Source organism: Sporichthya polymorpha DSM 43042 (genome assembly GCF_000384115.1).
In the GTDB taxonomy this organism is placed as follows: Bacteria; Actinomycetota; Actinomycetes; order Sporichthyales; family Sporichthyaceae; genus Sporichthya; species Sporichthya polymorpha.
This window is the reverse complement of the sequence record NZ_KB913029.1, coordinates 915,962-1,138,711: the sequence shown is the minus strand read 5'-3', so window position 1 is coordinate 1,138,711 and position 222,750 is coordinate 915,962. Positions and strand designations below refer to the sequence as shown.

The window sequence follows — 222,750 nt, the reverse complement described above, 5'->3', positions numbered from 1 at the left end:
GGCCGATGTGGTCCTGGTCAGCGTCAGCCCGCCCGACGCCGAGGGGTTCTGCAGCCTCGGGGTGGTTTCTGACTACGTGTGGCCGGCGGTGCACTCTGCCCGCGTGGTGATCGCGGAGATCAACGACGCGATCCCCGTCGTCGCCGGCGAAACGCGGCTGCACGTCGACACCTTCGCCGCGACGATGAAGGTCTCGCACCCGTTGCCGGAGTACCGGGCGCAGGCTCCGTCAGCGCTGGAGCAGGAGATCGGCCGCCACGTCGCCGGGTTTGTCCGGGACCGCAGTTGCGTCCAGGTCGGCATCGGGAAGCTGGCGGAGGCGGTGCTGCACGCGGTCGTCGATCGCCGCGACCTGTCGATCCACTCCGGGATGATCGGCGACACCGCCCTGGCGTTGATGCGCGACGGCGTCGTCACCAACCGGTTCAAGGAGATCGACGAGGGTCGGACCGTCGCCGGATCCATTCTGGGTTCTGCGCGAGGCGTCGCGCTCGCGGCCGCCGAGCCGCGGCTGGACCTGCGATCGGTCTCGTACACGCACGACCCGGGCGTCGTGGGTTCGATCAGCAACTTCGTCTGCGTGAACTCCGCCCTCGAGGTCGACCTGTTCGGGCAGGTGAACAGCGAGGTGGCCGGGAGTCGCTATGTCGGCGCGGTCGGTGGATCCGTGGACTTCCTGCGTGCGGCCGTGGTCTCGCCGGGGGGACGCGCGATCGTCGCGCTGCCCACCACGGCCTCCCGCGGTCGGTCGCGGATCGTGCCGCAGGTCGCGCGCGTGACCGCGGCCGGCGCCGACGTCGACGTCGTCGTGACCGAGTACGGCGTCGCCGACCTGCGCGGGGTGAGCGCGAGCGAGCGGGCGCGGCGGATCGTCGCCGTCGCCGCCCCGGAGCACCGGGAGACGTTGACCAAAGCCGCCACGGAGGCCGGACTGTGACGACCACGCTGACCCGACTCGCCTCGGGATTCGTCCTGCTCGAGGCCGCCCGCTGGCTGCCCGAGCACGGGCTGGTGTTCTCGGACATGCTCGGCGGCGGCGTGTACGCGTTGCGGAACGACGCCGCGCCGACCCCGCTGGTCGAGCACCGCAAGGGCATCGGCGGTCTGGTGCCGCACGCGGAGGGCGGCCTGGTCGTGAGCGGTCGCAACGTGACGCACAAGCGCGCGGACGGGACCGGCGTCGTGCTGCTGGAGACGGCGGAGGACGAGCAGTTCTTCAACGACCTCACCGCGGACTCCGCCGGCCGCCTCTACATCGGGTCGGTGCCGAAGGACCACGAGAACGGGTTCGGCCGCCTCTACCGGCTGCAGACCGACGGCGCGGTCGACGTGCTCGCCGAGGACGTGCGCATCACCAACGGCCTGGCCGCGGACCCGGCGGGCACGGCGCTCTTCCACGTCGACACCCCGCGCAAGGTCGTCTGGCGCTACGCGTTGCCCGGCGGTGAGCGCACCGACTTCGTCTCCACGGAGGCATATCCCGGAGTGCCCGACGGCCTCGCGCTGGCGGCGGACGGCACCCTGTTCGTCGCGCTGGCCGGCGGATCGCTGGTGGTGGGGTTCGACCCCTCCGGTGCTGTGGTCGCGGAGATCGAGGTGCCCGCCCGGCTGGTGACCTCGGTCTGCCTCGGCGGCGAGGACCTGCGCACGCTGTTCGTGCTGACCGGGGTCAACTCCGAGTACCCGGATCCAGCCGGCGGTTCGGTGTTCGCGATGCCCGCCGCGACGGCGGGTCTGCCCGCTCCCGCGGCGGCCGTACGCCTGGCGTGACCCGGTAATTCCGGCTACACTCAACACCAGTGTTGACTGACACGCCGAATTGTATTTCGGTGCGCGTTAGGTGGTGACCGGCGATTCCCGATCTCATTCCGGGCATTCTCGACGGCGTTCGGGTCGTCGAGATCGCCGACGAACTCGCCGCGCACGCCGGGCTCCTGCTGGCCGGTCTCGGGGCCGACGTCGTCAAGGTCGAGCCGCCGACCGGCAGCGTCACGCGCCGGATCGGCCCGTTCGCCGGCGACCCGTCGCCGGACACCTCGATGTTCTTCTGGCAGCACAACCGAGGGAAGCGGTCGATAGTCCTCGACCCCGAAGCAGATCTGACGATGCTTCAGGACCTACTGGCCACCGCCGACGTGCTGCTCCTCGCCGGTCGCGACGCCACACCGTTCGCAGCGGAGCTCGACGTCGACGCCCTGCGTGCGCGCCACCCGAATCTGATCGTCGCGCGGATGACCCCGTTCGGCGACGACGGGCCGTGGGCGGGTTACGTCGGCTCGGACCTCGTGCACCTGGCCCTCGGCGGTCCGGTCATGAACTGTGGCTACGACCCGCGCCCGGACGGCTTCTACGACCTCCCTCCGATCGCGCCGGCCGCCTGGCAGTCGTACGTGATCGCCGGGGAGCAGCTGGTCATCGGCGTCCTCGCGGCGCTGGTGCACGCACAGCGCACCGGGGCCGGGCAGGAGCTCTCGCTGGCTGTGCACGAGGCCGTCGCGAAGAGCACCGAGCTCGACCTCATGAACTGGGTCATGCGTCGCGCTCCGCTGCACCGACAGACCTGCCGGCACGCGGCCGAGAAGGTGTCGAGCGTCCCGACCATCGCGCAGACGAAGGACGGTCGCTGGATCGTCACGATGGCGATGGGGGCCAAGAACGAGAAGCAGATCCTCGACTTCCTCGCCGCCCACGGCATGCCGACCGACCTCGGAGACGACGCGAGCACCGAGACGGGGCGGAACATCCCCGGCAGCTCCGCGGTGAGCGACCGCTCGGCGCGCGTGCTGGATCTCGTGGCGCGCTTCGTCCGCAAGTACACCTACGAGGACTTCCCCTGGCTCGAGGCGCAGGACGCCGGCGTCGTCTGCTCGCCGTTGCGCAAGCCGCACGAGAACGCGGCCGACGAGCACTGGCTCGCCCGCGGCTCCTTCGCGCAGGTCGAGCACCCCGAGCAGGGCCGCAGTTACACCTATGCCGTCAGCAAGTGGCTCTCGACCGAACCGGCCTGGACGGTCGGCCGCCGCGCCCCGCTGCTCGGCGAGGACACCCAGGCGATCGTCGAGGAGCTCGCCGGGCGCACCTCGAACGTCCGAACAAGTGCGCGCTATAGCGACCACATCTTCGGACGCAACGAGCTCTCCGTGCACGGCAAGCCGTTCCCGCTCGCGGGAGTGCGGATCTTCGACTTCTCCTGGTTCCTCGCCTCCGCCGGCGGGACACGGTTCCTCACCGCGCTCGGTGCCGAGTGCATCAAGGTCGAGTGGAAGGCGAACCCGGACACCCGCATCGCGGCGATGGCGCCGGTCGGCGGCCGCGCGGCGCGCGACGCGGCCACGGCGCCCCTGCCCGGCGTCACCGACCCCGACATGGGCGGGCAGTTCAACAACAAGAACCCCGGCAAGCGTGGGCTCTCGCTCAACGTGCGCCACCCGGAGGGGTTGGAGATCGCGCGGAAGCTGATCGCGGTCTCCGACATCGTCGCCGAGGGTTTCTCGCCGGGTGTGCTCGACCGTTGGGGTCTGGGTTACGAGACGCTCCGTCAGATCAAGCCGGACATCATCTATGCGCAGCAGTCCGGGATGGGCACGGCCGGCAGCTACGGCCGCCTGCGCGCGGTCGGCCCGGTCGCGGCGGCCCTCTCCGGTGTCTCGGAGATGTCCGGCCTGCCCGAGCCGGCGATGCCCGCGGGTTGGGGCTACTCCTATCTCGACTGGATCGGCGCCTACAGCTTCGCGACGGCCATGCTCGCCGCGCTCCACTACCGCGACCGGACCGGACGCGGGCAGTGGATCGACGCCTCGCAGACCGAGTCCGGGCTGTACGTCGCCGGCGGTGCGGTGCTGCAGCACTCGGTCACCGGCCGCCCGTGGGTCCGGACCGGCAACGCGTCCGTCACCGGCGACGCCGCCCCGCACGGGATCTACCGGTGCGCCGGCACGGACCGCTGGCTCGCCATTGCCTGCCAGACCGAGGAGCAATGGCGCGCCCTCGCGGCCGAAATCGGCCTGCCCAAGGACCTGACGCTGGCTCAGCGGTTGGCGTCGCCCGACCTCGACGACCGGATCACGGCCTGGACCTCGACCCGGGAGTCCTACGCGGCGATGGAGCGGCTCCAGTCGCTCGGCATCCCCGCCGGTGTCTGCCAGACCGCGGGCGACCGGTGCGACACCGACGCGCAACTGGCGCACCTGAACTGGCTGACCGAGGTGACCGGCACGAAGATCGGCACCTGGCCGCTCGCCGAGTTCCCGGTCCGCCTGTCGGAGACGCCCGCCCACATCGGCGGGCCGATCGACCGCGGCGCCCCGGGGTACGGCGAGGACAACGAGTGGGTGCTGGGCGAGCTGCTCGGCCTGTCGTCGTCCGAGATCGCCCGGCTCGCGGAGGACGGCGTCATCTAAGCCGCGGGCAGCCGCCGCAGGATCTCGTGCAACAGCCCGGTGTGGCGATCCAACGTCGCGGTGTGCTGGTCGAGGATGGTGCTGTGCCGGTCCAGGGTGGCGGTGTGCTGGTCGAGGATGGTGCTGTGCCGGTCCAGGGTGGCGGTGTGCTGGTCGAGGATGGTGCTGTGCTCGGCGAGCGTTGCAGTGTGCTCGTTGGATGCGCGGGCCAGCATCAAGACTGTGGATCGAAGGTCCTGGAGTTGCTCGACGACGTTGTCCAACCGCGCCGACTGCGCGATCAGGGCAACCGAGAGATCCCGCTGCTCCTCGCGGATGTCCTCGACCGTCGCGCTCAGGTGCGCGAGCTGTGTCTGCACGCCGGCGATCTCCTCGTGCACGCGGGCGAACTCACCCCGCACGTCGGCGCTGCGCGCACGCAACGGGACAACTGAAGCTTCCAGCGCGCTGACGCGCGCCTCGAGCTCGTCGTACTCGTCTCCCGGCATGTTCGTCATTGTGCGACCCCCCTCGCCGGGACGCTACCCCGAGGACCGCTCCCGACCGGCGCGCCGATCGTCGCCTGTGGATAACGTCAGGGGTCAGGCCGCCGGCACGCGCTCGCGTTCCGGGGCCTCCGACCGCGTCGATTCGATCGGGGGAAACCCCTCGGCGGGCATGAGGCGCATCGTCGTGTGCATCATCGCGATCGCGATCCCCGCGGTGAGGATCGTGATCGCGTAGACGACGACATGGTCCGGGGCCGCGCTGTGGATGTAGGTCCAGAGTACGAGCGGGATCATGACGAGGCCGAGGACCATCGCCACGGCCGGCAGGAAGAACGCCGGGACGATCTGCTCCCTGGTCGGCAGCGACCGCCGGATGCGGGCGGCGCCCACGCCGATCGTCAGCACGATGAAGGTGTTGAGCAACGGGATCCACGCCGGGAAGTCGCCGACCATGAACGCGGCCGGACCGTAGTAGGTGTAGACCTCCATGACGTTGATCATGAAGAGCTCCGCGCCCAGCAGGTAGAGCGCCGCTCCCGCGCAGACGGGAATCAGGCGTCGACGTGACCAGCCGGCCTCGACCAGGCGCCAGAACGTCAGGCCCATCCCGCCGTAGAACGCGGTGTAGCTGAAGAACGTCCAGACCGGGAACGGGTTCTCGAACGCCGTGTAGAACGTGTCCTGGCCCGGCGCGTAGTACCAGAGGTTCGCGAGCGTGTCCGGCATCGGTTCGATCAGCGCGCAGAACGTCGAGCCGAGGGCGACGATGACCGGGACCACCGTCCGGTGCACCAGCGACAGCCGGATCGCGGTCGCGTAGACGGCGACGACGCCCACCGCGATCGCGATGTTCATGATCGTCTGGCCGGTCTCGTTGACCGGCTGGTTGAGGATCTCGTCCGGCGGCAGCGGGAACGTCATCATGCGGCGGGCTCCGGGGCTCGGGGTCAGCTCAGCTGGACTGCGGTGTCGTCCAACGACAGTTCAGCGATCGGTAGCTCCGGCTGGTTCCGTACCGGGCCACCGCGGCGTCGGGCGCGGCCAGTTCCAGACCGGGCAGGCGCTCGAGAACCTGCTCGAGCACCACCTTGAGCTCGAGGCGGGCCAGGGGCGCGCCGACGCACCGGTGGATGCCCTGGCCGAAACCGACGTGCCGATTGCTGTCGCGGCCGAGCTTGAACTCCTCCGGGTCCTCGAACTCCTCGGGATCGCGGTTGGCACTGCCGTAGAGCAGCATCACCGTCGCCCCCTCGGGCAGCGGAGTGTCCCGGACGGCGATGTCCTCCCGCACCGTGCGGCCCATCCCCGGCAGGGGTGCGACCAGGCGCACGGCTTCCTCGGCGGCGCCGGGAACGAGCGAGGCGTCGGCCCGCAGCTGTTCCTGCAGGCCGGGGTCGCGAGCGAGGTAGTACAGCAGCCCGCCGAGAGCTCCGACGGTGGTCTCGTGGCCGGCGCCGAGCAGGAGGAAGGCCATGGAGACCTGGTCCTCGAAGCTCAGCGGTTCGCCGTCGATCTGCAGCGTCGCGATGTCGGTCATCATGTCGTCGCGCGGGTTCTGGGCGCGGTCGGTCAGCTGCCCGGCGAGGTAGCCGACGAATTCCTGCGACGCGGCCTGCGCGGCCGCGGGGTCCTCCGCCGCCGCGTAGCCGACGAGGCGGCTCATCTGGTCGCGGAAGGTGTGCCAGTCCGAGTCCGGCAGCCCCATCAGCAAAGCCATCACCAGCGGCGGCACCGGCTCGGCCAGTTCGGCGGCGAGGTCTCCCTCGCCCGCGTCGACGAAGGAGTCGATCAAGGTGTCGACGATCTTGCGGACCGACTCCTCCAGCTTCGCCATCCGGCCGGGGGAGAGCCACTGCTGCATCGGGCGCCGGTAGCGGCCGTGCTCGGGCTCGTCCTGCTCCAGGCAGATCTGCGGGGGGATCGGCAGCTTGGGGATCGTGATGCCGTCCGCGGAGCTGAAGACCTCCGGGTCCCGGGCGGCGGCGCACACGTCGGCGTAGGTGCTCAGGATGTAGAACCCGCCGAAGTCGTCCACGTGCGCGACGGGGCAACCTTCGCGTAGCTTTGCGTAGTAGGGACCGGGCTCTTGGGCGACCTCGGGGTCCCGCATTTCGAATCGCACAGCGCACCTCGGAATCGGTGTATTCGGGCGTCCGGGAAAACTAGTGCGCGAGCGTAGATCCAGTCAACACCGGTGTTGTATTCAACGCGCGTGTCGACTACGCTCGACATCCACGAAGGTGTGCGAGGAGGCCGGCGTCGTGTCCGACATGCAGTTGAAGGTCCGCAAGGTGACCATCGACTTCAGCCACGCCAAGATCCACTGGAACCCCACGGGTCCCGAGTTCAGCCACGTCTTCAACGCGTTCTCGTCGCTCGCCCCCGAGCTCGAGCCGTTCCTCATCAAGACCATGCGCGAGGCCAAGACCCGCGTGCCGGCGTCCGAGGAAGCGCTGCTCGCCGACATCGACCTGTTCAACTCGCAGGAAGCGCGGCATTACCGAATGCACGCGCAATTCAACAAGGTTCTGTACCGGGCCGGATATGACCTGGACGAGGCCGAGAAGAAGTTGAAAGCGGATTACCAGCGATTTCTGGAGAAGAAGGGCCCGAAGTTCTGCCTGGCCTACTCGGAGGGCTTCGAGACCCTCGGGCCGGCGTTGTCGGGGTTCTTCTTCGACCGCTCGCCGCACCTCATGCAGCAGTGGGACGAGCCGACGACGTTCCTCTGGCTCTGGCACGTCGCCGAGGAGTACGAGCACCGCGCCGTGGTCAACGGGACCTACAAGGTGCTCTACGACGACCACTGGTACCGGCTCTACGGCCTCTGGTACGCGCTGATCCACATCTTCGCGTACGTCCTGAAGAACTCGAACCGCATGATCAAGTACGACCTCGCCACCGGGCGCGTGCAGGGCAAGCTGCGCAGCCGTTACCGCCAGGTGCGATCGCTGCTCGGTCTGCTGCGTTACGCCGGACCGCGCATCGCCAAGGTGCACCGGCGCTCCTACGACCCGACGACGTTCCCGCCGATGGAGGGCGCGATGTTCATCCTGCGCCAGGCCTCCGAGCGCTACGTCGTCGCCGACTGACCCCCACCGAGATCCTGGGCACTCCCGGAAGGACCCTTCCCGCATGAAGGCTGCAGTTTTCGTCGGCGTCAACGAGCCGGTCTCGATCGAGGACGTGACCCCGCTCGACCCGGGTCCGAACGACGTCGTGGTGCGACTGGGTGCCTCGGGGGTGTGCCACTCGGACCTCTCCTTCGTCGACGGCACGTTGGGCTTTCCGCCGCCGGTGATCCTCGGGCACGAGGGTGCGGGCACCGTGGAGGCCATCGGCTCGGCGGTGAGCCGGGTTCAGGTGGGCGACCGGGTGATCGCCTCATTCGTGACCACCTGTGGTGAGTGCTGGTTCTGCCAGCACGAGCAGCCCTTCGTCTGCTCGAACCTGATCGCGGGTCAGATGGCGCCGCACGGGGCGCGGCCCAACGGTGACGCGGTCACCGCGGTCGGCGGCCTCGGCACGATGGCCGAGTTCATGACGGTGAACGAGAGCGTGCTCGTGCCGGTGCAGACCGATCTGCCGATGGAGCAGCTGGCGCTGATCGGGTGTGGCGTCACGACGGGCGTGGGCGCGGCGCTGGTGACCGCCGACGTCCAGCCCGGCTCCACCGTCGCGGTCGTCGGCTGCGGCGGCGTCGGCCTGTCAGTGATCCAGGGCGCGCGCATCGCCGGCGCCGAGCGGATCATCGCGATCGACCCGGTGGAGCTCAAGCGCGGTGCGGCCACCCAGCGCGGCGCGACCGACGTCATCGACCCCACCGGCGTCGACCCGATCGAGGCGGTGCGCGAGCTGACGGGTGGGCGGGGCGCGGACTACGCGTTCGAGGTGGTGGGCCGGCCCGAGACGGTCGCGCAGACCGTCGAGCTGACCCGACCTAACGGCACGGCGGTCGTCATCGGCGCCATGAGTCCCACGGAGTTCATCTCGATCCATGGCCTGGGCTTCATCTACGGGGCGAAGCACATCGTCGCGAGCTTCAGCGGCTCGGCGATCCCGTCGCGCGACTTCCCGCGGTACGTGAAGCTCGCCGAGGAGGGCAAGCTCGACCTCGCGGGCATGATCAGTCGCCGCTACTCCCTCGACCAGGTCAACGAGGCGCTCGACGCCACCGCGAAGGGCGAGGTCCTCCGCGCGATGATCAATTTCGACGGCGCTTCCTCGGGCTCGCAGTGAACGCCCGCTCGAACGAGGGCCCGCCCGTCGACGGTCTGGCCGTCGAGGGTGTCGTCGTCCGCTTCGGTGGTCTGGTCGCGGTCGACGGGCAGACGCTGCAGGCGCCGCGGGGCCGGATCACCGGCCTGATCGGCCCGAACGGTGCCGGCAAGACCACGACGTTCAACGCGTGCACGGGTCTGGTCCGGCCGAGCGAGGGCAAGGTCTACCTGTTCGGCGAGGACGTCACGCATGCGCCGCCGCAGGCGCGCGCTCGTAAGGGCCTCGGGCGCACGTTCCAGCGAATGGAGCTGTTCGACACCCTTACGGTGCGGGAGAACGTCAAGCTCGGCCGCGAGGCCGCGATGGCCGGCAAGAACCCGCTCAAGCACATCCGGGCCACGGCCAGCCAGACGAACCGGCTGCGCAAGCTGACCGAGAGCTCGCTGGAGATGTGCGGCATCGGCCATCTCGCGGCCCGCCGCCCGGCCGATCTGAGTACGGGTCAGCGTCGTTTGGTCGAGCTCGCGCGCTGCATCGCCGGTGAGTTCCCGATCATGCTCCTCGACGAGCCCTCGTCCGGTCTCGACGGCAAGGAGACCGAGGCGTTCGGCAAGATCCTGCGCGACGTCGTCGCCGAGCGGAACGTCGGGATCCTCATCGTCGAGCACGACATGGCCCTGGTCATGTCCACCTGCAACTACATCCACGTGCTCGACTTCGGCAAGCCGATCTTCGAGGGCACACCCGCCGAGGTCGCGGCCTCGCCCGTCGTCCGCGCCGCCTATCTCGGCAGCGAGGCCGAGGGCCTCGCCTCCGCTGACGACGACCTGGTCACGCTGCACTGAGTCACTGCCCGTTCCCTGCCCGTTCCCCAGCCTGAGCTGCCCCACCGGAAGAAGGACTGGCCGATGTTCGAGCTGCGCAACATCTCCGCGGGGTACTCCGGCACGCAGGTGCTGCGGGGGGTGAACCTGAAGATCCCCGCCTCCAGCGTCGTCGCTCTGCTCGGGCCGAACGGGGCGGGCAAGACCACGCTGCTCCGCGTCGCAACCGGCTTGCTGAAGCCGACCGCCGGGCAGTTGCTGATCGACGGCGAGGACGTCACGGGCGCCGCTCCGCACAAGCTGGTCGAGAAGGGCGTCTGCCACGTCCCCGAGGGTCGCGGCGTGTTCCGCTCGCTCTCGGTGCGGGACAACCTGCTGCTGCAGGCCGTCAAGGGTGACCAGGCCGAGGCGCTCGACCGCGCGGTCACGGCGTTCCCGCGCCTCGGTGAGCGGATGGCGCAGACGGCCGGGACGATGTCCGGCGGTGAGCAGCAGATGCTCGCCCTCGCGCGCGCCTACGTCCAGAAGCCGCGGTTCATCCTGCTCGACGAGGTCTCGATGGGCCTCGCGCCGAAGGTCGTCGACGAGATCTTCGCGTTCCTGGAGATGCTCGCCCGTGAGGGCGCGTCACTGCTGCTGGTCGAGCAGTACGTGACCCGCGCGCTCGCCGCCGCGGACTTCGTCTTCCTGCTCAATCGGGGCTCGGTCGCGTTCGCCGGTCAGCCTGCGGAGATCGACGCCGAGGAGCTCGCCGAACGCTACGTCGGCGCCGGCCACTGACCCGCCGCCGGCCCTTCCCCGCCCGACCACAGGATTCGAACAAGGGGTGTCACCCCCTACTTGTGAGTAAGGGGTGACACCCCCTACTCGTCAGTAAGGGGTGACACCCCTTTGTTGAGCGGGGCGGGCGAAGAGACTCAGCGGGTCGGGCCGAGGAGCGCGGCAGCCAGGTCGCGCACCGAGTGCTGCTCCAGGTTCATCACCAGGTCGACGGTGCGTTCCGTCGCCTCGGCACCCAACGGTGCGAGGGTGCGGCGGGCCATAGCGAGTCGGTCGTCGAGGGCCGGCTGCGTCGACTGCAGGTTCGGGACGACCTTGGTCAGCGTCCGGCCGTCGCGCAGGCGGACCGTGAGGGTCTGGTCGGCGAAGCCGCGGACGTTGGCGCTGCTGTCGACGGTGATCGTGACGCGCTCGCGCGCGGCGACGTAGCGCGGGTCCTGGGCGGAGGAGTCGTAGAAGGCCTCGGTGTACGGGAGCTCGGGGATCCCGCCGACCAGCAGCCCGGCGACGCCCTGGCGGATGCTGAACTTCGCCTGCTCGCCGTTCTGCGGGTCGCGGTAGGGCGCGATGCGGTCGGCGAAGGTCGGCACGATCACGTCGATCGATTCGATGTCGTCGGGCGAGAGGTTGTGCTCGCGCAGGATCTCGATCGTGCCGTGGATGCTCTGGTGCGTAAGGCCGCAGGAGCCGTACCGCTTCGGCGCGATCCGGGCCTTGACGAAGAAGAGCTCGCCGCCGAGGTCGGCGGTCAACGCGTCCGGATCGTAGGGCCGGTTCCCGCCTGCCGCGTACTGCTCGCCCCAGGAGTAGTCGCCGTCGAGGAAGTCGGCGCAGCCGGTGAAGCCCTGGCCCGCGACCTGCGCCGCGAAGACGCCGGTGCGTGCGGGCACGCCGGCCTCGTGGACGTGTGCCATCGTCCCGCAGCCGCGGGTGCTGCCGTTGCCGAGCGGGAGCGCGACACCCAGGCAGTGCTGCATCTGTTCGGTCGTCAGATTCAGCAGGCGGCCCGCGGTCACGCCGGCCCCGCCCGGGCCGACCAGCGAGATGCCCATGAACCCGCGGTCGCAGGCGCCGATGCCGGCCACCCCGAGGCGGCCCTGCATCTCCACACCTGCGATGACGGCGGTGAGGAAGTCCCGGCCCGAGCTGTCCGCGACCTCACCGACGGCGAGCGCCGCCGCGATCGGCGGGATCAGGCACGTCCCGGGAAGCGCGCCGTAGGACTCCAGCTCGTCGGCGTGCGCGAGCGAGGCGTTGACGTAGGCGGCCTCCGCGGCTGACGTCCGGAAGCCGGAGCCGACGACCACCGACTGCGGCGCCGCGGCGAGCTCGCGCGTGTGGTTCGCCAGGAGCCGGCTCACCGGCTGGGGGAGCGCGTGCACCATGTGGCCGACACACTCGAGAGTGAAGATCTTCAGCGGCTCCACCGCGTCGGCGGGGATGTCGGAGAACTGCAGTCCGACCAGGTGTTCGCTGAGGGTCCGGGTGATCTGCCCGGCCTGGATGGAGCGGCGTTCGGCCACGGTCGTCGCGGGGGCGTTCATGGGTGTCCTCTCAGAAGATCGTGTAGCCGCCGTCGACGAAGACCTCGTTGCCGGTGTGGAACGTGAGCTTCGGGTCGGCGAGGAAGGCGGCCACCTCGTGGAACTCCTCGGGATTCGCCCAGCGGCGCACCGGGGTCCGCGACGTCGTGGCCTTCAGAAAGGCGTCGTTGGCCTGGAGGTCGATGTTCATCCCGGTGCGGGTCCAGCCCGGGATCAGGATGTTGCAGCGCACGCGGTGGCGTGCGAGTTCGACGGCCAGGGTGCGTCCCAGTCCGGCGAGCCCGCACTTCGAGGCCGCGTAGGCGGCGTTGCCGGCGGCGCCGTAGCGCACGATCGTCGACGAGACCACGATGATCGCGCCACCCTGACCCTGGCTCACGAACTGGCGCGCGGCCTCGCGGGTGCAGAGGAACCCGCCGTCCAGGTTCACGGCGACGACCCGGCGCCACTCGTCGAGCGAGGTGTCGACGAGAGGGGTGGCGGCATGGATGCCGGCGTTCGCGACGAAGCAGCCGAGCGGACCGAGTTCGCTGACGGTCTGCTTCATGGCGGCCTCGATGTCCGCCTCGTCGCTGACGTCGCACGCGACGGCGATCGCCCGGCCGCCGTGCCGCGAGATCTCCTCGACGGCGGCGATGTTGCGCTCGGCATTCCGGGCCCAGATCGCGACGTTCCCGCCGGCCTTGGCGATCCCCACGGCGAGGCCGAGTCCCAGGCCTCCGTTGCCGCCCGTGACGACGGCCGTCAGGCCCGCCAAACTGCTCATGAGCTGAGGTTACAACACTGGCGTTGACAATTCCAACACATGCGTTGACGGTGCCGAGCGGGCGGGAGTACGTTCGTCGGGACGTGACGTCTCCCGGAACAGGACGCCCCTATGCAGGCCTTCCCGGTCCCACCGCAAGAGATCTACGAGACGCCCACGAACACGACCGCGGCGGCCATCATGTTGGTCGTCATCGGCGTGAGCTTCGTGGGTCTGTACGCCGGCGCGTTCGCGCTACGGCGCCGGTTCGGGACCTGGGTCCCGCTCGCCGTCGCGCTCGGTGCGACGTTCTGCGCCTTCCTCGAACCGCTGCCCGACGTCGTGGCCAACCTCTGGTACTACGAGCCCGGCCAGAAGTCGATCTACAGCTCGTACGAGAACTCGATGCCGATCTGGGTCTTCTTCTCCTACGCGGTCTACTACGGCGGCATCGGCCTGACGCTGTGGTGGTTGATCGAGCAGGGCTGGACTCGGCGCAAGATCGCGATCGTCCTCGCCGGTCCGCTCTACCTGTACCTCGCCGGCGGCGAGCTGTTCTTCATGCACGTCATGGAGCAGTACACGTACCACGGTCCCGGCGCCTTCAAGCTGGCGGACTACCCGATGTGGATCCCGCTGATGAACCTCACGATTGTGCTGTGGGTCGGCGCCGGCGCGGCGCGGATCCGGCGCTCGCTGCCGACGGGTGACCAGCTGATCCCGGCGTTCCTGCTGCCCGGCTTCGCGATGACGGTGGGTCTGATCTTCCTGCCCTGCCTGACGTGGACCGTCATCCACTCGACCGACCCCTCGCAGGGCCTGGTCTACGCGGCGACGCTGGTGACCATCGCGCTGGAGATCGCGGCCATGTACGCCGCAATGCGCCTGTTCCCGGCGGAGGGCTTCGCGCCGCTGGCTCCGAAGCCCGCCGCCGCCGTTCCGGTGACGGCGCCTCAGGCGGAGAGCGTCACGGGGTAGGTGAGGTATCGCGGGATGTCCGCGATGGCGAACTTGCTCATGTCCTTGACGAGCGATGTCGGCGGGTTGTCCGGGTCGGGCCGGACACCCGCCGACATCAGTTTGCGGAGCAGTTCGACATGGGCGCCGCCCTTGCCGTCGTTGCCGACGACGACCCGCAGGCCGTAGCACTGGTGCGTGCCCATGCCGAAGCCGACGCCGTACCGCGCCAGGTTGCCTTCGGGGGGCGGGCGCCGTGGGTTGAAGTCGTGGGCGTCGTCGCCGAACACGTCGGGGTCACGGTTGGCGGCCATCAGCTCCACGTGCAGCTCCTGGCCGGCGCGGACCGCCGTGCCGTCGGAGAGCACGTGGTCCTCCAACGCCCGGCGCGTGTTGTACGGCGAGAACGGGGCGCGCAGCCGGATCGTCTCGCAGAGCGCGTTGAGCAGGAACGTGGGGTCGGTCGCCTCGGGCAGGTCCTCCGGGTGGGCCGCGAACCACGTGTGGAGCAGGTCGACCGTGTGCACGACCGACTGCGTGCTCGTGCCGACGGAGGCAGCGAAGAGCATGGACGACTCGACCACGACGTTGTCGTCGTCCGCCCATCTGGGGTCGAGGCCCGCGGCGGCCATCCTGAGAAAGCTGCCCGGCACCTCGTCGTCGTGGACCTCACCGGCGTCGATGCGGCGGCGCATCTCGCGGTGCCAGGCCAGGGACGGCAGCAGGATCTCGTCCCGGTAGCGCGCCTTGGCGGCGAGCGCTTGGGCGTTGATCGTGGCCCGATCCGCGAGGTAAGCCGAACTCGTCCCCGCGGCGATCGGGCCGGCCAGGGACCGGAACAGCGCGATGCGCTCGTCGGTCAGGTCGGTCAGGCCGATCAGCCGGGCGGTGAAATGAATGAAGACCCGTTCGAGGAACTCGACGAGGTCGAGGGAGACGGTTCCGTCGGCGCCGGCCGGCATCGACGCCAGCAGTCGGTCCGCCTCGGGGAGGATGATGTCCTCCCGGATGCCGGTCAGCGCGTCGGTCCGGACGAGTGGGTTCAGCAGCTTGCGGCGCGACCGGTGGGACTCGCCCTCGGAGAAGATGAACGAGGCCGCGAGGAACTCGCGCACGTTGATCTCACCGTTGACCGGGTCCTCGGCCACGTTGGCGAACAGTTCTGGCTCGTTCGCCAACGCGGACTTCGACCGCAGAAGCTTGGTGACGTCCGCCAGCCGGGTCACTCGGGCATAAGGGCACTGTTCGACGGACATCGAGCTCCTTGAGTTCTTACGGGATGTCAGCTGCCTTGCCGGGGGTGAAGGTCACCGGCAGCGTCGCGACCGAGCGGACGCCCTGGACGTTGCGGAACGTCACGCCGCCGGTGTCGACGACGTAGTCCGGGATCGCGCCCAGGACCTCGTCGACGACGATGCTCATCTCGAGGCGCGCGAGACCGGCGCCCTGGCACTTGTGGATGCCCGTACTGAACGCGACGTGGCGGTTGCGCTCACGCCGGATGTCGAACGTGTCGGGGTCGGTGAACGCGGCGGCGTCGAGGTTCGCGGACGCGTAGATGACGACGACGCGGTCTCCGGCCTGAATCCGCGCGCCGCCGAGCTCGGTGTCCTGCGTGGCGACGCGGGAGAGGTGGAGGACGGGCGAGTCGATACGCAGCCCCTCCTCGATCGCGCCGCGGAGCAACGTGCGGTCGGCGATCAGGGCATCGCGTTGGTCGGGGTTGAGACCCAGGCGGTAGAGCAGGTACGTGACGCCCCCGACGGTGGTCTCGTGCCCGGCGATGAGGAAGAAGAAGGCGAGGCCGAGCTCCTCCTCGGGGGTGAGCGGCCGGCCGTCCATCGTGGACTGGACCAGGTCGGTCAGCAGGTCGTCCTGCGGCTCGGTCTTGCGGGCCTGCAGATGCTTCATCAGGTAACCGACGAGCTCGCCGCCGATCGCGGCGTTCTCCTCCGCGAGCTCCGGCCGCTCGGCCGTGTAGAGCATGCGGTCCGTGATCTCGACGAACCAGCCGGCGTCCGACTGCGGGAAGCCCATCATCTCGGCGATGACGTTCGCGGGGACGTGGACGGCGAGGTCCTTCGCCAGGTCGGCCTTACCGGTCTCGACGAACGACCGCAGCCGCTCGCGGGTGACCGCGCGGATCGACGTCTCCAGCCGCGACAGGGCGCGCGAGGTGAAGAACGGCGCCGCCATCCGGCGGTACTTCGCGTGCTCCGGCGGGTCCGCCTCGCTCGGCGGGAGCGGGTACGGGAACCCGGTCGGCGGGAACGGCGTGCCCTGCGTCGAGGTGTAGAGCTCGGGGTGCTCGACGACCTGGACCACGTCGGCGTACCGGCTGACGACCCAGTGCCCGCCGTGGTTGTCCGACCAGGCGGGTGGGCCCTTGCGCAGTTCGGCCCACACCGCCTGAGGGTCGGCCCGGACCCGCGGGTCGGAGAAGTCGAAGTTCTCCACCAGGGAGGAGACCGGGCACTTCGAAGTCGTCATGACATTCCCTCTCCGTCGAGGAGTTGTCCGGGTGGGGCGGCGGTCAGACCCAGGTGCCGTCGGGTGCCTTGGTGGAGAAGCGCGGCGCGACCTTCTCCATGAACTCGTACAGCTCCTCCTCGTTCTCCTCGGGGTCGAGGTGACCCTGGCCGAACTGGAGCCACATCTCGTTGAAGCCGAGCCGCTTGTGGGCGTCCTCGATCTGGCGCGACACCTCGTCGGCGTCACCGATCAGGCAGTTGGCGTAGCCCTGGCCGAAGGGGAGGAAGAACTCGTGCCAGTACCAGTCGTGCTCGGCCTTCTTGTGCTCGAGCTTGGCCTTGTCGCTGCCGAGCATCAACACGCCGCCCCACGCAGCCGCGTCCTCACGCTTCACGTCGCGCCCCGCGGCGGCGGCGGTGTTCATGTACCGCGTCCAGAGGGCCTCGCAGAACTCCATCTGGTTCGCCATCACGATCGGCTTGCCGCCCTCGCGGGCCCACATGTCGATGGTGCGCATCGAGTGGGCGAACGCGCCGTACAGCGGCGGGTGGGGGTCCTGGTAGCAACGGGGCGCGATGCCGATCTCGTGCACCATCCCGTCCTCGCCCATGCCGGCGCCGTACTTCTCGTAGGCGGGGTGGCCGGTGAGGCCGGTCTCCGGGGGGAACTGCCAGTACTTGCCCTTGTGGGAGAAGGTCGAGTTCAGCCAGGCCTTCTTCACGATGCCGACGCACTCTTCGAAGATCTCGCGATTCATCGTGTCGACCTCGCCGCGCGCCTTGGCGTCCTGCGGGGTGGTGGCGTTCGCGCCGCGGACCGAGGCGTAGGACCCGACCCAGCGGGACTGGTAGCCGCGGGTGAACCCGACGTTGAGGCGGCCGCCGAGCATGTGGTCCAGCGTCGCGATCTCCTCGGCCGCGCGGACCGGGTTGTGCGTGGTGAGCACGTAGCCCAGCGTCGAGACCCGCATGCGCTGGGCGTGCATGCCGACGAAGAGGCTGAACATCCCGGGGTGGTTGGTGACCTCGAACCCCTCCAGCTGGAGGTGGTGCTCGTTGTGGCCGTAGCTCGCGTAGCCGAGTTCGTCGGCCAGCTTCACGTAGCCGCGGATCTCTTCGAGGTAGCGCTGGTACAGGACCTTGTTCTGGCCCGCCATGCCCTGCTTGATCTCGTGCTGACGCCCGATCATGCCCGGCTGGATGAGGTGGAACTTCATGTCGGACCTCCGATGGCCGCGGCGGGAGAGGGGTGGTTGACCTCCACGATGCTCCGCACCGCAGCGAGCTGTCAACTCGTGCGTTGAAAAATCCCACGCATGCGTTGATTGAGCCGGGTGTCGCCGCTAGCCTCGGGGGACGATGACGACACCGGAGAAGTTCCCGCTGCCCTCCGGCGTGGTCGACGCCTGGATCAACCCGAACCTGGGCGCGCTGACCAACGCCGCCACGGCACTCTTCCCCGACCTCGCCGCGCGCATGGAGCGTGGGACCACGCTCGAGCGGTTGATCGACGAGATGGACGCCGCCGGCGTCGCGAAGGGCGTGCTGTGCTCGGGGTACGCCGGCGAGGGCGACCGGGAGTGGTGCGTGAAGGCGCGCGACCGCCATCCGGAGCGGTTCGCGCTCTCGCACGTCGTCGATCCGCGGGAGGGGATGGCGGCGGTTCGCCTCGTCGAGGAACTCGTCACCGGGGAGGGGCATCGGCTGATCCGCCTGCTCGGGCTGCAGACCCAGCTGTACTACAACGACCCGGCCTACTACCCGGTCTACGCGAAGTGCGTGGAGCTCGGGGTGCCGGTCAGTGTCAACGTCGGGTTCCCCGGGCCGCACGTGCCGAGCAAGTACCAGGACCCGTTGGCCGTCGACGACGTCTGCGCGTTCTTTCCCGACCTGAAGGTCGTCCTCGCCCACGGCGGCGAGCCGTGGGTCGACGTCTGCGTGAAGCTGATGGTGAAGTGGCCGAACGTCTCGTGGATGAGTTCCGCGATCGCGCCGAAGCACATCCCGCCGGCGATCCTGCAGTACGCGAACACCCGGGGAGCGGACCGCATTCTGTGGGGAAGCGACTATCCGTTGCTCACCCACGAACGGTGTCTGACCGAGGCGGTGCGGCTGCCGTTCCGTGACGCGGGCAAGCTTGAGAAGTTCCTCTCGCTCAACGCCTCCGCGATGTTCTTCGCCTGACCATGACGAGCCGTGAGGTAGCTTTCGACCATGGGGCGTAGCGCAATTGAATCCCGGCGTCGGGCCGCGCTGGAAGAGGGGAACGTCGGGTACCTCGCCCGTCGCCAGGAGATCATCCAAGCCGCGAAGAACGTCTTCCGCGAGCGTGGTTTCGAGGCGACGTTGCGCGACGTGGCCGAGGTTCTCGGTACCGACCGGGCGTCGCTGTACTACTACGTCGGCAGCAAGGACGAACTGCTGCAGGAGATCGTCCGCGAGGCGTTGGCCCGTGACATCGCGGCGGCCAAGGCCGTGCAGAAGAGCAAGGCGAGCACGCCGGACAAGATCCGCGAACTGATCCTGTCGATGGTGAAGTCCTACTCGGACAACTATCCGCACATGAACGTCAACACCGAGGATCTGCGCCGGTACTCGCACGAGAAGAGCGACTGGGCCGTCGAGGTCATCACGCAGACGCGTGAGTACGAGGCCATCGTGATGTCGATCCTCAACAAGGGGCGCACCGAGAGGACGCTGCGCCGGGACCTGCCGGTGAACGTCTCCGCGCTGGCGTTGTTCGGGATGATCAACTGGATGCACCGCTGGTACCGGCCGAGCTACCCGGTCGCGCCGGAGGAGATCGCCCGGACGTTCGCGGAGATCTATCTGTCGGGATACGCGGCGGAGTAGTCCGTCAACGCTGACATGGAAAACCTCAACGCGTGCGTTGACGAGGGCTTCCGGGCGGGCGTAGCGTGGCGTCATGACGACGTCGCTCGGGCTCGAAGGCAAGCGCGCTCTGGTCATCGGGGGCGCCGGCCCCGGTAACGGAGGGGCCTCCACGCGGGCGCTCGCCGCCGCCGGGGCTTCGGTCGCGATCGCGGACTACAACGAGAGCGCCGCGAAGTCCCTCGCCGACGAGCTCGCGGCCACGGGGGTCGCGGCGGTCGGCATCGGCGTCGACGTCCGGAACGACGCGGACTCCGACGGCATCGTCGAGCGGGCCGCTGCCGAACTGGGCGGACTCGACGTCGTCGTCACCGTCGTCGGCGGGCACACGCTGTTCGCGCCGTGGGCGCGAGTCGGGGACACCCCCGACTCCGACTGGGACCTCATCCTGACGATGAACCTCGGCTACGTCATGCGCGTGACGCGCGCGGCCGTGCGCCTCCTCGAGGCGCAGGGGACGGGCGGGTCGATCGTCGCGGTCGGCTCGATCTCGGGCGAGGTCAGCAGCCCGTACGCCGCGGCCTACGGCGCCGCGAAGGCCGGCGTGGTCAGCCTCGCGAAGTCCGTCGCGCTGGAGTACGCGCGCGACGGGATCCGCATGAACGTCGTCGCGCTCGGCGCGACCGTCTCGGACGCGAACCGCGAGCTGAGCGCGCAGGGGATCGCGATGCAGGACTCGATCCCCGTGGGCCGGTTCGGCACCAACGTCGAGATCGCGAACGCGGTCGTCTTTCTGGCGTCACCGGCGTCGAGCTACATCACCGGAACAACGCTCTTCGTGGACGGGGGAGTGTCGCAGCGCTTCCCGCTCCGCGTTCCCAACGCACCTACTCACGTGGCGGGCTGAATCATGGGCGAGGCAGAGCGCACCCTCATCGTTTCCTCCGACGGCCACGCAGTGGCTGTGATGCCGGAGTACGGGCCGTACATCCCGGCGTCGCACCGCGAGGACTTCGCCGAGTTCTGCGAGGTGTTCGCGCGTGAGGGTGCGCGCACCGTCGACCCGGCCAGCCTACGCAACCGGCTCGACGAGGAACTCGTCGCCGACTGGATCGAGAACGTCATCGATCCCGGCCGGCTCGCCGGTCAGACCGACCCGCACCAGCGCGTCAAAGAACTTGACGCGGAGGGCATCGCGGCCGAGGTGATCTTCCCGGACTTCGGCCTGCCCTGGGAGCTGCACCCGCCGCTGAAGGCGGCGATCATCGGTTACTCACGCAGCCCGGAGAAGATCGAGATCGCCAACAAGGCGCACAACCGCTGGCTCGCGGACTTCTGCTCCGCGTACCCGGACCGCCTCGGTGGGCTCGCTGTCGTCAGCTTCGCGGACGTCGAGGACACCGTCGCCGAGATCCGCTGGGCGAAGGAGGCGGGCCTGGTCGGCATCGTCCTGCCGACGCTGCCCGACACGACGCCGTTCTTCGACCGCGCCTTCGACCCCATCTGGGACGTGCTCGAGGAACTGGAGATGCCGGCCGCGAGCCACACGGCGATCTCCGCGGTCACGACGTACATGCCGACCGGTTCGCTGATGAAGGTCCCGCACCCCGCTTGCGCGGTGCCGATCATGACCGCGCAGGCCTACTTCTTCACCCAGCAGATCCTGAACCACATGGTGTGGGGCGGGGTCCTCGAGCGGCACCCGAACCTGCGTCTGACGCTGACCGAGCAGGGCACCGGCTGGGTCGTCAGCGCGATGGCCGGCATGGACTACTCGTGGGAGAGCAGCTACCTCCGGCGTGACGTCCGCGAGATCGTGAAGCGCAAGCCGTCGGAGTACTTCGCCCGTCAGGTGTTCCTCGGGTCGTCGCTGTTCTCGCGCGCCGAGGCCGAGGCGCGGCACTCCATCGGCGTCGACAAGATCTGCATCGGCATGGACTACCCGCACCACGAGGGCACCTGGGGCGCCGGCCCCGGCACCACCGAGTACCTCCGCGCCACCCTCGGCGCCGCCGGCGTCGCTCCCGCCGAGGCCCGCCGCATGCTCGGCGAGAACGCCGCCGACCTCTGGGGCTTCGACCGCCCCGCCCTCGCCGACCTCGCCTCCCGCATCGGCCCCGACCTCACCGAGCTCCTCACACCCCCGACCGAGGACCACTTCCCCCGCGGCGACGTCCACAAGCCCCTCGCCACCGCCTTCTGACGGGCGCCGACCGAACTGCGCCGGCCAGGGTCGGGCCGGTGTCAAGAAAGGCTGACACCCCTTACTGCGCAGTAAGGGGTGTCACCCCTTCTTCACACGTCAGGCGGCGGCGCTGGCGAAGGCCGCGAGGAGGCGGGCGCGAAAGCCGGCTGGGTCGTCGCGGAGCTCCCGCCACGTCGTCCGGATGACGATGTAGCCGGCGCGGCGCAGGCGTGCCTCGCGGGCCTCCTGACGGCGCATGGCCTCGCGGGCGTCGCCGCACCACGGGTCGGTGTACTTGAGGTAGCCGTCGACCTCGACGACGACGCGGAACGCGCGGAAGAACAGGTCGACCCGTCCGATCAGGCCGAACGCGTCGAACAGTTCGACCTGGAGCTCGGGGCGGGGGGCTTGCTCCTCCTGCGCGCAGACCCAGCGAGCCAGGGATTCAGCGGCGGACTCGGAGAGACCGTCGGCGAACGCGAGGATGTCGAGGGCCTTCTGGCCGTTCGTCCACGCGGAGCAGAACGTCGCCACCGCGCGCAGCTCGTCGCGGGGAACGCCGAGGTGCAGCGCGCCGTCGGCAGCGATCAGACCGTCGACCTCTGAGCCCTCCCGCATCAGGTCGACCGCCGTTCGGGCCATCGTCGTCAACGGGACGCCGCGGTCGACGACGACGTGCTCCGCCGGCAACGTGGCCGGGCGAACCTCGACGCCGTTGCGCGAGGTGCGGCGACCGCGGTCGGCGCTGACCAGGTCGACGTGCCGAGGCCCATCGCCGCGCCGGATGTTGGCGATCTCGGCGACGACGGCCCGGGCCTCCGGCGTCAGGTCTCGGAGGTCTTCCACGTGCGCGGCGGCCGCGACCGCCTCCGCCGGAGGTTGGAACGGCAGCCCGTGGAGAAAGGCCGCCGTGCGGTGCCCGCCGACCAGCGTGTGCGTCGGCGAGTCAGGGTCCCATCCGCGGATGAGGAGAGCTCCGGCGAGTTCGATGCGATGACGCCCACGGGCGTCTGCCTGGTCCCACCACCACTGGAGGGTGTAGATGCCGTGCCGGAGTTCCCGCCAGATGCGGGAGGAGACCAGATCTCGGCGTTCGCGGGTGGCGACGCGGCAAGTTCGGCCTGCATCGCGCTGAAGACCAAGGCCTGGTTCTGGGCGAGGGTGAGGAGTCGTGGCTTCATACGCCGCAGTGTCGACTCGCCGGACGACTGGCCCGGTCGTCCCTGTGGACAACTTCAGACGTGCGTGGCCTGTGGAAAAGAAAGGGTGACACCCCTTACTGCGCAGTAAGGGGTGTCACCCTTTCTTCACAGAGTGGGGGCGTCAGGAGGCCGAGGAGTCGGCGTCGGCGTCCGTCTTGACGGGGCGCCAGCTGGTGGCGAGGAGGGCGGCGGCGCCGGCGACGCCGAGGACTCCGGCGATCAGGCCCCCGGTGCGGCCGACGAGGCCGGCGTCGGTCGGGTCGTCGTAGTCGATGAGCCCGAACGAGGAGTCGAGGGAGATGCCGCCGGGGCCGAGGATGCCGAGCGCGAGGGCGACGACGCCGATAACGAGGACGTACTCGTAGCCGTCACGGAAGATGAAGAAGCCGTTCGGGCGGTGGGCGGCCCAGCCGGCGACGCACATCGTGCCGATCACCGAGGCGCAGGCGAACGGGGTGAAGAACCCGAGGATCAGGGCCGCGCCCGCGGCGAGCTCGCCCCAGCCGCTCATCAGCGCATGCACCTTCGCGGGCTTGAACCCGAGCGAGGCGAACCAGCGCGCGGTGCCCTCGACCCCGCCGGCGCCCCAGAGGTGGTTCTTGCCGTGCAGAATCATGACGACGCCGAGCGTCACCCGGACGAGCAGCAGTGCGAAGTCGAACGCGCCTTCAGTCATGTCGTCATTCTCCCCGGCTCGCGGATCAGCTGAACGCGGGGATGACCTCTTCGCCGAACAGGCGGATCGAGTCCATCGTGTGCTCGTGCGGCATGTCCTTGTACTGCATGAAGCAGAGCAGCCGGTCGACGCCGATGGCCTCGTAGTGCTTGGCCATCTTGATGCAACGCTCGGGGTCGCCGACGACGATCATGTCCTTGCTGTCGAGGTAGTCGTAGGTGAACTTGTCGTAGTCCACGCCGACGAAGCGCTGGTAGTGCTCGTAGGAGCTGCCGTCACCCATGATCGGCAGCAGTGAGGTCAGCAGCTCGATCTGGTCGTGCTGGTAGCGCATGACGCCGGTCTCGGCGCGCTCGCGGGCGAGCTCCATCGTCGGAGCGCAGTGCGTCATCGCGAAGACCGCGGTCTGGTTGTTGACGTACTTGCCGATCGGCGTCGCGGTCTTGATGGTGTCGCGGTAGAGCTGGATGCGACGCGCGAGCTCCTCGATCGACAGCGCGAGCGTGAAGGAGAGCAGACCGAGGCCCAGACGGCCGGCGATCTCGTGCGACTCGGCGCTGGTGCACGACATCCACAGCGGCGGGTGCGGCGTCTGCAGCGGCTTGGGCACCATCGTGCGCGGGGGCTGGTTGAAGTACTTACCCGAGTGCTCGACGACCGGTTCGGTCCACGCCTTGAGGATCAGCTCCAGGGACTCCTCCCACATCCCCCGCGTTTCCTTGGGGTCGATGTTGAAGCCTCCGAGCTCGGCGAGCGTCGCGGAGCGGCCGGTCCCGAACTCCAGGCGACCCTGCGAGAGCAGGTCGAGGGTCGCGGCCTGTTCGGCCGCGCGGATCGGGTGGTTGTACGGGTACGGCAGGAGCCGGACGCCGTGGCCGATGCGCATCGTCGTCGTGTTCGCGGCCGCCCAGGTGAGCAGAACCTCCGGCGCGGAGGCGTGGGAGAACGACTCCAGAAAGTGGTGCTCGACGGAGAAGATCGACTTGAAGCCCATCGACTCGGCGAACTTGATCTGCTCCTGCATCTCCAGGAAGGAACGCGATTCGTCTTCGCGGGAAATTCCGAAAGGCATTTGCCACTCGTACAAGAGGCCGAATTCCACCGCGATCTCCATCTACTCGATCTGGGAAACAGGTGCCGTGAGCTCAAAAGTAGGGCCCGCTCACCCCGCTGTCAACTTCGACGTTGACGTTGTATTGGCTGGCTGGGCGGCCTCTGGCAACACGAACGTTGACGCTCACGGAGGCCGCGACTACCGTTTGTCGCATGACTGCCTCCGTCGAAACCGAGCGTCGAAGCGAGATCACGGCCACGCTCAGTGAGTTCCTGGTCGGGCTGCAGTTCAACGACCTGCCCGACGAGGCGGTCGAGGTGGGGAAGATCTTCACCCTCGAGTGCATCGGCCACATGGTCAACGCCCATCCGCAGCCGGTCAGCCGGATGCTCGTCCGGTACGCCCGGGATCTCGGCGCGACCGCCCAGGCCGCCGTGCTCGGCGGCGGGTTCCGGACCTCCGTGGCCGAGGCCGCGTACGTCAACGGCTCCCTCGCGCACGCGGACGAACTCGAGTCCTACGGCACGCTGCCGGGCAGTGGCCTGATCCCGCCGATCGCGGCGGGGCTCGCCGTCGGCGAGTTCCGCAGCCGCAGCGGTCGGGACTACCTGACCGCGCTCGTCGCGGGTGTCGAGATGCAGGGCCGCCTCGGGACGGCGGGCATCGGCGCGTGCGACCGCGGCTTCATGGGGATCTCGCTCGTCGGTCCGGCGGGTGCCGCGGTGACGGCCGGCCGGCTGTACGACCTGACGGCGGAGCAGATGCGTCACGCGCTCGGCACCGCATTGCCGCTCGGCAACGGCAGCACCCGCGGGTGCGGTTCGATGGCGCACGTCCACGAGGCCGGTGTCCCGGCGCGCACGGGCGTCTTCGCCGCGCAGCTCGCGGCCGACGGGTTCACCGCCTGCGACAACTACCTTGACGGCGCCTACTCCTGGGGTGAGCAGTTCGCCGCCGGCGGCGCCCGCCCCTATGCCGAGGAGAAGCTGACGGAGGGTCTGGGCGAGACCCTGTTCCTCCTCACCGCCGGGGTCGCGCCGAAGCAGTACGGCTCCTGCGGCCTCACGCACCAGACGATTTACGGCACGATCGACATCCTGCGGGCCGAGGGCCTTCGCCCCGACGACATCGCGACCGTCGACCTCCACGTCCCGGCCTGGGCCGACCGCATCGCGCCCTACCGCGACCCGATCAGCGGTGAGCAGGCGAAGTTCAGCATCCGCCACGGGGTGGCCGGCTTGCTCGTCGAGGGCATCCCGGAGCTGCCGTACACCGCCGCGTTCACCGACGAGGCGTCCCGCGACCCGCGCTACGTCGCGGCCCGGGAACGCGTGCGGATCCACGTCGACGACAGCGCCAGCGTCCGCGCGTTCGCGGATCAGACCGTGGTCGTGACCCTCCACGACGGCCGCACGATCACCCGCGTCGTCCCGAGCCTGACGGCGTCCCTGCCCTCCCTCGACGAGCGGGTCGCGATGGTCGAACGCACCCTGCGCCGCCTTCCGGCGGAGAACGCCAAGCGCCTGATCGACGTCGTCCTGCACCTGGAGGATCACGACCTCGCCGAGGTCGCCGAGCTCGCGCTGGGCGGCGGCTGAGCAACCTCCTGACGAACCCTCAGGTCCGTTCCGCGTGGGCGATCAGCGCCGACGCCAGCCGGCTGACGCCGGCCTGAAGGAAGGCCCGCACCGGTCGTCCGCTGCCCGGCCAGGCGCGGCGGAACGTCGTGCTCCACACGATGTCGGTACCGCCGTTGGGGCGCGCGGTCAGGTGCACGTCCGCCCGGTGGTCGCGCATCGGGATCACCGACCGCACCGAGTAGGCGTGGTGCGTCGGCGCGGTCTCGGACAGCACCGCCTCGCGCACCGTGACCGGCCCGATCCGCATGAGCCGCACCGGCGGCGTGGCGCCCGGCTCCCAGTCCACGCGCTTCAGGGCGCGGAACCAGGTCGGCCACCCGGGCGCGTCGGAGAGCAGCGCGAACAACCGCTCCGGCGGCGCGGTCGAGGATCGACGAATTTCGAAAGTCAGAACGGATTGATCGCCCACGGAATTAACACTAGCGTTGACGAGAGCGGACGAACAGGAAGAGGGACGGTCATGGGAGTGCTGGACGGTCAGGTCGCCATCGTCACTGGTGGCGCGCGCGGACAGGGGCGCTCCCACGCGATCGCGCTCGCCCGGGAGGGCGCTGCCGTCGTCGTGGCCGACATCGCGGCCGACCTGCCGACGATCGACTACCCGCTGGCGACGCCCGCCGAACTGGAGGAGACGGTCCGGCTCGTCGAGAAGGAGGACCGGCGCGCGCTGGGCCTGCAGGCCGACCTGCGCGACACCGCCGCGGTCCAGGGCGTCGTCGACGCGACGCTGGCCGAGTTCGGGCGGATCGACATCCTCGTCGCCAACCACGGCGTCATCAATTACGGGACGGTCGAGAACACCACGGACGAGATGTGGGAGACCGTTCTCGCCACGAACATCACGGGCTACTTCAAGATGATGCGCGCCGTGATCCCCACGATGCGCGCGCAGAACTACGGCCGCATCGTCTGCACTGCGTCGTTCGGCGCCCGCGGCGGTTTCCCCAACCTGCCGGCCTACACGGCGGCGAAGTGGGGCGTCATCGGGCTGGCGAAGGGCACGGCGCTCGAGGTGCAGAACAGCGGCATCACGATCAACGTCGTCGCCCCGGCGGCGGTCGGTACCGGGCTGTTCCTCAACCAGCCGACGTACAACCTGTTCTGCCCCGACATCGAGAACCCGACCCGCGACGACTTCGAGGCGCGGCTGGTCCAGAACAACGCCGGACTGAACGGCCGCCGGTACCTAGACCCCGAGCACGTCACGCGCGCGGTGCTGTTCCATGTCACCGACCTCGACGGAGTGATGACGGGTCAGGTCACCGACGTCGGGCTGGGGGCCTCCGCCTTGCGCTGGTAGGTGCGGCCGCCGCCCTAGAATCCCCCGTATCGGCGGAGGAGGTGCCGGGTGGCGCGCAAGAAGGTGAAGGCGCTCGAGGACGACCTGACCGGGGGACCGGCCGACGAGACCGTGCGGTTCTCGCTCGACGGGATCGACTACGAGATCGACCTGTCGGCGAAGAATGCCGAGCGCCTGCGCAGCGACCTGGACATGTACGTCGCCGCCGCCCGGCGGGTCCGGGCCCTCTCGCTCCTGCGGGACGCGGGCCGGTACCAGCGCCGGGCCGGCTGACGCCGCGCCGACGGGTGCGGAATGCTGACGGCATGAGTCAGCTGGACCTCTCCGTCGCCGACGAACTCCTCGCCACCACCCGCAGTGTCCGCAAGAAGCTCGACCTGGAGCGGTCCGTCGACCTCGCGCTGGTCGACGAGTGCATCGAGCTCAGCCTTCAGGCCCCGACCGGCAGCAACGCGCAGGGCTGGCGGTGGCTGGTCGTCACCGACGAGCAGCTGCGCGTGGGGCTCGCGGACATCTACCGCCGGGCCTCCGCGACCTACTTCGCCAAGCAGGCCGAGGCCCTGGCGGGCGACGAGGTGAGCCAGAACGCGAAGGTCTACAGCAGCGCGCAGTACCTGGTCGACGTGCTGCACCGCGTCCCGGTCCACGTCATTCCGTGCATCCGCGGGCGGCTGTCGGACAACAGCTTTGCGAACGCGTCGATGTACGGCTCGATCCTCCCCGCGGTGTGGAGCTTCATGCTCGCGGCCCGGGCCCGGAACCTCGGCACGGTGTACACGACCCTGCACCTCAATCTGGAGTCCGAGGCCGCGGAGCTGCTCGGCATCCCGCCGAAGTTCCTGCAGATGGGCCTCATCCCCGTCGCTCACACCGATCCGTCGGTGTTCAAGCGGGTGAGCCGTCAGCCGCTCGACGAAGTTCGCTTCCTCGACCGCTGGCCGACGGACTGATCGACGGTCCGTCAGACGGCGAGCGCCTTGAGCGCGGCGGTCGCGATCTCACCCGGGCGCTCGAACGGGCCGAAGTGTGTCGTGCCGGGATGCTCGACGAGCCGGGCGGTCGGGAGGGTGTCCACGAGGATGCGGGCGCTGCGGGCCGCGCGGATCTGGTCCGGCTCGGTGCCGACCGCGACGGTCACGGGCACGGCCACGTCGATGACGCCGGTGCGCTCCGCGCCCGAGGCGTAACAGGCGGCCTCGGTCTCCGGGGCGCAGCGCAACTCGACGCTGCCGTCCTCGGTCTCCCGGAAGCCGTGCTCGAGGAAGGCCCGCAGACTCTCGTCGCTCCAACCGACGAAGGTCGGCGTCCGGCGCAGGCGCTCGCCCGCGAGGCCGCGGGACGAGAACCGTGACATCCGCCGCCGCGTCCGCTCGACGAAGGCCGTGGGGTCGGGCCGCTCGTCCGTGTCCGCCAGCAACGCGGGCTCGAAGACGTACGCCGCCCGCAGCGTCCCCGGCCACCGGGTCTCCGCGATCAGCGCGGCGGCAGCTCCCATCGAGTGCCCGAGCACCGCGACCCCGGACGGGTCGAGGGCCGTCGCCACGGCGCGGACGTCCTCCGCCATCCGGTGCCACGAGCAGTCGTTCCCGGGCGCCGGGTCGGACCGGCCGTGACCCCGGAAGTCGAGCGCGAACACCCGGAACCGGTGCGTCAGCGCCGCCGCCAGCGGTGCGTACGCACCCCCGCAGAACCCCGTCGCGTGGCAGATCAGCAGGGGCGGCCCGTCTCCTCCGAAGTCCTCCACGTGCAGCGTCACGTCGTCGGTCGAGCTGATCCGGGGGTCGTCGCGCACGGGCATGACCGTACGCTCGGTGCCGGTCGAGAACCCGGAGGAGCCCGCTGTGAGCGTTTCGCTGAAGGTCGACGGAACCGTCGCGATCATCACCCTCGACGATGCGCCGACGCGCAACGCGTTCACCGGCGAGAGCGCCGGCGCGTTCCTCGACGCGATCGCGACCGTGCAGCACGACCCGGGTGTGGCGGCGCTGGTCCTGCGGGGGGAGAACGGCGCCTTCTGCTCCGGAGCTGCGCGGCCGCTGCTCGCCGCCGCCCGCGAGAACCCCACGGACCCGACGGTCCTGGACGGGCTCGGCAAGGTTTACCAGTGCTTCGTCGCGGCGGGCACCGTCGACGTCCCCGTGATCGCGGCCATGCGCGGCCCGGCGGTGGGGGCCGGCGTGAACCTCGCGCTCGCGGCCGACGTCCGCATCGTCTCCACCGAGACCAAGCTGCTCTCCGGGTTCCTCAAGATCGGCCTGCACCCCGGCGGTGGGCACTTTATGCTGCTCGACAAGATCGCCGGCCCGCAGACCTCGGTCGCGATGACGCTGCTCGGCGAGGAGGTCGTCGGGCAGAAGCTCGTCGACCTCGGCCTGGCGTGGGAGGCGCTGCCGGACGACCAGGTCGACGAGCGTGCCCTGGAGCTCGCGCGGCGATGCACCGACCCCGAGCTCGCGCGGGCGGCGACGCAGACCTTCCGGGCGCAGACCTCCTCGCGGCAACTGCCGTGGCAGTCCGCACTGCGCGCCGAGCAGGCCGTCCAGATGTGGTCGATGGGTCGGCCGAAGGCCTGACGTCAGCCCACCGCCACCGTGCCCTCCTGCTGGAGCCGCCCGATCTCGGTGGAGGTGAGGCCGAGGACTTCGGAGAGAACCTCCTCGGTGTGTTCGCCGAGGAGCGGGGCGCGGCGGACGGGCCGGCGGGGGATGCCCGAGAACTCCAGCGGGGTGCCGGGCATCAGGTAGGAGCCGACGCCGGGGTGCTCGACGGTCTCCCACATCGGGCTCGCCTCGGAGCACCGGGGGTCGTCGACGACCAGCTGGGTGAAGGTCTGGTACGGGCCCCAGGAGACGCCGGTTCCGTCGAAGAGCTCGCGGAGCTCGGCGAGGGTGCGCGCGCCGAACCAGGGCCGGAGGATCGCGGCGATCAGGTCGCGGCCCTCGTACCGGCCGGATTCGGTGTCGAGGTCGAGGCCGGTCGCCTTCGCGATCTGGTCGAAGGCCTTCTGCTGGCCCGTCACCTCGCGCAGGGCGTTCCACTGACGACTCGTCAGCGCGACGACCATGACGCGACGCCCGTCGGCCGTCGCGAAGTCGTGGCCGAACGCGCCGTAGAGGTAGTTCCCGTCCTTGTCCTGGTCGCGCCCGCCGAGCTGGGCCTCGGCGATGCGGCCGAGGTGCCCCACCATCGCGAACGCAACGTCGGAGAGCGCGAGCCCGATCAGCTGGCCCTCGCCGGTCCGGGAGCGGTGACGGTCGGCGGCGAGCAGACCGGTCGCGGTCAGCCCACCCATCGCGACGTCCCACGCCGGCATCAGCGAGTTCGCCGGCTCGGTCAGGTTGCGTGGGCCCGAGGCGAGCGGGAACCCCGTCGCCGGGTTCACCGTGTAGTCGACCTCGCTCGTCCCGTCACGGTTGCCGGTCAGCGCGACCATCACCAGGTCGGGTCGGTGCTCCCGCATCCGGTCGTAGGACAGCCACCCGCGAGCCGGGAAGTTCGTGATCAGGTTGCCCGCCTTCGCGACCAGCCCGGTGACGAGCTCGCGGCCGGCCTCGCTGCGCAGGTTCACGCTGACCGAGCGCTTGCCCTTGTTCATCCCGGCCCAGAACAGGCTCTGCCCGCCCGGCGCCAGCGGCCACCGCTGGTAGTCCAGGCCGCCGCCGATGTCGTCGAAGCGGATCACGTCCGCCCCGAGCTGAGCCAGCGTCATCCCGCCGAGAGGCGCGGCGACGAACGCCGAGCCCTCGATGACCTGAAGACCGGCCAGAACCCCTGTCATGGCATCAACCCCACCGCACGCCAGTCCAACACTTCTCGCGGGGTCTCCTCCCCCGGGGACAGCGCCGCACTCCGGGCGCGGAAGTGGACGAGCCCGCCGTCGGCCAGCGGCTCCAACTGCTCGAGGGTCACCTCGGTCCGGAGCAGGTCGCCCTCGAAGGTCGGTCCCGTGTGGTCGCAGGAGTGCCAGGCCAGCACTGTCGCCAGGTCGGGCAGCAGCCGCGTCACGTGCCCGAGCGCGATCGCGATGACGTGCCCGCCGTAGACGAGCCGCCGCCCGTGCGCCCCGGCGGTGGCGTCGGTGTGGGTCATGGCGGTGTTCAGCGTGAGGCGCGCAAGCTCCGGCGCGCTCGTCACGGTCTCACCGGCGACGATGCGGTGCGTGCCCGGCGTCAGGTCGGCGAACAGCGGCCCGAGCGGCTCCGCCCGCAGCGGGGCCAGGTCCCACGACGGCACCAGCGCGGCGACGTCCACCGGCCGGCCGACCGCGTCGAGGTCGGCGTCGTGCGGCGGCGGCTCGGGCGTCCGCGCCGGCAGCAACGGGCAGCGCCAGAAGTCGAGCACGGGCGCGCCGTCGGAGTCGGTCGTCGTGCACCGCAGCGCCGCGATGCCGCGGCCGCGGGACGCGGTCTTGAGGGCGACGACCTCGGTCCGCGTCCGCAGCGTCGTCCCGACGGGCACCGGCCGCGCGGCCAGGCCGCGGTAGAACAGGTTGCCGAGGACGCGTCCGCTCGGCGCCGTCGACTGCCCGATCGCGACGTCGCACACCAGCGCCGGGTGCGCGAGCAGACCCGGCGTCCCCGTGACGGCCTCGTACAGCGGCGCGTCGAGCGCGAGCCGGAGGCGATCACCGGTGATCGCCTGGTGCAGAGCGGCGTGCCCCGGGGCAAGAGTCATGCCGGGCGCGGAGAAGACGTCGCCGACGGCCAGGTCGTCGAAGAACGGCGGGCCGACCTCGGAACCGGAACTCATAAATCCTCCAACCTGTCTGGACAGTATGTCCGTGGTGCCCGGGATCGACACACTGGGGGCATGACTTCCGTGGACACTCTGGAACAGAACACGGCGATCGTCCGGGAGTACTTCTCGGCGCTGAACGATCGTGACCTCGACCGGGCCGTCAAGTGCTGGGTGGCGACCGGCGGCGTGGAGGCCGTCCCCGGCAACCGGAACCTGCCGGTGCCCGCCGGGCTGCGCGGCTTCTTCGGCTCGCTGTTCGACGCGATGGGCGAGTGGAAGCTCGAGGTGATCGAGACGACCGCCCAGGGCGACCGGGTCTGCGTGCACTGGCGTGCGCAGGCGGCCTTCACCGGGCCGGGCCGCTTCGACGGCTTCCTCCCGACCGGCGCCGGCGGCGAGGTCCAGGGCCTCGACCAGCTCACCGTGCGCGACGGCCTGATCGTGCGCAACGACGCGTACTTCGACGCGATGGAGCTCGGTCGTGCGATCGGCCTGATGCCCCCGGCCGGCAGCCCGCCGGACAAGGGCATGAAGGGAATGGTCAACCTGCAGACGCGGGTGAAGGGCCTGCTGGCGAAGCGGAAGAAGTAGGCGCGTACAGCGTCCGGAACCACAGGTCGACCAGCGCGTCGAGCAGAGCCCGCCGCGGCTTCTGACCGGCCGTCACGGCCCGGACCTCGTGCTCCATCGCGGACAGCGTCGCGCCCATGAGCAGCGTGGCGAGGGCGCGCGCGTCCGCCTCGGTGTGCACCAACCCCGCCCGTCGGTCGGCGGCGATGCGCGCCCGGATCCGCTCGACGAACCCGGCGGTCCACGATCCCCAGATCTCCTGGGTCTCGGGGCCGCCGGCCGCGGCGTCGAGCATGGCGACCAGCAGTGGCGCGTGAGCGCGCCATAGCTCGGCGCTCGCCCGTACGGTGCGGGTGACGCGCTCGGCCGGATCGGCCGTGTTGTCCTCGTACCAGGCGGCGCCCGCGGCGGCCATGGCGTCGCGGAAGTCCGCCAGCAGCGCCGCGACCGCCGCTCCCTTGCTCGGGAAGTAGAAGTAGAACCCCGACCGGGTCACCCCCGCCGCCGCGCTGATGTCGGCCACCCCGATCTCGCTCAGCGGTCGCTCGGCGAGCAGCTCCTCCAGTGCCGCGAGCAGCCGTTCCCGCCGCTCGTCGCCGCGCCGGGGGGCCTGGCCGTGCCGCCGTCGTTCTGCCACCTCGTCAGTCTGGCAGAACCTGACGCACGGCAAGAACTGTTGACGCGCGTCAAATAAGGGGTTTAGCGTCGGTGCCTTCGACGAGGAGGTCGCCATGGGCGCGAAGCTGACGCTGCCGCTGCTGGCCGCCCGGGTTACGGGCAATCACCTGCGGGAGAAGGTGCGCCCGGTCCGCGTGACTCGCGCGGACGAGACGCCGCCGAACGTTCGGGCCATCACCCCGCAGTGGCTGACCGCCGTCCTGTGCGCGGGTGTTCCCGGTGCCGCGGTCGAGCGCTTCGAGGTCGTCGGTGGGTCGGACGGGACGTCCTCGCGCCGCGCGCTGCGGGTCGAGTACAACTCCGCCGGCGTCGCGGCGAAGCTGCCCGAGCGGCTGTTCACGAAGTCGGCGTCGACCCTCGGCTCGCGGCTGTTCCTCGTCCTCGGCGGGGTCACCGAGACCGAGTCGATCTTCTACAACCAGGTGCGCCCGGGGCTCGACGGACTGCGCAGCCCCCGGGCGTTCCACGCCGCCTCCGACGGGCGACGATTCCGCTCGATCGTGCTGATGGAGGACCTCGCCGCCGTCGGCTGGACCTTCCCCGACCCGATGAAGGAGCGCCTGAGTCGTCGCGACGTCGAGGACATGATCGACCAGATGGCGTACTTCCACGCCTCGTTCTGGGACTCACCCCGACTGCGCGCCGACCTCGCCAAGCTCCCCACCACCGAGCAGTTCCAGGCCCGGCTCAACGACCTCGGCATCGAGCGGCGCGCCCGCGTCGGCATCGAACGCGTCCGCGATCTCACCCCGCCCGCGGTCTACCGGCGGAAGGCCGAGCTCGTGCCGGCGGTGATGCGGTCGCTGCGACTCAACTCCACGGGCACGCCGACGCTGCTGCATCAGGACGTCCACCAGGGAAACTGGCTCCGCGACCCCGAGGGTCGGATGGGTCTGTACGACTGGCAGTGCGTCGCGCGCGGGGAGTGGGCACTCGACCTCTCCTACGCCCTGTCGGTGAACCTTCCGACCGAGGAACGCCGGGCCTGGGAGCAGGACCTCCTCGACCGCTACCTCTGGCGGCTCGGCGAGGAGGGCGTCCCCAAACCACCGACCAAGGACGAGGCCCTGCTGCGCTACCGCCAGCAGCAGTTCCACATCGTCATGTTCACCCTGCTGACGATCGGTGCCGGCCGCCTCCAGCCCGCCGGCATGCAGCCGATGGACTACATGCACCGCGCCTGGCAGCGCGTCGCCGCGTTCCTCGACGACCACGACTGCCTGGACAGCCTCCGGTAGCAGCGGCCTCCCGCCGCAAGGGCCCCGCGGCGTCTACCGTCGCCGCATGGTGTTCTTCCAGATCACGATCGACTGCCTCGACCCGCCGGCGCTGGTCCGGTTCTGGGCGCAGGCCCTCGGCTACACGCCGGTCCCGCCGGCGGAGCCGGACACCCCGTGGAACCGGCACTACCGGGGGCGGCTCGGGGACGGCGAGGAGTTCGACAACCGGCTCTTCGACCCGGAGGGCCTGCGCCCGCCGATCTGGTTCCAGCGGGTGCCGGAACCGAAGGCCGGGAAGAACCGCGTCCACCTCGACGTGTACCCGACCGCTCGCGACGACACGTTGACGCAGGCCGAGCGGGTCGCCAGGGTGGACGCGCGGGTCGACGAGCTCGTCGCGCTCGGCGCCGTCGTGCAGTGGCGGGACCGGGACGACGACGCCGACGACCCGTACTACTACGTCGTTCTGCAGGACCCCGAGGGCAACGAGTTCTGCATCAGCTGATCGCGAAGGAGCGTTCGATGGGTCGTCTCACCGACAAGGTCGCGTTCATCACCGGGGTCGCCCGGGGTCAGGGGCGCTCGCACGCGCTCCGGCTCGCTGAGGAGGGCGCGTCGATTATCGGCGTCGACCTGTGCTCGCAGATGGACTCGGTCGGGTACCCGATGGCGACGGACGACGACCTCGCCGAGACGGTGAAGCTCGTGGAGGAGCGCGACGCCCGGATCGTCGTCTCCCGGGCCGACGTCCGCGACGCCGCCGCGCTGCGCCAGGCCGTCGAGACCGGGAGCGCCGAGCTGGGCGCGCTCGACATCGTGCTCGCGAACGCCGGCATCTTCCCCGGTATCGGCGAGGTCGCGAAGACCGGCGAAGCCTTCGCCGACGTCGTCGACGTCAACCTCACCGGGGTCTACAACACCGTCGAGGCCGCGCTGCCGACGCTGATCGAACAGGGCCGGGGCGGCAGCATCGTGCTCACCTCGTCCGTCGCCGGCCTGTCCGGGCGGCTGAACATCCCCGACAACGCCGGGATGATGGGCTACGTCGCCGCCAAGCACGGCGTCGTCGGGCTGATGCGCACGTACGCGAACATGCTCGCCCCGCACAGCATTCGGGTGAACAGCGTCCACCCCGGCGCGGTCAACACCCCGATGATCGTCAACGAGGGCTTCGGCGAGCTCGCGGCGGCGTACCCCGACGAGCTGTCGAAGCTGGCTCACGCGATGCCGGTCGAGATGCTCGATGCCCTCGACATCAGCAACGCGATCCTGTGGCTCTGCTCCGAGGAGGCGCGCTACGTCACCGGCGTGACGCTGCCGGTCGACGCCGGGTTCATGGTGCTCTGACCCGGCGCCGACTCCTGAGGGAGCGTCAGGCCTCGACCACCGTCACCGAACCGGTCGTGCCGTCGACCTCGAGCAGGGCGCCCTCCGGGATCCGGACGGTCGCGTCGATCGCGGAGACGACGCACGGAATGCCCAGCTCCCGGCTGACGATCGCGGCGTGGGAGAACGGTGCGCCCACGTTCACGACGACCGCGGAGGCGCCGACGAACAGCGGCGTCCACGACGGGTCGGTGATCGGGGCGACGAGCACGTCGCCGGGCTCGAACTCGTCGGCCGCGTCCGGGTTCAGCACGATGCGGGCGCGGCCGCGGGCGACGCCCGGGCAGCCGGAGACACCGGTCAGGACCTCCCCGGCGGACAGGGGCGCGGCGGTGTGCGCATCGCGGCGCGCCCACTGCGTGTAGTCCGCCGGCTGGCCCGCGACGACGAACGGCGGGATGTAGTTGAACAGGTCCAGGTAGACGCGTTCCCGCTCGGCGAGGGTGTCGGCGAACGACGCCGGGTTCTCGACGTACGCGGGCAGTTCGTCCGCGAACAACATGAAGATGCGCTTGGGCTCGGGCAAGGCGCCGGCGGCGGCGCCCCGGCGGCCGAGCTCGAGCGAGGCCAGCCGCAGCTCGTGGATGAGCATGGCCGCCGACGTGCGCTGCCGCTCCCGCGCCCGCACCCACAGCGCGGCCGCGTGCAGCGCCGCCTCGAACTGGGGCAGGGCCTCGTTGCCGGCGAGCGCCTCGCGGATCCCGGCGGAGGCGGCCTCCCGCTCCGCCGCGCGCTGCGCGTTCTTCGCCTCGGGCGCCTCGTCGTCGGAGACCAGACGCAGGCGCTCGATCATCGACAGCGCGAGCTCCGGGTCGGTGCTCCACGTCTCGGCGCGGATCTCCCACTCGCTCTGCCCACGAAAGTCCCACTCGTCGAGGAACGACTCCAGGTCGACCCGGAACGCCTTGGCGTCCACGGAGTCCAGCGCCTGCAGACGGCCCATCAGACCGGAGACGCCGGCGTCGAAGGCCGCCGTCAGCTCGGCGTTGGCACGGACCTTGCGGGAGAGCGTCCACATGCCGCGCGAGGCGCCCGCGGAGTCCACGTCACCGATACCCGCGACCAGCGTCAGCGAGAGCTCCGGCTTGCCGATCGCCGCGCAGACCTGCGCGACCGCGCCGAGCCCGACGCCGGCCGCGAGGCTCGCGACGATGTGGTTGCAGAAGAAGTGCCGCAGGTCGTCGTTGAACGAGGTGATGCGAGCGGCGAGCTCGGCGTCGGAGAGCGTCGTCAGGTCCGGCCGCGCACGGCGGATCTCCAGCACGCGGGCGCGGTCGGCGTCGAACGGCGCGAGGTCGGTGGCCCCGAGAACCTGACCGACCAGCCAGGCGCCGGCCTTCTCCGAAGCGGCAGCGTCGGAGTCGAAGTCGCGCTTCTCCGACTCGTACGAGGGGATGCCGGGCATGTCACCGAAGTACTGCAGGTCGACGGCCTCGGGGGTGAAGCCGGGAACGCGCACGCCGAACAGCCGCATCAGCGACATGTTGATGTAGATGTAGCTGCCGAACATGAGAATCGGGTTGTGCGGGACGGCGGCGTCGTAGAGGTCCTGGTCCCACGCCCCGGTCGCGACGTACGCGTCGCGCCAGCCCTTCTCCAGGTTCGCGAAGAACCCGGTCGAGGCGTTCAGCGGCGTGATCGGGTCCGGGAAGATCTCGCCCACGTTGGCCCGCGAGGTGAGCGGGAAGACGGTCGACGCGGTGTCGTTCAGCGGCCAGGCGTGCACGGGTCCTCCTGGGACGGGACGGGCTACTTCTTGGCGGGGGGCTTCTTGGTGGCTGTCTTGGTGGCTGTCTTGGTGGTCGTGCTCGTGCGGGGGACCGGCGGGAGCGCCCGGTGCCAGACGTCGCCGATGACGCGGGCGATCCGCTGGATCTCCTCGTCGCGGGGTGTCCGGTCGGGCAGACCGATCTGGACGTAGGCGACCTGCTCGACCATCGCGCCGAGGACGGCTGCCAGTTGCGGGAAGTCGCCGTCCCCGATGCGCCCGGCGGCGTGCAGCCGTTCGAGCCAGCTCTGGGTGCGGGCGACGAAGCTGCTGCGCAGCTGCAGCCACAGCTCGTCGAAGCCGTCGCTGCGGACCGCCGCCGCCTCACGCATGACGCGCAGGATGTGACGGTGCCGGCTGTACGTGCGCAGGTAGAGGACGGTGTCCGCGGCGAGCGCGTCCGCGTCGGTGTGGTCCTGCAGACCGGCGCGTGCCTCGAGCAGGTCCTCGAGGCCGGGCTTGAGCGCCTCGAGGAAGATCTCGCGCTTGGACTCGAAGTGCCGGTAGAAGTTGCCCTGCGAGACCCCGGCACGGGTGACGATGTCCTGGATCCGGGTGCGCTCGTAGCCGTACTCGCCGAAGCAGGCGGTCGCGGCGTCGACCAGCTGAGCCCGGGTGCGCCGGCCGCGCGCGTTGCCCGACTTCGGCGCCGGGTCGGTCACGGCGAGGGCCAGGACGTCGGACTCCACGCGTCACCTCCCGGACGACTGTCGGCGACGCGGAATGCGACTGCCGAGTCACACCATACGGATCGGAGCCGGTCGGGGGAACCCCTGCGGCGAGGTTCGGAGGCCGGTCTTGCCTGGTGACGCCCAATGTGATTCTCTCGTCGCAAACAAGGGAGTCCGGTGGACGAGATCCAGGTGATCAGCCCGGTCGACGGCTCCGTCGTCGCCACCGTCGCGGAGAGGACGCCCGCCGACGTGCGGGCGACGGTGGCGGCCGCGCGCGCCGCGGCGCCCGCGTGGGGCGAGGTGCCGGTGGCCGACCGCGCGGCGATCCTCGACCGCTGGGCGCAGGCCGTCCTCGACGCCGGTGACGAGATCGCGGACTCCACGTCGCGCGAGATGGGGATGCCGCGCGCGCTCGCGCGGGTGACACAGGTGGAGCTCGTCGCCGCCGTCCTGCAGAACACCGCCGCGACGGCACGCGACTTTCCCTGGGTGCAGAAGCACGACGGCTTCGAGGTGCACCACGTCCCGGCCGGTGTCGTTGCCGCGATCACCCCGTGGAACTTCCCCGTCTACCAGTGCGCGACGAAGCTCGCGCCCGCCCTGGCGGCCGGGTGCGCCGTGGTCCTGAAGCCGAGTGAGCTCGCCCCGACCGGGCCGGCGCGCTTCGTCGAACTCGCGATCGAGGCCGGTGTTCCCGCCGGCGTGCTCGGCCTCGTGTCCGGCCGCGGCCCGACGGTCGGCGAGACCCTCGTGACCGCCGACGGCGTCGACGTCGTCTCGTTCACGGGATCGGTCGCGGTCGGGTCGAAGGTCGGTGCGCTCGCGGGCGCGGCCATCCGCCGCGTGGCGCTGGAGCTCGGCGGCAAGAGCGCCGCGGTCGTGCTCGACGACGTCGATCTCGACGAGGTGATCCCGCGCGCGGTGAAAGCGGCGTTCGTCAACAGCGGCCAGGCGTGCAACGCGCCGACGCGGTTGCTGTATCCCCGCACGGCGGCGGCGCGGGTCGAGGCTCTCGCCGCGGCGACGGCCGCCGCGCTCCGGGTCGGCGACCCGAACGACCCCGCGACCGACCTCGGCCCCTTGGTCAGCACCGCGCAGCACGCACGGGTCCGCGGGTTCGTCGACCGCGCGGTCGCGGCGGGTGCGCGCCCCCTCGGGCCGAGCGTCGACCTGACTGCGCCGTACTGCGCGCCGGTCGTGCTCGCGGACGTCGAGCGGGGTGCGGAGGTCGCGCAGGACGAGGTCTTCGGCCCGGTGCTCGTGCTGCTCCCGTACGACGACGACGCCGACGCGATCGCGCTGGCCAACGACACCGACTACGGGCTGTCCGCGGAGATCTGGGGTGCAGACCCGGCGCGGATCGCCGCGGTTGCCGCCGGTCTGAGGGCAGGTCAGGTCAAGGTCAACGGGGTCCGGACGCGGACCCGGCCGGGCGCCCCGTTCGGTGGGTTCGGGAAGTCCGGCGTCGGCCGCGAGCTCGGCGAGTGGGGCCTGTTGGAGTTCTGCGAGGTCAAGGCGGTGCTGGCGTGAGCAGGTACCTCGTCACGGGCGCGGGTTCGGGGATCGGGCAGGCGTTGGCGGCCCAGCTCGTCGCCGCGGGGCACGCGGTGGTGGGTGTGGATCGCGACGTCACCGGCGTTCCCGCCGGCTGCGAGCGCGTCACCCTCGACCTGACCGACACCGCCGGCATCGACGCCTTCGCCGCGGGCATCGGCGCGCTCGACGGCCTCGCCAACGTCGCCGGCGTCCCCGGGACCGCCTCGCCGGACGTCGTGCTCCGCGTCAACTTCCTCGCCGCGCGCCGGCTCACCGACGCCCTGACGGGTCGGATGTTCGCGGGTTCCTCCGTCGTTCACGTGACGTCGCTGGCCGCGCGGCGGCCGGGCGTCGAGGACGACGTGGCGTGGTCCCTGCTCGACGCCGCGGAGGACGAGGTGCTCGCCTTCGCCACCGCCCGGGGTCTCGACGGCTCGGCGGCGTACGACCTGTCGAAGAAGTTGCTCGTCCTCCACGCCCGCGCCCGCGCGGCCGCTCTGCTGGGGTCGGGCGTCCGCGTCAGTGCCGTCAGCCCCGGCCCGATCGAGACCCCGATTATCGGTGACTTCCGCGTGTCGATGGGGGCGAGCGTCGACGGCTCGGCCGACGTCGTCGGGCGCCTCGGTCGTGCCGACGAGGTCGCGGCCGCCGTCGCCTTCCTGCTCTCACCCGCCGCGTCCTGGGTGAACGGCGTCGACCTCGAGCTCGACGGCGGCCTCCTCGCCGCCCGCACCCTCGCCGCCCGCACCCTCGCCGCCCGCTCCGCCCCCGCCTGATCGCTCACGTCGGCCGCCGTCAAGAAAGGGTGACACCCCTTACTGCGCAGTAAGGGGTGTCACCCTTTTTTGACATCAGCGACGCGAGAGTCACATCGACCGCGCGGGCTGTGCGGGGCGGTTGCGCCAAAAACGGGCGCGAATTTTGGGGGTTCGACCCCTTGTGATCCGGAGCGCACCGGCCTAGTTTGTGACAGTCACGTCACAAAGGAGATCGCGTGAAGCTGCTCGTCGGGATCGCCGCGGCCACCGGGGTCGCCGTGTTCGGCGTGGCCCCGCTCGCCGCGGCCGACGTTGCGTCCGGGGGAAGTTACGACGGGACCGCGGTCGCCTACGGCAACCTCGTCACCGCGACCAACCCCTCCGTCCCGCTCGGTCTGAGCCTCGAGCAGTCGGCCCCGGAGTCGCGGGTCCGGTTGACGTCGCTGGGGGAGTCCTCGGCGCTCGCGGCCGGTCCGTACCTCGGTGACTCGGCCACCGGCATCGCGTTCAGCCAGGCCGGTGGCAAGGGTCTGGGCGGGCTGGACTTCCCGCTCGTCGCGGTCACCTCGGCCGGCGACAAGCCGAAGGACGTCACCGCCCCCGGCGTCGACCTGCACGCCGAGAGCGGTGTGAACCTCGCGGCCGCGCGGGCCGCCCTCGGCACCGGCGCGAACCGGGCCGCGACCGACGCCCGCGTCGAGCGCGTCACCGGCGGCACGTCCGCCTCCGCCTCCTCGTTTCTCGACACCGTCGTACTGTTCGACAAGCTCCTCATCTCCGGTCTGCGGTCCTCGGCCGAGACCGTCGCCGACGACAGCGGCAACCGCACCCGCCGCGGCACGTTGAGCATCGGCCGCCTGACAGCGCGGGGCATCACGATCACGGTCCCGCCGGAGTCGCCGCTCGGCGCCGGCGCGCAGATCACCGGCCCGGATCTCGGCTTCGTCGACGGCCAGTTCTTCCTCGAGGTTCCCGGCGCACCCAGGAACTCCGTGCCCGTCGACGCGGCGGCCGTCGCGGACGCGTTCCGGACGGTCGGCCTCACGATGACGTTCGCCAAGGCCGTCGAGACCGACACCGGGATCATTTCCCCGTCGCTCACGATCTCCGGCGTCGTGCCCGCGCCCCCGGAGAACCCCCAGGTCAACGGCGAGACGCCGGTCAGCGTGACGCTCGGCCGCACCGCCGCGTCGGTGACCGTCCGGCCCGCCGCCGCGATCCCCGCGTTCACGCCGGCGACGGGGACCACCCCGGCCGCCACCACTCCGGACACCACCCCGGCGGTCGACGGAGCGGCGCTGCCCGGCCTGGTCCCTGACGCCGCGTCAGGTGCAACGGTCCCCACCGTCGACCTCGGCACCGCCCCGGCCGCGGGTGACCGCGCCGCCCTGGCGAGCGCGTCGTACGCGCACCCCGACCTCGCCCCGGTCTACCTCGCCCTCGGGCTGGCGGCCGCGGTGGCGATGGGCGCCGCCGGAATCGTCCGATCGATGAGCGTCTCCCGTGGAAAGGGTGTCTGATGGGGTTCCTCAGCTGGCTGCGTGTCCAGTGGGACCGCGCGGCCGCGGGCTCGGCGTTCGTCGCCGGGCTGGTCGCGCTCGTCCTCGGCTGGATGGGGATCAGCGACGCCCTCTACGTCGTCGAGCAGCTGCCGTACCTGATCTCCGGCGGTCTCGTCGGGCTCTTCCTGCTCGGGCTCGGCGCGGTCTTGTGGATCTCGGCCGACCTGCGGGACGAGTGGCGCGAGCTCCGCGCCCTGCGCGAGCTGCACGCGGAGCGTCTGCCGCACCTCGCGGAGCACCGGTGACCGTCCTCCCTCCCGAGCACCGCGCGCCCTACCTGGGTCCGGCCGGAGCGTGGACGCGCGGCACCGCCCTCGCCTCGGTCGCGCTGGCCGGGATCTCCGCCGCCGGCATCACCGCGGCGTGGATCGGTGCGAGCGGCCGCACGCAGATGGACGACGTCGTCCCGTTCCTCGTCCTCGGCGTCGTGGCCTTCGCGGCTGGCGGTCTCGCGGGCGCGGTCTGGCTCGGTGGTGGGCTGCGGAGCATCCGCGCGGAGCGGGTCGCGCTGCGCCGCCGCCTGCTCGCGATGGACCTCGGCCGCGTCGAGGCCGTCGCCACCGCCGACGTCCGCGTCATCGCACCGGGCATGACGAAGGTGCACCGCCCGGACTGCGAGTACGTCCGAGGCAAGGAGGTCTCCGAGGTCCCGGCGGACGCCGCAGTCCCCGAGTGCCTGGTGTGCGCGGCATGAACGACCTGCTGCCCTACGTCATCTTCGGCGTCACCGCCGGCGCGATCTACGGCCTCTCGGCGATGGGCCTCGTGCTCACCTACAAGACCTCGGGCCTGTTCAACTTCGGCCACGGTGCCGTCTCGGCCGCGGCGGCGTTCGTCTTCTACAGCCTCCACGTCGAGAAGGGGATGCCCTGGCCACTCGCCGTGCTCGTCGTCGCGGCGGTGTTCGGCCCGATCGCCGGCCTGCTGCTCGAGCGCATGGCCGCGGTCCTCGCCGACGTCCCGGTCACGTACAAGATCGCCGGCACCGTCGGCCTGCTTGTCGGCCTCCGCGGCCTGATCGAGCTGATCTACGGGCCCGAGGCGAAAACCCTCGCGCCGTTCCTGCCGCAGGGCACCGCGTTCTCCGTCGACGGGGTGCGCGTGACGGTCGAGAACCTCATCACCGTCGGCGTCGGGGTCGCCGCCGCTGTCGGTCTCTACGTGCTCTTCCGGGTCTCGAAGCTCGGCGTCGCGATGCGCGGCGCGGTCGACGACTCGATGCTCCTGGACATGACGGGGTACGACCCCGCCTTCGTGCGCCGCATCAGCTGGATGATCGGCGGGGTCTTCGCCGCGGTCTCCGGCGTCCTGTTCGCGAGCGCGCAGGGCCAGCTCGACGTCGACGTCCTCTCGCTTCTCGTCGTCCAGGCCTTCGGTGCCGCCGCGATCGGACGCTTCGCGAGCCTGCCGCTCGCGTTCATCGGCGGCATCGGCATCGGCGTCGTGCAGAAGCTCGTCAGCCAGCAGGTCGTCGACTACCCGGCCCTGACCGGGCTCGACCTGAACGTCCCGTTCCTCGCGCTCTTCGCGATCCTGCTGTTCACCCCGCGCGGCAAGCTCGTCGAGGTCGGACGCTCGGTGAAGTCGCGCGCCGTCCCGGTCAGCCGGTTTCGCGTGCGCACCCGCGTCGCCGGCTACGGCCTCGCGCTCGCGGTGCTCCTCGCGATCCCGACGCTGGTCGGCGCCAAGCAGCCGGTGTGGAACCTGGCGATGGCTCAGGTCCTGCTGTTCCTCTCCCTCGGCCTGCTGGTCCGCGTCTCCGGCCAGATCTCGCTGTGCCAGGTCGGGTTCGCCGCCGTCGGCGCGGCCGCGTTCGGCCACCTGCTCGGCCGTGGCGTCCCCTGGCTGCCGGCGCTGCTGATCGCGGGTCTGATCACGATCCCGGTCGGCGCGTTCGTCGCGATCCCGGCGATCCGCCTGTCCGGTCTGTACCTCGCGCTCGCGACGTTCGGCTTCGGCGTCTTTCTCGCGCAGTTCTTCTACACGAAGGACTACATGTTCGGCTTCGGACAGAAGCTGCAGACGCACCGCCCGGCCGGCTTCGAGTCCGAGGAGCGCTACTACTACGTGCTGCTCGCGGTGGCGATCGTCGGATCGCTCGTCGTCGCGGTCGTCGAGCGCAGCCGCCTCGGCCGCCTGCTGCGCGCGCTCTCTGACTCCCCGACCGCGCTGGTCACCCTCGGCGTCAGCACGACGGTGACGCTGGTCCTCGTCTTCTGCCTCTCCGCCGCGATGGCCGGCGTGAGCGGTGCGATGTACGCGGGCCTGTTCGGCTCGGTCGGTGGCTTCGCGTTCCCCTTCACCGCCTCGCTGATTGCCCTCGCGGTCCTCACCATCTCCGGTCGCGCCACGATCCCGGCGGCCTTTGTCGCGCCCGTCCTGCTCTACGTGGTCCCGGCCTACCTGGAGGGGGAGCGGACGGGCTCGGCGATCCAGGCCCTGTTCGGCTTCAGCGCCATCGTGGCCGCCGCGGCGTCGCAGGGCGGCCTCGACCGCTGGTTCGGCGCGCGGGCCGTCGCGTCCGCCGACCGCCGGCGCGGCCCCGCCGGCCTGGCCGGCAACCTGCCGGGGCGCAAGCCACGTCCCCGGACCACCCGCGCCCGGACGGCGGTGACCTCGGCATGAGCGACGGACTGTTCCGCCTGCGCGGCATCCGCGCCGGCTACGGCGCGACCACGGTGCTCCGCGACGTCGACCTGACCGTGCCACCGCGGAGCGTCGTCGCCCTGCTCGGCGCGAACGGCGCCGGCAAGACAACGCTGCTGCGCGCCGCGTCCGGGGTGATCGGCCTGTCCGCCGGTCGCCGGACGTTCGACGGCGAGGACCTCACCACCGCGACCCCGCACCAGCTCGCTCGCCGCGGCATCTGCCACGTGCCCGAGGGCCGTGGCGTCTTCGGAAGTCTGACGGTGCGTGAGAACATCCGCCTCCAGGCGACGAAGGGCAGTGAGTCCGAGGCGTTCGACCGTGCGGTCTCGGCCTTCCCGCGCCTGGGTGAGCGGCGAAACCAGCTCGCCCGGACGATGTCCGGCGGCGAGCAGCAGATGCTCGCGCTCGCCCGGGCCTACATCCAGCGGCCGCGCGTCGTCCTGCTCGACGAGGTGTCGATGGGCCTCGCGCCGCGCATCGTCGACGAGATCTTCGAGTTCCTGCGTCGCCTCGCCGCGGAGGGCGCGAGCCTGCTCATCGTCGAGCAGTACGTGAAGCGCGCCCTCGAGGTGGCCGACGCGGTCTACCTGCTGAACAAGGGTCAGGTCTCCTTCGCCGGCGAGCCCTCCGAGCTCGACGGCGAGGACCTGTTCACCAGCTATGTCGGCGGCAACGTCGGCAGCGCCGATCCCGTCCCCGCTTAGGAGCGACATGCGTCAGCACAAGTCCCGCTACGCCCTGCTGGCCCTCGTGCTGGCCGGGACGATGGCGACCTCGGCCTGTGGCACCCGGCAGAGCATCGAGGCCATCGCCGCCGCGAACGGGCCGGGCGGCTCCACGGTCTCCGCCGTCGAGAACGCCGCCGGCGGTGTCGGCGCGCTCCCGGCTCCGGGCACCGACCCCGGCGCGGTCGACGGATCCGCGGCGGCTGCCGCGGGTGCCGCGTCGCCCGCCGGCGCCGCGGCGACGATTGCGCCGGGCACGACGACCGGCAGTACCGGCGCCGCGACCGCGTCCAACGGCTCGGCGAAGGCGGCCCAGCCGGGGGCCGCGGCCCGGACGGCCGAGGCCCCGAAGGCGGCGGGGTGTACGCAGTCCCTGGCGCCGATCACCATCGGCCAGGTCGGCGGGTTCACCGGGATCGTCAGCAACACCCTCGCGGGGTCGAAGATCGGTCTGCCGGTCTGGGTCGCGGCGATGAACGCCCGCGGCGGGATCGCGTGCCACCCGATCCGGCTCGTCCAGGCCGACGACGCGTCCGACCCGTCGAAGTCGAACGCCGCGGTTCGCGACCTGGTGCAGAACAAGGGCGCGGTCGCGCTGGTCGGCAGCTCGGTCCCGATCTCGATCAAGGGCTTCCGGGCCGCGGTCGAGGCCCTCAAGGTGCCGGCCGTCGGCGGCGACTCGCTGAACTTCGACTGGAACCAGTCCCCGTACCTGTTCCCGCAGGGCACCACGTTCGCCGCGACGATCATCGGCGCGGTGAAGCAGAACGTCGAGGCGGGCAAGAAGAAGATCGGCCTCGTCTACTGCGTCGAGGCGAACAACTGCACGGACGCCTACCAGGTGCTCAAGCAGGGCGGGGCGACCAAGGCCGGCGCGCAGGTCGTCTACGAGACGCAGATGAGCATCACCGGCACCGACTTCTCCGCGCAGTGTCGCTCCGCCCAGAACGCGGGCGCGGACCAGCTCCTGCTCGCGATGGACGGTTCCGCGATCCAGCGCTTCCTCCGCTCCTGCGCGGCGCTGAACTACTTCCCGGCGATCGCGACCTCCGCGATCGCGACCGGCAGCGTGGTCAGCAACGACGCCAACGCGCAGAAGTCGACGGTCTCGGTGGCGCACATCGTGTTCCCGTGGATGCGCGCGGACAACGCCGCCCAGCAGGCGTACGCGAACGCGATGAAGCTGTACGCGCCCGACGCCGACTCCGACGGCGCCACCTCGCAGGCCTGGGTCGCGGGCGAGATGCTGCGCGTCCTCGTCGAGAAGCTCGGTGCGAAGGCGGCCGAGCCGATCACGACGGCCGCGATTCTCGACGGGCTCGGGAAACTGAAGAAGGAGACGTTCGGCGGGCTGAGCGCGCCGGTGACCTTCTCGCCCGGGCAGAAGAGCGCGCCCGAGAACAACTGCTACTACCCGGTCAAGCTGGACTCGCGCGGCTGGACGTCGCCGAGCAGCAAGCCGGTCTGCTTCACATGACGGTGACGGACGCGCGAGACTGCGTACGGGCGGTGACGCCATCGACGGACCCGAGGACTGACGTGCGGCCAGACCAGATCGACCTGATGGATCTCGACCCGTTCGTGCGCGCCGAGGACGGGGCTCTGTTCCGCGTCCTCCGCGACGAGGACCCGTGCCACTGGAACGACGAGCCCGACGGTGGCGAGGGCTTCTGGTCGCTCACTCGGTACGAGGACGTCAAGGCGGCCGGGTCCGACTGGGAGACGTTCTCCAGTGCGCAGGGCACGCAGATCCAGAGCCGCCGGGCGGAGGGTCACGGCAAGCCGTCGATCCACAACATGGACGCCCCGCGGCACCGCGAGATGCGCGAGCTCGTCGCCGCCGAGTTCACCCGCGCGCGGATGCTCCGGCTCGAACCGCGGATCCGGGAGCTCGTGACGGCCCACCTCGACGACGTCGTCGCCGCGGGGGAGACCGACCTGGTCCCGATCGCGACCGCGCGCATCCCGATCCTCGTCCTCGGCGCGCTGCTCGGCGTCGAGCCGGAGGACACGACTCGGCTGATCGCCTGGACGAACGTGATCTCGGGCCAGACCGACCCCGAGTACGTCGCGGACCCGTCGGTGGTGGCGCGGACGCGCACCGAGATCTTCGAGTACTTCCACGAGTTGACCGCCGCCCGCCGCGCGCAGCCGACGGACGACCTGATCAGCCTGCTCACCCACGCCGACATCGACGGCGTCCCGCTCGACCAGGAGGAGCTCGACGCCTACTACCTGCTGATGCTGGTGGCCGGCAACGAGACCACGCGGAACCTCATGACGGGCACCGTCCTGTTGCTCCACGAGAACCCGGGCGAGTGGGCGCGGCTGAAGGAGGGTCAGGTGAAGCCGCGGGTCGCGGTCGACGAACTCGTGCGGGTGATCTCCCCGATCGTCTGCATGCGCCGCACCACGACGCGCGACGTCGAGCTGCACGGGAAGCACATCCGCGCCGGGCAGAAGGTCGTGCTCTGGTTCACCTCCGCCAACCGGGACGAGCGCGTCTTCGACGACCCGGACCGGCTCGTCCTCGATCGCAGCCCGAACAAGCACCTCGGCTTCGGGTGGGGGCCGCACTTCTGCCTCGGGTCGCACCTGGCCAAGTTGGAGGGCGAGATCCTGCTGGAGGAGCTGATCCGGCGGGACCTTCGCCTCGACGTCGTGGGTGAGCCCGAGCGTCTGCGGTCCAACTTCTTCCGGGGCATCAAGAAGCTGCCGGTCAAGGTCGGCTCCTGATGCTCACCGGGGCCGACGAGTGGTTCGTCCACCAGACCCCTGAGCCCGTCGCCGTCGCCGGCACCGACCGCAACTTCTACGACCGCGCCTATCTGGGCGCGTTCGGCGACGACGGGCTGCTCGTCACCGTCGCGTTCGGGCTCTACCCGAACATCGGGGTCGCGGACGCGCACCTGTCCGTCGTCCTGGACGGCAAGCAGCACTGCCTGCACGTCTCGCAGACCCTGACCGACCGCGCCCCGATGGCGATCGGTCCGGTGCGGCTGGAGGTCGTCGAGCCGCTGCAGGAGATCCACGTCGTGGTCGAGGACGACGAGCTCGCTTGCGACCTGACGCTGACTGGGCGTCATTTCCCGATCGAGGAGCCGCGGTTCATTCAGCGCATCGGCACCCGGTCGTTCATGGACTACACGCGGCTCTCGCAGGCGTGTGACGTCAGTGGCACCGTGACCGTCGCCGGCCGGACGCACCGCCTGTCCGGGGTCGACGGCCTGCGGGACCGGTCGTGGGGCGTGCGACCGGTCGGGGTGCGGGACCCGCAGCCCTTTCAGCCACCGGCGGAGCCGCAGTACTTCTGGCTCTGGACCCCGGTGCACCTGCCGGGCCGCACGCTGTTCTGGCACACCAAGGCGGACGCCGACGGGCGGCCCTGGAACACCCAGCTCGTACTGTGCCCGCACGGGTCCGGGCCGGAGAAGTTCGTCCACGGCAGGGGGACGATGGAGCTCGACCTCGAGCCCGGCACGCGGTGGGTGCGGTCGGCGACCCTCACCGCGCTCGCGGAGGACGGCGAGCAGCTGCGCCTGCGGTACCGGCCGACCGCGCACCTGGAGATGCAGGGCCTGGGCTACCGCCACCCCGAGTGGGCCCACGGCCTGCCCCACGGGGAGTACCGGCTCGCCCGCGAGGTCCTCGACCTCGCCGCCCCCGACCCGGCGCAGCTGCACCGCTGGCACCGCCAGGTCCGCTGCGACGTGGACGTCGAGTGCGCCGCCGGCCCCGAGACCGCCCGCGGCCTCCTCGAGCACCTGATCATCGGCCGGTACCACCCGCTCGGCCTCTGACGTCCCGCCCCGCCCCGCCCCGCCCCGCCCCCGCCCCGCCGCCCCCGCCCCCCCTCCCCGCCGGAACGCGCTTCACTCGCCGGCGACAGGCCTTACTCGCCCGGCCTGGCGAGTAAGGCCTGGCTGCAGCGAGTGAAGCGCGGGGGAGTGGGGGCGTGCACCTCGTCTGTACAGTCTGTCCGAGTAACCGACGGACGTGGACAGGGAGCGCAGCCATGGCGGGAGTGCAGGACCGGGTCATCGTCATCACCGGGGCGGGGAACGGCCTCGGGCGTGAGTACGCGCTCGCGCTGGCGGCGGCCGGCGCGAAGGTGGTCGTCAACGACCTCGGCGGATCGCGGGACGGCACGGGCGCGGGGTCGGCCGCGGCGGATGCGGTGGTCGCCGAGATCACCGGCGCCGGCGGGACCGCCGTGGCGAACTACGACAGCGTCGCCACCGCGGCCGGGGGCGCGGCGATCGTGCAGACCGCGCTCGACGCCTTCGGCCGCGTCGACGGCGTGATCGCGAACGCGGGCATCCTGCGCGACCGCGCGTTCCACAAGATGACCGCGGAGGACTGGGACGCCGTGCTCCAGGTCCACCTCTACGGCGCGTTCCACACCATCCACGCCGCCTGGCCGCACCTGCGCGAGCAGCAGCACGGGCGCATCGTCGTCGCGACCTCGACCTCGGGCATCTTCGGCAACTTCGGCCAGGCCAACTACGGCGCGGCCAAGGGCGGGATGATCGGTCTGATCAACACCCTCGCGATCGAGGGCCGCAAGGCGAACATCTTCGCCAACGCCGTCGCGCCGATGGCCGCGACGCGTATGACCGAGGACGTCGCCCCGCCGGAGGTCCTCGCCGCTCTCGATCCCAGGCACGTCGCCCCGGTCGTCGGCCACCTGTGCACCGACGAGCTCACCGAGTCCGGCAGCGTCTTCGTCGTCGGTGGCGGACGGGTCTACCGCGTCGCGCAGTTCCAGAGCAAGGGCGTGACGTTCTCCGACGTCCCGACCATCGACGAGGTCGGCCGCCGCTGGAACGAGATCTCCGACCTCGACGGCGCCGAGGTCGGCCGTAACCCGGTGGGCTGACCCCCAGTCAGTTTGCCTGCTCCTCAAGCAGGTGAGCAGCGAAGGCCTCGCGGACCTCGGTCGGCGGGGCCTTCGGCTTGAGCGTCTCGGTGTCCACCCACACGTAGCGGGTGGTTACCCGCGTGATCAGCTCGCCGTTCTTCATCACGTCGAAACGCAGCACCATCGAGGTGTTCCCGAGCCGCTCGGTCCACACCTCGACGATGAGTTCGTCGTCGAACCCGGCCGACCCGAAGTAGCGGACGTTCGCCTCCGCAACGACGATGTCAGCGCCCTTGGCTTCGAGAGCCGCGTAGCTGCCGAACAGCGCCCGGGCTGCCTCGGTGACCGCAATGTCGGCGTAAGCGAGGTACCACGCGTTGAAGACGATCTTCTGCCCGTCGCACTCGTGGTACCGGACGCGGATCGGGGCCCGGACGATCGGTTCGCTCATGCGCCGACCCTAACCGCCGCCGCCGCGTGACCCCGCCTTGCGTCCGACGATGTGGCCGCTATTGCAGCCGCTTCTTCGGACGCAACGGGTCTTACTCGCGGCGGGGCGCTTCCGGCGACGGTGGGGCCGGGTTCTCGGGTGGAACCTTGAGTCCGTTGCGGATGAGTTGCCAGTGTGCGTTACGTCTGGGTCGTTGCTCCGGGTCCACCCATTTCGGGGGGATCATCTCCGGGTGGCCGTCCGCGGCCATCCGAACTCCCCAGCCCTGATGATGAATCAGATAATGCTCGTGCGAGCAGACCAGGGCCATCTTGTCCACGTCGGTCGGGCCCTCGTCCCGGTCCCACCACTCAATATGGTGGGCCTCGCACCACGCGGCGGGACGCGTACAACCCTCGCCGATGCAGCCGATGTCCCGGGCGACCAGTGCGGCCCACTGGGCGGGGGTGGCGGTGCGGACCTCGCGGCCCATCGCCAACGGCACCCCGAGAGTGTTGGCGACGATCGGGGTGATCCCGGCATCGCAGGCGATCCGCTGCACGGTGGCGATGTCCAGGTCCTCACCGGTCGCGGTCCTCGCGAACGGGTGCCCGGTGTCCCCGGCCATCGTCTCCACCGACGCGGTCACATGCAGGTGCGGACGCACCCCGTGAGACGGGGGGAGATCACCGAAACGGAGGAACTGGCGGAACACGTCCCCGAGGGCGTCGTGGCGGCGCTGCGGCGCTGAGCGTTCGTCGCGCTGACCGTTCACCGCCGGCCGGGGCGCGGCCAGGGGGTCGAGGGCGGCCTTGACGAGGGCGGCGACCTCGTCGGTCAGCTCCCCGCGAATCCGGTGCAGCCCGTTGCCCAGATCCGTGATCGTCAGCGACCGCTTCCGCTGGGCCCGGGCCGTCCGCTTGGACTCCGCCGGGGCGTCGCCGGTGGGGTCGTCCGGGTCCGGGGCCGGGGGTTTGCCGTCCTCGTCGATGACCTCTTCGATGTGCCGACCCAGGCGCAGGATCGCCCCGGGGTCCGCGCCGTGGGACTTGGCCAGCAGGAACGTCTCCGCCTTCGCGAGTTCCGATGCGGAGCCGATGGGTTCGATCTTGCGCAGACTCCGCGCGACCGCACGCGCCTGGTCGCGGTTGAGTTTGCCGTCGGCGAGAGCTTCGACGGTGGCGGTGCCCTTGCGGGAGAGGATGTCGGCGTCCTTGACGCGCTGCCGCGCCTCGACCGGGTGCAGGTTCAGCTTCTGGCCCAGCCAGACCGCGGTCGAGATCTTCCCGTCGGCCAGAGACAGCCCGCGGACATCGGCCTCCCGCACCGCCCGCACCCCGACAGCCGCGACGGCGGAGTCCAACTCGGACTGCGCCCGCACCATCAGCTCCAGATCAGCGTCGGTGAGCGTCCAGACCTCGTCCGCGGTGAGCATCGCCGCCACCTTGCGGACGTCCTCCACCGCACTGGCGATCGTCGCCAGTGCCGGATGCATCCCCACCCCTGCGGACATACCACGATTCTACTCGCGTTCGAACATATATTCGAGTCGAAGTGCAACCTCATTTGTCCCTACTGTCACTACTTTCTGACGTAGCGTCAGCGGTGGCTGACGCGCGTTGATCAGGACGAGTTGGCAGGACCCCCGCATCGAGGTCCTCGGTGTCCGGGTGGGTACGACTGCCAACGCTCGGATCAGCAGTGCTCGTTCCTCCAGGGTGCGGATGCGCCCGGCTTCGGTCTGCCGGCGCCGGCCGCCGCCGGGCAGTTCGCCCAGGTCGGCGAGCTTCGCCGCCCGCCGGGCTCCGGGTCGAGCAGACCCAACCACGTCGGCGGGTGGTCGAGCTGCGGGACGGCGAGCCAGTTCACGCCCCCGTCGGGCGCGATCAACGCGACGGAGTAGCCGTCGTCGGTGGCCAGGTAGTCGCGCAGCGGTGAGTACCCGTCCCTGCGCTCGACGCCCCGACTCTGCCCACCCCACGGCTTCCGCATGCGAAGCGCATTCGCGGGCAGGTTGTGGCCACAGTTCCCGGAGTCGCCCGCTCCGTACCGGAAGGACACAACCCCATGTCGACCGATGCGATCGTCGTGCTGCGCGAGGAGCACAAGGAGATCAAGCGGCTGTTCCGTCGTTTCGAAAAGGCGGAGAAGCCGGCGGAGAAGCAGAAGATCGTCGGGCAGATCCTCGAGATGCTCGCGGTGCACACCTACATCGAGAACGAGGGGCTCTACCCAAAGGTCCGCGAGATGGTGCCGGACATCGAGTCGGACATCCTCGAGTCCTACGAGGAGCACCACGTCGCCGACCTGCTGTGCGCCGAGCTCGCGGAGATGAGTCCTGACGACGAGCGCTACAGCGCGAAGGTCACCGTGCTCATCGAGAGCGTCGAGCATCACATTGACGAGGAGGAGTCCTCCTGGTTCCCCGACGTGCGCGAGGCGCTCGGACGCAAGCAGCTGCAGGAGATCGGCGCGGAGATGATCGAGCTCCGCAAGACCGCGCCGCGGGAGCCGAAGATGATCGCCCCGCGCCTGGTGGACCGGGCAAACGCGCAGGTCCCGGCCCCGCGGCCGGCGCCGTCGAGCACTCGCAGCACCCGTCGTCCGACCCGTACCCGGGTCGTCGCCGCGGCCCACGGGGCGAAGACCACGCCGCGGGGTTAGGCGCCGTCAGATCGAGTAGGCCGTTCGGGTCAGTGTGCGAGCACTGACCCGAACTGTTCACTTGACACTTTTGTCCGAAAGTGTCAACCATGTCGGCATGACCCCCACCTCGCCGCGGGCGACGACCCCCGCGGCCCGGCCGGTTCCGCGGCCGGACCTGAAGTCGGCCCTGCGCTGGTCGCTGCGCCAGGCCGCCCCCGCGATCAGCATGAAGCTCGGTGCGCGGACCGGCGACCCGTTCGCGCGCTTCAACACCGATCCCGTCCTGCAGCGGAACCCGCTGCCGATCTACGAGCAGATCCGCGCAGCGGGGCCCGTCGTTCCCGGCCGGTACATGATGACCACCGCGCGGCACGACGTGTCGTACCAGCTGCTGCGGCACGAGGCATTCCGCTCCGGCATTCCCGACGAGATGCTGCCGGCGCCGCTGCGTCGTCTGCTCGCGTGGGCCGAGGATCCGCTGGCGGTCCCGTTCACCGAACGGCCGACCATGATCATGGAGAACGGCCAGACGCACCTGCGGATCCGGCGCATCGCCAGCCGCGCGTTCACGCCGAAGGCGATCGACGCCCTCCGTGCCCGCACCGAGGAGATCGCGGACGAGCTGCTCGACCGCATGGAGCACAAGCATCGTGACGGCAGCGTCGCCGACATCGTCGACGAGTACGCCGGCACCCTGCCGGTGCTCGTCATCGCCGACATCCTCGGGGTTCCGGCAGAGCTGCAGCCGACGTTCCTGACGTGGGGCGACCGCATCCTGCAGATCGCCGCGCTCGGTGTCCCGTACCGCACCTACCGCGACATCGAGGCTGCGCTGCGGGAGATGAACGGCTGGTTCCTCGAGCACTTCGCGGAGCTCCGCCGGAACCCGGGCGACAACCTCCTCAGTCGGATGGTCGCCGCGTCCGACGACGAGGGCCGCTCCGGTGCCGGTCTGTCCGAGCAGGAACTCATGCAGACCGCCGGCCTGCTGCTGTTCGCCGGCTTCGAGACGACGGTGAACCTGATTGGCTCGGGAACGCTGCGCCTGCTCGCTCACCCGGAGCAGCTCGAGATCCTGCGCGCCCAGCCCGAGTACTGGCGCTCCGCGATCGACGAGATGCTCCGCCTCGACGGCCCGGTGCAGATCACCGCGCGGTACCCGGTCGAGGACACCCTCATCCAGGGCGTGAAGGTCCCGCGTTCGCGCATGGTGGCGCTGTTGCTCGCCGGCGCGAACCGTGACCCCGCGGTCTTCCCGGACCCCAACCGCTTCGACGTCACCCGCGCGAACGCCAAGGAACACCTGGCGCTCGGTGCCGGTGTCCACATCTGCCTCGGGGCCTCCCTCGCGCGGATGGAGGGCGAGGTCGGCCTCGGGCGCCTGTTCGAGCGGTTCCCGAACCTGGCCAAGGCCGGCGAGCCGACGCTCGGGCCGAACGCGCTGCTCCGGGGGTACATCCACGTGCCGGCGCGACTCGGCGAGGTGACGGCACGTCAGCTTTGATCTTGGCGCCGGCTGGTAGAAATGGGTCGGTGAGTGCACGGGAACGGGTTCTGGAAGCGGTTGAAGGCCTCATCGCCGAGGGCGGTCTGCGCGCCGTGAACATCGCGTCCGTGGCAGCAGCCGCGGGCGTGTCACGGCAGACGGTGTACGCGCAGTTCGGCACGCGCGAGGAGATGATCGCCGAGTCGATCGCGGTCATGAGCTCGCGGGCGCTCGGAGAGATCATCGATCGGCTGGAGTCGGTCGAGGACCCGGGCGACTACGCCGTCGAGCTGCTCGTCACCGGCCGGGCCGCCTTCCGGGAGACGCCGGCCCTGGCCGTGCTGCTCTTCCCGGACACGGACAACCCGATCTTCGACTCCGAGGTCCTCGCCGGGGCCGTTCCGTTCGCCGAGGCGTTCGTCGGCCCGCTGTTCGAGCGGGCGCCGCAGCTGGAGGAGCGGCGGGCCGACGTCGTGGAGACCCTGTTGCGCTTCGGGCTCTCCGTCCTGACCCTTGACAGCGACCTGATCCGCAGCGACGACGACCTCCGGGGCTACCTGAGCCGGGTCCTCCGCCCGGCCCTGGGCCTGTCGTCCATGTGAGGTGCGCCGTTCCGCTTGACACTATTCGGGCCAAGTGTCAAGTTCGGGGGATGTCCGTCCTTTCCCGCCGAACCTTCCTCGCCGGTGCCGCCGGCGTGGGCCTGGCGTTCGCCCAGGCACCGTCCGCGTCCGCCGCGCGGATCCTCACCACCCGCGAGTCCCACCGTGTCGTCGTCATCGGGTCCGGCTTCGGGGGCGGGATCGCCGCCCTCCGCCTCGCCCGGGCCGGTGTCCCCGTCACCGTGCTCGAGCGCGGCATCCGCTGGCCAGCCGCTCCGAACGTCGACACCTTCCCGCACACCAACCCCGACCTCCGCAGCCTCGACCACCGCCTGTCCTGGCTCGGGTCGCCGACCTTCCTGCCGATCCCGCTGCCGCAGCGCCGGTACACCGGTCTACTCGAGCGGGTCCAGGGCGACCACATGGCGATCATGTGCGCGGCCGGCGTCGGCGGCGGGTCGCTGGTCTACCAGGGGATGAGCCTGCAGCCGACGGCCGAGGTCTTCCACTCGACGTTCCCCGAGGAGCTCGACTACGAGCGTCTCGACCGCGTCCACTACCCGCGGGTCGCGCGGATGCTCCACCTCGCGACGGCACCGGACGAGCTCATCGACACCCCGAACTACACCGCGGCCCGGGTCTTCGCCTCCCGCGCGCGGGCGAACGGCTACGCGGTCTCCAAGGTCCCGATGCCGATCGACTGGAACTACGCGCTCGCCGAGCTGCGCGGCGAGATGAAGCCGTCGTACACCAACGGCGACTGTGCGATGGGCGTCAACAACGGGGGCAAGTACTCCGTCGACGTCACGTACATCAAGAAGGCCGAGCGGACCGGCCGCGTGCAGGTGCTGACGCTGCATCAGGTCACCGACGTCGCGCAGGCGCGGGACGGCCGGTGGGAGATCCACGTCGAGCGGATCGACACCGAGGGCCGCGTCCAGGAGCGCAAGATCCTGACGGCGCGCACGCTGATCATGGCCGCCGGCAGCGCGAACACCACGAAGCTGCTGATGCGCGCGGCCCACCACGGCGCGATCCGCGACCTGCCGGACAAGCTCGGCACGAACTGGGGCTCGAATGCCGACCGCATCTACATGTGGACCGACCTGCAGGACCGGTTCGGCTCGCCCCAGGGCGGTCCCGTGATCTACGCCAGCAAGGCGTGGGACGACCCGGCGACGGCGAACACCGTCATCCAGGCCTCGCTCCCGCCGGTCCCTGGCAACAACCGCGCCACGATGCTCGTCGGCTACGGCGTCAGCAGCGGCCGCGGCCGGTTCGTGTGGGACTCCCGCCGGGACGAGGCGGTGCTGCGCTGGCCGAAGGAGGCCGACGCGGGGATCCAGCAGCACATCCACGAGCGCGTCACGAACATCGCCGGGGGCGCGTCGTTCCTCCTCGACACGACCGGGATGGACGCCACGACCTGGCACCCGCTCGGCGGCGCGTCGATGAACGAGGTGTGCGACCTGGAGGGCCGCGTGTTCGGCCACCGGGGCCTTTACGTCCTCGACGGGGCGCTGATGCCGGGCACGACCGCGGCCTGCAACCCCTCGCTCACGATCGCGGCGGTCGCCGAACGGGCGATGGACCACATCGTGGCCAAGGACGTCGGCACGATCATCTGACGACCACTGAAGCCGATGGCCAAGGGCGATCTGAGAGGGTGTCACCGATGAGTTGGTCACGTCGTCGCAAGATCGCCACCTGGTCGTCGGTGGGTGTGTTCGCCGGTGCGCTCGGCCTGTTCGGGCTCGACCGCGGCGCCGAGGTCGTCGTCGAGCGCATGGTGGCGAGCCGGGTCCAGGACTGCCTGCAGACCCCCGACAAGCCCGACGTCGAGATCTCCGGATTCCCGCTGCTTCCCGACCTCGTCCGCGGCCGGCTGGACGGCATGCGGATGACCGCGCACGACGCCAACGCCGAGGGCGTCCGGGTCGCGGACCTGTCGGTCGAGGCCTCCGGGGTCGAGCGCAAGGGCGCCGGGGGAGAGATGGACTCCCTCCGCGGCTCCGGCCTCGTCACCTTCGAGGCGATGAGCGAGCAGGCGATGGGCATGACGATCTCCGACGGCGGCGACGGGCGCCTGAAGATCACCGGCGGCATCGGCATCTTCTCCGGCTCCGCGACGACCACCCCGCGCATCGAGAACGGCGAGCTCGTCCTGCAACCGGGTTCGATCTCGACCCCGCTGTTCGGCGACATGGACTTCTCCGACTTCCCGGAGATCCGCATCCCGCTGCGCGAGCTCCCGACCGGCGTGAATGTCTCGCTCAACCCCACCGACCGCGGCCTGGAGTTCACCTTCGACGGCACGGACGTGAAGCTCCCCGACGACCCCTGCAAGGTCTCCTGACCCGCGCCCGGTAGAACGGGCGTCATGGAACTGGTCGGGACGTGGACGCTCGAGGCGTTCGAGATGGTGGCCGGCGACGGCACAGTGACGACGCCGTTCGGGGACGCGCCGATCGGGCGCATCCAGTACGCCGCGGACGGGACGATGTCCGCGATGCTCGGCTCCCCGGAACGCCCGCCGCTCGGCACCCGGGCCGGCGAGGCCGACGACGCGCAGTGGGCCGCGATCGCGAAGCACTTCGTCGCCTACGCCGGCGCCTGGACGCGGGAGGGCGACGTCGTCCGTCACGAGGTCGCGGTCGCCCTGATCCCGGACTGGATCGGCACCACCCTCGAGCGCACGATCGGCGAGCGGGACGGCCGCCTGACCCTCACCGTCGAGCCGCGGGTCCCCGGCGGCCGCTCCCAGCGGCTGGTGTGGGCCCGGATCTAGCGGGCCGCGCCTCAGCTCCGCGCCTCAGCTCCGCCCCGCCAGGTGCCGGGAGACGGTGCTGCGGCTGACGCCGAGCTTGCGGGCGATCTGCTTCTGCGTCGCGCCGGCGTCGGCCATCTCCTGCGCCTGCGCGATCTTCGCCGGCGTCATGGCGCGCCAGCGGTTGGCGCGGCGCTTGGCGACGGTGGCCTCGGTCTCGTCCTCGACGATTTCCGCGTCCTGAATCTCGGCGTCGAGGTCGTCCCCGGGCGGGAGCGTCGGGGTGCCGGCGGGGGCCGGGGTGCGCGTCCCGGCGTCGGCGGTCTCGCGGACGCGGGCCGCACGCTGCCGGGCCCGGGAGGTCAGGAGGTCGTCGAGGAACCCGCGGAGGGCGGCGACGAGCCGGACGTTGAACCTCGACGTCGGGGTCTCCCGCGTCAGCCCCTCACGCCACATGTGCAACACCAGCAGGAGCACGGACGCGATCAGCCCGAGCCAGAGCACGTGGGCGAAGAACCCCAGCCCGGCGAAGAGCAGGAACACCACCAGCGCCAGCAGCAGCAACACGGTGCCCTCCGGAACTTCTCGATGTCGCCGCCGTGGCGACGTCGTTGCCCTACCCGGGGGCGAACCGGCGCATACTGCGCACGTCGCAGATCACAACTCCCGGAGGCCGCCATGGCGACGTGCTCCCACCTCGACACCATCGCCGACGTCGCGCCCAGTGACGACGGCTGCCACGAGTGCCTCCAGGAGGGTGGCCGCTGGGTCCATCTGCGGATGTGTCAGCAGTGCGGCCACGTCGGCTGCTGCGACAACTCACCCGGCAAACACGCTACCGGTCACTGGCACGGCAGCGGCCACCCGCTGATCCGCTCCTTCGAGCCCGGCGAGGACTGGTTCTGGTGCTACCCCGAGGACATGGGCTTCCTGCTCCCCGGCGCCGCCCCAGCCCCGTCGCACACCTAGGGTTCCAGGATGACCACAGGGATCTGACGGGTCGTCCGCTGCTCGTACTCGGCGAACTGGGGCTGGTCGATCTTCTGCTTCTCCCAGATCCGGGTGCGCTCGTCGCCGGTCGCGACGCGGGCGATCGCCTCCTCGATCCGGTCGCCGAACTCCAGGGTCACCTTGGGGTTGGCCTGGACGTTGTGGAACCACGCGGGGTTGTTCGGCCCGCCGCCCACGGAGCCGAACACCGCGTACCCGTGGTCGAGCTGCTGGTAGGCGAGCGGGTTCACCCGCACCTCTCCGGACTTCGCCCCGACGTTGTGGAGCAGGACGACCGGGACGTTCGCGAGCGGGCCCCCGACCGCCCCGCCGTTCGCCCGGAACTCGGCGATGACCTGCTGGTTCCAGACGTCGATGTCGCGCACCGCGGGCTCCCTCAGTTGACGTGTCATCCGTCACCCAACGCGCCGCCCCTGGCGTCAATTCCCCCGCGGACGTCCGAAGATGTGGTCGCAATAGCAGCCACATCGTCGGACGTCCGGGGTTTCCTCCCGCTACGGTGGCCGCCGTGCTGCGCCCCGCCACCCCCGCCGACACCGACGCTGTCGTCGCCCTCGCCCACGCCGAGGAGGTCGCGTGGTTCGGGACGGCCGAGAGCAGCCACGAGGAGATCGCGCACTACCTGCGCTTCAGCGGTGGGGTGGAGTCCGGGGTCGTCGTCGACGACGGCCGGGTGCGGGCGTTCGCGCTCGTCACCTCGACGAACGAGGCGGTGGTGATTCTCGACCACACGGACCCCGCGCCGCCCCTCGACGTCGTCTACCCCTGGGTGCGTGAGCGCGGGGCGCGGCACATCGAACTCCAGCCCCGCGACACCGACCGCATCGCCTGGCTCACCGCCGACGGGTGGACCCACACCCGTTCGGTGTTCGACCTGACGATGCCGGGCGACGCGCCACTGGCCGAGCCGGTCTGGCCGGACGGCGTCGCGCTGCGGCCGTACGACCGCGGGCCTGACGACGCCGCGGTGCACCACCTCATCTACGTCGAGGCCGACTACGCCTCGGTCCCCGGGCACTACGACCGCCCGCTGGAGATGTGGCAGCAGATGCACACCGCGGAGAACACCCGCGGCTGGGTCGCGCACCGCGACGGGCGCCCCGTCGGTTGGATCGTCGGGCGCGTCCAGGACGACGGGCACGGCTGGGTCCACCAGCTCGCCGTCGCGACGTCGGAACGGCGCAACGGCCTCGGCCGCGCGTTGCTGCTGCACTCCTTCGCCGGGCTCGTCGCCGAGGGCGCCGCCGATCTCGGGCTCACCGTCCAGGCGTCGAACGACCGGGCGATCGGGCTGTACCGCTCCGTCGGTCTGACGGTGCAGAAGGAGTGGCTGGTCTACACCCGGTGACCTCCGCCACCGCTGCTAGAACTGAGGTAAGACCGCCACGGCGGCGGACACCAGGTAGGTGAGATGAGCGGCGGACAGGGCACGGTGGCGGCGGCTGCCTTCGTGTGGCTCGGCATGGTGCTGGCGATCTCGTTCCTCGAGGCCCCCCTGAAGTTCCGCGCCCCGGGCGTCGACCTGCGGCTCGGCCTCGGCATCGGGCGCATCGTCTTCAAGGCGCTCAACCTCGTCGAGCTCGTCCTCGCGGTGCTGATCGCCGGCGCGCTGGCCTTCGGGGACACTGCGGACGGCCTGCTGACCGCCGCGTGCGTGCCGATCGGCGTGCTGATCGCGCAGCTCCTGCTCGTCCGGCCCGCCCTCACGAAGCGCTCGAACCGCGTGCTCGCCGGCGAGGACGCCGGGGGCTCCCGCGTGCACCTGATCTACGTGGCGGCCGAGGTGGTCAAGGTCGCCGCGCTCGTCGTGCTCGGCGTCGCCGCGCTGCGCGGCTGACCCGTCCTCGCGCCACGCCGCCTGACCTGCGCGTTCGCGTTCCCTGAGAAATTCTGCGGACAACCCTCTGGACATCGTGCGCCCCGGTGACGCATGCTGGCCGCACAATAAATCCGACATCGGGTAGCTTATGGGTCGTGAGGGTGTCGCTCGGGGGCGGTCACACACCCTCTGACCTGGGATTACGCGTCGAGTCGGCGATTCTCCGGCCACCGGAGGAAAACCGATTCGACGTAGACACCGCTCCGGAAGTCCCTCCCGCAGAACGGAGTTCCCCATGAAAGGCCTGATCGCCTTCGCCGGCGCTTCCGGCACCGCCGCCGTCCTCGCGGCGGCCGCCCTCATCCCGGCCGGCACGGCCTGGGCCTCGCCCGGCGGCGACCACGCCGCGGGCAACGCCTGCTCGGTCGCCGGCAGCCTCTCGAGCCCGCAGGGCGTCTCCTACGCGCCGACCGACGGCACGTACGACGTCAAGGGCGTCCTCGACTGCACGTCGGAGGAGTTCTCCCACGGCGTGCTCACCGGCAAGGGCAAGGGCCTGCTCGGCTGCTTCGGCGGCTTCAGCGAGGCCGTCTACAGGATCGAATGGTCGAACGGCAAGGTCAGTGAGATCGTCATGAAGTCCGGCGATTTCACGTACGGGACCGGGTCCTACGGCACCGTGACGAAGGGTGCCCTGACGGGTAGTCACGTGGGCATGGCGTGGGGGCGCTATGCCGCCGGCGCGGAGTACAAGTGCGCGCAGGACGCCGTCCACTCCGGGCAGTTCGCCGGAGGGATCGGGATCCACTAGTCCCACCACCGGCCTGCGGGTCTCTTCGGGGGGAGAGACGGTGCACCGCAGTGACCGGGTCTGTCCGCGGGGCGGCGGTGAGGTCTTCGCTCCGACCTCACCGCCCCCGCGGGCGCAGCCGAACCCCAGATGTGTCCGGCGTCCTCCCTCGCCGGAAGCACCGGAACCGCCGTGCCCCACCCGTGACGGGGCACGGCGGTTCCGCATTTCGGGCGCGCATACGATGCGCCGGTGACTGCCGACGGAACTCCAGGACCCGAACTCCTCGTCGCTCGCGACGGCGGTGTGGCGACGCTCACGCTGAACCGCCCGGACGTTCTGAACGCCCTCTCGGTCGAGCTCGCCGAGGCGCTCGCGGCGGAGCTGACCGCCGTCGGCAAGGACCCCGAGGTCCGCGCGGTCGTCGTCACCGGTGCCGGGCGCGGCTTCTGCCCCGGGGCGGACGTCGGCGGCGAGATCCCGACGGCGGAGACCGGTCCCCCGGACTACCGGACCCGGCTGCTGGAGGCCTACAACCCGGTCATCGCCGAGCTGCGCGCTATGCCGAAGCCCGTGATCGCGGCCGTCAACGGCGTCGCCGCGGGCATCGGCATGAGCGTCGCGCTCGCGTGCGACCTGATCCTCGCGGCGCAGTCCGCGAAGTTCGTCAGCGCCTTCTCCGGCGTCGCCCTGAGCCCGGACGGTGGCCTCGTCGCCCACTGCGCCGCGCGTATCGGCATCACCCGCACCGCGCAGCTCATCTACCTGGGGGAGCGGGTGTCGGCGGAGCTGGCGCTGGAATGGGGCCTGATCAACGCCGTCCACCCGGACGGCGAGGTGCTGTCCGCGGCGCAGGCGCTGGCGGCGCAGCTCGCCGCCGGCCCGACGATCGCGCACGCCGGCGCCAAGGAGCAGTTCAACGCGGTCGTCTCCGACCTCGCGGCCCGGCTCGCGCGCGAGGCCGACCTGCAGCAGCGCAACGCCGAGACCGAGGACCACATCGAGGGCGTCACGGCATTCCAGGAGAAGCGAGCCCCGAACTTCCGCGGTCGCTGACATGGCCTGGAAGCTCTTCCGGCCCAAGCCGGTCGACCCGGCGGCGAAGCCCGACAAGCTGACGCTCGCGATCCGCATGCGCCGCATGGTCGCGGCGCAGCAGAAGATCGACGCGCGCCCCGGGTTCCAACGGCTCGAACGCCGCTGGTGCGAACCGCCGACCGCGGACGAGCTCGACCAGCGCATTGCCGGCCTCGCCGAGGGTCAGCAGCAGCAGTTCGCCGACGGCGCCGCGCTCGCGGCGGCCCTGCGCGCGGCGGGCGAGGCCGCGCCCGCTGTACCCGCGTCCGCGACCTTCCGCGACGAGCCCGAGGCCCGCTGGATCGAGGCCCGCTCGGCCGGGGTCCTGCTGTCCGCCGTCGCCACGGCGCTGCCGACCCTGGCGTCCGAGGTGGTCCTGATCGCCGAGGAGGCTGTGCTCGTCGTCGACCCCGCCGCCGGCCGGGTCACCGTCCACGGGGACTGGCCCGCCGAGGTGACGGCCGCGCTCGCGCCCTGAACCGCCGCTGGGGTCACTCCGCCTCGGCGAGCAGTTCCTCCGGCGCGCGCATGCGCCAGGCGTCGGTGACGAGTTCGGTCAGCCGGCGCTTGCCGACCTTGGGCAGCCGGAGCATGACCAGCGGCCACCCGTCGTAGCCGGGCGTGGTGAAGAACAGCTCGGGCTCGCCGAGCAGCAGGGCCTGCTTCTCGGCCTCGTCGCCGACGTAGAGCACCGCGATGTCGTCACGGATCACGCGTCGCTTCCCCGGCACGCTCTCCGGGTACGACCAGACGAACCCCTTGTTCGCGACCCGGAAGTCGAACCCGTCGCTCGGGATCTCCACCACGTGCGGAAGCCCCAGCGCGATCGCCCGCACATCCTCCGCGCTCGCCACGCGGGGCAGGCTAACCCGCCCCGCCGACACCCCGCCAAGCAGCGATGTCAAGAAAGGGTGACACCCCTTACTGCGGAGTAAGGGGTGTCACCCTTTTCTGACGAGGTCGGCCGGGCAGGGTCAGTCGGCGTCGCGGAGGGCGGTGTAGCCGAGGGCGGCGAAGGCGACGGCGCCACCGACGAGGACGGCGGAGCCGACGGGGGTGAGCTTGCCGCGCTTGGTCTCGATCAGGCCGGCGACGGCGTCGCAGCTGTCGACGATCAGCCCGAGGCGGAGCGTGTTGCGGCGGACCGCGGAGTTGCCGGAGAGCAGGGCGAGCCCGAGGACGAGGTCGCGGCTGCCGAACAGGCGGGCGAGGTACGCCGAGGAGTTCTCCGCGTCCCGGATGCCGAACATCTTCGCCGCGGTCTCCGGCGCCGCGTAGGTGAGGATGCCGGCGCCGATGCGGGTCGCGGCGATGGTGAGGGGGATCGGGAACGCCATCAGCTGAGCCTCTCGAGAATCATTGCCATGCCCATGCCGCCGCCGACGCACATGGTCTCCAGCCCGAACTGCTTGTCGCGGGTCTGGAGGCCGTTGAGCAGCGTGGCGGTGATGCGGGCACCGGTCATACCGAAGGGATGCCCGACGGCAATGGCGCCGCCGTGCACGTTGAGCTGGTCACCGAACGGGTCGATGCCGAGTTCGCGCGCGGAGGGGATCACCTGCGCGGCGAAGGCCTCGTTGATCTCCACGAGGTCGATGTCCGAGATCGACATCCCCGCGCGGGCGAGGGCCTGCTTGGACGCCTCCACCGGGCCGAGGCCCATGATCTCCGGCGACAGCCCGGAGACACCGGTGGCGACGACGCGCGCGAGCGGGGTGATCCCGAGCTCGCGGGCCTTGGTGTCGGACATGACGATCACCGCGGCCGCGCCGTCGTTCAGCGGGCAGCAGTTGGCGGCGGTGACGCGCCCGTCGGGGCGGAACACCGGCTTGAGCTCACGCACGGCCTCCAGGGTCACGCCCGCGCGCGGGCCGTCGTCGGAGGAGACGACCGTCCCGTCGGGCAGCGTGACCGGCACGATCTCGCGCGCGAAGAACCCGTCCGCGATCGCCTTCTCCGCGAGGTTCTGCGAGCGCACGCCGAAGGCGTCCATGTCCTCGCGGGAGACGTTCGCGTGCAGGGCGACGTTCTCGGCGGTCTGGCCCATCGCGATGTAGACGTCGGGGACGTCGCCGTTGGCGCGCGGGTCTTCCCACGCCGCGGCGCCGGTCTCGGCGGTCTTCGCGGTCCGCTGCTGGGCCGCGTCGAAGAGCGGGTTCATCGTGTCCGGCAGCGAGTCGCTGTTGCCCTTGACGAACCGCGACACGGTCTCCACGCCCGCAGAGATGAACACGTCGCCCTCACCGGCGCGGATGGCGTGCATCGCCATGCGGGTCGTCTGCAGCGAGGACGAGCAGTACCGCGTGATCGTCGTGCCCGCCAGTTGGTCCTGCCCGAGCAGCACGGCCACGACGCGGGCCATGTTGAAGCCCTGCTCGCCGCCGGGCAGGCCGCACCCGAGCATCAGGTCGTCGACGTCGTCGTAGGAGAGCTGGGGGACCTTGGCCATGGCGGCCGAGATCATCTGGGCGGTGAGGTCGTCGGGACGGATGTCCTTCAGCGACCCTTTGAACGCGCGCCCGATCGGACTGCGGGCGGTGGCGACGATGACGGCCTCAGGCATTGCTCCTCCTCGGAAGCGGGGGACCGACTTGCCTCAGCCTAGGAGGCGGTCCCTGGCCCGTCGGGGCCAGCCGTCCGAACGAGCGTAGTGACGGAGCGTCAGGTGAAGGTTCAGACCGCGATGGCGCGGTAGACGAGATCGGCGATCGCGTCCGCGGTCTCCTCGACCGACGGGGCGTTCTCGCCGCGCAGGTATCCCCAGGACTGGTACTCGATCGCGCCGAACACGAAGTCGCGGAGCAGGTGCGGGTCGACGTCGGGACGGAAGTGCCCGGCGGCGACGCCCTCGCGCACGACCTGCTGGAGGATGCCCGTGAACCGGCGGTTCAGTTCGTAGGCGCGGGTCTCGCGGTAGTCCGAGGACGGCCGCAGTTCCAGGTAGACGAAGCGCGTCAGCTTCGGCTCCTTGCGCACGACGCCGAGGGAGTAGGCGATGACGTACCGCAGCCGGGCACGGGGCCCCTCGACGCTCGCGAGCTCCGGTTCCAGCGACAGGATCTCGGCGAACCAGTCCTCGGCGACGCGCGTCAGCAGCGACCGCTTGGTCGGGAAGTAGCGGTAGACGAGGCCCTCGGAAATTCCGCAGCGACGCGCGACCTCGGCCGGCAGGAAGTTCTCGTACCCGACCTCGCGCAACAGCTCTTGCGCGACGGCCAGGATCGAGGCCGTGCGCGTCTCCGGGTCCTGCCTCAGCTGAGAAGTCACTGGGAGTCAGGCTAGTCCGGACGGCGCACAGGTCAACGGGCTGCGGACACAGTCCTTGCCTCTACGGTGACCCCGTGCGCGCGCGACGGGTGGCAATCGGAACCGGCGTTGCCTTCGGGGTCATTGCGGTACTGGTTCGTACTGAGTTCTCGCCGCTGCTGGAACTCGATTCGGACATCACCCGATCGGCCGTCGACCTCGCCCGCGACCACGAGGCCTACCGCGACGCCATGAAGACCGCGACGTGGTTGCTGCACTCCCAACTGGTGCTGCTCTACGCCGCGCTGGTCGCGATCGGGCTCGCCGTCGCGCGCCGCCCGGTCGCCGCGGTGTGGCTGGGCGCGGTCGTCGGCGTCGGGACCGCGATCAACCCCGGACTCAAGGCGCTGTTCGACCGGGAGCGCCCGGTCGTCCCCGACCCCGTCGAGACGTTTCACGGCCTGAGCTTCCCGTCCGGCCACGCCGCGAGCGCGGGTTTGATCTGCGCCGCCCTCGCCGTCGTGTTCTGGCCTCGGCCAGGCCCGGTCGGCCACGCCGCGCTGGTGACCGGCGTCGTCGTGATCCCGCTGCTCTCCGGCTGGACCCGCCTCACGCTCGGCGGCCACTTCCTGTCCGACGTCGTCGCCGGCGTGCTGTGGACCGTCGCCTGGGTCGCTGCGTGGCAGCCCGCCCTCCCCGCCCTCGAACGCCGCGTCGCGGCGCGGAACGTTCACGCCCCGTCGTCCGGGTAGTGGTTCGGCACGGGGCCGTTCGGCCCGACGCACGAGGAGGCAGCCATGGAACGAGGCAGCACCAAGCACAGCCCGCGGCTGGACGACGAGATGCAGCACGAGACCGAGGGCATGGTGCGCAGCGGCCAGCCGAACCGCGCCGAGCCCCACCGCGAGACCGAGGCCGCCCGCCCCGATCCCGAAGCCGCGGACGACACCGACCAGGCCTGACGGGCGCGCACAACCCCGGTGGAGATGACATCTCCACGGGGGAAGGCCGATTTCACTGGAGATGACATCTCCACCCGGACGAGCCGATTCCGGTGGAGATGTCATCTCCAGTGGGGTCCAGTGGGGGAGGGTCAGGTCGCGGTCGAGGCGTCGGTGAAGCGGAGGATCGCGGCGGGGGCGCCGGAGAGGTCGTGGAGTTCCGGCGGGACCACGACGGCCACCGCGTCACTGCCGGCGGCGGCGCGGAGGACGACGTCGCACGCGGGGCCGCGTTGCGGGTCGGTGACCCCGAGCGCCGTCAGCTCGTCGGCCGAGAGCCCGAGCTGCAACGGGTCGGGGCCGAACCACGCGTCGGTCTCGTCGGTCCAGTCCGGCGGCAGCAGGAGGGTGTCGACCTGCGCGCGGCGCAGGGCGTCGACGACGTCCGCGAGCCCGGAGACCGCGAGCCCGTGCCCGCCGGCCTCGGCGAAGCGCTGCCCGACGGCCCGCACCCGCGCCGCGGCGTGGCCCTCGAGCAGGGCGGTCAGCTCGTCGGGGAGCCGCCCGTCGGGCTGGTGCTCACCGCGGCTCCCGCCGTCGAGGACGTGCAGTTTCTCCCGCGTCCCGCCCGTGACGGCGTCGGAGAGCAGGGTCGCTGCGCGCACGTCACCGGCCACGGCGACGAGCTCGACGTCGGTGCCGTCGACGACCCGGTCCAGGAAGTGCGCGACCTCGCCGGCATTGCGTTCCCAGAGGTTCTCGCTGCGCTTCTGGTAGCGCAGCTCGGACCAGCCGCCGGCGCGGACCTTCGAGATCTCGAAGTCGTCGCCGTCGACCTCAAGCTGCCACTCGCCGTCGCGGGTGCGGACGGTGATGTCGGCGCCGGTCCGGTCGATCTGTACCAACGCGTAGGGGACGCGCGCGTCCTCGGCGGTCACGACGTGGGTCAGCCGCGGCAACGGGCCGCAGTGCGCGAACGTCTCGCGACGTCCCGGGAAGACGCGTTCGAGTCGGACGCCCGAGGCGTCCACGACGACGTCACGCTCGCACGGCCCGCCCTCGGCGGTCTCGCGGAGCAGGCGTTCCTGCGCGACGTCGAGCAGGGCGGCCGGGACGTCGGAGAGCTGGTCGCGCAGACCCCGCCAGCGCAGGGCGACCTCCTCCGCGCCGTTCTCGTTGTCCCGCGACACGTCGAGGGCCGCGGTGAGCCGAGGGCCGTTCTGGTCCGTGAACAGGGGCTGGAACTCGCGCAGGTCCATGGGCACCGCCTTCGAGGATCGTCGGAGGGTCTCCTCGAGCCCTACCCGGGCCGGCGGATCTCACGGTCCCGGGATTTCACGGGCCCTCTCCCGACTGAAGAGGTCTTTGGTCCCTGGTCCGAGGGCTCGCGCACGAGCACGCTCAGGAGCATGGGCGGACTTGTCCGGCCGGGCGGAGGGGAAGCCGTGACGGTCGAGAATCTTCGGGGGAAATCGGGTGACGTGCCGCGGCCGCGCTCGGTCGGGGACGTGATGACGCGGGAGGTCGTCTCGGTGGGCCCGCAGGCGGGGTACACTGAGATCCGGGCCGCAATGCTGAAGCACGACGTGGGTGGGCTGCCCGTCGTCGGGGCCGACGGAGTACTGCTCGGGATGGTGACCGAGGCCGACCTCATCGCGAAGGAGGCCTACCGGGCGTCGGGCCGCGGCCGGCGGATGTTCGACCGGTTCCGCCGGCGGGACACGAACTGGGCCGCGAAGGCCGCGGGTCGCACCGCCGCGGATCTGATGACCCCGCACGTCGAGTCGGTGGCCCCGGGCGACGACCTGCGCGCCGTCGCCCGCCGGATGCTGCAGCGCCGGCTCAAGCGCATGCCCGTCCTCGACGAGGGTCGCGTCGTCGGCATCGTCGCGCGCCAGGACCTGTTGCGCCCGTTCGCGCGCACCGACGCCGAACTCGCCGTCGACGTCGAGGCCGCGCTCGCCGACCCGACGCTGCCGACCGAGCTCGCGGTGCTCTGCCAGGTCACCGACGGGGTCGTGCACCTGTGGGGCTCGGTGCGGGTACCCGCCGACCTGCCGGCGGTGCTCACCGCCGTCACGCGGATCCCCGGCGTCGTCGCCGTCGACTCGCAGCTGTTCCCGCGGGACCCCAACCCGGGCGGCCGTCTGTAGTCAGGCCGGCCCCACGTGCCGGTCCAGCCACTCGACGAGGGGCGCCATCGCGCGCCACTCCTTCGCGACCTGGGCCTTGGCCTGCGGCGTCGAGAGCCAGTCCGGGAAGCCGAGTTCCTTCGCGACGGTCAGCGTCTTGTACCGGAGCAGGTCGGCGCGCGGGTGCTCCTTGTCGTAGCCCTTCGGGACGCGCGCGAGCTGGTTCCCGCCGATCCGGAACCCCTTCTTCGTCACCTTCGCGATCGCCGCCTCGAGCGCCGGCCCGTGCAGGTCGTGGTCGACCGCTCGCCGCAGCCGCGCGACCTGCGAGGTCTCCGTCCGCCAGTACCCGGCGGCGACGAACAGCCCGGCCGCCGAGACCTGCACGTAGACGCGGGACTCCTCGAACCACACGCCCTGGTGGGTCTTGTACGGGGTCTTGTCCTTGGAGAACCGGACGTCCCGGTACGGCCGGAACAGCTTCCCCTCGCCGAACTCCTTCGCCAGTGCCGCAGCCAGGGCCTCCATCGGTGCCCGGACCGACTCCTCGTACACGTGCTTGTGCGCGGTCCAGAACGTCTTGGAGTTGTCCGCCTCCAGGTCGTCGTAGAAGTCCAGTGCTGCGGTGGGAATGCCGTCGAACGTCACGCGTCCTAGCCTGCCTCAGGCAGCATCCACTCGAGCACGTTGGTCTGGAGGAAGACGAGCAGGCACATCCCGGCGAGCAGGACGAGACTCCAGCCGACGACCTTGCGGAAGATGTCGCCCTCGCGCCCGGTGAGCCCGACCGCGCCGGCGGCGATCGCGAGGTTCTGGGGCGAGATCATCTTGCCGAGGACGCCGCCGGACGAGTTCGATGCGGCCATCAGCGCCGGGTCCAACCCCGCTCCCTGACCCGCCGTCACCTGAAGCGCGCCGAACAGCGAGTTCGACGACGTGTCCGAGCCGGTGACCGCGACGCCGAGCCAGCCGAGGATCGGGGAAATCACCGCGAACGCGTCCCCGGTGTCCGCGAGCCAGTTGCCGAGCGCGCCGGTCTGGCCGGAGTTGTTCATGACGTAGGCGAGCGCGAGCACGGCCATGACGGTGACGATCGCGCGCCACAACTGCTGGTAGGTCTTTCCGTAGGCCCGCAGCGCGGCCCCAGGCTTGATGCCGATGATAGGCATCGTGATCAGACCGGCGATGATCGTCAGCGTGCCGGCGGCGGCGAGCCAGTTGAGGGTGAAGTCCGCCGGTGGCTTGCCGCTCGCGGTGACGAGGTCGAGGCCGGGCCACTGGAACAGGTAGGTCCAGGGCTCCTTCGCCATCTCCTTCTTCACGCCGTCGATCTGGAAGATCGAGAAGATCGCGATGATGACGAGGTACGGCGCGTAGGCCCGCGCCACCTCGACGCGGGTGTCCTCCAGGGTGATGGTCCCGCCCCCGGTCGGCGCCGGCTTCGCGGCCCGCGCGCTGCCGCCGGACCCGCCGGTCGGCTCGTCGCCGTCCGCGAGCTCGCTGAAGGTCTCCGCCGGACGCCAGACGCGCAGCAGGATCACGATCGCCAGCGCGCTGACCAGCGCGGCGACCACGTCGGTCAGTTGCACCGAGAAGTAGGTCGAGGTGAGCCACTGCGCGACCGCGAACGCGAGACCGCCGACCACCGCCGGCAGCCAGCACTGGCGCACCCCGCGCTGGCCGTCGACGATCGCGACCAGCACGAGCGGGACGAACACCGCGAGCACCGGAGTCTGGTGCCCGACGAGCGCGCCGAGGTGATCCTCGGTGAAGTGGTCGGCCAGCGCGGGGTCGGAGTTCGCCGGTGCGGTCACCTTCGAGAGCGTGACCACCGGCGTCGCGAGCGCACCGAACGCGACCGGCGCGGTGTTCGCGACCAGAGCGAGTACGGCCGCCTTCATCGGCGGGAAGCCCAACGCGATCAGCATGACCGCACTGATCGCGACGGGCGTCCCGAACCCGGCGAGCGCCTCCATCAGCGCGCCGAAGCAGAAGGCGATGACGATCGCCTGGATCCGCATGTCGTCGCTGATCGTCGCGAACGACCGGCGTAGGACGTCGAAGTGCCCGGTCTCGACCGTCATGTTGTAGACCCAGATCGCACTGATAACGATCCACATGATCGGGAAGAACCCGAAGGCCGCACCCCAGGTCGACACCGCCGCGGCCTGGTCGACGGGCATGTCGAAGCCGCCGATCGCGACGACCCAGGCCACCGCCAGCGCGGCCAGGCCCGAGATCCACGCGGTGATCCGCAGGACGCCGAGGAGGAAGAACAACGTCGCGAGCGGCAACGCGGCGATCAGTGCCGAGGCCGTGAGCGAGTCGTTGATCGACCGGATGTCCGGTTGATAGGTCGCCAGCAGCATGCTGAGCTCCAGGAGCGCCGATGGTCCCGGGTGGGTGGGATGGCGCGGAACTTACCTGCCGTTACCCCGAAATGTCAGCCCTCGGCGGCCTGCGGACGCGGCGCGTTCGGCACCGGTTGGCCGTACGCCGGCGGGTTCGGGTCGACGAATTTGTCGAACTCGCCAAGGCGCCAGGACTTCAGCTGGTCCTCGGGTGTCGCGTTCAGCCACTCCGCGAGCTCGCGATAACTGACGCACCGTACCTCCGGCTTGCGGCAGGTCTCGGTGACGAAGTCGGCGAGCGCGTTGGAGTAGGCGCCGTTGTGCCACATCGCGAAGTGGTTGCCGAGGATCACCGGCGCCCGGTTGCCGGTGTAGTTGCGCTGGAAGTACTGCCGGTAGGTGTCGAGGGCCTGCTGGCCCCAGGCGTCGGTCGTCGACGTCGGGTACGCGGCCTTGGTGTTGCAGCGGTCGTGCTGGAAGCAGAAGTTGTAGTCCATGGCGAGGATCCGCCGGTCCGTCCCGTAGGAGGGGACGTACGGCAGCGGGAACACCCACAGCGACGTCGGGCCGGTCTCGGGCCACCCGCGCTGCGGCCACGCCGTCGGCGACGACGCGTCCGGGGTTGGGCTGGTCTCGTAGAGGAAGCCGGCCTTCTCCAGCACCGGGTACAGGACCTGGTAGTCGCCCTCCAGACACGGGGTGCGCGAGCCGACGACGTCGTCCCCGGTGAACCCGAGCTCGACAGGCGGATCGATCCCGTTGGTGGAATTGGCGTTGTCGATCATCGACGTGAACTGGTCGAGCTCGAGCTGCCAGTCCTCCGCGGTGAACCGGGCGACCGAGCCCTTCTGGTCGCCGCAGATGTGCCCGTTGAAGTGGGTCCCGATCTCGCTGCCCTCGGCGTGGGCGTCGCGCAACTGCTCGAGCTCGTAACGGACGGCGTCGGTCTCGCTCTGGCCCGGCAGCGGCAGGACGCCCGAGACCTGGAACGGCATCGACTGGGTCGCGGTCCCGAGCTGCGGAGCCGTGTACGTGCCGATGTTGTCGTGGGTCAGCAGGTAGGGCCCCGACAGGAAGTACGTGAAGCGCGCGTTCGCGTCCCGGCTGACGTCCCGCCAGAACTGGAACTGCGGGTACGTGCCCCCGACCGCGACCCCGGCGCCGTCGAACGCCACCGCGACCACTTGCGGCGGCCGCTCGCCCGGCGCGACGGGACCTAGCGCCTCCGGCCCGACGCGGGCCACGCCGGGGGAGTCGGGGGCGTCGGGCGCGGTCGTCGCGTCACCGGTGGGCTCCGCCGACGCCCCGCCGACGGGGGCCAGAGCGACGGGGGCCAGAGCGACGGGGGAGCCGTCGGTGGACGAGCACGCCGCGAGCGCGAGCACGGCCGCAGCCGCGCCCAGCACACGGCGACGCCGAGCCCCCCGGACGATCATGATCTCAGCGTGCCACGGCCCGGCGCCTGGACCGGGTCACTTTCGGCCAACCGTTACGGATTCAGCTTCTCCACAGCAACCCACGAGGAGCTCAGGGCCGGGGTCTGGGACAGCGGGTCGAGCTTCGACCCGTCGATGAGCTTGTTCCGGTTCGCGCCGTAGGAGATCGGCTCCGCCCCGCCGCGGGGGTCGAAGACGCGCGACCCCCACCCGTGGTCGACGAGCACCAGGCCCGGCCTCGGATCGTCGCTCACCAGCGCGGGCACCTCGATCGAGCCCGTCGGGGAGTACACACGCACGAGGTCGCCGGTGGCGATCCCGAGCTCCGCGGCGTCCGCAGGATTGATCACGGCCTCGTTGCGCTTGCCCGACCGGTGCAGGCTTGGCAGCTCGTTCAGCCACGAGTTCATCGCGTGCCGATTGCGGCGGTTCCCGAGCTGGAACGGGTAACCGGTCGGCGCCTCGTCGCGCTGACTGGTCATCAGTTCTCGGGTCCGGGCGAGGAACTCCGGCGGGGCGGCGTGGATCTTCTTGTCCGGAGTCTTCAGCGCCTTCCTCAGGTTGCCGAACTCACGCTTGCCGAAGACGTAGCCGTGCGGCCGGGAGACGATGTCCTTCCACTTCACCTTGCGACCGCTCGCGACGAGCAACCGGTCGATCAGGTGCGGGGAGAACTCCAGGCCCGGGCGGCCCGTCCTCCGCGCGAGCTTCCGGGACACCTTGACGAAGGTGTTCACGCCCCGGTAGCCGAACAGCGGCTTGCCGAGGGCGAGGGACAGGTCGGTCCAGAACCGCCACTCCTCGCGGACCCCGACGGGCGGCTCGACGGCGCGGCGGCCGTAGTGGGCGTAGGGCTGGTCCTGCAGGCCGGACGTGAGCGCGTGCAGGTCGTCGCGCTCCAGCCAGTGCGGCACCGGCAGCAGCCAGTGCGCGTGCCGGTGGCTCTCGCGCTGCACGAGGTCGAGGACGACGAGCAGGTCCAGTTGCGCGAGCGCGGCGTCGAGTTTGTCGCCGTTCGGGCCCGAGACGACCGGGTTTCCGGCGTTGATAATCAGCGCCCGCACGCGGCCCTTGCCGGGGGTGGTGATCTCGCCCGGCAGCTCGTCGAGGCCGTGGTGGCCGGCGACCATGTCGCGGCCCTGGACCCGCGACTTGTGCGTCATCGGCTTGGCCATCATGTCGAAGAGCTTGATGCTGTCGACGTAGCCCTCTTCGTAGCGGCGCCCGCCCGGGCGGTCCATCCGGCCGGTGACGACATTGAGGACGTGGCCGAGCCACTCGCCGATCGTGCCCGTCTCGTGGAGCGCGACGCCGGTGCGGGTGATCGCCATCGCGGTGCGCGCTCCGGCGAACTCGCGGGCAATGCGCTCGATCTGCTCGCGCGGGATCTCGCAGCGCGCGGCGAGATCGTCGAGGTCGGCCTCGCGCACGAGGCGCCGCAGGTCCTCGACGCCGGTCGCGATCCCGCTGACGGGGTCGCAGTCGGCCTTGTGTTCAAGCCCCTCGTCGAGGATCACCTTGATCATGCCGAGCAGCAGTGCCCAGTCCTGCGCCGGCCGGACCGCGAGGTGCTCGTCGGCCCTGCGGGCCGTCTCGGTCGCGACCGGGTCGACGACGACAAGCTTCGCGCCGCCCTTCTGCCGCTCCAGGCAACGCCGCCAGCCCGCGGGCACGGTCTCGAGCCAACCCCACGCACTGACCGCCGGGTTCGCCCCGACGAGCAGGAAGTAGTCGCAGTTGTCGATGTCCGAGACCGGCGCCATCAGCTGCGAGCCGTACATCGCGGTCGCGACCACGTGCATGTTGTTCTGGTCGACCGACCCGACGAAGTACCGGCTGTTCGAGGAGATCGCGTCCATGAACGCCAGCTGGAACATGACGTTGGACGAGGAGAATCCGGCCGGGTTGCCCCAGTACGTCGCGACGGTGTCGGGGCCGTCCTCGGCGATCAGCCTCTTCATCCGCGTCGCGATGTCGGCGATCGCCTCCTCCCACGTGGCCTCGACGTAGCCGTCGCCGACGCGGCGCATCGGCGTGAGGATCCGCCGCGGGTGCTCGACGAGCTCGCCCGCCGTCCGCCCCTTCGCGCAGAAGTCGTGCCAGGTATGCGGATTCTGCTTGTCCGGTGCGATCTTGAGGACCTTGTTGTCCCGAACCGTCACCTCCAGCCCGCAGGCCGCGAGGCAGTAGCGGCAGAAGGTGTGGACGGTGCGTGCCCCGGAGACGTCGGTGAGCTGGAGGTCAGGCGAGGTGTCGGGGCGTTCGACAGTGGTCATGGCCCGACGTTACCGGTGCTGGCGTACGCCGCCTCCGTCTTGACGATCGCGGTCCCGCCGACGCGCCCCTGCTCGGGGGTGACGCCGTTCGCGGCGACGATCCCGAACGCGTGGCGGAAGGCCTCGTTGGCGTTGACGAAGCTGACGCCGCCGTCGACGAACGCGACCGGGACGGCGTCGGCGAACGCGTCGCCCTTGCCGGCGTCGACGGCGATCACCCCGCCGTCGTAGATGATCTCGGCCAGGGTCGCCGGGTCGGCGGCCACGTTCGCCTCCCGGATCGCGGCCGCGGCGGCGGCGCCGTCACCGCGGCCGAGGGCCTGGGAGGCCGCGGCCTTGGGGTCGGACGCCGCGCCCGCCGGTGCCGCGGAGAGCGTGAGGGCGGCGGCGGTCAGGACGGCGGCCGCGCTGCGGCGAAGTCCACGGGTTCGAGTCATCGGGTCCTCCGAGGGGGTCAGGAGTGGGCGGCCTTGAGGATGGGCTCAAGGCCGGAGAGCAGGGACATCCACGCGGCGGGCGAGTCGATCTCGGAGCAGAAGTTGGTCTCGACGATGACGCCTTCCAGGCCGGCGTCCCGGACCTCGGCGGTGCGTTCGGCGACCTCGTCGACGCTCAGGCGCTTTCCGGCGGTGCTCTCCAGCGCGACGCGGTAGATCACGTCCACCGGAGGTTGGCCCTCCGCGCGCTGGGCGTTGACGCCGGCGAGCATCTCCAGCACGGTCGGGATCGGGAGTGACCCGGGGTTCCACAGGTCGAACTGTGCGGCGGTGCGGGCGAGTCCGGGCCCGGACCACATGCCCGACATGAGCCGGAACTCGCTCACCGGCTTGGGCTGCATCAGGCACGGCCCGACCTCGAAGAACGGGCCGGAGTACTCGACGGGGTCGGGGCCCCAGCAGGCGCGCAGCGTCGGGACGAAGTCGTCCATGCGCTTGCCGCGGGTCGTCGGGTCGACGCCCATCGCGCGGTGCTCCTCGACCGACCAGCCGACGGAGAGGCCGATGACGTCGAGTCGGCCGCTCGCGAGCTGGTCGACCGTCGCGAGTCGCTGGGCCAGCTGCACCGGGTAGTGGTTGCCGCCGACGAGCACCGAGGTGCCGAGCTGAATCGTCGAAGTCCAGGCCGCGACCGCGCCGAGAAGTTCGGTCGGCGCCCACACCGACTTGTAGCGCTCGGGCTGCGCCTGCGCGCTCCCGCCGTACTCGCCCTCCTGCTCGAGCGCGTAGAGGAAGTGGTCCTGCACCCAGAGGTGATCGAACCCCATGCCCTCCGCGGTCTGCGCGAAGTCCCGGACCAGACCGGCGTCGACCGCGGGCCCGAGCTGGGGCAGGCACAACCCGACGGTCGTCATCCCGTCATCCCTTCGGAAGTTCGACGTACTTGATGCGGGTCAGCTTGGTGGTCGCGATCAGCCACCGGCCGTCGACCTTGCGGTAGGTCTCGGTGTAGTGGCCCCAGCCGGTGTGGTTGCGGTAGCCGGAGTTGTCGGGCGATTCGACGAGGTCGTACATCGGCCACAGGCCCCGCGCGTTCGTCTCGTCGAGGACGTCGATCTCCGGCTCGTGCCCGTGGTGGATCGAGATCCCGGACGCGAAGTGCCGCGCGACCGACGCCACGAATGTCGCCTTGTCCACCGGACCTGACGTCGACTCACCGAAGTCCGGGACGAAATCCTCGGTGAAGAGGGTTGCGAACTCGTCCCATTCCCGCAGGTCGACGCACCGGAAGTACCGCGCCTTCAGCCGGCGGATTTCCTCGACCGCCTCCAGCCGCGCGATGCGCGCTTCGAGGTCCATCAGTGACGATGCCTCGGGAAGCGCTCCTTGATCGGGGAGTCCGCGTTGTAGTCGGCGTACCGCGCGATCTTCCCGTCGCGGACCGTGAAGCACCCCATGATCGGGATCGCGATCGCCTCGGTCCCGTCGGCGAGGAAGATGCGGTCGACGCGCTCGGTGAGGACGATGCCGTCGCCGTTCGCCGCCTTCCGGGAGGCCAGGTTCCGCAGCTCCGCGGTGCACCACTCCATCTCGAGGGTGTCGTGGAGCTTGGACAGGAACTCCATCGCCGCGGCCTTGCCGTAGGTCGGCGGGGAGCCGGTGTTCTCCCAGAGGAAGTCGTCGGTCAGCCACCGGTCGTAGCAGTCGAGCATGTGCGGCCAGGCGCCCGGCCCCCAGTCGTCGAGGAAGCCGACGACCGCCTTCTCGTCGTCGTTCTGCGGCTCGGCGCCGGGGTGAATCAGCATCGCGCGTGCCTCCGCCAGGGCTGGGCGAATAGTCGCGCTATAAACTATTGAGGGCTCGTCCTTTCCGCAAGGGGCGTTCAGGCCGGGCGGACCGAGACCGGGAGCGACTTGAGCCCGCGGAGGAAGAAGGTCGGGTCGCGCTGGACCCCGTCCGGGTCGTGGTCGATCTTGGAGAACCAGCGCAGCACGCCGTCCAGGACGAGCTCGGTCTCGCGGGGGGCCAGGTGGGCGCCGAGGCAGAAGTGCGGACCGAGACCGAAGGCGACGTGACCCTTGGTGTCGCGGAAGATGTCGAACTCCTCCGGGTGATCCGGGAACTTGGCGGGGTCGTGGTTGGCCGAGGCGAAGCTGACGAGGCAGAACCCCTCGTCCATCGGCGTGCCGGCGACGACGTGATCCCGCGTCAGGCGCCGCGGCAGAAACAGGGCGGGACTGTCGTAGCGCAGACCTTCCTGCACCGCAGCCGGAATCAACGAACGGTCCTCGCGGACGGCCCGGAACTGATCCGGGTGCTGGAACAGGGCGAGCAACAGGTTCCCGATCAGCTTGCCGGTCGTCTCGAACCCGGCGTTGACCGAGAAGTTCAGGAGGCTGACCACTTCGAACTCGTTGAGCTTGTTGCCCTCGTCGGAGGCCTGGACCAGCGCGGTTGCCAGGTCGTTGCGCGGCGCGCGCCGGCGGTCCTCCACCAGGCCGAAGTAGTAAGCGCGCAGATTCGTGATCGCGTCGGCGACGTCGTCGTTGAACCCCTCGTAGGGGACCTCGCCGGACACGTTGGCATTGATCGCGTCGACGATCAGCGTGCCCCAGCGGGCGAAGTCGGCGTGCATGTCCGGGTCGACGCCGGTCATCTCGGCGATCACCTTGATTGGCAGCGGAATCGCGACGTCGCGGACGATGTCCGGCGCCTCGCTCTCCGCCATCGTCGCCATGCACTCGTCGACGATGCGCACCATCGTCGTCTCGAGGTTGGCCACCATGGTCCGGGTGAAGGCGGTGTTGGCCAGGCGCCGCAGCCGGGTGTGCTCCGGCGGGTCGAGCGAGAGCAGGAACTTCACCTCGGGCACGACCAGGTAGTCGCCGAACATCAGCTCCATCCACCCGACGGAGGAGAAGGTCTTCACGTCGCGCAGCGCCCCCTCGACGTCCTCGGCGCGCGTGATCAGCGGCATCCCGAGCGCGTCGACCATGTGCACCGGATCGTTCTCCCGCATCCAGCGGAAGTACGGGTACGGGTCCGCCATGACCTCGGCGTCGAACGGGTTGAACGGCGTGCGCTCGATGTCCAGCAGGCTCATTCCGGCTCCCGGGGGCGAAGGGGTGCGCCGAGTGTGCGCGCCCGGTGGCCGGGACGTCAAGGGTCAATACTGACCCTTAAGAGTCCTGGCCCTCCCCGAGCCCGAACCCGTGCAGCAGCAGCGCCGCCAGGTGGTCGACGACCACCTCGGGGTCCTCGCTCGTGCCGTCGAGGGAGTCCAGGGCCGGCTCGAGGGCGACGTAGCCGAGGACGAGGCTCAGCACGGCGCGGGCCGTGAGGCCGACGCGCGTCGTCGGGAACCCGCGCGGGGCCAGCTCGCGCTCACCGGCCTCGCGCAGTGCGGCCAGCCCGACGTTGAGTGCGCCCCAGACCTGGTCACGCACCTCGGGGTCGAGCTGGTCGCCGTGCAGCAGCAGGATCCGCACGGCCCCCCGGTGCTCGCGCGCATTGCGGTACAGGTCGCCGACGAACTCGCGCATGAGCGTCGCGTTCGGGACCGGGGCGTCGAGCTGGGCCGTCCAGGCCGGGACCCACTCCTCCACGAAGCGCAGCAGCGGCTGCTCGATCGCGGCGCGGAACAGCTCCTGCTTGGTGGCGAAGTGGCGGATCAGGACCGACCGACTTACCCCGGCGACACGCGCCACCTCGATTGTCGTGGTGTCGCTGTACCCGAGCCGCGCGAACGTCTCCTCCGCCGCGACGAGGATCAGTGCCCGCAAGTCCGCCGGCCGCCGCCGCTGCCGCGCTGAGTCGTCGATGCGGGGGCGTGCCATGCCGTGCAGTCTTCCGGACGGGGTCGCGGGACCCGCACGGTTGGGGCTTGCGCCGGAAATAGTCGCAGTACAAACTATTGAACGGAAGACATATTTGGGCCCCACGTCCGCCAGGAAGGTCCGCATGGACTCGTACACCTACGGCGACTTCAACTACCGGACCGTCGTCAGCGGCTTCGTCAACGACCTGTCGCAGTTGCACCCGGGTGCGGTGCACTTCGGTCTGGAGCAGCAGATCGAGTACGTCTACGGGTTCTTCGTGGGCGAGGACGGGACGATCACCTGCCTGGAGCAGAAGTTCGTCGGCTCGGTCTCGACCGGCACGTTCGTCATGCGGACCGACGGGCACGGCGGGATGAACGTCCAGCCGGAGACCACGCGCAGCTACCGCGGCGAGGTCCGGCGCACGATCGAGGACAAGTACCGCAAATGGTCGGACCCCGTGATGCTGCGGCTCCCGGAGTCCGCGCGGCGCGAGGGCGACCTGCCGTACCTGCTCGAGCTCGACGGCGACAAGTTCCTCTGGGACCAGGGCGAGCTGTGCCACCTCGAGGGCGAGATCAAGACGCTCGGCGTGCAGTTCTACGCGGCGTCCGCGGAGGAGCCCCTGTTCTTCACCTCGATTCCGTACTGGGTCACCGGCACCGTCCTCGGCCGGCCGACCACCGGGCTCGTCTACTTCGACCGCGTGCACCTCAAGCCGGGCACGGAGTGGAAGGAGACGAAGATGTTCACCGACATCCAGTACTCCTGGAACATCTTCGGCAACCTCTACGCCGACGGCTCGATCGAGTACGGGAAGATCGTCATCGGCAAGGACGGTTTCCAGGCCGCGATGGTCGTCGACGACCACCGCCTCACCGCCGGCAGCAGTACCGTCTCCGGCCGCTACGTCCTCAACGACAACGGCTTCATCCGCCACGCGCGCTACTCAGTGGGTGGCGCGGGCGGTCACGTCTACGAGTTCCGCGGCAAGGACGAGAACAACATGGTGGAGTTCTCGGCCTCCCGCTGGAACGGCTATCACGCCCAGTTCGGCGTCACCCGCCGACTCGGCGACGAGCGGGAACTGGTCTCCGGCATCACCTGGCTGGAGTCGTTCGATCACCGCATCCGCGACGCCGGCCTGGCGTTCGACTCTCTTGACTGACGGGACGTCACTTCTTTGAATGGCTCTGCCCTCGTCCTGGGTGGCAGCATCGCCGGCCTGCTCGCGGCGGCGGCGCTGTCCCCCCACGTCGAGACGGTCACGCTCGTCGACCGGGAGGACCTGCTCGAACCGAACCGCCGCGGCGTCCCGCAGGGGACGCAGGTGCACGCGCTGCTCGGTGCCGGCCAGCGGGCCATGGCGGCACTGCTGCCCGGCATCGTCGACGACCTCGTCACCGCGGGCGGCCGGCTCGTGGACTCCCCGCACGAGGTCGCGATCTACGGCGCCCAGGGCTGGGCCGGCCGGGTCCCGAGTGAGGCCCACGTCGTGTTCATGCGGCGCCCGGTCCTCGAGACCGTGGTGCGCCGCCGGGTGCTCGCCCTGCCGAATGTTCGCGCCGTCTCCGGCGTCGTCACCGGGCTGACGGGCAGTTCCGACCGCATCACCGGAGCGACGCTCCAGGGCGGGAGCACCCTGGCCGCCGACCTGATCGTCGACGCCACCGGCCGAAACTCCAAGGCCGCCGAGTGGCTCGCCGAGTTCGGGTGTCCCGCGCCCGCGACAAAGGAACTGCGCTCCTACGTCGGGTACGCGACGGCGACCGTGCGCCTGCCCGACGGCGTCTTCCCGCCCGGCGTGGTCGGGATCCTCAGTCACCCGCATCCCGGCGCGCTGCGTGGGTCCGCGGTCGTGCCCTGCGACAACGGGCTCTACCAGGTCGCGGCGCTCGGGATGATGAAGGCCGACCCGCCCAAGGACCGCGAGGGCTTCCAGTCGCACCTCGAGGCGGCGCCGAGCCGACTCGTCGCCGAGGTCGCGGCGAAGGCCGAGTTCGTCGAGGAGCCGACGGTCTACAAGGTCCGGGGCAGCCTGCGCCGGATGTGGGAGGACCTGCCCGCGCACCCGCCGGGCTTCCTCGCGATCGGCGACGCGGTGATGTCGTTCAACCCGCTCTACGGCCAGGGCATGTCGGTGGCGGCGAGCGAGGCGCGGATCCTGCACGACGAGGTCGGGCGGACCGGCGTCGCCGACCCCGGCCTCGCCGGACGGGCCCAGGCGGCGTTCACGCCGGTGGTCGACACCGTCTTCCACATGGTCGTGAGCACCGACGCCCATTACCCGGGTGCCGAGCTCGTGGGCGTCACGGCGCCCGACCCCGAGGCGGTCACGTCCGGTCGCGCCCTGAGCCAGTTGGCGACCGAGGACCCCGAGGTTGCCCTCGCGCTGAAGACCGCCGGCCACTTCTTCGACACCGCCCCGCTGCGGTCGCCGGGGATTGCGCAGAAAGTCGCGGCCTGGATCGCCGATGGACGCACGCCGGCCGCCCAGGACCCCACGGTCATCCCCCCGGCTCTGATCGAAACGCCCAGGTGAGAGGGGGTTTTCGGCCCGTGTCGCCGCTAGCCAGTGATCGCTTGCATCACCTCGTCCAGACATCGCGTCCGGATCACGGTTTCGTCGCCCCTTCTGCCCGGGATCGTCAATGCCTGTCCGCCACCGAAGACCTGTGCTACAAAAGTCGTGAACTTGACTAATTGGTGATGTGGGTCACCGCCCGCTCACCGTCCGTCCCCCTTCGGAAGGTCTGTATGAACCTTCGGCGCTACTCGATCCCCCTCGGGGTGGCCGCACTGGTCACCACCGGTGGGTTGGTCGTGCTGCCGGCCGGCTCGGCGGGGGCCGAGTCCAGCTACGACGCGACCGCTCGAACCGAGACCTTCACGCTCAACATCGCCAACCCGTCGATCCCCACGGGCATCGACATCGAGGGCGGTGGTCCGGCCGCGAGCGTCCGGCAGGACAGCGTCGGCATCTCGGACGCGAGCGCGCAGCTGCCGTACGCCGGCGACACGGTCCCGGGCCTGCCCGGCATCGGGGCCGGTCTGTTCGGCTTCACCGCGCCGCCGTACCCGTTCATCGCCTCCTCCAACGCGGGCTCGCCGCCGCAGTCGGTCTCGTACCCGGGCGTGGAGTTGCACGCCGAGAGCGGGGACTTCACCACGCAGGCGTCCTCGGTGCTGGGCCAGGCCGGCTCGGGTGCGAGCGCGAATGCGCGAATCGACGAGGCGCGCTCCGGTGACGTCGTCGCCACGGCGACGACCGGCGCCGATACGGTGAAGATCGGCCCGTACGGCACGCTCTCGGACGTCAAGAGCGTCGCGACGGTGAAGGCGGACGGCTTCTCCGGCAAGCTGACGCGCACGACGTCGAGCTCGATCGGGAAGATCTCGTTCCCCGGTCTGAGCTTCACGGTGCCGAAGCAGAGCCCGGGTCAGATCCCGATCCCGGTGCCGATCCCAGGCATCCCGAACCAGGCGCCGATCGAGGTTCCGCCGTTCCCGTTCCCGGGTGGTGGCCAGACGTTCCACAATCCCGAGCTGGGGATCCAGGACGGGTACTTCGTGGTGACGGCGCCTCAGGACGGCACCGTGCAGAAGTACGCGGTCCCGTCGGGGCCGGTGCTGGAGGGCCTCAAGGCGCTCGGCGTCACGATGCGGTTCCAGGCTCCGCAGGAGACCGCGACCGGCGTCATCGCGGGCGCGTACATCTTCCAGTACACGATCGCCGAGCCCCCGCCGAACGGCTACTACAACGGCGCCACCAAGATCACGCAGAGCACGGCCTACGCCCTGGCGAGCGTGAACCTGCAGCCGGTCGTCACCGACGGCACCGGCTCGACGCCGGTGGCGCCGACCGACTCGGTCGACGGCGTCGCCGCCCCGGACTCGCTGGCCCCGGTCGACCAGGCCGGCCTGCCCAGCCTGGGTGACGCCGGCGCGGTTCCGACCGTGCCGCTGTCGCCGGTCGCCGGCGCCGGTGGAGCACCGAGCATCTCGCTGGCCGGGTTCAAGATCGGCCTCGGTCTGGACAGCATCTATCTCTCCGTCGCGGCACTCGGCCTGCTGGGCCTGCTGTCGGTCGGCGGTCTCTCCTGGTTGGGAGTGCGTTCGCGGTGAAGGTGACGGCATGAACCTCCTGAAGTACGTCCGCGTCCAGTGGGACCGCGCCGGCGCCGTCGTGGCGGCCTTCCTCGGCCTCGTGGTGCTGATCTTCGGCTACCTCGGCACGTCCGACACCGAGTACATCGCCGAGCAGATCCCGTACGTGATCTCCGGCGGCCTGACCGCGGTGATCCTGTTCGTGGTCGCCGGTGTGCTGTGGCTGTCCGCCGACCTGCGCGACGAGTGGCGTGAGCTCGCGGCCCAGGGCGACGACCTGCGTGCGTTCCTCGAGAACGAGGCAGCCAACTCGGGCAAGGCTCCCGGGCGGCGGAACGGCTGAGACGATCTTGACCGCCACGATCGACCAGACGGAGATTCCCGAGGTCCCGGAGAAGGCTGCGACGCCCCCGGACACCCCGGCCCGTTCCGTGTCCTACCGCCGCGACCCCTCGCCCTGGCGCCGTCGCGACATGCTGATCTGCGGGCTGCTCGCGCTGCTCGGAGTTGTCGGTGTCGTCGCGTGCTGGATCGGCGCCACGGAGGAAGCCGTCTGGCGGCAGCAGAGCGGCTGGCTCGTCGGGGCGATCTTCTCCACCGGGCTCGTCGGCGTCGCCGGCGTCCTGTGGGTCCTCATCGGCCTGCGCCGCGTCCGCCACGGCTTCCGTGACCTGCGCCGCGACCAGCGCGCCGCCCTCGGCCTGAGCCGGGTGCGCGGTGGGGCGACCGACCGCCGGGCCGCAGACAGCGCGGACGAGACCGGCCCGATCGCCACCGGCGAGCTGGTGACGTCCGGTCAGATGACGCGGGTCCACCGGCCCGGCTGCCTGCTCCTGCGGGGCAAGCAGACGACGCCGGTGCCGGCCGACCAGATCGAGAACTACGGGCGTTGCGGAGTGTGCGACTCGTGAGCGACTACTCCCCGTTCATCGTCTTCGGCATCATCACCGGAGCGATCTACGGCCTGTCCGCGATGGGCCTCGTGCTCACCTACAAGACCTCTGGCGTGTTCAACGTCGGGCACGGTGCGGTGTGCGCCGCGGCGGCCTACGGCTTCTACGAACTGCGGCAGAACCAGGGCATGCCCTGGCAACTGGCGTTCCTGATCGTCGTGTTCGTCTTCGGCCCGATCGCCGGCCTGATCCTCGAACGGTTGGCCGTCGTACTCGCGCCGGTGTCGACGGCGATGCGCATCGTCGGCACCGTCGGGTTGCTGGTCGCCATCCGCGCGATCCTCGACCTGAGCTTCGGCGACGTCGGCCTGGTGTTCAACCCGTTCCTGTCGCAGGAAGAAGCGTTTACGCTCTTCGACGCGACCGTGTCGGTGGACGACCTCTACACGTTCACCGCCGGCACCGTCGCTGCGATCGCGCTGTTCCTGTTCTTCCGGATGTCGCGCCTGGGCGTCGCGATGCGCGGCGTGGTCGACGACCCGCAGCTGCTCTCGATGTCGGGCACCGCCCCGGCGCGCGTGCGCCGGGCGTCGTGGATGATCGGGTCCTCCTTCGCGGCGGTCTCCGGCATCCTGTTCGCCCAGAACCAGTCGCAGCTCGACATCAACGTGCTCTCGCTGCTGGTCGTCCAGGCCTTCGGCGCCGCGACGATCGCCCGATTCACCAACCTGCCGATGGCGTTCGTCGGCGGCATCATCGTCGGCGTCCTGCAGGCCGTCATCGGCAAGGCGACCGGCAGCAACGAGCAGCTCCAGGGCCTCGGCCTGACGGTTCCGTTCCTCGTCCTGTTCGTCGGTCTGCTGGTCATCCCGCGCAAGAAGCTGGTCGAGGTCGGCCGCATGGTGCGGGCGCGTCCGCCGGCGGCGAGCATCCTGCCGCCGCAGGCCCGGATCGGCGCGCTGTGCGTGGGCCTGGCGGTCCTGCTGGTGATCCCGCACGTGGTCGGCGCGAAGCTCCCCGGCTACAACGTGGCGCTCACGCAGGTGCTGCTGTTCGTCTCGCTGCACCTGCTGGTGCGGACCTCGGGCCAGATCTCGCTGTGCCACTTCGGCTTCGCCGCCGTCGGTGCCGCCGGGTTCGGGCACTCGGCGAACAACGGGGCGCCGTTCTTCCTGGCGCTGTTGATCGGCGGCCTGTGGTGCATCCCGCTCGCGCTGATCGTCTCGGTGCCCGCGATCCGCCTGTCCGGTCTGTACCTGGCGCTCGCGACCCTCGGCTTCGGGATCGTGCTCAGCCAGTTCGCCTACTCGAAGTCCTACATGTTCGGTGGCGGTCAGCTGCTGACCCGCCGGCCGGACGGGTTCGAGCAGGACAAGGACTACTACTACCTGCTGCTCGCGATGGCGATCGCCGGTGTGCTGGTGGTCCTCGCCGTCGAACGCTCCCGCCTCGGTCGGCTGCTGCGCGCGATGTCGGACTCCCCGCTCGCGCTCACCACGCTCGGCACGTCGGTCAACATCTCCCGCGTCATCGTGTTCTGCATCTCCGGTTTCCTCGCCGGCATCTCCGGTGGCCTGTACGCCTCGCTCTTCGGTGGCGTCACCCAGGACACCTTCAACTACGTCCAGTCGCTGCTCGCGCTCGCGGTCCTCGCGATCGCCGGCAGCCGCACGATCACCGCGGCGTTCGTCGCCCCGGCCCTGCTGTACGTCGTCCCCCTCTACTTCACCCAGGAGAACGCAGCCGCGTGGCTGCAGCTCGGGTTCGGTCTCGGCGCGATCTTCGCCGCCGCGGCGTCCCAGGGCGGGGTCGACAACTGGCTCGCCCGCGGCGCCCAGCGAAACGCCGCTCGCGCGGAAGGCCCCGCCGGGCGCCGGATGCGCCTGTCCCTCGGAGGTACCGCCTGATGTCTCGCCTGACGTCTCGACAGAAGTCCACCCGCGCCGCGTTCCTCGCCGGCGCGGTGGCACTGGCGCTCGTCGCCGGATGCGGCAACCGCGTCGACCACGAACAGGTCGCCGCGGTGGGCAACGGATACGGGCCGGTCGACGCCGCCCGCGACAACTCCGGTGCCGCCGTGGCTCCTGGTGCGGTGGACCCAAATGCCGGAGCGCCCGGCGTCGACCCGGGCACGGTCGCTCCGGGCAACGACACGGCCGCCCCGGGGGCGCAGGTTCCCGGCGTCAACCCCGGCGCCTCCACCGCCCCCGGCACGAACGCCGGCCCCGGCACGAAGCCGGGCGCCAACGCCGGCGCGAAGGGCGGCACCGGCGGTACCGCCGGCACCGCGTCGACGGCCTGCACGCAGCAGCTCGCGCCGGTCGTCCTCGGCCAGACGCTCGCGTCCTCCGGTCTCGTGGGCGCGGCCATCGGCGGCCTGCGCACGGGCCTCGCGGTGTGGGCGAAGGACATCAACGCCCGGGGTGGTCTGCAGTGCCACCCCGTCCAGCTGATCCAGCTCGACGACGCCTCCGACCCGGCGCGCGTCTCCTCGAACTGGAACCAGATCATGAAGGACCGCGGCGCCGTCGCCATGGTCGGCGGCGGTGTGCCGATCGCCATCGCGGCGCTGCGTACCGCCGCCGAGCGCGACAAGATTCCGGTGGTCGGCGGCGACGTCACGGCCATCGACTGGGTGCAGAGTCCCTTCCTGTTCCCGAGCGGCGGCACGCCGCTCACGTCCTACGACGGTGGCGTCGTCGACGCCGCGAAGGTGACGTCGGGTTCGCTGAAGGCCGGCATCTTCTACTGCGTCGAGGCCTCGATCTGCACCGGTCTGAAGAACAACTACCCGAAGAGCGCGGAGCGCGCGGGGGCGGCCCTCGGGCCGATCCAGGCGGTCTCCCTCACCCAGCCGGACTTCACCTCCGAGTGTCAGACGATGAAGTCGGCCGGCGTCAACATCCTGTTCTTCGGCCTCGACGGCTCGGCCAGCATCCGCGCCGCCCGGTCGTGCGCGTCGCTGAACTACTTCCCGACGATCGCCACCGGCGCCATCGCGGTCAGCGCCGCGGCCGCGGCCGATGCGGGTCTGCGCCGCAACAAGACCTTCCTCGGCAGTGGCGTCGTGCCCTACATGACGACCGACACCCCGGGCATCAAGGAGTTCCACGCCGCGACCAAGCGCTGGGCTCCCTCGTCGCCCGAGGACCAGCAAACGCTGCTCGGCTGGGCCGCCGGCAAGCTGCTCGAGGCCGCGATGGAGAAGGTGTCGGCGAAGGCTCGCGCCGGCAACATCACGACCGAGATGATTCTCGACGGCCTCTGGCAGCTGAAGAACGAGAAGCTCGACGGGCTGTCCCCGGGTGCCACGTTCACGAAGGGCTCGCCGGCCAAGTCGATCGACTGCTACTACGGCCTGCGGCTGGACGACAAGGGCTTCGGCGCCCCGAACGGCAGCAAGCCGGTCTGCTACGGCGCTGACAAGAAACTCGAGAACGCGGCCGCGGCGCTGATCGACGGGTCGTCGGCCCCGGCGCAGCGTTCGGACTCGAAGGCGGACTCCTCGCCGCAACTGGCCGTCCTGGCCGGTGGAGTGAGTGCGCGTCAGACCGCGGGCCGACGGAGGGGCTGATGCTCGAACTTCGCGGGCTCGACGCCGGCTACGGCGGCACCCAGGTCCTGCGCGGGGTCGACCTGATCGTCCCCGACGGCTCGATCGTCGCCCTGCTCGGGCCGAACGGCGCGGGCAAGACGACCCTCCTGCGTGCCGCCTCCGGGCTGATCCGCCCGATGGGCGGGGACATCGTGCTCGGCGGGGAGTCGGTCCTCGGGATGCCGCCGCACGACCTGTGCGCGCGGGGTCTGTGCCACGTGCCCGAGGGGCGAGGCATCTTCCCGAGCCTGACGGTGCGGGACAACCTGATCCTGCAGAGCAAGGCCGGCCAGGAGAAGGAGTCGATCGAGCGCGCGGTCTCCGCGTTCCCGCGACTCGGGGAGCGGCTCGCGCAGCTCGCCGGGACGATGTCCGGCGGTGAGCAGCAGATGCTCGCCCTGGCCCGGACCTACATCCAGAAGCCGCGGTTCGTCCTGCTGGACGAGGTCTCGATGGGCCTCGCGCCGAAGATCGTCGACGAGATCTTCGAATTCCTCGGCCGGTTGGCCGCGGAGGGCTCCGCGCTGCTGCTCGTCGAGCAGTACGTCACGCGTGCGCTCGACGTCGCGGACTACGTCTACCTGCTCAACCGCGGCCGCGTCTCCTTCGCCGGCGAGGTGTCCGAGGTGGATGCCGACGCGATTGCGGCGGAGTACGTCGGAGGCGGGCATTAGCGACGAACCGAAGCCCGGAGGTCTCGAGGTCGCCCCGCAGGGCGAGCTGGTGCTGGTCCGGCACGGCCTGCCCGAACGCGGACTCACCGGTCCCGACCGCAGCGACCCCGGTCTCTCCGAGCGGGGCCGCGCCGAGGCGCGCGCCGTCGCCGACTTCCTCGCGGCCGAGCACTTCGACGCGATCTACTCCTCGCCGCTGAAGCGCGCGATGGAGACGGCCGCGCCGTTCGCCGCCGACCGCGGCATCGAGGTCGTCCCGCTCGACGGCCTCGCGGAGTTCGACAAGCACTCCGACGAGTACCTGTTCTTCGAGGACCTCCAGAAGGCCGGCGATCCTCGCTACAAGGCCTGCCTGCGCGGCGACCTCTCCGCCTGGAACACCGATTACCCGGCGTTCAAGGCCGAGGTGATGGAGGCGATCACCGAGATCACCACCAAGCACGCCGGTCAGCGCGTCCTCGCCTTCTCCCACGGCGGGGCGCTGAACACCATCCTCGGCGCGGTCCTCGGCCTCGACCGGATGTGGTTCTTCTACCCGAAGCACACCGGCATCTGCCGCGTCGCGGTCGACCACCACCGCAACCGGATGCGGATCATCACCCTCAACGAGTTCAGCCACCTCCGCGCGCTGGACTGACTCCTGACGTCAGCGAGATCGAGCGCTATAGCGCGCGCTTTCGCTGACGTTACGGGGATTCCGGGAGGGCGAGCGCGCGGCGCACCGCCGGGGTGACGGCGTCGACGGCCGCGGGGACGACGGCGGCGACGTGGCCGTCGGGGCGGATCACCCACGCCTCGCCGGGTTTCGCGCCGAGAGCAGCGAGGACGGCGTCGCCGCCGGTGAGGTCCGTGGCGGCGAGGACCCGGACGGGGGCCTCGACCGCGGCCGACACGACTTGCTGGTCGAGGCTCTGATCCACCGTCAGGATCAGGAAGCCGTCGCGGACCAGCTGACGGAACCGGGTCACCGCGGGGCGGGTCGGGATGCCCACCGGCACGTCGGGGACGAGGACGCCGGGCCCGGGCAGAGGGGCGTGGCCCTTGGCCGGCCGCCCGCCGAAGGGGCGGGTCGGGTCCGGTGTGGTCAACGGTGAGTCGACGTACCAGTACGGCTCGGCGAAGCGGCCGGAGTCGATCTCGGCGCGGCGGGCCGGGTCGGTGCGGGCGGCCTCGAGCAGGACGCGACGGCGTTCCCACCCGTCGGCGTCGGACGGGACGAGGAAGCGCATCGTCGCCGCGGTGATCTCCAGATTCTCGGCCGCGGCCGCATGCCGCTCGTCGTGGTAGGTCTCCAGCAGCTCGACCGGCGCCCACTCGTGCAGCACCGCGGCGAGCTTCCACGCCGCGTTCTCGGCGTCGGCGACGCCGGAGTTCAGTCCGCGCGCGCCGAACGGGGCGACCAGGTGCGCGGCGTCGCCCGCGAGCAGGACGCGGCCCACCCGCATCCGGTCGGCCAGCCGGGAGTGGAAGCGGTAGACCGTCGTCCAGATCAGCTCGTACGGCGTCTCGCCGAGGATCTGCCGGATCCGCCGCTCGAGGCCGCCGCTCGCGAGCTCGGCGTCGAGGTCGAAGTCGTCCGGGACCTGCCAGTCGATGCGGAACCGGCCGCCGGGACAGGGATGGATCAGCACCTGCCGGTCCGGGTTCCACGGCGGGTCGAACCAGAACCGGCGCTCGGACTCCCACCCGGGCAGGTCGGCGCGGACGTCGCAGATCAGGAACCGGTCGTCGAAGCTCTCGCCCTCGAACCGGACGCCGAGCGCCTCGCGCAGGGCGGTCGCCCGGGCCCCGGCGGCGATCACGACGTGGTCGACCTCGATCTCGCTGCGCCCGACCTCGCTCACGCAGGTGAGCGTGACGCTCTCGTCGGACTGCCGCAACCCGGTGACCGCGTACCCCCAGCGGACCTCGATCAGTTCCTGACGGTCGATCAGTTCGTCGAGAATCTCCTCGGTCCGGTCCTGGCCGATGTTCACGAACGGCGGCAGCGGGGACGAGCCGTTGTCGACGAACGACCAGGCGTGCAGTTCCGCGTCGCGGTGAAAGGTGCGCGCGGTGGTCCAGGTCAGGCCCTCCGCGGCGATCGCCTCACCCCCGACACAGGCCCAGATGTCGAGCACGTCGCGCTGCTGGCAGATCGCCTTCGACCCGACTGCGTCACGCTCGGGACGGGCGTCGAGCAGCAGCACCGGGATGCCCCACCGCGCGAGCAGCAGGGCCGTCGTCTGGCCGACCGGCCCGTTGCCGACGACCACCACCCCGCCGGGTGAGTTCACGCCTCGCCCTGGAGTTGGTCCCAGACCTCGCGGTCGCGCTCGGCCGTCCAGACGCGGGGCCAGTTTACGCCGTCGAATTCGTCCCACAGGCGCTGGACGTTGAACGGCAGGCAGTGCTCGAAGATCGGCCACGCGCCGTACTGCGGGGCGAGGGCGGCGTGGGTGTCGGCGAAGGCCTCGCGCAGGGTGCCGCCGCGGGCGTGGACCGCGCCGACCTTCTCCCGCATCACGAGCAGGAAGTCGCGGGTCTGCTCGATCGCCGCGGTGACCGCGTCCCGGCCGCGCGGCACCGCACCGCGACCGCCGACGACCGCCTCGGCGCCGAAGCCGGCGACGCGGTCGAGCGTCCCGGTCGACCAGTCGGTGTGGAACGCGTCGCCGGTGTAGAGCGCGGCCTGCGCCTCGACGAGGTCGCCGGCGAACAGAATCCGCTCCCGCGGGATCCACGCGACGATGTCCCCGGCCGTGTGTCCGCGTCCGCAGTACTGCAGGACGACGTGGCCGCGGTCGCCGCCGAGGTCGATGGTCAGCCGGTCCGAGAAGGTGAGCGTCGGCCAGGTCAAGCCGGGGATCTCCTCCGGTTCTTTGAAGAGGCGGGGCATTCGGCCGTACTCGGAGTCCCAGTCCTCCTGTCCGCGCTCGGCGATCAGCTTCCGCGTGTTCTCGTGCGCGACGATCACCTCGGCGTCGAACGCGCTCGCGCCGAGGACCCGCACCGCGTGGTAGTGACTGAGCACCAGGTACCGGACGGGCTTGTCGGTGTGGTCGCGCAAGCGGGCCAGCCAGTCGCGCGCGGCGGCCGGTGTCGCCCGGGCCTCGAACGCGACGAGGAAGTCCTCGCCCTCGATCGCCCCGACGTTGGGATCACCCTCGGCGGTGAGGGCGTAGACCCCGTCCGCCAGGACCTCCAGCGTCTCGGTCTTCGCGGCCAGGTCGGCGGAGGAGGCGAACGGCTTGGCGCTCACGAGGAGGGCCCCTTCGGTCGAGTGCGGGGGAAAGGCAAACCTCGGCCGAGGTCCGCGGTCGTGTCAAGGACGGGCCTCGAGATCGCGTCAAGGGGTTGGCCTGGTCGCGAATCGGCGGCATCCTCGGGCGCATGACCTGCCCGGCCTGGGACGTCGACCCGCTCTCGGCGGAGTTCCTCGCCGACCCGTATGCGGCGCTGAACCCGCTGCGCGAGGCCGGGCCGGTGTTCCACTCGCCGGTGCTCGACATGTGGGTCGTGACGCGGCACGCGGACATCGAGGCGATCTTCCGTGACCCGGCGACGTTCTCCGCCGCGATCGCGCAGGACCCGCTCCACCCGCTCGCGGACGAGACCCGCGCCGTGCTCGCGACCGGTTTCCGCGCCGGGGCGACGATGTCGAACGCCGACCCGCCCAAGCACACGCGGATCCGGCGGCACAACCTGCGCTCGTTCTCCGCCCGGCGCATCGCGGCGGTCGAGCCGCTCGTGCGGGCGAAGGCCGCGGAGCTGCTCGACGACCTGCTGACCGAGCGCGAGTTCGACCTCGTCGAGGGGCTGACGTTCCCGCTCCCGGCCTGGATGATCTTCTCCTTCCTCGGCTTCCCGTCCGAGGACACCGAACTGCTCAAGAGCTGGTGCGGCAACCGGACGCTGTTCAGCTGGGGCCGGCCGTCGGTGGACGAGCAGGTCGAGATCGCGCAGAACATGGTCCGGTACTGGCAGTACTGCGAGCGGTTCGTCGACGGCCGCATCGCGGACCCGGTCGACGACTTCACCTCCGACCTGGTGCGCGTGCACCTCGCGGACGCCGCAGAGCTGGCCCGGGACGAGATCGTCGGCATCGTCTACGGCCTGAGCTTCGCCGGTCACGAGACCACGACGAACTTGACGACCAACGCGGTCCGCCGGCTGCTGGAGCACCCGGAGGCGTGGAAGGCCCTCTGCGCGGAGCCGGGCCTGATCGAGAACGCGGTCGAGGAGGTCCTGCGCTTCGACACCAGCGTCATCGCCTGGCGTCGCATCACCACGCGGCCGGTCGAGATCGGTGGCGTCGCGGTGCCCGAGGGCGCGCGGCTGCTGCTCTCGCTCGCGAGCGCGGGCCACGACCCCGCGGCGTTCCCGGACCCCGAGACCTTCGACATCCGGCGGGAGGGCGTGCGCGACCACCTCGCGTTCGGCAAGGGCATCCACTTCTGCCTCGGCGCCCCGCTCGCGCGGATCGAGGTCCGGACCGTGCTCGAGCTCCTGACCGCACGGGCCCCGGACCTCGAACTCGTCCCCGGCCAGCAGCTCACCTTCCCGCCCAACGTGTCGTTCCGTGGCCCGCAGTCGCTGCGGCTGCGCCGGGGCTGAGCGGTCGTGGCCAAAGGGGTGGCTCGCGCGCGCGTCGGCAACCTCCCCGCGCCGGCCACCAGCTTCGTCGGCCGCCGGGAGGAGCTGGCCGGGGCCCGCGACCTCATCGCCGGCTACCGGCTGACGACGCTCACGGGGCCCGGCGGCGTCGGCAAGACCCGGCTCGCGCTGGAGATCGCCGCCGTCGTCGCCCCGGCCTTCCCGGACAGAGTGTGGCTGGTCGAGCTCGCCGACCTCCGGGATCCGGGCGACGTCGCCGAGGCGCTGGTCTCCGCACTCGGCATCGGTGGCTCCGCCCCGACCGGTGCCCTCGCGGAGCTGAGCTCCTACGTCGCGTCACGGTCGATGCTGCTCGTCGTCGACAACTGTGAGCACGTGCTCCCCGGGTGTCAGGTGCTCGTCGACCGGCTGCTGCGCGCCGCCCCCGATCTGCGGGTACTCGCGACCAGCCGCCAGCCGCTCGGGCTCGCCGCCGAGCACCTCGTCGACGTCCACCCGCTGCCCGTCCCGGACGAGACGCGACGTCTCAGCCCGGACGAGGCCCGGCAGTTCGGCGCGCTCGCCCTGCTCGAGGACCGGACCGCCCGCATCGCACCTGGGTTCGCGTTGACCGGCGGGAACCTCGCGGCCGCCGCCCGACTCTGCGCGCGGCTGGACGGGGTGCCGCTCGCGATCGAGCTCGCCGCCGCGCGGCTCCGCGTGCTGTCGGTCGAGCAGTTGCTGACCCGCCTCGACGACCGCTTCGCCACCCTGACCGGTGGCGACCCGACCGCGGGGGAGCGGCACCGCACGCTCCGTGGACTGGTCGAGTGGAGCTCCGACCTGTGCTCGGCCGGCGAGCGGACGCTGTGGGCGCGGGCCTCGGTGTTCGCCGGCGGATTCGACCTCGACGCGGCCGAGATGGTCTGCTCCGGCGGGGATCTGACGACGGAACAGATCCTCGACCTCGTCGACGGTCTGGTCGCGAAGTCGATCCTGCTGCCCGAGGCCGGGACCGAACGCGTCCGCTACCGGCTGCTGGAGACGATCGCCGAGCACGGCCGCGAACGGCTGGCGGCGGCGGGCGACACGGCGCGCCTCCGCGACCGGCACGCGGCGTACTACGGCGAGCTGGCCGCGCAGGCGTCGGCCGGGTTCTGGGGCCGCGACCAGCAGCGCTGGCTGGTGCGGATCCGCACCGAGCACGCGAACCTCGCCGTCGCGTTCGACGACCGAATGTCCGTGGGCGCGGCCCCCGACGCGCTCCGGCTCGCGACCGCGCTGCGGTTCTACTGGGTCACCGGCGGCGTCCTGCGCGAGGGGCGGCGATGGCTGGAACGCGCCCTCGACGCCACCGCCGCGTGCGACCCGGTGCTGCGGGCCGAGGCGCTCTGGACCTGCGCGTGGGTCGCGGTGCTGCAGGGCGACTACGCCGCGGTCGAGCGGCGGCTCGACGAGTGCGACGCCCTCGCGGACCGGCACGGGCTGACCACCGCCGCCGCCCACGCCGCGACCTGGCGCGGGACGCTCGAGCTGTTCAACGGCGACCTCGCCCGCGCCCTCGCGCAGTTCGAGCTCGCGGCCGGCCGGCACGCGGCGGCGAGCGACGCCGAGGGTGCGCTGATGACGCTGTTTCAGCTCGGCGTCACGGCCTCGCTGCTCGGGTACGCGGAGAAGGCGCGCGCCGCGTGCGCCGACGCGCTCAAGCTGAGCGAGTCGGTGGGGGAGACCTTCGCCGGTTCCTACGCGCTCTGGGTCCTCGGCCACGACGCGTGGTCCTCGGGTCGGCTGGACGAGGCGGAGGACTACGCCCGCCGCGCGCTGCGCCTCAAGTACGAGCAGTTCGACACGATCGGCATCCCGCTGGTCGCCGAGGTGCTCGGCAGCGTGCTCGTCTCGCGCGGGGACATCGAGCACGGGGCGCGCGTCCTCGGTGTCGCCACCGCGGTGTGGGAGGTCGCCGGGACCCGGATGAACGCGTTCGGGCCGGCCCTGGCCGCGACGCACGACCGGTCCGCCGCCCGGGCGCGCGAGGTCCTCGGCACAGCCGCCTTCGACGCCGCCCTCGAGGCGGGCCGGACCCTGACCCCGGCCGCCGCCCGCGCGCTGCTGCTCGGCGAGAGTCCCGTCGACGACGAGGAAGGCCCCGACGACGACGCCGACCTGAGCCCGCGTGAGCGTCAGGTCGCGGAGCTGATCAGGCAGGGCCGGAGCAACCGGGAGATCGCCGCCGCGCTCGTCCTCTCGACGCGGACGGTCGAGGGCCACGTCCGGCGGATCCTGGCCAAGCTGGGCTTCCACTCCCGCGTGGAGATCGGGCTCTGGGCGCGGGACGCCCGGCCCGGTACCTGACCCATCGCAAAGCCCATCGCGTAGTGCGTCACGTAGTTCTGCGCATGCGCACCCGTGCGCGCCGCGTCAGGCTCGGGGGCGACGAGTCCCGCGTCCGGCCGAGGAGGCCACCCATGCCCACCATCGCCATCGTCGGGGCCGGCCAGTCCGGCCTCCAGCTCGCGTTCGCGCTCCACCGTGACGGCCACGAGGTCACGCTGTACTCGGACCGCACGGCCGAGCAGATGGCGGCGTCGCGGCTGCCGTCGTCGAACGCGATGTTCAGCCGCAACCTCGACCGGGAGCGGGCGCTCGACATCTGCCTGTGGGACGGCGAGCAGCCGCTGATCGACTACACGTTCTGCCGCATCGCCGACGGCCCCGAGGGGGACCTCGCGCTCAGCTTCGACGGCCGGTTCGCCCGGCACGCGCAGTCGGTGGACCAGCGGCTCAAGTTCGGCACGTGGCTGAACCTGTTCTCCGACCGCGGCGGGAAGGTCGTCTACGGCACGGTCGACGTCCCGACGCTGGAGAGCATCGCCGCGACCGCCGACCTCACGATCATCTCCGCCGGGAAGGGCGACATCACGCGCCTGTTCGAGGTGAACACCGCGATGCTCACCTACGACCGGCCGCAGCGCTCGATCGGGATGGCGGCGCTCGTCGGCTGCGTCCACGACGCACCTGACGGGGTGTACTACAACATCCGGCCCGGCGTCGGGGAGGCGTTCGGCATCCCGATGGTCACGCACGCCGGCCCCGCGATCGCCTGGGTCATGGAGGCCGTTCCCGGTGGGCCGATGGACCGCTGGGGCGCGGCCACCGACCCCTCGTCGATGCTGGATCTGACGAAGCGTGTGTTCTCCGACTTCTTCCCGTGGGAGAACGACCGCGTCCGCGATGCCGAGCTCGCCGACGCCAATGCCTGGCTGTGCGGCGCGGTCCCGCCGCTGGTGCGCAAGCCGATCGCGACCCTGCCGTCCGGGGCGAAGGTGGTGGGCATCGCCGACGTCGTCGTCCTCAACGACCCGTGCTGCGGCCAGGGCGCCAACAACGCCTGCATGCACGCGGACATCGTCCACCGGCTCATCACGGCGGCGGGGGACGGACCGTTCGACGACGCGTTCCTGCAGTCGACGTTCGACGAGTTCTGGTCCTACGCGCAGTTTCCGACGGGGTTCACCAACACGATGCTCGCCCCGCCGCCGTACGCCCTCGCGGTGCTCGGGGCGGCGACGCAGATCCCCGAGGTCGCGCACCGGTTCTGCAACGTCTTCGACGACCCGACCGACCTCCCGAACTTCCTCGCCGACCCCGCGACCGCGGAGGCGTTCGTCGCGGCCGCGGGGGCGCGCGCCGGCTACGCGGCCCGCGGGCGCACGGTCGCGGCGGTGCCGGCTGGGGTGGTGTGAACGTGGCACCCGAGGTCGCGTTCGCGGTCCCGGGTGACGACCTCCGCGCGTACCGGCAGTCGCTCGGGACGTTCCCGACCGGGATCGCCGTCATGACCGCCGCGCACGACGGACGTCGCGTCGGGCTGACCGCGAACTCGTTCGGCTCGGTCTCGCTGGACCCGCCGCTGGTGCTGTGGAACCTGCGGACCTGCTCGTCGAGCCTGCCGGTCTACCGGGCGGCGGGGCACTTCGGCGTCAACGTCCTCGCCTGGCAGCAGGAGGAGGTCTCGCGGCAGTTCGCCACCCCGGCGGACGACCGGTTCACCGGGGTCGAGACCACGGTCGGGACCACCGGGGCGCCGCTGATCGCCGGCTGCGCGACCCAGTACGAGTGCCGCCTGGCCGGAGAGTTCGTCACCGGCGACCACGTCGTGCTGGTCGGCGAGGTGCTCCGCTACCGAAACTTCCACCGCGAGCCGCTGATCTTCTTCCGCGGGGACTGCCGGTGGTTCGAACAGCCCGTCGTCAGCTGACGCGCCGCGTCAGGCCGTGTCTCGTCCGAGCAGGTGCCGGATCGCCCGCGGGGTGACGTGAAGGAGCCGGGCGAGCTCGTCGATGTCCTCGCCGTTGCGGAGGGCCTCCAGCAGCCAGACCCGCTCCCGGGCGACGGTCTGCAGCGAGGCGGCGTGGTCGCGGGCGAGCAGCGCCTCGACGACCGCAGGGTCCAACCGGGCCGAGGCGCCCGGAACGGCCGGGGCGTCCGGAGCGGCCGCAGCGTCCGGCGTCTCGGGCTGGTCCTCGGGGTGCGGGGAGCTCACGTCCCTCCCTCCGCTCGGTCTTCACGTCGTTCAGAAAATTGTGAACAATATTCGGGCGCGGCGCAGGCGAATCGGTCCACCCCGTCAGGACTGACCGTTGCCAGCCGCGGAGGATTACTCTAGGAATAGACAATTGCGCTCGTACCCCAATCGTGGAGGTCGGTATGGCCGAGGGAACCGTCGATGGTCTGCATGTGGAGAACCTCACGGTCCGCTACGGCGGTCTGACCGCCGTCGACGGCCAGACCCTGACGGCCCCGCGTGGCCGCATCACCGGGCTGATCGGGCCCAACGGTGCCGGCAAGACCACGACCTTCAACGCGATCACCGGCGTCGTGCGCCCGGCCGCGGGCAAGGTCGTGCTCTTCGGTGAGGACGTCACCTCCGCCCCGCCGCAGGCCCGCGCGCTCAAGGGCCTGGGCCGCACGTTCCAGCGGATGGAGCTGTTCGAGACGCTGTCGGTGCGCGAGAACGTGCGCATGGGGCGCGAGGCCGCGATGGCCGGCCGGAACCCGCTGCGGCACCTCGCCGCGCGTCCGGCCGAGCGCCGCGCGACCAAGCAGCACGCCGCCGAGGCGATGGAACTCTGCGGCATCTCCCACCTCGCCGACCGGCGTCCGGCCGACCTCTCCACGGGTCAGCGCCGGCTCGTCGAGCTGGCCCGCGTCTCCGCCGGCGACTTCCGGCTGCTGCTGCTCGACGAGCCCTCGTCCGGTCTGGACGGCTCCGAGACCGAGCGCTTCGGCGAGATCCTGCGGACGCTGGTCGCCGAGCGCGGCCTCGGCATCCTCATCGTCGAGCACGACATGGCGCTCGTCATGAGCACCTGCGAGTACATCCACGTCCTCGACTTCGGCAAGCCGATCTTCGAGGGCACGCCGCGCGAGGTGCAGACGTCCGAGCTGGTCCGCAGCGCGTACCTCGGCTCCGAGGCGCCCGAGCTCGAGACCGACGAGCTCGCGAGTTGAGGCCCGGCGGCCTCGAGGTCGTCGCCCACACGACGGTCGTCCTGGTCCGCCACGGTCAGGCGGAGCGCGGGACGACCGACCCCGGCCTGTCCGCGCGCGGCCGCGAGGAGGCGAACGCGGTCGCCAAGGCGCTCGCCGGTGAACCCGTCGAGGCGGTCTACTGCTCGCCCCAGCGCCGGGCGCTGGAGACCGCCGCTCCGCTGTGTGCCGAACTCGGCCTCCGGGCGCAGGTCCGCGACGGGCTCGCCGAGTTCGACCGCCGCTCGACGGAGTACGTCCTGCTGAGTGAACTCCGCGCCGCCGGTGACCCCCGCTTCGACGCCTGCATGGCCGGCGACCTCACGCCGTGGGGCATCGACCTCCCGACCTTCCGCGCCGAGGCCGGCGAGGTCCTCGCCGAGATCCTGACGACCCACGCCGGCGGCCGGGCTCTCGTCGTCAGCCACGGCGGGGTGCTCAACGTCCTCCTCGGCGCCGCGGTCGGCATCGACCGGATGTGGTTCTTCCACCCCGACAACTGCGGAATCAACCGCCTCGTCGCCGACACCTCCGGCGGCGTCCGCCTCGCCTCCCTCAACGAGACCCAGCACCTGCCCCCGCCCCTTGTCACAAAAGGGTGACACCCCTTACTGCGCAGTAAGGGGTGTCACCCTTTTTGAACGTCGGCGGAGGGGCGTCAGTCGCCGGCGGCGGCGCGGACGGCGTCGATCGCCTCGACCAGGGAGGCGCGCTCCGCGGGGGAGGCGCCGGGCAGGCCGTACTCCACCGCGTCGAGGACGGCGGAGGCCCGCTGGAGCAGGTCGCGGCCCTCCTCAGTGATCGTCACCAGCGTCGCGCGCCGGTCGCTCGGGTGCGGGGTGCGGACGAGGAGCCCGCGGGCCTCGAGGCGGTCGGTCGCGACCGTCGCCGTCGTCGGGTGGACCAGCAGCGACTTCGCGAGCCGGGACACCGACCGGGTGTGGTTGTCGGACATCTCCAGCGTCACCAGCAGCATGAAGTCGGTGAGCTTGATGTCGTGCCGCTTGAGTTCGGCCTCGATGTTCGTCGTCATCAGCCGGTGCAGCCGCAGGACCGACGTCATCGCGATGAACGAGTCCTCGTCGATCCCGAGGTGCTCCCCGCGCCAGTACTTGTGCGCCCGGGTGAGCGGGTCCGACCGCTGACCCGCTTTCGCGGGTTTCGAGGTCGGCGACGGCATGCCCGAACTCTAACGGCGGGCGTGCGCCGCCGGTCCGGGTGGCGCGCTCAGCGGGCGGTGAACGTGAGCGGGAGGCTCGCGGGGCCGCGGAGGACGAAGCTGCGGTGGTACGGGACCTCGGCGGGGTCGCAGGCGAGGCGGATGTCCGCGAGCCGGTCGAGGAGTCGCTCGGCGGCGATGCGGAGCTCGAGCCGGGCGATGTTCGCGCCGAGGCAGAAGTGCTCGAAGCGGGCGAAGGTCAGGTGGGGCGCACGGTCGCCGTCGAGGTCGAGGGTGCCGGGCTCGGCGAAGGTCTCGGGGTCGAGGTTGGCCGAGCCGTAGACCAGCCACACCACCGAGCCGGCGGGGACGGCGACGTCGCCGATCGTCCCGTCGGTCGTCGCGACGCGGAACATGCCCTGCACCGGGGCCTCGACGCGGAGCATCTCCTCGACGAGCGTCGGGATCAGCGCGTGGTTCTCGCGGACGCGGTCGGCGAGGCCGGGCTCCTGCGCGAGCCGGTTGACGAGCATCCCGGCCGAGTTCGTCGTCGTCTCGTTCCCGGCGACGAGGAACTGGACGAGCATGTTGAGCATCTCGTCGAGCGTCAGCGGCTCCTCGCCGGCCATGCGCGCCTCGACGAGGTCGGTGAGCAGGTCGTCCTGCGGCTCGACGCGGCGGCGCTCGATCTCGTCGGTGAAGTAGTCGTAGAAGGTGTCGACCTCGTCGAAGATCTCGGCGATCTCCTCGCGGGTCTGCTCGACGGCGCCGACGCCGGCGGTGAACGCGTTCGACCACCGCTTGAACTGGTCCATGTTCTGCGGCGGGACGCCGAGCATCGTCGCGATGACCGTCATCGGCAGCGGGATCGCGAACTGCGGGACGAGGTCGACCTTCCCGTCCGCGATGAAGCCGTCGATGAGCTCGTCGACGAGGCGCCGGACCTCCGGCTCCAGCTGCTTGATGCGCTTCGGGCTGAAGGCCGCGGACACCAGCTGGCGCTGCCGCTTGTGCAGCGGCGGGTCGGTGAAGAGCAGGACGGGAGACTCGGCGAGCTTGAGTCGACGCTCGGCCTGGGCGCGCAGGCGCTCCGGCGTCTCGGGGTCGGCGATCAGCTTCTTCGCCAGCCCGGTCACCGAGCTCGGGCCGCTCGCCATCGCGGAGGAGAAGGTCGCGGTGTCCTTGAGGACCTCGATGACGTCGGCGTAGCGGGTGACGACGAACGCCTTGAGCGTCTCGTCGTACGTCACCGGCGCCTCGGTCCGCAGCACGTCGTACAGCGGCCACGGGCACCGCACGAGCCCGGGGTCGTTGGAGATCAGGCGCGTCAGATCAGAGGTCTCGACCACGGTGCGACGGTAAACCGTAGATTGCCAAAAAGTCTAGTACGCGACTAAATTGGCCGGGTGCTGACGACGGCCGAGATGTTGCAGATGTACCGGACGATGGCCCTGATCACGGCCACCAGCGATCGCGCGTCCGCGGAGGTGAAGAGCGGCTCCCTGCAGTCCGCCTTCTACCCCGTGCGCGGACTGGAGGGCGTCTGCGGCGCGCTCTCGATCGCGGTGACCCCGCAGGACCAGCTCGTCTCCACCTACCGCTCGCTGGGCGACGCGCTCGCGAAGGGGTCGAACCTGCGGCGGGTGATCGCCGAGATCTACGGCCGGTCCGACGGGGTGTGCGGCGGCAAGGGCGGCCCGATGCACCTGCACGACACCTCGATGGGCTTCATGACGAGCACCGGCATCGTCGGCTCCGGCATCCCGATCGCCGTGGGGCTCGGGATCGCGGCGCAGCTCGACGGGCCGAGCTCGGAAGGCACCGGGCGCGCGGTCGTCACCACCTTCGGTGACGGCGCCACCTCGATCGGCGCCTTCCACGAGGGCATGAACATGGCCGGGCTCTGGAAGCTGCCCGTCGTCTTCCTCTGCCAGAACAACCAGTGGGGCGAGCACACGCCGATCGCCGAGTACGCCGCGAACACCGACCTCGCCGGCCGCGCGCAGGCGTACGGGATGCGCACCGTCCGCGTCGACGGGTTCGACCCGGTCGCCACCGCCGAGGTGTTGCGCGACGCGCTCACCCGCGCCCGCAACGGCGAGGGCCCGACGTTCGTCGAGGCCGTCACCTACCGGCTCACCGGGCACAGCGGCTCCGCCGACTACAGCTACATGCCGGCCGACGAGCTCGCGGCCGCGCTCGAGCGTGACCCGGTGCCGACGTTCCGCCGCCGGCTGCTCGAGTCCGGTGCCGCGAGCGAGGCCGACCTCGCCGCCCTCGACGCGGAGGTGGTCGCGCAGGTCGACGACGCCTTCGCCTTCGCCCAGGCGAGCCCGCCGCCGGAGAAGGACCTGCGGTACCGGGACGTCTTCGCCGACACCGCCGCCCTGGCGGGGACGGGAGTGGCGCTGTGAGCACGTCCGCCTTCCTCTCCGACGACTCCTCGGGCGCCGCGCAGACCGAGGTCATGACGATGGCGCAGGCGCTGAACTCCGCCCTGCACCTCGCGATGGACGCCGACTCAAAGGTCCTGCTGCTCGGCGAGGACGTGGCCGACCCGATCGGTGGCGTCCTGAAGATCTCGAAGGGCCTGTCGACGAAGTACGGCCGCGACCGCGTGCGCCCCACGCCGATCGCGGAGACCGGCATCATCGGCGCGGCCGTCGGGCTCGCGATGGGTGGTTACAAGCCGATCGCCGAGATCATGTTCATGGACTTCACGACGGTCTGCATCGACCAGATCGTCAACCACGCCGCGAAGCTGCGCTACATGTCCGGCGGTCACACGCCGGTCCCGCTGACGGTGCGGACGGGCGTCGGCACCCGGCGCTTCGGCGCCCAGCACGCGCAGAACCTCGAGGCGTGGTTCATGCACACGCCCGGCATCAAGGTCGTCGTCCCCTCGACGGCGGCCGACGCCAAGGGTCTGCTCGCCTCCTGCATCGACGACCCGGACCCGTGCCTGTTCGTCGAGCACTTCGACCTGGTCTTCACGCAGAAGGACGAGGTGCCGGTCGGGCTGCACAAGGTGCCGCTCGGGAAGGCGGCCGTACGCCGCCCTGGTGAGCACGTCACCGTCATCACCTACGGGACGCAGGTGCGCAACGCGGTCGCGGCCGCGGAGACCCTGGCGGAGCAGGGGATCTCGGCCGAGGTGATCGACCTGCGCACGCTGGTCCCCCTCGACATGGAGACGGTGCTGGAGTCGGTCGAGCGCACGCGGCGCGCCGTCGTCCTTCACGACGCGCACACGTTCTGCGGCCCCGGCGCCGAGCTCGCGGCCCAGATCACCGAGACGCTGTGGGCCGACCTGCTCGCGCCCGTCCTGCGCCTCGGCGCGGGGTACTCGCCCGTCCCGTTCGCGGCGGGCCTCGACTTCCACCCGACCTCCGACGACCTCGTCGCGGCGGTCCACCAGCTGATGGGACGTTGACGTGGCTCTTGCACTCGTGACCGGCGCGGCCCGGGGGATCGGCCGCGCGACCGCGGCGAGGCTGGTGCAGTCCGGCTTCGAGGTGATCGTCGCCGACCTCGACGGCGCGGCCGCCGAGACGACGGCGTCGGAGATCGGCGCCAAGGTCGCGCAGGTCGACGTCGCCGACGAGGCGTCGGTCGCCGCCGTCGCGGCCGGCATCTCCGACCTCGCGGTGCTGGTGAACAACGCCGGCATGTACCTGCCGGGCAAGCTGGCGGACGTCACCCCCGAGCACTTCCACAAGGTCTTCGACGTCAACGTCCTCGGCCCGCTGCTGATGACCCGTCACTTCGCCGACGCCCTTGCCGCTGACGGCGGCGGGTCCGTCGTCAACGTCGCCTCGATGTCGGCGTTCATGCCGGTCCCGGGCACCGGCGTGTACTCGATGGCGAAGGCCGCCGTCGCGTCGTACACCGAGGCCGCGGCACTGGAGTACGCCCCGCGCGGAATCCGCGTCAACGCCGTGGCCCCGGGCCGCATCAGCACCGAGATGACCGCCGACCGCCAGGGCGACCCTGCCCGCGAGGCCCGCACGAACGCCCTGATCCCGCTCGGCCGCTCCGGCCTCGCCGAGGACGTCGCCGAGGCGATCTGCGCCCTCGCGACCGGCGCCGCCTACGTCACCGGCCAGGTCCTCCGCGTCGACGGCGGCCTGACCATCAACACCGTCCCGCTCCTCCAGGCGGCCCAGTCCGGCGGCATCTGACCGGATCTCGCTGCCTCCGCCGCGCTCGCAGGGCCCCGTCCCGCCGATACACCGCTCCGCCCGCCGTATCGTTGTGCGCCGCCCCGCACCCCCGGGATCGCGCTTCACTCGCCACCGCCAGCCTTTACTCGCCCGACCGAGCGAGTAAGGCCTGGCTGCGGCGAGTGAAGCGCATAGGCGCGGCGCGGGTATTGATACAACAGGGGCTGTTGCGTATCGTCGAGGCATGGCGAAGGCGTCGGCGTCAGTGGCGGGACCGGCGGAGGTGGCCGTCCCGCGGACCGCGCGGGAGCGGATTCTCGACGCCGCCCGGTCGGCGTTCCGGCAGAACGGGATAGCGGCGACGCCGCTGGACGAGGTCGCGGCGCTCGCGGGGGTCGCGCGGCCGAACCTGTACCGGTACTTCTCCAGCCGCGAGGAACTCGTCCGGCAGGTGATGATCGCCGAGGTGCGTGCGGTCAACGCGGAACGGTGGAGCCGCATCACGTTGTCCGGCCCGGTCGCGCCGCTGATCCTCGACTCGCTCGTCGCCGGCCACGACCTCGCGCACGACTACATGGCGAACGTGACGCTGGTGGCCGAGGCGACCGCGATCACCGCCGACCTGATGAGCCACGACGAGGCGCTCGCCGCGGCCCAGTACGAGTACTGGGGCCCGCTGCTGGAGTACGGCCGGGCCCGCGGGGAGATCGCGGCGCACCTGACGAACGAGCGCATCGTCCGCTGGTTCCTCACCAACCACGTCCTCGTCTCCGAACGACCCGTGCTCGTCCCCGACGGCGACGTCCGTGCCTGGTTCGCCGACTTCGTCGTCCCGCCCGTCCTCGCTGGAGGCAACGCATGACCACCACCGAACGGCCGAGCACCGACCGGCCCCGGTCGCCCGGCCCGAGCGTCCAGGAGTACCTGGACCGCGACAGTCGCCCGGTGCCGGACTCGCTGCGCTACAACCGCAACGACCAGGACGACCCGACCGACATCCCGATCGAGCGCTACATCTCGCCCGAGTTCGCGAAGCTCGAGATGGAGAAGCTCTGGTACCGCGTCTGGCAGATGGTCTGCCTGGAGGACGAGATCCCGAACGTCGGGGACCACGTGCTCTACGAGATCGGCGACCTCTCCTACATCGTGATGCGGACTTCAGGCGGCATCCGGGCGTACGTCAACGCCTGCCTGCACCGGGCGCGGATGCTGCGCGACCGCGGCGGGAACATCCCCGAGATCCGGTGCACGTTCCACGGCTTCACCTGGAACCTCGACGGCAGCCTGAAGAACATCCCGTGCGAGTGGGACTTCCCGCACGTCGACCGCTCGACGATGCAGCTCCCCGAGGCCCGCGTGGACACCTGGCGCGGCTGGGTCTTTCTCAACCCGGACGAGACCTCCACCCAGACCCTGGCGGAGTTCCTCGGCAAGTTCGACGAGCTCTGGATCTGGCCGATCGAGGAGCGCTACAAGGCGGTCCACACCGCGAAGATCCTGCCGCTGAACTGGAAGGCCGCGCAGGAGGCCTTCATGGAGACCTACCACGTCATCGCGACGCACCCTCAGATCCTGACGTGGACGGCCGACGCCAACACCCAGTACGACGCGACCTCCGACGAGCCGCACTGGAACCGGATGATCAACGTCCAGGGCGCACCGAGCCCGCACGTCGCGGACTTCGTCGACGAGGAGGACGTCCTCGAGTCGTTCTACGCCGCGCGGACGTTCTACTCCGCCGACACCGGCCGCGACCTGCAGCCGGGGGAGAACGGGCTGCCGGAGATCCCGCCCGGCAAGACGGCCCGTGAGGTGCTCGCCGAGGAAACCCGCAAGCAGTTCGAAAGGATCTCCGGCCGCGACTTCTCGCAGCTCTCGGACTCGGAACTGCTCGACACCGTGCAGCACACGGTCTTCCCGAACTTCCACCCGTGGGGCGGGATGAAGTCGAACATCTGCTACCGCTGGCGGCCCAACGGCTTCGACCCGGACACCTGCATCTTCGAGACGTTCATCCTGGCCGACCCGCCCGCCGGCGGCCCGAAACCGCCGCCGGCGAAGGTGATCTGGGTGCCGGAGGACACGGCCTTCACCGACGTCCCCGAGCTCGGTCTGCTCGGCCCGGTCTTCGACCAGGACATCGACAACATGGTCTCGGTCCAGCGGGGGATGAAGACGACCCGCAAGTCCGGTCTGACGCTCGGTCAGTACCAGGAGAGCCGGATCCGCCAGTTCCACCAGACCCTCACGACCTACCTGGAGCGGTGATGGCGGCCTCCGATGCGGCCTCTGATGCGGCCAAGCCCAAGCAACTGATCGACCCCATCAACGGCTACGTGTACACGGCCCGCCCCGACGGCCGGGTGGACGTCACCGATCCCGCCACCGGCAAGACTGGGATCTTCGACGACCTGGGGCAGTGGCACGAGGGCGACCTCACCTATGCCAACCGCCAACTGCTGGGCTGGATCGGCCGCCTCGCCGTCCGGCGCGCCACCGAGGGGAAGTCCTGATGCCCAAGGGTCTGCTGATCGTCGTGTCCGAGTGCGCCGAGGGCGCCGACGAGGACGAGTTCAACCGCTGGTACACCGAGGAGCACGCACCGGAGATCATCGAGCGCGGAGCGGCGATCTCGTTCCGGCGGCTCAAGGCCAGCGGGATCCCGCTCTCGCCGGCGTTCCCGGAGCTGCCCACCTACGCGGCCGTGTACGAGATCGACGCGGAGACCGTCGGGGACGTCGAGAAGATCCAGCAGCGGCTGGCGCAGACGAAGCACCTGAGCAGGGGCGTCAGCCCGACGCTGGACGTCTCGTCGGTGCGGGCCGCCTTCTACCTTCCGGTGTCCGAATGACCGCACCCACCTGCCCCTACCGGCCCGCCGACCTGGCGCGGCTCGTCGCCGGGGAGCCGGAGCTCGTGCGGTGCCCGTACCCGCTGTACGAGGTGCTGCGCTCCGAGGAGCCGGTCGCGTACGCCGAGCGAATCGGTGCCTACGCCGTGACCCGGTACGCCGACGCCATCGAGGTCCTGCGCGACCACGAGACCTACTCCTCGACGATGGCGAGTGGCCCCTCGTCGGTGACGGGCCTGGCACAGCGGCTCGTCGACGACCCGGCGACGCCGGAGACGCTGCGCGCCCAGGCCGCGCGCCGGCTGCGGATGGCGCAGACGCCGGTGCTGCTGCTCACCGACCCGCCGCAGCACAAGCGCCAGCGGCAGCTGGTCTCCGCGGCGTTCAGCCCGAAGCGCATCAACGCGCTCGAGCCGGAGGTCCGCCGCCTCGCGACCGAGCTGATCGACGGCTTCGCGGCGCGGGGATCGGTGGAGCTGGTCTCCGAGTTCGCGCTGCCGCTGCCGATGACGGTCATCGCCACCCTGCTCGGCGTCCCGCCGCAGGACATGGCCGACTTCAAGCGCTGGGCGGACGCGTTCACCGCCGGCGTCGGGGCGGACCGGACGGCCGAGGAGATCGCGCAGATGTTCGCCGACATCGACGCGTTCTACGACTACTTCACCGCCGCGATCGAGTCGCGGCGCGCGCACCCGCAGGACGACCTGATCACCGACCTGCTCTCGGCCCGCATGGACGGCGAGGAGCCCCTCTCCGTCGACGAGATCCTGCTGATGATGAGTCAGTTCATCGTCGGCGGGCACGAGACGACGACGCTGATGATCACCTCCGCGGCGTACCGGTTCGCCACCGACCCCGCGCTGGCGGACCGCGTCCGCAAGGAGCCGGCGCTGATCCCGGGGTTGATGGAGGAGATGCTCCGCCTCGACGCGCCCGTGCAGGGCATGTTCCGCGTGACGACCCGGCCGACACGGCTGGGCGAGGTCGACCTGCCGGAGGGTGCGCTGCTCTGGGTCGTGTTCGGCTCCGCGAACCGGGATCCGGAGGCGTTCCCGCACCCCGACGAGCTGCCGCCCCCGGACGCGTCGAGCAAGAGCCAGCCCCACCTCACGTTCGGCCGGTTCGAGCACTTCTGCCTCGGGTCCGCGGTGGCGCGCCTCGAACTCCGGCTCGCGACCGAACTCCTGCTGACCCGGCTGCCCGACCTGGCCCTCGGCTGCGACCCGGCCGACCTGCGCCGGCACGGCAGCTTCGTCCTGCACGGCTACCCGGAGCTTCCGCTGCGCTTCACCCCGAAGGAGGCGTAATGCCGCGCTATCTGTTCGGCGACTTCGACCACCGCGCCGTCGTCGGCGCCTTCCGGCCCGACCCGGAGACGATGCGCGTCGAGGAGCCCCAGTTCGGCCTGCCGCTCCAGACCACCTACCTCTACGGATTCTTCTCCGACGACGAGGGCCGCACGTACGGGCTGGAGCGCAAGTTCGTCGGTGGGCTGACCAGCGGCTGCTTCGTCATGACCCAGCGGGGGAACGGGGAGCTGGGCCTCGACCCGGCGACGGGCCGCACGTCCCGCGGCGAGGTGAAGCGTGTCCTCCACGGCCCGGAGCGCCGCTGGTACGAGCCGGTGTTCTCCAAGCTGCCGGGCGACGTCGTCACCCACGGCGAGCAGCCGATGGACCTGCGCTGGCGCGGAGACTCGATCGACTACAGCGAGGGCGACATCCTCAGCCTCGCGGGCCCGAGCGCCGGGCTCGGTATCCAGGTCTTCTCGGCCGCCCGCGAGAACGCGATGCTCTACACGATTATCGCCCACTGGGTCACCGGCACGATCCTGGGCAAGCAGGTCAGCGGCCCGCTCTGGATGGACAACGCGTACTGGACGCACGGCCGCGACTACAAGGACGACGTCTACTGGACCGACGTCGAGATCTCGTGGCAGATCTTCTGCAACCGGTTCGACGACGGGTCGCTCGAGTGGGGTCACTTCGTCGTCGGCCGCGACGGGTTCACCACCGGGGCGATCGTTCACGGCGACTCCCTGGTCGCGTCGACGACGGGGTTGCAGGCCAAGTACGTCGTCGACGACGCCGGCTGGCCGACGACGGTGTCGTACGACCTGGGCGACCGGCAGTACGAGTTCACGGGCCCGGCCGAGAGCCGCATGTCCCAGTTCTCGGCCGCCCGCGGCCCGGCGTACCGGGCCCAGACCGGACGCACGCACCGCGTCGGTGACTCCCGTCGCGTCGCAGCCGGCCACACCTGGCTGGAGAGCTTCCGCGATCGCATCGCCGCCGAGGGGCTCGGGTGACCGTCCGCGTCCGCCCCGCCGAGGTCCGCATTGACCCGGAACCGGGCGAGACCGTGTTCGCTGCCGCGGTCCGCCTCGGCTACCGCTGGCCGACGATCTGCGGGGGAAACGGCACCTGCCGGACCTGCGTCATGACCGTCGAGTCCGGCCGCGAGAACTGCGGCCCGATCGGTGACCTCGAGGCCGAAGGTCTCGACGCGCTGAAGGAGTCCAAGGACGGCGGACACCGGCTCGCCTGCCAGACCACCGTGACCGGCGACGTCGTCGTCACCAAGCGCGGCGTCAAACGTTTGCCGACTGAGGCGGCGTCATGAGGGTGCGGGTGCTTCTGGGAATGCTCGGGGTCGACGTGCACTCCCGCGGTTTGCGGACGGTGTCGCGGATCCTGCGCGACGCGGGGTTCGAGGTCATCTACCTGGGCGAGCACAACAGCGCGGCGGGCATGGCGGCCGCGGCCGTCGCCGAGGACGTCGACGCGATTGGGGTCAGTTTCAGCGTCAGCACGTACACGCACTACGTCGCCGAGCTCATGAGCGAGCTGCGCGGCGTCGGCGCGGAGGACATCCCGGTGATGGTCGGCGGGCTGATCCACCCCGAGGACGTCGAGCACCTGCGCTCGCTCGGCGTCGCGGTGGTGTTCGGCCAGGACTCGACCGCGGACGCGATCCTGGACTACGTCGGCGGACTGGCGAGGGCGTCGTGAGCGGCCCCGACGAGCGCCGGTCGTTCCCCGAGGTCGACGACGCCCACCTGCGGCTCTCGCGCACGCGGACCTGGGGCGGGCTGGAGACCGAGGCGGCGTACGGCCCGGCGGAGCCGGACGAGACCTACGCCGAGAGCCTCGGCGATCCGGGTCAGTTCCCGTTCGCCCGCGGGTCGTACCCGCAGATGTACCGCAGCCGGATGTGGACCCAGCGCACGATCGTCGGCTACGGGACTCCCGCCGACACCCGAGCCGGGCTGGAGGCCGCGCGCGCTCAGGGCGCGACGGGCCTCGACGTCGTCCTGGACACGCTGAGCCAGGAGGCGCTCGACCCGGACCACCCGATGTTCGAGCCGGAGGTCGGCAGCGAGGGCTGCTCGCTGACCTGGCTGCCGGACCTGGAGGTCCTGCTCGACGGCATCGACCTGACGACGACGGACATCGCGTGGCACGCCACCGTCGGGCTGTACCCGTTGGTGCTGGCCTACGCCGAGCAGCAGGGTTACGACCTGACGCGGCTTCAGGGATCGCACATGCCCGACCACGTGACGCTCACCCTCTCCGGGTACGGCGAGAAGCTGCTGCCCGTCGATCTGGCGCAGCGGGCGACGGTGGACGTGTTGGAGCACGTCGCCCGGTACACGCCGCGGTGGGCGACGGGGTTCCCGCAGTGCTACAACCTGCGCGAGCGGGGCCTGACGCCGGTCTCGGAGATCGCGGTCGGGATGGCGATCGTCAACCAGACCCTCGCCGACCTCGCGGTGCGTGGCATCGGCGTCGATCAGATCGCGCCGTCGATGGCGTGGGTCTCGACCGCGGACGTGGACCTGTTCGAGGAGGTCGCGAAGTTCCGCGCACTGCGGCGGGTGTGGGCGCGGACGATGCGGGACCGGTTCGGTTCGCAGGACGTCCGCAGTCAGCGGTTGCGCATCGCCTGCCACACCTCGGGTCGTTCGCTGCCGTACCAGCAGCCGCTGAACAACCTGGCGCGCGCGACGGTCCAGACGCTCGCCGCGATCCTCGGTGGGGTGCAGTCGGTCGAGACGTGCACCTACGACGAGCCGGTGTCCATCCCGACCCCGGAGGCGCGCGAGCTCGCGATCCGCACCCAGCAGATCCTCGCCCACGAGGTCGGGGCCGCGCGGACCGCGGACCCGCTCGGCGGCAGCTGGTACGTCGAGGCGCTGACCGACGAGCTCGAGGCCGCGGCGCTCAAGCTGCTCGGCGAGATCGAGGCCCAGGGGCTGCTGCCGGCGGTCGGGTCGGGCCGGCTCGAGGAGCTGATCGACGACCACAACCATCGCGTCGAACGGGAGATGCAGGCCGGGGAGCGGCTCAAGGTCGGGGTCAACGCGTTCCGCCCGACGCACTCCACCCCGCCGCCGCGGTTCTCGGTCGACCACGCCGCCGTGGTCGCGCACCTCGCGGCGTTCCGCGAGCGCAAGGCGGCGCGGGACCTCGAACCGGTGCGGGCCGCGCTGCGGGATGTCCGCGGCGCGACCGCGGCCGGGGAGAACGCCGTGCCCGCGATGGTGCGCGCCTTCGCCGCCCTGGCCAGCAGCGGAGAGGTGTGGGGTGCGTTCCGGCTCGGCCTCGGCCACCCCTATGACCCGTTCGGCGCGACCACCCCGCCGGTGCCGCTCGACTGATCCCGCGAGTTAGGGAGCGTCAGATGTCTTTGTCCTACGTCGAGGCCGACCGGTCGGTGGAGCTCCGCGACATCTCCGTCGGTGGGGTCCTGCGCGAGGCCGCGGCCGAGGTACCGGACGCCCCGGCGCTGGTGAACGGGGCCGCGGACCCGGCCGAGCGGCGGCGCTGGACCTATGCCGAGCTCCTCGCGGCGGCGGAGAACGTCGCCGCCCGGCTGCTGGAGCACCTGGAACCGGGGGAGCGGCTCGCGATCTGGTCGGTCAACCTCGCCGAGTGGGAGCTGGTCCAGTTCGGGGCGGCGCTGGCCGGGATTCCGGTCGTCGCGATCAACCCCGCCTACACGGCGGCGGAGCTGGAGTACGTCCTCGGCCAGTCCGGCAGCGTCGCGATCGTGCTCGGCCCGCCGTACCGGGGGACCGATCCGGCCGCCGAGCTCGCGAAGGTACGCGACCGGCTGCCCGCACTGCGCGCGACGTTCACGCTCGACGCCGACAGCGCCCTGTTCGCCCCAGGCCCCGCGGCGACGCTGCCGGACGTCGACCCGTCCAGCCTGGCGATGATGCAGTACACCTCCGGCACCACCGGCCGGCCGAAGGGCGCGATGCTCTCGCACCGCTCGCTGTGCAACAACTCGCGGCTGTTCAACCGCCGCCTCGGCCTCGACGGCGCGGGGTCGTGGGTGAACGCGATGCCCATGTTCCACATCGGCGGGTCCTCGTTCGGGGCCATCGGGTCGATGTGGAGCCGCGCCGCGCACATCATCACGACCTTCGACCCCGCGCTCATGCTCGAGCTGATCGAGACCGAGCGGCCCGCCTTCCTCCCCAGCGTCCCGACGATGCTGCTCGCGATGTCCGAGCACCCCGACTTCGCCAAGCGCGATCACTCCTCGATCCAGGTCATCATGGCCGGCTCGACGACGATCCCGGCCGAGCTGATCCGCCGTGTGGAGAAGGAGTGGGGCGCGAACTTCGTCCCCTGCTACGGCCAGACCGAGTGCAGCGGCGTCATCGTGCAGGGAATGCCGACCGACAGCCCCGAGGACAAGTCCGCGTGGGCCGGCCGGCCGCTGGAGCAGGTCGAGGTCCGGGTCGTCGACCCCGGGACCGGGCAGGTCGTCCCGCACGGCGAGGTCGGGGAGTTCCACGTCCGCGGCTACACGACGATGGACGGGTACTTCGGGATGCCGGCCGAGACCGCCGCGACGCTCGACGCCGACGGGTGGCTGCGCACCGGCGACCTCGGCGTCATGGATCCCCGTGGCTACTGCCAGGTGACGGGGCGTCTGAAGGACATGATCATCCGCGGTGGGGAGAACATCTACCCGCGCGAGATCGAGGACCGCCTCGTCGAGCACCCCGCGATCAGCGAGGTCGCCGTGATCGGCGTCCCCGACGAACGCATGGGGGAGGAGGTTGCCGCCGTCGTCCGCCTCGCCCCCGGCACCGAGCCCGACCCCGAGTCTTGGCGCGCCTTCGCCCGCGAGGCCCTCGCCGGCCCGAAGGTCCCCCGGCGCTGGTTCGTCGTCGACGCGATGCCCACGACTCCCTCGGGGAAGATCCAGAAGTTCCGGCTCCCCGAGGTCCTCACCGACCCCGCCGCCGCCCGCGACGTCACGCCTCCGAGAACCCCCTGACGTCCGAAGATGTGGTTGCTACTGCAGCCACATCCTCGGACGTCCGTGGCAGCGGAATGCTGCGCGACGCGACAGAATGAAATGCATGGCGTCGATCACCATCCGCGACCTCCCGGACGACGTGCGGAACGAGCTGGCCGCCCGCGCAGCCCGCAGTGGGCGCTCGCTGCAGAAGTATCTGCGTCTCGAGTTGATCGCGCTCAGCCGCCGACCCGACCCGGAGGACCTTGCCGCTGCGATGCGTGATCGGAAGCGGCGCACCGGAAGCATTTTGTCCGTGGAGGACATCCTGGTGGCGCGAGATGCCGACCGGACGTAACGTCCGACGATGTGGTTGCTATTGCGGCCACATTGTCGGACGCAAGGGTCAGCGGGAGGGGCGGCCCAGGTGGGGGAGTTCGTCCCGGGAGATCTCGCGGACGACGGTGTGCTCTTCGCCGAGGTAGACCTCCTCGCCGGTGAGGAGGCCGGTCTCGGGATCGATCGGCCAGACGATCAGCGACTGGTACGTGACGTGGTACCAGCGGCCCGGCTCGACGGGGGTGGCGACGCGGCCGACGAGGTCGGCCCCGTCGAGGACGTGGTGGATGACGCCGTCGGTGACGACGGTCGACGCGTCGGCCACGACGCGGGAGAGCACGTAGTCGAGCCGGTTCTTCCCGCTGCCGCACAGGGCGTCGTAGAACCCCCGGACCTGCCCCGTGCCGTCGAGCACCGAGCGATTGGTGCCGACGCCCCAGAAGCGGTAGGTCGGGTTCGGGACCAGCGTCGCGAACACGCCCTCGATGTCACCGGAGACCTCGGCGACCACGTGCCGCGCGACCAGCGTCAGCGCGTGTTTGGTGCCTTCGTCGGTCGCGGCATCGATCGCGTCGAGGAGGGGCTGCCAACCGGGTCGGGTCACGGAGCGATTGTCGCGCGCCCGGAGTTGAGGACGACCGTCTCCTCGCCGGTGCGGACGCGGAAGCGCACGCCGCCGTCGACGTTCCACAGGTCCACGTGGAGCGTGTCCCCGGGGAAGACGGGCTTGGCGAAGCGGGCGTCGATGGAGCGGACGCGGTCGGGGTCACCGCCCGCGGCCGCGTGGAGCACTGCGCGGCCCGCGAAGCCGTAGGTGCACAGGCCGTGCAGGATCGGCCGGTCGAAGCCGGCCTTCGCCGCGTAGGCGGGGTCCGAGTGCAACGGGTTGCGGTCGCCCGAGAGGCGGTAGAGCAGCGCCTGGTCGCGACGCGTCTCGTAGCTGATCGTCTCGTCGGGCTTGCCGGTCGGCTCGTCGTCCTCGGTCGACGGGCCCCGCTCGCCGCCGAAACCGCCGGCGCCGCCGATGAACACGGTCATGCGCGTGCGGAACAGGTCGGTGCCGTCGGGCGCGGTGGCCGTCGACTCCGCGGTGATCAGCGCGGCCTTGCCCTTGTCCCAGAGCTCCGCGATGCGCGAGACGACCGTGGCCTCGCCCTCGACCGGCAACGGCGCGAGCAGCTCGACACCCTGGGCCGCGTGCACGAGGCGCACCCAGTCGATCTTCCCCGCGAGCTTGAGCGAGCCGGCGGTCGCACCGAGACCGAGGACGACCGGCTGCGTCGGCAGCATGCGCTGGTCCAGGCCGCGGGTGTTGTCGGTGGTGAAGGCGAGCTCGTCGGTCCCGGCCCCGACGCCGAGGGCGTAGAGCAGGCAGTCCTTCGAGTCCCAGCGAATCGACTGGGGGTCGGCGGTCGCGCCGACGGAGGTGGGGTCGAGCGTCACGTGGTCAGTCCGTCCTCGGAGATGCGGTCGGCGAACGCCTCCAGCCAGGTCAGGCCGTCGACGAGTTCGCGGGAGTCGCCGACCTGGCGGGTCTGCCCGAACTGGGCGCGGTAGTTGGCCCAGCGCGAGGCGGAGAACTGCGTCATCCGGCCGGTCGGCGGGCCGGTGAACTCGTACTGCGCGGAGCCGAGGTCGAACGAGGCGGCCTGCGGCCAGGCCCCGTCGTCGACGCTGAACTTCGCGTGCAGGTCGGGCGTGGAGGCGACGACCCCCTCGCCGGCCGTGCCGCCGCTCACCACGATGCCGGGAGTGAACCCCTCCCGGCCCATCACGAGGTGGCCCCACTCGAACGAACCGTCGGCGAAGGAGTTGCAGAAGACGTGCCAGGCGACCTGGAGGCCGTTGAAGTAGCCGTACTCCTTCCATTCCAGGCCGTGGACCCAGTAGGAGTTGTCCATCCACAGCGGTCCGGAGACCGCGCGGCCCTGGAACGTCCCGGAGACCCAGTGACACGTCGACGTGTAGAGCATCGGGTTCGCGCGCGAGGCGACGTAGAACTGCACGCCGAGCCCCGCCCGCGGGCCGGACAGGTCGAGGATGTCGCCCTCGCTGTAGCTGATGGCGTCGCCGGTCCAGCGCAGGTCCATCGGCTGCTCGCCGGCGGGCACCGTCCCGGCCGGGAGACGCTGGAACACCGGCTCGTGCCAGCGCCGCTCCGGGCCCTCCAGCACGCGCCGGAGCTCACCCCGCGCGCTGCGGCCGGAGTCGGGGTGGACGTTGAGCTCGTTCGCGGAATCGCCGTCCTGGGTCATGACGAAGCACCCGCTGGTGAGCGAGCCGACGAACTTCCGCTCGATGGCCGAGACCAGGCCCTGCTCGTCGCGGAAGAACCCGTACAGCCACGTCGCCTGCAGCGGGAGACCGTGCTGCATCTCCTGGACCGCCATGGTCTGCGGGTCGGGCCGGAACGCGCCGACCGTGACGCGGTGGTCGAAGTCGCCGAACAGGAACCTGGGCACAGCGTCTCCCCTCGGGCCGTGGGCTGGGCACCAATAAAAGTCTGTGTTACAACTATTTACTACGCAACTATTCCGTGAGCTGGACCACGATGGCGAGGTCTTCCGCGATGTCGACACCCATGCCCGTACGTAAGGTTCGGACGCCCGAGGAACGGGCTCGTACCCGCGCGTTCGCGCTGACGATCTTCGGTTTCTTCGCAGTGCTGGCGGTGCTGGACCTGCTGATCACCGGGCTCACCGACCCGCCGCCGCAGGTGCCCGCCCTGGTCATGGACGAGAACACCGGCGTCCCGCCGGTGCCGACCAACGCGGACTTCCCGTACGACCGGACGAACAACGTCATCGCGATCGTCCTGCTCGGCGGACTCGGCTTCGCCGGCCTGATCGTGTGCCTGCGTGAGCTGATCAAGAAGGGCGACTGGCTGCCGCTGTGCGCCAGCATCGGCACCGTCATCATCGTGGTGCCCGAGGTCTTCCTCGACGTGATCGGGATGGTCTACTACCCGGTCGACGACGCCGACAACGCGTTCACGCTGTTCGGCCGTCAGATGGGCTGGTTCATCGTCGCCGGCTGGTTCGGCGCCGGTGCGTTCGCGGTCTCGATGCTCAAGATCCTGCTGACGCGGCCCACCGCGAAGCAGGTCTGGATCATGCTCGGCATCACCGGCCTGAGCTACACGATCTTCGAGGAGCTCCTGGTCGGGGCCAACGGCATCTACCACTACTACGGCAACCAGCCGATGTGGTGGAACGAGCTCCCGATCTGGTGGACACCCTGCAACACCATCGGCTGCGCCCTGCTGCCCGCCGCCTTCGCCTACCGCTACCAGCACCACCTCAAGGGCTGGCGGGCGAGCGCGATGCTCGTGGCGGTCCCCGCGTCCGTGGGCGGTGTCTACGCGCTGATCGGCATGCCGAGCTGGATCGTCGTCAACGGCGACTACAACTGGTTCCTCACCGAGCTCGCCGGCATCAGCACCTGGGCCCTGGGCATCGGGTTGAGCGCGGTCATCATGAACCTGTTCCTCGGCTACCAGCCCTTCGACCCGGAGAGCCGGCCGTGGGACCTGTCGGAGACCGCGGACGAGGACGTTCCGACCAGCCGCTCCGAGGCGGTCGGCGTCTAGTGCCCGAAATCTCCGACCCCACGCTCGGCACCAGCGAGCCGGGTCGCTACTGGACGACGACCAACCTCGGGGAGGCGGCGCCCGACGTCCTCTCCCCGATGGACATGAGCATCTGGGGTGAGACGGCCGAGCGCGGCTGGCTCTTCTCGATGAAGGTGTTCGGCGTCCTGCCGCCCTCGGCGGAGGCGTCGCCGGACGTCAACGACTGGGGCCTGTCGATCTTCTACGGGCGCCCGGCCCTGAACGTCGACGCGATCCGCGGCATCGTCGTCACCCTGCCCGGCGTCTCCGGGGACGACTTCGAGCGCGACCTGTGCGGCAGTGTCCGCCCGGACGCGCCGCCGGTGAAGGGCAAGAAGTCGCGGCTCCCGGTGATCGCCGTGAAGGCCCCGCGCGCGCTGCTGCGCCAGGGCAAGGTCATGCACGCCAACTACGCCGAGACACGGGCGTGGTGGGAGCGCGAGGTCTACGGCGACGGCGGGACGGGACCCGCCATCGACCGGTTGGTGGCCGCGCGTGAGCGCTTCGCGAAGGTGTTCGGCGACCACTGCGCCTGGCGCTTCGTCTTCTCCGGCGCGCAGAGTGCGATCACCGACCTGGCGAAGAAGGCCGGCGACCCGGCGCTGGGGACGCGTCTGATGTCCGGTGTCGGCGAGGTCTTCGAGACCAAGATGGCCGACGACCTCTGGAAGGTGGCGCAGGGTCAGCTCGACGAGGCCGAGTTTCTCCGCCTCTGGGGCTACCACGGGCCGAACGAGGGCAACGCCGATGCGCGTGTCTGGCGCGAGGACCCGGGTCCGGTGCGGGCCCTGGTGAAGTCGTACCAGGGTCGGGCGGACGTCGAGCGCCCCCGCGACCGCGAGGCGCGCTCGGTGGCCGCCGGCGCCGAGGCCGAGAAGGCCCTGCTCGCGGCAACCCCCGCGGCGAAGCGCCCGGCCATGCGCTGGCTGATGAAGCGGACACGCAACATCGTGCGGACGTTGCAGGTCGGCAAGGCTGCGTACCTGATGTGCATCGACGGCGTCCGCCGCGCGGCGCGCGACTTCGGTGCCGAGCAGGTCGCCGCCGGCCGGCTCGCGCAGGTCGACGACGTGTTCTACCTGCAGATCGAGGAGTGCCAGGAGCTCGCGGCCGGGCGCTTGCCCGACGTGGCCGAGATCGTGGTCGCGCGCCGGGGCTACCGCGAGGCACACCGCAAGGTCGAGCTACCGGTGTTCTTCCGCGGGATGCCTGAGCCGATCGTGCCCGAGGCTCCCGTCGAGGGCGATCGGGGTGCGGTCGAGATCTCCGGCTCCGCCTCCGGCGGTGGTCAGGTCGAGGGCCGGGCGCGGGTGCTGCTCGACGTCAACGACGCGATCACGCTCGACGACGGCGACATCCTCGTCTGCCGGTTCACCGACCCGAGCTGGGCGCCGCTGATGTCCCTCGCCGAGGCGCTCGTCATCGACGTCGGGGGCTCCGCCTCCCACGGCGCGGTCGTCGCCCGGGAGCTCGGAATCCCTTACGTCATCGGGACCGAGCGCGGTACCACCGTCCTCCGTGACGGCGACCGCATCCTCGTCGACGGTGAGAACAACCTGGTCCGCGTCCTGGCCTGACGTTTCGTCAGGCTCGGGAAACCCCGCTGGCGAGTTCGGTCAGGACCTCGACGAACTCGTCGCGGGTCAGGCCGGTGCCGCCCTCGACCCAGCGGGAGACGGCCTCGGTGGCGCCGGCGACGAGGACCTGCGTCGCGAGCCGGGCGCGGGGGCTCGGCTCGGTCAGGCCGAGGACCTCGTGTGCGACGAGGTCGGCGTAGACGTCGTAGGCGCGCCGCCGCAGGTCGTGCAGGGACGGCAGCGCGGCGGCCTCGACGAAGAGGCGCGCCAGGCGCGGGTCGTCCATGGTGTCGGCGAGCATCCGCGCGGTGAGGCGGGTGCGCCTCCGGGCGTCCGGCTCGTGCGCGATCGCGGTGCGGATGCGTCGCAACAGCGCGACGTGCAGGTCGTCGAGCGCCGCGCAGAGGATCGCGTCCCGGTCGGCGAACGCCTCGTAGAAGTAGCGCTTGGTGAGCCCGGCCTGCTCGCAGATCGCCCCGACCGTCGTCCCCGCGACGCCGGAACGTCCCACGACGTCCAGGCACGCCTGCAGCAGCTGCTCCCGGCGCTCACTGCGTCGGTGGTCGGCGCTGATGCCCCGGTACGGCCGGTCCGTGACGGTCACCCGGCCATCGTGACACGCACATCCCGTCACGTCCGGCCAACTGTGGGTTATAGGCCCCACTTTGCCGGACGCTACGCGTCAGTCGCGGCGGTAGGACGGGTCCGTGCGGTCGCGGGCGGCGGGGGCGGTGCCGGGGGGAGTGGCGACGAAGCCGGTCTGCTCGGTCTGCCACTCCGACACCAGGGTGCGGTGGGCGATGCGCCAGCCGGCGCCGGGGCGGTCCTCGAACCGGTCGACGTAGCGGGCACCGAAGACCTTCAGCGAGCCGCCGCCCTTGGTCACGTGGTACGCGATCAGGTAGCTCTCGACGTGGGCGACGCCGCCGTCCTGCTCGATCGTGATGTTCGTGAGCGTGTGCATGGTCGAGTCGAAGCGCTCGGCGAGGACGTTCAACACCCAGGTGATGTAGTCCTCGACCGAGCCGCGGAAGACGTCGCCGTGGTCGTCGTAGCCGTCGGAGTGGTACACCGATCGGATCAGGTCGGCGTCCATCCGGTCGATGCCGCGGCAGTACCGGTGGAGCGCCTCGGTGATGTCGGCGCGGACCTTCTCGCTCATGCCACCCCACTCATGAGAGGTCGACCGGGTCGAACACGACGTTCAGCCGGGTCAGGTTGTGCTGGACGAGGTTGGGGGCCCACGAGCCGGCGTCCTCGTCGGGGGCGAGGGCGAGGTTGCGGGTGCGCGCGAGCAGCGTCTCGAGCGCGATGCGCGCCTCCGCCCGCGCCAGCGGCGCGCCGAGGCAGAAGTGCGGGCCCTGCGCGAAACTGAGGTGGCGTCGGCCCTCGGCGCCGCGGTCGAGCCGGATCTCGTCGGGCGTCGGGAACTGCGCCTCGTCGCGGTTCGCCGAGCCGTAGACGAGCCAGAGGAACTCGCCCGCCTGAATCGGCACGCCACCGACGGTGGTGTCCCGCATCGCCTGGCGGAACAGGCCCTGCACCGGCGGTTCGACCCGCAGCGTCTCCTCGACGAACGGCGGGATCAGGTCGGGGTCCGCACGGAGCTCGTCCTGCAGCTCGGGTCGCCGGCAGAGCATCCAGATGCACGAGGCGATCAGGCTGTTCGTCGTCTCGTTGCCGCCGATCAGGAAGAGCGTCAGCATCTGCAGGCGCTCCTCGTGGCAGAGGTCGGCCTGCGCGACGTCGGTGACGAGGTCCTCGCGCGGGTCGGCGAGGCGCTCCTCCATGCGAGCCTCGAAGAAGTCGTAGCACTCGTCGAGGGAGAGGATCAGCGCCGAGATCTCCTCGACCGACAGGTTCGGCCGGCCGTTCGCGCGGACGAAGGCGTCGGACCAGCGCTTGAGCGTCGGGATGTCCGTGCCCTCGATGCCGAGCGCGCGGGCGATCACGGTCATCGGGAGCGGGGTCGCGAGTTCGGCGACGACGTCGGCCCGGCCGAGGGCGACGAAGGCGTCGACGAGACCCTCGGCCAGCTCGCGGATCGGCGGCTCCAGCAACGCGACGCGGCGCGGGGTGAAGACCTTGTTCATCATCTTGCGCTGCTCGCCATGGCGTGGCGGGTCGCAGTTGACGAGGGCGGCGCCCTTCTCCGCGATCCCGATGCGGCGCACCGCCGCGGCGCGCACGCGGTCCGAGTACTGCGGGTCCTCGGCGGCCGCGACTGCGAGGGTCGTCGCCGCGCCCGGGCCGGACTGCTTGCGGGAGGAGAAGTCCTCCGGGCGCAGCAGGACGTCGAGGATGTCGGCGTGCCGGGTCACCGCGTACGCCGTCAGGGCGGGGATCCACTCGACGGGGTGCTCGCCGCGCAGGTGCTCGTACACCGGGTAGGGGCAGCGGACGAGGTCCGGCGTCGCCGCGGCGAACAGGCCGTCGTGGGGGCAGGTCTCGGTCACCCTCCGACCGTACCTCAATAGTCTGACGCTAGACCATTGAGTCCGCGACCTTTTGCGGCGTAGGGTCGGGATCGTGCATGACCCCTTCCGGCTCGACGGCGAGACCGCCCTGGTCACCGGGGGAACGAGCGGCATCGGTGCGGCCATCGCCGTGCTGTTCCGCGACCGCGGCGCCGAGGTGGTGGTGTGCGGGCGCAACGTCGACCGCGGCAAGGCGTTCGAGGCCGAGACCGGGATCCGGTTCGTCGCCGCCGACGTCACCAGCGAGGTCCAGGTCTCGGCGGCGGTCGCCGCGTGCGGCCGGCTGTCGGTGCTGGTCAACAATGCGGGCCCGACGGACCTGCTGCACACGCGCAGCGTCGACGGGCCGGTCGGGGAGATGACGCCCGAGAACTGGGCCCGGCTGATCGACTCGACCCTGACCGGCGCCTACCTGACGACCCATCACGCGCTCCCGCTGCTGACGGCCGCGGGACGGTCCGCGATCGTCAACATCTCCTCGATCGCAGCGACGCAGGCGATGCCGGGCTTCGACGCGTACTCCGCCGGCAAGGCCGGCCTGGAGGCGATGACGCGGTCCCTCGCCGCGGGCTACGGGCATCTGGGCGTGCGCGCGAACGCCGTGCGCGTCGGCTCGATCCGGGTCGACCACGGCGACGGCGAGCGACGGCGCGGTGTCGAGCCGGACCCGCGTCCGGACGCGTGGCGCCGTCCGGAGCCGCCGAAGGCGGGCGCGCCCGAGGATGTCGCGCACGCCGCGCTGTACCTCGCGTCGCCCGCGAGCGCCTACGTCACCGGCGTCGTGCTGCCCGTGGACGGCGGGCTCCAGATGCGGTCGCTGATGCCGTGGCAGACCGCGCGCCCCGGTGACTAGACAAACCGGACATCCAGTCCAGACAATGCGTCCATGAGCGGCGAGCCCTGGGACACCCTGAACGACCCGACCGCGGAATCGCTGTGGTGGTCGACCGACAACATGGGCGAGGCCGCGCCGGGTGTGCTGTCCCCGCTGGGATGGTCGGTGTGGGGCCACGTGGGCGAGCGGGCGGCGCGGGAGGCGTTGTTCCGCGCGGGGGCGCTGACCGCCGGCGAGCGGGCGGCACCTGACGACGTCCACGACCGCATCGTCCGCGTCTTCTGCGGCCGCATGGCCATGCAGGTGCAGTTCCTCGCCACGGTCGGGGACCGCATGCCGGGCACGTCGGGGCAGCAGGTCGCCGCGGGGATCTTCGGACGCGTCCCGGACGACCTCGAGTTCGCCCCGACCCGGGCGCAGTACCCGGCGGTCGCGGCGAGGTTGCCCGCCGTTGCGCTCGCGACGCCGGCCCGGGTGCGGCGTCTCGCGGTCGAGGCCGATGCGTGGTGGGCGGCGCAGACGGCGGCGTCGGCGAGCTGGGACCGTGGGGAGGCCGTCGCCGGCCTGCGGATCGGGATGCAGTGGTTCGGCCGCACCCTGACGCTGCACACGCTCTGCCTGATGACCTGCGTGTCGCCGGTGTACGACCTGCTGACGGCGCTGGTCCGCCGGGTGGGGGTGGGCGACGTCGGTGCGCTGTCCGGGTCCGGTGGGGCGGAGATGGCGGTCGTGTCTGATCTCTGGCGTGCGTCGCGGGGAAAGCTGACGCTGGATCAGGTCACTGCCCGTCACGGCTTTCACGGCCCGGCGGAGGGCGAGATCTCGTCCCGGGTGTGGCGTGAGGACTGCAGCCCGCTGGTAGCCCTGGTCTCCCGGTACGCCGACGAGCCGGAGTCGGCGTCGCCGACGCAGATCGAACGGCGGCGCGCCGAGTCCGAGCGAGCGGCTCGGGCGGAGGTGCTGGCGGCGGTGCCGCGGTGGCAGCGTCCCGGCGTCGCCGCGGTACTGGACCTGGCCGCGAAGCGGATCCCGATGCGTGGCGTCGGCAAGCGCTCGTTTCTGCAGGGGATCGACGGCACCCGCGCCGCCGCCCGGCGGCTGGGGGAGCTGCTGGCGAAGGACGGTCTGCTCGCCGACCCCGACGACGCCTTCTACCTGACGTGGCGTGAGCTGATGCTCGGCCCGCCGCCGGAGGCGAAGGAGCTGGTGTCGCTGCGCCGTGCCCGCCGGGCCGAGTACCAGCAGCTGGTCCTGCCGGGCAGCTGGAAGGGGACCCCGGTCCCGATTCCGGCCTCCGACACCGCGGCCGACGTGGTCAGCGGGATCGGCGCGAGCGCCGGCGTGGTCGAGGGCCGTGTGCGCGTGCTGCTGACGCCCGACTTCGACGCCGTCGAGCCCGACGAGATCCTGGTGTCCCCGACGACCGACCCCTCGTGGTCCTCCGTGATGTTCCTGTCCTCCGCGCTCGTCGTCGACATCGGCAGTGCCCTTTCCCACGCCGCCGTCGTCGCCCGGGAGCTCGGCCTCCCGTGCGTCGTCAACACCCGCACCGGCACCCGCGACCTCCGCACCGGCGACCTCGTCCGCGTCGACGGCACCGCCGGCACCGTCACCGTCCTCGAGCGGGCCTGACGCGGGTCGAGCCCCGCCACCTCGGCCCCCGCCCCAGTGAGCGACAGGGTTGCAACGTATGAGGCGACCCGACGGCTCGGAACCGCCTCAGCTGTTGCAACCCTGTCGCTGGGTGGGGGATCAGTCCTCGGCCGGGAGCAGGCCGAGGACGCGGAGGGCGTTGTGCTCCCAGTCGTCGTCCGCATCCAGGTACGGCTTGCAGCCGTTCGAGCAGACGATCGCCGCATGTCGGGCGATGGCGGTGTGGCGCTTGCCATCGACTGCATAGACGACGCGGATGCCGTTGACGCCGCCGATCTCACCGTGCGTCAGACGGAAGCCGGCGATCAGGGACACTCGCGCGGGTTCGGCCCAGCCGCGAGGTGTGTAGTCGGTGGCGGTGTCCGGGATCGTGGTTCCGATCGGGAAGGTCGCCTTGACCTCCTTCGGTGGGAAGGCGGGGCCGACGCCCACGCCGGTCGCGCCGTCCTGCGCCAGTGCGGCGACCGCTCCGAGGAATTCGACGTTCGTGGACGTGATCGCCTGCGCATCCAGGAGCTGGAACGACTTCCCCGTTGCCTTCACGTAGTCGAAGCCGATGTGGAACACCTGGTTGCGGTCCATCGCCACGCCCGCGGCCCCGATCTGAGGCGTGTCGACCCGGAACGGCTCGGGTCGCGTCTGGGCCCAGGCCCAGGACGACCCGACGACGAGAAACAGCGCGGTGATCACGCCGGTGACGATCCAGCCGAGTCGGCGGTTCAACCACGCCGGCGCGTCCCACTGGGAGTCGTAGTACACGTTTGGTCTCCTCGATCGCCGGGTCAGTGGACGAGGCCGAAGCCGCGGAGCGTGTTCTCGGTCCAGTCGAAGTGGCCGATCCCTTCGGGAGGCTGGCAATGCTCGCGCTTGTGGCAGAGGAACGCCGCGTAGTCGTAGACCTGACGCACGATCTTCCCGTCCGCGGAGTACACAAGCTGCACGCCGCTGAAGGCGCCGATGTCACCGGAGAGGAGTCGGAAGCCGGCCAGGACGGTGATGGGGTCCGGCGAGCTTCGCTCCTCCCGGTCGATGAACGCGGTCTCGGAAGCGGGAATCGGCTCGCTCGCGGGGTGCAGCTCGATCGCGTGCTTCATCGGGTAGCCGGGACCCCGGCCCTGCATGCCGTAGGGGATGGTGCGAGGCCAGATCGTGGAGGCGCCGAGGAACTGCACGTTGGACGAGGTCAACGCATTGACGCTGAGGATGCGTACGTTCTTGCCGGGCTCGTCGATGTACATCATCCCGTAGGTGAAGTCGCCCTTGGCGTCGACGGGAACTCTGGTCTCGACACGTTGCGGCATGTCGCCGAGGTCGAACGAGGTGTCGCGCTGGGTCCACAACGTGACCGACACGGTGATGGCGAAGACGGCCAGGACAATGACAGCTTGCCCCAGCGGCCAGAGCCATCGGTCTCGCCATAGCTGGGCCGGCGTGGGTTCGACGGCGTTGGTGACCGCGGGCTCCGGCATTCCGACGAGCGTGTTCATTCGATCCCCCCGAATCGACGTACGAATGTGACGGGCTCAGTCCTTCGGCAACAGACCGGCTTCCGAGAGCACACGCTTCTGGAAGTTGGGGTCGTCGGAGCCGTTCGGTCCCTTGCAGGTTTTGCGGCAGGCGATCGCTGCCACGGTCCAGGTGTCGGTTTCCTTCTTGCCGTCCGCCTCGTAGGTGACCCGGACCCCGTTCATCGCGCCGACGTCGCCACTGACGAGCCGGAACCCGGTCACCACGTAGACCGGAGGCGGCCCGTCGAACGGCTTCGGTACAACCTGGGTCTCGGCGGCTGGGATGACCTCGCTGAGCGGGTGTACCGCTTTGGCGTCCGGCGGTGGGTACTTCGGCCCGAAGCCCATGTTCTTGCCGGGCAGGTCCTTCGGCCACACGGTGACGGCACCGAGGAACTCCACGTTCGGGCCAGTCAGTGCCTGAACATCCAACACGCGAATCTCGGATCCAGCCCTTTCGATCCGAAAGCTCAGGTGGAAGTTCCGCTGTTCGGCAGTGATCCCGAAACTTCCCACTGCCGTGGTGGTGGGCCGATCCGGCTTGAACGCGTCTTCGCCACCGCAGCCGGCCACTGCACCGGTCAGAGCGAGCGCCAGCGAGAGCGCCGCGATTCGAAGACGAAGGGGCGGCAACTCTGTCATCGGCGATCCGCCTGAGGTTCCGCGTGGAAGCCTTGCACGATCTGGCCGTTCGCCAGCGGACCCCCGGTCAGACCGCACCAACCTGCGCGCTTCTTGGTGAAGAAGAATGTCCACTTCACCTGATCGCTGAGGACCAGGAGCGCGCTCAGCCCTGGCACCCACCCGAGCCCACCGGTTCCGGCAGTCCGATGAGTGCTGATCATCCGATCCCCCCGAATCGAAAGTGATGGATCTTCCATCAATCCTTGGGCAGCAGGCCGAACTGGTTGAGAATCGCCTCATGGCGTTGTGCGGGGTCTTCGCCGTCAGGCGTTGCGCAGGAGCGCGGCTTCACGCAGACGATGACGCTCTGCCGAAAGTCCTTGATGATCTTCTCGCCGTCCGCGGTGTAGACGACGCGAATGCCGTTCACGGCGCCCAGGTCGCCGGATGTCACTCGGAAGCCGGCAGCGATCGCGAGGGGCGGTGGCAAGGTGACCCCCGGCAGCGGAGCCACGTTCGTCTCTGATGGCGGTACGGCCTCGCTCAAAGCGTGGTGAATCTTCAGTTCGGGTGCCGGAAACCCGGGTCCAATCGCGAGAGCCTGCCGTGCGTGATCACGTGGCCAGACCACGACCGCTCCGCTGTACTGCAGGTTCGGTGACGAGAGTGCCGAGACTTCGAGGATGCGAATCTGCTTACCGGGCTCCCGGATGTGCAGCGAGCTCAGGGTGAAGGTTCGCTGCGATTCGTCGAGGGTCAAGGAGTATCCGGACTCCGGCTCGGCCGCTTCCAGGGAACCTGCGCCGGTGCTCTTCCGCGTGATCGCGAATCCGGCCGCGGAGGCGCCAACCAGGCCGACGGCCACCGTGACTGCGAGCGCAGGACGCGACCGGAGGAATCCCCAGAACTGGGTCACGATAGCAAGCCTTGCACACGCTGACCCGGTGCGTTGGGCAAGCCGGCGTGACCACACCACAGGCCATCGTTCTCGTTGGTGAACTTGAAGTACACCTTGACGTTCTGGCTGTAGCCGCTCAAGGCACGTCCTGTGAAGGAAGCTCCGTCGAACGGGAAGAACGTGAACGCCTGATCGTGCGTGGCCGCTTTCGTTGTCTTGGTCCACACATCGTCGGCGTGCGCACGTTCAGTTCGCCCGTCATCTTCCTGGCAGTTCCACGCGGGGTACCGGGACGGCGCGTTGTCGAACCCGGGGCGGATGCGGCTCGGACTGGTGACGTACTGGTGGCGGTACTCGCCGTACTTGTTTCCGAAGCACTTCCGCTCGAGCGTGTCGTGCTCGACTTTCACGAAGTAGTCTCGGGTCAGCGTCTGGTTCTTCTTGGCATTGAGGCTCCAGCTGGCCCCGGACTCGGACGTACGGGAGCGAGCTCCGTTGATTTTGAACTCGCCGGCGCCACCGATGCTGAAGCCGGTGCTCGTTGAGGTCGAGGCGTCCTCGGTGTAGGTCGTCAGCGCCCGCGTCTTGTTGCGGGCGACCGTTGTGGCCGCCAACGTCCACGCCGTCACGGTCGAGAAGACCGTGTACTTCCCGCACGCCGGGCCGCCGGGGATTGGCTCGTTGCCGGTCCGCAGGCTAAGACCGCGTCCTAGGTCCTTGCCGAGCTTCTCGCCCTGGGCGGGATCGAAGCTGAGGTCGAGGGCGTTGGTGGCGGAGGAGCGGAGCTCGGAGGCCTGGCCGTCGACGCCGCGGACGAAGTCGTGGATCCAGGTCGTGCCGCCGACGGACTTGAGCTGGGTCAGGTAGACGTAGTGACGGCCGCCGTGGAAGACGTCGAGCTCGACGTCGAGGCCGTCGCGGCCGGTGAGGGACGTCAGCAGCGGGGTGACGAGCGACCGCAACTGGTACGAGCCGTCCTGGCCGGCGACGGTGCGGGCGACGGGGACGACGGAGAACGACCCGCCGACCGGGAGCTTCGCGACGGCGTCGTTCGAGGGCCACGCGGCCATCAGGACCTGCGCCCCGCCGAGGGCCTTGCCGGCGACGTCGGTCAGACGGCCCTGCAGCATCAGCGGGTCCTGAAGGGCCCGGCTGTCGGTGAGGCCCGCGAACTCCGGGAACCGGAGCAGTGCGGCGCCGGTGACGGCCGAGGACGCTTCCGCGGAAGCGTTCGCCGTCAGGGCCGGTCCGGCGAGGACCAGCGCGAGCGAGGCGGTGACGGTACTGACGACGGACTTGCGTGCACGCAGCTTCACAGCAGGATCCCCCCGGATCTCACAACCACCGGCCCCCCGACCGGCGGAGGTGAAAGCTATCGGCGGGATGTCCGAATTGTCACGCTTCCTCAGCAACTTCTTGGGAAGCCGATCTTCGCTTCACTCGCCGCAGCCAGGCCTCACTCGCCCGACCGAGCGAGTGAGGGCTGCTCCCAGCGAGTGAAGCGCGTACTACAGCGGCTTCGTGGCGACGCCGGAGATCATCGGGCTGATGGGCATCCAGCCGGGGAGCTCGCGGAGTCGGTCGAGGGAGGTGAACGTGAACCCCGCCTTCTCGACCGACGCAGCGGTGTCGCGGGTGAGGACGCAGCCGGCGGCGAGTTTGGTCCAGACCGGGCCGATGCGGTGCTGCCAGCGGTGCAACCGAGCGTCCGCGGGGGCCGCGACGTGCTCGAGCACCACGAGGGTCCCGCCCGGGACGAGCACACGGTGGATCTCGGACAGCGCGCGCTCCGGGTCGGCAACGGTGCACAGCACCAGCGTGCAGACCACCGCGTCGAAGGAGGCGTCGGGGAACGGAAGGTTCTCCGCCGGGGCGTCGGAGACCTCGACCGGCACCGCGGCCTGGCCGAGCCTGGCGTTCAGCTTCGCCCGCATCGCGCCGTCGGGCTCGGCGAGCACGACCCGGGACGCCGCCTCGAAGTACGGGATGTTCACGCCCGTCCCCGCTCCGACGTCGAGCACACGGCCCGTCAGGGGGCCGAGCAGTGCGCGGCGGCGGCGGCCGAGCACCTTCTTCTCGACGGACGCGATGATGCGGTCGTAGAACGCGGCGAAGATCCGGTGCTCCTTCATGGAGCACACCCTGCCGTCAGTGGACGGGACTCGCCAGCACCGCCTGTTCGTTCGAGGGGACGTCGACCTCGTCGCCGGTCTCGGTGACCATTCCGCGGAAGCGCATCGGCAGGCCCGCGCCGAAGAAGATGCTGGGCGCGTCCATGACCTGAACGTGCAGGTGCGGCTCGCTGGAGTTGCCCGAGTTCCCGCACTCGCCGATCTGCTGACCGGCCTGCACCGAGTCGCCCCGACGCACCGTCACCGACCCGCGGCGAAGATGCGCGAGCGCCACGTACCGACCGTCACCGATGTCGATCACGACGTGGTTGCCGAGAATCCGCCCCGTCGCCTCCATCAGCGCACCCTCGGCGGTCATCAGCAGGACGCCGGGCCACGAGGTCCGCGCCCCGTGGTCGCGCTGGGAGTTCTTGGCCCGCACCACGACCCCGTCGGCGGGGGCGAGCACCGGCGCCCCGAAGCCCGGGTACTCCGCGGGCGACCGGGTGTGAGGGCCGCGCCAGCCCAGATCGAGCTTCCACTCGCCGGTCGGCTGGTTGATCAGGTCGACGGCGTAGGTCTGGCCGTACGCGTGCAGCCCGTGGCTCGGCACCTTGTCCGCGGGACTGTTCACCGCGAACCACCGGCCGGTCACCGGGGCGTCGAGCAGCGTCGGGGTCGCGTGGACCCGGCCCCCGCGGAAGTACAGCGCCAGCGCCGCCAGCACGAGGGCGAGGCTGGTGAACCGCGGCAACGGCAGGCCCACGACGGCGTCGAGCAGCATCGCCACGATCGCGAACGCCGCGAGCGGGATGCGCAGCCGCGCGACGTCGACGGCCCACCAGGGGCCGGGGCGGATTCGCGTGGTCGTCGACATCCTTAACCCCTGACACGACGGGGTCGGATGCAAACACCTATCGGCGAGCGGCCCGCAACGCCTTCTTGTCCAGCTTGCCGACGGGCGTGCGCGGCAAGGCGTCGACGAACTCCACCGTGCGCGGGCACTTGTAGAGCGTCAACCGCTCGCGGCAGTAGTCGAGCAGGTCCTCCGCGGTCACCGCGCCGGTCGCGACGACCACCGCGTGCAGCGCCTCGCCGAGGTCCGGGTGCGGGACGCCGATGCACGCGACCTCGGCCACGGCCTCGTGGTCGAGCAGGACCTTCTCGGACTCGGCCGGGTAGATGTTCACGCCCCCGGAGACGACCATGTCCGAGGCGCGGTCGGTGATCCAGACGTACCCCTCGTCGTCCATCACGCCGATCTCGCCGAGGGTGAAGGGCTCGCCGTCCCCGGTGCCCGGCCCGTCGACGTACCGCAGCCCGTGACCGGCCGGCGCGCGGAAGAACAACCGTCCCTCGGTCCCGGGGGGCACCGGTTTGTCGTCGTCGTCGAGGATGCTCGCCTCGAACGGCGGGATCGCCCGGCCCACGGAGCCCGGCCGCTCGAGCCACTCGGCGGCGCTGATCATGCAGGTCGTCCCGACCTCGGACGCGCCGTACGACTCCCAGAGCACGTCGGGCAGCCCGCGCGACGTCAGCCACTCGATCGTCGCGCGCTTGTCCGGCTCGGGGAACTTCGCGCCGACCTGAAGCAGGAACTTCAGCGACGTCAGGTCGTACCGGTCGCGCGCCTCGGGCGGCAGCGCCATCACCCGCTGCAGGTGCGTGGGCACGACGATCGAGGACCCGATGCGGTCGCGCTCGATCGTCGCGAGGAACTTCTCGGCGTCGAACCGGCCGAGCACCGTGACGGGCGTCCCGCCGAGGAACAGGCGCGTGCCGGTGATCGGCCCCGAGTGGTACATCGGCCCGACGACGAGGTGCCGCCCGTGCGCGACCATCGAGTTCTGTGCGAGCCGCTCGAGGTGCTCGTCGATGTTCGCCCCACCGACCCACGACGTCAGCGGCAGCTCGACGCCCTTCGGGGTGCCCGTGGTGCCCGACGTGTAGACCATCGTCGGGCGGGGTTCCTGCGTCGTCGGCGGCTCGTCGTCCCCGGCGAACGCGGCCGCCTGCGCGAGCGAGATGACGCCGGTGACCGCCCCGGAGCCGCCCACGACCGCGGGCACGCCCGCCAGCCGGGCGGCGGTCATCCCACGCTCCGCGGTGACGTCGTCCACGATGAGCAGATCGGTCTGACTGTGCGTCAGAATGTACGCGGTCTCCTCGGGCGTGAGGTGAAAGTTGACCGCCACCGCCGAGCACCCGGCCAGGGTCGCGGCCGCGTAGTGGAGCAGGGTCCGCCCGCTGTTCTCGGCGTAGACCGCGACCCGCCGGGTCGGGCGGTACCGCGCGGAGAGCAGCCCGTTCACCATCGGCCGCAGGGCGGCGTCGGCCTGGGCCCAGGTCCAGTCCCCGTCGGGCGCCCGGAGAGCGACCTCGTCGGGGCGCTCGGCCGCGAGGCGGGCGGCGAACGTCATGCGTCCTTCCGCTCCCGCCAGGTGGCCATGTCGACGTAGTCGCGCACGGCGCGGATCTTCTCGCCCGCCAGCTCGAAGATCCCGGCGACCTCGATCGGCACCTCACGACCGGCGAAGGTGAAGCGGTCGACGCGCTCGGTCCAGACCCGGTCGCCATCGACGGTGTACCCGACGATGTCCCAGCGCACGGCCTCGGCCTCGACGAGGAGCTTGCCGAACATCGCGCCGATCGCCTCCCGGCCCTCCAGGGCCGGCAGCGGCATCGCGTAGGCGTAGGTCGCGTCGGCGGTGAAGTGGTCGAGGACGCCGTCGAGGTCCCGGCGCTCCAATGCCGCGAGGAACCCGACGATCGCCGGGGGAAGGCTTGCGTACGTCATCAGTGAGCAGCTCCCGTCGCCAGGGCCGCGGCCTCCTCGCCCGCGATCCGGCCGACGCCGGTCGCGAGGCCGAGCGAGTTGCCACTGCCCATGTAGAGCGGCCCGAGCAGGCCGCCGACACATTCTCCGGCCGCGAACAGTCCGGGCACGGGGCGCCCGTCCGCGCCGATCACGCGCGCGCAGTCGTCGATGCGCAACCCGGCCCCGGTGAGGTTCACCGTGATCGGGTACAGCGGCACCGCGTAGAACGGCGGAGTCCGCAGCGGCAGCAGGAACTTGCCCGCCTTGCCGTGGTCGGCGTCGGTGCCCGCGTCGGCGAAACCGTTGTAGCGGTCGATCTCGCCGACCACGGCGGTCGGGTCCAGCCCCACCTCGACGGCGAGCGAGGCGAGGTCGTCGGCGACGAACGCGGTTTTCTGGCCGAGCAGGAACTCGATCATCTCGGTCTTGTAGTGCCGCGGGGAGAACGGGGCGTGGTTCGGCCACACCTGCTTGTAGGCGTCGCGGTAGCGGTCGGCGAGCTCGGCGGGTGGCTGCAACGCCGCGGCGTCGAGGAACGCGACGCACCGGTTGCCGTGCGCGCGCACCGCGTTGTCGAGGATCCCGTACGGCGCGGTCTCGTCGGCGAAGCGGTGGCCATTCGGGTCGAGCAGCACGACCCACCCCGGCAGCAGGGCCTCGTTGACGAACGTGCCGCCCGGGCCGAGCGTGCGCAGCCCGCGGTCGTGGCCGGTCACCTGCGCGCCGAGCGCGCCCGCGAGGTCGAGCGCGTCGCCGCGGGCGCCGTCGTGCCCGATGTACCAGGTCCGCTCGGGGTCCCACGCGGACGGGAACAGCTCCGCGATCTTCTCCGGCGCGGCCCCGAACCCGCCGGTCGCGAGGACGACGGCGCCGGCGGTGATCTCGTCGTCCCCGACGGCGACGCCGACGACGCGACCGTCCTCCACGAGCAGGCGGTCCACCCGCTGCCCGAGCGCGATGTCGATCTGACGGGCCGTCGCGGCCCGGTGCAGCGCGTCGATCAGCGCCTGCCCGCCTCCGTCGACGGCGTGGGAGCGCGGCGCCCGCTCCTCGCCGCCGAAGATCAGTCGATCGAAGAACGGAACGCCGTGGGCGGCCAGCCAGTCGATCGTCTCGCCCGACCGGCGGGCGAACTTCCGGACCGGCCCGGCGGTGACGTCCCACCGCATCAGCGAGCGGTAGTCGTGGAAGAGGGCGTCCTCGTCCTCGTAGATCTCGTTCGCGTGCTGGACGCCGCTGCGGCTGCCCATCACGATTCCGCCCGAGAGCCGTGAGGAGCCTCCGACCTCCGGTGAACCCTCCGCGACCAGCACCCGGTGCGCGCCGTGCTCGACCGCGGCCAGCGCCGCGCACAGCCCGGCCGCGCCGGACCCCACGACGAGGACGTCGACATCGGGCGAGACGTCGGTCATCGGCTCTCTCCTGACTCCGGGCGGGCGGCGCCGCCGACGATCATCGTGCCTTGTGCCGTCGCGCAGTGCTCGCCCGTCCGGTCGCGGAGAACGACCTCCACGAACTTGACGCGACTTCCGCCCGGCAGCAGCTGCCCGCGCACGTCGAGCGGGGCGTAGGCGGGCCGGTGGAACTGGATGTGCAGCGACGCGGTGGCCGCGAGGTACCCGGGCGGGCACGCCATCGCGGTGAGCACGCCCATCACCTGGTCCGCGATCGCCGAGAGCATCCCACCGTTCACCGACCCGTTGGGGTTCGGCGGGTAGGGGACCGTCTCGACGGTGAACTCCCCGGACCCGACCCCGGCCGCCGTGCAGGCGATGCCGAGGCCGCGCAGCTGGGCGGTGCCGTTGGCCCACTCCGCCCACTCCGCGGAGGGTGCCTCCGGGCCGGGGCGGTTGGTCAGGTGGTCGATCTCGGGGGCGAGGGGTTCCAGCGTCTGATCTGTCATGCCTGGCTTTCGAATCCGTAGGGGGAGAAGCGGCCGTCCAGGAACAGCTCGGTGTGGCCGGCGCCGGTCCAGGTGCGCCCGTCGGGGGCGGTGGTGACAACCTCCGAGACGTACTCCTTCCCGATCAGGCCGGGCTGCTTCGTGCCGTCGTAGAGCTCGTGGTCGACGGGTTGGACGGAGAAGTCGAACTCGTCGAACTCCAGACTGACCCCCGGGCCGTGGTAGGTCCGCATCGACCCCCCGTCCCGCCAGCTGCCGGCCTGGTAGCCGATCGTCGACGTCACCCACGGCGGGCCCGCGGGCCGTACCGTCTGCACCCATTCCCCGTCCGCGGCGTCGGTGAGCACGATGCGCGCGGCGGCGATCAGCCGCGTGCCGGGGACGAAGGTGAGCTCGTGCCGCCCGGCGACCAGGTCGACGACCTCGTCGTCCCAGCCGACCGCGAACCGGCCCTCGAACGGCGTGCCGAAGGTGTCGTTCATCGGGACCTGGCGGCCGTCCGGGTCCTCGTGGATCGCGTAGAACCCGGACAGCGTGGTGCCGTCGTCGCCGGTCGCGCCGAACAGCGTCCAGAACCGCAGGGCGCGCGGGACACCCTCCGCGGCCCGGGGCGGGAGCCATCGGCCGTCCGGCGCGAGCGGCGGACGCTCGAAGTACAGCCCCCACGCGTGGTCGCGGCTGCCCCACCAACGGCGGGGCTCGACCTCGATCCGCTCGTCGTCGAGGGAGATCCAGCCCGCCACCGTTCCGGCCTGGACGTAGCGGGTCTGGTCGGTGGTCGGCCGGCCGCGGTGGGTCGCGAGGTGATGGGCCTCGGTGTAGGCGGGGGAGAGGCCGAGCCAGTGCAGCTCCATCGCCAGGCCGGACGCATTCTGATCCAGCGTCAGGACGATCTCGCGGTACGGCTCGACGATGCGGAACCCGAACGGCCCGATGCGGGTGTCGCAGAGCTCGCGCCAGGTCCGGGAGAACCGCACCGTGCGCTGCCGCCCGTTCCGGTTCAGGCCGACGTACCCGCCGACGAGATCGGTGTTCGGGTTCACGCGCAGGCCGCAGAACAGGAACGTCGACAGCTCGGCGCAGAAGGCGCCGAAGAAGTAGCCGTCGTCGAAGCCGGGGTCGGTGTTCGCCACCACCGACAGCGGCCGCGTCGTCTGATGGACCGGCAGCTCGTCGTAGGGGGAGAGCGGGATGCCCGACTGCGAGACGTCGGCCATCAGTGCACCGTCACGATCCCGGCGGTGCCGTCGACGGTCAGCTGGGCGCCATTGGGGATCCGCACCGAGGCGTGCTGCACCCCGAGCACGCAGGGGATCCCGAGCTCACGGGACACGATCGCAGCGTGCGACATCGTCGAGCCGATGTCGACCACGACCGCCTCGGCAGAGGTGAACAACGGCGTCCAGCCCGGGTCGGTCATCGGGGCGACGAGGATCTCGCCGGGCTCGAGGTCGCCGCAGTCGGCGGGGTCGGTGATGATCCGCGCCCGGCCGGTCGCGACGCCCGGGCAGGCGGGCAGGCCGGTGAGCGCATCGCCCGAGCGCGCCGGCACGACGTTCGGCTCCGAGCGCAACGGCCACGACGTCACCGGCGGGACCTCGCCCGCCGTCACGATGTACGGCGGCTCCCGCTCGGAGAGCGCGGCGTGCCAGGCCCATCGCTCCTGGATCGTCGGCACCATCGACGCCGGGTCGGCGACGAACGCGTCGAGCTCGTCCTCGCGGAGCATCGTGATGTCCTCCGGTCGGTGAAAGAGGCCGGACTCCACGTACCGCTGCGCGAGCGCCCGGATCGGGAGGCGCGCCTCGTGGAGCACCCGGATCAGGTTGGACTTCGACAGCTCCCGCGCCGGCATGAAGACGCCGGACAGGCGCAGCGCCAGCTCCAGTGCGCCGAGGGCTTCGGGCTGGTCGGCGAGCTTCGCGCGCAGGTCCGCGGTCAGCGCCTCGCGCTCGGCCGCGAGCCGACGGGACTGGGCCTCGGGGTCGCGGTCGTCGGGCTGCAGGCGCATCCGCTCCAGGAGCCCGAGCGGGATCTGCGGATGCGTCTCCCACGTCTGCGGCATCGCCTCCCACTCCATCGCCGAGCGCGAGCCGAAGTCGTGGAGGAACTGCTCCCAGCCCGCGCGGAACTCCGTCGCGGCTTGGTCGTCGAGGGCAGCGATGCGGTCGAGCACGCCGTCGAGCCCGGCGTCGAACGCGGCGGTCAGCGCGGGGGAGCGCGTGACCAGGCGCGACAGGCGCCACAACGCCGCCGACGGCGCCGCCGAGGCGATGTTCCCCAGGCCGCAGAGCACCCGCGCGACCAGGGTCGGGTCGCCGAGGGGCGCCAGCGTCGTCTCGAGCAGACCCGTGACCAGCGACCCCTCGTAGACCAGCATCAGGTGCGCGTAGAGGAACGGTCGGTACTGCTGCATCCGCTCGCGCTGGAGCGCGACGAGGTCGGCGTCGGAGAGCGCGGAGTAGTCCGGCCGGGCGCCGCGGATGCGCTCGGCCTCGGCCGCGAGTTCGACGAGGTCGTCGCGGTGCTCGGTCGCGAAGACACGGTCGACGGTCGCGAGGATCCGCTCGGTGTACTCGGGCTTCGCGTCGTCCGGGTGCGGTTCGTAGGGCGGGACGTCGGGACGCTCGCCGAGGTAGGTGCGGTCCATCAGCTCGGGCGAGGCGCCGGGCATACGCGCGCCGAACACCCGCAGGTTCGACAGGTTCAGGTAGACGTAGCCGTGCAGCATCCCCTGGATGTCGATGGCGTCGGCGCGGAACTCGTCGAGGTCGAAGGCGCCGAAGTCCGCGAGAACCCGCTTCCACACCTGCTCGGCCGGCGGGCCGCCGATCTGCGACCAGAACAGTGGTGTCGCGACCGTCGGGCTCACCTCGCCCGCGTTGGCGCGGGTGTAGACCGGGAACCGGGTGCTGAGGGGGCTGTCGACGACCCAGGGTTGCGCGATGTCGACCACGGTTCCTCCCGGAAAATTAGTCTAGGGATATATCATTGAGCACTCGTGCTTTTTCCGCCAGGCCCCGTCCCGAGATAGTGAGTGCGTGAGTTCCCTCGACGACCTCGATCTCCCCGAGCGGGACATCGTCCGCACCGTCGCGGACTTCGTCGACCGCGAGGTCCGCCCGGTGGTCCGCGACCTGGAGCACGCGAACACCTACCCCGAGGCGCTCATCGAGGCGATGAAGCGGCTCGGGATCTACGGCCTCGCGGTGCCGGAGGAGTTCGGCGGGACCGACGTGAGCATGCCCTGCTACGTCCTCGTCACCGAGGAACTCTCGCGCGGGTGGATGAGCCTGGCCGGCGCGATGGGCGGGCACACCGTGGTGGTCAAGCTGCTCACGCACTTCGGGACGCCCGAGCAGCAGAAGACGTGGCTGCCGCGCCTGGCCACCGGCGAGGTCCGGGCGACGATGGCGCTCACCGAGCCCGCCGGCGGCTCCGACCTGCAGGCCCTGACGACGACCGCGCGGCTCGACGGGGGCGACTACGTCGTCGACGGCGCGAAGACGTGGATCAGCAACGCCCGCCGGGCCGGGTTGACCGCGCTGCTCTGCCGGACCGACCCCGACGCCCAGCCCGCGTCCCGCGGGATCTCGGTGCTGCTCTGCGAGTCCGGACCCGGCCTGACGGTCTCGAAGGACCTGCCCAAGCTTGGCTACAAGGGCGTCGAGGCGTGCGAGCTGATCTTCGACGGGTACCGGACGCCGGCCTCGAGCGTGCTCGGCGGGGAGCCGGGACGCGGGTTCGCGCAGATGATGAAGGGCCTGGAGACCGGCCGTCTGCAGGTCGCGGCCCGCGCCCTTGGCGTCGGGCGCGCGGCCTACGAGGACGCGCTCGCCTACGCCCAGGTCCGCGAGACGTTCGGCAAGCCGATCTGGCAGCACCAGTCGATCGGGAACTACCTCGCCGACATGGCGACCTCGCTGGAGGCGGCGCGGCAGCTCACCCTGTACGCCGCGCGCCGCTTCGACGCCGGGCACCGTGTCGATCTCGAGGCCGGTATGGCCAAACTGTTCGCGTCCGAGGCGGCGATGAAGATCGCGCTCGACGCGGTCCGCATCCACGGCGGGTACGGCTACTCGACCGAGTTCGACGTCGAGCGCTACTTCCGCGACGCCCCGCTGATGATCGTCGGCGAGGGGACGAATGAGATCCAGAAGAACGTGATTGTGCGTCAGCTGATCGAGAGGAGCCGGCATGCCTGAGGGTCCCGACCGGATGTCGGCGCTCGACGCGTTCTTCTTCTACACCGAGGAGGACGGGCGCAACCACATGCACGTCGGTGGGTTCGCGCTCGCCGACGGCACCGCGCCGAGTGCCGAGGAGGTCGCGAAGGCGCTCGCGCCGAAGATCGCGCGCATCCCGCGGTACACCCAACTCGCCCGTCCGGCGCCGCTGCACGTCAACCGTCCGGAGTGGGTTCCGGCGCCGGACTTCGACATCACCGAGCACGTCCGCACCGTGACCGCGCCCGAACCGGGGCACGACGGGCTCTGCCGCGTCGTGGGCGACCTGATCTCCGTCCAGCTCGATCGCGCGCGGCCGTTGTGGGAGGTCGTCGTGATCGACGGCATCTCCGACGGGCCGTCCGACGACCAGTTCGCGATCTTCTGGAAGATCCACCACAGCATGGTCGACGGCGTCTCCGGGACGCAGCTGCTGACGATCCTGTTCGACGACTCCCCGGACGGCCCGACGACCGAGCTCCCGCCGCTGCCCGCGGGGGCGGACGTCGCCCCGCGCTCGCGGCTGCGTTCGACGACCGATGCGGTCACCGGCCTCGGCAAGGAGGCCGTCGGCCGGGTGCGCTCGTTACGTCCCTCGACGGTGACCAAGGCCGCCCGCGTCGGCGCGGCCGGCCTCGCGCTGACCCGGCGCAACCTGATGCCCGACCTGCGCAGCCCGCTGACCGGCCCGATCGGACCGACGCGCTCGTTCGACTTCTGCGCGATCCCGTTCGCCGACGTCAAGACCGTGCGCGGCGCGTTCGGCGGGACCGTCAACGACGTCGTGCTGACGATCGTGCTCGACGGGTTCCGCGAGCTCCTGGAGTCCCGTGGCCTGGAGGTGAAGGGCAAGCACCTGCGGCTGATGAACCCCGTCGCACTGCGCGAGCGCGACGCCGAGGGCCGGCCACTCGGCGACGGAACCATGGAGACCAAGGCCTCGGCGCTGATGCCGCGGCTGCCGCTCGACGTCGACGACCCGGTGACGCGGCTGGAGTTCGTCCGCGGCCACCTCGCCGAGCTGAAGCAGACCGCGCAGGCCGACGCCGTCAGCGCGATGAACGAGATCCAGGCCGTGCTGCCGGGGACGCTGAACGCGATCTACCTGCGGGCGAGCTCGGCGATGCCGCAGCGCTCGCTGCAGACGACGGTGACGAACGTCCACGGCCCGACGATCCCGCTGTACCTGCTCGGCCGGCCGCTGCGGCGGATCGCGAACTACGCCCCGCCGTTCCCGGTCGGGGCGCGGTCCTCGATCACGGTCTACAGCTACAACGGCGAGCTCGTCTTCGGCATCACCACCGACCGGGAGTCGCTTCCGGACGTCGATCGAATCGCGGCCGGCATCCAGCGTTCGATGGACGAGTTGCTCGAACGCGCCGCCGTGCTGAACACCTGACATGCAGCAGCTCAGCGGACACGACGCCACCTTCCTCGCGCTCGACACCGGCAACTCGAGCGGGCACTCCGGTGCGGTGGCGCTCCTCGGCGCGGGTCGGACGCTGACGCGCGCCGACGTTGTCGCGCAGGTCGAGGCCCGGCTGCCCGCGGCCCTGTGCCGTCGGCTCGCGCCGGTGCCGCTCGGTCTCGACCTGCCGTACTGGGTCGCGGCCGTGCCGGACCTGAACGTCCACGTGCAGGAGGAGACCCTGCCCGCCGGGGCGGGTCTGGCCGAGCTCGCGGCTGCGGTGGCGGACCGGCATGCCCAGCGCCTCGACCGCTCCCGGCCGCTGTGGGAGCTGACGCTGATCTCCGGGGACGAGCAGGCGCTGTATCTGAAGATCCATCACGCGATGGTGGACGGCGTCGGCGGCAACGACCTGCTCCTCGCGCTGTTCGGGCCCGACGCCCCGCCGCCCGCCCCGCCGCTGCTCTCCAGCCCGTCCGCGCGGCACCTGCTGGTCCGCAGCGTCGCCTCGATCCCCGGTCGCACCGGGCGGACGGTGCGCACCGTCGCCGGCGTCGTGCGCCGCCTGCCGGACGTCGGTGCCGAACTCTTGCGTCGGGCCCCGGCTACGCCCCTGAGTGGGCCGGTCTCGCCGCACCGGCAGCTCGCGCTGGTCCCGCTCGACCTCGCGGAGATCCGCAAGGTCCGCGAGGCGCTCGGGCTGACGGTGAACGACGTCGCGGTCGCGGTCACCGCGGGGGCGCTGCGGACCTGGCTGGGGGAGGCCGACGCGCTCCCGGACGAGCCGCTGGTGGCCGCCGTGCCGATGTCGCTGCGCGCGGCGGAGAGCAGTGGCGGCAACGTCTTCACGTTGCTGGTCGCGCCGCTGCCGACCGAGGTCGCCGACCCTCGCGGCCGCGCCCTGGCCGCCGCGGAGTCGATCCGCGCCGCCCGCGCCGCCCAGGGCGCACTGCCCCCGACGACGCTCACGGACCTGACCGCCCTCGCGGTCCCCGCCCTCGCCGGCCCGGGCCTGGGCCTCGCTGCCCGGCTCGGCCTGGTCTCCCGGCTCCGGCCGTTCAACCTGATGCTCTCGACCGTCCCCGGCCCGCGGGAGCCCCTCACCTGCGCGGGAGTCCCGATCACCGCTTACTACCCGCTCTCCCAGGTCGCCGAGGGCCAGCGGCTGAACGTCACGATGTTCGGCTACGCCGGGGCCCTCCACGTCGGCCTGCTCGCCGACGCGGCGCTGGAGCTCGACGTCGAGCGGCTGGGTGAGTTGATGCGAACCGAACTTGCCGCCCTCGTCGCGGCGTGAAGCAGGCATTCCTAATGGAACTCGTGGGGCGACGGGGGCGACCCTGGCGTCACACCCGTTTCAATCGGGATGCCTCGTTCACCCGTCGGTGAGCAGGCCCGCGCGGAGGCGGTCGAGCTCGGGGCCGAGGCCGAGTTTCTCGAGGTAGGAGACGGGGGAGCCCCAGCGGTCGTCGACGGCGTCGAGGAAGGCGGCCATGCAGGCGCGGGGGGTGCGGGTGAAGGCGTAGCGGTTGCCCTCGCTCATCGGGACGGCGTCGGGGACGTGCTCGTCGATGTAGGCGAGCATCCGCTCCATACCGGTGCCGCTCGCCTCGTAGTCGTCGAGGACGTCCTCCCGGGAGACCCCGAGGGTCTCGAGCAGGAAGGCCGCGATCACCGCGGTGCGGTCGCGGCCCGACGCGCAGTGGATCAGCCGCGGCTCGTCACCGGCGGCGGCGAGGGCGCGCCACAGGCGGCGGGCGACGTCGTCGTCGGCGATCATCGCGAGGTACTCGTCGCGGACGAACTCCGGCTCGATGTAGCGCGCGAGGTTCTCCGGCACCGGCTCCTGGGTCATGATCGAGCAGCGGACCGGGTCCAGGCCCAGCGTCGTCCAGACGTGCGAGCCGCGGACCTCGACCTCCTCGTCGAGGCGCAGGTCGATGACCGTGCGGATGCCGAGCGCGCGCAACGCCTCGACGTCGGCCTCGGTCGCGCGGTGCGGGTCGTCGGAGCGGTAGACGAGGCCGGGGCGGACGGTCCGGCCGTCCGCGGTGCGCAGACCGCCGAGGTCGCGCACGTTGAACAGGCGCTCGAAACTCAGCTCGCGTCCGGTCACGATGCTCCTTGGGCGAGGGTGGCGATGTCTTCGGTGATTGTCGGCCACAGGGCCTCGGGCAGGTCGTGCCCCATCCCCGCGTGCACGACGAGGCGGGCGTTCAGGACGGCGCGGGCGGTCGCGAGGCCACCCTCGGCGCGGATCAGGGGGTCGTCGGCGCCGTGCACCACGAGCGTGGGGGCCGTCACCCCGCGCAGGGCGCGCACGCGGCTGCCGCCGGCCATGACGGCCGCGAGCTGGCGCGCCTGCCCGGCCGGGTCGTGGCTGCGGCGGAACGCGGACGCGGCGTACTCCCGCAGCCAGGCCTCGTCGAGCGGGAACCCGGGGGAGCCGATGATGCGGAACTGCTTGACGATGCGGTCGGCCGCCTGCTCGGGCGTGCGCGGCGGCGGCAGCAGGAACAGACGCCGGGCCGCGAGCGTCGGGCGGCCGATCCGCGGCGCGGGGGTCGACGAGATCGACGTCAGCGACCGGACCTTCTCCGGGTGCCGAATCGCGAGCTTCTGGGCGATCATCCCGCCCATCGAGACGCCCACGACGTGCGCGGAGTCCCAGCCCGCGGCGGTAATCACGGCGACGGCGTCGTGCGCGAGGTCCTCCAGGCCGTAGACCGCGACCATGCGGGGCACGGTCATGACCGCCGGCCAGGCCGGGGCCCCGAGGTGGGAGAGGTGGGTCGACTCCCCGGCGTCGCGGTTGTCGAACCGGACAACGTCGAACCCGGCGTCCACGAGTTGTTCGCACAGGCCGTCGGGCCAGAACTGCCGGTGCACCGCAAAGCCCATGACCAGCAGCAACGGCTCCCCGGTGCCGGGTCCGATCCGCTCCCAGGCCAGCTCGACGCGGCCGTTGTCGGCCCGGCCGACGTTCATGCGGCTCCTTGCCCTCGCCCGGAAAATACTCTAGTAATCTATCATTCAGTAGACGACGAAATCGTCGCTGCGAGATCTTCCGAGGAGCCGCCTCGTGCCTGCTCAGATCCCCGCCGTGGACTACCTGGTCCTCGGGAACGAGCCCCATCTCCAGGTCTGGCGGTGCGACGACTGCTCCGCGGCCTACTTCGACCGCCGCAACGGTTGCGCCCGGTGCTTCGGGACGTCCTTCACCCGCACGCCGGTGGCGTCCGAGGGTGTGGTCCGGGCCTTCACGCGCGTCGAGCGCGGTGCGAAGGAGCCGTTCACGTCGGTCGTCGTCGACCTCGGGGAGGGCGTCCACGTCAAGGCGAACCTGCGCGGCGTCGACGACCCGAACCTGATTACGCCCGACTTCAAGGTCCGGATGTTCACCTACGTGGTGGGCACCGACGACGAGGGCACCGAGGCAGTCGCGTTCGCGTTCGAGCCGGTGGGGAGCTGAGCATGTCCAACAACGTGTGGGTCATCGGGACCTCGATGACGCGGTTCGGCCGCTTCCCCGAGAAGGACCTCATGGATCTCGCGGTCGAGGCCACCTCGGGCGCCCTCAAGGACGCCGACCTCGACCTCGGCCAGATCGGCCTGCTGGCGCTGGGCAACGTGTACGAGACCAACTCGCACCACGGCCAGCGGCTGCAGAACCAGATGGGCCAGACCGGCATCCCGGTCTACAACGTCGTGAACGCCTGCGCGACCGGCGCGACCGCGGTGCGCGTGGCGATGATGTCCATCCTCGCCGGTGAGACCGATCTCGGCCTCGCCGTCGGCGTCGAGCAGATGGGCAAGATGGGCCTGATCGGCGGCAGCAAGCGCCGCGACGAGAAGAAGGTTTACACGCCCAAGGGCCGCTACGGCTCGGTCGTGAAGACCGAGGGCACGTTCGGCACGAACCTGATGCCCGGTGTCTTCGCGCAGGCCGGCACCGAGTACGCCCTTCAGCACGGGGTGACGCAGACTCAGTTCGCGAAGGTCGCGCACAAGAACCACCTGCACTCGACGCTGAACCCGCTGGCGCAGTACCAGAAGGAGTTCAGCCTCGAGGAGATCCTCGCCGCCGAGGTCATCGCCTGGCCGAACACGCTGCCGATGTGCTGCCCGACCGGCGACGGCGCCGCCGCGGTGATCCTCTGCTCGGACGCCAAGCTCGCGACGCTCGACCCGGACGTCCGCCGCCGTGCGGTGAAGGTCTCGGCGTCGGTGCTCACCTCCGACCCCTACGTCGACGGCGGCCAGGTGCAGGCCGACATCAACACCCTGACCCGCAACGCGGCCGCGCAGGCGTACGAGAAGGCGGGCGTCGGCCCGGCCGACCTCGACTTGGTCGAGCTGCACGACTGCTTCGCGACCGCCGAGCTGGTGCACTACGACAACCTCGGCCTCTGCGAGCCGGGTGCCGCGGGCGAGTTCATCGACTCCGGTGCGCCCTACCGCGACGGGCGAATCCCGGTGAACGTCTCCGGCGGTCTGCTCTCCAAGGGCCACCCGCTCGGCGCGACCGGGGTCGCGAACATCTACGAGATCGTCACGCACCTGCGCGGCGAGGCCGGCGCCCGGCAGATCGAGGGCGCGAAGGTCGGGCTCGCGCACGTCATCGGCCTCGCCTCCGCCTGTGGCGTGCACATTCTCGAGAAGCGCGCCTGAATGACCCTCACGGCCGACACCATCCCCGGGACGATCGCGGACGTCCGCGAGCAGTTCGGGGTGTGGCTGCACGAGAACTCGGAGCGCCTGCGCGAGCTGTGCGCGCCGGGGCAGGACGTCGCGGCGACGTTCACGGCCCAGCGCGAGCTGCAGAAGCTGCTGTTCGACTCGGGCTGGATCCGGCTCGGCTGGCCCGCGGAGCTCGGTGGTCTCGGTGGCGAGATGGTCCTTCGCGCGGTCGTGGTCGAGGAGCTGTGCTCCGCCGGCTACCCGCCGCCGTTCTCGTTCGGGACGCAGGAGGTGCTCGGCCCGGCCATCGCGCGGTACGCGCCGCCGGAGCTGGCCGCGGACCTGCTGCCCCGGCTACTCAGCGGCTCGGAGTACTGGTGCCAGGGGTTCTCCGAGCCCGGTGCCGGATCTGACCTCGCGTCACTGCGGTGCAAGGCCGTGGCGGACGTCGACGACTGGGTCGTCTCCGGCGAGAAGGTCTGGACGAGCTGGGCGCAGGTGGCGGACCGCTGCCTGCTCCTCGCCCGGACCGGCGAACCCAACTCCGGCTCCCGCGGCATCACCGCGCTGATGATGGACATGGACACCCCGGGCATCGACCTGCGCCCGCTGGTCTCCATGAACGGCGACGCGGAGTTCTGTTCGCTCTACCTCGACGACGTCCGGATCCCGCGCTCGCGGACCCTCGGCGAGATCGGGGGCGGCTGGGCCGTCGCGATGACGATCCTCGCCTCGGAACGCGGTGCCGCCGCCTGGCAGCGCCAGACCTGGATGCGGGCGCGGCTGCACGACCTGCTCAAGCAAGCGCCCGACCTCCCGGCAGCCGTGGCGGGCGAGGCGTTCGAGCTCATCCATGCGCTGCGGCTGCTGTCGCGGCGCACCGTCCACGCGCTCTCGCGCGGCGAGGACATCGGGGCGACCCCGTCGTTCGACAAGCTGCTGATGTCGACGGCGGAGAAGTTCCTGTTCGCCGCGGCGCTGGAGCACCTCGGGTCCGCGACCCTGTTCGACGACGACCCGACGCCCGCCGGCTGGCGCAACGACTACCTGTACTCGCGAGCCTCGTCGATCTACGGCGGCGCCGCGGAGATCCAGCGCGACATCGTCGCGGGCCGGATTCTGCGGCTGCCGGGGAGGCGCTGATGTCCATCGACCGCACGGAACTCGACCTCCTGCGCGGCGCGCTGGAGGACCTGGCCACCGCCCACCCGACGGGCCTGCGCGACGCCCTGCGCGACTTCGGCTGGGCGGACCTGCTCGTCGAGGACCCGGCCGTCGCCGTCGAGGTGCTCTTCCGCCTCCAGGGTGAGCGGCTGACCGACGAGACCCTGCTCGACGAGGTCGTCCTCGCCGCGCTCGAGGGATCCGAGGCCGCCGCGGTCGTGCAGCCGCTGCCGGGTCAGGAACTGAGCAGCCGTTACGACTCCGAGGGCGTCCGCGTCGACGGGGTGTTCACCCGCCCGGTCGAGGCCGGCGCCACGGTGCTCGTGCCGTGCCGCGCCCTCGGCGGGACCGCGGTGCTCGCCGTCCCCGTCGACGGCCTGCTGCAGAAGGCGGCGCAGGGGCTCGACCTCGGCCGCCCGTGGGTGCGGGTCCGCGGCGACGTCCACCCGGGCGCGGTGGCGCACGTCGGCGGCGACGCCGCCTGGGAGCGGATGCTCGCGGCCGGCCGGCGCGCCCTCGCGGCGGAGCTGCTCGGCCTCGGCACACGGATGCTCGACCTCGCCGTCGAGCACACCAGCTCCCGCGTGCAGTTCGGGCAGGCGCTCGCGACGTTCCAGGTCGTCCGGCACAAGCTCGCCGACGTCCGCGTGTGGGGCGAGGTCGCCGAGCTCGCGTTCGCGGCGGCGTGGGAGGACACCGACCCGCTCGCGGCGACGCTCGCCAAGTCCGCGGCCGTCCGCTACACCGCCACCGCGCGCGAGCACGTGCAGCAGTTGCTCGGCGGCATGGGCTTCAGCTGGGAGCACGACTTCCACCGCTACCTGCGGCGCGCGATCGTGCTCGAGTCCCTGCTCGGCGGCGCGAGTGCGCTGCGGGCGGAGATCGGGACGTCGATCTGCGAGTCCGGGCGCCTGCCCGACCTCGCCGCGCTGTAGCCCTGTCGCTGTCCGAGAGGTCCGCCCGGTAGAAAGGCTGGTCATGAGTCCGACCGCGCTCGAGGTGCTGACCTCGGACGGTTTGCCCGCGGGTGTGGCCGAGCTGCGGCTGACCCGGCCCGAGCTGCTCAACCGGTTCGACGAGGTGCTGCTCGGCGAACTCGGCCCGGCGCTGACCTCCCTGGCCGAGGACCCGGGCGTCCGCGCGGTCGTGTGGACCTCGACCGGCAAGCACTTCTCCGCCGGCGGCGACACCGAGGAGATCCTCGCCTCCTACCGCGACCCGGAGCACCTGAGCGCCGGCGTCGAGCGCGGCAAGACGCTGTACCGGACGTTCGCCGGCTTTCCCAAGCCGCTCGTCGTCGCGCTGCACGGGCACACCTTCGGCGTCGCGACCTCGCTGGTGCTGCTCGCCGACGCGATCGTCACCACCCCGACCGCGCGCCTGTCCGACCCGCACGTGCACATGGCCCTCGTCGCCGGTGACGGCGGCGCGATCAGCTGGCCGGTGAACCTGCCGCTGATCAAGGCCAAGCGCCACCTGCTCTGGGGCGAGCCGCTGACGGGTCAGGAGGCCTTTGACCTCGGGCTGGTCTCCGACCTCGTCGAGGACGCGGACAAGGTCCGCGAGGTCGCGGTGGAACTCGCCGGCCGCGTCGCCGCGCTGCCGCCCGTCGCCGTCCAGCTGACGAAGGCGACGCTGAACGCCGGGCTCGCGAAGCGGGTCGACGAGCTCCTCGACGTCGGCTTCGCCAATGAGGCGATCAGCAACCGCACCGAGGACGTCGTCGAGGCGGTTCACGCGTTCAAGGAAGGCCGCCCCGGCCGCTGGACGGGCCGATGAGCACCGAGTTCGCCGACCAGCTCGCCCAGATCTGGGGCCGCGAGATCGGGCCCGCCACGATCGCCGGGCACGACGGGCTCGCGGTGTCGCCGCGGCCGACGGAGTTCGACCAGCTGCTGATCGGCGCGGAACGGTGGGCGGACCGGGAGTTCCTCGTCCAGGGGGACCGGCGTTTCACGCACGGGCAGTTCCGGGCCTCGATCCCCGCCGCGGCCGACCGGTTCGCGGCGGCGGGCGTCGGCCCGGGCGACCGCGTCCTGCTCCTGTCCTACAACTCGCCGGAGTTCGTCCTCGCGCTCTGGGCGCTGTGGTGGCTCGGCGCGGTGCCGGTCTTCGGCAACCGCTGGTGGAGCGAGGCCGAACTCGAGCACGCTCTCAAGGTCACCCGGCCGGTGCTCGCGCTGACCGACCGGACCGACTGGGAGCCGGAAGGTCTGACGGTCCATCAGCTGACGACGCTGACGCCGGCGTTCGACACCGCCTCCGACCGCGCCTGTGCCCGCGCGGGTGACGAGGACGCCGCCGCGCTGATCCTGTTCACCTCGGGCAGCTCGGGCGTCCCGAAGGCCGTCGTGCTCTCGCGCCGGGCCGTGATCGCGAACCAGCACAACCTGATGCTCCGCACCCGGCGCCTCCCGCAGGACCTCGACGCCTCGCGCCCCCAGGCCGTGACGATGGTGTGCACGCCGCTGTTCCACGTCGGCGGGGTCAGCAACATCCTGCTGGCGCTGCTCATCGGCACGAAGATGGTCTTCAACCACGGCCGGTTCGACCCGGGCCAGGTGCTCGAGCTGATCGAGGCCGAGAAGGTCCAGAGCTTCGCCGGCGTCCCGACGATGGCCGCGCGGCTCATCGAGCACGACGACTTCCCGCGCCGCGACCTGAGCTCCCTGCGCGCGCTGCCGATGGGCGGCGCCCCGGTGCCGGTGGCCCTGCTCGAGCGCGTGGTCGAGAAGCTGCCGCAGCTGCGCCGCGGCGGGCTCGGCAACAACTGGGGCATGACCGAGTCCGGCGGTTTCCTCACCGCGGCCGGCGCCACCGACCTGACCGAGCGGCCCGGCACGGTCGGACGGCCGCTCGCCTGCGTCGAGCTCCGCATCGACTCTCCCGACGCCGACGGCGTCGGCGAGATCGTCGTCCGCGCCCCGACGGTGATGCTCGGTTACCTGAGCGCCGACGGCTCCCTCGACGGCGTCGACGCCGAGGGCTGGCTGCGCACCGGTGACCTCGGCCGCGTCGACGACGACGGTTACGTCTACCTGCTCGGCCGCTCGAAGGACATCGTGATCCGGGGCGGGGAGAACATCGCCTGCGCCCACGTCGAGGGCACGTTGCTGACGCATCCTCAGGTCCGCGAGGCGGCGGTGTTCGGGCTGCCGCACGACGACCTCGGCGAGGAGCTCGCCGCCGTCGTCGTGCACGCGGGCGAAGCCCCGACGTTGGCCGAGCTGCGGGAGTACCTGCGGGCCCGGCTCGCGTACTTCGAGGTCCCGACCGCGTGGCGGATCACCACCGATCCGCTCCCGACGCTGGCGGGCGAGAAGATCGACAAGAAGACGCTGAAGGCGACGTTCGTCCGAGATCCGGAGTGAGTAACGGCATGCAACTGACCCCGGCCGACGAGTTCTTCACGCACCAGACCTCGCTGCCCCACGCGATGGTCGCGACCAGCGACCCGAGCTGGCGGGAGCGGTACTGGATCAGCGTCCAGGACGTCGCCGGGGGCGACACCGTCATGACGATCGGGCTGGGCAAGTACCCCAACACCGACGTGATGGAGGCCTTCGTCGCGCTCTCGCACGCCGGCACCCAGCGCAACCTGCGGCTGTCGCGGACCCTGCTGCCGCGCTCGACCGAGATGAGCGTCGGCCCGCTGCGGGTCGAGGTCGTCGAGCCGCTGCGGCACCTGCGGCTGGTGTGCGAGTCGAATGAGAGCGGCGTCGAGTTCGACATCGACTGGCGGGCGCGGACCGAGCCGCTGCTGGAGGGCCGGTTCTTCCAGATCAGCCGGGCGCGGGTCACGTACGACGCGATCCGCTACGTGCAGCACGGCCGGGCAACGGGCCGGCTGACCGCGCCCGGGTTGGACGCGACGCTGACCGAGGACACCTGGTGGGGCGAGCGCGACCACTCGTGGGGCACGCGCCCGCTGCCGCGGGCGCCGGGCATGCCGCCGGGGGAGCGCCCCGAGTGGCGGATGCTCCTGTTCGCGCCGCTCCAGCTGCCGGACTTCGGGCTGCACCTGTACCTGCAGGAGGCGCCGGACGGCCGCGCGGTGCATCTGTCCGCCGGTCTGACGCCGCTGGTCGGCAAGGACCCCGAGCCCGAGGCGATCGTCGCCGTCGAGCACGACCTGGAATGGGTCGCCGGCGCGCCGGCCCCGACGTTGTCCGGCGGCACAATCGTGCTGCGCCTGTCCGACGGCCGGGCGCTGGAGGTCGGGATCCGGGCGCTGCCGGGCCGCGCGCACCTGCGCGGCGGCGGGTACGAGGGCTGGAACGGCTGGTTCCAGGGCCACTGGCGCGGGGACGACACCGCCGAGTCCGACGTCTGGGACCTGACCGACCCCGGCCAGTTCTACCGCTACGCCAAGGCGGGCAGCGACCACCTCGTCGAGGTCACGCACAACGGGCAGACGGGCTATGGCATCGTCGAGTACATGGTGCTGCCCGGATACCACCGCTACACCGAGGCCCTGCCTCCCCGGAGGGACGCATGACTGAGCCTCACTTCTCCGAGAACCTCTTCGAGGACGACGTCGCCGATGACGAGGACATCTTCGAGGTCGACGACGAGTCGTCGGGGCTGAAGGCCCAGCTCAAGGAGTTCCTCAAGGACCAGCTCAACGAGGAAGCCGGGCCGGTGATCGAGGCGCCGCCGGTACCGATTGCGGGCGGCAGCTCGAAACAGCACTACAAGTTCGCGGTCAGCTGGTTCAACGGCACCAAGCGCGTCCGACGTCAGATGATCCTGCGTCAGGAGCCGGCGTCGGGCGTCGTCGACTCGGACATGCAGACCGAGGCGATCATCCTCAACGCGCTGCGCGGCGGCGACGTCCCCGTCCCGATGCTGCAGTGGTCGGACCTGCAGCCGGCGTGGTTCGACACCCGCACGCTGATCTTCGAACAGAGCCGCGGCGAGGCCGACCGGGCCGCGCTCCGCGACAAGGACCCCTTCAAACTCGGGCTCGAAGGCCGCATCGACCTCGCCCGCGCGATGACCGGCGTCCTCGCCGACCTCCACGCGCTGAATCCGGCGGAGCACAGCCTCGACCTCGTCCTCCCGTACCCGGACGACTCGGTGATGAGCGAGGTCAACAAGTGGGACTACGCCGTCGACAAGGAGCAGCTCGACCCGCAGCGGCTGCTCGCGCCGGCGCGCGACTGGCTGCAGGTTCACATGCAGCCCGGTTCGCCGGAGCTCTGCCTCGTCCACGGTGACTTCCGACCGGCGAACTTCCTCGTCGACGACGGCCGTCCGACGACCCTGCTCGACTGGGAGATGGCCCACCTCGGCGACCCCGCCGAGGACGTCGGCTGGTACACCTGCTCGCTCTACCGGACCGAGCACTTCCCCGAGGGCTGGGGCGTCGAGGACTTCCTCGCCCGCTACGTCGAGCGCGGCGGCCCCGAGCTCGAGCCCGAGCGAATCAAGTTCTGGCAGGTCTTCGCGGTCTTCAAGCTCGCGGTGATCGCGCTCCGCGCCGTCCGGAACGTCGAGTCCGGCGCGGTCGACGGCCCGAAGCCCCCGATCGACCGTGTGATCGAGACCCTGAACGCCGACATCGCCTGAGCTGCCCTTGCGTCCGACGATGTGGCGGCAATAGCGACCACATCGTCGGACGTCACGGGGTGTTTCAGTCGCCGGCGGCGGCGCGGAGGCGGGCGAGGACCTCGACGAGCTCCGCGCGGTCGGCGACGGAGGTCCCGGCGAGGCCGTACTCGAACTCCCCGAGCGCGGCGGAGGCCTTGCGGACCAGGGCCCGGCCCTCGTCGGAGATCGTGACCAGGGTGGCGCGGCGGTCCGAGGGGTGTGGGCCGCGGGAGAGCAGGCCACGGGACTCGAGGCGGTCGGTCGCGAGCGTCGCCGTCGTCGCGTGGACGAGCAGGCCGCGGGCGAGGCGCGAGACGGGGCGGGTGCCGGTCTCGGACAGCTCGAGGGTCATCAGCAGCATGTAGTCGGTGAGGTTGAGGCCGTGCTTCTTGAGCTCGTCCTCGACGGCGACGGTCATCAGGCGGTGGAAGCGCAGGACCGAGCTCATCGCGATGAACGCGTCCTCGCCCGGGCCGAGGTTCTGCTGGCGCCAGTAGTGGCGCGCCCAGTCGACGGGGTCGGAGTGGGGTTTCGCCCGGCCTCCGCCCTCGGTCGCGGGCTCCGCACTCATGCGCGCAGCTTATCGCGTACTCGAATGTCTATGCCATAATAGTTTACAACTAGACCATCTGCCGGAGAGCACGGAGGAGCAGCCATGGGGAACCTGGACGGACGCGTCGCGATCGTCACCGGAGCGGCCCGGGGCATCGGTCGTGAGCACGCGCTGCTGCTCGCGGCGGAGGGCGCCAAGGTCGTCGTGAACGACCTCGGCGGCGCCCACGACGGCACCGGGGCCGCGGCCGGCCCGGCCGAGGACGTCGCGGCCGAGATCCGCGCCGCCGGCGGCGAGGCCGTGGCCAACGGCGACGACGTCGCCGACCCCGCGGGCGCCGAGCGCCTCGTCCGCCAGGCCGTCGACACGTTCGGCGGTCTCGACGTGCTCGTGAACAACGCGGGCATCCTGCGCGACCGCGTCCTGATCAACCTGAGCGACGACGACTGGGACCTCGTGGTCCGCGTCAACCTGACCGGCACGTTCGTCTGCACCCGCGCCGCCGGCAACTACTGGCGTGAGCAGTCGAAGGCCGGCGTCGAGGTCGCGGCGTCGGTCATCAACACCACCAGCGAGTCCGGCGTCTTCGGCAACCCGGGGCAGGCCAACTACGCCGCCGCCAAGGCCGCGGTCGCGTCGCTGACGCAGGTCGCGTCGAAGGAACTCGCGCGCTACGGCGTCCGCGTCAACGCGATCGCGCCGCAGGCCCGCACCCGCATGACGGAGTCCGCTTTCGGTGACGCGCTCGCCCCGAAGGAGGGCAAGTTCGACCGGTTCAACCCGGCGAACGTCAGCCCGTTCGTGGTCTACCTCGCCTCCCCGCTGTGCGAGATCACCGGCGAGGTGTTCATCGTCGGCGGCTCCCGCGTCCAGCGCGTGAAGCCGTGGGAGAAGGACCGCGAGTGGAAGCTCGACACCGACGGCCGCTGGACCGTCGACGGCCTCGCCAAGGCCGTCGCCGAGGCCGGCGTCCCGCAGGGCAGCGGCTGGACGGCGAACCCCGACAAGGGCTGACGGGCGGCTTGAGAGGATCGCGGGATGAGTGACGCGAAGGCTGCCGCCAAAGACGAGGGCCCGACGATCCTGCTCGAGCGGGACGAGGACGGGGTCGCGACGCTGACCCTGAACCGGCCCGCCCGGAAGAACGGGATCCACCGCGGGATGGTGGACGCCGCGATCACGGCGCTCGACGAGGTCGCGTCCGACCACCGGAACCGGGTGCTCGTCGTGACCGGGGCCGGGAACGCGTTCTGCTCCGGCATGGACCTCGTCGAGCCGATGGCGCCCGACGAGCTGACGTTCATGCGCCGGGTCGGGATCCTCTGCCGGAACCTGCACGAGCTCCCGATCCCGACGATCGCGAAGGTCCGCGGCCCGGCGATCGGGTTCGGGGCGAACTTCGCGCTGTGCTGCGACCTCGTCCTCGCCGCCGACGAATCGACCTTCGGCGAGCTCTTCGCCGCCCGGGGCCTCGGCCTCGACGGCGGTGGCTCGTGGTCGCTGCCCCGGCTCGTCGGGCCGCAGAAGGCGAAGGAGATCGCGTTCTTCGCCCAAAGCCTGACGGGCAGTCAGGCCGCGGCCATCGGGCTGATCAACAAGTCGGTGCCGGGGGACTCTCTCGACGGCCTCGTCGCGGAGTGGGCCTCGACCCTCGCCGCCGGCCCCCGTCGCGCGCTGTCGATGATCAAGTCGCAGATCAACACCGCGCTGGAGACCAGCTTCTCCGCCGCCCTGGAGAAGGAGGCGGTCGCGCAGGCCCAGGCCGCCCGCGCCTCCGAGGTGAAGGAAGGCGTTCAGGCCTTCTTCGAGAAGCGCAAGCCGGACTTCCGCGCCGCCGACTGACCCGACCCCCCGTTCAACGCCCTTGGGGGTGTCACCCCTTGTCGACCAATCGGGCCCGGCGAACGTTGACAAAGGGTGTCACCCCTTGTCGACCAATCGGGCCCGGCGAACGTTGACAAAGGGTGTCACCCCTTGTCGACCAACCGGGCCGGCCAACGTTGATAAAGGGTGTCACCCCTACTGAAACGGGTGGGGCGTCAGAGGTCCATGAGCTCGCGGTAGAGGGCGTAGAAGTGGCGGATCTTCGTCTCCTGGTAGGCGCCGAAGGAGACGCCGGGCTTGTGCTCCACCAGGGTGTGGAGGCCCTTCTGGACGAAGCCGACGTTGTACTCGTCCTGGAAGAAGACGCGGGCGAGGGGACCGAGCTCGATCGCGTCGAGGAACGAGTCCTCGAGGCCGAGGCGGCGGACGGGCGCGTCCGGGGGGCGCTCGCCGAGGAACGGCGAGAGGACGAGGACCTCCATGAAGCAGGTCTCGGGGTCGAAGCCGTTGGGGCGGAACCGGTAGCAGGTCCGGTTGTAGCTGCCCCACGGGTGGAAGTTCGGGAACGCCGTGTAGAAGAACGTGTCGACGCACTCGGAGTCCGACAGCGTCTCGGCCTTGTCGCCGAGGGAGTCGAGCATCCGCTTGCGCGTCGCGGCCGCGATGACCGTGCGGGCGGTGGCGTCGTCCGGCAGCTCGAGGATGCGCGGGTCGTCGATGCCGAGACCCATCATCGCGTCGAAGATCTGCTGCTCGGTCGGCTCGTACGTCAGATGCGGTGACGGGGTCCCGCGGGGCGTGATCGCGCGGCTGATCCAGCCCCACGCGTCGTACTGGGAGTTCGCGTCGCCGATGCCGCGCAGCAGCTGCGGGTGGGTGGTGACGACGTGGAAGCTCTCCATGAAGGCCTCCTGCGCGACCTTCCAGTTGCAGGGGAGCAGCTTCTCGACGTGCGCCTCGACGTACCGTCCCTCGAGGTCCCAGTGGTCGAGCTCGGTGAGGCGGCCGAGGTAGTCCCGCAGCGGGACCTGGTCCTCGCTCAGGCAGACGAAGACGAACCCGCCCCAGGTGTCCACGCGGACCTGCGGCAGCGCGAAGCCCTCGTCGGTCACCTGCGGGAAGTCCCAGCGCGCCGGCACGCGCTTGAGGCCGCCGTCCAGGTCCCAGCAGAAGCCGTGGAACTGGCACGCGAGCTCGCCGGCCGGCCCGTCCTCGTGCCGCAGTTGACGGCCGCGGTGCAGGCACGCGTTGTAGAACCCACGCAGGACGCCGTCCTCGCCGCGCACCAGCAGGATCGAGAGGTCCGCGATGTCGTAGACGACCGTGTCGCCCGGGTTCGCGACCGCGGTCTCGCGGCACGCGAACTGCCAGACGGTCTTCCAGATCCGCTCCTTCTCCAGGACGGCGATGTCGCGGTCCAGGTAGTAGCGGGCCGCGATGTCGGCGACGCCGAAGTCCGACTCGCCCTCCGCGCGCAGGAACGCCGGCACCTCGTGGGTGTCCGCGTCGAGCAGGTCCTGGTAGCTCGGGCCGTTGGAACGGTCCGGTCGGGGCTGGTCGAACAGGCTGCGGCGCGGGCGCTGGGCAGGTCGCTCGGTGGGTGCGGTCATCCGGATCGCTCGCCTTCCACGCCGTCGTGCTGGGTGAACCCGACCAGGTGCCGGGACGCGGGCGTGTACCCGTGGGTGCCGACCCAGCGGCACATCTCCGGGTCGGCGGTGCGCAGGTCGCCCTCGAGCCAGAAGCCGCGGTAGTCGAAGACCCCGCGCCGGTCGCCCTTCGTGACCTCGACGCGGCCGTCGCCCAGCCCGGCGTAGATCGCGCCGCTGAAAGGGTGTTCGAGGCGGTGTGCCATGAAAATAGTCTAGCTCTAGACCAATCGCCGTGCCGATTCCGCGTCGGAGCCCAAGATCGGCGTGAGACCCTGACCGCGATGAACTCGCACGCGCCGGGCCCGACGTTGCCCTGGGAGGGCAAGGCCCAGCCCGCCGACAAGATTCTCGTCACCGCGATCATGATCAGCGGGCTCTACGGGCTCGCGACGATGCCGCTGATCCCGTGGATGATCCAGAACCATCCGGTCGCCCTCGCGGCGATCCGCGGCGGGATGACCGCGATCGTCAACCTCGGGGCGCTCGCCCGGGTCGACGAGGTCAGCCTCTGGGTCGCCGTGCTCGTCGGCCTCCCCGCGACCGTTCTGTTCGACTGGGCGTACTGGTGGGCCGGTCAGCGGTGGGGCGAGCGCAGCCTGCACATGATCCTCGGCGAGTCCCGCAAGACCGAGATGCGGCTGGCGAAGGTCAAGCGCCTGACGGTCCGCTTCGGCGCGATCGCCGTTCTCACCGCGTACTACTCGCCGCTGCCCACCGTGCTGATCTACGCCGCCGCCGGCTGGGCCGGGATGCGGCTGACGACGTTCCTGGTCCTCGACGTCCTCGGTGCGCTGCTGTGGACGAGCGTCCTGGCCGGTCTCGGCTACTGGGTCGGGCAGTCCGCGGTCGACGCCGTCGAGGCGTTCGCGGACTACACGCTCTACCTGACGATCGCGCTGGTCGTCCTCATCGTGATCCGGCAGATCTGGAACACCCGCAAGCAGTTGCGGGCCGCCTCCCAGCAGCCGGTGGAGTCGGTCGAGCCGGACGCCGCCCCGGTCGAGTAGACCCGGGGATCAGTCGATCCCGGTCCGCATTCCGTCCTGGGTGAGGTCGATCCACATCTTCTGGCCCGCCTTCGTGGCGGTGAAGGTGACGACGAACTTCGGGTCGGGCTCGAGGTTCAGGTCCCCGTTCCCGGGCGGGAGCTTGTCCGTGGCCCACCTCGGCGGACCGGACGCGGGGTCCTTGCGGGTCCAGCCGGCCTTCTCCAGGATCGCGATCGCGTCGGCGCCGCTCATGCCCTTCCAGAGCGCGGCGATGCCGCCCCAGTCCGGACCCTCGGCGGGGTCGCAGTTCAGGGTGTCGGCGGGCTTCATCCGCTCGACGCGGCGCAGCTTCTTCGCCGGGAACAGCGTCATCACGTGCTTGGCGAGCAGGGCGTTGGAGACCTCGATCGAGCGGGCGCACTCGCTCTTGGCGACCTTCGGCCCGCTCTTCTCCGGGTCGTCGCCCTTGATCAGGCCCTCGTGGTCCCCGGAAGGCTCGTTCTGCGCCCGGTCGCCCAGGGCCTTGGCGTCATCGGCGGGGACGAAGTCCAGCTGCCCGTCGATCGAGGCGCCGTTGTCGTCGCCGGCGCAGCCGCCCACGGCCAGCAGCAGGGCAAGGCCGCCCGCCAGGCACGCATTCCTCGTCCGCAGTACCCCGGTTCTCATGGCCCTACTGTGCCCACTCGGGGCCGCGCTACGGGGGAGGTTGGGCTCAGAAGCTCGCGTCGAGGAAGGCGGGAGTGCTGCGGTCGAGCGTGTTCGCGTGCAGTCGTTCGGCCAGGCGGAGCTCGGTCCGGGCGGCGGCGATGGCCCGGCTCAGGTCCTCGGCGACGCGGAGCTGCCGGGCCGCGATGGCCTCGGCGCGGGCTCGCAGGCGCTCGGGCAGGGGGCCGGACAGCTCGGGTGCGACCCAGTCCGGCCGGGGCGCGGGGAACTCGGCGGGGGCGCCCGAGGCGAGGAGCTCCTCGGCGCGGGCGACGTCCAGTTCGAGGGCGGTCAGGGCGTCGGACCAGGCGTCGTCCCACGTCGCGGGTTCCGCGGGAACGAGCCGGAGGGTGCGATCGGTCATGGCGACCCCCTACCCCACGCGGTCGACCGAAGCCGCCGCGGCCGAAACTTCCAGCGCGGCGGCGCGCCACGCTTCCGCGAGCGGCTCGACCAGCGTGCGGACGGCCGCGGTGCGCGCGGGGTCGCCGGAGACGTTCGCCCGGACCAGCTCCGAGTGCAGGAACGTGTAGAGCGCGGCCAGGGCCGGCCCGCCCTCCCACAGCTCGGGCCGCAGGCTGCCGGCCAGCTCCAGGACGATCTCCTGGGCGTGCAGCAGGTGGGTGTTCGCGGCGGCCCGGTCCCCGACCGACTGCGCGTCCGCGCCGCGGGTCAGGTCGAGCAGCAGGCGGTCGTAGAGCATCGTGACGAGCCGCGTGGGCGAGGCGGTGGCGACGGCGTCGTCGAGGAACCGCGCCCGCTGGGCGGCGATCCTCCCTCCGCCGTTGAGGCCCAGGGCGTTCGCCGTGGTCAGGCCGCTGCTCATCCGGGGCTCCCCGTTCGATGCTGCTGAATGGTCCGTCAGGAGGGGTGGTGTCACGACGAGCCCCACGTCGGCAGGGACGAGAGCTGGCCGGAGAGCCAGGACGACTGGTTCCGCAGCGACGAGAGCGCCGTCTCCATCGCGCTGAACTGCCGCACCAGGGCGGCCTTGCGGGCGGAGAGCCGGGTGTCCCAGTTCTCGATGCGCGTCCCGAGGTCCTTGATGGCGGCGTCCCGGCCCTGGATGGCGAGGGTGACCGAGCCGGACGTCGAGTCCGTCGCACCCTTCGCGACCGCGGCGAGCGAGGCGCCGACGCCGGCGGCGAGGGCCTGGGCCCGCGCAGGGTCCTCCCCCATCAGCTCGACGAAGCGCGCGCGGTCGAAGGTCAGGCGGCCGTTGCGATCGAGCCCGATGCCCGCGGTGCCGGGGGAGCCGGCGCCGGAGACGACGTCCACCGCCCCGAGCGTCTGCGACTGCAGCGTCCGGATCGTGGCCTCGCCGACCAGCGGCGCACCCTTCTTGCTCGCGGTGTCGTAGGCCGACTGCTTCGCGGCCTCGGCCAGCGCGGCGTTGGCGGCGTTGACCATCGCGGCGACCTTGTCCGCGATCGACGCCGCCGTCACCGCCGTGGACACCGACACCCCCGTCTCCTCCTTGCTCACGGTGAACGTGGTGCCGGGGAGGACGTCGGTGAACGTGTTGGTGGACGACTTCACGGTCAGGCCGCCGCCGAGGTCGATCTCGGCGTCGGTGCCGGTGCGGACGACGCTGGTGGCGCCGAGGCCGTCGAGCGTGAACTGGCTCGCCTCGCCGGTGTCCTTCGCGCTGACCTGGATCCGGTACGTGCCGGGGGCGACCTGGACGACGGTGGCCTGCAGGTCGAGCGAGGCGCCGTTGACGCCGGTCGCGCTGTTGATCGCGTTGATCAGGCCGGAGACCGAGTTGTCCGTCGCGGTGATCGCGAACGCCATCCCGCCCTTGTCCCCGGTGAGCACGACCGGCCAGGTCGGCACGATGTCGTTGATGTCGGAGAACGTCCCCGTCGCCAGCGAGTGCGACCGCGCCACGGAGGTGACGTCGAAGTCGAGCCGGCCGAGGGCCGCGGTGGCGGTGCTGCTCGCCTTGACCGACCCGGACGAGGACGACGTCACCGGCGTGGTCCAGGTGTCGGCGTCGGCGATCGCCTCGGCGGCCGTCGCGAGCGCGGCGTAGCGGGTGTTGATGCTCTGGTAGGCCGACACGGCGGCCTGGGCCTCGCTGACCTTGTTCTTCAGCGACGTCTGCGGCGCCGCCTCGGCCTGGACGAGCTGGTTGATCAACGAGGTGGTGTCCAGCCCGCTGATCAGTCCGTCGACCGACATACCGGCCATCGGGACCTCCTTCGGCTACTGGGAGAGCACTGCACGAGCGGTGCGCACGCCCCGGGGAGGTGTGGCCCCCTCCCCGGGGCGTCGCGCGTCTTACGGGACGACCGGCGCGATCAGCCGCGGAGCAGCTGCAGCACGCCCTGCGGCGCCGAGTTCGCCTGCGCCAGCATCGCGGTGCCGGCCTGGGAGAGGATCTGGCTCCGGGTGAAGTTGACCATCTCCGACGCCATGTCGGTGTCGCGGATCCGGCTCTCCGACGCGGACAGGTTCTCCACCGCGACGTTGAGGTTGTTGATCGTGTGCTCGAACCGGTTCTGGTACGCACCGAGCTGCGCCCGAGCGGTCGACACGTTCTTGATCGCGTTGTCGACGACGTCGATCGCCGACCGCGCGTTCGCGGTGCTGCTCAGCGACGCCGAGTTCACCCCGAGGCCGGCGCTGTCGAACCCGGTCGCGGTGCCGAGCACCGCGGCGGCGCCCGCCGTGGAGGTCTCGGCCAGGCCGAGCGCGGTGGTGAGCGAGTCCGTCGACGCCGCCAGCACGTTGATGCTGGACGACGAGCCGGTGGTCTCCGAGGTCAGCGTGATCACGCTGGCCGCCTGGCTCGCGATGTTCCCGGAGGAGCCGGTCGCGGTCTGGTACGCCGTGTTGATGGCGGTGACCACCGTCGCGGCGGTGGCGTCGTTGGCGACGGTGACGTTGAACGACGCCCCGCCGTCGACCGACAACGTCAGGGTGCCGCCGGTGTAGGTGGCCGGCACGGCCTGGCCGCCGGTGACCGTGGCCGCCGTCGCGGCGGACGCCGAGACGGCCGTGCCGAACGCCGCCGCGGTGAGGGCGACGTCGATGCGGTCGTCAGCGGTGTTGTTGGCGCCGACCTGGAAGTTGCCGCTGTACCCGGTGGAGCCGTTGACGCCCACGTCGAGCAGCTTCTGGCCGCCGAACGAGGTGGTCTTGGCGATGCGGTCCAGCTCGCCCTGGAGCTGGGCGAACTCGGTCTGGGCCGCGGCCTGGGCCTTCGCGTCCTGGCTGCCGCCGTTGGCGGCCTGGACGGAGAGGTCACGCATGCGCTGCAGGATCGAGGTGGTCTCGGTCAGCGCACCTTCCGCGGTCTGGACGACCGAGATGGCGTCCTGGCTGTTGCGGACGGCGACCTTGAGGCCACCGATCTGCGAGCGCAGGCCCTCGGAGATGGACAGGCCGGCCGCGTCGTCCGCGGCGCGGTTGATGCGGAAACCGCTGGAGAGACGCTCGAGCGACTTCTCCATCTGACCCGAGGTCACCGACAGGTTGCGGTAGGCGTTCATCGCCGAGATGTTCTGGTTGATGCGGAGTCCCATGATGGAGTCCTTTCCGAATGGGATGAGCGGTGGTGATCGATGCGGGCCGTCCGTGGCCCGACACCGAGGATTTCGGCCGCCGAAGCGGAAACCTGAGGAGTCAGGCGGTCTTCTGCTCGCCCGTCCGCGGACGGGTGTCGACCGGACGCGCGGACAGGCGCGAGCGGTAGTCACTGCGGGCCGCGACGGCGGCGTAGTACGCCTCGTGCCGCTTGGCCGCGCGTCCGGTGGACGCGGCGGTCGGCGCCGGCCGCTCCTCGGTCAGGGCGGCGTTGAGGCCGCCGCGCAGGAGAGTCAGAGCCTCGGCGCGCATCTGCGAGACGCGGGACTCCGTCACGCCCAGCTGGGCGGCGGTCTCCGCCATCGGGCGCTCCTCGAAGTAGTACTGCGTGACCACGATGCGCAGCCGCTCCGGCAGCGTCAGCACCGCGTCGTGCAGGTAGCCGATGCGCTCGTGCGCGAGCAGCTGGTCCTCGGGGCCGGCCTCGGAGGAGGGCGCGAGGGTCTCCACGGACTCCGGGTCGGCGAAGCCGTCGAGGGAGAGAACCACGGCGCGGTGGACGTCGTGCCGGCCGTCGGCGATCTCCGACACCTCGACGCCCAGGGCGGTCGCCAGCTCGACGTCGGTGGGCGTGCGGCCGAGCTCCGTCGTCAGCTGCGCGACGACCGCCTCCTGCCGGCGAGCCTTCGCGCGGACCGACCGGGACGCCCAGTCGGTGTTGCGCAGCTCGTCGATGAGGGCGCCGCGGATGCGGATGCTCGCGAACCGCGGAAACGGCACGCCGCGGTCCTCGTCGTAGGCGCGGACGGCGAACGCCAGGGCGGCGAGACCGGCTGAGGTCAGCTCCGCGCGCGACACGTGCGCGGGAACCTTCGCGAGAACTTCCGAGACCAGGTAGCCGACCAGCGGAAGGTTCTCGCGGACCATGGCCTCTTCGTCGATCGAGCGGGCCGACGGGGGCAGCGGCGTCGCGGTGGGGGAAAGCAAAGAGTTGGTCACGAGGGCCTTCTCGGCCCCTTAAGGCCCGGGACTGAAGGCCCAGGTCACCGCCCGTGTCCGGTCACGTTCCGTAGTGCCCGTTTTGTGCCGAGAACTCGGGACCAAAGTCCCGAGCGACACGCCGGAGCGGTTCCCCTCAGGTGGGGTGGAACCGCGCCGATAGGTCCCCTGACACGACACCGGTGAAGGGTGAAGGGCGATGGGTCTCGCCGAGGTCTCCACGATTCTCTGGCGCGAGCGCGAGCTTCTGGAGCTCTTGCTGTTCAAGCTCGAGGAGGAGCAGCTCGTCCTCACATCAGGCCGCTCACGCTGGCTGGCGCGTGCGACGAAGGAGGTCGAGATCGTGCTCGCGGAGATCCGCCGCACGGAACTCGCCCGGGCCACCGCCGTCGACGAGGCCGCCGAGGCGCTCGGCCTGGCGCCGAACCCGAGCCTGGCCGCCCTCGCCGACGCCTGCGCGGAGCCGTGGGCCGGCATCCTGCGGGACCACCGCACGTCCTTCCACGCCCTGACCGCCGAGATCACCGCGCTCGCCAACAGCAACCGCGACCTGATCACCGCCGGCAAGCAGGCGACGGAGGAGACCATCCGGATGCTGATGGCCCTGAACTCCAAGGGCGACGACGTCCCGACCTACTCCCCGAGCGGCGCGGCCAGTGCCTCGGTTCCCCGGGCCCGGCTGATCAACGAGGCCCTGTGACCAGCTTCTCGGGCCTGTCCACCGCGCTCACCGGCCTGCAGGCCGCGCGGCGCGGTCTGGACGTCACGGGCCAGAACATCGCCAATGCCAACACCGACGGTTACACCCGGCAGCGGGTCGTGCAGCAGTCGGTCGGGGCGCCGGAGGTGCCGGCGCTGTGGGCGACCTACGACGGCGGCGGGGGCGGCGTCCGCGTCACGGACATCGCGCGCCTCTCGGACGACTTCCTCACCGCGCGCGCCCGGAGCGAGTCCGGGACGCTCTCTCAGCTGACGGCGCGTCAGGCCACGATGGCCGGCGTCGAGTCGGTGCTGGGGGAGCCCGGCGACACCGGCATCGCCTCGCAGCTCTCGGACCTGTGGGCCGCGTGGCACGACGTCGCGAACCGGCCCGGCGACCTCGCCGCGCGTGCTCAGCTCCTCGCGCGCACCACGACGGCGGCCGACGGTTTCCGCGCCGCGCACCTCAAGCTCGACACCCAGTGGTCGGCGGGGCGCGAGCAGCTCGCGGTCGCCGTCGACCAGGTGAACATCACGGCGGCGAACGTCGCCGAGCTGAACCAGGCGATCCTGCGCAGCACGCAGGCCGGCATCCCGGTCAACGAGCTGCGCGACCAGCGGGACCAGCTGATCAACTCCCTCGCGCAGGCGACCGGGGCGGTCGCGCGGGCGGGCGAGAACGGCACGATCGACGTCTACCTCGGCGGGATCGCGCTCGTCCGCGGCGACCGGGCGGAGACGCTGGCGGTCAGTGGGGCGACGTCGATGACCGACCTGCGTTCCGGCCCAAGCCCGGCACCGTCGGTCACGTGGACGTCGATCGGTACGCCGGCCGTGCTCGGGGGCAGCATCGGCGGGCAGGTCGAGGCGCTCGGTGTCACGATCCCGAAGTACGCCGACGACCTCGACGCGGTCGCGTTCGCGCTGCGGGACACCGTCAACGCCGCGCACGCCGCGGGTTACGACCTCGACGGCAACGCCGGCGTCGCGATGTTCTCCGCGACGGCGACCGCGAAGGACATCGCGAACCTGGTGACGGACCCGCGGATGGTCGCGGCCTCCGCGCAGGCGCCGAACCCGGATCCCTCGCTCGACGGCAGCAACGCGTCCGTGCTCGCCGAGATCGGTCGCGGTGCGAGCTCACCTGACGACGTCTACCGCCGATTGGTGGTCGACGTCGGAGCGGCGGCGCAGGCGGCGAACCGCCGGCAGTCGATCCAGGCGTCGGTCTCCACGCAGGCGGCAGCCGCGCTGGAGTCCGCGGTCGGGGTGAACGTCGACGAGGAGATGGTGGGCCTGCTCAGCTATCAGCGCGCGTACGAGGCGGCCGCGCGCGTCATCACAGCGATCGACGAGGCGCTCGACGTCCTGATCAACCGCACCGGCTTGGTGGGGAGGTAACGCATGACCATCGGACGCATCACCCAGCGCTCGATCGCTACGACCACGTTGGCGGGGTTGCAGAACAACCTGACCCGGCTCAGCGGCATCCAGCAGCAGCTCTCGAGCGGCAAGCTGATCTCGAAGCCGTCGGACTCCCCGACCGGCACGGTCTCCGCGATGCAGATGCGCGCCGAGATCCGCGACAACACGCAGTGGTCGCGCAACGCCGACGACGGCCTCGGCTGGCTCGGCACCATCGACCAGAGCCTGACGAGTTCGCTGTCGTCCGTCCGGCGCGCGCGCGACCTCACGCTGACCGGCCTGAACTCCGGCGCGGCCTCGGCCAACTCGGGCGAGGCGCTGGCCGCGGAGATCGACCAGCTCCGGCAGGGCCTGATCGGCCTGGCGAACACGCGCTACCTCGACCGCCCCGTTTTCGGCGGGACGACGGGTGGGGTGCAGGCGTACGACGCGTCCGGCACCTACGTCGGTCCGGCGGCCTCCCCGCCGATCCTGCGGACGGTCGGGGCCAACGCGACGGTGCGTGTCGACCAGACCGGTCCGGAGGTGTTCGGGCCCGCGGGGGCGGACCTGTTCACCGTCCTCGACGACATCTCGACCGCCCTCCGCGCCGGCGACCACGCCGCGCTGAACACCGGTCTCGGTGACCTCGACTCGGCGATGAAGCGGATCGCCGGCAAGGTCGCGGAGGTCGGCGCCGCCTACAACCGCGTGGAGCAGATGCGTACCGCCGCCGACGACCGGATCCTGACGTTGAAGGCCTCGCTGTCGGACGTCGAGGACGTCGACCTGCCGGCCACGCTCGTCGAGCTCTCGCTGGCGCAGGTCGCGCAGCAGGCGGCGCTGGCCGCCACCGAACGGGTCGTCACCCCTTCGCTCGTGGACTTCCTCCGATGACCGCGGCGGTGGAGATGCTTTCCGAAGCTCAGACCGGCACCGAGGCCGAGGCTGTGCCGGCGCTGGAGTTCGTCGGTCCGATCGCGGGATTCCCGGGGCACCGGAGCTTCGTGCTCACCGAGATCGACCCCGCGTCGATCGTGTGTGCGCTGCAGTCGCTGGAGGACCGCGAGGTGCGGTTCCTGGTCATGCCGCCCGGTCCGGTGTTCCCCGACTATGCCCCGGAGATCAGTGACGACTGGGCCGAGACGCTCGGCCTGACCCGGGCCGAGGACGCGCTCGTGCTCGTCATCGTGAACGCCGGGGCGTCGATCGCCGACGCGACGGCGAACCTGATGGCGCCGATCATCGTCAACACGGTGACCCTGCGCGCGGCGCAGGTCGTGCTCAGTGACCCGGAACTGCCGCTAAGGGCCGCGTTGTCCGCCGCTTGATGCGGCGCAGCAACGCGTCGACGGTCTGGTTCGGATCGAGGTCCGAGGTGTCGGTCGTCAGGTCGACCACCCGCTCGTAGAGCGGGTGGCGCCGGCGTACCTGCGCCCGGAGCTGGGCCTCGACGTCGACGTCCCAGGGACGGCCGGCGCCGGCGGTCGCGCGCGCGGCCAGGTGCTGCGGGTCGGCCCGGAGCCACACGACGAACGCGCGCTCGGCCAGGGCCCGCCGGCAGGCGGCGCTCTCGATCGTCGACGCCGCCGCCGTGATCACGGCCGGGGTGTCGACCGCGAGGACGTCGAGCAGCACGGCCGCCTCCGCCGCGTGCGCAGCGTCGAGACCGTAACGGGCCGTCAGACCGGCGGCGGACTCCCCGAAGCGCGCGACCAGCTCGCGGTCGTTGTCGTGGTAGGCCAGGCCGAGCCGCTGTGCCAGCGCCTCGCCGACCGTGGTCTTGCCGCTGCCCATGAGACCGACCAGCGCAATCCGTCGTGTGCTGCCCATTCCCTCCTGCTACCCGGGTAGGGGGTGGTCATGGGTGCCGTTCTCGCGCTGGGCAGCGTCAACGCCGACTTCGTCGTCCGGACCGAGAGCTCGCCGGCCGGCCCGGGGAGCCTGGCCGCGCACTCGCTGCTGCGGACCTCGGGCGGCAAGGCCGGGAACCGCGCGGTGCTGGCCGCCCGCCTCGGGGCGCCGGCACGGTTGCTCGCCGGGGTGGGGGACGACGACCTCGCCGCCCAGGCGCTGCGGGGCCCCGAGAACGCGGGCGTGAACCTGCGCGCCGTGCGCCGACGGCCGGGCCCGACCGGGTACGCGAGCATCGTCGTCCCCACCGACGGGGCGAAGACGATCCTGCGGGTGCCCAACGCCAACGACGCGTGGGGCGAGGACGAGACGAAGGTCGCGCTCGAGGTCGACGCCGCCCCCGACGGCAGTGTCGTGACCGTCGACTGCGAAATTCCTGTCGCGCTGGTCCGGGCGGCGTTGGAGGGGGCCCGGGAGCGGGGGTTCGTGACGGTGCTCGACCCGGCGCCCCCGTCGCGGGTGAGCGACGAGCTGTTGGCGCTGACCGACCATCTGACGCCCGATCACTCCGAGGCGGCGGAGCTGACCGGGGTGAAGATCTCAGGCTCGGCGGACGCGGCTCGTGCCGCGGAGGCGCTGCGGGAGCGCGGCGCGGGCGTCGTCCACGTCAAGCTCGCGGACGGTGGGTGTGTCACCGCCTCCGCCGACGGGGTGACGCTGATCGAGGCGCCCGCGGTGGAGGTCGTCGACGCCACCGGAGCCGGGGACGCCTTCGCCGGCGCCCTGGCCGTCGCCCTGCTCGGCGGTCGCTCCACCCTCGACGCCGCGGCCTACGCCGTCGCCGCCTCCACCTGCGCCGTCACCGCCTACGGGAGCCAGGAGTCGTACCCCGATCCCGCCGCCCTCGCCCCCGTCCTCGCGGCTGTTCTCGACCGGGTCCGCCCCCTCCCCGTCAAGAAAGGGTGACACCCTTTCTTGACAGCGATGCGTCCGAAGAAGTGGCTGCAACAGCGACCAGATCGTCGGACGCCAGGGCAATGTCCCCTAAGCTCACGGACAGACGGCGCGGCGCACGGAAGAGCCGCCGCCTCCCAGGGAAGGGGACCAGGGGTGCTCGTGCTGAGTCGCTCCCAGGGCGAGAGCGTGATGATCGGCTCGGACATCGTGGTGACGGTGCTCGAGGTGCGTGGGGACGTGGTCCGGATCGGGATCGACGCGCCCCGGGACGTGAAGGTCCACCGCGAAGAGGTCTACCGGGCGCTGGAGCAGGCCAACCGCGAGGCCGCCGGCGCCGACCCCGCCGCCGAGGCGGAGCTGAGCAAGCACCTCAAGATCCCGCCGCCGATGCACGACTGACCCCGAGCGTCAGAACGGCTTGCGGACGATCGAGAGCGAGCCGGAGCCGTAGCCGGCGATGTCGATCGTCAGATCGATGCGGTTGCCGAACCCGCGGAGGAGCTCGCCGACGTCGTTGGCGGGAAGTTCCGCGGGGGACGTCGTCGAGTACAGCCGCAGGTGGGCGGCGCCGTCGCGGTTGAGCAGGGCCGCGCCGACGTTGAGGATCTCGGCGAAGTTCTCCCACATCGCCGGGGTCAGGCCCTCCTCGGACGCGCCCTCGGCGTGGGCGACCGGGATCAGGCCCAGGGCGCTGCCGGCGAACGCGCAGAACGGGAGGTCCGCGGCCGCGGCGGCGGCGAGGGTGAGGTTGTCGTCGACGTAGACGCCGACGCCCGCCCGCACGTCGGCGGTCGGGACGACCGGGCGGCCCGGGGAGACCGTGACGTCCCGCCCGAGCAGGCCCTCGACGAGGTCGCGGACGTCCTTCGGGCTGGGCAGAACCAGGGTGGCCATTGTCGCGAACTCCTAACCGAGGACCGGGGAGAGCACCTCGGCGAACGCCTCGGGCGTGAAGGGCTTGGCGACGAGGAACAGGGCCCCGGCGGCGGTCGCGGTCTCGCGCATCTCGGCGGTGCCCTCACTGGTCACGAAGCCGAACGGAGTCTGGTCCCCGGTGCTGCGGAGGTTGCGCAGGAACTCGATGCCGCTCATCTCCGGCATGTTCCAGTCGGACAGGACGAGGTCGGGACGCTCGGCGCGCACCTGCTCGCAGCCCTGCCGGCCGTTCTCGGCCTCGACCAGATCGAGGTCGTCGAAGCCGGCCTGCCGGAGGGTGCGCGACACGATCTGGCGCATCACCCGGCTGTCGTCGACGATCAGGACCTTCACGACGTGCTCCCTTCAGAACTGGCTCGCCGGGCGGGGATCAACGGGCGCGCGGGTGCGACCCGGATGCACAGCGGGTGGTGGTGCCAGGTCGCGAGGACCTGCAGCGCGTCGGGCCCCGGCGCACCGGGGGCGAAGCGCGAGACGTTCGGCAGCGACAGCGTCGACTGCCCGTCGACGCACGACTTCACCGAGCCGCCGACGATGTTCGCGAGCTCGCCGATCGCGTCGGCGAGGTCGGTCTCACGGACCATCGACTCCGGCACGGCGAGCATGTGCGCGGCGAGCGCGAGCGCGCCCTCGGTCGTCGTCGCGACGAGGACGCGGCCCTGCCAGCCGCCGCTGATGTCGACGAAGGCCGTGACCGGGTCGTCCGGCATCGGCGCGTCCTGGTCCAGCGGGGTCTCGAACAGCGAGGTCCAGATGTCGTCGACCAGACCGCGCAGCTCGTCGGACGCGAGCAGCAGTGCGCTCATGCGCGCACCCCCACCAGCCCGAGCAGCTGAAGCTTGTCCTCGATGGCGTCCGGCGTGAACGGCTTGATGACGTACTCGTGCGCGCCGGCGGCGAGGGCACGGACGATCTGCGCCTGCTCGCCCTCGGTGGTGACCATCATCAGCGTGATGTTGCGCCACTCCGCGGTCGCGCGGACCGCCTGGATGAACGAGAGCCCGTCGAGGACAGGCATGTTCCAGTCGACGAGGCAGAGCTCGGGGACCTCACCGGCGCGCATCTTGTCGAGCGCCTCCTGGCCGTCGCCGGCCTCGGTGCACTCGAAGCCGAGTTCGGTGACGATCCGGCGGAGGATGGCGCGCATCGCCCGGGAGTCGTCGATGACCATGGCCAGCATCAGCGGGCTTCCTTTCGGTAGACGGTGGTGCGCCCGAACACGACGCGGGTGAAGCCGTCGACGTCTCCGATGGACGTCTCCGAGCTGCCGAGCACGAGGTAGCCCCCGGGGGCGAGGGTGTCGCGGATCTTGCGGACGATCCGCGCCCGGACCTCGATGTCGAAGTAGATGAGCACGTTGCGGCAGAGCACGAGGTCGAAGCGCGGGAGCACCGGCCACGGCCCGACGAAGTTGAGCTGGGTGAACGTCGCCCGCGACCGGATCCGCTCGGCGAGGACGTAGGACGCGCCCTCCCGCTCGAAGTACCGCGCGAGGTACTGGGCCGGGAGCCCGCGGTTGACCTCGAGTGCCGAGTAGCGTGCGGACTTCGCCTGCCCGACCACCTCGAGGTTGATGTCGGTGCCGTGCAGCGCGACGTCCCAGCCCGCGATCTCGGGGAACTGGAGGTCGAGCATCATCGCGAGGCTGTAGAGCTCCTGCCCCGTCGAGCACGCCGCGCTCCAGACCGCAAGCTTCCTCGTGCCCTGCCGGGCGGCGATCAGCTCCGGCAGGATGCCGGTGCGGATCGCGTCGAACGGGTGTACGTCGCGGAACCACGACGTCTCGTTCGTGGTCATCGCCTCGATGACGGCCTCGGCCAGCGCCGGCGGCGGACCCGTGCGCAGCGCGGCGGCGAGCTCGGCCAGGCCGGGCAGCTCGTGCTTGCGCAGGACCGGACGCAGTCGCGCCTCGAACAGGTAGTACTTGTCCTCCGGGCAGAGGATCGCCGAGCGGCCCTCGACGAACTGCGCGACGATCTTCAGGTCCGCGGCGGTGGCCTCGGTGACGGTGGAGGTCATCTGATCCCCCCGGCGGCCGTCGGGACGGCGGGTCTGGCGCCGCGCACCGCGTCGACGATGGTCGGCGCGATCCGGGCCAGCGGCAGCACCGCGTCGGCGACGCCGGCCTTGGCCACCGCGCCGGGCATGCCCCAGACGACCGAGGTCTCCGCGTCCTGGGCGATCACGCGGCCGCCGGCGGCACGGAGGTCCCGCGCGCCGGCGAGTCCGTCGCTGCCCATGCCGGTGAGGATCACCGTCAGGGTCCGCGGACCCCACAACGCCTTCGCGTGACGCAGCGTCACGTCGACGGCCGGCTTGCAGGAGTTCTCCATCGGACCGTCATCGAGGCGCAGCACCTGCATACCCCGCACCGTTGTCATCGTGAGGTGGAAGCCGCCGGCCGCGATGTAGACCCGGCCCGGCGTCAGCGGCATCAGATCGGCCGCCTCGACGACGTCGAGCGCGCTGGCCGCGTCGAGCCGCTCAGCGAGCAGCTTGGTGAACACCGGCGGCATGTGCTGGACGATCACCACGGGCACGCCGAGGTCGACCGGCAGCGCCGGAACCACGGTGGACAGCGCCACCGGGCCGCCCGTCGAGACGCCGATCACGACGCCCAGCGGCGGGCGGCCGTCGAGCTCCGGCCGGCGCTGCGCGGGGGTTGCGGGCAGGACCGTCAGGTCCGGGGCCGGCGCCGCGGTCGGCCCGGCGGCAGCCCGCCGAGCGTCCGCGGCACCGACCCGGCCCCACAGCTTGAGCAGCGGGACCAGCGAGGACCGCACCGCGGCCAACGCTGCCTCCCGGTCCCGCAGCGCCGTGGGCTTCGTGACGTAGTCGTTCGCACCCAGCGCGAGGGCGTCGAGCGTCGCCGACGCCCCGCGCGAGGTGAGCGTGCTGAACATGATCACCGGCAGCTTCGGCCACCGCTTGCGGATCTCCGCGAGCGTGGTCAGCCCGTCCATCACCGGCATCTCGACGTCGAGGGTGACGACGTCGGGTTTGCAGACCGGGATCTGGTCCAGGGCGAGCTGCCCGTGTGCCGCCGTCCCGACCACCTCGATGCCCTCGGCCCCGGCGATCACGTCAGCGACCAGCCGGCGGACGACGACGGTGTCGTCGACCACGAGGACGCGGATCGGTGGCATGTGGTTCCTCCTGCGGGAGAGGGGCGGGGGTGTTGACAAGGGGTGTCACCCCTTGTCAACGGCCGGGGATCGGTGCCTGGTCTCAGAACTGGAACTGACCGAGGAGCCGCTGGAGCTCGGCAGCCATCGCCGCGAGCTCGGCGGCGGCGCGCTGGCTGTCCTCGGCGCCCTGCCGGGTGCTCTGGGCGGCCTCGGCGACGGTGCCGATGCTGCGGGAGATCTCGCCGGAGCCGCTGGCGGCGGACGAGACGCTGCGCGCGATCTCGTTCGTCGTCGCGGTCTGCTCCTCGACGGCCGAGGAGATCGTGTTCTGGATGTCCGAGATCTGGTTGATGATCGTGGAGATCTGACCGATCGCGGTGACCGCGGAGGTCGTGTCGGCCTGGATGGCCTCGATCTTCCCGGAGATGTCCTCGGTCGCCCGGGCCGTCTCCTTGGCCAGTTCCTTGACCTCGTTCGCCACCACCGCGAAGCCCTTGCCCGCCTCGCCGGCGCGCGCGGCCTCGATGGTCGCGTTGAGCGCGAGCAGGTTGGTCTGCTGCGCGATCGAGGTGATGACCTTGATGACCTTGCCGATCTCCTGCGACGAGTCGCCGAGGTTCGACACGGTGCGGTTGGCGGATGCGGCGCCGTCGACGGCCTGCCCCGCGACGTCCGCCGCGGAGGAGGCGTTGCGCGCGATCTCCGCGATGGAGGCCGTCATCTGCTCGGCGGCGGTCGCGACCGTTTCGATGTTCGAGGCGACCTCGGACGAGATCCCCGACGCCGACTCGGCCTGCGAGGACGTGGAGGTCGCGTTGGAGATCATCTGCTCCGACACCGCGGAGAGCTCCTCGCCCGCGGCGGCCAGCGCCTGCGCGGTCTGCCCGATCTCCGACATCGACGAGCGCAGCGTGCCGAGGAACGCGGACAGGCCCTCGCCCATCTGCCCGATCGCGTCGTCCCCGGAGACGGTGATGTCGCGGGTCAGGTCGCCGGCGGCGGCCGCGGAGACGACGTCGAGCATCTGGTCGACCTGGGCGCGGAGCGCCTCGCCCGCGGCGCGGTCGGCCTCCTCCTTGCGGATGCGCTCGATCGCCTGCGAGACCAGACGGCCGACGTTGCGCAGGGCGTCGAGCCGCTGCGGGGTCGGCTCGAGCGTCTCGAGCATGAAGAAGTCCATCGTGCCGACGACGTCACCGTCGACGAGAATCGGGAAGCAGACGCCGGACTTCACGCCCACACGCTGGGCGATCGGGGCGCGGACGCAGTCGGTCATCTCGCCGATGTCCGGGGTGAAGAACAGGTCGCGGTTCTTCCACGCGCGACCGGAGAGGCCGACGCCCTCCTTGAAGGAGGCGGTCCGGGTGACGCGGGCGAACTCCTCGCCGGCGTTGCCCGACTCCTGCGCGAACTTCAGCGACTGGTCGGCCGGGTCGAGCGACCAGAACGAGCTGTACGCCCATCCGTAGGCCTCACGCACCGAGTCGAGCGCCAGCTGCACGGCCTCGTCGTTGCTGCGCGCGGCGGCGAGCTCGGTGAGGACCTTGTTGACGGCGGTGGCGTCGATCTCGGCGTCGCGGCGGGCGGCCTCGGTGGCGAGCTGCTCGGTGACGTTCTCCCACGACGCCATCGCGCCGACGTAGACGCCGTTGTCGTCGAAGATCGGCTGCACCGCGAGGTCGAGGGTCTGGGGTCCGACCTGGATGTAGTTCTTGCGCGGGAGATTCTCCGGCGAGGCGAGGATGCCGCGCTGGAACGCCGGGTTCTTGTGGAAGATGTCGATGTTCGCGCCGAGGATCTCGTCGGCCGAGATCGGGAGGAACTCCTCGAGCTCCTTCAGCCCCTCCATCGAAGCCTTGTTGACGTAGCGGACGACCAGGTCGCGGTCGCAGAGCATGACGCGCGACGGGACGTTGTCGATCACCGAGCGGAGCGAGGCGAGGTCGAGCTCGGCGCTCGCGGCTTTGGCCTTGGCGGAAGCCGGGCGGCCGCCGCGGGCAGGAGCCGGCACGGACTGGGCCCGGTTGTTCGCGGTGGTGCTGGACATCGATTCTCCTCGGGAGGGCGGGCGAATGCGGTGGGGTATGAGGGAGGGTCAGACCCGCGCCGCGGCGGGTCGCTGGGAGTTCTGAACGCGTTCGGTGTCCAGCACGAGGAGCAGCGCGTGCGGGAGTTTGTAGGCGCCGAGCACGAGGTCGCGGGCGGGGCCGGACAGGGTCGGCGGGGGCGGCTCGAAGTCGGCTGGGTCGGTGTCGACGACGTCGCCGATCTGGTCGACGAGCAGGCTGACCGCCTCGTCGGCACCGTCGCGGATGACGACGTTGGTCGGCAGCTCGTCGCCCTCCAGCGGCGGGAGGTCGAGCATCCGGCGCAGGTCGAGGGCGGTGACGATCTGGCCGCGCAGGTTGATCAAGCCGCGCACGACCTCGGGCGCGAGCGGCACGGCGGTCATCTCCTGGTAGCGGATGACCTCCTGCACCTCCATGACGTCCACGCCCAGGTAGAGGTCGTCGACGGTGAAGGTGCAGAGCTGACGGGGCTGATTCATGGTCAGTTCTCCTGGGTCGCGGCGACGAGCGCCGGGACGTCGACGATGTCGGTGACCCGCGACTGCAGGACCGCGGAACCGGCCAGGCCGCGGCGGGCGCCGACGGCGGAGAGGACGACCTCCTCCTCGATCACGTCGAGGATGCTGTCGACGACGAGACCCACGGCCGCGTCGTTCTCGTGCCGGTGGACGACGACCGAGTACGTCTCCGCGTCGGACTTCGCCGAGCCCATCCCGAGCAGCGGCCCGACGTGGACCAGGCGGAGCAGGTCGCCGCGGTACTGCACGACGTCGGCGTTGCCGGCCTTCTCGACCTGGTCGACGCCGAACTCCTCCAGCCGCGCGACGTCGGTCATCGGCAGCGCGAGGCGGCGGTCGGCGCCGACCTGGCAGATCAGCAGGCGGGTCGTCTCGGTGGTGCGGCCGCGTTCGGTCTCGGTCATACGGGCGGCGGTGGCGGCCACCGTCTGGTGCGTCGCACGCTGCGCGATGCCGGCGACGTCGAGGATCAGCGCGACCTTGCCGTCGCCGGTGATCGTCGCGCCCGCGAAGGCCTCGACGTGCTTGATCTGGCGGGACAGCGGGCGGACCACGATCTCCTGGGTGTCGCGAATCTCCTCGACCACGAGGCCGAAGTGCGTGTTGTCCGCGGCGAGGACGACGATGTTCAGCGCCTCGCGTTCCGCCGGGGCCGGCAGGCCGAGCTGCTCGTCGAGGTAGACGAGCGGCAGCAGCGTCCCGCGCAGCCGGTAGACCGGGGCACCGGCGACGTGCTCGATGCCGGAGGTCGCGGCCTCGCCCTCCAGGCGCACCAGCTCGAGCAGGTTCGCCTGCGGGATCGCGTAGGTGTCGCCGGCCTGGCCGACGACCAGCGCGGGGATGATCGCGAGCGTCAGCGGGATGCGGACGCGCACCGTGGTGCCGACGCCGATCTCGGACGCGAGGTCGACGGTGCCGCCGATCTTCTCGATGTTCGTGCGGACGACGTCCATCCCGACTCCGCGACCGGAGATGTTCGACACGGCCGCGGCGGTGGAGAAGCCCGGCCGGAAGACGAGGTCCGCGATCTCGCGCTCGCTCATCCGCGAGAGCTGGTCGCGGGAGACCAGGCCGTTCTCGATCGCCTTGGCCGCCACCTTGGCGGGGTCGATGCCGCGACCGTCGTCGCCGACCTCGACCACGACCTGGCCGCCCTCGTGGTACGCCCGCAGGCTCAACGTACCCTCGGCGGGCTTGCCGGCCGCGGTGCGTACCTCGGGGGCCTCCAGGCCGTGGTCGATCGCGTTGCGGACCAGGTGCGTCAGCGGGTCCTTGACCGCTTCGAGCAGGGTCCGGTCGAGCTCGGTCTCCCGCCCCTCCATGACGAGGCGGACGGACTTGCCGCACTGCGCGCCGAGGTCGCGGACGACGCGGGGGAGCCGGGACCAGACCTGGTCGATCGGCTGCATGCGCGTCTTCATGACGCCTTCCTGCAGCTCGGTCGCGATCAGGTTCAGCCGCTGGCTCGCGCGCTGGAGCTCGGTGTGCTGGGTCTCGCCGACGTACTGGACGACCTGGTTCCGCGTCAGCACGAGCTCCCCGACCATGCGCATCAGCTGGTCGAGCAGACCCACGTCGACCCGGATGCTGGAGTCCGCGACGCTGCGACGGGCGTGCTCCTCGTCGTGGTCGGCGGTGTCCATCGGCGCGTTCCCGAGAGCGGCGGTCTCGAACGACAGCACCGGCTCGGGAGCGGGCTCGGGTTCGGGAGCGGGGTCCGGGGCGGCCTCGGCGACGGGGGCAGGGGCCGGCTCGACCTCGTCGCGGGGCGCGGGGACGAGCGGGGCGGGCTCGAGGCAGCCGGCCAGGGCGGCGGAGACGGCCTCGACGTCGATGTCACCCTCGACGCCGGTGGTCTCGATGCTGGCGAGCAGCGCGCGGACGGTGTCGACCATCTGCAGCAGGACCGTCGTGATCTGGGGGGTGAGCGCGAGTTCGCCGTCGCGGAGCTTGGACAGGACGTTCTCGCCCACGTGGGTCACGGCCTCGAGGCGGTTGAACGCGAGGAAGCCGCTCGTGCCCTTGATCGTGTGAATCGTGCGGAAGACGGACGCGAGCAGGGGCTGCGAGTCGGGCTCGCGCTCCAGCGCGACCAACGCGCGGTCGAGTTCGTCGAGGTTCTCGTAGCTCTCGATCAGGAACTCCTGCGCGATGTCGTCCAACCCGTCGGCGAACACCGGCCGATCACTCACGCTGCACTCCTGTGGGGCGTCTGCACCCCGTCCCTGGGGTGCCTGTCCCGCTCTGATCGGCAGGGCGGGAGAGCGCTTGAGGTGACTTAGGTCCCGGAGGTTCGGTTCGTTGGTCGCATCAGGTCGAATCCGGCAGAACCGACATCGTTGGTGTACGCATCACGGGTCGGCCTCGGCCCACCGGGAGCCGACGGGGGAGAACATGATCGAGCGCATCGCAGCGCGGGGGAGCCTGGGCGGTTGGGCCGTCGCGGCCGCCGCCGTCGCGGGGTTGCTCGGCCTGATCGGCCTGCTCGGCTGGGCGATCGGTGTCGAGGTGCTCCACACACCCGTCCCGCGAGGCGGGGACATGAAGCCCGGGTCGGCGGGTGCGCTGGCCCTGGTGGGCCTGGGGCTGGTCGCACCCGCGCGGACGCCACGCGCGCTCGCCCTGGCCGGAGCCGCCGCGCCCTCCGCGATCTGCACGGCCGAGTACCTGGGGACGCCGGGCCTGGCGCTCGACGCGTCCGGTCACATGCCGCTGGCGACCGCGGTATGCGTCCTGCTGCTCGTCCTGGCCGCGGCGACCGAGCGTCGGTCGTGCTTTCGCCAACTGACGGCGATCGGGGCCGGGAGCATCGGCGGACTCGTGCTCGTCGGCTACACCTACGGCACCCACTCGCTGACGCACTTCTCGCACGCATCGATGAGCGTGCCCGCCGCCGTCGCGGTCGTCCTGCTGACGTTTGCCGTGCTGGCGCGGACGCCGACGGGCTGGCTGCCGTGGGTCTGGTCCGGGACGGACGCGGGCGCCGCGATGCTGCGCCGCGCGCTGCCGCCCGTCGTGTTGGGCATGCCTGCCCTTACATTCCTGCACCTGCAGGGTGAACGGCTCTTCTGGGAGGACGAGCGCGTCACCGAGGCCTTCTTCGTCACGCTGCTCGTGGTGGCCGTGTCCGCGCTGCTGCTCCGGATCGCGTCGTCGCTACGGCTGCTCGACCATCAGCGTGAGCAAGCGCGCCGCGACCTGGTCGCGCTGAACAACCGGCTCGTCGGCGAGGTTCGTGGGAGCTACGCCTCGCTGCGGTCTGCGAAGCAGCGCATCGGCAGCCTCGAGGACTCCCAGCGCGCCGTGCTCACCGTCCACGACGACGTCCTGCAGTCGCTGTTCGCCTCCGGGCTGATGCTCCGCACCGCTCTCGACGGCTCCGCCCCCGACGCGTCCGTCCAGCGGACCCTCGACTGCATGGACGACGCCGTCCGTGCGATCCGCGTCGTCGTCGAGAACCTCAACGATCACCTCGCCGCCGGCTGAGCTCGTCGAACGAGTGATGAGCTGACGCTACGTCAGAAAATAGTGACAGTAGGGGCTAATGAGGTCTTGACAGCACGAGAACATGTGTTCGAACACGGGTAGAATCGTGGTATGTCCGCAGGGGTGGGGATGCAGCCGGCACTGGCGACGATCGCCGGTGCGGTGGAGGACGTCCGCAAGGTGGCGGCGATGCTCACCGCGGACGAGGTCTGGACGCTCACCGACGCTGATCTGGAGCTGATGGTGCGGGCGCAGTCCGAGTTGGACTCCGCCGTCGCGGCTGTCGGGGTGCGGGCGGTGCGGGAGGCCGATGTCCGCGGGCTGTCTCTGCAGGACGGGAAGATCTCGACCGCGGTCTGGCTGGGCCAGAAGCTGAACCTGCACCCGGTCGAGGCGCGGCAGCGCGTCAAGGACGCCGACATCCTGTCCCGCAAGGGCACCGCCACCGTCGAAGCTCTCGCCGACGGCAAGCTCAACCGGGACCAGGCCCGGGCGGTCGCGCGGAGCCTGCGCAAGATCGAACCGGTCGGCTCCGCCTCGGAGCTCGCGAAGGCGGAGACGTTCCTGCTGGCCAAGTCCCACGGGGCGGACCCCGGGGCGATCCTGCGCCTGGGCAAGCACATCGAAGAGGTCATCGACGAGGACGGCAAACCCCCGGCACCGGACCCGGACGACCCCACCGGGGACGCGCCGACGGAGTCCAAGCGCGCGGCCCGCGCGCAGCGGAAGCGATCGCTGACGATCACCGACCTGGGCAACGGGCTGCACCGCATCCGCGGTGAATTGACCGACGAAGTCGCCGCCCTCGTGAAGGCCGCCCTCGACCCCCTGGCCGCGCCCCGACCCGCGGTGAACGGCGTCCGGGACGAGCGGTCGGCGCCGCAGCGGCGCCACGACGCGCTCGGGGACGTGTTCCGCCAGTTCCTGCGCTTCGGGGACCTGCCCCCGTCCCACGGGGTGCGCCCGCACCTGCACGTGACCGCGACCGTGGAGACCATGGCCGGCGACACCGGGCACCCGTTCGCGAGGACCGCGACCGGTGAGGACCTGGACATCACGACCGTGCAGCGGATCGCGTGCGACGCGGGGATCACCCCGATCGTCGCCAACACTCTCGGGGTGCCGTTGGCGATGGGCCGCGAGGTCCGCACCGCCACCCCGGCCCAGTGGGCGGCGCTGGTCGCCCGGGACATCGGCTGCATCGGCGAGGGTTGTACCCGTCCCGCCGCGTGGTGCGAGGCCCACCATATTGAGTGGTGGGACCGCGACGAGGGCCCGACCGACGTGGACAAGATGGCCCTGGTCTGCTCCCACGAGCATTATCTGATCCGATCATCACCGCGCAGAGACCCACCGCAACCACTGACCGCGTTGCAAGGGAAGGGCTGGGGCGTGCGGATGGCCGCCGACGGCCACCCAGAAATGATCCCCCCGAAGTGGGTTGATTCCGAACAGAAGCCAAGACGCAACGCCCACTGGCAACTCATCCGCAACGGCCTCAAGGTTCCACCCGAGGACCCCGACCCACCACGAGCTACGCCGGACACACCGCCGCGCGAGTGAGCGCGCCCCCTTCCACCGTGCCCGGATGCGCCGTAGGTACTAGGTCCCGTCGGCCGGGACTCTCGGCCTGTTCACTAAATCAGTGCACCGTCCGAAGCTGTCGTGGGGTCGATTCGGGAGGCGGATGCACATGCTCACGCAGATCGAGACCGGTGCCGACGCGGCGGAGGCCGTGGCTCACCTGGACCCACCCGTTGCCCTCGCGACGTGGTGCCGGTTGCAGGTTCTGATCGCCGACGACAGCGCGTTCCAGCGCAAGCTCGTCACCGCGGCGCTGGAGCGGACCGGACGGTTCGACCTGGTCGTCGGCGCGTGCGACGGCAACGAGGCCATCGGCCTGGCCGAGCTCCTGCAGCCCGACGTCGTCCTGCTCGATCTCGCGATGCCCGGCCTCGGCGGGCTCGAGGCCCTGCCGCTGCTGCTCGCCGTCGCGCCGCGGACCCGGGTCATCGTGATGTCCGGCTCCGCCGTGGTCGAGCTCGGCGCCGAGGCCCTCGCCGCCGGCGCCCGCGGTTACGTCGAGAAGGGGTCGGAGACCGAGCTCCCCGCCGTCATCGACGCGGTGCTCTCCGCCGCTTGAGCCGACCGGCGGTGCCGCCCCTGACGGGGGACCGTCGGGGTCGGGGTCGCGGCCTCCGGGACCGACGCGGCCGTGACCGGAGTTGCCGTGACTGACGCGGCCGCGGTTGGGGCCGCGAGCGCGGCCGGCGGGATGACGAGGACCAACGGAACCGCGGCGGACAGGTCGAGGTGCGGGGCGATCTCGGTGAGAGCCTCGCGCAGCTTCGTGTACGGGTCGACCGGGGCGGCCGGCGCGGGCTCAGCAGCCGCAGCCGGAGCCGGGGCGTCGAGAGCGGTGAGCCGGGAGAGGATCGACTGGAACTCCGGGCTCGCGGTCGAGAGCGTCGGGCGCTGGACGGTCGCGTGCATCGGCGCGGTCCCGAGGACCACCCCCTGCTCCGCCGCCTCCGCGGCGTCGATCGCCGCCGCCAGGTCAAGCAGCGTCCCCGGCTGCTGCGCCGCCACCGCGGGAGTCGCCGGCGCGGAGGTGGCCGCCGTCTGCTCATGCATGAGCAGACGGTCGAACTGCGCCCGATTTGTCCCGGTCCCATCGACACCCTGCTCATGCATGAGCGGAGTGCTGGGGGCGCCGGGGGCCGCCGGGGCGGGAGCGCCGGGGCCGGGGACCTCGACGGTGAGGGCGTAGGACTCCCGGGCGAAGAAGCCCGCGACCCCGCCGGACCGAACCTTCTCGGCGGCGACGATGGTGACGTCGTCGCCGTGCTCGGCCCGAACCTGGGCGAGCAGCTCGGTGATGGACTTACCCTCCAACAGCAACCGCGGCACCGGTCACCACTCCCAACGCATCGATCGTGAGGCCGGCGGGGACCTCGTTGTAGGACAGCACCGCGAGACGCGGCAGGGACGGCGCGATCAGCCGGCGCACGGCGGCGCGCAGCTGGGGCGAGCAGACGAGGACGGGGGTGCGGCCGGTCCGCTCGGCCGCCTCGGTCACGCGGACGGCGTCGGAGACGATGGCCTCGACCCGGGCGCCGTCGAGCATCAGGTACCAGCCGGCCTCGGACTGCCGGACGGTCTCGAGCAGTGATTGCTCCAGCAGCGGGTCGAACGTCAGCACCGGCAGCCGCCCGTCGACCAGATGGGTTGCGCAGATCGCGGGCCCGAGGACGGTGCGCACCGCGGCGACTAGTCCGTCGAGGTCCGGGGAAGCCTTCGCACGCAGCGACAGCGCCTCGAAGATCCGGACCAGGTCACGGATCGGCACCTGCTCGGCGAGCAGGGCCTGCAGCACCCGCTGCACCTCGCCCACCGACATCAGAGCCGGCGTCAGTTCCTCGACCACGCTGGGGTGCGTGCGCTTGGTCAGGTCGAGCAAGGCGCGGACGTCCTCGCGGCCGAGCAGCTCGGACGCGTGCTCTCGCACCACCTCCGCGAGGTGCGTCGTCAGCACCGACGCGCGGTCGACGACCGTCGCGCCCGCGACCTCCGCGTGGGCGCGCATCTCCATCGGGACCCAGGTCGCCGGCAGGCCGAAGACCGGCTCGGTCGTCGCGCGGCCGGGCAGGCCGGACAGACCGTCGCCGATCGCGAGCACGCACCCGGGCGGGGCCTCGCCGCGCGCGACCTCGACCCCGTTGAGCTTGACCGCGTACGTCGACATCGGCAGGTCGAGGTTGTCGCGCGTCCGCACCCGCGGGAGGACGAGCCCGAACTCGATCGCGACCTTGCGCCGCAACGCGCGCACGCGCTCGAGCAGGTCGCCGCCGACCCCGGCGTCGACGAGGTCGAGCAGATCGGCCGCGAGCTCGAGCTCGATCGGGTCGATGCGCATCGCCTCGGCGAGCTGCTCGGGGGAGTCCGGGTTGACCGGCGGGGCGACCTCCTCCGGCTCGGGCCGGGGGTCCATCGCGTCCGGGACCCGCTGCGCCGCGATCAGCAGCGCGCCGCCGACGAGCACGAACGGCAGCTTCGGCAGACCCGGGATCAGGCAGAGCGCGAGGACGAACCCGCCGCCGAGGCGCATCGAGTGCTTCTGCGCGCCGAACTGGGCCACGATGTCGTCGCCCATGCCGCCGCGGGTCGTCGAGCGCGTGACGATCAGACCGGTCGCGACCGAGAGCAGCAGCGCCGGGATCTGCGTCACCAGGCCGTCGCCGATGGTCAGCAGGCTGTACTTCTCGATCGCCTCGCCCATCGACATGCCGTTCTGCATGACGCCGATGGCGAACCCGCCGAGCAGGTTGATCAGGATGATGATGATGCCGGCGATCGCGTCGCCCTTGACGAACTTGCTGGCGCCGTCCATCGCGCCGTAGAAGTCCGCCTCGGCGGCGACCTCCTCGCGCCGCTTGCGCGCGGTGTCCTCGTCGATCAGGCCGGCGTTGAGGTCGGCGTCGATCGCCATCTGCTTGCCGGGCATCGCGTCGAGGGTGAAGCGAGCGCCGACCTCCGCGACGCGGCCGGCGCCGTTCGTGATGACCAGGAACTGGATCACGACGAGGATCAGGAAGATGACCAGACCGATGACGAGGTTGCCGCTGATCACGAAGTGACCGAAGGCGTCGATCACCTTGCCGGCGTAGCCGTCGTCGAGGACCAGACGCGTCGAGGAGACGTTCAGGGAGAGCCGGAACAGCGTCGCGACCAGGATCAGCGACGGGAACACGGCGAAGTCGAGAGGCCGCTGCACCTGCATCGCGACGAGCAGGATCAGCAGGCTGACGGCGATGTTCGACGCGATGAGGACGTCGAGCAGGACGGCCGGCAGCGGCACGACCAGCATGATGACGATCGACACGATGCCGACGGGAATGCCGACCGTTGCCAGTCGGCGTCCCGCCGGCACCGTGCCGGACTTCCCGTTACGTCCGCTGGCCGCCGGACCCGGGAGAGCCGGGGGGCTCGACACGTCATCAACCTCCGCGAATCGGACGCGTCTCGGGCGAGACGACGAACGCCGAATCCGTGGCGGGTGGTACGCGGTGCCCTCCTGGCGCTGTTCTTATCGGCGCCCGGTGCGCGGACCTGAGCCGGACTCCGCGGTCAGCGCTCGGCGGGCGGAATGTCCCGAATCCGCGCGCTGAACGCGGCGATCTCGGTCTTGTCGTAGGAGAGCGAGCGGCGCTCGGTCGACGCCGGCCGCTGGGCGAGGGAGAGACCCGGCCGCCACTCCCGCGCGGGGCGGATCGGCCGCTGCTCGAAGCCCCCGCCGCAGTTCGGGCAGACGTTGTGCAGTTCGTTCTCGACGCACGACGAACAGAACGTGCACTCGTAGGTGCAGATCCGGGCGTCGAGGGAGTCCGGCGGTAGGTCGATGTCGCAGTACTCGCAGTTGGGACGCAGTTCGAGAGCCACGGGCTCGATCCTGCCTGCCCGAGCGTGAACCTGGCATGCCAATTGCGACGGTTGGGGCTCGTGGGGTTCCCGTGCGTCACTGCTCTTTCATTCGGCATGTCTCGTTCACGCCGACCGGCCCAGAACCTGCGGCAGCTTGTGCGTCCCGGCGGCGGAGCCGCGGGCCTTCAGGGAGAGGACGAACGCGAGGACGGCGGCGACGGCGGCGAACATCTCGCCGGGAATTTCCTGGTCGAGGTCGCAGGCCTGGTAGAGCGCGCGGGCGAGAGGGACGTCGGAGACCATCGGGACGCGGTGCTTGGTCGCCTCGTCGCGGATCCGGGCCGCGACGTGGCCGGCGCCCTTCGCGACGACGCGGGGCGCACCGCGGTCGGGGACGTACTGCAGCGCGACCGCGACGTGGGTCGGGTTGACCAGCACGACGTCGGCCTGGGCGATCTTGCTCATCATGCGGTTGCGGCTCATCGCCATCTGCTTCGAGCGGATCGCGCCCTTGAGCTGGGGGTCGCCCTCGGTCTGCTTGTGCTCCTGCTTGACCTCGTGCATCGACATCTTCAGTTGCTTGCCGACGCGCCGTCGCTGGTAGCCGTAGTCCGCGACGCCCATCAGCAGGCCCGCGATCGCGACGTCCCGCATCAGGTCGAACATCGTCCCCGAGACGATGTCGAGCTGGGCGGACAGCGGCATCCCGCCGGAGGTCAGCAGCACCGAGGTGCCCTTCACCGCGCGGTAGGCGATGAGCGCGGCGATCGTGGTCTTGAGGACGGTCTTCGTCGCCTCCCACCCGGCCTGGGGGCCGGCGATCCGCTTGAAGCCCGAGATCGGGTTCATACGCTTGAACTGCGGCTTCGCGTGCTTGGTCGCGAGGTGGATGCCACCCTGCGCCGCGGACGCGGCGAAGGTGACGACCGTCAGCCCCAGCATCAGGGGCGCGAGGATGATCGCCATGTCGCGGAACCCGTCGACGAAGAGCGCAAGCGCGGCCTCCTCCGTCGGTTCCGCGATGAGCTCGCCGGTGCGGTGGAACAGCGTGCGCAGGCGCGGACTCGCGAGGTGGATCGTGAACTGCAGCAGGTAACACGCGGCGAGCACGCCGGCCCAGGCGCCGATGTCCTGCGAGCGCGGGATCTGGCCCTCCTTGCGGGCCTCGCGCAGCTTCTTCGGTGTCGGTTTCTCGGTCTTGTCGGCGTCGCCGCCCCCACTCATTCGGTCTCACCTCCGAACAAGGAGAGCGTCGCGTCGGCGGCCGCGTCGGACAGGCCGTCGATCGCGCCCGGCAGCAGCGGGAACGTGAACCCGATCAGGGCGAGCGTGAGGAAGATCTTGAGCGGGAAGCCGAGCGTGAAGGCGTTCAGCTGCGGCGAGACACGGGTGAGCAGACCGAGCGCGACGTCCGCCAGGAACAGGACGATGATCATCGGCCCCGCGATCTCCAGCGCCGCGAGGAAGAACTGCGTCATTCCCTTGAGGAGGGTGTCGGCGGTCGCATCGAGCGCCACCCCCTCGGTCACCGGGATGGCGTCGTAGGAGCGCAGGAAACCCGACACGATCAGCAGGTGCGCGTCGGTGACGAACAGCAGCGTCAGCCCGAGGAGCTGGTGGAACCGGCCGAAGATCGAGCTCTGCGACATCGACATCGGGTCGTAGGCGCTCGCGAGCGTGAAGCCGCCGAACAGGTCGATCAGGTCGCCGGCGGCCTGAATCGCCGCGAACAGCAGGTACGTCACGAAGCCCAGCGCCGCGCCGGTGACGACCTGCAGGACGATCGCGCTGATCAGCCCGCCCGTCGAGAGCTCGGGCACCTTCGGGCCGATCTGCGACGCGACCGGAAGCGCGAGCGCAACCGCGAGCATCGCCTTGACGGTGCCCGGGATCGTGCGCGTCGCGAACGGCGGGCTGACCAGCAGCCACGCCGCCGATCGCACCGAGCCGAGCAGCAGCCCGAGCAGGGTCGGCATCGCGAACTCGACGCCCACGGCGCTACCCCGACGCGAGCAGCTGCGGGATCTGCTCGAAGAGCTGCTCGGTAAAGGTGATCATCGTCGAGAGCATCCAGTTGCCGCTGATCAGCAACGCGACGCCGACCCCGATCAGCTTCGGGACGAAGGAGAGCGTGACCTCCTGGATCATCGTCACCGACTGGAAGAGCGAGATCGCGAAGCCGATCACCAGCGCGGTCACCAGGATCGGTGCGCACAGCTTGGTCGCCACGATCATCGACTGGAGACCGATCGACATGACCTGGGTGTCGGTCAGGGCGTGATTGACCATCAGATCTCCCTCGTCAACCGTAGCTCTGGACGAGGGCGGTGATGATCAGCGCCCAGCCGTCGACGAGGACGAACAGCAGGATCTTGAACGGCAGCGAGATCATCACCGGCGGTAGCATCATCATGCCCATCGACATCAGCGCCGCGCTGACGACGAGGTCGATGATGAGGAACGGCACGAAGATGACGAAGCCGATGATGAACGCGCTCTTCAACTCCGAGAGCACGAAGGCCGGGATCAGCGTCGTCAGCTCGACGTCCTCGCGCGTGGCCGGCAGCTCCCGGTCGGCGACCTGCGACAGCATCGCGAGCTCGTCGGTGCGGGTGTGGTTGAGCATGAACTCGCGCAGCGGCTGCACGCCGTCGTTGAACGCCTGCGTCTGGGACTTCGTCCCGTTCAGGTAGGGCTGAATGCCGGTGTCGTTGACCTGCGAGAGCACCGGCCCCATGACGAACAGCGACAGGAACAGCGCCAGGCCGGCGAGGACCTGGTTCGGCGGGATCCCTTGCAGGCCCAGGGCGTTACGGGTCAGCGAGAGCACCACGACGATCTTGGTGAAGCTCGTCATCATCAGCAGCAGCGCCGGCGCGACCGACAGCAGCGTGATCGCGATGATGACCGTGATCGACGTGCTCGGCTTGTCCGTCAGCCCGCCGAGGTCGACGGTGACGGCACCGTCGGCCCCGCCTCCGCCCGGATTGGGCGCAGTGGGAGCGGCCGGAGCCGTCGGCGCCGTGATGGTGACGACGCCCGGCCCGGGGATCGGCACGGGAGCAGCAGCGGCGGAGCCGGCGCTCGCGAACAGGAGAGCGAACAGCGCAGTCAGGCCGAGCAGGAGCCCCGCGACCGCGCGCCCGAGGACGCGGCTCATCCCCTCCGGACGGTCCGTTCCCGCAGGGCATCCATGCCCATCCGCCAGGTGGCGGGCGAGAGAATCGAGCCCGCCAACGCACCCTGGCCGGCCATGGCCTGGGGTGCGGACGGGGCAGCGGAACGGGAACCGGTGGAGATGTTCTCTCCACTGAACAGGGCGCGCACGTTGGAGATGTCATCTCCAACGGCGGCGGGGAGGTCGGCGGGGATCTCGGCCGGGAGGACCTCGGCCACGGTGCGGCCGCGGAGCGCGGAGAGGTCGCGGATCTCCTCGCCCAGCTGGACGACGCTCTTCTCGGTGACGCCGAGGACGAGCGCCCGGTCCCCGACGCGGAGGACCGCGACGGAGGAACCGCGACCGAGCTGGGTGCGCGCGAGCACCTCGACCGTGTCGGTCGGCCGGCCGGAGGTGCGGTTCTTCAGCACCCGGGCGGCGACCCACATCAGGCCGAGGACCAGGGTGAACGAGAACCCGACCCGCAGCAGCAGCGCAAAGTTGTCAGTCACGCCAGGGACCCTCAGACCGTCCGGGCCGCGTCGGGCACGGCCGGGCCGACGATCTCGGTGATGCGGATGCCGAAGTCCTCGTCGACGACGACGACCTCGCCGCGGGCCAGCAGCGTGCCGTTGACCAGCAGGTCGGCGGGGCTGCCGGCGGCCCGGTCGAGCTCGACGACCGCGCCGGGGGAGAGCGAGAGCAGCTCGGAGATCGTCATGCGCGTGCGGCCGAGTTCGACCGTCACCTCCATGACGACGTCGCGCAGCAGGTCAAGGCCGGCGCCGGCGGCGATCCCGACGGCCGAACGCGCGGGGACGCTCTGGCGCGGGATCGCGGTGCCCGTCGGCTCGGTCACGTTCTGGGCGGCGGCGGGAGCTGACGGGGCCTCAGCCACGAATGTCTCCGGGGCGGCGACGACGATCGCCGTCGCGCACACCCAGCCGTCCGGGTCGTTGAGCGGGACGAGCCAGGCGTCGGGGAGCGAGAACAGTTCGGCGACGGCGGAGTCGAGGTCGACCGCGCGCGCCGGGCCGGCGGACGCACCGGCGGCCGTCGCCGCGGCGTCGAGCGCCGGCTGGACCGCGGCGGCCACGTCGAGCTCGCCCAGCGGGCTGGCGGCGAGCGCCTCGGTCAGCGTGGAGCCGACGACGACGGCGACGAGGCCGCGCTCGGGCTCGAGCGGAGCGACGACGACCGTGCTCGCGCCGGGCGGGAGCAGACCGAAGATCTCGGCCGGGGGCTGCCCGGCCGGGGCGGCCTCGCCGACGGTGGCGGGGGCCGCCAGCGGCAGCGTGGAGCTCAGCGCGGCGGCGACAGCGGGGACGACGCTCGGCAGGACGGAGGGTGCGGTCACGAAGTGCTCCCGGGGGCGGGCTCGGGCGGGGTGTCCACGATGCGGCAGGCGAGGGCCTGACCGCGGGTACCGGGGACGGCGTGCGCGAACGTGACGTCCGCGGCCGTGACGACGAGGGGAGCGGCGGCGCGGTGGTTCAGCCGCAGGACGTCCCCGACGGCGAGCGAGACCAGCGTGCGCGGGGTGAAGGTGGTGGGCGCGAAGCCGACCGAGACCTCGATCGGGACCGCCGAGATCCGCTCCTCGACGCGCACCGGGGCCGGCGTCGGCGTGACCGCACGCTGCGGGTCCGCGTTCGCACCGATCGCCACCTCGAGGAGGGGGAACAGGCTCGCGAACGGCAGACACAGCGTCGCGGGCGCCTCGGTCTCGCCGATGCGCAGGTCGAAGCCGGCGACGATCAGGACGTCCGCCGCGGCGGCGGCCTGGACGAACTGCGGGTTGTACTCGACGGCCGTGACGTCCGGTTCCATCCGGGCGATCGGTTCGAACGCGTAGCGGAGCTCGCCGAGGACGCGCGTCACGATCGTGCGCAGCAGCCCGACCTCGATGTCGGTCAGCGGGCGCTGCGGCTGCTCGCCGGTGCCCGGGCCGCCGAGGAGGCGGTCGACCGAGACCATCGCGCTCGTCATCGACAGCTCGAGGATCCCGGCGCCGGCCAGCGGCTCCACCGACAGGACGTTCACCATCGTCGGGTTGCTCAGCCGCGAGACGTACTCGTCGTAGGTGAGTTCCTCGATCGACGCGACGTGGACGGTCGTGACCGTGCGCAGGCTGGACGTCATGAGCGTCCCCCACTGCCGGGCGAACGTCTCGAACACGATCTCCAGCGACCGGACGTGCTTGCGCGAGAGCTTCGTCGACCGTCGGAAGTCGTACGCCCGCGGCTCCGTCCGCGACCCACGGCGGTTTCGCCCGAGGGTCGTCACACCGAACTGCCCGTCTGCCACGGTGCTCTGTTCGGCAGCGGACGGGGAGGCCTGAGTGAAACCCACGAAAGCGCAGATCCGTACGCCAGATCGGTCCGATTTGCGTACCGATCTGCGCTTTCGTGGTGATGTGGGGGGGCCGGCGCCTGCGGCGCCGCCGGCTACTGCATCACGAACTCCGTGAAGTACAGGTCCATCACGTCGTGGTGGTAGGCCTCGGCGATCGCCTCCAGGAGCTTGGTCTTGGCGGCCGAGCGGGCGGCGGCGGTGTTGAGCTCGGCGATCTTGCGGTTGGAGAGCTGGGCGATCGCGATGTCGAGGGCCTGGGAGCCGTCGGGCTCCTCGGCCCCGCCGCCGTGCCCGCCCCCGCCGGCGGAGGCGGCCGCCGTGAACTGCAGCGCCATCGAGAGCTTGAGGTAGTGCCCGCCGTCGAGGTTGAGCGTCAGCGGGTCGAGGCGGACGACCATGCCGGGCTCCGGCTCGCCGGATGCCGCCGGCTTCGGCTTGAGCACCAGGAAGTAGGCCGCGGCGAGCGCCACGAGGACGACGGCGACGAGAATCAGCTTCTTCTTCTTGCCGGGCTTGGCGCCGTCCTTGGCCGCCTTCCCCTTCTTGCCGGCAAGGTCTCCGGCGCCGTCCGTGGCGCCGTCCTCGGCCTTGCCCGGGCGAGGAATCGTGGGGGTGGTCATGTCTGCTCCTTCGCTGCCGATGTCGCTGAGCTACTCAGTTCCGGGACCTGCTGGGCGGCGACGGTGCCGAGCAGGGAGCGGTCCGTGGGGGCGAGGGTCGAACCGACGACGATCTCGACCCGGCGGTTGACGCGGTTGGCCTCCGCGGAGGTGCCGGGGATCAGCGGCCGTTGGTCGGCCCAGCCGGTCGCGGAGAGCCGGTTCGGGGCGATGCCCTCGGCCTCGACCATCCGACGCACGACCGCCGAGGCGCGGGCGCTGGAGAGCTCCCACTCCGACGGGTAGAACTTCGGGCTCACGGGGACGGTGTTGGTGTGGCCCTCGATCAGCAGGTCGTTCGGGGCGGAGCGCAGCACCGGGCCGAAGGCGTGGACGATCTCGCGCCCGGTCTCGGTGAGCTCGGCGCGGTCGGGGGCGAACATGACCGCGTCGGTGATAACCGAGACGACCAGGCCGCGCTCGTCGTAGCGGAACCGGACGGATTTCGCCGCCGACGTCCCCTGCAGGGCCTTGGCGATCGCCTTGCGGATCTTCTCCAGCGCCTCGACCTCCTTCTCGACCTGCGCCCGCGTGGCCTGCGCCTGTGCCATCGCCTCCTTGGAACGGGCGACCTTGATCGCCTGGTCGATCTGGTTCTTCACGTCCGTGCTGCCCGGCATAATCGGCCCGGAGGAGAGCGGGCCCTCCGGGGCGGAATCGCCGGGGACGGGGCTCCGGCCGGCCTGCACGGCCGCGAGCTCGTGCCCGAAGCTGGACGCGAGACTCGCGCGCAGCTCCCAGAACTTGGTCTCGTCGATGGTCGACATCGCGAACAGCACGATGAACAGCGCCATGAGCACGGTGATCATGTCCGCGTAGGACACGAGCCAACGCTCGTGGTTCTCGTGCTCCTCGTGCTCCTCGTGCCGGGCGCGCCGGCGGACCTTGGCGTGCGACATCTCAGGCCGCCTTGTCGACCAGTGCCCCCGGCGGCAGGAGGGCCTTCAGCTTCTGCGCGACCAGGCGCGGGTTCGAGCCGGACTGGATCGCGAGGATGCCCTCGACCGCGAGCTCCATGCGCGCGGCCTCCAACTCGACGATGCGGTCGATGCGCTTCGCGATCGGCAGCCAGATCACGTTGGCCGACAGGACGCCCCACAGCGTCGCGAGGAACGCGACCGCGATCGAGCCGCCGAGCTTGTCCGGCTCGGACAGCATGCCGAGCACGTGGACCAGCGACAGGACGGTGCCGATGATGCCGATCGTCGGCGCGTAGCCGCCGAAGTCGGTGAACAGCTTCGAGCTGACCTTCGCGTCCTTCTTGAACGCGCGGATCTCGGCCTCGAGGATCTCGGCGAGCTCGTCCGGGTCGGTGCCGTCGATCGCGTTCTCCAGGCCCTTCTTGAGAAAGGGGTCCTCGACGTGCCGCACCTTGTCGCCGAGCGCCAGCAGGCCCTCCTTGCGGGCGGTGCCGGCGAGGTCGACGAGCGTTGCGACGGTCTCGTCCGGCGGCGTCACCTTCGCGGTGAGGTACTTGGGCAGGCTCTTCATCGTGCCCAGGAAGTCCTTCATCGTGGAGCCGGCCAGGCCCGCACCGAAGGTGCCACCGAAGACGAGCAGGATCGGGGGCAGCAGGAACACCGACATCGGGTCCGCGCCCTCGAGGATCGCGGCGAGGAAGATCGCGCCGAAGGCCAGGCCGAGCCCGGCCAGGGTTGCCGGATCCATCAACGGTCCCGGTGGGGCAGCGCGACGACGGTCCCGTCGGAGGAGCGTGTGCGCGTCGGTGCCGGCGCGGGCGTCTGCGCGGGCGAGGCCTCACGCAGGACGTGCTCGGCGAGCGCGGCGGCGGCGATCACCGACGCCCGGTACGTCCGGATCCGCTCGACCAGCTCGTCGAGCGACTCGGCGATGACGTACTTCGTGCCGTCGACCAGCGTCACGACCGTGTCCGGGCTGGCCTCGGCCCGTTCGATGAGATCGGGGTTCACGGCGAACGTGGGTCCGCCGAGGCGGGTCACGACGATCATTGCGGCACCATCCTTGGGCCTGAGGACAACAAGGGGTGACACCCCTTATTCGATTCGGTTGTCGGGGCCGATCCGTCGGCCCGTCATCGGTCAGTTCGGCAGCGGAGCGCCCGTTCTGAGCGCCCTGCTGCTCCGGGATGACGTCCCGCAGCGGTGCCTGTCAGCCCTCCTCCGGGCTGACGCGGGCCCCCTGCGGGACGTCATCCCGCGGGATCAGCGCTTGAGGTTGACCAGGTCCTCGAGGATCTGGTCGCTGGTGGTGATGACGCGGGAGTTCGCCTGGAAGCCGCGCTGGGCGACGATCAGGTTGGTGAACTCGGCCGCGAGGTCGACGTTGCTCATCTCGAGCTGGCCGGAGGAGAGCAGGCCGCGGCCGGCGGTCCCGGCGGTGCCGAGTTGCTCGGTGCCCGAGTTGACCGTCGTGCGGTACATCGACCCGCCGACCTTCTCCAGCCCCGGCGGGTTGTTGAAGTTCGCGAGCGCGACCTGCGCCAGCGGGCTCTTGAGGCCGTTGGAGAAGACGCCGATGAGCGTCCCGTCCGGCGACATCGTGAACGCCTGCAGGGTGCCCATCGCCGAGCCGTTCTGGCCGGTCGCGGCGAGGCTGTTCTGCCCGGCGAAGCCGGTGATCGTGCTGGTGTCGACCGTGACGACCTGCCCGCCGGTGGCGGTGAAGGTGAGCGACGTGGCGGACGGGGTCGCGCCGGCGCCGGTGAACGACAGCGTCGCGGGGGAGAGCGTGCCGACGCTGGACGTCAGGTTCCAGACGCCGCCCGCGGCGAGCGTCGCGGTGACGTCCATGTCGGTCGGGGTGCCGGCCGCGTCGTAGATCTTGATCGACGTGCGGACGACGGTGCCGAGGGCCGCGTCGGACGGCAGGTTGCCGGCCAGCGTCGCGGTGCTCGTCGCGACCGGCGGCAGGACCGCGCCGACCGGCAGCTGGATGTCGCCGACCGGGGCGTTGGTGTCGATCAGCCCGTTGTTCGCGGACCAGCCCTGCACGACTGCGCCCTCGGGCGTGGTCAGGCGGCCGTCGGTGTCGAAGGAGAACGCACCCGCGCGGGTGTAGAGGTTCTCGCCGCCGTTGCGGACGACGAAGAAGCCGTCGCCCTGGATCATCAGGTCCGTCGAGCGGCCGGTGGACTGCGCCGAGCCCTGCGCGAAGTTCGTCGTGATCGCGGCCAGGCGCGTGCCCAGGCCGACCTGCGCCGGGTTCGTGCCGCCGTTGCCGCCGACCGGCGCACCCGCGCCCTTGAGCAGCTGCGAGAGCGTGTCCTGGAAGACCGTCGTGCTCGACTTGAAGCCCGTCGTGTTCACGTTGGCGATGTTGTTGCCGGTGACGTCCATCATCGTCTGGTGCGAGCGCAGACCGGAGATGCCGGCGAAGAGCGAGCGAAGCATGAAGAGTCTCCTGTTACTGGGGGTTCGCGGGAGTCGCCCGCACCGAGGTGATGTCGCCCATGGCGACCTGCGTGCCGTCCGCCACCGTCAGGTAGGGGCCGGCGGCGGTGAACGAGGCGGCGTGAACGACGCCCGAGAGTTCGGTCCCGTCGGCATTGAGCCAACTGACGGTCCGTCCGACCATCGCGCTCACACCGAACACGCTCTGCGCGGTGAGCGACTGGGTGACCGCCGCGGCGATCTCCTCCAGCTTCTCGACCTGCGTGAACTGCGCGGTCTGCGCCATGAACTGCGCCGAGTCGGTCGGCGCGGTCGGGTCCTGGTACTTCAGCTGCGCGACGAGCAGCTTGAGGAACGCGTCCTTGCCGAGCGTGTTGCCCGGCGTGCTGGTCGCCGCCGGCTTCGGCTCGAAGAGCGACGAGATCGGGGTGGGGGGTAGGACGGTCAACGTTTCTCCTGACTACAGCTGCAGGTCGAGCGAGCCGGCGGGTGCCGGGGTGCCGGCGCCGGTGGGTGCTCCGGCGTTTGTGTTCTGCGTGGTGCCGTGCGGGACACGCCCGTCCCCGCCCGCCCAGGCGGGACGGGCGTGCCCGTTCTGGGGGTCGCCCGGGCCGGGCTGCGGCGAGCCGCCGTCCCCGCCGAGCGAGAAGGTGCCCGTGCCGATGCCGGCCGCTTCGAGCGCGCGCCGCAGGTCGGGCAGGGCCGCGCGCAGGGCGTCGCGGGCGGCCTCGCTCTGGCCGGCGAGCCGGAGCTCGACCGTCCCGTCCCGGAGTTCGAGCTCCACCCGGACCGGGCCGAGCTCCTCGGGCGTGACCTCGACGGACAGGACGTGCGTCCCCTCCGCCCCGCCCTGGTGCACCGCGGTGATCGGGGCGGCGAGCTGCGCCGCCAGGGGTGCGGGCGTCGGAGTCGCGGGAGTCGCGGACGACGCCGCGGCCGCGGGACCCACGGTCGAGGTCGCCGACGTGGGCGCAGCGCCCGGAGCCGCGCCGGCCGGGGTGACCCCGTCCGACTTCTCCGGCGCGCCGCGCCCTTCCCCGGCGGGGGATGGCCGCCCCGCGCCGGAGAAGTTGGGGTTGTGGGGGTCCTGGCCGGATGAGCTGCCAGCGGGGTCGGCGCGTCCCTCGAACGGGGCGGCCTTGTCCGGCGACTTGGGCGCGGGAGCCGGGGCCTCCGAGACCTCCGAGACGTCGGCCCCGCCCGGGGTGGCCGTCTTCTCCTGCGTGCCGCGCCCATCCGAGGCGGTCGATGGGCGCGCCTCGCCGGAGAAGTCGAGACCGGCCGGGCCCGTCGCGGCGGAATCGGCGGTGCCCGTGGCGGCGGCCGGTGTCGCGCACGCCGCCGCGACAGAGCCGGTCGCCGGAGTCGCTGCCGAGGCCGGGTCCGCGCCGCCCGGGGTGGGGGCCGCGCCCGGGAGCGGGGACGGGGCGACGACCCCCGCCGCGAGGGCCGACTTCTCCGGCGTGCCGCGCCCATCCGAGGCGACGGATGGGCGCGCCTCGCCGGAGAGGTCGGACGCCGCGGGGGCCGGGGTGCCGAGGAGAGCCGCGACGAGGTCGGCGACCATCCCCGCGAACTGCTCGCCCGAGCCGGAGCCGGTACCGGCGTCCGCGTCCGACCCCGAGTCCGTGGCCGCGCGGCCGGTCGGGGCCGTCGCGGGGACGGGCACCGGGAGCGAACCGATCGTGGGGGTCGTCATGACGCACTCCCTCCGAGCGCGGCGGCCAGGGCCGGGTACTGGGCCAGCAGTGAGTTCGCCGTCCCGCCCGGCAGCGCGGTCGCCAGGGCGTTCGCCACTCCGCTCGGCAGCCCACCCGGCAGGGCGTTGCTGACCGGAGCGGTCTCGGGGAGCAGGCGGCGGATGTGGGTCGGGGTCTCGTAGACGTCGGAGATCTCGACGACCTTTCCGGGCCGGGGGGCGTGGATCATCTTGTTGTCGCCGAGGTAGATCGCCACGTGGTCGACGGGGGAGTCGAAGGCGAGCAGGTCGCCGGGCTTGGCATTGGCGAGCCCGTTCACGGCGGTGCCCTCCTTCGCCTGCTGGTAGCTGACGCGGGGCAGGTCGATGCCGACGTGGCCGTAGACCAGCTGGGTCAGGCCGGAGCAGTCCAGTCCCTTGGCGGGGTTGGTGCCGCCCCAGACGTAGGGGACGCCGAGGTAGCGCTTCGCGTCGGCGATGAGCTCGGCGGCCGTGCCGGTCGCCTTGGAACCCGCCCCCGAACCCGCGCCGGTTGCCCCGGTCGAGTTGGTCGCCTCGGCGAGCGCGGCGGCAAAGGTGGTCGCGGTCGAGCCCGACGCCGTCGACGTCGACGCCGACGCCGACGCCGACGCGACGGTCTGCAGCGGCGAGACGAACTGCGCGGTGATGGCCGCCATGCGGGCCTGCACGTCGGCGATGCTCATGGCTGGTCCTCCCGGGCGGCGAAGAGACGGGCGCCGGCACGGTCGTCGGCCTCCCGCTGCTCCGCGGCCTCGCGTTCGCGCAGCTCCGCCTCCTTCTGACGCTGCGCCAGATCCTCGACACCCTCGCGCTCACGCCGGGTGGTGGCGAAGCGGGCCATGGCCGCAGCGGCGTCCGCGTCCCGGGCGACCGCGACCTCGCGGGCGACCGCGACGTCGGAAGCCATCGTCAGCAACGCCGCGCGGGCCGCGAGCCATTGCGACGCCTCGGCCGTGCCGGGCTCGGGTCGGCCGGCGAGCGCCGCCTCGCGGCGGGCGAAGTCGGTCGCGGCGCGGTGGGACGCGGCCTGGGCCGCGGCGGCCTCGGCCTTCGCGATGTCCTCGCGCAGCTTGCGCACCTTGAGCACGGTGCCGAGCAGGAATCTCATGCCGCACCCCCGAGCAGCGCGGACAGCGCGGTCCACGCCTCGGTGGCGGAGGTCTGCCCGTGCAGGTCCTGGCGCAGGAACGCGTCGATCGCCGGGGCGAGCTCGCGCGCCCGGTCGACGACCGGGTTCGTCCCGGCCACGTAGGCGCCGATCTCGATCAGGTCGCGGGCGTCGCGGTGCGCGGCCATCAGCCGGCGCAGTTCGGTCGCGAGCGCGCGCTGCTCCGGCGTCGTCACCGCGCCGGAGACGCGGGACACCGACTCCAGCACGTCGATGCTGGGGAAGTGCCCGGCGGTCGCGAGGCGCCGGGTCAGGGTGACGTGCCCGTCGAGGATCGACCGCGCTGCGTCCGAGACCGGCTCGTTGTGGTCGTCACCGTCGACGAGGACGGTGTAGATGCCGGTGATCGACCCGGTCTCGCCCGGGCCCGCCCGCTCCAGCAGCCGCGGCAGCAGCGCGAACACCGACGGCGGGTACCCGCGGGTGGCCGGCGGCTCGCCGGCGGAGAGCCCGACCTCGCGCTGGGCGTAGGCCAGGCGGGTCAGCGAGTCCATCAGCAGCAGGACGTCCTGGCCGGAGTCGCGCAGGTGCTCGGCGATCCGCGTCGCGACGAACGGCGCGCGCAGACGCACCATCGGCGGCGCGTCCGAGGTCGCGACGACCACGACGGCGCGCGCGAGGCCCTCGGGCCCCAGGTCGTTCTCCAGGAACTCGCGGACCTCACGGCCACGCTCGCCGACCAGGCACACGACGGTCACCGCCGCCTCGGTGCCGCGCGTGATCATCGACAGCAGCGAGGACTTACCGACGCCGGACCCGGCGAAGATGCCGATGCGCTGACCACGGCCGACGGGCACCAGCGTGTCGAGGGCGCGGACGCCGACCGACAGCGGTTCGTTCACCCGGCCGCGCCGCAGCGGGTGCGGGGCGTCGGCCTCGACGGGGACGCGCTCGAGCCCGGCCGGCAGCGGCCGACCGTCGATCGGCGAGCCGAGGCCGTCGAGCACGCGACCGCGCAGCGCCTCCCCGACGCCGACGGTCAGCGCGGAGCCGGTGCCCCGCGCGGGGTGTCCGGCGCGGATGCCGTTCGTCGAGCCCAGCGGCATGCACGCGAGGCGGCTGCCCTCGGCGGTCGCCGGGCGCACCGCCACGACCTCCGCCGGGATCTCGTCCGGCCCCAGCATCACGAGCTCACCGACCGCGGCCTCGACGCCGACGACGTCGACGACCAGCCCGACGACACCCGTCACCAGACCGGTCGCACGCGGGCGCGCGGCGGCGAGGACGTCAGCAGCGAACATGGTCGTCACAGCCCCAGCACCGCCCGAACGCGCTCCAGGGCCGGTCCGAGCTGGGCGTCGACACGGGTGGCGTCGCAGTCGACGACCGCCCCGCCACGCTCGACGTTCGGGTCGGCGACGACGAGCACCTCACGACCGAGGTCGGCCGAGGCCAGCGCGGCGCGTGTCGCTGACGCATCGTCAGGATGCAGTCGCGCGGTGACCGACCGGTTCTGCGGAAGCAGCACCAGCGCTCGCCGGATCGCGTCGAGACCGGGGTCGGTCGCGAGCGTCAGCTCCCGGCCGAGCAGGCTCTCCGCGAGCTCGACGGCGCCGCGCACGATCGCGTCCGTCAGCTCCTGCGCGGGCACGACGGCCCGAGCCTCGAGAGAGTCAGCGGCCGCCGTCAGCGCCCGCAGCGCGTTCAGCAGTTCGAGGTCGGACCGCTCGGCGGCCACGGCACGCTCGGTGGCGAACCGCGCGGACTCCTCGCGGGCGGCCTCGTCCGCGGCCCGCCGGCCCTGGGCCCACCCGACGGCGTAGCCCTCGGCCCGCGCCGCGGCCCGCGTCTCCGCGGACAGCTCCTCGAGCGCCGTGCGTTGCAGGGGGTCGAGCAGTCCCTCCAGCGGTGCCGCGGGCAGGTCGGCCGCCGCGGTCCCGCGCATCAGGCGGGAGGGAAGCTCAGGAGACGAAGTCATCGTCGGACTCCCGTCGCATCACGAGCTCGCCGGACTCCTCGAGGGAACGGATGCTCTGGACGATCGAGGCCTGGGCCTCCTCCACGGTGCGCAGGCGCACCGGACCGAGCAGGTCGATCTCCTCGAGGAGGTTCTCGGCGGCCCGTTCGGAGATGTTCTTCAGGATCTTCTCCTTGACGTCCTCGCTGACGCCCTTGAGCGCGGTGGCGAGCGTGCTGGTGTCGATCTGACGGAGGACCAGCTGAACGCTCCGGTCGTCCAGGCCGACGATGTCCTTGAACATGAACATGTGGCTGCGGATCTCGTCCGCGAGGTCGGGGTCGCGCCCCTCCAGACCTTCGAGGATCAGCTTCTCCGTCGAGCGGTCCGCGCGGCTGATGATGTCCACCAGCGGCGAGATGCCGCCGACCTCGGAGAACTCGCTGGTCGCGAGCACCGAGAGCAGGCGCCGCTTCAACGACGCCTCGACCGAGGTGATGATCTCCGGCGACGTCCGGTCCATGACCGCGATGCGGTGCGCCACGTCGGCCTGCAGCTCCGGCGCGAGCCCGCCCAGCACCAGGGAGGCCTGGTCGGCGCTCATGTGCGCCAGGACGAGCGCGATCGTCTGCGGGTGCTCGTCCGAGAGGTAGGACAGGATCTGCCGCGGGTCCGCGCGGCGGAGGAACTCGAAGGGGATCTCCTTCATCGACGCGGAGATCCGGCCGATGACCTCGTCCGCCTTCTCCTCGCCGAGCGCGCCCGCGAGCAGGTCGCGTGCGTAGCGGACACCACCTTCCAGCACGACGTGCCGCGCGGCCGCCATCTCGCGGAACTCGGTGATGACCTTGTCCGCGAGCTCGGAGTCCACGTGCTGCAGGCGCACGATCTCGGCCGTCACGGCCTCGACCTCGGTGTCCCGCATCTGCGCCAGAATCCGCGCGGAGTCGTCCCGCGGCACCTGCATCAGCAGGATGGCCGCCTTCGTCACGCCGGACAGCGTGGCCAGCTCGCTCATCTAGGACCGCCGGTCCGCGAGCCAGCCGCGCAGCAGCTGCGCGACCTCGTCGGGCTGGGACTTCACGAGGTCGCCGACGTCGTTCCGGGCCTCGGCGGCGGGCGACGCGGCGAGCTCGCCGTAGGCGCCGGTGGCGACCCCGCCCGGGATCGCGGCCAGTTCCGACGTCTCCGACTGCTGGGCGGCCAGGGCGCGCTGCAGGGCCTCGATCTCGCGGCGGTCCTCGGCGACCCGCGACATCCGGGCCATCTTGCGCCGGCCCCAGAGGAACAGCATCAGCAGGAGCAGCGCCCCGCCGAGGTACTTGGCCCCGGTGAAGATCATCGCGTTGCGCTCGGCGGCGGCCTCGGCCTTCTTCGCGGCGGCGAGCTCCTCGGCGGCCGCGGTGGCCGCGGTCTCGTCGAACGGCAGGGCGTCGACGACGACGGTGTCGCCGCGCTCGGCGTTCAGGCCGACCGCGGAGGACACCAGCGCCTCGATCTGCGCGGTGTTCACCGCGGTCGCCGTCTTGGCGTCGAGCAGGACCGCGACGTTGAGCTTGCGCACGGCGCCGGGGGCGGAGGTCCGCTCCTCGACGACGCGGTTCAGCGGGTTGTTCTGCGTCCCGGTCGTCTTCTCGTAGTTGCCGGTCCCGCCCGCGCCGTTGTTCGGCACCGCCTGGTTGTCCGGCCCGAGGACGCCGCCGACCGCCGCACCGTTGCCGGTGAACTTCTCGGTCGTGGTCGACGTGGCCGAGGGCTTGGTGCCGGGGTCGGTGAAGGTCTCGCTGGTGGTCTTCGTCGCGTCGAAGTCCAGGTCGGCGGAGAGCCGGACCTCGGAGTGGCCGGGACCGACGACGCGGTCGATCATCGCCTGCAGGTCGGACGCGACGCGGGTCTCGTACTCGCGGGTCTGCTGCGCGCGGTTGTCCGCCGCGGTGCCGGCCGACGACTCCGCCGACGCCGAGAGAGTCTTGCCGGTCGAGTCGGCGACGGTCACCTGGTCGGGCTTGAGGTTCTCCACCGCGGAGGAGACCAGGTTGACGATCGACTGGACCTGACCCGACGTCAACGACGTCCCGGGCGCAGTGTCGACGAGCACGGACGCCTTGGCGGTGTCGGCCTGCTTGGTGAAGACCGTCTTCTCCGGCAGCGCCAGGTGCACGACCGCGGTGTTGACGCCCTCGATGCCCTGGACGGTGCGGGCGAGCTCGCCCTCCAGCGCGCGCCGGTAGCCGACGTCCTGCTGGAACTTCGAGGTCGTGATGCCCTGCTTGTCGAGGATGCCCCACCCGCTGCTGCTCGAGCTCGGGGCGATGCCCTTGCCGCTCATCGCGATGCGGGTGTCGTACACCTGCGCCTGCGGGACGAGGATCGTCGTGCCGCCGTTCGCCAGCTGGTACGGCGTCCCCGCCGCGTTGAGCTGGTCGACGATCGCGGACGCGTCCGCCGGCGCGACGTTGGTGAACAGGGGTGCGTAGGTCGGCTTGGTCGCCCACGACATGAAGAAGTAGGCGCCGAACAGCAGCCCGAGAACCCCGACCACCGAGACGACCTTCTGGCCGACGGTGAACGAGGAGAACATCCGGCCGCCCTTGCCGAGCAGGCCGGAGACGACGGGTGGCATCAGTGGGTCTCCGTCACTTTCGCCGTGACACTCGCCGAAGAGCGCGCGGTCACAGCGGCATCCGCAGGATCTCGTTGAACGCCTCGACCGCCTTGTTCCGGACGGCCACGGTCAGCTCGGTCGCGAGCTGGGCCTGGGTGGCGGCGATCGTGTACTGGTGGACATCGGTCAGTTGACCGGTCGCGGCCTGGACCGCGAGCCCCTCGGCCTTGGCCTGGGTGCCGGCGAGGGCCTCGAGGCCGTTGCCGAGCGCGGTCGCGAACGAGTCCCCGGACGGCGCCGCGGCGGTCGTCGCGCCGGTCGCGACCGGCGGGGTGATCGGGGCGATCGGCGTGAAGCCGACGGGCGAGATGCTCATGCGCGTCCGACCTGAATCGCGGCCGAGTAGGCGTCACGTGCGCGGTCCACGACCGCGAGCGAGGCCTGGTAGCCGCGCTGGGCGACGATCAGCTGCGTCATCTGCGCGGCGAGGTCGATGTCCGGCAGTCGGACGTTGCCGTTCTCGTCCGCCAGCGGGTGCTGCGGGTCGTACACGATGCGGCCCTCGGCGTTGCCGAGCGCGGTGCCGGCGACCGCGACCCCGCCGGTCCCGTTGCCGTAGTCGACGGCCTGCGCGAGCACGTAGCGCGCGCGGAACGCCTCCTCGTTCGTCGACCGGACGGTGTTGACGTTGGCGAGATTGTCGGCGACCGCGTCGAGCCACTTGCGGTGGACGGTGACGCCGGAGCCGGCGATGCCGAAGACGGAGAACAGGCTCATCGTCACACCGCCCGCATCGAGGCGCGCAGGACGCCGAACTCGTGGTCCGCGGCCCGCAGCATCAGCGAGTAGCGCAGACCGGTGTCGACGTTGAGCAGCGTCTCCCGGTCGAGGTTGACGTTGTTGCCGTCGGTGCGGGTCGGCTCGAGCGAGCGGGCGATCGACCAGGTCGGACCGCCGGAGGTGTCGCCGGTGGCGACGGCGCTCGCGAGCGCGTCCTCGAACTGCACCTTGCCGGCGAGGAAGCCGGGCGTGTTGATGTTCGCGACGTTGTCCGCGATCGCGCGCTGGCGGGCGGCAAGACCGTCCAGGGCGCTGGTGATCGCGTACATCGCGATGCTGCCCGATGTGGGGCCGGATGTGAGGCCGATGGCGTCGAACACGGACCGCTCCGATGCGAAAGATCGAAACTGCTGGTGGGGCAGCGCCGGTCCGTGGCGCTTGAGGGGGTGGCCGTCCTGGCTCGCCGGTTCTTGTCGGCCGGGCGGACGGGGAGTTGAGGAGTCTGAGCCGGCTCTCGTCACGGATTGTTGCCGGGACCGCCGTGCCGGAAGGAAAGGACCTTCGACCCTGGGTGACCGCCGTCGCGTTCGGTTTCATGCTTTCAGGCGGCCGCCCAACTCCCGGTCGCTGCACTCACTCTGGCGGGTGAGGTTCTCGGGGTGACGTGAGGGCTCGGATCGTTGCGGTCGATCCGGGCCCTCACGGCGTCCGTCATCTGGCGGTGTGTCACGACCATTTGTGACGTCCACCGATAACGTCTACCGAAGGCCTCAAGTCCGCGGGCCCGGGCACCGATACGTCTCGGAAGGCTCGGCTCACGGGGGACGCTCAGCCGAACGGGAAGCAGGCAGGACATGGACACCACCGGCGACGGCACCGGCGAACCGATCACCGTCTTCCTCCTCGACGACCACGAGATCGTGCGGCGCGGAGTGGCGGATCTGCTGAACTCCGCCCCCGACATCACGGTCATCGGCGACGCCGGCACGGCCGCGCAGGCGCTGGCGCGGATCCCGGCGCTCAAGCCGCAGGTCGCCGTCCTCGACGCCCGGCTGCCCGACGGCAGCGGCATCGACGTCTGCCGCGACATCCGCTCGGCGATGCCCGAGGTGCGGTGCCTGATCCTCACCAGCTACGACGACAACGACGCGATCTTCGCCGCCGTCATGGCCGGCGCCGCGGGCTACCTGCTCAAGGAGATCCGCGGGACGAGCCTGCTCGACGCGATCCGCCAGGTCGCGGAGGGCAAGTCGCTGCTCGACCCGTCCGTGACCGAGCGCCTGCTCGCCCGCCTGCGCGACGGCACCCCGGCCGACCCGCGCATGGCGTCGCTCTCCGAGCGGGAGCGGGAGATTCTCGGCCTGATCGCCGACGGCCTCACCAACCGCCAGATCGGCGAGCGCCTGTTCCTCGCCGAGAAGACCGTGAAGAACTACGTCTCGGCCCTGCTCGCCAAGCTTGGCATGGAGCGCCGGACCCAGGCCGCGGTCTACGGCGCGGAGCTGCGCAAGCCGAACGCCTGAGCTCACCGGCGCCGAAAGGCCGCCCGGACGAACGCCTGGGCGGTGCCCCAAGGGGTGATGTGTTGCTCGCGGTCGTCCTCCAGCAGCTCGAAGTCCGCGCCGAGGAGAGCCGCGAGGTCCGCTGCTGAGTACCGGACCACGGGCAGGCCCGAGCACCGGTCCGGGCCGTCGGGCGCGAACGTCGAGAGGACGACGAGTGACTCCCGCCGGGTCGCGCTCGCGAGCGTCTCCAGGTACGCCGCCCGGTCATCGGAGGAGACCAGGAAGTGCAGCACCGCGCGGTCGTGCCAGAGTTCGAAGGGCGATCGCGGCCGCCAGGTGCGCACGTCCGCGACGATCCATTCCACGTTCGCCGACCGGGACCCGAGCCGGTCACGGGCGAGAGCGAGCGCTGTCGCCGAGAGGTCGAGCACCGTCACGTCCCGGTGGCCGCGGGCGACGAGCCCGTCGACCAGCGGCGACGCTCCGCCACCGGCGTCGAGAACGCGGGCTGAGGTGGGCACGTCCAAGCGGTCGAGAAGTTCGAGGACCGGCGCCGCCGTCGGCGCGTACCAACTGACGCCCCGCTCGCCCTCGGCTGCGTAGGCGGCGTCCCAGTGCTCCGTGGTCCCTGGCATCGATCCGCTCCGGAAGATATTGTACGGACAATTGGTTCCGGTGGGACCGATGCAGTGGGAGATCGCCATGATCCTGAACCAGTACTACCTGCAGTGCCTGTCGCAGGCGTCCTACCTGGTGGCGGACCCGGTCAGCCGCCGGGCGGTGGTCGTCGACCCCCGCCGCGACGTCGAGCAGTACCTGCAGGACGCGAAGGCGCAGGACCTGACGATCGAGCTGGTCCTGCTCACCCACGTCCACGCCGACTTCATCCCGGGGCACACCGAGCTCTCGGAGCGGACCGGGGCCGAGATCGCGATGGGCGAGCTCTCGCCGGTCGAGTTTCCGATCCGCCGCCTCGCCGACGGCGAGCGCATCCCGCTCGGCGACCCGGAGACCGGCGTCGTCCTCGAGGTGCTCGCCACCCCGGGGCACACGCCCGAGTCGATCACGCTCGCCGTGTACGAGCGGGGGAGCGACCCCGCGCCGCACGCGATCCTCACCGGCGACACGCTCTTCCTCGGCGACGTCGGCCGGCCCGACCTGCTCGGCTCGGCGGGCCGCACCGCGGACGAGATGGCGCGGATGCTCTACCGCTCGCTGCACACGAAGCTGCTGCCGCTGCCCGACGAGGTGCTCGTTTACCCCGGCCACGGCGCCGGCAGCGCGTGCGGCAAGGCGCTCTCGACCGACACCGTCTCGACCCTGGGCGACCAGCGCCGCGGCAACTACGCGCTCGCGCCGATGAGCGAGGACGAGTTCGTCTCGGTCGTCACCGACGGGCTCGGGGCGCCGCCGGTGTACTTCGTCGACGAGGTCGCGGTGAACAAGGCCGGACACCTCCCGTTCGACCCGGAGCTCCCGGTGCAGGAGGTCGACGCGGCCACCGCGATCAGCCACCAGCAGCGTCTGGGCTACCTGCTGCTCGACGTCCGCGACGACCAGGCCTTCGCCGCCTCCCACCTGCGGGGCGCGATCAACGTCGGGCTGTCGGGCCGGTTCGCCGAGTACGCCGCGGCCCTGATCGCCGCCGACCAGCCGGTGATTCTCGTCGGCTCGCCCGAGCAGTGCGCCGAGGCGCGGATGCGCCTCGCCCGCGTCGGCATCGACCTCGTCGCGTGTCAGCTGACCGACCTCGAGGAGCTGACGAACAACCCCGAGCTCGTCGTCTCCTCGTCACGGCTGACGGTGCATCAGGCCGCTGCGGCCATCGCGGCGAACCCGGACCTGCAGGTCGTCGACGTCCGCGGCCCCGGCGAGCACAAGGGCGGCGCTCTTCCCGGCGCGGTCAACCTCTGCGTCACCCGGCTGCGGACGACCCTCGACCAGCTCGACCGTACCCGCCCGGTCCTCGTCCACTGCGCCGGCGGCTACCGCTCCATCGCCGCCGCGAGCCTCCTCGAGGCCAACGGCTTCCCCGACGTCTCCGACCTCCTCGGCGGCTACTCCGCCTGGGCCGCCGAGTCCTCCGCCGCGTAGTCGCTGTCAAGAAAGGGTGACACCCCCTACTCCGCAGTAAGGGGTGTCACCCTTTCTTTTCCACAGGCGGCGTCAGTGGAGGATCGCGACGACGTCGGCGACGCCGAGGAGCAGGACCCCGGCGGTGAGGATCATCAGCGGGCCGGTGGGGACGCGGGCGTAGCGGGTCCGGTCGCTGTCGCCGATCTCGCGGGCGCGGAGGCGGCCGAGGGCGGCGACCAGCAGCGCGAGCGCGAGGGAGAGCGCGGCGCTGACGATGCGGGCGGGGCTGCCGTCGGTCGGGTTGCGGACCAGAACGAACGCGCCGTGAGCGATCAGGGCGAGCGCGGTCCGGTCCCAGGCCAGCATCGTCCGCTGCGCGGGCAGGCCGGGGAGCCGTCCGCGTGGGCCGTGCACCGGAGTCAGGCGCATCAGCGCGCGAGGAGCACGACGACGGCGATCCCGATCCCGACCACCGCCAGGCCCAGGTACACCGGGGCCCGGGAGGCCGGCAGGTTCTCGTGCCGCTGCATCGCCCGCTGCACCGTGTGCCAGCGCCGCATGCTCGCGATCACCACCGCGATGCCGAGCAGCGCCAGGGCAAAGCCGATCCCGCGTTCGGCGTCGTCGGCGTCCTCGCCGCCGGCGGGGACGAGGTGCACGAGGGCGACGGCGCCCGCCAGCAGGCCCAGCGCGGTCCGCAGCCAGGCCAGGTAGGTCCGCTCGTTCGCGAGGGTGAACCGGTAGTCGAGGTCGTACTCCTCCGGTTCGGAGTCGCGGGGGTCCATGCGACCTCCTTCCGCCGGTCAGCGTGCCACGCTGCGCGTTCGGTCGCGCCGCGAGCCGCGCCGGGATATTGTACGTACAAATCTGCGTCCGCTGCCCCCGGGAATCCCGCCATGCGCTACGGCTTCGCCATCGATCAGCGCACCTGCATCGGCTGCCACGCCTGCACGGTCGCCTGCAAGACCGAGCACGAGATCCCGGTCGGCCAGTTCCGCACGTGGGTCAAGTACGTCGACTCCGGCACGTTCCCGGACAACACCCGCGACTTCGGCGTCATGCGGTGCAACCACTGCACCGATGCGCCGTGCGTGAAGATCTGCCCGACGCACGCGCTGTTCACCCGCAAGGACGGCATCGTCGACTTCGACGGCGACAGCTGCATCGGCTGCAAGTCCTGCCTGCAGGCGTGCCCGTACGACGCGCTCTACATCGACGAGAACACCTCCACCGCGGCGAAGTGCAACTTCTGCGCTCACCGGGTCGACGAGGGCCTCGAGCCCGCCTGCGTCGTCGTGTGCCCGACGCACTCGATCTGGGTCGGCGACCTCGAGGACGAGAACTCCGGCATCTCGCAGCTGATCGCGAGCAACGAGACCCGCGTCCGCGCTCCCGAGCAGAAGACCGGTCCGAACGTCTTCTACATCGGCGCGACGATCCCGGTCCTCGACCCGCTCCAGGCCCCGACCGACGAGGCCTACATCTACTCCCTGCCCGACAAGCAGCGCGCGATGGTGTCCTCCCACCTCCCGCCCTCCGCGGACAACGCGAAGACGACCCTCAACACCGCCCACCCCCGGCCGTGGGGCTGGCGCGTCACCACCTACCTCTGGACGAAGGGTGTCGCCGCCGGCGTGCTGTTGGTGATCGCGCTCGCGATGGTGCTGGGCAAGGACCTCGGCCGGTACCAAACGGTCTGGGCGCCGCTGATTGCCCTGGGTGGCGTCACCGCCACGGGTGTCCTGCTGGTCTGGGACCTCAAGCGCCCCGAGCGGTTCTGGTACATCTTCACCAAGGGCAACTGGACGTCGTGGTTGTTCAAGGGCTCACTGGCCCTCGCCGCTTTCGCCGGGGTCGCCGGGATATGGCTTCTCCTGGGTATCTCGGCCGAGAGCACCGACAGCTACGACCTGAGCGCGTGGCAGTTCGACCTCGTCGACGCGGTCACCTACCTGGCGATCCCGGCGGCGGTTCTGCTCGCCGGGTACACCGCGTTCCTGTTCGCCCAGGCCGAGGGTCGCGACCTGTGGCAGTCGAAGCTGTTGTTCCCCCACCTGATCGTCCAAGCCGTCATGGTGGGAGCGGGAACGCTCGCGGTCGTCTACGGCAAGTACGGCGCTGATCCGAGCACGCCGTTCCGGTCCAAGGACGACGGATCGGGGAATCTTGCCAGCCCGTTGTTGGCAGAAGAGCCTGATCCGGTCAGCGATTTCCTCATCATCGGCCCAGAGCAGCGGGTGGGTAACGCCGGCTTCGAGAACGTCATCCTCGGTTGCCTCGTCGTGGCGACCGTGGTGCACATCGCGTTCGCGATCGTGGAGTTCTACAGCAAGCACGAGACGAAGCAGGCGACGGCCGCGGCCCGTCTGGCGACCCGCGGGCCGTACCGATTCCTGTTCCACGGGTCCCTGGTGCTCGCGTTGGTTGCCGCGGCGTGCGGCGCGTTCGCCTGGAGTGGCGACAACATGGAGGCGGCCATCTGGGCGGGTATCGGCGTCCAGGTCGCCCTGCTGATGTACGAGTCGGTGTTCGTCCGCGCGGGACAGGACGTGCCGCTGTCATGACGACGGAACTCCCGCGCGAGCTGCCCGGCCACCGGACCCACGAGCACCTGCGGAACTTCCCGCCGGTCGAGAACTGGGACTCCCACGTCGAGTACGACGCGAAGGCCCACCCGCGGAAGGTCCCGCGGGAGTACATGCTGATCCCGACGACCTGCTTCAACTGCGAGTCCGCGTGCGGTCTGCTCGCCTACGTCGACAAGAGCGACCTCTCGATCAAGAAGCTCGAGGGCAACCCGGCGCACCCGGGCTCACGGGGCCGCAACTGCGCCAAGGGCCCGGCGACGGTCAACCAGGTCAACGACCCCGAGCGGATCCTGCACCCGCTCAAGCGCGTGGGCGAGCGGGGCGGGGGCCAGTGGCAGCAGGTGAGCTGGGACGAAGCCCTCGACGACATCGCGGGCCGGATTCGAAAGGCGATCCACGAGGGCCGCCACGAGGAGGTCGCGTACCACGTCGGGCGGCCCGGCGAGGACGGCTTCGCCGAGCGGGTGCTGCAGGCCTGGGGCGTCGACGGGCACAACTCGCACACGCAGGTCTGCTCGTCCGGGGCGCGTCTGGGCCAGACCCTCTGGGGCGGCTACGACCGGCCGAGCCCCGACCACGCCAACGCCAAGGTGATCCTGCTGTTCTCCAGTCACCTGGAGACCGGGCACTACTTCAACCCGCACGCCCAGCGGATCATGGAGGGCAAGCAGGCCGGGGCGAAGCTGATCGTCGTCGACCCGCGGATGTCGAACACGGCCTCCCACGCCGACGTCTGGCTCGCCCCGTGGCCCGGCAGCGAGGCGGCGATCCTGCTCGCGATCGCCAGCCACCTGCTGAGGACCCGTCAGATCGACGAGGGCTACCTGCGGCGCTGGTTCAACTGGGACGTCTACCTGCAGAACCTGCACCCGGAGAAGTCCACCTTCGAGGAGTTCCTCGACTGCCTCGAGGCGGACTACACCGAGTACACCTTCGAGTTCGCGGCGGCGGAGTCCCAGCTCCCGGCGGAGAAGATCCGGGCGATCGCGGAGATCGTCGCCGACAGCGACCACCGGCTCTCCGCGCACATCTGGCGCAGCGCCGCGGCCGGCAACTACGGCGGCTGGGCGGTCAGCCGAGCGCTGTGGTTCGTCCTCGCGCTCACCGGGTCCATCGGCACCATCGGCGGCACCGCGCCCAACGGCTGGAACAAGTTCATCCCGCACGGACCCGACGTCCCGGCGCACGACCACTGGAACGAGCTGCACTGGCCGCCGGAGTACCCGCTGGCCTGCAACGAGATGTCGATCCTGCTGCCGCACTTCCTCGCCGAGGGCCGCGGTGTCATGGACGTCTACTTCTCTCGTGTCTTCAACCCGATCTGGACCTACCCCGACGGGTTCACGTGGATGAAGGCGCTGACGGACGAGAGCACCGTCCGCTGCCACGTCGCGCTGACGCCGACGTGGTCGGAGACCGCCGAGTTCGCGGACTACATCCTCCCGATGGGCCACGCACCCGAGCGGCACGACACCCACTCCTACGAGACGCACTCGAGCCGGTGGCTCGGCTTCCGCCAGCCGGTGAAGCGCGTCGCGATGGAGAAGCTCGGGATGCCCTACGCCGACACCCGTGACGCCAACCCGGGCGAGGTGTGGGAGGAGAACGAGCTCTGGTTCGAGCTGTCGTGGCGCATCGACCCCGACGGGTCGATGGGGATCCGGCAGCACTTCGAGTCCAAGTACCGCCCGGGCGAGAAGGTCACCGTCGACGAGTACTACCGGTGGATCTTCGAGAACCGCGTCCCGAGCCTGCCGGAGAAGGCCGAGAAGGAGGGCCTGACCCCGCTGGAGTACATGCGCCGCTACGGCGTCGTCGAGGTCGCGGACCAGCTCTACCGGCAGGACGAGCGGCCGCTGACCGAGGCCGAGCTCGAGAATGCCGTCCCCGACGAGCGGGGCGTGCTCCGCAAGCCGACGAACGAAGACTCAGTTCCGCCGCTGATCGGCGAGGCCGGCGCGGTCGGGGTCCAGCACGAGGACGGCACCGTCACCGCCGGGTGGCTCTCGCCGAGCCGGAAGCTGGAGCTCTACTCCGAGACGATGCGCGACTGGGGCTGGCCCGAGCACGCGACGCCCGGCTACATCCGCTCCCACGTGGCGGCGGATCAGATCGACCTCGCCGCCGGCGACCTCGTCCTCGTCCCGACGTTCCGGCTGCCGACGCTGATCCACACCCGCTCCGGCAACGCGAAGTACTTGAACGAGATCTCGAACAGCCATCCGCTCTGGCTGAACTCCGTCGACGCGGCCCGGCACGGCGTGAAGACCGGCGACCTGGTCCGGCTGCGGACGTCGATCGGCTACTTCGTCCCGCGGGTGTGGGTGACCGAGGCGATCCGCCCCGGTGTCTGCGCGTTGAGCCACCACATGGGCCGCTGGCGCCTGCACGAGACCGAGGGCTCGCGGTGGGCCCAGGGCCTGGTCGACATCTCTCACCCCGACGGCCCGGACAGCTTCTTCCTCCGCTACCGCGGCGGAATCCAGCCCTTCAAGTCCGAGGACCCCGACTCCGAGCGCATCTGGTGGACCGACCCCGGCGTCCACCAGAACCTCGCCTTCGCCGTCCAGGCCGACCCGTGGTCCGGGCAGCAGTGCTGGCTCCAGAGGGTCCGGATGACCCCCGCCGAGGCGACCGACCAGTACGGCGACGTCTACGTCGACACCGCGCGCTCGATGGAGATGTACCGCGAGTGGCTCGCCAAGACCCGAGCCACCCTCGGCCCCGGCGGCCAGCGCCGCCCCGAGTTCCTGATGCGCCCGGTCAAGCCCCGCCGCCGCGCCTTCCGCGTCGAGACATAGCGGACGTCCGAGGATGTGGCTGCTATTGCAACCACATCGTCGGACGTCCGGATCAAGCGGGCCGAGGCGGGCGCCGATACTCCTCGGTGCAGTCTCCCCGGTGGCCGTTCCTCGCTGCCCTCGTCGCCGTCATTGCCGGCGGCGGGATTGCTCACGCGGCGCCGGACGTCCACCCGTTCGCGGTCGACGCCGTGATGACGATCCCGGACCGCGAGGCCCTCCACGCCGCGAAGCGCGCGTTCGACCGTGAGCAGCCCGCGGTCGATCAACTCGCTCGCCTGGCTCCCCCGGCCGGGGTCACGGAGTGCAACCCCGGAACGTTGGCGACGACGCACTTTCTCTGCTGGCGCGGCGAAGCGGACATTCCCGCGACAGCCGGTGCACTTGCTGACGGCTTGCGTGAGATCGGCGCGACGGACGTGACCCCGTGGTGCGGGGAGCTGCGGGGCGGGAGCCGGTCTCTGCTGGTGTGCGACGTCCGGGCGAACGTCCTGGGCCGGCCGTTCGAAGCTCAGCTCGGGCCTGACCCGACCGCGACCGATCCCGCCGCCAGGTCCTCGCGTCTGTCCGTCGTCGGCGGCGTGAGCGACGTCGTGGGGGCGGGCCTGCCCGCATCGATGCGTTCCCGCGCGACACCCGTCCCGATTCCCGGCTACCCCTCGTAGGGAGGGCGGACGTCCGAGGATGTGGCTGCTATTGCGACCACATGTTCGGACGTAACGATCTTGCAAGGGCGGGTCCCGCTGGGCGTCCGGGAGTAAGGACGCGGTCAAACCCGGACAACCTCGGTCGGTTTCGGGGTCCCGCTCGCGGAGAATCAGCTCGAGGCGGGAAGGGGGCTCGGCATGCGGATTCCGGGTGTGGTGACGGCGATCGCCGTGCCCGTGGCCGTGCTGGGCCTCGTCGGCGGGGTGGTGCTCGCGGCGGAGGGCCAGTTCCGGTCCGAGAAGGAGATGCACTCGGCTGCGATCGCGGAGTCCGACGCGGCCACCGCGCAGCAGCAGGCACCCGCGCCCGCCGCCGCGGCGGCCCCGGAGGCGGCGGCCGCGCAGCCCGCGAAGGCAGCCGCGCCCACGACGAACAAGCCCGGCGTCCAGACTGCTCCCGCGAAGCCGGCCACCGCCGGGATCAGCCTCGCCGAGTACGCCGGCTACCAGCGCGGGATCATCAACACGATCGACAACTGGTGGGTCTCGGCGCTCTCCCGTGCGGGCGTGCGCTACAGCGGGCCGCGGCTCGTCGTCGCGGCGCCCGGGAAGTCGGCGATGTCGAAGTGCGGCCGCGCGGTCGCGAACCCAGCCGACTCCAAGAAGGCCTACCCCGCGTTCTACTGCCGCGGCGACAAGACGGTGTACCTGGCGTCGGGCTGGATGCACGGCGCGATCTACGCCCGCTACAACAAAGGCGGCGTCGCGGCGATCGTCGCCCACGAGTTCGGCCACCACATCCAGCACACGATCGGCATCGCCGACCCCAAGGTCAGCAAGCAGGAACTGCAGGCCGACTGCCTCGCCGGGATCTGGGTTCGCGCCGCCGTCGGCAACGGCTCCCTGAACGCGAAGGACGTCGCCGACGCCCGCCGCGCGCTCCGGGCCCTCGGGGACACCGAGACCTCCTCGAAACTGCACCACGGCACCGCGAACGAGCGGTCCGCGTGGTTCGACCGCGGCTACCGCAGCGGCGACGCGTACGTCTGCAACCACTTCTGACCGACCGGTGACGACGGGGTCTGACGCCGCCTGAACCCGGCGCCCCGGAACCGCCCGCGCAGTACGCTGGGGCGTTCCGGTCCCCGCCGCGGAGGTGTGCCAGTCGTGTCCAGCCCCGCGGCGCCGCGCGAGCTGGACCGCGCCTCCTCCCGCCCGCTGTGGGCGCAGCTCGAGGAGGACCTGCACCGCCGCCTGGCTGACGGGGCGTTCGACAGCGCCTTCCCCGGCGAGCACGAGCTCGCCGAGCAGTACGGCGTCAGCCGGCACACCGTCCGCGAGGCGCTGCGGCGCATGCGGGCCTCCGGCGTCGTCGACTCGACGCGGGGCCGCGGCAGCTCCGTCCGGCACGCGGCGATCGAACAGCCGCTCGGCGCGCTGTACTCGCTGTTCCGCTCGGTGGAGGCCACCGGCGTCGAGCAGCGCAGCAAGGTGCGCGTCCTCGAGTTGCGTCAGAACACCGACGTCGCGCAGACCCTCGGGGTCGGGCCCGAGTCCGACCTCGTGTTCCTCGAACGCCTCCGCCTCGCCGACGGCGAACCGCTCGCCCTCGACCGCAGCTGGCTCCCGCGCGAGATCGGCGAACCGCTGCTCGGCGGCACGTTCGAGCACACCAGCCTCTACGGCGAGATGGCCCGCCTGACCGGCATCCGCCTCAACGGCGGCCGCGAGAGCATCACCGCCCTCGTCGCCGACGCCCCGACCCGGCGCCTGCTCGGCATCAAGGCCGACGTCGCCGTCCTCGCCGTCACGCGCATCGGCTGCCTCGACGGTCGGCCCCTGGAGTTCCGCGAGAGCCTCATCCGCGGCGACCGCTTCAGCCTCTCCGCGGAGTGGCCGGGCAACGCCGGCTACCGCGTCGACGTCGCGGGGATGCGCGCCTAGCGGACGCCCGCCGCGACGCGGCCGGTGAACTCCAGGACAGCGGTGACGAACGCGTCGTTGTCGTCGGTCGCCGCGGTGTGGGCGGCATCGGCGATGTCGACGACCTCCAGCTGCGGGACCAGGCCCTTCAGGTGCGCGACGCCGTCCTCGTCGACGATGTCGGACAGCAGCCCGCGCACGAGCAGCGTTGGGACGCGGATCGCCGCGGCCGAGTCGTCGAGCTGCCCGTTGTGGACGTCCTCGACGCGGTCGAGCGCGTCCTCGGTGACCAGGCGGGGGTCCCAGTGCCAGACCCAGCGGCCGTCGGGACGCTGCCGCAGGTTGCGCTTGAGGCCCTCGTGGTCCGACGGGCGCGGCCGGTGCGGCAGGTAGGCGGCGACGGCATCGGCCGCCTCCTCCAGCGTCGCGAACCCGTCGGGGGCGCTCTTCATGAAGTCCAGGACGCGGCGCGCGCCGTCCATCCGGATGTTGGCGACGACGTCGACGAGGACGAGCCCGGTCAACCGATCGTGAAGCTGCGGCGCGGCGACCATCGCGGCCACGCCGCCCATGCTGGCGCCCACGACGAGCACCGGCCGACCCCCGCTGCGTTCCGAGACGGCCTCGACGGCGCGAACGACGTCGGCCGCGAAGTGCTCCGGGCGGTACTGCGTGGCGTCCGGCGCCCAGTCGCTGTCCCCGTGGCCGCGCAGATCCGCGGCGACGGCGCGGGCCCCGGCCTCGGCGAGCGCCTCGAGCGCGCGGCCCCAGGACCGCCGACTCTGGCCACCGCCGTGCAGCAGCAGGACAGGCGGTCCGTCCTCCGGCCCCGCGGCGTCCGCGGCCAGCCGGAGCCCCGCCCCGGGCAGGTCGATGCGCTCCGGACTATTCATGGTTCACATAACACCACGTCCGGCCCGGGGACGGCGCGGCGCGGTACGAATTCGTACTGTGGCGTTCCTTACCGGCCGGGCCGGAAGAGCGGCCGCATCTTCTCCGCGGCGGCCGGGTTGACCATCTGCGGGTCGGCGTAGACCGGCGGGCCGCCGGCCTCGGCGCGGCTCTCGGGGAGCTGAACGGGGTCGCTGCCGGAATGGCGGGCCTTCGGCACCCGCGCTGCGTCGAGGTCCGCCCAGGTCTGCGGGCCGTCGACCTCGGGCTGCACGGGCGGGGTCCAGTCCGGGGCGACGTCGTCGATCCGCACCGCGTTCGCGCGGTCGGCCGCGGGCGCCTCGGTGTGGCGGCGCATGGTCCGCACCAGGCGCTTCACCAGGGAGCGGGGCCGGTGCGGGGAGGTGTGGTCCGTCGTCGCGTCCATGCGCGCAGCACTACCCGGCCCGAGCCAGGAGATGTCATCTCCACCCCCGATGCGGTGGAGATGACATCTCCAGTGCGTCAGCGCTTCCAGCTGGTGAGGACCTCGTCGAGGGAGACGGAGGAGTCCGGGGGAGCGGTCGGGGTGGCGGGGGCGGAGCGGGAGAACCGGGGCGAGGGGGCGGCCTGGGTGACACCGTCGACCTCGATCAGCGACCCGCGGCCGGTGATGTGGGGGTGCTCGGCGGCCTCGGCCCACGACAGGACGGGGGTCACGCACGCGTCGGTGCCCTCGAACACCTTCGCCCACTCGTCGCGGGTCCGGGAGGCGAAGACCTCCGTGAACCGCGCCCGCAGGGTCGGCCAGCCGGAGCGGTCGCCCTGCTTCGGGAGGTCCTCGCCGTCGAGGCCGAGTCCCCGAAGCAGCTCGGCGTAGAACTGCGGCTCGAGCGACCCCACGGCCATCCACTCGCCGTCGGAGCACCGGTAGGTGTCGTAGAACGGGCACCCGGTGTCGAGCAAATTCGCCGCGGGCGCGTCGCTCCAGGCACCGCCGGCCATCAGGCCCCAGACCATCTGAGCCAGCGTCATGGTGCCGTCGACGATGCCCGCGTCGACGACCTGGCCCTGCCCCGACTTCTCCCGCTCGTAGAGCGCGGCGAGGATGCCGAACACCAGGAACATCGAGCCGCCACCGAAGTCGCCGACCATGTTCAACGGCGGGACGGGCCCGCTGTCGCCCTTCGAAATGGCCTTCAGCATCCCGGTGACGCTGATGTAGTTGATGTCGTGGCCGGCGACCTTGGCCCACGGGCCGTCCTGGCCCCAGCCGGTCATGCGGGCGTAGATCAGCCCCGGGTTGGTCCGGTGCGCGTCGGCCGGGCCGATGCCCAGGCGCTCGGCGACGCCGGGCCGGAAGCCCTCGATGACGACGTCGGCGGCGTCGAGCAGTGCCTTCATCGTCGCCATGCCCTCGTCGGTCTTCATGTCCGCGTCGACGCGGCGACGGTTGCGCAGCATCCAGTCCCGCGCGCCCGGCGCGACCTTGAGGCCACCCGAGGGGCGGTCCACGCGCACGACGTCCGCGCCGAGGTCCGCCAGCATCATCGCGGCGTGCGGACCGGGTCCGATCCCGCCGAGTTCCAGCACCCGCAGCCCGGTGAGAGGTCCGCTCATCGTTGCCCTTCCTTGACAGTACGATCGCCGACGATGGCGATTCCGAAAATTCGTTCCAGCTGCTCGATCGTCGACGCGGCGTCGGTGTGCCGGATCGTCGTCATCCCGAGCGCGCGGGCCGGCTTGAGGTTGCCGCCGAGATCGTCGACGAAGACGCACTCCGCGGCCGGCAGCCCGAGCGCGTCGAGCGCGATCGGGTAGATCGCCGGGTCCGGCTTGCGCACGCCGTGCTCGCAGGACAGGACGACCGCGTCGAAGATCGCGTCCCACCGCGAGCGGTCGTAGCGATCCGTGCCCCACGCGTTCGACAGCACCGCGGTGCGCACGCCCGCGTCGTGCAGCGCCTCGACCGCGTCGTGCATGGAGACGTCGACCGAGTCCGCGCCGCCGACGAACAGCCGGTCGAGCAGGTTCTCCGGGTCCACGCCGTGGTGCGCGGCGAGTCCGGCCTCGAACTCGGCGGGGGAGATCCGCCCGCACTCGAACTCCACCAGCAGCTCGCGCGCGGCCGGCTCGGTGCGGAAGGCGTCCGCAATGCGTCCCGGCGGCAGGCCCTCGGCCGCGCAGAACGCATCGAAGGCGTCGAACACCCCGGAGGTCAGCACTCCGCCCCAGTCCACGATCAGGCCACGCACACGCCCGATCCTCCCGGACTGTGGCGGACGCCTCGCACACGCCCCTCGTCTGCGGGTCGGCCCCGTGCATTGCCCCAGACGGGACGGGCAGTCTGTCCGCATGGGACTCAAAGGCCGCCTGAGCCGCCTCGACGAGGCGCAGCAGCAGAAGCCCGCGCTCGCGATCCCGATCGCGACCGTGAAGAAGTTCGGTGAGGACAAGTCCTCGAACCTGGCCTCGATGATGGCCTTCTGGGCCTTCTTCTCGATCTTCCCGCTGATGCTGGCCACCATCACCGTGCTCGGCTACGTGCTGCCCGAACAGGACAAGAAACGGGTTCTGGAGCAGATCTCGGGTTATCTCCCGCTGCTGGACCCGTCCTCGGTCGGCGGCCTGAACGGCAACGCGCTCGCGCTGATCGTCGGTCTGCTCGCCGCCCTGTGGAGCGGCTCCGCGGTCGTCCGCATCACCCAGGACGCGTTCAACGCGGTCTGGGAGGTCCCCCAGGTCGAGCGCCCCAAGCTCGTCGAGGCCCTCAAGCGCAGCCTGCTGACGATGGGCACGATCGGCGTCGGCCTGGTCGGCAGCACGTTCCTGCTCGGCTTCGTCTCCGGCAACGACCCCGCGATCGACCTCGGCCCGCTCGGCCGGATCCTCGGGTACGCCGCCGCGATCGTCGTCGACATCGGCCTGTTCGTCCTGGCGTTCCGCCTGCTCACCGACCGCCAGATCACCACGCGTGACGTCGTCCCGGGCGCGGTCTTCGCCGGCTTCTGCTTCTGGCTGCTCGGGATCCTGTCCTCGGTGATCATCACCCGGCACCTCTCCAGCGCCTCCGAGACCTACGGGACGTTCGCCACCGTCATCACGATCCTGTGGTGGTTCTACCTGCAGTCCCAGCTCACGCTGCTCGGCGCGCAGGTCAACGTCGTCCTCAAGCGGCACTACTGGCCGCGCGCCCTGATCGACGCCCCCGGGACCGAGGCGGACCACCGCGTGCTCGAGGACATGGCCGCCTCGCGCCAGATGGTCGAGGCCCAGGACATCGACTCGACCGTCACGACCGAGGACGGCCAGGCCGTTCTCGATTCCGAGAATCCCTCGGACGACGCGGCAGACGCCGACGACGGCGCTGACCAGCAGGTTTCCGCCGCCGGCGGCCACCGGCGCTGATCCGATCGGGTGAACCCCAAAAGGAACGGGTTTACCCACTTCCGCGCGGGGTAAGCGTCGCGCCGACGCTCACGTGTCGTCTGCCGACAGCACGTGTCGTCCTGCCGGTCTCACCATGCAGAACCCCGCCGCCCGCACGGGCGGCGGGGCGGCTGTGTTCGTGGTGAGGTAGTCCAGAAGCCGGGGCCGGTGCCCGGCGGAGGGAGACTGCCATGGCGTTGGACACCCCGGTGCAGGCCGCGCGGTCCCCACGCTCGATCGACCCCGACCTCGCGCGCGAGATCGCGGACCTGGTCAAGGCGCTCGACTCCCTCTGCGCCGGCGACTTCTCCGTCCGGCTCGAACCCCGCGAGGGCCAGCTCGGCCCTGTCATGGCCCGCCTGAACGAGCTCGCCGTCCTGAACGAGCGCCGCACCCGCGAACTCGTCCGCGCCAGCCGCGTCATCGGCCGCGAGGGCCGGATGACCGAGCGCATCGACGAGGTCGGCGCGGACGGCGACTGGGGCGTCGGCGCCGAGGCGATCAACTCCCTGATCGACGACCTCGTCCGCCCCACCACCGAGGTCGCCCGCGTCATCGCCGCCGTCGCCGAGGGCGACCTGAGCCAGAAGATGGCGCTGGAGATCGCCGGTCAGCCGGTCAAGGGCGAGTTCCTCCGCATCGGCACCACCGTGAACACGATGGTCGACCAGCTCTCGTCGTTCGCCGACGAGGTCACTCGCGTCGCCCGCGAGGTCGGTACCGAGGGCAAGCTCGGCGGCCAGGCCCAGGTCCGCGGCGTCTCGGGTGTGTGGCGCGACCTCACCGAGTCCGTGAACTCGATGGCCGGCAACCTGACCAGCCAGGTCCGCAACATCGCCCAGGTGACCACGGCCGTCGCCCAGGGCGACCTGAGCCAGAAGATCACCGTTGACGCCCAGGGCGAGATCCTCGAGCTGAAGAACACCGTCAACACGATGGTCGACCAGCTGTCCTCGTTCGCGGACGAGGTCACCCGCGTCGCGCGTGAGGTCGGTACCGAGGGCAAGCTCGGCGGCCAGGCCGAGGTGCGTGGCGTCGCCGGCACCTGGCGCGACCTCACCGACTCGGTGAACTCGATGGCGGCCAACCTGACCGACCAGGTCCGCAACATCGCGCAGGTCGCGACCGCGGTCGCCCGCGGTGACCTGAGCCAGAAGATCACCGTCGACGCCAAGGGCGAGGTCGCGGCGCTGGCCGAGACGCTCAACACGATGGTCGACCAGCTCTCGTCGTTCGCCGACGAGGTCACGCGCGTGGCCCGCGAGGTCGGTACCGAGGGCAAGCTCGGCGGCCAGGCCGACGTGCCCGGCGTCGCCGGCACGTGGAAGGACCTCACCGACTCGGTGAACTCGATGGCGGGCAACCTGACCAGCCAGGTCCGCAACATCGCCCTGATCATCACCGCGGTCGCCCGCGGTGACCTGAACCAGAAGATCACCGTCGACGCGGCCGGTGAGGTCGCGGCTCTCGCCGACACGATCAACGACCTGACGGACACTCTGAAACTGTTCGCCGAGCAGGTCATCACCGTCGCCCGTGAGGTCGGTACCGAGGGCAAGCTCGGCGGCCAGGCCGTCGTCCCCGGTGTGGCCGGCACGTGGAAGGACCTCACCGACAACGTCAACGGCATGGCGGCGAACCTGACCGCCCAGGTCCGCGACATCGCCGCGGTCACCACCGCGGTCGCCCAGGGCGACCTGAGCCAGAAGGTCTCCGTCGACGCGAAGGGCGAGACGCTCGAACTGAAGTCGACGATCAACACGATGGTCGACCAGCTCTCGTCGTTCGCGGACGAGGTCACCCGCGTCGCCCGTGAGGTCGGCACGGAGGGGAAGCTCGGCGGTCAGGCGCAGGTGCGCGGGGTCTCCGGCACCTGGAAGGACCTGACCGACAACGTCAACTACATGGCGGCCAACCTGACCGCCCAGGTCCGCAACATCGCGCAGGTCGGCACCGCGGTCGCGAAGGGCGACCTGAGCCAGAAGATCACCGTCGACGCGCAGGGCGAGATCCTCGAGCTGAAGAACACCATCAACACGATGGTCGACCAGCTCTCGTCGTTCGCGGACGAGGTCACCCGCGTCGCCCGTGAGGTCGGCACCGAAGGAAAGCTCGGCGGTCAGGCGCAGGTCTCCGGCGTCTCCGGCACCTGGCGCGACCTGACCGACAACGTCAACGGCATGGCGGCGAACCTGACCAGCCAGGTCCGCAACATCGCCCAGGTCACCACGGCCGTCGCGCAGGGCGACCTGAGCCAGAAGATCACCGTCGACGCGAAGGGTGAGGTCGCGGCCCTCGCCCAGACCATCAACACGATGGTCGACCAGCTGTCCTCGTTCGCGGACGAGGTCACCCGCGTCGCGCGCGAGGTCGGCACGGAGGGCCGCCTCGGCGGCCAGGCCCAGGTGAAGGGCGTCTCGGGCACCTGGCGCGACCTGACCGACAACGTGAACTACATGGCGGCGAACCTGACCGGCCAGGTCCGCAACATCGCCCAGGTCGCGACCGCGGTCGCGAAGGGCGACCTGAGCCAGAAGATCACCGTCGACGCGCAGGGCGAGATTCTCGAACTGAAGTCGACCGTGAACACGATGGTCGACCAGCTCTCGTCCTTCGCGGACGAGGTCACCCGCGTCGCCCGTGAGGTCGGCACGGAGGGCCGCCTCGGCGGCCAGGCGCAGGTGAAGGGGATCTCCGGCACCTGGCGCGACCTGACCGACTCCGTGAACTACATGGCGTCGAACCTGACGGCCCAGGTCCGCAACATCGCCCTCGTCACCACCGCGGTGGCGCAGGGCGACCTGAGTCAGAAGATCACCGTCGACGCGCAGGGCGAGATCCTCGAGCTGAAGTCGACCGTGAACACGATGGTCGACCAGCTCTCCGCGTTCGCCGCCGAGGTCACCCGCGTCGCGCGCGAGGTCGGCACCGAGGGCCGCCTCGGCGGTCAGGCCGAGGTCGCCGGCGTCTCCGGCACCTGGCGGCACCTGACCGAGAACGTCAACCAGCTCGCGGGAAACCTGACGACCCAGGTCCGGGCCATCGCCGAGGTGTCCACCGCCGTCACCCGCGGCGACCTGACGCGGAGCATCACCGTCGAGGCGTCGGGCGAGGTCGCCGAGCTCAAGGACAACATCAACCAGATGATCGCGAACCTGCGGTCGACGACGGAGATCAACGCCCAGCAGGACTGGCTCAAGTCGAACCTCGCCCGCATCGGCGGCCGGATGCAGGGTCAGCGCGACCTGCAGGCAGTCACGCAGATGATCATGAGCGAGGTGACCCCGGTCGTCGAGGCCGTCCACGGCGCGTTCTTCCTGATGGAGTCCCGCGAGGACGGGCAGGGCCTGCGCCTCGCCGCCGGCTACGGGATCCCGGCCCGGGACACCCGCTTCGCGCTCGGCGAGGGCCTCATCGGCCAGGCCGCGGCGGACAAGCGCTCGCGCCGCGTCCGTGACGTCCCGCCCGACTACCTGCCCGTGCGCGGCGGTCTCGGGGAGGCCTGCCCCGCGGACGTGTTCGTGGTCCCGGTGCTGTTCGAGGAGCAGGTTCTCGGCGTCATCGAGCTCGCGAGCTTCGGCCGCTTCTCCGACGTCCACATCGACTTCCTCGAGCAACTGGTCGAGTCGATCGGTGTCGTGCTCAACACGATCATCGGCAACGTCCGCACCGAGGCACTGCTGGAGCAGTCGCAGGGCCTGGCGCAGGAGCTGCAGGTCCAGTCGGTCGAGCTGCAGCGCACCAACGCGGAGCTGGAGGAGAAGGCCGAACAGCTCGAACGGGCGTCGCAGTACAAGTCCGAGTTCCTCGCGAACATGTCCCACGAGCTGCGGACGCCGCTCAACAGTCTTCTGATTCTGGCTCAGTTGCTGATCGACAACCCGTCCTCGACGCTGACCGCCAAGGAGGTCGAGTTCGCGCGGACGATCTACAGCGCCGGGTCCGACCTGCTCGACCTGATCAACGACATCCTCGACCTGTCCAAGGTCGAGGCCGGGAAGATGGAGCTGCACCCGGCGCCGATCCTGCTGACCCAGCTCGGGTCGTTCGTGGAGAGCACGTTCGCCCCGCAGGCGCAGCAGAAGGGGCTGGAGTTCGTCGTCGACATCGCGCAGGGTCTGCCCGCGACCATCGTCACCGACGAGCAGCGGCTGCAGCAGGTCGTGAAGAACCTGATCTCCAACGCGATCAAGTTCACCGAGGACGGCCGCGTCCAGCTCTCGATGTTCCGGGCGCCGAAGGACCTCTGGCACTCGGTGCCCACGCTCGACAACGCGGAGACCGTCGTCGCGCTGTCGGTCTCGGACACCGGCGTCGGCGTTCCGGCCGAGAAGCTCGGCCTGATCTTCGAGGAGTTCCAGCAGGGCGACGGCACGACCAGCCGCAAGTACGGCGGCACCGGCCTCGGCCTGTCGATCTCCCGGAACATCACCCGCCTGCTCGGCGGCGCCATCGCGGTCGAGTCCGCCGAGGGCGTCGGCAGCACGTTCACCATCTACGTCCCGGCGGACTTCCCGTTCGAGGTCGTCGAGGCGACCGAGTCGCCGAGCGCGACCCCGGCCCGGCTGCCGAAGGTGCCGATGCTCTCGCGAGCGGTCCGGGCCCCCATCGAGCTCGGCACGGACGACCCGCTGCGGGGGGCCACCGTGCTGATCGTCGACGACGACGTCCGCAACGTCTTCGCGCTGACCAGTGCGCTGGAGATGCACGGCATGTCGGTGCTCTACGCGGACAACGGCCGCGCCGGCATCGAACTCCTGGAGGAGCACGGCTCGACGGTCGACCTGATGCTGATGGACGTGATGATGCCGGAGATGGACGGCAACGAGACCACCGAGCGCATCCGGCAGAAATCGGTCTTCACGGACCTGCCGATCCTGTTCCTCACGGCGAAGGCGATGCCCGGTGACCGGGACAAGAGTTTGCTCGCCGGGGCGAGTGACTACATCACGAAACCCGTCGACCTCGACAAACTGTTGACCGTGATGCGTTCGTGGTTGGTCGACCGGAACTCCGACGACCGGGCCGGCTTCCCGGCGGACGGGTCGACGCGGTGACGGGGCACCCACCGGCGGACTCCGGAGTCTCGATCCTGCTGGTCGACGACCGGCCGGAGAACCTGCTCGCGCTCGAGGCGATCCTCTCCGGGCTCGGGCACGAGCTGGTGCGCGCGAACTCCGGCTCCGAGGCGCTGAAGCAGTTGCTGCGCAAGGAGATCGCGCTGATCCTGCTCGACGTCCAGATGCCGGGCATGGACGGCTTCGAGACCGCCGCGCAGATCAAGGCCCGCGAGCGGACGCAGAACATCCCGATCGTCTTCCTCACGGCGATCGACGGCGAGCGCCACCAGGCGTTCCGCGGCTACGCGGCCGGCGCCGTCGACTACCTGTTCAAGCCGTTCGACCCGTGGGTGCTCCGCGCCAAGGTCGGGGTGTTCATCGAGCTGTACCAGCGGCGCAAGGAACTCGCCGCCCAGGCCGAGCGCCTGGCCGCCGCGGAGGCGGTGCTCGGATCGGGGTCGCTCCCGCAACTGACCCGCGCCGCCCTCGACGCCGCCCGTGCCGCGCTCTCGGCGGCCGAGGCGACGGGGGAGGACAAGGCCGTCGCCGCCGCCCGGAACGCCCTGGTGGCGGTCGATGCGCTGGTGGCGGCGTTGCCGACGCCCCAGGTGCCTGCGTGACGGCGGTCTCCGCGACGCTCGCCCCGGAGGACCGGTCTCCGGCCGCGGCGCGCCAGATCGTCCACAGCGCCGTGACCGACGCCGGCCTCGACCATCTCCTCGACGAGGCGCTGCTGCTCACGACCGAGCTCGTCACGAACGCGCTCGTGCACGGCGGGACCGCAGTGGACCTGCAGGTCGAGGTCGACGACGACCGGCTGCGCGTCGAGGTCTCCGACCGCGGGGACGGCCGCGTGCTGATGGGCGCGACGCCGGGTGACGACCGGGAGGGCGGGCGCGGCATCTGGCTCGTCGACGCGCTCTCCTCGGCGTGGGGGACGCGGAACAGCCCGGCGGGCAAGACGGTCTGGTTCGAGCTCGGCAAGCCCGGCCCGGAGGGCGCGCCACCGCGCCCGGCCTCCGGCGCCCCGGCCCGCCGCGACCTCGCGTTCCTGCTCGGCCTCGCCCCGGACCTGGAGCAGCGGCTCGGGCCGGAGCGCCTGGTCTCCGAGCTGCTCGCCCGCGTCGTCGAGGGTCTGCACCTCGAACACGGCTGGGTGGTCGCGCGCGGCCCGGCCGACCCGGACTGGTCGGTGTTCGTCGCCTACGACGACGCTCCCGGCCCCGACCCGGAGGCCGTCTGTCGCGGCCTGGCCGACGACTGGCCGACCGTGCCGTTCCCCGGCGCCGACGGCGCTGTGCTCGGCGCGCTCGTCCTCGGACGCCTGCCGGGCGACGCCGACGACTTCGCGCTGGTGCGTCTGGTGGCGGAGCGGGTCGGGGTGATCCTGCGCGACGAGCACGCGAAGGTCGTGGCCCGGCGCACCCGCGGCTCGCTGACCCTGCTCGCCGAGGCCGGCGAGATGTTCGCGGGGACGCTGGACGTGAAGCTCACCGCGACCCTCGCCGCGCGGCTCACCGTGCCCCGCCTCGCCACCTGGGCCGCGGTGTGGACGCTGTTCGGCCGGACCCCGGCGCTCGAGGCCGTCGCGCACGCCGACGAGTCGCTGGTCGAGTCGATGCGCGCCCACCTCGCCGGCCCGCAGACCCGCGCCTGGCTGGAGACCCAGATGCGCCAGGGCGTGCTCGCGCAGCCGCCCGCCCCGAAGAGCCTCTCGGAGATCTGCGGGATCGACCCGCGCGTCGGCGGCGAGTGCTTCGTCCTCCCGCTGACCGCGCGGGGCCGCCTCCTCGGGCTGATCCTCGTCGGCGGTGACGTCGGCCGGACCTTCGTCGTCGACGACCTGGCACTGCTCGCGGACCTCTCCCGCACCGCGGCCCTCGCCCTCGACAACGCCCGGCTCTACGAGGAGCAGACCGCGATCGCGGAGGGCCTGCAGTCCTGGCTCCTGCCCCGCGACCTGCCCGAGGTGACCGGGTGCGAGTTCGGCGCGCGCTACTCCGCGGGCGGCGAGGGCACCGAGGTCGGCGGCGACTTCTACGACGTCTTCCCGCTGCCCGGGGGCGGCTGCGGCATCGCGATCGGCGACGTGTGCGGCAAGGGCGCCGAGGCCGCCGCGATCACCGGCATCGCCCGCGAGGTGCTGCGGATGCTGGTCCGCGACGGCGCGAGCCCGCAGATCGCGCTGTCGCGCCTCAACGAGACCCTGCTCGGCCTCGGTGACCGCGGACGGCTCTGCACGGTCGTTCTCGGCACGGTCCGCCGCCGCGGCGACGGCATCGCGGTGCGGTTCTCCAGCGCCGGTCACCCGCCGCCCGTCCACGTCGCCGCGGACCCCGTCGGCGGCGGCCGCGTGCGGTTCGTGGGCACCAGCGGGTCGCTGCTCGGCGTCCTGTCCGACATCGACGTCTCGGACGACGAGGTCCAGCTCGCACCGGGGGAGTCGCTCGTCCTCTACACCGACGGCGTCACCGAGCGC

At 71.2% G+C, this 222,750-nt stretch carries 229 protein-coding genes and 1 pseudogene (2 of these 230 only partly in view); 114 read left to right on the top strand and 116 right to left on the bottom strand.

What is annotated here, in order from left to right; all coding sequences use genetic code 11:
- The 3 genes from SPOPO_RS0105645 to SPOPO_RS0105635 form a co-directional block, all read left to right on the top strand.
- Positions 1–937: the 3' portion of an acetyl-CoA hydrolase/transferase family protein gene (locus SPOPO_RS0105645; protein WP_019873815.1), read on the top strand. It extends 302 nt beyond the left edge of the window; the window shows 937 of its 1,239 coding nt (coding positions 303–1,239); its start codon lies off the left edge, out of view; the stop codon is at positions 935–937.
- On the top strand, positions 934–1,770 hold the full coding sequence (locus SPOPO_RS32425) for an SMP-30/gluconolactonase/LRE family protein (protein WP_019873814.1): 837 nt from the start codon (positions 934–936) through the stop codon (positions 1,768–1,770). Before SPOPO_RS0105645 ends, SPOPO_RS32425 begins: the two co-directional genes overlap by 4 nt.
- A gap of 83 nt (positions 1,771–1,853) precedes the next feature.
- The gene (locus SPOPO_RS0105635) at positions 1,854–4,400 is read left to right on the top strand and encodes a CaiB/BaiF CoA-transferase family protein (protein ID WP_342672903.1); all 2,547 of its coding nucleotides are present in this window, start codon (positions 1,854–1,856) and stop codon (positions 4,398–4,400) included.
- On the opposite strand, the gene SPOPO_RS32420 is transcribed toward SPOPO_RS0105635, so the two are convergent.
- The 3 genes from SPOPO_RS32420 to SPOPO_RS0105620 all read right to left on the bottom strand — a co-directional run bounded on the left by SPOPO_RS32420 (position 4,397) and on the right by SPOPO_RS0105620 (position 6,923).
- On the bottom strand, positions 4,397–4,888 hold the full coding sequence (locus SPOPO_RS32420; protein ID WP_051098281.1) for a hypothetical protein: 492 nt from the start codon (positions 4,886–4,888) through the stop codon (positions 4,397–4,399). The two genes, SPOPO_RS0105635 and SPOPO_RS32420, sit on opposite strands and share 4 nt — an antisense overlap.
- Positions 4,889–4,981: 93 nt before the next feature.
- On the bottom strand, positions 4,982–5,812 hold the full coding sequence (locus tag SPOPO_RS0105625; protein WP_019873811.1) for a hypothetical protein: 831 nt from the start codon (positions 5,810–5,812) through the stop codon (positions 4,982–4,984).
- A gap of 28 nt (positions 5,813–5,840) precedes the next feature.
- Positions 5,841–6,923, bottom strand: coding sequence for a cytochrome P450 (locus tag SPOPO_RS0105620; RefSeq protein WP_019873810.1), 1,083 nt, complete (start codon positions 6,921–6,923; stop codon positions 5,841–5,843).
- Between the two features lie 235 nt (positions 6,924–7,158).
- Here SPOPO_RS0105620 and SPOPO_RS0105615 point away from each other — a divergent pair, with 235 nt between their 5' ends.
- The 4 genes from SPOPO_RS0105615 to SPOPO_RS0105600 all read left to right on the top strand — a co-directional run bounded on the left by SPOPO_RS0105615 (position 7,159) and on the right by SPOPO_RS0105600 (position 10,713).
- A complete protein-coding gene (locus SPOPO_RS0105615) occupies positions 7,159–7,980 on the top strand; it encodes a metal-dependent hydrolase (RefSeq protein WP_245541766.1) in 822 nt (273 codons plus the stop codon).
- Positions 7,981–8,023: 43 nt separating this feature from the next.
- Positions 8,024–9,127 (top strand): Zn-dependent alcohol dehydrogenase, encoded by a 1,104-nt coding sequence (locus SPOPO_RS0105610; protein ID WP_019873808.1) that lies wholly within the window; start codon positions 8,024–8,026, stop codon positions 9,125–9,127.
- On the top strand, positions 9,124–9,954 hold the full coding sequence (locus SPOPO_RS0105605; RefSeq protein ID WP_019873807.1) for an ABC transporter ATP-binding protein: 831 nt from the start codon (positions 9,124–9,126) through the stop codon (positions 9,952–9,954). Before SPOPO_RS0105610 ends, SPOPO_RS0105605 begins: the two co-directional genes overlap by 4 nt.
- 63 nt (positions 9,955–10,017) lie before the next feature.
- Positions 10,018–10,713 carry an ABC transporter ATP-binding protein gene (locus tag SPOPO_RS0105600; protein WP_019873806.1) on the top strand — a complete coding sequence of 232 codons (696 nt, stop codon included), beginning with the start codon at positions 10,018–10,020 and terminating at the stop codon, positions 10,711–10,713.
- A 137-nt stretch (positions 10,714–10,850) separates the two neighbouring features.
- Here SPOPO_RS0105600 and SPOPO_RS0105595 read toward each other — a convergent pair whose 3' ends face one another.
- Both SPOPO_RS0105595 and SPOPO_RS0105590 read right to left on the bottom strand, forming a co-directional pair.
- Positions 10,851–12,257 (bottom strand): MmgE/PrpD family protein, encoded by a 1,407-nt coding sequence (locus tag SPOPO_RS0105595; RefSeq protein WP_019873805.1) that lies wholly within the window; start codon positions 12,255–12,257, stop codon positions 10,851–10,853.
- A 10-nt stretch (positions 12,258–12,267) separates the two neighbouring features.
- Complete coding sequence (locus SPOPO_RS0105590) at positions 12,268–13,023, bottom strand: SDR family NAD(P)-dependent oxidoreductase (protein ID WP_028984541.1); 756 nt, start codon at positions 13,021–13,023, stop codon at positions 12,268–12,270.
- A gap of 111 nt (positions 13,024–13,134) precedes the next feature.
- Here SPOPO_RS0105590 and SPOPO_RS0105585 point away from each other — a divergent pair, with 111 nt between their 5' ends.
- Positions 13,135–13,980, top strand: coding sequence for a hypothetical protein (locus tag SPOPO_RS0105585; protein ID WP_019873803.1), 846 nt, complete (start codon positions 13,135–13,137; stop codon positions 13,978–13,980).
- Here SPOPO_RS0105585 and SPOPO_RS0105580 read toward each other — a convergent pair.
- The 3 genes from SPOPO_RS0105580 to SPOPO_RS0105570 are packed head-to-tail and all read right to left on the bottom strand — an operon-like array spanning position 13,956 to position 17,647.
- Positions 13,956–15,215, bottom strand: a complete 1,260-nt coding sequence (locus SPOPO_RS0105580; protein WP_084670898.1) for a cytochrome P450 — start codon at positions 15,213–15,215, stop codon at positions 13,956–13,958. The genes SPOPO_RS0105585 and SPOPO_RS0105580 overlap by 25 nt on opposite strands.
- Before the next feature lie 16 nt (positions 15,216–15,231).
- Positions 15,232–16,449, bottom strand: coding sequence for a cytochrome P450 (locus SPOPO_RS27915; RefSeq protein ID WP_019873801.1), 1,218 nt, complete (start codon positions 16,447–16,449; stop codon positions 15,232–15,234).
- Between the two features lie 43 nt (positions 16,450–16,492).
- Positions 16,493–17,647, bottom strand: a complete 1,155-nt coding sequence (locus tag SPOPO_RS0105570) for an LLM class flavin-dependent oxidoreductase (protein WP_019873800.1) — start codon at positions 17,645–17,647, stop codon at positions 16,493–16,495.
- Between the two features lie 142 nt (positions 17,648–17,789).
- On the opposite strand from SPOPO_RS0105570, the gene SPOPO_RS0105565 reads away from it, so the two are divergent.
- The 4 genes from SPOPO_RS0105565 (at position 17,790) to SPOPO_RS0105550 (ending at position 21,465) form a co-directional block, all read left to right on the top strand.
- Positions 17,790–18,614 (top strand): amidohydrolase family protein, encoded by an 825-nt coding sequence (locus SPOPO_RS0105565; protein WP_019873799.1) that lies wholly within the window; start codon positions 17,790–17,792, stop codon positions 18,612–18,614.
- Between the two features lie 30 nt (positions 18,615–18,644).
- A complete protein-coding gene (locus tag SPOPO_RS27910) occupies positions 18,645–19,283 on the top strand; it encodes a TetR/AcrR family transcriptional regulator (RefSeq protein ID WP_019873798.1) in 639 nt (212 codons plus the stop codon).
- Between the two features lie 73 nt (positions 19,284–19,356).
- The gene (locus tag SPOPO_RS0105555; RefSeq protein ID WP_019873797.1) at positions 19,357–20,169 is read left to right on the top strand and encodes an SDR family NAD(P)-dependent oxidoreductase; all 813 of its coding nucleotides are present in this window, start codon (positions 19,357–19,359) and stop codon (positions 20,167–20,169) included.
- A gap of 3 nt (positions 20,170–20,172) precedes the next feature.
- Positions 20,173–21,465: an amidohydrolase family protein gene (locus tag SPOPO_RS0105550; RefSeq protein WP_019873796.1), complete on the top strand. Its 1,293-nt coding sequence runs from the start codon at positions 20,173–20,175 to the stop codon at positions 21,463–21,465.
- Positions 21,466–21,564: 99 nt separating this feature from the next.
- On the opposite strand, the gene SPOPO_RS27905 is transcribed toward SPOPO_RS0105550, so the two are convergent.
- From SPOPO_RS27905 to SPOPO_RS27900, 3 genes are all read right to left on the bottom strand, one after another.
- The gene (locus tag SPOPO_RS27905) at positions 21,565–22,293 is read right to left on the bottom strand and encodes a PDDEXK family nuclease (protein WP_019873795.1); all 729 of its coding nucleotides are present in this window, start codon (positions 22,291–22,293) and stop codon (positions 21,565–21,567) included.
- Between the two features lie 477 nt (positions 22,294–22,770).
- Positions 22,771–23,325, bottom strand: a complete 555-nt coding sequence (locus SPOPO_RS0105540) for a DoxX family protein (RefSeq protein ID WP_019873794.1) — start codon at positions 23,323–23,325, stop codon at positions 22,771–22,773.
- Between the two features lie 25 nt (positions 23,326–23,350).
- Positions 23,351–24,397 (bottom strand): LLM class flavin-dependent oxidoreductase, encoded by a 1,047-nt coding sequence (locus tag SPOPO_RS27900; RefSeq protein ID WP_281168149.1) that lies wholly within the window; start codon positions 24,395–24,397, stop codon positions 23,351–23,353.
- 194 nt (positions 24,398–24,591) lie between these two features.
- On the opposite strand from SPOPO_RS27900, the gene SPOPO_RS0105530 reads away from it, so the two are divergent.
- On the top strand, positions 24,592–25,977 hold the full coding sequence (locus tag SPOPO_RS0105530; protein WP_019873792.1) for an MmgE/PrpD family protein: 1,386 nt from the start codon (positions 24,592–24,594) through the stop codon (positions 25,975–25,977).
- A 19-nt stretch (positions 25,978–25,996) separates the two neighbouring features.
- Here SPOPO_RS0105530 and SPOPO_RS0105525 read toward each other — a convergent pair whose 3' ends face one another.
- A complete protein-coding gene (locus tag SPOPO_RS0105525) occupies positions 25,997–26,428 on the bottom strand; it encodes an SRPBCC family protein (RefSeq protein WP_028984540.1) in 432 nt (143 codons plus the stop codon).
- Between the two features lie 51 nt (positions 26,429–26,479).
- Here SPOPO_RS0105525 and SPOPO_RS0105520 point away from each other — a divergent pair, with 51 nt between their 5' ends.
- Genes SPOPO_RS0105520 through SPOPO_RS0105510 form a run of 3 tightly spaced genes read left to right on the top strand, consistent with a single transcriptional unit; the run spans position 26,480 to position 28,269 of the window.
- On the top strand, positions 26,480–27,319 hold the full coding sequence (locus tag SPOPO_RS0105520) for an SDR family NAD(P)-dependent oxidoreductase (protein WP_019873790.1): 840 nt from the start codon (positions 26,480–26,482) through the stop codon (positions 27,317–27,319).
- Positions 27,320–27,367: 48 nt separating this feature from the next.
- Positions 27,368–27,592: a histone-like nucleoid-structuring protein Lsr2 gene (locus SPOPO_RS27895; RefSeq protein WP_019873789.1), complete on the top strand. Its 225-nt coding sequence runs from the start codon at positions 27,368–27,370 to the stop codon at positions 27,590–27,592.
- 32 nt (positions 27,593–27,624) lie between these two features.
- Complete coding sequence (locus tag SPOPO_RS0105510; protein WP_019873788.1) at positions 27,625–28,269, top strand: nitroreductase family protein; 645 nt, start codon at positions 27,625–27,627, stop codon at positions 28,267–28,269.
- Positions 28,270–28,280: 11 nt separating this feature from the next.
- Here SPOPO_RS0105510 and SPOPO_RS27890 read toward each other — a convergent pair whose 3' ends face one another.
- Positions 28,281–29,111 carry an alpha/beta fold hydrolase gene (locus SPOPO_RS27890; RefSeq protein ID WP_169577158.1) on the bottom strand — a complete coding sequence of 277 codons (831 nt, stop codon included), beginning with the start codon at positions 29,109–29,111 and terminating at the stop codon, positions 28,281–28,283.
- A 49-nt stretch (positions 29,112–29,160) separates the two neighbouring features.
- On the opposite strand from SPOPO_RS27890, the gene SPOPO_RS0105500 reads away from it, so the two are divergent.
- Positions 29,161–29,892 carry an enoyl-CoA hydratase-related protein gene (locus SPOPO_RS0105500; protein WP_019873786.1) on the top strand — a complete coding sequence of 244 codons (732 nt, stop codon included), beginning with the start codon at positions 29,161–29,163 and terminating at the stop codon, positions 29,890–29,892.
- A gap of 2 nt (positions 29,893–29,894) precedes the next feature.
- On the opposite strand, the gene SPOPO_RS0105495 is transcribed toward SPOPO_RS0105500, so the two are convergent.
- Both SPOPO_RS0105495 and SPOPO_RS0105490 read right to left on the bottom strand, forming a co-directional pair.
- Positions 29,895–31,097 (bottom strand): CoA transferase, encoded by a 1,203-nt coding sequence (locus SPOPO_RS0105495; RefSeq protein WP_019873785.1) that lies wholly within the window; start codon positions 31,095–31,097, stop codon positions 29,895–29,897.
- Positions 31,094–32,068, bottom strand: coding sequence for a hotdog family protein (locus tag SPOPO_RS0105490; RefSeq protein ID WP_019873784.1), 975 nt, complete (start codon positions 32,066–32,068; stop codon positions 31,094–31,096). Before SPOPO_RS0105490 ends, SPOPO_RS0105495 begins: the two co-directional genes overlap by 4 nt.
- 60 nt (positions 32,069–32,128) lie before the next feature.
- Here SPOPO_RS0105490 and SPOPO_RS32415 point away from each other — a divergent pair, with 60 nt between their 5' ends.
- Complete coding sequence (locus SPOPO_RS32415; RefSeq protein WP_084670896.1) at positions 32,129–32,647, top strand: ester cyclase; 519 nt, start codon at positions 32,129–32,131, stop codon at positions 32,645–32,647.
- Here the strand turns inward: SPOPO_RS32415 and SPOPO_RS27880 are convergent.
- Positions 32,598–33,263, bottom strand: coding sequence for a TetR/AcrR family transcriptional regulator (locus tag SPOPO_RS27880; RefSeq protein WP_019873782.1), 666 nt, complete (start codon positions 33,261–33,263; stop codon positions 32,598–32,600). The two genes, SPOPO_RS32415 and SPOPO_RS27880, sit on opposite strands and share 50 nt — an antisense overlap.
- Before the next feature lie 94 nt (positions 33,264–33,357).
- On the opposite strand from SPOPO_RS27880, the gene SPOPO_RS27875 reads away from it, so the two are divergent.
- The 3 genes from SPOPO_RS27875 to SPOPO_RS0105465 are packed head-to-tail and all read left to right on the top strand — an operon-like array spanning position 33,358 to position 35,871.
- Complete coding sequence (locus SPOPO_RS27875; RefSeq protein ID WP_019873781.1) at positions 33,358–34,542, top strand: phosphotransferase; 1,185 nt, start codon at positions 33,358–33,360, stop codon at positions 34,540–34,542.
- A gap of 46 nt (positions 34,543–34,588) precedes the next feature.
- A complete protein-coding gene (locus tag SPOPO_RS0105470) occupies positions 34,589–35,029 on the top strand; it encodes a VOC family protein (protein WP_019873780.1) in 441 nt (146 codons plus the stop codon).
- Positions 35,030–35,046: 17 nt separating this feature from the next.
- Positions 35,047–35,871: a mycofactocin-coupled SDR family oxidoreductase gene (locus SPOPO_RS0105465; RefSeq protein ID WP_019873779.1), complete on the top strand. Its 825-nt coding sequence runs from the start codon at positions 35,047–35,049 to the stop codon at positions 35,869–35,871.
- Positions 35,872–35,896: 25 nt separating this feature from the next.
- Here SPOPO_RS0105465 and SPOPO_RS0105460 read toward each other — a convergent pair whose 3' ends face one another.
- Both SPOPO_RS0105460 and SPOPO_RS0105455 read right to left on the bottom strand, forming a co-directional pair.
- Entirely contained in the window at positions 35,897–37,636 is a 1,740-nt protein-coding gene (locus SPOPO_RS0105460; protein ID WP_019873778.1) for a PEP-utilizing enzyme, read from the bottom strand.
- 23 nt (positions 37,637–37,659) lie between these two features.
- The gene (locus tag SPOPO_RS0105455) at positions 37,660–38,367 is read right to left on the bottom strand and encodes a TetR/AcrR family transcriptional regulator (protein WP_019873777.1); all 708 of its coding nucleotides are present in this window, start codon (positions 38,365–38,367) and stop codon (positions 37,660–37,662) included.
- Between the two features lie 159 nt (positions 38,368–38,526).
- Between SPOPO_RS0105455 and SPOPO_RS0105450 the strand changes: the two genes are divergently transcribed.
- The 11 genes from SPOPO_RS0105450 (at position 38,527) to SPOPO_RS0105400 (ending at position 50,461) form a co-directional block, all read left to right on the top strand.
- Positions 38,527–39,882, top strand: coding sequence for an aldehyde dehydrogenase family protein (locus tag SPOPO_RS0105450; protein WP_019873776.1), 1,356 nt, complete (start codon positions 38,527–38,529; stop codon positions 39,880–39,882).
- Entirely contained in the window at positions 39,879–40,664 is a 786-nt protein-coding gene (locus tag SPOPO_RS27870) for an SDR family oxidoreductase (protein WP_019873775.1), read from the top strand. The genes SPOPO_RS0105450 and SPOPO_RS27870 overlap by 4 nt, the downstream gene beginning before the upstream one ends.
- Before the next feature lie 218 nt (positions 40,665–40,882).
- Positions 40,883–42,166 carry a hypothetical protein gene (locus SPOPO_RS0105440; RefSeq protein WP_028984538.1) on the top strand — a complete coding sequence of 428 codons (1,284 nt, stop codon included), beginning with the start codon at positions 40,883–40,885 and terminating at the stop codon, positions 42,164–42,166.
- Positions 42,166–42,453 (top strand): hypothetical protein, encoded by a 288-nt coding sequence (locus tag SPOPO_RS0105435; RefSeq protein WP_019873774.1) that lies wholly within the window; start codon positions 42,166–42,168, stop codon positions 42,451–42,453. The genes SPOPO_RS0105440 and SPOPO_RS0105435 overlap by 1 nt, the downstream gene beginning before the upstream one ends.
- Positions 42,450–42,902: a hypothetical protein gene (locus tag SPOPO_RS0105430; protein ID WP_019873773.1), complete on the top strand. Its 453-nt coding sequence runs from the start codon at positions 42,450–42,452 to the stop codon at positions 42,900–42,902. The genes SPOPO_RS0105435 and SPOPO_RS0105430 overlap by 4 nt, the downstream gene beginning before the upstream one ends.
- Positions 42,899–44,833, top strand: a complete 1,935-nt coding sequence (locus SPOPO_RS0105425; protein ID WP_084671661.1) for a branched-chain amino acid ABC transporter permease — start codon at positions 42,899–42,901, stop codon at positions 44,831–44,833. Before SPOPO_RS0105430 ends, SPOPO_RS0105425 begins: the two co-directional genes overlap by 4 nt.
- A complete protein-coding gene (locus tag SPOPO_RS0105420) occupies positions 44,830–45,561 on the top strand; it encodes an ABC transporter ATP-binding protein (RefSeq protein ID WP_019873772.1) in 732 nt (243 codons plus the stop codon). The genes SPOPO_RS0105425 and SPOPO_RS0105420 overlap by 4 nt, the downstream gene beginning before the upstream one ends.
- Positions 45,562–45,568: 7 nt before the next feature.
- Positions 45,569–47,059, top strand: a complete 1,491-nt coding sequence (locus tag SPOPO_RS0105415; protein WP_019873771.1) for an ABC transporter substrate-binding protein — start codon at positions 45,569–45,571, stop codon at positions 47,057–47,059.
- Between the two features lie 62 nt (positions 47,060–47,121).
- Complete coding sequence (locus SPOPO_RS0105410; RefSeq protein WP_019873770.1) at positions 47,122–48,318, top strand: cytochrome P450; 1,197 nt, start codon at positions 47,122–47,124, stop codon at positions 48,316–48,318.
- Positions 48,318–49,382, top strand: a complete 1,065-nt coding sequence (locus tag SPOPO_RS0105405; RefSeq protein ID WP_019873769.1) for an Rv3169 family protein — start codon at positions 48,318–48,320, stop codon at positions 49,380–49,382. The genes SPOPO_RS0105410 and SPOPO_RS0105405 overlap by 1 nt, the downstream gene beginning before the upstream one ends.
- Positions 49,383–49,597: 215 nt before the next feature.
- Positions 49,598–50,461, top strand: coding sequence for an SDR family NAD(P)-dependent oxidoreductase (locus tag SPOPO_RS0105400; RefSeq protein ID WP_019873768.1), 864 nt, complete (start codon positions 49,598–49,600; stop codon positions 50,459–50,461).
- 7 nt (positions 50,462–50,468) lie between these two features.
- Here the strand turns inward: SPOPO_RS0105400 and SPOPO_RS0105395 are convergent, their stop codons facing one another.
- From SPOPO_RS0105395 to SPOPO_RS0105385, 3 genes are all read right to left on the bottom strand, one after another.
- Positions 50,469–50,894, bottom strand: coding sequence for an acyl-CoA thioesterase (locus tag SPOPO_RS0105395; protein ID WP_019873767.1), 426 nt, complete (start codon positions 50,892–50,894; stop codon positions 50,469–50,471).
- 91 nt (positions 50,895–50,985) lie between these two features.
- Positions 50,986–52,386, bottom strand: a complete 1,401-nt coding sequence (locus SPOPO_RS27865) for an HNH endonuclease signature motif containing protein (RefSeq protein ID WP_169577157.1) — start codon at positions 52,384–52,386, stop codon at positions 50,986–50,988.
- A gap of 182 nt (positions 52,387–52,568) precedes the next feature.
- Positions 52,569–52,865, bottom strand: coding sequence for a hypothetical protein (locus tag SPOPO_RS0105385; RefSeq protein ID WP_156869591.1), 297 nt, complete (start codon positions 52,863–52,865; stop codon positions 52,569–52,571).
- 75 nt (positions 52,866–52,940) lie between these two features.
- Here SPOPO_RS0105385 and SPOPO_RS0105380 point away from each other — a divergent pair.
- The 6 genes and pseudogenes from SPOPO_RS0105380 to SPOPO_RS0105355 form a co-directional block, all read left to right on the top strand.
- Positions 52,941–53,387: pseudogene (locus SPOPO_RS0105380) on the top strand (hemerythrin domain-containing protein); the annotation flags it as partial.
- A 247-nt stretch (positions 53,388–53,634) separates the two neighbouring features.
- Positions 53,635–55,023, top strand: coding sequence for a cytochrome P450 (locus tag SPOPO_RS27860; protein ID WP_019873763.1), 1,389 nt, complete (start codon positions 53,635–53,637; stop codon positions 55,021–55,023).
- A gap of 29 nt (positions 55,024–55,052) precedes the next feature.
- Positions 55,053–55,607 carry a TetR family transcriptional regulator gene (locus tag SPOPO_RS0105370; RefSeq protein ID WP_028984535.1) on the top strand — a complete coding sequence of 185 codons (555 nt, stop codon included), beginning with the start codon at positions 55,053–55,055 and terminating at the stop codon, positions 55,605–55,607.
- A 50-nt stretch (positions 55,608–55,657) separates the two neighbouring features.
- Positions 55,658–57,235, top strand: coding sequence for a GMC oxidoreductase (locus SPOPO_RS0105365; RefSeq protein ID WP_019873761.1), 1,578 nt, complete (start codon positions 55,658–55,660; stop codon positions 57,233–57,235).
- A gap of 47 nt (positions 57,236–57,282) precedes the next feature.
- On the top strand, positions 57,283–57,963 hold the full coding sequence (locus SPOPO_RS32410) for an LmeA family phospholipid-binding protein (RefSeq protein WP_019873760.1): 681 nt from the start codon (positions 57,283–57,285) through the stop codon (positions 57,961–57,963).
- 24 nt (positions 57,964–57,987) lie between these two features.
- Complete coding sequence (locus tag SPOPO_RS0105355) at positions 57,988–58,395, top strand: lipocalin-like domain-containing protein (protein ID WP_019873759.1); 408 nt, start codon at positions 57,988–57,990, stop codon at positions 58,393–58,395.
- Positions 58,396–58,419: 24 nt separating this feature from the next.
- Here SPOPO_RS0105355 and SPOPO_RS0105350 read toward each other — a convergent pair whose 3' ends face one another.
- On the bottom strand, positions 58,420–58,941 hold the full coding sequence (locus SPOPO_RS0105350) for a helix-turn-helix domain-containing protein (protein WP_019873758.1): 522 nt from the start codon (positions 58,939–58,941) through the stop codon (positions 58,420–58,422).
- A 111-nt stretch (positions 58,942–59,052) separates the two neighbouring features.
- Here SPOPO_RS0105350 and SPOPO_RS0105345 point away from each other — a divergent pair, with 111 nt between their 5' ends.
- Complete coding sequence (locus SPOPO_RS0105345) at positions 59,053–59,343, top strand: UBP-type zinc finger domain-containing protein (protein WP_019873757.1); 291 nt, start codon at positions 59,053–59,055, stop codon at positions 59,341–59,343.
- Here SPOPO_RS0105345 and SPOPO_RS0105340 read toward each other — a convergent pair.
- The gene (locus tag SPOPO_RS0105340; RefSeq protein WP_028984534.1) at positions 59,340–59,741 is read right to left on the bottom strand and encodes a nitroreductase/quinone reductase family protein; all 402 of its coding nucleotides are present in this window, start codon (positions 59,739–59,741) and stop codon (positions 59,340–59,342) included. The two genes, SPOPO_RS0105345 and SPOPO_RS0105340, sit on opposite strands and share 4 nt — an antisense overlap.
- Positions 59,742–59,893: 152 nt before the next feature.
- On the opposite strand from SPOPO_RS0105340, the gene SPOPO_RS27850 reads away from it, so the two are divergent.
- The 5 genes from SPOPO_RS27850 to SPOPO_RS0105315 all read left to right on the top strand — a co-directional run bounded on the left by SPOPO_RS27850 (position 59,894) and on the right by SPOPO_RS0105315 (position 63,549).
- Positions 59,894–60,733: a GNAT family N-acetyltransferase gene (locus SPOPO_RS27850; RefSeq protein ID WP_156869589.1), complete on the top strand. Its 840-nt coding sequence runs from the start codon at positions 59,894–59,896 to the stop codon at positions 60,731–60,733.
- A gap of 63 nt (positions 60,734–60,796) precedes the next feature.
- Positions 60,797–61,222: a hypothetical protein gene (locus tag SPOPO_RS0105330; protein WP_019873754.1), complete on the top strand. Its 426-nt coding sequence runs from the start codon at positions 60,797–60,799 to the stop codon at positions 61,220–61,222.
- A gap of 277 nt (positions 61,223–61,499) precedes the next feature.
- Positions 61,500–62,015, top strand: coding sequence for a hypothetical protein (locus SPOPO_RS0105325; RefSeq protein WP_019873753.1), 516 nt, complete (start codon positions 61,500–61,502; stop codon positions 62,013–62,015).
- Between the two features lie 231 nt (positions 62,016–62,246).
- The gene (locus SPOPO_RS0105320) at positions 62,247–63,050 is read left to right on the top strand and encodes an enoyl-CoA hydratase-related protein (protein ID WP_028984533.1); all 804 of its coding nucleotides are present in this window, start codon (positions 62,247–62,249) and stop codon (positions 63,048–63,050) included.
- A gap of 1 nt (position 63,051) precedes the next feature.
- Complete coding sequence (locus tag SPOPO_RS0105315) at positions 63,052–63,549, top strand: hypothetical protein (protein ID WP_019873751.1); 498 nt, start codon at positions 63,052–63,054, stop codon at positions 63,547–63,549.
- Positions 63,550–63,562: 13 nt separating this feature from the next.
- Here the strand turns inward: SPOPO_RS0105315 and SPOPO_RS0105310 are convergent, their stop codons facing one another.
- From SPOPO_RS0105310 to SPOPO_RS0105295, 4 genes are all read right to left on the bottom strand, one after another.
- A complete protein-coding gene (locus tag SPOPO_RS0105310; RefSeq protein WP_028984532.1) occupies positions 63,563–63,925 on the bottom strand; it encodes an MmcQ/YjbR family DNA-binding protein in 363 nt (120 codons plus the stop codon).
- 120 nt (positions 63,926–64,045) lie between these two features.
- Positions 64,046–64,408, bottom strand: a complete 363-nt coding sequence (locus SPOPO_RS0105305) for a DUF4267 domain-containing protein (protein WP_019873749.1) — start codon at positions 64,406–64,408, stop codon at positions 64,046–64,048.
- Positions 64,408–65,634: an acetyl-CoA C-acetyltransferase gene (locus SPOPO_RS0105300; RefSeq protein WP_019873748.1), complete on the bottom strand. Its 1,227-nt coding sequence runs from the start codon at positions 65,632–65,634 to the stop codon at positions 64,408–64,410. The genes SPOPO_RS0105305 and SPOPO_RS0105300 overlap by 1 nt, the downstream gene beginning before the upstream one ends.
- Positions 65,635–65,744: 110 nt before the next feature.
- A complete protein-coding gene (locus SPOPO_RS0105295) occupies positions 65,745–66,338 on the bottom strand; it encodes a TetR/AcrR family transcriptional regulator (protein ID WP_019873747.1) in 594 nt (197 codons plus the stop codon).
- Positions 66,339–66,412: 74 nt separating this feature from the next.
- Between SPOPO_RS0105295 and SPOPO_RS27845 the strand changes: the two genes are divergently transcribed.
- Together SPOPO_RS27845 and SPOPO_RS34185 are read left to right on the top strand one after the other, a co-directional pair.
- Positions 66,413–67,069: a phosphatase PAP2 family protein gene (locus tag SPOPO_RS27845; protein WP_156869587.1), complete on the top strand. Its 657-nt coding sequence runs from the start codon at positions 66,413–66,415 to the stop codon at positions 67,067–67,069.
- 45 nt (positions 67,070–67,114) lie between these two features.
- On the top strand, positions 67,115–67,279 hold the full coding sequence (locus SPOPO_RS34185) for a hypothetical protein (RefSeq protein WP_019873745.1): 165 nt from the start codon (positions 67,115–67,117) through the stop codon (positions 67,277–67,279).
- Between the two features lie 131 nt (positions 67,280–67,410).
- On the opposite strand, the gene SPOPO_RS27840 is transcribed toward SPOPO_RS34185, so the two are convergent.
- Positions 67,411–68,517 carry a baeRF2 domain-containing protein gene (locus SPOPO_RS27840; RefSeq protein ID WP_019873744.1) on the bottom strand — a complete coding sequence of 369 codons (1,107 nt, stop codon included), beginning with the start codon at positions 68,515–68,517 and terminating at the stop codon, positions 67,411–67,413.
- A gap of 150 nt (positions 68,518–68,667) precedes the next feature.
- On the opposite strand from SPOPO_RS27840, the gene SPOPO_RS27835 reads away from it, so the two are divergent.
- Complete coding sequence (locus SPOPO_RS27835) at positions 68,668–69,411, top strand: CBS domain-containing protein (RefSeq protein WP_084670890.1); 744 nt, start codon at positions 68,668–68,670, stop codon at positions 69,409–69,411.
- Here SPOPO_RS27835 and SPOPO_RS0105270 read toward each other — a convergent pair whose 3' ends face one another.
- From SPOPO_RS0105270 to SPOPO_RS32405, 10 genes are all read right to left on the bottom strand, one after another.
- Positions 69,412–70,038: a DUF2461 domain-containing protein gene (locus SPOPO_RS0105270; RefSeq protein WP_019873742.1), complete on the bottom strand. Its 627-nt coding sequence runs from the start codon at positions 70,036–70,038 to the stop codon at positions 69,412–69,414. It lies immediately after the preceding gene.
- A gap of 5 nt (positions 70,039–70,043) precedes the next feature.
- The gene (locus SPOPO_RS0105265) at positions 70,044–71,759 is read right to left on the bottom strand and encodes an L-lactate permease (RefSeq protein WP_019873741.1); all 1,716 of its coding nucleotides are present in this window, start codon (positions 71,757–71,759) and stop codon (positions 70,044–70,046) included.
- Positions 71,760–71,833: 74 nt separating this feature from the next.
- Complete coding sequence (locus SPOPO_RS0105260; RefSeq protein WP_156869585.1) at positions 71,834–73,177, bottom strand: polysaccharide deacetylase family protein; 1,344 nt, start codon at positions 73,175–73,177, stop codon at positions 71,834–71,836.
- 53 nt (positions 73,178–73,230) lie between these two features.
- Positions 73,231–75,453, bottom strand: coding sequence for a molybdopterin-containing oxidoreductase family protein (locus SPOPO_RS0105255; protein ID WP_019873739.1), 2,223 nt, complete (start codon positions 75,451–75,453; stop codon positions 73,231–73,233).
- Complete coding sequence (locus tag SPOPO_RS0105250; RefSeq protein ID WP_019873738.1) at positions 75,450–75,890, bottom strand: hypothetical protein; 441 nt, start codon at positions 75,888–75,890, stop codon at positions 75,450–75,452. The genes SPOPO_RS0105255 and SPOPO_RS0105250 overlap by 4 nt, the downstream gene beginning before the upstream one ends.
- Positions 75,891–75,907: 17 nt before the next feature.
- Entirely contained in the window at positions 75,908–76,804 is an 897-nt protein-coding gene (locus SPOPO_RS0105245) for a TIGR03619 family F420-dependent LLM class oxidoreductase (protein ID WP_019873737.1), read from the bottom strand.
- Positions 76,805–76,808: 4 nt separating this feature from the next.
- Complete coding sequence (locus SPOPO_RS0105240; RefSeq protein ID WP_019873736.1) at positions 76,809–77,249, bottom strand: nuclear transport factor 2 family protein; 441 nt, start codon at positions 77,247–77,249, stop codon at positions 76,809–76,811.
- Positions 77,249–77,695 (bottom strand): limonene-1,2-epoxide hydrolase family protein, encoded by a 447-nt coding sequence (locus SPOPO_RS0105235; RefSeq protein ID WP_019873735.1) that lies wholly within the window; start codon positions 77,693–77,695, stop codon positions 77,249–77,251. Before SPOPO_RS0105235 ends, SPOPO_RS0105240 begins: the two co-directional genes overlap by 1 nt.
- A gap of 77 nt (positions 77,696–77,772) precedes the next feature.
- On the bottom strand, positions 77,773–78,993 hold the full coding sequence (locus tag SPOPO_RS0105230) for a cytochrome P450 (protein ID WP_019873734.1): 1,221 nt from the start codon (positions 78,991–78,993) through the stop codon (positions 77,773–77,775).
- A gap of 76 nt (positions 78,994–79,069) precedes the next feature.
- Positions 79,070–79,726, bottom strand: a complete 657-nt coding sequence (locus SPOPO_RS32405) for a TetR/AcrR family transcriptional regulator (protein ID WP_019873733.1) — start codon at positions 79,724–79,726, stop codon at positions 79,070–79,072.
- A 124-nt stretch (positions 79,727–79,850) separates the two neighbouring features.
- On the opposite strand from SPOPO_RS32405, the gene SPOPO_RS0105220 reads away from it, so the two are divergent.
- From SPOPO_RS0105220 to SPOPO_RS0105180, 9 genes are all read left to right on the top strand, one after another.
- Positions 79,851–80,876 (top strand): hypothetical protein, encoded by a 1,026-nt coding sequence (locus SPOPO_RS0105220; protein ID WP_019873732.1) that lies wholly within the window; start codon positions 79,851–79,853, stop codon positions 80,874–80,876.
- A 15-nt stretch (positions 80,877–80,891) separates the two neighbouring features.
- Complete coding sequence (locus SPOPO_RS0105215) at positions 80,892–82,250, top strand: FAD-dependent monooxygenase family protein (RefSeq protein ID WP_019873731.1); 1,359 nt, start codon at positions 80,892–80,894, stop codon at positions 82,248–82,250.
- 215 nt (positions 82,251–82,465) lie between these two features.
- On the top strand, positions 82,466–83,833 hold the full coding sequence (locus SPOPO_RS0105210; RefSeq protein WP_019873730.1) for a hypothetical protein: 1,368 nt from the start codon (positions 82,466–82,468) through the stop codon (positions 83,831–83,833).
- A 10-nt stretch (positions 83,834–83,843) separates the two neighbouring features.
- The gene (locus SPOPO_RS27825; protein WP_019873729.1) at positions 83,844–84,158 is read left to right on the top strand and encodes a hypothetical protein; all 315 of its coding nucleotides are present in this window, start codon (positions 83,844–83,846) and stop codon (positions 84,156–84,158) included.
- A 7-nt stretch (positions 84,159–84,165) separates the two neighbouring features.
- On the top strand, positions 84,166–84,726 hold the full coding sequence (locus SPOPO_RS0105200) for a hypothetical protein (RefSeq protein WP_019873728.1): 561 nt from the start codon (positions 84,166–84,168) through the stop codon (positions 84,724–84,726).
- On the top strand, positions 84,723–86,615 hold the full coding sequence (locus SPOPO_RS27820; protein ID WP_019873727.1) for a branched-chain amino acid ABC transporter permease: 1,893 nt from the start codon (positions 84,723–84,725) through the stop codon (positions 86,613–86,615). The genes SPOPO_RS0105200 and SPOPO_RS27820 overlap by 4 nt, the downstream gene beginning before the upstream one ends.
- Positions 86,615–88,282: an ABC transporter substrate-binding protein gene (locus SPOPO_RS0105190; RefSeq protein ID WP_019873726.1), complete on the top strand. Its 1,668-nt coding sequence runs from the start codon at positions 86,615–86,617 to the stop codon at positions 88,280–88,282. Before SPOPO_RS27820 ends, SPOPO_RS0105190 begins: the two co-directional genes overlap by 1 nt.
- Entirely contained in the window at positions 88,282–88,977 is a 696-nt protein-coding gene (locus SPOPO_RS0105185) for an ABC transporter ATP-binding protein (protein ID WP_019873725.1), read from the top strand. Before SPOPO_RS0105190 ends, SPOPO_RS0105185 begins: the two co-directional genes overlap by 1 nt.
- The gene (locus tag SPOPO_RS0105180) at positions 88,934–89,614 is read left to right on the top strand and encodes a histidine phosphatase family protein (protein WP_156869581.1); all 681 of its coding nucleotides are present in this window, start codon (positions 88,934–88,936) and stop codon (positions 89,612–89,614) included. The genes SPOPO_RS0105185 and SPOPO_RS0105180 overlap by 44 nt, the downstream gene beginning before the upstream one ends.
- 49 nt (positions 89,615–89,663) lie before the next feature.
- Here SPOPO_RS0105180 and SPOPO_RS0105175 read toward each other — a convergent pair whose 3' ends face one another.
- A complete protein-coding gene (locus SPOPO_RS0105175) occupies positions 89,664–91,253 on the bottom strand; it encodes an FAD-dependent monooxygenase (RefSeq protein ID WP_156869579.1) in 1,590 nt (529 codons plus the stop codon).
- Entirely contained in the window at positions 91,250–92,218 is a 969-nt protein-coding gene (locus SPOPO_RS0105170; RefSeq protein ID WP_019873722.1) for an MBL fold metallo-hydrolase, read from the bottom strand. The genes SPOPO_RS0105175 and SPOPO_RS0105170 overlap by 4 nt, the downstream gene beginning before the upstream one ends.
- Before the next feature lie 131 nt (positions 92,219–92,349).
- Here SPOPO_RS0105170 and SPOPO_RS0105165 point away from each other — a divergent pair, with 131 nt between their 5' ends.
- From SPOPO_RS0105165 to SPOPO_RS0105150, 4 genes are all read left to right on the top strand, one after another.
- The gene (locus SPOPO_RS0105165) at positions 92,350–93,573 is read left to right on the top strand and encodes a cytochrome P450 (RefSeq protein ID WP_028984531.1); all 1,224 of its coding nucleotides are present in this window, start codon (positions 92,350–92,352) and stop codon (positions 93,571–93,573) included.
- A gap of 6 nt (positions 93,574–93,579) precedes the next feature.
- Entirely contained in the window at positions 93,580–95,904 is a 2,325-nt protein-coding gene (locus tag SPOPO_RS0105160; protein ID WP_156869577.1) for an ATP-binding protein, read from the top strand.
- A 113-nt stretch (positions 95,905–96,017) separates the two neighbouring features.
- Entirely contained in the window at positions 96,018–97,295 is a 1,278-nt protein-coding gene (locus SPOPO_RS0105155) for a styrene monooxygenase/indole monooxygenase family protein (RefSeq protein ID WP_019873719.1), read from the top strand.
- Positions 97,296–97,297: 2 nt separating this feature from the next.
- Entirely contained in the window at positions 97,298–97,810 is a 513-nt protein-coding gene (locus SPOPO_RS0105150) for a flavin reductase family protein (protein ID WP_028984530.1), read from the top strand.
- 9 nt (positions 97,811–97,819) lie between these two features.
- On the opposite strand, the gene SPOPO_RS0105145 is transcribed toward SPOPO_RS0105150, so the two are convergent.
- Entirely contained in the window at positions 97,820–98,095 is a 276-nt protein-coding gene (locus SPOPO_RS0105145; RefSeq protein ID WP_019873717.1) for a hypothetical protein, read from the bottom strand.
- A gap of 164 nt (positions 98,096–98,259) precedes the next feature.
- Here SPOPO_RS0105145 and SPOPO_RS0105140 point away from each other — a divergent pair, with 164 nt between their 5' ends.
- Together SPOPO_RS0105140 and SPOPO_RS0105135 are read left to right on the top strand one after the other, a co-directional pair.
- Positions 98,260–99,063, top strand: a complete 804-nt coding sequence (locus SPOPO_RS0105140; protein WP_019873716.1) for an ABC transporter ATP-binding protein — start codon at positions 98,260–98,262, stop codon at positions 99,061–99,063.
- Positions 99,060–99,683, top strand: a complete 624-nt coding sequence (locus SPOPO_RS0105135; protein WP_019873715.1) for a histidine phosphatase family protein — start codon at positions 99,060–99,062, stop codon at positions 99,681–99,683. Before SPOPO_RS0105140 ends, SPOPO_RS0105135 begins: the two co-directional genes overlap by 4 nt.
- Before the next feature lie 56 nt (positions 99,684–99,739).
- Here the strand turns inward: SPOPO_RS0105135 and SPOPO_RS0105130 are convergent, their stop codons facing one another.
- Both SPOPO_RS0105130 and SPOPO_RS0105125 read right to left on the bottom strand, forming a co-directional pair.
- Entirely contained in the window at positions 99,740–100,261 is a 522-nt protein-coding gene (locus SPOPO_RS0105130) for a MarR family winged helix-turn-helix transcriptional regulator (protein WP_019873714.1), read from the bottom strand.
- Positions 100,262–100,308: 47 nt separating this feature from the next.
- Entirely contained in the window at positions 100,309–101,589 is a 1,281-nt protein-coding gene (locus tag SPOPO_RS0105125; RefSeq protein ID WP_019873713.1) for a cytochrome P450, read from the bottom strand.
- Positions 101,590–101,646: 57 nt separating this feature from the next.
- Here SPOPO_RS0105125 and SPOPO_RS0105120 point away from each other — a divergent pair, with 57 nt between their 5' ends.
- The 14 genes from SPOPO_RS0105120 (at position 101,647) to SPOPO_RS0105055 (ending at position 113,870) form a co-directional block, all read left to right on the top strand.
- Positions 101,647–102,654 carry a thiamine pyrophosphate-dependent dehydrogenase E1 component subunit alpha gene (locus SPOPO_RS0105120; protein WP_019873712.1) on the top strand — a complete coding sequence of 336 codons (1,008 nt, stop codon included), beginning with the start codon at positions 101,647–101,649 and terminating at the stop codon, positions 102,652–102,654.
- Complete coding sequence (locus SPOPO_RS0105115) at positions 102,651–103,673, top strand: alpha-ketoacid dehydrogenase subunit beta (protein WP_019873711.1); 1,023 nt, start codon at positions 102,651–102,653, stop codon at positions 103,671–103,673. The genes SPOPO_RS0105120 and SPOPO_RS0105115 overlap by 4 nt, the downstream gene beginning before the upstream one ends.
- 1 nt (position 103,674) lies before the next feature.
- Entirely contained in the window at positions 103,675–104,421 is a 747-nt protein-coding gene (locus tag SPOPO_RS0105110) for an SDR family NAD(P)-dependent oxidoreductase (protein ID WP_028984528.1), read from the top strand.
- Positions 104,422–104,647: 226 nt separating this feature from the next.
- A complete protein-coding gene (locus tag SPOPO_RS0105105; RefSeq protein ID WP_019873709.1) occupies positions 104,648–105,265 on the top strand; it encodes a TetR/AcrR family transcriptional regulator in 618 nt (205 codons plus the stop codon).
- Positions 105,262–106,671, top strand: coding sequence for an aromatic ring-hydroxylating oxygenase subunit alpha (locus tag SPOPO_RS0105100; RefSeq protein WP_019873708.1), 1,410 nt, complete (start codon positions 105,262–105,264; stop codon positions 106,669–106,671). The genes SPOPO_RS0105105 and SPOPO_RS0105100 overlap by 4 nt, the downstream gene beginning before the upstream one ends.
- Entirely contained in the window at positions 106,671–106,916 is a 246-nt protein-coding gene (locus SPOPO_RS0105095) for a hypothetical protein (RefSeq protein ID WP_019873707.1), read from the top strand. Before SPOPO_RS0105100 ends, SPOPO_RS0105095 begins: the two co-directional genes overlap by 1 nt.
- On the top strand, positions 106,916–107,254 hold the full coding sequence (locus SPOPO_RS0105090; protein ID WP_019873706.1) for a hypothetical protein: 339 nt from the start codon (positions 106,916–106,918) through the stop codon (positions 107,252–107,254). Before SPOPO_RS0105095 ends, SPOPO_RS0105090 begins: the two co-directional genes overlap by 1 nt.
- Positions 107,251–108,561, top strand: a complete 1,311-nt coding sequence (locus SPOPO_RS0105085) for a cytochrome P450 (protein WP_019873705.1) — start codon at positions 107,251–107,253, stop codon at positions 108,559–108,561. Before SPOPO_RS0105090 ends, SPOPO_RS0105085 begins: the two co-directional genes overlap by 4 nt.
- Positions 108,561–109,562: a hypothetical protein gene (locus tag SPOPO_RS0105080; protein ID WP_019873704.1), complete on the top strand. Its 1,002-nt coding sequence runs from the start codon at positions 108,561–108,563 to the stop codon at positions 109,560–109,562. The genes SPOPO_RS0105085 and SPOPO_RS0105080 overlap by 1 nt, the downstream gene beginning before the upstream one ends.
- Positions 109,559–109,876, top strand: coding sequence for a 2Fe-2S iron-sulfur cluster-binding protein (locus SPOPO_RS0105075; RefSeq protein WP_019873703.1), 318 nt, complete (start codon positions 109,559–109,561; stop codon positions 109,874–109,876). Before SPOPO_RS0105080 ends, SPOPO_RS0105075 begins: the two co-directional genes overlap by 4 nt.
- Positions 109,873–110,265, top strand: a complete 393-nt coding sequence (locus tag SPOPO_RS0105070; RefSeq protein ID WP_028984527.1) for a cobalamin B12-binding domain-containing protein — start codon at positions 109,873–109,875, stop codon at positions 110,263–110,265. Before SPOPO_RS0105075 ends, SPOPO_RS0105070 begins: the two co-directional genes overlap by 4 nt.
- Complete coding sequence (locus SPOPO_RS0105065; RefSeq protein WP_019873701.1) at positions 110,262–111,914, top strand: methylmalonyl-CoA mutase family protein; 1,653 nt, start codon at positions 110,262–110,264, stop codon at positions 111,912–111,914. Before SPOPO_RS0105070 ends, SPOPO_RS0105065 begins: the two co-directional genes overlap by 4 nt.
- Before the next feature lie 23 nt (positions 111,915–111,937).
- Positions 111,938–113,551 carry an AMP-binding protein gene (locus tag SPOPO_RS0105060; protein WP_084670888.1) on the top strand — a complete coding sequence of 538 codons (1,614 nt, stop codon included), beginning with the start codon at positions 111,938–111,940 and terminating at the stop codon, positions 113,549–113,551.
- A gap of 85 nt (positions 113,552–113,636) precedes the next feature.
- Positions 113,637–113,870, top strand: a complete 234-nt coding sequence (locus SPOPO_RS0105055; protein ID WP_019873699.1) for a FitA-like ribbon-helix-helix domain-containing protein — start codon at positions 113,637–113,639, stop codon at positions 113,868–113,870.
- 48 nt (positions 113,871–113,918) lie between these two features.
- Here SPOPO_RS0105055 and SPOPO_RS27815 read toward each other — a convergent pair whose 3' ends face one another.
- Genes SPOPO_RS27815 through SPOPO_RS0105040 form a run of 3 tightly spaced genes read right to left on the bottom strand, consistent with a single transcriptional unit; the run spans position 113,919 to position 116,313 of the window.
- Entirely contained in the window at positions 113,919–114,455 is a 537-nt protein-coding gene (locus tag SPOPO_RS27815; protein ID WP_019873698.1) for a hypothetical protein, read from the bottom strand.
- A complete protein-coding gene (locus SPOPO_RS0105045) occupies positions 114,452–115,294 on the bottom strand; it encodes a MaoC family dehydratase (protein ID WP_019873697.1) in 843 nt (280 codons plus the stop codon). The genes SPOPO_RS27815 and SPOPO_RS0105045 overlap by 4 nt, the downstream gene beginning before the upstream one ends.
- Positions 115,291–116,313, bottom strand: coding sequence for a hypothetical protein (locus tag SPOPO_RS0105040; RefSeq protein ID WP_019873696.1), 1,023 nt, complete (start codon positions 116,311–116,313; stop codon positions 115,291–115,293). Before SPOPO_RS0105040 ends, SPOPO_RS0105045 begins: the two co-directional genes overlap by 4 nt.
- Positions 116,314–116,432: 119 nt before the next feature.
- Here SPOPO_RS0105040 and SPOPO_RS27810 point away from each other — a divergent pair, with 119 nt between their 5' ends.
- Both SPOPO_RS27810 and SPOPO_RS0105030 read left to right on the top strand, forming a co-directional pair.
- Positions 116,433–117,440: a hypothetical protein gene (locus SPOPO_RS27810; RefSeq protein WP_019873695.1), complete on the top strand. Its 1,008-nt coding sequence runs from the start codon at positions 116,433–116,435 to the stop codon at positions 117,438–117,440.
- Positions 117,440–119,038, top strand: a complete 1,599-nt coding sequence (locus tag SPOPO_RS0105030) for a PEP-utilizing enzyme (protein WP_019873694.1) — start codon at positions 117,440–117,442, stop codon at positions 119,036–119,038. The genes SPOPO_RS27810 and SPOPO_RS0105030 overlap by 1 nt, the downstream gene beginning before the upstream one ends.
- 7 nt (positions 119,039–119,045) lie before the next feature.
- Here the strand turns inward: SPOPO_RS0105030 and SPOPO_RS0105025 are convergent, their stop codons facing one another.
- The 3 genes from SPOPO_RS0105025 to SPOPO_RS0105015 form a co-directional block, all read right to left on the bottom strand.
- Positions 119,046–119,642, bottom strand: coding sequence for a TetR/AcrR family transcriptional regulator (locus SPOPO_RS0105025; RefSeq protein WP_019873693.1), 597 nt, complete (start codon positions 119,640–119,642; stop codon positions 119,046–119,048).
- 78 nt (positions 119,643–119,720) lie between these two features.
- Complete coding sequence (locus SPOPO_RS0105020; RefSeq protein WP_019873692.1) at positions 119,721–120,200, bottom strand: nuclear transport factor 2 family protein; 480 nt, start codon at positions 120,198–120,200, stop codon at positions 119,721–119,723.
- Positions 120,201–120,210: 10 nt separating this feature from the next.
- Positions 120,211–121,494, bottom strand: coding sequence for a cytochrome P450 (locus tag SPOPO_RS0105015; protein WP_019873691.1), 1,284 nt, complete (start codon positions 121,492–121,494; stop codon positions 120,211–120,213).
- Positions 121,495–121,567: 73 nt separating this feature from the next.
- Here SPOPO_RS0105015 and SPOPO_RS0105010 point away from each other — a divergent pair, with 73 nt between their 5' ends.
- Together SPOPO_RS0105010 and SPOPO_RS0105005 are read left to right on the top strand one after the other, a co-directional pair.
- On the top strand, positions 121,568–122,368 hold the full coding sequence (locus SPOPO_RS0105010) for an SDR family NAD(P)-dependent oxidoreductase (protein WP_019873690.1): 801 nt from the start codon (positions 121,568–121,570) through the stop codon (positions 122,366–122,368).
- A gap of 33 nt (positions 122,369–122,401) precedes the next feature.
- A complete protein-coding gene (locus SPOPO_RS0105005; protein ID WP_019873689.1) occupies positions 122,402–123,982 on the top strand; it encodes a PEP-utilizing enzyme in 1,581 nt (526 codons plus the stop codon).
- Positions 123,983–124,102: 120 nt separating this feature from the next.
- On the opposite strand, the gene SPOPO_RS0105000 is transcribed toward SPOPO_RS0105005, so the two are convergent.
- The 13 genes from SPOPO_RS0105000 to SPOPO_RS0104940 form a co-directional block, all read right to left on the bottom strand.
- Entirely contained in the window at positions 124,103–124,762 is a 660-nt protein-coding gene (locus SPOPO_RS0105000) for a hypothetical protein (protein WP_019873688.1), read from the bottom strand.
- Positions 124,763–124,785: 23 nt separating this feature from the next.
- On the bottom strand, positions 124,786–125,490 hold the full coding sequence (locus SPOPO_RS0104995; protein WP_019873687.1) for a hypothetical protein: 705 nt from the start codon (positions 125,488–125,490) through the stop codon (positions 124,786–124,788).
- Between the two features lie 36 nt (positions 125,491–125,526).
- Positions 125,527–126,153: a hypothetical protein gene (locus tag SPOPO_RS34180; RefSeq protein WP_156869573.1), complete on the bottom strand. Its 627-nt coding sequence runs from the start codon at positions 126,151–126,153 to the stop codon at positions 125,527–125,529.
- A gap of 238 nt (positions 126,154–126,391) precedes the next feature.
- Complete coding sequence (locus SPOPO_RS0104985; protein ID WP_156869571.1) at positions 126,392–127,051, bottom strand: hypothetical protein; 660 nt, start codon at positions 127,049–127,051, stop codon at positions 126,392–126,394.
- Complete coding sequence (locus SPOPO_RS0104980; protein WP_019873684.1) at positions 127,048–128,349, bottom strand: peptidase associated/transthyretin-like domain-containing protein; 1,302 nt, start codon at positions 128,347–128,349, stop codon at positions 127,048–127,050. Before SPOPO_RS0104980 ends, SPOPO_RS0104985 begins: the two co-directional genes overlap by 4 nt.
- Positions 128,350–128,541: 192 nt before the next feature.
- The gene (locus tag SPOPO_RS0104975; RefSeq protein ID WP_019873683.1) at positions 128,542–129,165 is read right to left on the bottom strand and encodes a class I SAM-dependent methyltransferase; all 624 of its coding nucleotides are present in this window, start codon (positions 129,163–129,165) and stop codon (positions 128,542–128,544) included.
- A 16-nt stretch (positions 129,166–129,181) separates the two neighbouring features.
- Complete coding sequence (locus tag SPOPO_RS27805) at positions 129,182–130,021, bottom strand: M23 family metallopeptidase (RefSeq protein ID WP_019873682.1); 840 nt, start codon at positions 130,019–130,021, stop codon at positions 129,182–129,184.
- A gap of 37 nt (positions 130,022–130,058) precedes the next feature.
- Positions 130,059–131,564, bottom strand: coding sequence for an AMP-binding protein (locus tag SPOPO_RS0104965; RefSeq protein ID WP_019873681.1), 1,506 nt, complete (start codon positions 131,562–131,564; stop codon positions 130,059–130,061).
- Entirely contained in the window at positions 131,561–131,941 is a 381-nt protein-coding gene (locus SPOPO_RS0104960) for a nuclear transport factor 2 family protein (protein WP_019873680.1), read from the bottom strand. The genes SPOPO_RS0104965 and SPOPO_RS0104960 overlap by 4 nt, the downstream gene beginning before the upstream one ends.
- Positions 131,941–133,374, bottom strand: coding sequence for an FAD-dependent oxidoreductase (locus SPOPO_RS0104955; protein WP_019873679.1), 1,434 nt, complete (start codon positions 133,372–133,374; stop codon positions 131,941–131,943). Before SPOPO_RS0104955 ends, SPOPO_RS0104960 begins: the two co-directional genes overlap by 1 nt.
- A complete protein-coding gene (locus SPOPO_RS32400) occupies positions 133,371–133,865 on the bottom strand; it encodes a PaaI family thioesterase (protein WP_020629227.1) in 495 nt (164 codons plus the stop codon). The genes SPOPO_RS0104955 and SPOPO_RS32400 overlap by 4 nt, the downstream gene beginning before the upstream one ends.
- Entirely contained in the window at positions 133,862–135,082 is a 1,221-nt protein-coding gene (locus SPOPO_RS0104945; protein ID WP_019873677.1) for an Rv3169 family protein, read from the bottom strand. The genes SPOPO_RS32400 and SPOPO_RS0104945 overlap by 4 nt, the downstream gene beginning before the upstream one ends.
- Positions 135,082–136,821: a PEP-utilizing enzyme gene (locus SPOPO_RS0104940; RefSeq protein WP_019873676.1), complete on the bottom strand. Its 1,740-nt coding sequence runs from the start codon at positions 136,819–136,821 to the stop codon at positions 135,082–135,084. The genes SPOPO_RS0104945 and SPOPO_RS0104940 overlap by 1 nt, the downstream gene beginning before the upstream one ends.
- 85 nt (positions 136,822–136,906) lie before the next feature.
- Between SPOPO_RS0104940 and SPOPO_RS0104935 the strand changes: the two genes are divergently transcribed.
- The 3 genes from SPOPO_RS0104935 to SPOPO_RS27795 are packed head-to-tail and all read left to right on the top strand — an operon-like array spanning position 136,907 to position 140,796.
- A complete protein-coding gene (locus SPOPO_RS0104935; protein WP_019873675.1) occupies positions 136,907–138,070 on the top strand; it encodes an acyl-CoA dehydrogenase family protein in 1,164 nt (387 codons plus the stop codon).
- On the top strand, positions 138,063–139,490 hold the full coding sequence (locus SPOPO_RS0104930) for a wax ester/triacylglycerol synthase family O-acyltransferase (protein WP_019873674.1): 1,428 nt from the start codon (positions 138,063–138,065) through the stop codon (positions 139,488–139,490). Before SPOPO_RS0104935 ends, SPOPO_RS0104930 begins: the two co-directional genes overlap by 8 nt.
- Before the next feature lies 1 nt (position 139,491).
- A complete protein-coding gene (locus SPOPO_RS27795) occupies positions 139,492–140,796 on the top strand; it encodes a wax ester/triacylglycerol synthase family O-acyltransferase (protein ID WP_019873673.1) in 1,305 nt (434 codons plus the stop codon).
- 78 nt (positions 140,797–140,874) lie between these two features.
- Here SPOPO_RS27795 and SPOPO_RS27790 read toward each other — a convergent pair whose 3' ends face one another.
- Positions 140,875–141,615 carry a tyrosine-protein phosphatase gene (locus SPOPO_RS27790; protein WP_019873672.1) on the bottom strand — a complete coding sequence of 247 codons (741 nt, stop codon included), beginning with the start codon at positions 141,613–141,615 and terminating at the stop codon, positions 140,875–140,877.
- Positions 141,612–142,487, bottom strand: a complete 876-nt coding sequence (locus tag SPOPO_RS0104915) for an alpha/beta fold hydrolase (protein WP_019873671.1) — start codon at positions 142,485–142,487, stop codon at positions 141,612–141,614. Before SPOPO_RS0104915 ends, SPOPO_RS27790 begins: the two co-directional genes overlap by 4 nt.
- A 94-nt stretch (positions 142,488–142,581) precedes the next feature.
- On the opposite strand from SPOPO_RS0104915, the gene SPOPO_RS0104910 reads away from it, so the two are divergent.
- Genes SPOPO_RS0104910 through SPOPO_RS0104875 form a run of 8 tightly spaced genes read left to right on the top strand, consistent with a single transcriptional unit; the run spans position 142,582 to position 150,914 of the window.
- Positions 142,582–142,971, top strand: a complete 390-nt coding sequence (locus SPOPO_RS0104910; protein ID WP_028984526.1) for a Zn-ribbon domain-containing OB-fold protein — start codon at positions 142,582–142,584, stop codon at positions 142,969–142,971.
- 2 nt (positions 142,972–142,973) lie between these two features.
- The gene (locus SPOPO_RS0104905) at positions 142,974–144,170 is read left to right on the top strand and encodes a thiolase family protein (protein ID WP_019873669.1); all 1,197 of its coding nucleotides are present in this window, start codon (positions 142,974–142,976) and stop codon (positions 144,168–144,170) included.
- Positions 144,171–145,322 (top strand): acyl-CoA dehydrogenase family protein, encoded by a 1,152-nt coding sequence (locus SPOPO_RS0104900; RefSeq protein WP_019873668.1) that lies wholly within the window; start codon positions 144,171–144,173, stop codon positions 145,320–145,322. It abuts the gene before it with no gap.
- A complete protein-coding gene (locus tag SPOPO_RS0104895; protein WP_019873667.1) occupies positions 145,322–146,278 on the top strand; it encodes an acyl-CoA dehydrogenase family protein in 957 nt (318 codons plus the stop codon). The genes SPOPO_RS0104900 and SPOPO_RS0104895 overlap by 1 nt, the downstream gene beginning before the upstream one ends.
- A gap of 43 nt (positions 146,279–146,321) precedes the next feature.
- A complete protein-coding gene (locus tag SPOPO_RS0104890; RefSeq protein ID WP_019873666.1) occupies positions 146,322–147,122 on the top strand; it encodes an enoyl-CoA hydratase/isomerase family protein in 801 nt (266 codons plus the stop codon).
- The gene (locus tag SPOPO_RS0104885; RefSeq protein ID WP_019873665.1) at positions 147,119–148,714 is read left to right on the top strand and encodes a class I adenylate-forming enzyme family protein; all 1,596 of its coding nucleotides are present in this window, start codon (positions 147,119–147,121) and stop codon (positions 148,712–148,714) included. The genes SPOPO_RS0104890 and SPOPO_RS0104885 overlap by 4 nt, the downstream gene beginning before the upstream one ends.
- Before the next feature lie 8 nt (positions 148,715–148,722).
- The gene (locus tag SPOPO_RS0104880; protein WP_019873664.1) at positions 148,723–149,841 is read left to right on the top strand and encodes an Rv3169 family protein; all 1,119 of its coding nucleotides are present in this window, start codon (positions 148,723–148,725) and stop codon (positions 149,839–149,841) included.
- Positions 149,838–150,914 (top strand): phosphotransferase family protein, encoded by a 1,077-nt coding sequence (locus tag SPOPO_RS0104875; protein ID WP_019873663.1) that lies wholly within the window; start codon positions 149,838–149,840, stop codon positions 150,912–150,914. Before SPOPO_RS0104880 ends, SPOPO_RS0104875 begins: the two co-directional genes overlap by 4 nt.
- A gap of 64 nt (positions 150,915–150,978) precedes the next feature.
- Here the strand turns inward: SPOPO_RS0104875 and SPOPO_RS0104870 are convergent, their stop codons facing one another.
- Complete coding sequence (locus SPOPO_RS0104870; RefSeq protein ID WP_019873662.1) at positions 150,979–151,506, bottom strand: MarR family winged helix-turn-helix transcriptional regulator; 528 nt, start codon at positions 151,504–151,506, stop codon at positions 150,979–150,981.
- 84 nt (positions 151,507–151,590) lie between these two features.
- On the opposite strand from SPOPO_RS0104870, the gene SPOPO_RS0104865 reads away from it, so the two are divergent.
- Together SPOPO_RS0104865 and SPOPO_RS0104860 are read left to right on the top strand one after the other, a co-directional pair.
- Positions 151,591–152,502 (top strand): SDR family oxidoreductase, encoded by a 912-nt coding sequence (locus SPOPO_RS0104865; protein ID WP_019873661.1) that lies wholly within the window; start codon positions 151,591–151,593, stop codon positions 152,500–152,502.
- Positions 152,503–152,526: 24 nt separating this feature from the next.
- Positions 152,527–153,330, top strand: a complete 804-nt coding sequence (locus SPOPO_RS0104860; protein ID WP_019873660.1) for an enoyl-CoA hydratase/isomerase family protein — start codon at positions 152,527–152,529, stop codon at positions 153,328–153,330.
- Positions 153,331–153,527: 197 nt separating this feature from the next.
- Here SPOPO_RS0104860 and SPOPO_RS0104855 read toward each other — a convergent pair whose 3' ends face one another.
- A complete protein-coding gene (locus SPOPO_RS0104855) occupies positions 153,528–154,922 on the bottom strand; it encodes an aromatic ring-hydroxylating oxygenase subunit alpha (RefSeq protein ID WP_019873659.1) in 1,395 nt (464 codons plus the stop codon).
- Complete coding sequence (locus SPOPO_RS0104850; RefSeq protein WP_019873658.1) at positions 154,919–155,167, bottom strand: hypothetical protein; 249 nt, start codon at positions 155,165–155,167, stop codon at positions 154,919–154,921. Before SPOPO_RS0104850 ends, SPOPO_RS0104855 begins: the two co-directional genes overlap by 4 nt.
- Positions 155,168–155,245: 78 nt before the next feature.
- On the opposite strand from SPOPO_RS0104850, the gene SPOPO_RS0104845 reads away from it, so the two are divergent.
- Complete coding sequence (locus tag SPOPO_RS0104845; protein ID WP_019873657.1) at positions 155,246–155,971, top strand: DedA family protein; 726 nt, start codon at positions 155,246–155,248, stop codon at positions 155,969–155,971.
- A gap of 9 nt (positions 155,972–155,980) precedes the next feature.
- Here the strand turns inward: SPOPO_RS0104845 and SPOPO_RS0104840 are convergent, their stop codons facing one another.
- The 6 genes from SPOPO_RS0104840 to SPOPO_RS27785 all read right to left on the bottom strand — a co-directional run bounded on the left by SPOPO_RS0104840 (position 155,981) and on the right by SPOPO_RS27785 (position 161,116).
- Complete coding sequence (locus SPOPO_RS0104840) at positions 155,981–156,619, bottom strand: hypothetical protein (protein WP_156869569.1); 639 nt, start codon at positions 156,617–156,619, stop codon at positions 155,981–155,983.
- 46 nt (positions 156,620–156,665) lie between these two features.
- Positions 156,666–157,022: a hypothetical protein gene (locus SPOPO_RS0104835; RefSeq protein WP_019873655.1), complete on the bottom strand. Its 357-nt coding sequence runs from the start codon at positions 157,020–157,022 to the stop codon at positions 156,666–156,668.
- Between the two features lie 9 nt (positions 157,023–157,031).
- Positions 157,032–157,484, bottom strand: coding sequence for a flagellar export chaperone FliS (gene fliS / locus SPOPO_RS0104830; RefSeq protein ID WP_019873654.1), 453 nt, complete (start codon positions 157,482–157,484; stop codon positions 157,032–157,034).
- Between the two features lie 50 nt (positions 157,485–157,534).
- A complete protein-coding gene (gene fliD, locus SPOPO_RS0104825; RefSeq protein ID WP_019873653.1) occupies positions 157,535–158,851 on the bottom strand; it encodes a flagellar filament capping protein FliD in 1,317 nt (438 codons plus the stop codon).
- A gap of 110 nt (positions 158,852–158,961) precedes the next feature.
- A complete protein-coding gene (locus SPOPO_RS35835) occupies positions 158,962–160,188 on the bottom strand; it encodes a flagellin N-terminal helical domain-containing protein (RefSeq protein ID WP_019873652.1) in 1,227 nt (408 codons plus the stop codon).
- Between the two features lie 100 nt (positions 160,189–160,288).
- Positions 160,289–161,116: a sigma-70 family RNA polymerase sigma factor gene (locus tag SPOPO_RS27785; protein WP_019873651.1), complete on the bottom strand. Its 828-nt coding sequence runs from the start codon at positions 161,114–161,116 to the stop codon at positions 160,289–160,291.
- A gap of 271 nt (positions 161,117–161,387) precedes the next feature.
- On the opposite strand from SPOPO_RS27785, the gene flgN reads away from it, so the two are divergent.
- From flgN to SPOPO_RS0104795, 4 genes are read left to right on the top strand one after another with little or no spacing between them, the layout of a single operon-like run.
- Complete coding sequence (flgN, locus tag SPOPO_RS0104810; protein WP_019873649.1) at positions 161,388–161,888, top strand: flagellar export chaperone FlgN; 501 nt, start codon at positions 161,388–161,390, stop codon at positions 161,886–161,888.
- Complete coding sequence (gene flgK, locus SPOPO_RS0104805; RefSeq protein WP_019873648.1) at positions 161,885–163,288, top strand: flagellar hook-associated protein FlgK; 1,404 nt, start codon at positions 161,885–161,887, stop codon at positions 163,286–163,288. The genes flgN and flgK overlap by 4 nt, the downstream gene beginning before the upstream one ends.
- A 3-nt stretch (positions 163,289–163,291) precedes the next feature.
- Positions 163,292–164,188: a flagellin N-terminal helical domain-containing protein gene (locus tag SPOPO_RS0104800; RefSeq protein ID WP_019873647.1), complete on the top strand. Its 897-nt coding sequence runs from the start codon at positions 163,292–163,294 to the stop codon at positions 164,186–164,188.
- The gene (locus SPOPO_RS0104795; protein WP_019873646.1) at positions 164,185–164,622 is read left to right on the top strand and encodes a flagellar assembly protein FliW; all 438 of its coding nucleotides are present in this window, start codon (positions 164,185–164,187) and stop codon (positions 164,620–164,622) included. The genes SPOPO_RS0104800 and SPOPO_RS0104795 overlap by 4 nt, the downstream gene beginning before the upstream one ends.
- Here the strand turns inward: SPOPO_RS0104795 and SPOPO_RS27780 are convergent.
- Positions 164,576–165,124: a shikimate kinase gene (locus SPOPO_RS27780; RefSeq protein ID WP_019873645.1), complete on the bottom strand. Its 549-nt coding sequence runs from the start codon at positions 165,122–165,124 to the stop codon at positions 164,576–164,578. The genes SPOPO_RS0104795 and SPOPO_RS27780 overlap by 47 nt on opposite strands.
- 30 nt (positions 165,125–165,154) lie before the next feature.
- On the opposite strand from SPOPO_RS27780, the gene SPOPO_RS27775 reads away from it, so the two are divergent.
- Together SPOPO_RS27775 and csrA are read left to right on the top strand one after the other, a co-directional pair.
- Complete coding sequence (locus tag SPOPO_RS27775) at positions 165,155–166,111, top strand: PfkB family carbohydrate kinase (RefSeq protein ID WP_019873644.1); 957 nt, start codon at positions 165,155–165,157, stop codon at positions 166,109–166,111.
- A 150-nt stretch (positions 166,112–166,261) separates the two neighbouring features.
- Positions 166,262–166,501: a carbon storage regulator CsrA gene (gene csrA, locus SPOPO_RS35830; protein ID WP_425424121.1), complete on the top strand. Its 240-nt coding sequence runs from the start codon at positions 166,262–166,264 to the stop codon at positions 166,499–166,501.
- Positions 166,502–166,510: 9 nt separating this feature from the next.
- Here csrA and SPOPO_RS0104775 read toward each other — a convergent pair whose 3' ends face one another.
- From SPOPO_RS0104775 to SPOPO_RS0104730, 9 genes are all read right to left on the bottom strand, one after another.
- Positions 166,511–166,996, bottom strand: coding sequence for a hypothetical protein (locus tag SPOPO_RS0104775; RefSeq protein ID WP_019873642.1), 486 nt, complete (start codon positions 166,994–166,996; stop codon positions 166,511–166,513).
- Between the two features lie 12 nt (positions 166,997–167,008).
- A complete protein-coding gene (locus tag SPOPO_RS0104765; protein ID WP_019873641.1) occupies positions 167,009–167,371 on the bottom strand; it encodes a response regulator in 363 nt (120 codons plus the stop codon).
- Positions 167,368–167,844, bottom strand: coding sequence for a chemotaxis protein CheX (locus SPOPO_RS32395; protein WP_019873640.1), 477 nt, complete (start codon positions 167,842–167,844; stop codon positions 167,368–167,370). Before SPOPO_RS32395 ends, SPOPO_RS0104765 begins: the two co-directional genes overlap by 4 nt.
- The gene (locus tag SPOPO_RS0104755) at positions 167,841–168,218 is read right to left on the bottom strand and encodes a response regulator (RefSeq protein WP_019873639.1); all 378 of its coding nucleotides are present in this window, start codon (positions 168,216–168,218) and stop codon (positions 167,841–167,843) included. Before SPOPO_RS0104755 ends, SPOPO_RS32395 begins: the two co-directional genes overlap by 4 nt.
- The gene (locus tag SPOPO_RS0104750; protein ID WP_019873638.1) at positions 168,218–169,057 is read right to left on the bottom strand and encodes a CheR family methyltransferase; all 840 of its coding nucleotides are present in this window, start codon (positions 169,055–169,057) and stop codon (positions 168,218–168,220) included. The genes SPOPO_RS0104755 and SPOPO_RS0104750 overlap by 1 nt, the downstream gene beginning before the upstream one ends.
- A complete protein-coding gene (gene cheB, locus SPOPO_RS0104745) occupies positions 169,054–170,184 on the bottom strand; it encodes a chemotaxis-specific protein-glutamate methyltransferase CheB (RefSeq protein ID WP_019873637.1) in 1,131 nt (376 codons plus the stop codon). The genes SPOPO_RS0104750 and cheB overlap by 4 nt, the downstream gene beginning before the upstream one ends.
- 82 nt (positions 170,185–170,266) lie before the next feature.
- Positions 170,267–172,213, bottom strand: coding sequence for a methyl-accepting chemotaxis protein (locus tag SPOPO_RS32390; RefSeq protein WP_019873636.1), 1,947 nt, complete (start codon positions 172,211–172,213; stop codon positions 170,267–170,269).
- Between the two features lie 48 nt (positions 172,214–172,261).
- A complete protein-coding gene (locus SPOPO_RS27760) occupies positions 172,262–172,714 on the bottom strand; it encodes a chemotaxis protein CheW (protein WP_019873635.1) in 453 nt (150 codons plus the stop codon).
- Positions 172,715–172,716: 2 nt separating this feature from the next.
- On the bottom strand, positions 172,717–174,945 hold the full coding sequence (locus SPOPO_RS0104730; RefSeq protein ID WP_211210852.1) for a chemotaxis protein CheA: 2,229 nt from the start codon (positions 174,943–174,945) through the stop codon (positions 172,717–172,719).
- Positions 174,946–175,147: 202 nt separating this feature from the next.
- On the opposite strand from SPOPO_RS0104730, the gene SPOPO_RS0104725 reads away from it, so the two are divergent.
- The 3 genes from SPOPO_RS0104725 to SPOPO_RS27755 all read left to right on the top strand — a co-directional run bounded on the left by SPOPO_RS0104725 (position 175,148) and on the right by SPOPO_RS27755 (position 178,382).
- Positions 175,148–176,239, top strand: a complete 1,092-nt coding sequence (locus SPOPO_RS0104725) for a hypothetical protein (RefSeq protein WP_019873633.1) — start codon at positions 175,148–175,150, stop codon at positions 176,237–176,239.
- 111 nt (positions 176,240–176,350) lie between these two features.
- Positions 176,351–177,802 (top strand): HNH endonuclease signature motif containing protein, encoded by a 1,452-nt coding sequence (locus tag SPOPO_RS0104720; protein ID WP_019873632.1) that lies wholly within the window; start codon positions 176,351–176,353, stop codon positions 177,800–177,802.
- 130 nt (positions 177,803–177,932) lie between these two features.
- On the top strand, positions 177,933–178,382 hold the full coding sequence (locus SPOPO_RS27755; RefSeq protein ID WP_169577154.1) for a response regulator: 450 nt from the start codon (positions 177,933–177,935) through the stop codon (positions 178,380–178,382).
- On the opposite strand, the gene SPOPO_RS0104710 is transcribed toward SPOPO_RS27755, so the two are convergent.
- From SPOPO_RS0104710 to SPOPO_RS0104585, 26 genes are all read right to left on the bottom strand, one after another.
- Positions 178,316–179,149 (bottom strand): hypothetical protein, encoded by an 834-nt coding sequence (locus tag SPOPO_RS0104710; protein WP_028984521.1) that lies wholly within the window; start codon positions 179,147–179,149, stop codon positions 178,316–178,318. The genes SPOPO_RS27755 and SPOPO_RS0104710 overlap by 67 nt on opposite strands.
- Positions 179,124–181,106 (bottom strand): flagellar biosynthesis protein FlhA, encoded by a 1,983-nt coding sequence (gene flhA, locus SPOPO_RS0104705; RefSeq protein ID WP_051098502.1) that lies wholly within the window; start codon positions 181,104–181,106, stop codon positions 179,124–179,126. The genes SPOPO_RS0104710 and flhA overlap by 26 nt, the downstream gene beginning before the upstream one ends.
- Before the next feature lie 260 nt (positions 181,107–181,366).
- The gene (locus SPOPO_RS0104700) at positions 181,367–181,678 is read right to left on the bottom strand and encodes a DUF1272 domain-containing protein (protein WP_019873629.1); all 312 of its coding nucleotides are present in this window, start codon (positions 181,676–181,678) and stop codon (positions 181,367–181,369) included.
- Between the two features lie 105 nt (positions 181,679–181,783).
- On the bottom strand, positions 181,784–182,884 hold the full coding sequence (locus SPOPO_RS0104695) for an EscU/YscU/HrcU family type III secretion system export apparatus switch protein (protein WP_019873628.1): 1,101 nt from the start codon (positions 182,882–182,884) through the stop codon (positions 181,784–181,786).
- Positions 182,881–183,654, bottom strand: a complete 774-nt coding sequence (fliR, locus tag SPOPO_RS0104690) for a flagellar biosynthetic protein FliR (RefSeq protein ID WP_019873627.1) — start codon at positions 183,652–183,654, stop codon at positions 182,881–182,883. The genes SPOPO_RS0104695 and fliR overlap by 4 nt, the downstream gene beginning before the upstream one ends.
- Before the next feature lie 4 nt (positions 183,655–183,658).
- A complete protein-coding gene (locus tag SPOPO_RS0104685) occupies positions 183,659–183,949 on the bottom strand; it encodes a flagellar biosynthetic protein FliQ (protein WP_019873626.1) in 291 nt (96 codons plus the stop codon).
- 13 nt (positions 183,950–183,962) lie between these two features.
- The gene (gene fliP / locus SPOPO_RS0104680; RefSeq protein ID WP_019873625.1) at positions 183,963–184,820 is read right to left on the bottom strand and encodes a flagellar type III secretion system pore protein FliP; all 858 of its coding nucleotides are present in this window, start codon (positions 184,818–184,820) and stop codon (positions 183,963–183,965) included.
- On the bottom strand, positions 184,817–185,329 hold the full coding sequence (locus SPOPO_RS32385) for a FliO/MopB family protein (protein ID WP_019873624.1): 513 nt from the start codon (positions 185,327–185,329) through the stop codon (positions 184,817–184,819). The genes fliP and SPOPO_RS32385 overlap by 4 nt, the downstream gene beginning before the upstream one ends.
- Positions 185,330–185,340: 11 nt before the next feature.
- Entirely contained in the window at positions 185,341–186,174 is an 834-nt protein-coding gene (gene fliN, locus SPOPO_RS27745) for a flagellar motor switch protein FliN (protein WP_019873623.1), read from the bottom strand.
- A complete protein-coding gene (locus SPOPO_RS0104665; RefSeq protein WP_156869567.1) occupies positions 186,171–187,124 on the bottom strand; it encodes a flagellar motor switch protein FliM in 954 nt (317 codons plus the stop codon). The genes fliN and SPOPO_RS0104665 overlap by 4 nt, the downstream gene beginning before the upstream one ends.
- Positions 187,125–187,264: 140 nt before the next feature.
- Positions 187,265–187,792: a flagellar basal body-associated FliL family protein gene (locus SPOPO_RS27740; RefSeq protein WP_019873621.1), complete on the bottom strand. Its 528-nt coding sequence runs from the start codon at positions 187,790–187,792 to the stop codon at positions 187,265–187,267.
- Positions 187,789–188,730 carry an OmpA/MotB family protein gene (locus tag SPOPO_RS27735; protein WP_019873620.1) on the bottom strand — a complete coding sequence of 314 codons (942 nt, stop codon included), beginning with the start codon at positions 188,728–188,730 and terminating at the stop codon, positions 187,789–187,791. The genes SPOPO_RS27740 and SPOPO_RS27735 overlap by 4 nt, the downstream gene beginning before the upstream one ends.
- Position 188,731: 1 nt before the next feature.
- Positions 188,732–189,499, bottom strand: coding sequence for a motility protein A (locus SPOPO_RS0104650; RefSeq protein ID WP_019873619.1), 768 nt, complete (start codon positions 189,497–189,499; stop codon positions 188,732–188,734).
- Positions 189,499–189,801, bottom strand: coding sequence for a flagellar FlbD family protein (locus tag SPOPO_RS0104645; protein ID WP_019873618.1), 303 nt, complete (start codon positions 189,799–189,801; stop codon positions 189,499–189,501). The genes SPOPO_RS0104650 and SPOPO_RS0104645 overlap by 1 nt, the downstream gene beginning before the upstream one ends.
- Positions 189,802–190,014: 213 nt before the next feature.
- Complete coding sequence (locus SPOPO_RS0104640) at positions 190,015–191,202, bottom strand: flagellar hook protein FlgE (RefSeq protein WP_019873617.1); 1,188 nt, start codon at positions 191,200–191,202, stop codon at positions 190,015–190,017.
- A gap of 13 nt (positions 191,203–191,215) precedes the next feature.
- Complete coding sequence (locus SPOPO_RS27730; RefSeq protein WP_019873616.1) at positions 191,216–191,650, bottom strand: flagellar hook capping FlgD N-terminal domain-containing protein; 435 nt, start codon at positions 191,648–191,650, stop codon at positions 191,216–191,218.
- 12 nt (positions 191,651–191,662) lie between these two features.
- Entirely contained in the window at positions 191,663–192,901 is a 1,239-nt protein-coding gene (locus SPOPO_RS0104630) for a flagellar hook-length control protein FliK (RefSeq protein WP_019873615.1), read from the bottom strand.
- Positions 192,898–193,605: a C40 family peptidase gene (locus tag SPOPO_RS27725; RefSeq protein WP_019873614.1), complete on the bottom strand. Its 708-nt coding sequence runs from the start codon at positions 193,603–193,605 to the stop codon at positions 192,898–192,900. Before SPOPO_RS27725 ends, SPOPO_RS0104630 begins: the two co-directional genes overlap by 4 nt.
- The gene (locus SPOPO_RS0104620) at positions 193,602–194,030 is read right to left on the bottom strand and encodes a hypothetical protein (protein WP_019873613.1); all 429 of its coding nucleotides are present in this window, start codon (positions 194,028–194,030) and stop codon (positions 193,602–193,604) included. Before SPOPO_RS0104620 ends, SPOPO_RS27725 begins: the two co-directional genes overlap by 4 nt.
- Positions 194,027–195,331, bottom strand: coding sequence for a FliI/YscN family ATPase (locus SPOPO_RS0104615; RefSeq protein WP_156870412.1), 1,305 nt, complete (start codon positions 195,329–195,331; stop codon positions 194,027–194,029). The genes SPOPO_RS0104620 and SPOPO_RS0104615 overlap by 4 nt, the downstream gene beginning before the upstream one ends.
- 5 nt (positions 195,332–195,336) lie before the next feature.
- Positions 195,337–196,008 carry a FliH/SctL family protein gene (locus SPOPO_RS27720; protein ID WP_084670885.1) on the bottom strand — a complete coding sequence of 224 codons (672 nt, stop codon included), beginning with the start codon at positions 196,006–196,008 and terminating at the stop codon, positions 195,337–195,339.
- The gene (gene fliG, locus SPOPO_RS0104605) at positions 195,992–197,005 is read right to left on the bottom strand and encodes a flagellar motor switch protein FliG (protein WP_019873610.1); all 1,014 of its coding nucleotides are present in this window, start codon (positions 197,003–197,005) and stop codon (positions 195,992–195,994) included. Before fliG ends, SPOPO_RS27720 begins: the two co-directional genes overlap by 17 nt.
- Positions 197,006–198,610, bottom strand: coding sequence for a flagellar basal-body MS-ring/collar protein FliF (gene fliF / locus SPOPO_RS0104600; RefSeq protein ID WP_019873609.1), 1,605 nt, complete (start codon positions 198,608–198,610; stop codon positions 197,006–197,008).
- A gap of 49 nt (positions 198,611–198,659) precedes the next feature.
- A complete protein-coding gene (fliE, locus tag SPOPO_RS0104595) occupies positions 198,660–198,968 on the bottom strand; it encodes a flagellar hook-basal body complex protein FliE (RefSeq protein ID WP_019873608.1) in 309 nt (102 codons plus the stop codon).
- Entirely contained in the window at positions 198,965–199,369 is a 405-nt protein-coding gene (locus SPOPO_RS0104590) for a flagellar basal body rod protein FlgC (protein WP_028984518.1), read from the bottom strand. The genes fliE and SPOPO_RS0104590 overlap by 4 nt, the downstream gene beginning before the upstream one ends.
- A gap of 2 nt (positions 199,370–199,371) precedes the next feature.
- Complete coding sequence (locus tag SPOPO_RS0104585) at positions 199,372–199,752, bottom strand: flagellar basal body rod protein FlgB (protein ID WP_019873606.1); 381 nt, start codon at positions 199,750–199,752, stop codon at positions 199,372–199,374.
- Between the two features lie 474 nt (positions 199,753–200,226).
- On the opposite strand from SPOPO_RS0104585, the gene SPOPO_RS0104580 reads away from it, so the two are divergent.
- Positions 200,227–200,895, top strand: a complete 669-nt coding sequence (locus tag SPOPO_RS0104580; RefSeq protein ID WP_019873605.1) for a response regulator — start codon at positions 200,227–200,229, stop codon at positions 200,893–200,895.
- 2 nt (positions 200,896–200,897) lie between these two features.
- Here the strand turns inward: SPOPO_RS0104580 and SPOPO_RS0104575 are convergent, their stop codons facing one another.
- Entirely contained in the window at positions 200,898–201,512 is a 615-nt protein-coding gene (locus SPOPO_RS0104575; RefSeq protein WP_019873604.1) for a class I SAM-dependent methyltransferase, read from the bottom strand.
- 49 nt (positions 201,513–201,561) lie between these two features.
- Between SPOPO_RS0104575 and SPOPO_RS0104570 the strand changes: the two genes are divergently transcribed.
- Positions 201,562–202,971 carry an MBL fold metallo-hydrolase gene (locus tag SPOPO_RS0104570; protein ID WP_245541764.1) on the top strand — a complete coding sequence of 470 codons (1,410 nt, stop codon included), beginning with the start codon at positions 201,562–201,564 and terminating at the stop codon, positions 202,969–202,971.
- Positions 202,972–203,043: 72 nt separating this feature from the next.
- Here the strand turns inward: SPOPO_RS0104570 and SPOPO_RS27715 are convergent, their stop codons facing one another.
- Together SPOPO_RS27715 and SPOPO_RS0104560 are read right to left on the bottom strand one after the other, a co-directional pair.
- The gene (locus tag SPOPO_RS27715; RefSeq protein WP_019873602.1) at positions 203,044–203,382 is read right to left on the bottom strand and encodes a DUF202 domain-containing protein; all 339 of its coding nucleotides are present in this window, start codon (positions 203,380–203,382) and stop codon (positions 203,044–203,046) included.
- On the bottom strand, positions 203,382–203,738 hold the full coding sequence (locus tag SPOPO_RS0104560) for a YidH family protein (RefSeq protein WP_019873601.1): 357 nt from the start codon (positions 203,736–203,738) through the stop codon (positions 203,382–203,384). The genes SPOPO_RS27715 and SPOPO_RS0104560 overlap by 1 nt, the downstream gene beginning before the upstream one ends.
- Before the next feature lie 111 nt (positions 203,739–203,849).
- Here SPOPO_RS0104560 and SPOPO_RS0104555 point away from each other — a divergent pair, with 111 nt between their 5' ends.
- From SPOPO_RS0104555 to SPOPO_RS0104535, 5 genes are all read left to right on the top strand, one after another.
- Positions 203,850–205,517, top strand: coding sequence for a 4Fe-4S dicluster domain-containing protein (locus SPOPO_RS0104555; protein WP_019873600.1), 1,668 nt, complete (start codon positions 203,850–203,852; stop codon positions 205,515–205,517).
- Entirely contained in the window at positions 205,514–208,342 is a 2,829-nt protein-coding gene (locus tag SPOPO_RS0104550) for a molybdopterin-dependent oxidoreductase (protein WP_019873599.1), read from the top strand. The genes SPOPO_RS0104555 and SPOPO_RS0104550 overlap by 4 nt, the downstream gene beginning before the upstream one ends.
- Positions 208,343–208,428: 86 nt before the next feature.
- The gene (locus SPOPO_RS0104545; RefSeq protein WP_019873598.1) at positions 208,429–209,007 is read left to right on the top strand and encodes a hypothetical protein; all 579 of its coding nucleotides are present in this window, start codon (positions 208,429–208,431) and stop codon (positions 209,005–209,007) included.
- 180 nt (positions 209,008–209,187) lie between these two features.
- Positions 209,188–210,051, top strand: coding sequence for a neutral zinc metallopeptidase (locus tag SPOPO_RS32380; protein WP_156869565.1), 864 nt, complete (start codon positions 209,188–209,190; stop codon positions 210,049–210,051).
- Positions 210,052–210,156: 105 nt separating this feature from the next.
- A complete protein-coding gene (locus SPOPO_RS0104535; RefSeq protein WP_019873597.1) occupies positions 210,157–210,933 on the top strand; it encodes a GntR family transcriptional regulator in 777 nt (258 codons plus the stop codon).
- Here the strand turns inward: SPOPO_RS0104535 and SPOPO_RS0104530 are convergent.
- The 4 genes from SPOPO_RS0104530 to SPOPO_RS27705 form a co-directional block, all read right to left on the bottom strand.
- Positions 210,930–211,805: an alpha/beta fold hydrolase gene (locus SPOPO_RS0104530; protein ID WP_019873596.1), complete on the bottom strand. Its 876-nt coding sequence runs from the start codon at positions 211,803–211,805 to the stop codon at positions 210,930–210,932. The two genes, SPOPO_RS0104535 and SPOPO_RS0104530, sit on opposite strands and share 4 nt — an antisense overlap.
- 68 nt (positions 211,806–211,873) lie before the next feature.
- Positions 211,874–212,230, bottom strand: coding sequence for a hypothetical protein (locus SPOPO_RS0104525; protein WP_019873595.1), 357 nt, complete (start codon positions 212,228–212,230; stop codon positions 211,874–211,876).
- A 77-nt stretch (positions 212,231–212,307) separates the two neighbouring features.
- Positions 212,308–213,402, bottom strand: coding sequence for a CaiB/BaiF CoA transferase family protein (locus SPOPO_RS0104520; RefSeq protein WP_019873594.1), 1,095 nt, complete (start codon positions 213,400–213,402; stop codon positions 212,308–212,310).
- Positions 213,399–214,037 (bottom strand): HAD family hydrolase, encoded by a 639-nt coding sequence (locus SPOPO_RS27705; RefSeq protein ID WP_019873593.1) that lies wholly within the window; start codon positions 214,035–214,037, stop codon positions 213,399–213,401. Before SPOPO_RS27705 ends, SPOPO_RS0104520 begins: the two co-directional genes overlap by 4 nt.
- Before the next feature lie 100 nt (positions 214,038–214,137).
- On the opposite strand from SPOPO_RS27705, the gene SPOPO_RS0104510 reads away from it, so the two are divergent.
- The 4 genes from SPOPO_RS0104510 to SPOPO_RS27700 form a co-directional block, all read left to right on the top strand.
- Positions 214,138–215,190, top strand: coding sequence for a YihY/virulence factor BrkB family protein (locus SPOPO_RS0104510; RefSeq protein ID WP_019873592.1), 1,053 nt, complete (start codon positions 214,138–214,140; stop codon positions 215,188–215,190).
- 212 nt (positions 215,191–215,402) lie between these two features.
- The gene (locus SPOPO_RS0104505) at positions 215,403–220,268 is read left to right on the top strand and encodes a HAMP domain-containing protein (protein WP_019873591.1); all 4,866 of its coding nucleotides are present in this window, start codon (positions 215,403–215,405) and stop codon (positions 220,266–220,268) included.
- Positions 220,265–220,891: a response regulator gene (locus tag SPOPO_RS0104500; RefSeq protein WP_019873590.1), complete on the top strand. Its 627-nt coding sequence runs from the start codon at positions 220,265–220,267 to the stop codon at positions 220,889–220,891. Before SPOPO_RS0104505 ends, SPOPO_RS0104500 begins: the two co-directional genes overlap by 4 nt.
- On the top strand, positions 220,888–222,750 hold the 5' portion of the coding sequence (locus SPOPO_RS27700; protein WP_019873589.1) for a SpoIIE family protein phosphatase. 186 nt of this gene lie beyond the right edge of the window; only the first 1,863 of its 2,049 coding nucleotides appear in the window; it begins with the start codon at positions 220,888–220,890; the stop codon falls past the right edge of the window. Before SPOPO_RS0104500 ends, SPOPO_RS27700 begins: the two co-directional genes overlap by 4 nt.

Coding starts and splice junctions, on each gene's coding strand:
- SPOPO_RS27910 (WP_019873798.1), top strand. CDS start 18,645: ATGGGGCGTAGCGCAATTGAATCCCGGCGTCGGGCCGCGCTGGAAGAG.
- SPOPO_RS0104550 (WP_019873599.1), top strand. CDS start 205,514: ATGACGACGGAACTCCCGCGCGAGCTGCCCGGCCACCGGACCCACGAG.
- SPOPO_RS0105130 (WP_019873714.1), bottom strand. CDS start 100,261: ATGCCGTCGCCGACCTCGAAACCCGCGAAAGCGGGTCAGCGGTCGGAC.
- SPOPO_RS0104645 (WP_019873618.1), bottom strand. CDS start 189,801: ATGATCGTCGTGACCCGCCTCGGCGGACCCACGTTCGCCGTGAACCCC.
- SPOPO_RS0105395 (WP_019873767.1), bottom strand. CDS start 50,894: ATGAGCGAACCGATCGTCCGGGCCCCGATCCGCGTCCGGTACCACGAG.
- SPOPO_RS32420 (WP_051098281.1), bottom strand. CDS start 4,888: ATGCCGGGAGACGAGTACGACGAGCTCGAGGCGCGCGTCAGCGCGCTG.
- SPOPO_RS0105590 (WP_028984541.1), bottom strand. CDS start 13,023: ATGAGCAGTTTGGCGGGCCTGACGGCCGTCGTCACGGGCGGCAACGGA.
- SPOPO_RS0105330 (WP_019873754.1), top strand. CDS start 60,797: ATGAGCGGCGGACAGGGCACGGTGGCGGCGGCTGCCTTCGTGTGGCTC.
- SPOPO_RS0105245 (WP_019873737.1), bottom strand. CDS start 76,804: ATGACGACCGTCGGGTTGTGCCTGCCCCAGCTCGGGCCCGCGGTCGAC.
- SPOPO_RS0105105 (WP_019873709.1), top strand. CDS start 104,648: ATGGCGAAGGCGTCGGCGTCAGTGGCGGGACCGGCGGAGGTGGCCGTC.
- SPOPO_RS0104775 (WP_019873642.1), bottom strand. CDS start 166,996: ATGGCCACCCTGGTTCTGCCCAGCCCGAAGGACGTCCGCGACCTCGTC.
- SPOPO_RS0105400 (WP_019873768.1), top strand. CDS start 49,598: ATGGCGGGAGTGCAGGACCGGGTCATCGTCATCACCGGGGCGGGGAAC.
- SPOPO_RS0105425 (WP_084671661.1), top strand. CDS start 42,899: ATGAACGACCTGCTGCCCTACGTCATCTTCGGCGTCACCGCCGGCGCG.
- SPOPO_RS0105230 (WP_019873734.1), bottom strand. CDS start 78,993: ATGAGCCTGCTGGACATCGAGCGCACGCCGTTCAACCCGTTCGACGCC.
- SPOPO_RS0104850 (WP_019873658.1), bottom strand. CDS start 155,167: ATGGCACACCGCCTCGAACACCCTTTCAGCGGCGCGATCTACGCCGGG.
- SPOPO_RS0105530 (WP_019873792.1), top strand. CDS start 24,592: ATGACTGCCTCCGTCGAAACCGAGCGTCGAAGCGAGATCACGGCCACG.
- SPOPO_RS27755 (WP_169577154.1), top strand. CDS start 177,933: ATGCTCACGCAGATCGAGACCGGTGCCGACGCGGCGGAGGCCGTGGCT.
- SPOPO_RS0105190 (WP_019873726.1), top strand. CDS start 86,615: ATGTCTCGCCTGACGTCTCGACAGAAGTCCACCCGCGCCGCGTTCCTC.
- SPOPO_RS0104840 (WP_156869569.1), bottom strand. CDS start 156,619: ATGAGAACCGGGGTACTGCGGACGAGGAATGCGTGCCTGGCGGGCGGC.
- SPOPO_RS0104875 (WP_019873663.1), top strand. CDS start 149,838: ATGACTGAGCCTCACTTCTCCGAGAACCTCTTCGAGGACGACGTCGCC.
- SPOPO_RS0104630 (WP_019873615.1), bottom strand. CDS start 192,901: ATGACGACCCCCACGATCGGTTCGCTCCCGGTGCCCGTCCCCGCGACG.
- SPOPO_RS27810 (WP_019873695.1), top strand. CDS start 116,433: ATGCCCGTACGTAAGGTTCGGACGCCCGAGGAACGGGCTCGTACCCGC.
- flgN (WP_019873649.1), top strand. CDS start 161,388: ATGGGTCTCGCCGAGGTCTCCACGATTCTCTGGCGCGAGCGCGAGCTT.
- SPOPO_RS0105220 (WP_019873732.1), top strand. CDS start 79,851: ATGGACTCGTACACCTACGGCGACTTCAACTACCGGACCGTCGTCAGC.
- SPOPO_RS0105565 (WP_019873799.1), top strand. CDS start 17,790: ATGACGACACCGGAGAAGTTCCCGCTGCCCTCCGGCGTGGTCGACGCC.
- SPOPO_RS0105610 (WP_019873808.1), top strand. CDS start 8,024: ATGAAGGCTGCAGTTTTCGTCGGCGTCAACGAGCCGGTCTCGATCGAG.
- SPOPO_RS0104800 (WP_019873647.1), top strand. CDS start 163,292: ATGACCATCGGACGCATCACCCAGCGCTCGATCGCTACGACCACGTTG.
- SPOPO_RS0104890 (WP_019873666.1), top strand. CDS start 146,322: ATGAGTCCGACCGCGCTCGAGGTGCTGACCTCGGACGGTTTGCCCGCG.
- SPOPO_RS27735 (WP_019873620.1), bottom strand. CDS start 188,730: ATGTCGCACGCCAAGGTCCGCCGGCGCGCCCGGCACGAGGAGCACGAG.
- SPOPO_RS0104520 (WP_019873594.1), bottom strand. CDS start 213,402: ATGAGCGGACCTCTCACCGGGCTGCGGGTGCTGGAACTCGGCGGGATC.
- SPOPO_RS27860 (WP_019873763.1), top strand. CDS start 53,635: ATGACCCCCACCTCGCCGCGGGCGACGACCCCCGCGGCCCGGCCGGTT.
- SPOPO_RS0104750 (WP_019873638.1), bottom strand. CDS start 169,057: ATGACCTCCACCGTCACCGAGGCCACCGCCGCGGACCTGAAGATCGTC.
- SPOPO_RS0105435 (WP_019873774.1), top strand. CDS start 42,166: ATGGGGTTCCTCAGCTGGCTGCGTGTCCAGTGGGACCGCGCGGCCGCG.
- SPOPO_RS0104530 (WP_019873596.1), bottom strand. CDS start 211,805: ATGAATAGTCCGGAGCGCATCGACCTGCCCGGGGCGGGGCTCCGGCTG.
- SPOPO_RS0104720 (WP_019873632.1), top strand. CDS start 176,351: ATGTCCGCAGGGGTGGGGATGCAGCCGGCACTGGCGACGATCGCCGGT.
- SPOPO_RS34180 (WP_156869573.1), bottom strand. CDS start 126,153: ATGACAGAGTTGCCGCCCCTTCGTCTTCGAATCGCGGCGCTCTCGCTG.
- SPOPO_RS0104560 (WP_019873601.1), bottom strand. CDS start 203,738: ATGGACCCCCGCGACTCCGAACCGGAGGAGTACGACCTCGACTACCGG.
- SPOPO_RS27725 (WP_019873614.1), bottom strand. CDS start 193,605: ATGAGCATCGCCGACGTGCAGGCCCGCATGGCGGCCATCACCGCGCAG.
- SPOPO_RS0104795 (WP_019873646.1), top strand. CDS start 164,185: ATGACCGCGGCGGTGGAGATGCTTTCCGAAGCTCAGACCGGCACCGAG.
- SPOPO_RS0104505 (WP_019873591.1), top strand. CDS start 215,403: ATGGCGTTGGACACCCCGGTGCAGGCCGCGCGGTCCCCACGCTCGATC.
- SPOPO_RS32390 (WP_019873636.1), bottom strand. CDS start 172,213: ATGTCCAGCACCACCGCGAACAACCGGGCCCAGTCCGTGCCGGCTCCT.
- fliS (WP_019873654.1), bottom strand. CDS start 157,484: ATGAGCAGCGGCCTGACCACGGCGAACGCCCTGGGCCTCAACGGCGGA.
- SPOPO_RS0105140 (WP_019873716.1), top strand. CDS start 98,260: ATGGCCGAGGGAACCGTCGATGGTCTGCATGTGGAGAACCTCACGGTC.
- SPOPO_RS0104835 (WP_019873655.1), bottom strand. CDS start 157,022: ATGACCGATCGCACCCTCCGGCTCGTTCCCGCGGAACCCGCGACGTGG.
- SPOPO_RS32400 (WP_020629227.1), bottom strand. CDS start 133,865: ATGACAGATCAGACGCTGGAACCCCTCGCCCCCGAGATCGACCACCTG.
- SPOPO_RS0105165 (WP_028984531.1), top strand. CDS start 92,350: ATGACCTGCCCGGCCTGGGACGTCGACCCGCTCTCGGCGGAGTTCCTC.
- SPOPO_RS0104945 (WP_019873677.1), bottom strand. CDS start 135,082: ATGGCCGACGTCTCGCAGTCGGGCATCCCGCTCTCCCCCTACGACGAG.
- SPOPO_RS0104525 (WP_019873595.1), bottom strand. CDS start 212,230: ATGGACGCGACGACGGACCACACCTCCCCGCACCGGCCCCGCTCCCTG.
- SPOPO_RS27865 (WP_169577157.1), bottom strand. CDS start 52,386: ATGTCCGCAGGGGTGGGGATGCATCCGGCACTGGCGACGATCGCCAGT.
- SPOPO_RS0105570 (WP_019873800.1), bottom strand. CDS start 17,647: ATGAAGTTCCACCTCATCCAGCCGGGCATGATCGGGCGTCAGCACGAG.
- SPOPO_RS0104915 (WP_019873671.1), bottom strand. CDS start 142,487: ATGAACGTCGGCCGGGCCGACAACGGCCGCGTCGAGCTGGCCTGGGAG.
- SPOPO_RS0104855 (WP_019873659.1), bottom strand. CDS start 154,922: ATGACCGCACCCACCGAGCGACCTGCCCAGCGCCCGCGCCGCAGCCTG.
- SPOPO_RS0105305 (WP_019873749.1), bottom strand. CDS start 64,408: ATGGCGTTCCCGATCCCCCTCACCATCGCCGCGACCCGCATCGGCGCC.
- SPOPO_RS0105300 (WP_019873748.1), bottom strand. CDS start 65,634: ATGCCTGAGGCCGTCATCGTCGCCACCGCCCGCAGTCCGATCGGGCGC.
- SPOPO_RS0105240 (WP_019873736.1), bottom strand. CDS start 77,249: ATGGACCTCGAAGCGCGCATCGCGCGGCTGGAGGCGGTCGAGGAAATC.
- SPOPO_RS0105415 (WP_019873771.1), top strand. CDS start 45,569: ATGCGTCAGCACAAGTCCCGCTACGCCCTGCTGGCCCTCGTGCTGGCC.
- fliE (WP_019873608.1), bottom strand. CDS start 198,968: ATGAGCATCTCGCCCGTCGGCTTCACGCCGATCGCCCCGATCACCCCG.
- fliP (WP_019873625.1), bottom strand. CDS start 184,820: ATGAGCCGCGTCCTCGGGCGCGCGGTCGCGGGGCTCCTGCTCGGCCTG.
- SPOPO_RS27840 (WP_019873744.1), bottom strand. CDS start 68,517: ATGGACCTGCGCGAGTTCCAGCCCCTGTTCACGGACCAGAACGGCCCT.
- SPOPO_RS0104580 (WP_019873605.1), top strand. CDS start 200,227: ATGGACACCACCGGCGACGGCACCGGCGAACCGATCACCGTCTTCCTC.
- SPOPO_RS0105090 (WP_019873706.1), top strand. CDS start 106,916: ATGCCCAAGGGTCTGCTGATCGTCGTGTCCGAGTGCGCCGAGGGCGCC.
- SPOPO_RS27785 (WP_019873651.1), bottom strand. CDS start 161,116: ATGGTCCGCGAGAACCTTCCGCTGGTCGGCTACCTGGTCTCGGAAGTT.
- SPOPO_RS0104905 (WP_019873669.1), top strand. CDS start 142,974: ATGTCCAACAACGTGTGGGTCATCGGGACCTCGATGACGCGGTTCGGC.
- SPOPO_RS27805 (WP_019873682.1), bottom strand. CDS start 130,021: ATGTCGACGACCACGCGAATCCGCCCCGGCCCCTGGTGGGCCGTCGAC.
- SPOPO_RS0104965 (WP_019873681.1), bottom strand. CDS start 131,564: ATGACGTTCGCCGCCCGCCTCGCGGCCGAGCGCCCCGACGAGGTCGCT.
- SPOPO_RS0105405 (WP_019873769.1), top strand. CDS start 48,318: ATGCTCACCGGGGCCGACGAGTGGTTCGTCCACCAGACCCCTGAGCCC.
- SPOPO_RS0104570 (WP_245541764.1), top strand. CDS start 201,562: ATGCAGTGGGAGATCGCCATGATCCTGAACCAGTACTACCTGCAGTGC.
- SPOPO_RS0104555 (WP_019873600.1), top strand. CDS start 203,850: ATGCGCTACGGCTTCGCCATCGATCAGCGCACCTGCATCGGCTGCCAC.
- fliD (WP_019873653.1), bottom strand. CDS start 158,851: ATGGCCGGTATGTCGGTCGACGGACTGATCAGCGGGCTGGACACCACC.
- SPOPO_RS0105260 (WP_156869585.1), bottom strand. CDS start 73,177: ATGATCGTCCGGGGGGCTCGGCGTCGCCGTGTGCTGGGCGCGGCTGCG.
- SPOPO_RS0104510 (WP_019873592.1), top strand. CDS start 214,138: ATGGGACTCAAAGGCCGCCTGAGCCGCCTCGACGAGGCGCAGCAGCAG.
- SPOPO_RS0104845 (WP_019873657.1), top strand. CDS start 155,246: ATGAACTCGCACGCGCCGGGCCCGACGTTGCCCTGGGAGGGCAAGGCC.
- SPOPO_RS27740 (WP_019873621.1), bottom strand. CDS start 187,792: ATGACCACCCCCACGATTCCTCGCCCGGGCAAGGCCGAGGACGGCGCC.
- SPOPO_RS0105595 (WP_019873805.1), bottom strand. CDS start 12,257: ATGAACGCCCCCGCGACGACCGTGGCCGAACGCCGCTCCATCCAGGCC.
- SPOPO_RS0105265 (WP_019873741.1), bottom strand. CDS start 71,759: ATGCTGCTGGCGACCTATCAACCGGACATCCGGTCGATCAACGACTCG.
- SPOPO_RS27825 (WP_019873729.1), top strand. CDS start 83,844: ATGAACCTCCTGAAGTACGTCCGCGTCCAGTGGGACCGCGCCGGCGCC.
- SPOPO_RS0105060 (WP_084670888.1), top strand. CDS start 111,938: ATGTCTTTGTCCTACGTCGAGGCCGACCGGTCGGTGGAGCTCCGCGAC.
- SPOPO_RS0105255 (WP_019873739.1), bottom strand. CDS start 75,453: ATGACCACTGTCGAACGCCCCGACACCTCGCCTGACCTCCAGCTCACC.
- SPOPO_RS0105615 (WP_245541766.1), top strand. CDS start 7,159: ATGCAGTTGAAGGTCCGCAAGGTGACCATCGACTTCAGCCACGCCAAG.
- SPOPO_RS0104955 (WP_019873679.1), bottom strand. CDS start 133,374: ATGACCGACGTCTCGCCCGATGTCGACGTCCTCGTCGTGGGGTCCGGC.
- SPOPO_RS0104995 (WP_019873687.1), bottom strand. CDS start 125,490: ATGAACACGCTCGTCGGAATGCCGGAGCCCGCGGTCACCAACGCCGTC.
- SPOPO_RS27795 (WP_019873673.1), top strand. CDS start 139,492: ATGCAGCAGCTCAGCGGACACGACGCCACCTTCCTCGCGCTCGACACC.
- SPOPO_RS0104755 (WP_019873639.1), bottom strand. CDS start 168,218: ATGCTGGCCATGGTCATCGACGACTCCCGGGCGATGCGCGCCATCCTC.
- SPOPO_RS0104685 (WP_019873626.1), bottom strand. CDS start 183,949: ATGGTCAATCACGCCCTGACCGACACCCAGGTCATGTCGATCGGTCTC.
- cheB (WP_019873637.1), bottom strand. CDS start 170,184: ATGCCACCGATCCGCGTCCTCGTGGTCGACGACACCGTCGTCGTCCGC.
- SPOPO_RS0105555 (WP_019873797.1), top strand. CDS start 19,357: ATGACGACGTCGCTCGGGCTCGAAGGCAAGCGCGCTCTGGTCATCGGG.
- SPOPO_RS32410 (WP_019873760.1), top strand. CDS start 57,283: ATGAGTTGGTCACGTCGTCGCAAGATCGCCACCTGGTCGTCGGTGGGT.
- SPOPO_RS0105185 (WP_019873725.1), top strand. CDS start 88,282: ATGCTCGAACTTCGCGGGCTCGACGCCGGCTACGGCGGCACCCAGGTC.
- SPOPO_RS27835 (WP_084670890.1), top strand. CDS start 68,668: ATGGGCGGACTTGTCCGGCCGGGCGGAGGGGAAGCCGTGACGGTCGAG.
- SPOPO_RS0104895 (WP_019873667.1), top strand. CDS start 145,322: ATGTCCATCGACCGCACGGAACTCGACCTCCTGCGCGGCGCGCTGGAG.
- SPOPO_RS0105365 (WP_019873761.1), top strand. CDS start 55,658: ATGTCCGTCCTTTCCCGCCGAACCTTCCTCGCCGGTGCCGCCGGCGTG.
- SPOPO_RS0105250 (WP_019873738.1), bottom strand. CDS start 75,890: ATGACTCGAACCCGTGGACTTCGCCGCAGCGCGGCCGCCGTCCTGACC.
- SPOPO_RS0105420 (WP_019873772.1), top strand. CDS start 44,830: ATGAGCGACGGACTGTTCCGCCTGCGCGGCATCCGCGCCGGCTACGGC.
- SPOPO_RS0105155 (WP_019873719.1), top strand. CDS start 96,018: ATGCCCACCATCGCCATCGTCGGGGCCGGCCAGTCCGGCCTCCAGCTC.
- SPOPO_RS0104975 (WP_019873683.1), bottom strand. CDS start 129,165: ATGAAGGAGCACCGGATCTTCGCCGCGTTCTACGACCGCATCATCGCG.
- SPOPO_RS0105385 (WP_156869591.1), bottom strand. CDS start 52,865: ATGCGGAAGCCGTGGGGTGGGCAGAGTCGGGGCGTCGAGCGCAGGGAC.
- SPOPO_RS27900 (WP_281168149.1), bottom strand. CDS start 24,397: ATGCCTTTCGGAATTTCCCGCGAAGACGAATCGCGTTCCTTCCTGGAG.
- SPOPO_RS0104640 (WP_019873617.1), bottom strand. CDS start 191,202: ATGCTTCGCTCGCTCTTCGCCGGCATCTCCGGTCTGCGCTCGCACCAG.
- SPOPO_RS27775 (WP_019873644.1), top strand. CDS start 165,155: ATGGGTGCCGTTCTCGCGCTGGGCAGCGTCAACGCCGACTTCGTCGTC.
- SPOPO_RS0105495 (WP_019873785.1), bottom strand. CDS start 31,097: ATGACAGGGGTTCTGGCCGGTCTTCAGGTCATCGAGGGCTCGGCGTTC.
- SPOPO_RS0105005 (WP_019873689.1), top strand. CDS start 122,402: ATGAGCGGCGAGCCCTGGGACACCCTGAACGACCCGACCGCGGAATCG.
- SPOPO_RS0104575 (WP_019873604.1), bottom strand. CDS start 201,512: ATGCCAGGGACCACGGAGCACTGGGACGCCGCCTACGCAGCCGAGGGC.
- SPOPO_RS0105585 (WP_019873803.1), top strand. CDS start 13,135: ATGCAGGCCTTCCCGGTCCCACCGCAAGAGATCTACGAGACGCCCACG.
- SPOPO_RS0105355 (WP_019873759.1), top strand. CDS start 57,988: ATGGAACTGGTCGGGACGTGGACGCTCGAGGCGTTCGAGATGGTGGCC.
- SPOPO_RS0104885 (WP_019873665.1), top strand. CDS start 147,119: ATGAGCACCGAGTTCGCCGACCAGCTCGCCCAGATCTGGGGCCGCGAG.
- SPOPO_RS0105540 (WP_019873794.1), bottom strand. CDS start 23,325: ATGACTGAAGGCGCGTTCGACTTCGCACTGCTGCTCGTCCGGGTGACG.
- SPOPO_RS32415 (WP_084670896.1), top strand. CDS start 32,129: ATGACTTCCGTGGACACTCTGGAACAGAACACGGCGATCGTCCGGGAG.
- SPOPO_RS0105490 (WP_019873784.1), bottom strand. CDS start 32,068: ATGAGTTCCGGTTCCGAGGTCGGCCCGCCGTTCTTCGACGACCTGGCC.
- SPOPO_RS0105325 (WP_019873753.1), top strand. CDS start 61,500: ATGAAAGGCCTGATCGCCTTCGCCGGCGCTTCCGGCACCGCCGCCGTC.
- SPOPO_RS35835 (WP_019873652.1), bottom strand. CDS start 160,188: ATGGGACTCCGCATCAACCAGAACATCTCGGCGATGAACGCCTACCGC.
- SPOPO_RS0105055 (WP_019873699.1), top strand. CDS start 113,637: ATGGCGTCGATCACCATCCGCGACCTCCCGGACGACGTGCGGAACGAG.
- SPOPO_RS0104620 (WP_019873613.1), bottom strand. CDS start 194,030: ATGAGATTCCTGCTCGGCACCGTGCTCAAGGTGCGCAAGCTGCGCGAG.
- SPOPO_RS0105580 (WP_084670898.1), bottom strand. CDS start 15,215: ATGTCCGTCGAACAGTGCCCTTATGCCCGAGTGACCCGGCTGGCGGAC.
- SPOPO_RS0104865 (WP_019873661.1), top strand. CDS start 151,591: ATGGGGAACCTGGACGGACGCGTCGCGATCGTCACCGGAGCGGCCCGG.
- SPOPO_RS32380 (WP_156869565.1), top strand. CDS start 209,188: ATGCGGATTCCGGGTGTGGTGACGGCGATCGCCGTGCCCGTGGCCGTG.
- SPOPO_RS0105180 (WP_156869581.1), top strand. CDS start 88,934: ATGCCGACGCGATTGCGGCGGAGTACGTCGGAGGCGGGCATTAGCGAC.
- SPOPO_RS27915 (WP_019873801.1), bottom strand. CDS start 16,449: ATGACGACTTCGAAGTGCCCGGTCTCCTCCCTGGTGGAGAACTTCGAC.
- SPOPO_RS0104880 (WP_019873664.1), top strand. CDS start 148,723: ATGCAACTGACCCCGGCCGACGAGTTCTTCACGCACCAGACCTCGCTG.
- SPOPO_RS0105080 (WP_019873704.1), top strand. CDS start 108,561: ATGCCGCGCTATCTGTTCGGCGACTTCGACCACCGCGCCGTCGTCGGC.
- SPOPO_RS27715 (WP_019873602.1), bottom strand. CDS start 203,382: ATGCGCCTGACTCCGGTGCACGGCCCACGCGGACGGCTCCCCGGCCTG.
- SPOPO_RS0105520 (WP_019873790.1), top strand. CDS start 26,480: ATGGGAGTGCTGGACGGTCAGGTCGCCATCGTCACTGGTGGCGCGCGC.
- SPOPO_RS0104900 (WP_019873668.1), top strand. CDS start 144,171: ATGACCCTCACGGCCGACACCATCCCCGGGACGATCGCGGACGTCCGC.
- SPOPO_RS27875 (WP_019873781.1), top strand. CDS start 33,358: ATGGGCGCGAAGCTGACGCTGCCGCTGCTGGCCGCCCGGGTTACGGGC.
- SPOPO_RS0105100 (WP_019873708.1), top strand. CDS start 105,262: ATGACCACCACCGAACGGCCGAGCACCGACCGGCCCCGGTCGCCCGGC.
- SPOPO_RS0105600 (WP_019873806.1), top strand. CDS start 10,018: ATGTTCGAGCTGCGCAACATCTCCGCGGGGTACTCCGGCACGCAGGTG.
- SPOPO_RS0104930 (WP_019873674.1), top strand. CDS start 138,063: ATGCCTGAGGGTCCCGACCGGATGTCGGCGCTCGACGCGTTCTTCTTC.
- SPOPO_RS27720 (WP_084670885.1), bottom strand. CDS start 196,008: ATGACTTCGTCTCCTGAGCTTCCCTCCCGCCTGATGCGCGGGACCGCG.
- flhA (WP_051098502.1), bottom strand. CDS start 181,106: ATGCTGGTCGTGCCGCTGCCGGCCGTCCTGCTCGACGTCCTCATCGCG.
- SPOPO_RS0105345 (WP_019873757.1), top strand. CDS start 59,053: ATGGCGACGTGCTCCCACCTCGACACCATCGCCGACGTCGCGCCCAGT.
- SPOPO_RS0105625 (WP_019873811.1), bottom strand. CDS start 5,812: ATGATGACGTTCCCGCTGCCGCCGGACGAGATCCTCAACCAGCCGGTC.
- SPOPO_RS0104650 (WP_019873619.1), bottom strand. CDS start 189,499: ATGGATCCGGCAACCCTGGCCGGGCTCGGCCTGGCCTTCGGCGCGATC.
- fliG (WP_019873610.1), bottom strand. CDS start 197,005: ATGAGCGAGCTGGCCACGCTGTCCGGCGTGACGAAGGCGGCCATCCTG.
- SPOPO_RS0104725 (WP_019873633.1), top strand. CDS start 175,148: ATGATCGAGCGCATCGCAGCGCGGGGGAGCCTGGGCGGTTGGGCCGTC.
- SPOPO_RS0104615 (WP_156870412.1), bottom strand. CDS start 195,331: ATGTTCGCTGCTGACGTCCTCGCCGCCGCGCGCCCGCGTGCGACCGGT.
- SPOPO_RS32395 (WP_019873640.1), bottom strand. CDS start 167,844: ATGAGCGCACTGCTGCTCGCGTCCGACGAGCTGCGCGGTCTGGTCGAC.
- SPOPO_RS0105465 (WP_019873779.1), top strand. CDS start 35,047: ATGGGTCGTCTCACCGACAAGGTCGCGTTCATCACCGGGGTCGCCCGG.
- SPOPO_RS0104590 (WP_028984518.1), bottom strand. CDS start 199,369: ATGAGCCTGTTCTCCGTCTTCGGCATCGCCGGCTCCGGCGTCACCGTC.
- SPOPO_RS0105470 (WP_019873780.1), top strand. CDS start 34,589: ATGGTGTTCTTCCAGATCACGATCGACTGCCTCGACCCGCCGGCGCTG.
- SPOPO_RS0105510 (WP_019873788.1), top strand. CDS start 27,625: ATGAGTCAGCTGGACCTCTCCGTCGCCGACGAACTCCTCGCCACCACC.
- SPOPO_RS0105070 (WP_028984527.1), top strand. CDS start 109,873: ATGAGGGTGCGGGTGCTTCTGGGAATGCTCGGGGTCGACGTGCACTCC.
- SPOPO_RS27760 (WP_019873635.1), bottom strand. CDS start 172,714: ATGAATCAGCCCCGTCAGCTCTGCACCTTCACCGTCGACGACCTCTAC.
- SPOPO_RS34185 (WP_019873745.1), top strand. CDS start 67,115: ATGGAACGAGGCAGCACCAAGCACAGCCCGCGGCTGGACGACGAGATG.
- SPOPO_RS0105550 (WP_019873796.1), top strand. CDS start 20,173: ATGGGCGAGGCAGAGCGCACCCTCATCGTTTCCTCCGACGGCCACGCA.
- SPOPO_RS0105020 (WP_019873692.1), bottom strand. CDS start 120,200: ATGAGCGAGAAGGTCCGCGCCGACATCACCGAGGCGCTCCACCGGTAC.
- SPOPO_RS0104695 (WP_019873628.1), bottom strand. CDS start 182,884: ATGAGTGGGGGCGGCGACGCCGACAAGACCGAGAAACCGACACCGAAG.
- SPOPO_RS0105235 (WP_019873735.1), bottom strand. CDS start 77,695: ATGCTGATTCACCCCGGCGCCGAGCCGCAGAACGACGACGAGAAGGCG.
- SPOPO_RS0105315 (WP_019873751.1), top strand. CDS start 63,052: ATGGCCTGGAAGCTCTTCCGGCCCAAGCCGGTCGACCCGGCGGCGAAG.
- fliF (WP_019873609.1), bottom strand. CDS start 198,610: ATGCCACCCGTCGTCTCCGGCCTGCTCGGCAAGGGCGGCCGGATGTTC.
- SPOPO_RS0105085 (WP_019873705.1), top strand. CDS start 107,251: ATGACCGCACCCACCTGCCCCTACCGGCCCGCCGACCTGGCGCGGCTC.
- SPOPO_RS0104860 (WP_019873660.1), top strand. CDS start 152,527: ATGAGTGACGCGAAGGCTGCCGCCAAAGACGAGGGCCCGACGATCCTG.
- SPOPO_RS0105095 (WP_019873707.1), top strand. CDS start 106,671: ATGGCGGCCTCCGATGCGGCCTCTGATGCGGCCAAGCCCAAGCAACTG.
- SPOPO_RS32405 (WP_019873733.1), bottom strand. CDS start 79,726: ATGGCACGCCCCCGCATCGACGACTCAGCGCGGCAGCGGCGGCGGCCG.
- SPOPO_RS27780 (WP_019873645.1), bottom strand. CDS start 165,124: ATGGGCAGCACACGACGGATTGCGCTGGTCGGTCTCATGGGCAGCGGC.
- SPOPO_RS0105210 (WP_019873730.1), top strand. CDS start 82,466: ATGAACCTTCGGCGCTACTCGATCCCCCTCGGGGTGGCCGCACTGGTC.
- SPOPO_RS0104960 (WP_019873680.1), bottom strand. CDS start 131,941: ATGACGTACGCAAGCCTTCCCCCGGCGATCGTCGGGTTCCTCGCGGCA.
- SPOPO_RS0104870 (WP_019873662.1), bottom strand. CDS start 151,506: ATGAGTGCGGAGCCCGCGACCGAGGGCGGAGGCCGGGCGAAACCCCAC.